Origin of the sequence: Streptomyces flavotricini, from assembly GCF_020639365.1 — a bacterium.
GTDB classification, from domain to species: Bacteria; Actinomycetota; Actinomycetes; order Streptomycetales; family Streptomycetaceae; genus Streptomyces; species Streptomyces flavotricini.
In genome coordinates, this window is sequence record NZ_JAINUL010000001.1 from 466006 (window position 1) to 653322 (window position 187317).

At 72.4% G+C, this 187317-nt stretch carries 169 protein-coding genes, 6 pseudogenes and 1 riboswitch (1 of these 176 only partly in view); of the genes and pseudogenes, 76 read left to right on the top strand and 99 right to left on the bottom strand.

What is annotated here, in order from left to right; all coding sequences use genetic code 11:
- Together K7B10_RS02420 and K7B10_RS02425 are read left to right on the top strand one after the other, a co-directional pair.
- A protein-coding gene (locus tag K7B10_RS02420; RefSeq protein ID WP_229334290.1) for an MFS transporter crosses the window boundary here: on the top strand, positions 1-782 show its 3' portion. Its footprint begins 682 nt before the window's first position; only the last 782 of its 1464 coding nucleotides appear in the window; the start codon falls outside the window, past its left edge; its stop codon occupies positions 780-782.
- A 52-nt stretch (positions 783-834) separates the two neighbouring features.
- Positions 835-1452 carry a TOPRIM nucleotidyl transferase/hydrolase domain-containing protein gene (locus K7B10_RS02425; RefSeq protein ID WP_229334291.1) on the top strand — a complete coding sequence of 206 codons (618 nt, stop codon included), beginning with the start codon at positions 835-837 and terminating at the stop codon, positions 1450-1452.
- A gap of 176 nt (positions 1453-1628) precedes the next feature.
- On the opposite strand, the gene K7B10_RS02430 is transcribed toward K7B10_RS02425, so the two are convergent.
- Both K7B10_RS02430 and K7B10_RS02435 read right to left on the bottom strand, forming a co-directional pair.
- Positions 1629-1901: a hypothetical protein gene (locus tag K7B10_RS02430; protein WP_229334292.1), complete on the bottom strand. Its 273-nt coding sequence runs from the start codon at positions 1899-1901 to the stop codon at positions 1629-1631.
- A 50-nt stretch (positions 1902-1951) separates the two neighbouring features.
- A complete protein-coding gene (locus K7B10_RS02435; RefSeq protein WP_229334293.1) occupies positions 1952-3259 on the bottom strand; it encodes an MFS transporter in 1308 nt (435 codons plus the stop codon).
- 99 nt (positions 3260-3358) lie between these two features.
- Between K7B10_RS02435 and K7B10_RS02440 the strand changes: the two genes are divergently transcribed.
- A complete protein-coding gene (locus tag K7B10_RS02440; protein ID WP_229334294.1) occupies positions 3359-4444 on the top strand; it encodes a helix-turn-helix domain-containing protein in 1086 nt (361 codons plus the stop codon).
- Between the two features lie 33 nt (positions 4445-4477).
- Here the strand turns inward: K7B10_RS02440 and K7B10_RS02445 are convergent, their stop codons facing one another.
- From K7B10_RS02445 to K7B10_RS02455, 3 genes are read right to left on the bottom strand one after another with little or no spacing between them, the layout of a single operon-like run.
- Positions 4478-4855 carry a fic family toxin-antitoxin system, toxin component gene (locus K7B10_RS02445; protein WP_229334295.1) on the bottom strand — a complete coding sequence of 126 codons (378 nt, stop codon included), beginning with the start codon at positions 4853-4855 and terminating at the stop codon, positions 4478-4480.
- Positions 4855-5094, bottom strand: a complete 240-nt coding sequence (locus K7B10_RS02450) for a hypothetical protein (protein ID WP_229334296.1) — start codon at positions 5092-5094, stop codon at positions 4855-4857. The genes K7B10_RS02445 and K7B10_RS02450 overlap by 1 nt, the downstream gene beginning before the upstream one ends.
- 48 nt (positions 5095-5142) lie before the next feature.
- Positions 5143-7122, bottom strand: a complete 1980-nt coding sequence (locus tag K7B10_RS02455) for an FHA domain-containing protein (protein WP_229334297.1) — start codon at positions 7120-7122, stop codon at positions 5143-5145.
- Positions 7123-7393: 271 nt separating this feature from the next.
- Here K7B10_RS02455 and K7B10_RS02460 point away from each other — a divergent pair, with 271 nt between their 5' ends.
- Positions 7394-8791: a serine/threonine-protein kinase gene (locus K7B10_RS02460; RefSeq protein ID WP_229344713.1), complete on the top strand. Its 1398-nt coding sequence runs from the start codon at positions 7394-7396 to the stop codon at positions 8789-8791.
- A 36-nt stretch (positions 8792-8827) separates the two neighbouring features.
- Here K7B10_RS02460 and tgmB read toward each other — a convergent pair whose 3' ends face one another.
- Genes tgmB through K7B10_RS02480 form a run of 4 tightly spaced genes read right to left on the bottom strand, consistent with a single transcriptional unit; the run spans position 8828 to position 13608 of the window.
- Positions 8828-9796, bottom strand: a complete 969-nt coding sequence (gene tgmB, locus K7B10_RS02465; RefSeq protein WP_229334298.1) for an ATP-grasp ribosomal peptide maturase — start codon at positions 9794-9796, stop codon at positions 8828-8830.
- A complete protein-coding gene (tgmA, locus tag K7B10_RS02470; RefSeq protein ID WP_229334299.1) occupies positions 9796-10047 on the bottom strand; it encodes a putative ATP-grasp-modified RiPP in 252 nt (83 codons plus the stop codon). Before tgmA ends, tgmB begins: the two co-directional genes overlap by 1 nt.
- 29 nt (positions 10048-10076) lie before the next feature.
- Complete coding sequence (locus K7B10_RS02475; RefSeq protein ID WP_267501310.1) at positions 10077-11093, bottom strand: alpha/beta hydrolase; 1017 nt, start codon at positions 11091-11093, stop codon at positions 10077-10079.
- Positions 11094-11151: 58 nt separating this feature from the next.
- The gene (locus K7B10_RS02480; RefSeq protein WP_443734617.1) at positions 11152-13608 is read right to left on the bottom strand and encodes a penicillin acylase family protein; all 2457 of its coding nucleotides are present in this window, start codon (positions 13606-13608) and stop codon (positions 11152-11154) included.
- Between the two features lie 221 nt (positions 13609-13829).
- Between K7B10_RS02480 and K7B10_RS02485 the strand changes: the two genes are divergently transcribed.
- A complete protein-coding gene (locus K7B10_RS02485) occupies positions 13830-14498 on the top strand; it encodes a cutinase family protein (protein WP_229334302.1) in 669 nt (222 codons plus the stop codon).
- Positions 14499-14515: 17 nt separating this feature from the next.
- Here K7B10_RS02485 and K7B10_RS02490 read toward each other — a convergent pair whose 3' ends face one another.
- The 3 genes from K7B10_RS02490 to K7B10_RS02500 all read right to left on the bottom strand — a co-directional run bounded on the left by K7B10_RS02490 (position 14516) and on the right by K7B10_RS02500 (position 23304).
- Entirely contained in the window at positions 14516-15571 is a 1056-nt protein-coding gene (locus tag K7B10_RS02490; RefSeq protein WP_229334303.1) for an AfsR/SARP family transcriptional regulator, read from the bottom strand.
- A gap of 198 nt (positions 15572-15769) precedes the next feature.
- A complete protein-coding gene (locus K7B10_RS02495) occupies positions 15770-16042 on the bottom strand; it encodes a hypothetical protein (RefSeq protein WP_229334304.1) in 273 nt (90 codons plus the stop codon).
- Entirely contained in the window at positions 16033-23304 is a 7272-nt protein-coding gene (locus tag K7B10_RS02500; protein WP_229334305.1) for a polymorphic toxin-type HINT domain-containing protein, read from the bottom strand. Before K7B10_RS02500 ends, K7B10_RS02495 begins: the two co-directional genes overlap by 10 nt.
- Before the next feature lie 295 nt (positions 23305-23599).
- Between K7B10_RS02500 and K7B10_RS41160 the strand changes: the two genes are divergently transcribed.
- On the top strand, positions 23600-28540 hold the full coding sequence (locus tag K7B10_RS41160) for an FG-GAP-like repeat-containing protein (RefSeq protein ID WP_229334306.1): 4941 nt from the start codon (positions 23600-23602) through the stop codon (positions 28538-28540).
- A 63-nt stretch (positions 28541-28603) separates the two neighbouring features.
- Here K7B10_RS41160 and K7B10_RS02510 read toward each other — a convergent pair whose 3' ends face one another.
- The 3 genes from K7B10_RS02510 to K7B10_RS02520 all read right to left on the bottom strand — a co-directional run bounded on the left by K7B10_RS02510 (position 28604) and on the right by K7B10_RS02520 (position 31621).
- Positions 28604-29047 carry a methyltransferase domain-containing protein gene (locus K7B10_RS02510; RefSeq protein ID WP_372481353.1) on the bottom strand — a complete coding sequence of 148 codons (444 nt, stop codon included), beginning with the start codon at positions 29045-29047 and terminating at the stop codon, positions 28604-28606.
- A 28-nt stretch (positions 29048-29075) separates the two neighbouring features.
- Positions 29076-30611: an adenosine deaminase family protein gene (locus K7B10_RS02515; RefSeq protein ID WP_229334307.1), complete on the bottom strand. Its 1536-nt coding sequence runs from the start codon at positions 30609-30611 to the stop codon at positions 29076-29078.
- Between the two features lie 197 nt (positions 30612-30808).
- The gene (locus tag K7B10_RS02520) at positions 30809-31621 is read right to left on the bottom strand and encodes a class I SAM-dependent methyltransferase (protein WP_229334308.1); all 813 of its coding nucleotides are present in this window, start codon (positions 31619-31621) and stop codon (positions 30809-30811) included.
- 124 nt (positions 31622-31745) lie between these two features.
- On the opposite strand from K7B10_RS02520, the gene K7B10_RS02525 reads away from it, so the two are divergent.
- The 3 genes from K7B10_RS02525 (at position 31746) to K7B10_RS02535 (ending at position 34664) form a co-directional block, all read left to right on the top strand.
- Entirely contained in the window at positions 31746-32636 is an 891-nt protein-coding gene (locus tag K7B10_RS02525) for an SDR family NAD(P)-dependent oxidoreductase (RefSeq protein ID WP_229334309.1), read from the top strand.
- A 233-nt stretch (positions 32637-32869) separates the two neighbouring features.
- A complete protein-coding gene (locus tag K7B10_RS02530) occupies positions 32870-33421 on the top strand; it encodes a superoxide dismutase family protein (protein WP_229334310.1) in 552 nt (183 codons plus the stop codon).
- Positions 33422-33623: 202 nt separating this feature from the next.
- A complete protein-coding gene (locus tag K7B10_RS02535; RefSeq protein ID WP_229334311.1) occupies positions 33624-34664 on the top strand; it encodes a DUF7847 domain-containing protein in 1041 nt (346 codons plus the stop codon).
- 32 nt (positions 34665-34696) lie between these two features.
- Here the strand turns inward: K7B10_RS02535 and K7B10_RS02540 are convergent, their stop codons facing one another.
- The 4 genes from K7B10_RS02540 to K7B10_RS02555 are packed head-to-tail and all read right to left on the bottom strand — an operon-like array spanning position 34697 to position 38466.
- Positions 34697-35248, bottom strand: coding sequence for a GTP-binding protein (locus K7B10_RS02540; RefSeq protein WP_229334312.1), 552 nt, complete (start codon positions 35246-35248; stop codon positions 34697-34699).
- A 34-nt stretch (positions 35249-35282) separates the two neighbouring features.
- Positions 35283-35810: a DUF742 domain-containing protein gene (locus K7B10_RS02545; RefSeq protein ID WP_308284470.1), complete on the bottom strand. Its 528-nt coding sequence runs from the start codon at positions 35808-35810 to the stop codon at positions 35283-35285.
- Positions 35768-36202 carry a roadblock/LC7 domain-containing protein gene (locus K7B10_RS02550; RefSeq protein ID WP_030856876.1) on the bottom strand — a complete coding sequence of 145 codons (435 nt, stop codon included), beginning with the start codon at positions 36200-36202 and terminating at the stop codon, positions 35768-35770. The genes K7B10_RS02545 and K7B10_RS02550 overlap by 43 nt, the downstream gene beginning before the upstream one ends.
- The gene (locus K7B10_RS02555; RefSeq protein WP_229334313.1) at positions 36199-38466 is read right to left on the bottom strand and encodes a sensor histidine kinase; all 2268 of its coding nucleotides are present in this window, start codon (positions 38464-38466) and stop codon (positions 36199-36201) included. Before K7B10_RS02555 ends, K7B10_RS02550 begins: the two co-directional genes overlap by 4 nt.
- A gap of 234 nt (positions 38467-38700) precedes the next feature.
- Between K7B10_RS02555 and K7B10_RS02560 the strand changes: the two genes are divergently transcribed.
- A complete protein-coding gene (locus tag K7B10_RS02560; RefSeq protein WP_229334314.1) occupies positions 38701-39558 on the top strand; it encodes a GNAT family N-acetyltransferase in 858 nt (285 codons plus the stop codon).
- Positions 39559-39706: 148 nt separating this feature from the next.
- Here the strand turns inward: K7B10_RS02560 and K7B10_RS02565 are convergent, their stop codons facing one another.
- Positions 39707-40387: a TetR/AcrR family transcriptional regulator gene (locus tag K7B10_RS02565; protein ID WP_229334315.1), complete on the bottom strand. Its 681-nt coding sequence runs from the start codon at positions 40385-40387 to the stop codon at positions 39707-39709.
- 122 nt (positions 40388-40509) lie between these two features.
- Between K7B10_RS02565 and K7B10_RS02570 the strand changes: the two genes are divergently transcribed.
- Both K7B10_RS02570 and K7B10_RS02575 read left to right on the top strand, forming a co-directional pair.
- Entirely contained in the window at positions 40510-41646 is a 1137-nt protein-coding gene (locus K7B10_RS02570; protein ID WP_229334316.1) for an FAD-dependent oxidoreductase, read from the top strand.
- A gap of 170 nt (positions 41647-41816) precedes the next feature.
- Positions 41817-46595 (top strand): hypothetical protein, encoded by a 4779-nt coding sequence (locus K7B10_RS02575; RefSeq protein WP_229334317.1) that lies wholly within the window; start codon positions 41817-41819, stop codon positions 46593-46595.
- Here K7B10_RS02575 and K7B10_RS02580 read toward each other — a convergent pair.
- The gene (locus K7B10_RS02580; RefSeq protein WP_229345768.1) at positions 46588-46788 is read right to left on the bottom strand and encodes a hypothetical protein; all 201 of its coding nucleotides are present in this window, start codon (positions 46786-46788) and stop codon (positions 46588-46590) included. The genes K7B10_RS02575 and K7B10_RS02580 overlap by 8 nt on opposite strands.
- Positions 46789-47001: 213 nt before the next feature.
- Between K7B10_RS02580 and rpmG the strand changes: the two genes are divergently transcribed.
- The 5 genes from rpmG to K7B10_RS02605 all read left to right on the top strand — a co-directional run bounded on the left by rpmG (position 47002) and on the right by K7B10_RS02605 (position 49607).
- A complete protein-coding gene (gene rpmG / locus K7B10_RS02585; RefSeq protein WP_229334318.1) occupies positions 47002-47166 on the top strand; it encodes a 50S ribosomal protein L33 in 165 nt (54 codons plus the stop codon).
- An 87-nt stretch (positions 47167-47253) separates the two neighbouring features.
- Positions 47254-47496: a type B 50S ribosomal protein L31 gene (locus K7B10_RS02590; RefSeq protein WP_229334319.1), complete on the top strand. Its 243-nt coding sequence runs from the start codon at positions 47254-47256 to the stop codon at positions 47494-47496.
- Positions 47497-47584: 88 nt separating this feature from the next.
- A complete protein-coding gene (locus K7B10_RS02595) occupies positions 47585-48190 on the top strand; it encodes a GOLPH3/VPS74 family protein (RefSeq protein ID WP_229334320.1) in 606 nt (201 codons plus the stop codon).
- Positions 48191-48458: 268 nt separating this feature from the next.
- Positions 48459-48815 carry a hypothetical protein gene (locus tag K7B10_RS02600; protein WP_229334321.1) on the top strand — a complete coding sequence of 119 codons (357 nt, stop codon included), beginning with the start codon at positions 48459-48461 and terminating at the stop codon, positions 48813-48815.
- A gap of 9 nt (positions 48816-48824) precedes the next feature.
- The gene (locus tag K7B10_RS02605; protein ID WP_229334322.1) at positions 48825-49607 is read left to right on the top strand and encodes a crotonase/enoyl-CoA hydratase family protein; all 783 of its coding nucleotides are present in this window, start codon (positions 48825-48827) and stop codon (positions 49605-49607) included.
- Positions 49608-49743: 136 nt separating this feature from the next.
- On the opposite strand, the pseudogene K7B10_RS02610 reads toward K7B10_RS02605, so the two are convergent.
- The 3 genes and pseudogenes from K7B10_RS02610 to K7B10_RS41165 all read right to left on the bottom strand — a co-directional run.
- Positions 49744-50052: pseudogene (locus K7B10_RS02610) on the bottom strand (zinc-binding dehydrogenase); the annotation flags it as partial.
- Positions 50049-50501, bottom strand: a complete 453-nt coding sequence (locus K7B10_RS02615; RefSeq protein ID WP_229334323.1) for an alcohol dehydrogenase catalytic domain-containing protein — start codon at positions 50499-50501, stop codon at positions 50049-50051. The gene K7B10_RS02615 and the pseudogene K7B10_RS02610, both read right to left, overlap by 4 nt.
- Positions 50498-50779, bottom strand: coding sequence for a helix-turn-helix transcriptional regulator (locus K7B10_RS41165; protein ID WP_372481354.1), 282 nt, complete (start codon positions 50777-50779; stop codon positions 50498-50500). Before K7B10_RS41165 ends, K7B10_RS02615 begins: the two co-directional genes overlap by 4 nt.
- 256 nt (positions 50780-51035) lie before the next feature.
- Between K7B10_RS41165 and K7B10_RS02625 the strand changes: the two genes are divergently transcribed.
- Complete coding sequence (locus K7B10_RS02625; RefSeq protein ID WP_372481355.1) at positions 51036-51476, top strand: DUF7144 family membrane protein; 441 nt, start codon at positions 51036-51038, stop codon at positions 51474-51476.
- A gap of 36 nt (positions 51477-51512) precedes the next feature.
- On the opposite strand, the gene K7B10_RS02630 is transcribed toward K7B10_RS02625, so the two are convergent.
- From K7B10_RS02630 to K7B10_RS02655, 6 genes are all read right to left on the bottom strand, one after another.
- The gene (locus K7B10_RS02630) at positions 51513-52049 is read right to left on the bottom strand and encodes a CAP domain-containing protein (RefSeq protein WP_229334324.1); all 537 of its coding nucleotides are present in this window, start codon (positions 52047-52049) and stop codon (positions 51513-51515) included.
- Positions 52050-52149: 100 nt separating this feature from the next.
- Positions 52150-53574 (bottom strand): extracellular solute-binding protein, encoded by a 1425-nt coding sequence (locus tag K7B10_RS02635; protein WP_229334325.1) that lies wholly within the window; start codon positions 53572-53574, stop codon positions 52150-52152.
- Positions 53571-56228: a caspase family protein gene (locus K7B10_RS02640; protein WP_229334326.1), complete on the bottom strand. Its 2658-nt coding sequence runs from the start codon at positions 56226-56228 to the stop codon at positions 53571-53573. The genes K7B10_RS02635 and K7B10_RS02640 overlap by 4 nt, the downstream gene beginning before the upstream one ends.
- Before the next feature lie 3 nt (positions 56229-56231).
- Positions 56232-56576, bottom strand: coding sequence for a hypothetical protein (locus tag K7B10_RS02645; protein WP_229334327.1), 345 nt, complete (start codon positions 56574-56576; stop codon positions 56232-56234).
- A gap of 64 nt (positions 56577-56640) precedes the next feature.
- On the bottom strand, positions 56641-58044 hold the full coding sequence (locus K7B10_RS02650) for an amidohydrolase family protein (protein ID WP_229344717.1): 1404 nt from the start codon (positions 58042-58044) through the stop codon (positions 56641-56643).
- 148 nt (positions 58045-58192) lie between these two features.
- On the bottom strand, positions 58193-59014 hold the full coding sequence (locus K7B10_RS02655; protein WP_229334328.1) for a helix-turn-helix domain-containing protein: 822 nt from the start codon (positions 59012-59014) through the stop codon (positions 58193-58195).
- Positions 59015-59250: 236 nt separating this feature from the next.
- Here K7B10_RS02655 and K7B10_RS02660 point away from each other — a divergent pair, with 236 nt between their 5' ends.
- The gene (locus K7B10_RS02660) at positions 59251-60189 is read left to right on the top strand and encodes a GDSL-type esterase/lipase family protein (protein ID WP_229334329.1); all 939 of its coding nucleotides are present in this window, start codon (positions 59251-59253) and stop codon (positions 60187-60189) included.
- Positions 60190-60235: 46 nt separating this feature from the next.
- Positions 60236-61417, top strand: coding sequence for an MAB_1171c family putative transporter (locus tag K7B10_RS02665; RefSeq protein WP_229334330.1), 1182 nt, complete (start codon positions 60236-60238; stop codon positions 61415-61417).
- A gap of 6 nt (positions 61418-61423) precedes the next feature.
- Here the strand turns inward: K7B10_RS02665 and K7B10_RS02670 are convergent, their stop codons facing one another.
- Positions 61424-62518, bottom strand: coding sequence for a winged helix DNA-binding domain-containing protein (locus K7B10_RS02670; RefSeq protein ID WP_229334331.1), 1095 nt, complete (start codon positions 62516-62518; stop codon positions 61424-61426).
- Between the two features lie 88 nt (positions 62519-62606).
- Between K7B10_RS02670 and K7B10_RS02675 the strand changes: the two genes are divergently transcribed.
- Positions 62607-63650, top strand: a complete 1044-nt coding sequence (locus tag K7B10_RS02675) for a helix-turn-helix transcriptional regulator (RefSeq protein WP_229334332.1) — start codon at positions 62607-62609, stop codon at positions 63648-63650.
- Here the strand turns inward: K7B10_RS02675 and K7B10_RS02680 are convergent.
- A complete protein-coding gene (locus K7B10_RS02680; RefSeq protein ID WP_229334333.1) occupies positions 63608-64030 on the bottom strand; it encodes a Fur family transcriptional regulator in 423 nt (140 codons plus the stop codon). The genes K7B10_RS02675 and K7B10_RS02680 overlap by 43 nt on opposite strands.
- Positions 64031-64247: 217 nt before the next feature.
- On the opposite strand from K7B10_RS02680, the gene katG reads away from it, so the two are divergent.
- Positions 64248-66479 (top strand): catalase/peroxidase HPI, encoded by a 2232-nt coding sequence (gene katG / locus K7B10_RS02685; protein WP_229334334.1) that lies wholly within the window; start codon positions 64248-64250, stop codon positions 66477-66479.
- A 91-nt stretch (positions 66480-66570) separates the two neighbouring features.
- Here the strand turns inward: katG and K7B10_RS02690 are convergent, their stop codons facing one another.
- Complete coding sequence (locus K7B10_RS02690) at positions 66571-67035, bottom strand: DUF6194 family protein (RefSeq protein WP_229334335.1); 465 nt, start codon at positions 67033-67035, stop codon at positions 66571-66573.
- Between the two features lie 97 nt (positions 67036-67132).
- Between K7B10_RS02690 and K7B10_RS02695 the strand changes: the two genes are divergently transcribed.
- From K7B10_RS02695 to K7B10_RS02720, 6 genes are all read left to right on the top strand, one after another.
- A complete protein-coding gene (locus tag K7B10_RS02695; protein WP_229334336.1) occupies positions 67133-67855 on the top strand; it encodes a MerR family transcriptional regulator in 723 nt (240 codons plus the stop codon).
- Positions 67856-67961: 106 nt separating this feature from the next.
- On the top strand, positions 67962-68903 hold the full coding sequence (locus K7B10_RS02700; RefSeq protein ID WP_229334337.1) for a DUF5996 family protein: 942 nt from the start codon (positions 67962-67964) through the stop codon (positions 68901-68903).
- 162 nt (positions 68904-69065) lie between these two features.
- Positions 69066-69767 carry a hypothetical protein gene (locus K7B10_RS02705; RefSeq protein WP_229334338.1) on the top strand — a complete coding sequence of 234 codons (702 nt, stop codon included), beginning with the start codon at positions 69066-69068 and terminating at the stop codon, positions 69765-69767.
- Between the two features lie 274 nt (positions 69768-70041).
- A complete protein-coding gene (locus tag K7B10_RS02710) occupies positions 70042-71688 on the top strand; it encodes a PKD domain-containing protein (RefSeq protein WP_229334339.1) in 1647 nt (548 codons plus the stop codon).
- A gap of 169 nt (positions 71689-71857) precedes the next feature.
- Positions 71858-73366 carry an APC family permease gene (locus K7B10_RS02715; protein WP_229334340.1) on the top strand — a complete coding sequence of 503 codons (1509 nt, stop codon included), beginning with the start codon at positions 71858-71860 and terminating at the stop codon, positions 73364-73366.
- A gap of 97 nt (positions 73367-73463) precedes the next feature.
- Complete coding sequence (locus K7B10_RS02720; RefSeq protein ID WP_229344718.1) at positions 73464-73892, top strand: universal stress protein; 429 nt, start codon at positions 73464-73466, stop codon at positions 73890-73892.
- Between the two features lie 54 nt (positions 73893-73946).
- Here K7B10_RS02720 and K7B10_RS02725 read toward each other — a convergent pair whose 3' ends face one another.
- The 4 genes from K7B10_RS02725 to K7B10_RS02740 form a co-directional block, all read right to left on the bottom strand.
- Complete coding sequence (locus tag K7B10_RS02725; RefSeq protein WP_229334341.1) at positions 73947-74240, bottom strand: YciI family protein; 294 nt, start codon at positions 74238-74240, stop codon at positions 73947-73949.
- Between the two features lie 60 nt (positions 74241-74300).
- Positions 74301-74609, bottom strand: a complete 309-nt coding sequence (locus tag K7B10_RS02730; protein WP_229334342.1) for a PqqD family protein — start codon at positions 74607-74609, stop codon at positions 74301-74303.
- A 101-nt stretch (positions 74610-74710) separates the two neighbouring features.
- Positions 74711-74926, bottom strand: a complete 216-nt coding sequence (locus tag K7B10_RS02735; RefSeq protein ID WP_308284475.1) for a VOC family protein — start codon at positions 74924-74926, stop codon at positions 74711-74713.
- 153 nt (positions 74927-75079) lie between these two features.
- The gene (locus tag K7B10_RS02740) at positions 75080-75568 is read right to left on the bottom strand and encodes a Rieske (2Fe-2S) protein (protein ID WP_229334343.1); all 489 of its coding nucleotides are present in this window, start codon (positions 75566-75568) and stop codon (positions 75080-75082) included.
- 150 nt (positions 75569-75718) lie between these two features.
- Between K7B10_RS02740 and K7B10_RS02745 the strand changes: the two genes are divergently transcribed.
- Positions 75719-76261, top strand: a complete 543-nt coding sequence (locus K7B10_RS02745; RefSeq protein WP_229334344.1) for a DoxX family protein — start codon at positions 75719-75721, stop codon at positions 76259-76261.
- A 7-nt stretch (positions 76262-76268) separates the two neighbouring features.
- Here K7B10_RS02745 and K7B10_RS02750 read toward each other — a convergent pair whose 3' ends face one another.
- The 3 genes from K7B10_RS02750 to K7B10_RS02760 form a co-directional block, all read right to left on the bottom strand.
- Positions 76269-76754: a hypothetical protein gene (locus tag K7B10_RS02750; protein ID WP_229334345.1), complete on the bottom strand. Its 486-nt coding sequence runs from the start codon at positions 76752-76754 to the stop codon at positions 76269-76271.
- A 294-nt stretch (positions 76755-77048) separates the two neighbouring features.
- Positions 77049-77315, bottom strand: coding sequence for a hypothetical protein (locus K7B10_RS02755; protein WP_229334346.1), 267 nt, complete (start codon positions 77313-77315; stop codon positions 77049-77051).
- Positions 77316-77772: 457 nt separating this feature from the next.
- Positions 77773-78345: a DM13 domain-containing protein gene (locus K7B10_RS02760; protein ID WP_229334347.1), complete on the bottom strand. Its 573-nt coding sequence runs from the start codon at positions 78343-78345 to the stop codon at positions 77773-77775.
- A gap of 224 nt (positions 78346-78569) precedes the next feature.
- Here K7B10_RS02760 and K7B10_RS02765 point away from each other — a divergent pair, with 224 nt between their 5' ends.
- Together K7B10_RS02765 and K7B10_RS02770 are read left to right on the top strand one after the other, a co-directional pair.
- Positions 78570-78869, top strand: a complete 300-nt coding sequence (locus K7B10_RS02765) for a hypothetical protein (RefSeq protein ID WP_229334348.1) — start codon at positions 78570-78572, stop codon at positions 78867-78869.
- Between the two features lie 187 nt (positions 78870-79056).
- Positions 79057-80556 carry a glycoside hydrolase family 18 protein gene (locus K7B10_RS02770; RefSeq protein WP_229334349.1) on the top strand — a complete coding sequence of 500 codons (1500 nt, stop codon included), beginning with the start codon at positions 79057-79059 and terminating at the stop codon, positions 80554-80556.
- 3 nt (positions 80557-80559) lie between these two features.
- Here the strand turns inward: K7B10_RS02770 and K7B10_RS02775 are convergent, their stop codons facing one another.
- A complete protein-coding gene (locus K7B10_RS02775) occupies positions 80560-81306 on the bottom strand; it encodes a VOC family protein (protein ID WP_229344719.1) in 747 nt (248 codons plus the stop codon).
- Between the two features lie 275 nt (positions 81307-81581).
- Between K7B10_RS02775 and K7B10_RS02780 the strand changes: the two genes are divergently transcribed.
- Entirely contained in the window at positions 81582-82793 is a 1212-nt protein-coding gene (locus tag K7B10_RS02780) for an FUSC family protein (RefSeq protein ID WP_229334350.1), read from the top strand.
- Positions 82794-82826: 33 nt separating this feature from the next.
- Here K7B10_RS02780 and K7B10_RS02785 read toward each other — a convergent pair whose 3' ends face one another.
- The 3 genes from K7B10_RS02785 to K7B10_RS02795 form a co-directional block, all read right to left on the bottom strand.
- The gene (locus K7B10_RS02785) at positions 82827-83186 is read right to left on the bottom strand and encodes an SH3 domain-containing protein (RefSeq protein WP_229334351.1); all 360 of its coding nucleotides are present in this window, start codon (positions 83184-83186) and stop codon (positions 82827-82829) included.
- 184 nt (positions 83187-83370) lie between these two features.
- Positions 83371-83751 (bottom strand): GvpU-like protein, encoded by a 381-nt coding sequence (locus K7B10_RS02790; protein ID WP_229334352.1) that lies wholly within the window; start codon positions 83749-83751, stop codon positions 83371-83373.
- Between the two features lie 70 nt (positions 83752-83821).
- The gene (locus K7B10_RS02795; protein WP_229334353.1) at positions 83822-85045 is read right to left on the bottom strand and encodes a hypothetical protein; all 1224 of its coding nucleotides are present in this window, start codon (positions 85043-85045) and stop codon (positions 83822-83824) included.
- A 335-nt stretch (positions 85046-85380) separates the two neighbouring features.
- Here K7B10_RS02795 and K7B10_RS02800 point away from each other — a divergent pair, with 335 nt between their 5' ends.
- The 3 genes from K7B10_RS02800 to K7B10_RS02810 all read left to right on the top strand — a co-directional run bounded on the left by K7B10_RS02800 (position 85381) and on the right by K7B10_RS02810 (position 88051).
- Positions 85381-86178, top strand: a complete 798-nt coding sequence (locus K7B10_RS02800) for a hypothetical protein (protein WP_229334354.1) — start codon at positions 85381-85383, stop codon at positions 86176-86178.
- Positions 86179-86434: 256 nt separating this feature from the next.
- The gene (locus K7B10_RS02805; RefSeq protein ID WP_229334355.1) at positions 86435-87085 is read left to right on the top strand and encodes a dihydrofolate reductase family protein; all 651 of its coding nucleotides are present in this window, start codon (positions 86435-86437) and stop codon (positions 87083-87085) included.
- Positions 87086-87208: 123 nt separating this feature from the next.
- A complete protein-coding gene (locus tag K7B10_RS02810; RefSeq protein WP_229334356.1) occupies positions 87209-88051 on the top strand; it encodes a GNAT family N-acetyltransferase in 843 nt (280 codons plus the stop codon).
- 26 nt (positions 88052-88077) lie between these two features.
- Here K7B10_RS02810 and K7B10_RS02815 read toward each other — a convergent pair whose 3' ends face one another.
- Genes K7B10_RS02815 through K7B10_RS02825 form a run of 3 tightly spaced genes read right to left on the bottom strand, consistent with a single transcriptional unit; the run spans position 88078 to position 90067 of the window.
- Positions 88078-88782, bottom strand: a complete 705-nt coding sequence (locus K7B10_RS02815) for a phosphatase PAP2 family protein (RefSeq protein ID WP_229334357.1) — start codon at positions 88780-88782, stop codon at positions 88078-88080.
- The gene (locus K7B10_RS02820) at positions 88779-89387 is read right to left on the bottom strand and encodes a phosphatase PAP2 family protein (RefSeq protein WP_229334358.1); all 609 of its coding nucleotides are present in this window, start codon (positions 89385-89387) and stop codon (positions 88779-88781) included. The genes K7B10_RS02815 and K7B10_RS02820 overlap by 4 nt, the downstream gene beginning before the upstream one ends.
- A complete protein-coding gene (locus tag K7B10_RS02825) occupies positions 89384-90067 on the bottom strand; it encodes a DedA family protein (protein WP_229334359.1) in 684 nt (227 codons plus the stop codon). Before K7B10_RS02825 ends, K7B10_RS02820 begins: the two co-directional genes overlap by 4 nt.
- Positions 90068-90201: 134 nt before the next feature.
- On the opposite strand from K7B10_RS02825, the gene K7B10_RS02830 reads away from it, so the two are divergent.
- On the top strand, positions 90202-90579 hold the full coding sequence (locus tag K7B10_RS02830; RefSeq protein WP_229334360.1) for a BlaI/MecI/CopY family transcriptional regulator: 378 nt from the start codon (positions 90202-90204) through the stop codon (positions 90577-90579).
- Complete coding sequence (locus K7B10_RS02835; protein ID WP_229334361.1) at positions 90576-91520, top strand: M56 family metallopeptidase; 945 nt, start codon at positions 90576-90578, stop codon at positions 91518-91520. The genes K7B10_RS02830 and K7B10_RS02835 overlap by 4 nt, the downstream gene beginning before the upstream one ends.
- Positions 91521-91602: 82 nt before the next feature.
- Here the strand turns inward: K7B10_RS02835 and K7B10_RS02840 are convergent, their stop codons facing one another.
- From K7B10_RS02840 to K7B10_RS02870, 7 genes are all read right to left on the bottom strand, one after another.
- A complete protein-coding gene (locus K7B10_RS02840) occupies positions 91603-91911 on the bottom strand; it encodes a pyridoxamine 5'-phosphate oxidase family protein (RefSeq protein ID WP_229334362.1) in 309 nt (102 codons plus the stop codon).
- A gap of 184 nt (positions 91912-92095) precedes the next feature.
- Positions 92096-92287 (bottom strand): hypothetical protein, encoded by a 192-nt coding sequence (locus K7B10_RS02845; protein ID WP_229334363.1) that lies wholly within the window; start codon positions 92285-92287, stop codon positions 92096-92098.
- A gap of 137 nt (positions 92288-92424) precedes the next feature.
- On the bottom strand, positions 92425-92691 hold the full coding sequence (locus K7B10_RS02850; protein WP_229334364.1) for a metal-sensitive transcriptional regulator: 267 nt from the start codon (positions 92689-92691) through the stop codon (positions 92425-92427).
- 67 nt (positions 92692-92758) lie between these two features.
- Complete coding sequence (locus K7B10_RS02855; RefSeq protein WP_229334365.1) at positions 92759-93331, bottom strand: rhodanese-like domain-containing protein; 573 nt, start codon at positions 93329-93331, stop codon at positions 92759-92761.
- Between the two features lie 117 nt (positions 93332-93448).
- A complete protein-coding gene (locus K7B10_RS02860) occupies positions 93449-94195 on the bottom strand; it encodes a sulfite exporter TauE/SafE family protein (protein ID WP_229334366.1) in 747 nt (248 codons plus the stop codon).
- The gene (locus K7B10_RS02865) at positions 94192-94551 is read right to left on the bottom strand and encodes a rhodanese-like domain-containing protein (RefSeq protein ID WP_229334367.1); all 360 of its coding nucleotides are present in this window, start codon (positions 94549-94551) and stop codon (positions 94192-94194) included. Before K7B10_RS02865 ends, K7B10_RS02860 begins: the two co-directional genes overlap by 4 nt.
- A gap of 43 nt (positions 94552-94594) precedes the next feature.
- The gene (locus K7B10_RS02870; protein WP_229334368.1) at positions 94595-95962 is read right to left on the bottom strand and encodes an MBL fold metallo-hydrolase; all 1368 of its coding nucleotides are present in this window, start codon (positions 95960-95962) and stop codon (positions 94595-94597) included.
- A 153-nt stretch (positions 95963-96115) separates the two neighbouring features.
- Here K7B10_RS02870 and K7B10_RS02875 point away from each other — a divergent pair, with 153 nt between their 5' ends.
- Together K7B10_RS02875 and K7B10_RS02880 are read left to right on the top strand one after the other, a co-directional pair.
- Entirely contained in the window at positions 96116-96511 is a 396-nt protein-coding gene (locus K7B10_RS02875; RefSeq protein WP_229334369.1) for a DUF302 domain-containing protein, read from the top strand.
- Positions 96512-96749: 238 nt separating this feature from the next.
- A complete protein-coding gene (locus K7B10_RS02880) occupies positions 96750-97241 on the top strand; it encodes an OsmC family protein (protein ID WP_229334370.1) in 492 nt (163 codons plus the stop codon).
- Between the two features lie 91 nt (positions 97242-97332).
- Here K7B10_RS02880 and K7B10_RS02885 read toward each other — a convergent pair whose 3' ends face one another.
- Positions 97333-97764 (bottom strand): hypothetical protein, encoded by a 432-nt coding sequence (locus K7B10_RS02885; RefSeq protein WP_229334371.1) that lies wholly within the window; start codon positions 97762-97764, stop codon positions 97333-97335.
- 119 nt (positions 97765-97883) lie between these two features.
- Here K7B10_RS02885 and K7B10_RS02890 point away from each other — a divergent pair, with 119 nt between their 5' ends.
- The 3 genes and pseudogenes from K7B10_RS02890 to K7B10_RS02900 all read left to right on the top strand — a co-directional run.
- Complete coding sequence (locus K7B10_RS02890) at positions 97884-98348, top strand: Crp/Fnr family transcriptional regulator (RefSeq protein ID WP_229334372.1); 465 nt, start codon at positions 97884-97886, stop codon at positions 98346-98348.
- A 28-nt stretch (positions 98349-98376) separates the two neighbouring features.
- Positions 98377-99015: a CBS domain-containing protein gene (locus tag K7B10_RS02895; protein ID WP_229334373.1), complete on the top strand. Its 639-nt coding sequence runs from the start codon at positions 98377-98379 to the stop codon at positions 99013-99015.
- A 56-nt stretch (positions 99016-99071) separates the two neighbouring features.
- Positions 99072-99155 (top strand): annotated as a pseudogene (locus K7B10_RS02900) (LuxR C-terminal-related transcriptional regulator); the annotation flags it as partial.
- 212 nt (positions 99156-99367) lie between these two features.
- Here K7B10_RS02900 and K7B10_RS02905 read toward each other — a convergent pair.
- From K7B10_RS02905 to ppk2, 3 genes are all read right to left on the bottom strand, one after another.
- A complete protein-coding gene (locus tag K7B10_RS02905) occupies positions 99368-99619 on the bottom strand; it encodes a universal stress protein (RefSeq protein WP_372481529.1) in 252 nt (83 codons plus the stop codon).
- A gap of 60 nt (positions 99620-99679) precedes the next feature.
- Positions 99680-100573, bottom strand: coding sequence for a universal stress protein (locus K7B10_RS02910; protein ID WP_229334375.1), 894 nt, complete (start codon positions 100571-100573; stop codon positions 99680-99682).
- Between the two features lie 632 nt (positions 100574-101205).
- Positions 101206-102000 (bottom strand): polyphosphate kinase 2, encoded by a 795-nt coding sequence (gene ppk2, locus K7B10_RS02915; RefSeq protein ID WP_229334376.1) that lies wholly within the window; start codon positions 101998-102000, stop codon positions 101206-101208.
- 306 nt (positions 102001-102306) lie between these two features.
- Between ppk2 and K7B10_RS02920 the strand changes: the two genes are divergently transcribed.
- Both K7B10_RS02920 and K7B10_RS02925 read left to right on the top strand, forming a co-directional pair.
- Positions 102307-104667 (top strand): phosphoketolase family protein, encoded by a 2361-nt coding sequence (locus K7B10_RS02920; protein WP_229334377.1) that lies wholly within the window; start codon positions 102307-102309, stop codon positions 104665-104667.
- Positions 104668-105111: 444 nt separating this feature from the next.
- Complete coding sequence (locus tag K7B10_RS02925) at positions 105112-106044, top strand: endonuclease/exonuclease/phosphatase family protein (protein WP_229334378.1); 933 nt, start codon at positions 105112-105114, stop codon at positions 106042-106044.
- Positions 106045-106133: 89 nt separating this feature from the next.
- Here the strand turns inward: K7B10_RS02925 and K7B10_RS41790 are convergent.
- Positions 106134-106379, bottom strand: a pseudogene (locus K7B10_RS41790) (DUF7639 domain-containing protein); the annotation flags it as partial.
- Between the two features lie 11 nt (positions 106380-106390).
- Positions 106391-106870, bottom strand: coding sequence for a MarR family winged helix-turn-helix transcriptional regulator (locus K7B10_RS02935; protein WP_229344721.1), 480 nt, complete (start codon positions 106868-106870; stop codon positions 106391-106393).
- A gap of 172 nt (positions 106871-107042) precedes the next feature.
- Here K7B10_RS02935 and K7B10_RS02940 point away from each other — a divergent pair, with 172 nt between their 5' ends.
- On the top strand, positions 107043-108173 hold the full coding sequence (locus K7B10_RS02940; protein WP_229334379.1) for an NADH:flavin oxidoreductase: 1131 nt from the start codon (positions 107043-107045) through the stop codon (positions 108171-108173).
- Positions 108174-108373: 200 nt separating this feature from the next.
- Here the strand turns inward: K7B10_RS02940 and rph are convergent, their stop codons facing one another.
- Positions 108374-110974 carry a rifamycin-inactivating phosphotransferase gene (gene rph, locus K7B10_RS02945; protein ID WP_229334380.1) on the bottom strand — a complete coding sequence of 867 codons (2601 nt, stop codon included), beginning with the start codon at positions 110972-110974 and terminating at the stop codon, positions 108374-108376.
- Positions 110975-111328: 354 nt separating this feature from the next.
- Between rph and K7B10_RS02950 the strand changes: the two genes are divergently transcribed.
- From K7B10_RS02950 to K7B10_RS02965, 4 genes are all read left to right on the top strand, one after another.
- On the top strand, positions 111329-112558 hold the full coding sequence (locus tag K7B10_RS02950; protein WP_229334381.1) for a cytochrome P450: 1230 nt from the start codon (positions 111329-111331) through the stop codon (positions 112556-112558).
- Between the two features lie 126 nt (positions 112559-112684).
- Entirely contained in the window at positions 112685-113887 is a 1203-nt protein-coding gene (locus K7B10_RS02955; RefSeq protein WP_229334382.1) for a cytochrome P450 family protein, read from the top strand.
- 101 nt (positions 113888-113988) lie between these two features.
- On the top strand, positions 113989-114660 hold the full coding sequence (locus K7B10_RS02960) for a TetR/AcrR family transcriptional regulator (protein WP_229334383.1): 672 nt from the start codon (positions 113989-113991) through the stop codon (positions 114658-114660).
- A 634-nt stretch (positions 114661-115294) separates the two neighbouring features.
- Positions 115295-116872, top strand: coding sequence for a purple acid phosphatase family protein (locus K7B10_RS02965; protein ID WP_229334384.1), 1578 nt, complete (start codon positions 115295-115297; stop codon positions 116870-116872).
- 85 nt (positions 116873-116957) lie between these two features.
- On the opposite strand, the gene K7B10_RS02970 is transcribed toward K7B10_RS02965, so the two are convergent.
- The 4 genes and pseudogenes from K7B10_RS02970 to K7B10_RS02985 all read right to left on the bottom strand — a co-directional run.
- Positions 116958-117752 carry a rhomboid-like protein gene (locus K7B10_RS02970; RefSeq protein WP_229334385.1) on the bottom strand — a complete coding sequence of 265 codons (795 nt, stop codon included), beginning with the start codon at positions 117750-117752 and terminating at the stop codon, positions 116958-116960.
- A gap of 94 nt (positions 117753-117846) precedes the next feature.
- Positions 117847-119946, bottom strand: coding sequence for an ATP-binding SpoIIE family protein phosphatase (locus K7B10_RS02975; RefSeq protein WP_229334386.1), 2100 nt, complete (start codon positions 119944-119946; stop codon positions 117847-117849).
- Positions 119947-120089: 143 nt separating this feature from the next.
- Positions 120090-121190 (bottom strand): chitinase, encoded by a 1101-nt coding sequence (locus K7B10_RS02980; RefSeq protein ID WP_372481530.1) that lies wholly within the window; start codon positions 121188-121190, stop codon positions 120090-120092.
- Between the two features lie 42 nt (positions 121191-121232).
- A pseudogene (locus K7B10_RS02985) lies at positions 121233-121772 on the bottom strand (carbohydrate binding domain-containing protein); the annotation flags it as partial.
- Positions 121773-122085: 313 nt separating this feature from the next.
- On the opposite strand from K7B10_RS02985, the gene K7B10_RS02990 reads away from it, so the two are divergent.
- Together K7B10_RS02990 and K7B10_RS02995 are read left to right on the top strand one after the other, a co-directional pair.
- The gene (locus K7B10_RS02990) at positions 122086-123621 is read left to right on the top strand and encodes an MFS transporter (RefSeq protein WP_372481356.1); all 1536 of its coding nucleotides are present in this window, start codon (positions 122086-122088) and stop codon (positions 123619-123621) included.
- The gene (locus K7B10_RS02995; protein ID WP_229334387.1) at positions 123618-124253 is read left to right on the top strand and encodes a TetR/AcrR family transcriptional regulator; all 636 of its coding nucleotides are present in this window, start codon (positions 123618-123620) and stop codon (positions 124251-124253) included. Before K7B10_RS02990 ends, K7B10_RS02995 begins: the two co-directional genes overlap by 4 nt.
- A gap of 58 nt (positions 124254-124311) precedes the next feature.
- Here the strand turns inward: K7B10_RS02995 and K7B10_RS03000 are convergent, their stop codons facing one another.
- A complete protein-coding gene (locus tag K7B10_RS03000) occupies positions 124312-125634 on the bottom strand; it encodes a hypothetical protein (protein WP_229334388.1) in 1323 nt (440 codons plus the stop codon).
- Between the two features lie 99 nt (positions 125635-125733).
- Between K7B10_RS03000 and K7B10_RS03005 the strand changes: the two genes are divergently transcribed.
- Positions 125734-126828, top strand: coding sequence for a helix-turn-helix transcriptional regulator (locus K7B10_RS03005; protein ID WP_229334389.1), 1095 nt, complete (start codon positions 125734-125736; stop codon positions 126826-126828).
- On the opposite strand, the gene K7B10_RS03010 is transcribed toward K7B10_RS03005, so the two are convergent.
- Positions 126819-127790, bottom strand: coding sequence for an SDR family oxidoreductase (locus tag K7B10_RS03010; protein WP_229334390.1), 972 nt, complete (start codon positions 127788-127790; stop codon positions 126819-126821). The genes K7B10_RS03005 and K7B10_RS03010 overlap by 10 nt on opposite strands.
- Before the next feature lie 135 nt (positions 127791-127925).
- On the opposite strand from K7B10_RS03010, the gene K7B10_RS03015 reads away from it, so the two are divergent.
- On the top strand, positions 127926-130688 hold the full coding sequence (locus tag K7B10_RS03015) for an ATP-binding protein (protein ID WP_229334391.1): 2763 nt from the start codon (positions 127926-127928) through the stop codon (positions 130686-130688).
- Here the strand turns inward: K7B10_RS03015 and K7B10_RS03020 are convergent.
- The 6 genes from K7B10_RS03020 to K7B10_RS03045 form a co-directional block, all read right to left on the bottom strand.
- Positions 130683-132209: a dihydrofolate reductase family protein gene (locus tag K7B10_RS03020; protein WP_229334392.1), complete on the bottom strand. Its 1527-nt coding sequence runs from the start codon at positions 132207-132209 to the stop codon at positions 130683-130685. The two genes, K7B10_RS03015 and K7B10_RS03020, sit on opposite strands and share 6 nt — an antisense overlap.
- A gap of 220 nt (positions 132210-132429) precedes the next feature.
- On the bottom strand, positions 132430-134133 hold the full coding sequence (locus K7B10_RS03025; RefSeq protein ID WP_229334393.1) for a WD40 repeat domain-containing protein: 1704 nt from the start codon (positions 134131-134133) through the stop codon (positions 132430-132432).
- Positions 134130-134801 carry a GTP cyclohydrolase II gene (locus K7B10_RS03030; protein WP_229334394.1) on the bottom strand — a complete coding sequence of 224 codons (672 nt, stop codon included), beginning with the start codon at positions 134799-134801 and terminating at the stop codon, positions 134130-134132. The genes K7B10_RS03025 and K7B10_RS03030 overlap by 4 nt, the downstream gene beginning before the upstream one ends.
- An 11-nt stretch (positions 134802-134812) precedes the next feature.
- Positions 134813-136096 carry an MFS transporter gene (locus K7B10_RS03035; RefSeq protein WP_229334395.1) on the bottom strand — a complete coding sequence of 428 codons (1284 nt, stop codon included), beginning with the start codon at positions 136094-136096 and terminating at the stop codon, positions 134813-134815.
- A complete protein-coding gene (locus K7B10_RS03040) occupies positions 136093-137991 on the bottom strand; it encodes an outer membrane protein assembly factor BamB family protein (RefSeq protein ID WP_229334396.1) in 1899 nt (632 codons plus the stop codon). Before K7B10_RS03040 ends, K7B10_RS03035 begins: the two co-directional genes overlap by 4 nt.
- 665 nt (positions 137992-138656) lie before the next feature.
- A complete protein-coding gene (locus tag K7B10_RS03045; RefSeq protein WP_229334397.1) occupies positions 138657-139232 on the bottom strand; it encodes an NADPH-dependent FMN reductase in 576 nt (191 codons plus the stop codon).
- Between the two features lie 438 nt (positions 139233-139670).
- Between K7B10_RS03045 and K7B10_RS03050 the strand changes: the two genes are divergently transcribed.
- The gene (locus K7B10_RS03050; protein WP_229334398.1) at positions 139671-140339 is read left to right on the top strand and encodes a GNAT family N-acetyltransferase; all 669 of its coding nucleotides are present in this window, start codon (positions 139671-139673) and stop codon (positions 140337-140339) included.
- 84 nt (positions 140340-140423) lie between these two features.
- Here the strand turns inward: K7B10_RS03050 and K7B10_RS03055 are convergent, their stop codons facing one another.
- Genes K7B10_RS03055 through K7B10_RS03075 form a run of 5 tightly spaced genes read right to left on the bottom strand, consistent with a single transcriptional unit; the run spans position 140424 to position 145631 of the window.
- Positions 140424-141224 carry an ABC transporter ATP-binding protein gene (locus K7B10_RS03055; RefSeq protein WP_229334399.1) on the bottom strand — a complete coding sequence of 267 codons (801 nt, stop codon included), beginning with the start codon at positions 141222-141224 and terminating at the stop codon, positions 140424-140426.
- The gene (locus K7B10_RS03060) at positions 141221-142087 is read right to left on the bottom strand and encodes an ABC transporter ATP-binding protein (protein WP_229334400.1); all 867 of its coding nucleotides are present in this window, start codon (positions 142085-142087) and stop codon (positions 141221-141223) included. The genes K7B10_RS03055 and K7B10_RS03060 overlap by 4 nt, the downstream gene beginning before the upstream one ends.
- Complete coding sequence (locus K7B10_RS03065) at positions 142084-143511, bottom strand: branched-chain amino acid ABC transporter permease (protein ID WP_229334401.1); 1428 nt, start codon at positions 143509-143511, stop codon at positions 142084-142086. Before K7B10_RS03065 ends, K7B10_RS03060 begins: the two co-directional genes overlap by 4 nt.
- A complete protein-coding gene (locus K7B10_RS03070) occupies positions 143508-144428 on the bottom strand; it encodes a branched-chain amino acid ABC transporter permease (protein ID WP_229334402.1) in 921 nt (306 codons plus the stop codon). The genes K7B10_RS03065 and K7B10_RS03070 overlap by 4 nt, the downstream gene beginning before the upstream one ends.
- 6 nt (positions 144429-144434) lie before the next feature.
- The gene (locus K7B10_RS03075) at positions 144435-145631 is read right to left on the bottom strand and encodes a branched-chain amino acid ABC transporter substrate-binding protein (protein ID WP_229334403.1); all 1197 of its coding nucleotides are present in this window, start codon (positions 145629-145631) and stop codon (positions 144435-144437) included.
- Positions 145632-145856: 225 nt separating this feature from the next.
- A riboswitch (guanidine-III (ykkC-III) riboswitch) is annotated at positions 145857-145920 on the top strand.
- An 80-nt stretch (positions 145921-146000) separates the two neighbouring features.
- On the opposite strand from K7B10_RS03075, the gene K7B10_RS03080 reads away from it, so the two are divergent.
- Positions 146001-146447 carry an Ohr family peroxiredoxin gene (locus K7B10_RS03080; protein ID WP_229334404.1) on the top strand — a complete coding sequence of 149 codons (447 nt, stop codon included), beginning with the start codon at positions 146001-146003 and terminating at the stop codon, positions 146445-146447.
- Positions 146440-146892 (top strand): hypothetical protein, encoded by a 453-nt coding sequence (locus K7B10_RS03085; RefSeq protein WP_229334405.1) that lies wholly within the window; start codon positions 146440-146442, stop codon positions 146890-146892. The genes K7B10_RS03080 and K7B10_RS03085 overlap by 8 nt, the downstream gene beginning before the upstream one ends.
- Positions 146893-147434: 542 nt before the next feature.
- On the opposite strand, the gene K7B10_RS03090 is transcribed toward K7B10_RS03085, so the two are convergent.
- The 3 genes from K7B10_RS03090 to K7B10_RS03100 all read right to left on the bottom strand — a co-directional run bounded on the left by K7B10_RS03090 (position 147435) and on the right by K7B10_RS03100 (position 149130).
- Positions 147435-147686 carry a hypothetical protein gene (locus tag K7B10_RS03090; RefSeq protein ID WP_229334406.1) on the bottom strand — a complete coding sequence of 84 codons (252 nt, stop codon included), beginning with the start codon at positions 147684-147686 and terminating at the stop codon, positions 147435-147437.
- A 203-nt stretch (positions 147687-147889) separates the two neighbouring features.
- Positions 147890-148390: a DUF3291 domain-containing protein gene (locus tag K7B10_RS03095; RefSeq protein ID WP_229334407.1), complete on the bottom strand. Its 501-nt coding sequence runs from the start codon at positions 148388-148390 to the stop codon at positions 147890-147892.
- A 32-nt stretch (positions 148391-148422) separates the two neighbouring features.
- The gene (locus K7B10_RS03100) at positions 148423-149130 is read right to left on the bottom strand and encodes a helix-turn-helix transcriptional regulator (RefSeq protein ID WP_229334408.1); all 708 of its coding nucleotides are present in this window, start codon (positions 149128-149130) and stop codon (positions 148423-148425) included.
- 204 nt (positions 149131-149334) lie between these two features.
- On the opposite strand from K7B10_RS03100, the gene K7B10_RS03105 reads away from it, so the two are divergent.
- Entirely contained in the window at positions 149335-150936 is a 1602-nt protein-coding gene (locus tag K7B10_RS03105; protein WP_229334409.1) for an alpha/beta fold hydrolase, read from the top strand.
- A 101-nt stretch (positions 150937-151037) separates the two neighbouring features.
- Here K7B10_RS03105 and K7B10_RS03110 read toward each other — a convergent pair whose 3' ends face one another.
- A complete protein-coding gene (locus K7B10_RS03110; RefSeq protein WP_229334410.1) occupies positions 151038-152054 on the bottom strand; it encodes a hypothetical protein in 1017 nt (338 codons plus the stop codon).
- Between the two features lie 885 nt (positions 152055-152939).
- On the opposite strand from K7B10_RS03110, the gene K7B10_RS03115 reads away from it, so the two are divergent.
- Complete coding sequence (locus tag K7B10_RS03115) at positions 152940-153740, top strand: CAP domain-containing protein (RefSeq protein WP_308284482.1); 801 nt, start codon at positions 152940-152942, stop codon at positions 153738-153740.
- Positions 153741-153931: 191 nt separating this feature from the next.
- On the opposite strand, the gene K7B10_RS03120 is transcribed toward K7B10_RS03115, so the two are convergent.
- Positions 153932-154249, bottom strand: coding sequence for a hypothetical protein (locus K7B10_RS03120; RefSeq protein WP_229334412.1), 318 nt, complete (start codon positions 154247-154249; stop codon positions 153932-153934).
- Here K7B10_RS03120 and K7B10_RS03125 point away from each other — a divergent pair.
- The 8 genes from K7B10_RS03125 to K7B10_RS03160 all read left to right on the top strand — a co-directional run bounded on the left by K7B10_RS03125 (position 154242) and on the right by K7B10_RS03160 (position 161189).
- On the top strand, positions 154242-154463 hold the full coding sequence (locus tag K7B10_RS03125) for a hypothetical protein (protein WP_030861714.1): 222 nt from the start codon (positions 154242-154244) through the stop codon (positions 154461-154463). The two genes, K7B10_RS03120 and K7B10_RS03125, sit on opposite strands and share 8 nt — an antisense overlap.
- 331 nt (positions 154464-154794) lie before the next feature.
- On the top strand, positions 154795-155553 hold the full coding sequence (locus K7B10_RS03130; RefSeq protein ID WP_229334413.1) for a thioredoxin family protein: 759 nt from the start codon (positions 154795-154797) through the stop codon (positions 155551-155553).
- A complete protein-coding gene (locus K7B10_RS03135; RefSeq protein WP_229334414.1) occupies positions 155550-156164 on the top strand; it encodes a TlpA family protein disulfide reductase in 615 nt (204 codons plus the stop codon). Before K7B10_RS03130 ends, K7B10_RS03135 begins: the two co-directional genes overlap by 4 nt.
- Entirely contained in the window at positions 156161-156925 is a 765-nt protein-coding gene (locus tag K7B10_RS03140) for a cytochrome c biogenesis CcdA family protein (RefSeq protein ID WP_229334415.1), read from the top strand. The genes K7B10_RS03135 and K7B10_RS03140 overlap by 4 nt, the downstream gene beginning before the upstream one ends.
- Before the next feature lie 86 nt (positions 156926-157011).
- Positions 157012-157578, top strand: a complete 567-nt coding sequence (locus K7B10_RS03145; protein WP_229334416.1) for a hypothetical protein — start codon at positions 157012-157014, stop codon at positions 157576-157578.
- Positions 157579-157661: 83 nt separating this feature from the next.
- Positions 157662-158402 carry a response regulator transcription factor gene (locus tag K7B10_RS03150; protein WP_229334417.1) on the top strand — a complete coding sequence of 247 codons (741 nt, stop codon included), beginning with the start codon at positions 157662-157664 and terminating at the stop codon, positions 158400-158402.
- Complete coding sequence (locus K7B10_RS03155; RefSeq protein WP_229334418.1) at positions 158399-159805, top strand: ATP-binding protein; 1407 nt, start codon at positions 158399-158401, stop codon at positions 159803-159805. The genes K7B10_RS03150 and K7B10_RS03155 overlap by 4 nt, the downstream gene beginning before the upstream one ends.
- Positions 159806-159974: 169 nt before the next feature.
- On the top strand, positions 159975-161189 hold the full coding sequence (locus K7B10_RS03160; protein ID WP_229334419.1) for a hypothetical protein: 1215 nt from the start codon (positions 159975-159977) through the stop codon (positions 161187-161189).
- Between the two features lie 8 nt (positions 161190-161197).
- On the opposite strand, the gene K7B10_RS03165 is transcribed toward K7B10_RS03160, so the two are convergent.
- Both K7B10_RS03165 and K7B10_RS03170 read right to left on the bottom strand, forming a co-directional pair.
- Positions 161198-162157 carry a DMT family transporter gene (locus K7B10_RS03165; protein WP_229334420.1) on the bottom strand — a complete coding sequence of 320 codons (960 nt, stop codon included), beginning with the start codon at positions 162155-162157 and terminating at the stop codon, positions 161198-161200.
- 88 nt (positions 162158-162245) lie between these two features.
- Positions 162246-162980: an ArsR/SmtB family transcription factor gene (locus K7B10_RS03170; RefSeq protein ID WP_229334421.1), complete on the bottom strand. Its 735-nt coding sequence runs from the start codon at positions 162978-162980 to the stop codon at positions 162246-162248.
- A 287-nt stretch (positions 162981-163267) separates the two neighbouring features.
- Here K7B10_RS03170 and K7B10_RS03175 point away from each other — a divergent pair, with 287 nt between their 5' ends.
- Positions 163268-163873 carry a hypothetical protein gene (locus K7B10_RS03175; protein WP_229334422.1) on the top strand — a complete coding sequence of 202 codons (606 nt, stop codon included), beginning with the start codon at positions 163268-163270 and terminating at the stop codon, positions 163871-163873.
- 55 nt (positions 163874-163928) lie between these two features.
- Here the strand turns inward: K7B10_RS03175 and K7B10_RS03180 are convergent, their stop codons facing one another.
- Both K7B10_RS03180 and K7B10_RS03185 read right to left on the bottom strand, forming a co-directional pair.
- Entirely contained in the window at positions 163929-166223 is a 2295-nt protein-coding gene (locus K7B10_RS03180; protein WP_229334423.1) for a CehA/McbA family metallohydrolase, read from the bottom strand.
- A 267-nt stretch (positions 166224-166490) separates the two neighbouring features.
- Entirely contained in the window at positions 166491-167282 is a 792-nt protein-coding gene (locus K7B10_RS03185) for an SDR family NAD(P)-dependent oxidoreductase (protein ID WP_229334424.1), read from the bottom strand.
- A 141-nt stretch (positions 167283-167423) separates the two neighbouring features.
- On the opposite strand from K7B10_RS03185, the gene K7B10_RS03190 reads away from it, so the two are divergent.
- The gene (locus tag K7B10_RS03190) at positions 167424-167996 is read left to right on the top strand and encodes a TetR/AcrR family transcriptional regulator (protein ID WP_229334425.1); all 573 of its coding nucleotides are present in this window, start codon (positions 167424-167426) and stop codon (positions 167994-167996) included.
- Positions 167997-168068: 72 nt separating this feature from the next.
- On the opposite strand, the gene K7B10_RS03195 is transcribed toward K7B10_RS03190, so the two are convergent.
- From K7B10_RS03195 to K7B10_RS03225, 7 genes and pseudogenes are all read right to left on the bottom strand, one after another.
- Positions 168069-168680 (bottom strand): RICIN domain-containing protein, encoded by a 612-nt coding sequence (locus K7B10_RS03195; protein WP_229334426.1) that lies wholly within the window; start codon positions 168678-168680, stop codon positions 168069-168071.
- 164 nt (positions 168681-168844) lie between these two features.
- Positions 168845-169882, bottom strand: a complete 1038-nt coding sequence (locus K7B10_RS03200) for a terpene synthase family protein (protein WP_229334427.1) — start codon at positions 169880-169882, stop codon at positions 168845-168847.
- 251 nt (positions 169883-170133) lie between these two features.
- Positions 170134-171120 carry a TolB family protein gene (locus tag K7B10_RS03205; RefSeq protein WP_229334428.1) on the bottom strand — a complete coding sequence of 329 codons (987 nt, stop codon included), beginning with the start codon at positions 171118-171120 and terminating at the stop codon, positions 170134-170136.
- The gene (locus K7B10_RS03210; protein WP_229334429.1) at positions 171117-172391 is read right to left on the bottom strand and encodes an MFS transporter; all 1275 of its coding nucleotides are present in this window, start codon (positions 172389-172391) and stop codon (positions 171117-171119) included. Before K7B10_RS03210 ends, K7B10_RS03205 begins: the two co-directional genes overlap by 4 nt.
- Complete coding sequence (locus tag K7B10_RS03215; RefSeq protein ID WP_229334430.1) at positions 172391-173740, bottom strand: discoidin domain-containing protein; 1350 nt, start codon at positions 173738-173740, stop codon at positions 172391-172393. Before K7B10_RS03215 ends, K7B10_RS03210 begins: the two co-directional genes overlap by 1 nt.
- 301 nt (positions 173741-174041) lie before the next feature.
- Complete coding sequence (locus tag K7B10_RS03220) at positions 174042-174704, bottom strand: response regulator transcription factor (RefSeq protein WP_229334431.1); 663 nt, start codon at positions 174702-174704, stop codon at positions 174042-174044.
- Positions 174701-175531: pseudogene (locus tag K7B10_RS03225) on the bottom strand (sensor histidine kinase); the annotation flags it as partial. The pseudogene K7B10_RS03225 and the gene K7B10_RS03220, both read right to left, overlap by 4 nt.
- A 503-nt stretch (positions 175532-176034) precedes the next feature.
- Here K7B10_RS03225 and K7B10_RS03230 point away from each other — a divergent pair.
- Complete coding sequence (locus K7B10_RS03230; RefSeq protein WP_229334432.1) at positions 176035-177261, top strand: hypothetical protein; 1227 nt, start codon at positions 176035-176037, stop codon at positions 177259-177261.
- A 7-nt stretch (positions 177262-177268) separates the two neighbouring features.
- Here K7B10_RS03230 and K7B10_RS03235 read toward each other — a convergent pair whose 3' ends face one another.
- Positions 177269-177667, bottom strand: a complete 399-nt coding sequence (locus K7B10_RS03235; RefSeq protein WP_229334433.1) for a VOC family protein — start codon at positions 177665-177667, stop codon at positions 177269-177271.
- An 89-nt stretch (positions 177668-177756) separates the two neighbouring features.
- On the opposite strand from K7B10_RS03235, the gene K7B10_RS03240 reads away from it, so the two are divergent.
- Positions 177757-178764: a helix-turn-helix transcriptional regulator gene (locus tag K7B10_RS03240; RefSeq protein WP_229334434.1), complete on the top strand. Its 1008-nt coding sequence runs from the start codon at positions 177757-177759 to the stop codon at positions 178762-178764.
- 115 nt (positions 178765-178879) lie between these two features.
- Here the strand turns inward: K7B10_RS03240 and K7B10_RS03245 are convergent, their stop codons facing one another.
- Both K7B10_RS03245 and K7B10_RS03250 read right to left on the bottom strand, forming a co-directional pair.
- Positions 178880-179611, bottom strand: coding sequence for a hypothetical protein (locus K7B10_RS03245; RefSeq protein ID WP_229334435.1), 732 nt, complete (start codon positions 179609-179611; stop codon positions 178880-178882).
- A 337-nt stretch (positions 179612-179948) separates the two neighbouring features.
- Positions 179949-180623 (bottom strand): GNAT family N-acetyltransferase, encoded by a 675-nt coding sequence (locus tag K7B10_RS03250; RefSeq protein ID WP_229334436.1) that lies wholly within the window; start codon positions 180621-180623, stop codon positions 179949-179951.
- Positions 180624-180889: 266 nt separating this feature from the next.
- Here K7B10_RS03250 and K7B10_RS03255 point away from each other — a divergent pair, with 266 nt between their 5' ends.
- The 5 genes and pseudogenes from K7B10_RS03255 to K7B10_RS03275 all read left to right on the top strand — a co-directional run bounded on the left by K7B10_RS03255 (position 180890) and on the right by K7B10_RS03275 (position 185115).
- A complete protein-coding gene (locus tag K7B10_RS03255; protein ID WP_229345770.1) occupies positions 180890-181537 on the top strand; it encodes a hypothetical protein in 648 nt (215 codons plus the stop codon).
- A 49-nt stretch (positions 181538-181586) separates the two neighbouring features.
- A pseudogene (locus K7B10_RS03260) lies at positions 181587-181802 on the top strand (hydroxymethylglutaryl-CoA lyase-like TIM-barrel protein); the annotation flags it as partial.
- Between the two features lie 430 nt (positions 181803-182232).
- Positions 182233-183027 carry a hypothetical protein gene (locus tag K7B10_RS03265; RefSeq protein ID WP_229334437.1) on the top strand — a complete coding sequence of 265 codons (795 nt, stop codon included), beginning with the start codon at positions 182233-182235 and terminating at the stop codon, positions 183025-183027.
- 79 nt (positions 183028-183106) lie between these two features.
- Positions 183107-184444: a hypothetical protein gene (locus K7B10_RS03270; protein WP_229334438.1), complete on the top strand. Its 1338-nt coding sequence runs from the start codon at positions 183107-183109 to the stop codon at positions 184442-184444.
- Positions 184441-185115 carry a hypothetical protein gene (locus K7B10_RS03275; protein WP_229334439.1) on the top strand — a complete coding sequence of 225 codons (675 nt, stop codon included), beginning with the start codon at positions 184441-184443 and terminating at the stop codon, positions 185113-185115. Before K7B10_RS03270 ends, K7B10_RS03275 begins: the two co-directional genes overlap by 4 nt.
- 38 nt (positions 185116-185153) lie before the next feature.
- Here the strand turns inward: K7B10_RS03275 and K7B10_RS03280 are convergent, their stop codons facing one another.
- Together K7B10_RS03280 and K7B10_RS03285 are read right to left on the bottom strand one after the other, a co-directional pair.
- Entirely contained in the window at positions 185154-185564 is a 411-nt protein-coding gene (locus K7B10_RS03280; protein WP_308284486.1) for a hypothetical protein, read from the bottom strand.
- Between the two features lie 272 nt (positions 185565-185836).
- Positions 185837-186577 (bottom strand): SDR family oxidoreductase, encoded by a 741-nt coding sequence (locus tag K7B10_RS03285; protein WP_229334440.1) that lies wholly within the window; start codon positions 186575-186577, stop codon positions 185837-185839.
- 114 nt (positions 186578-186691) lie between these two features.
- On the opposite strand from K7B10_RS03285, the gene K7B10_RS03290 reads away from it, so the two are divergent.
- Positions 186692-187180 carry an RrF2 family transcriptional regulator gene (locus K7B10_RS03290; RefSeq protein WP_229334441.1) on the top strand — a complete coding sequence of 163 codons (489 nt, stop codon included), beginning with the start codon at positions 186692-186694 and terminating at the stop codon, positions 187178-187180.
- Positions 187181-187317 lie beyond the last annotated feature (137 nt).

Consider the following 187317-nt stretch of genomic DNA (forward strand, 5'->3'; position numbering starts at 1 on the left):
TCCTCCTGCGCTCCCGCCGGCCGCTCGTCGATCTGCGGCTGCTGGCAATCCGGCCGTACGCCGTGGCGGTGGCGCTCACGTTCATGGTGCAGGCGCCGCAGCTGATCGTGGTGGTGCACGGCACGCTGTTCCTTCGGCAGGCGATGCACCTGTCCCTGCCGGCCACCGGGCTCTGCCTGCTCCCCCTGGTCACGGCCCTGGCGGCGGGCACGTTGTCGTCCGGGTACCTGTTGGAGCGCTCCGGGTCCATCCGGGTGCCCGTACTGCTCGGCCTCGCGGCCTCCACGCTCGGCACGGCGGCCTGGACCGCAGCCCTGTCCCCGCGCGAGTACGTCTTGCAGGTCCCGGGGATGGTCTTGGCGGGGCTCGGGATGGGCATCCCGATCCCCGCGCTCAGCGCCGAACTCATGCGCGCGGTTCCGCCGGCCAAGAGAGCGGACGCGTCCGTTCTCCGGCAGACGCTGCGACAGTTGGGCGGCGCGGTCGGGCTGGCGGCGGCCGGGGCCGCCGTACTGGCCGCCAACGACGACGCGGCCGACGCCTCGGGCATCGTCACCGCCGCGGCCGCCCCTGCGGGGTTCGTGGTCGCGACCGTCGCCCTGGCCGGCGCACTGCTCCTCGCCGCCGTCATGCTGCCGCGCGGGACGGGTACGGACGGAGGCCAGGCCGAGTCCGGCGGATCAGGCTCGGGTACGCGTGAGATGGGCGGCGTTCGCCGAAGATCGCCGTCCTCCGCCCGTGGCCTCCTGCGCCTGCGCCTGCGCCGAAGGGGTCGCCCGTGACCGGGAGCGAAATTCCGAGCCGCGCCGGGCCCTGGAAGGGCAGACTCCCTCCATGGAGGACATGTGGGCGTTCCGGGACGCGGTCGGATGCTGGGCGGCCGGCGGGCCCGGCGGACCGGCGGGCGGACTGGCAGTACGACTGGGTTTGCGGACGGCGGTGTTGCTGGAAGGGCTGAGTGACCTGGCGGCCGTCGAGGCGCTCGCCGTACGGCGCGGCCGGGACCTCGCCGCCGAGGGAGTGTGCGTCGTCTCGATGGGCGGCGCGATGAACGTCGGCCGCTACGCCGGCCTCCTCGGGCCGCCCGGGCTCGGCCTGCACCTGACCGGGCTGTGCGACGAGAGGGAACAGCCCTACTACGAGCGCGGCTTGAAGCGGGCCGGGGCGCGCGGGTCGGGGTTCTTCGTGTGCGCGGCGGATCTGGAGGACGAGCTCATCCGCGCGCTCGGCACGGCGACGGTCGAGGAGATCATCCGGGTCGAGGGCGACCTGCGTGCCTGGCAGACCTTCCTGCGGCAGCCCGCCCAAGACGGTCGGCCGCGGCAACAGCAGTTGCGGCGCTTCCTCGGCACGAAGAAGGGCCGCAAGATCCGCTACGGCGGCCTCCTGGTGGAGGCGCTCGCCCCCGGCCAGGTCCCGGCCCCGCTCGAGGACCTCCTCACGAGCCTGTGAGGTTCAACGGGCCGGCGTGACCGGGGACCACACGCCGAGGTTCGACGACGAAGCAGCCGGGTCGACGCCCGGGCGCTTCGGGCACCGCGCCTTCGAGCTCATCACAGGCGACGATTCCGAGGTCGGTCATGGCGGGCAGCTCATCGCTGCGTTGACCGGGGCAGGTCGTCGCGGGCCTACTGCGGGGCCACTCGACAGGCCGTCGCCGCGGTCGTGTCGGTCACGCCGCCTGCCGTCAGGCCCTTCACGCACTGGTCCTGGTCCCCGGTCAGTCCGACGTAGCAGGCCATGCGTACGGAGTCCGGGGCCTCGCCCCCGTGGAGCTCCTGCTCGACCTGGTTGATGCAGGACGAGAGGTCCGCGTGGGCGGCAGGGGCCGTGAGGGCCGCGCCGCCCAGTGCGAGGGTCAGGCCGGTGAGGACGCTTGCGATACGGGTGGACGCGCGCATGAGACGCACCTGCTCTCCGGGGTCGTGCGTTCCGGTTCCCCTCATCGACGCTAGAACAGCCCCCCGCGACCCGCACCCGCTGGGGCCGCCCCGGGGCTGTCCCGACAGCGCCGGGTCCGCAGGTCAGAGCCTTGTACGAGAGCACGGGCCCGCCTTCCCCCGGCCACGTCCCGATCCGTGGCCACGGCGGAGACGGACAGGAGGGTGGCCGTGGCGAGGGTGCCCCAGAGGGCGGCCGGGCCGTGGGGGGCCAGGGCGGTGATGGCCGCCGGGGAGACGGCGAGGCCGAAGCCCGTGGAGAGCTCGAAGCGCGCGAGGGTGCGTCCCAGGACGCGGGCCGCGGCGAGTGTCGTGACGAGGGCGGTGGCGCTGCCCGCGTAGAGGATCTCCCCGATCGTGCAGACGACGGACACCGCGGCGACGGCCGGAGCGCCCCGGCCGGGATCCAGGGCGGTGGCCGCGAGGAAGCCGACGTAGGAGGCGGCGAGCACCACGCCGGCGAGGGCCAGGACGGTCCGCCGGGAGAAGCGGGACATCAGGACCGTGACGGGAACCTGCAGGGTGACCACCAGCACCGTGTTGGCCACGAAGATGGCCGCCGACCACACCGGGGATGCGTGCAACTGCGTCACCAGGACCAGGGGGAGCGCGATTTCGGGGACGTTGAGGCAGAAGACGTAGATCACGTTGGCGGCCAGCAGCCCGCGCATCCGGGGAACCGACCCGTCCGCCCCGGACTCCGCCGGGGTGGCGGCCGCGTCCGCGCGGAGGCGGACCGACCAGGCCAGCGCCGCCGCCGTGAGGTACGCGAGCCCGGTGACGGCTGCCAGCGCCTGCAGGGCCGTGGCGCCGCCCGCCAGGCATGCGGTGGCGAGGAGCGCGCCCACGCCCAGGCCGGCGTTGCGCAGGGCGCGGCCCGCCGCGAGAGCGGTGTCGCGTTCCCGGCCGTGGGAGACGGTGGCCACGAGGGCCGCGTGGGCGGCCGGCCAGGCCTGGTTGCCGATGCCGAGGAAGAGCGCCGCCGTCGCGAACGGCCAGGCGTGTCCCGCCGGGGTGGCCAGCAGCACCGCCACGCCCAGGACCCGTACCAGCATCGACGCCGCCACGACGGAGCTGCGTGCGCCGCGGTCCAGCCCGCGGCCCACCGCGGGCATGCACACCAGACCACCGACCACGCCGGCCGTCATGGCGATGCCGGTGGCCGGCGCGGACAGTCCGAGCACCGTCACCCCGTAAAGGAGGAGGAAGGGTCGCAGCAGGCCGGTGCCGAGCGCGTCCACGGCCAGGGCGACGGCGTAGCGTGGGCCTCCGGAAGCGCGGACGAGGGCGCGGGGCCGGATCTTGGTCAGGGTTGCCATGGCGTCCACCGTGCGGTGGGCGTCCGGAGGGGCCACGTCGGTTGACGGACACCGTCAACCGACGTCGTCGCCGGCCGTCCGGTCGGCGATCCTGAGGGGATGACCTTGAGGATCGACATCGGCGGGCTGCCGTCCGAGCGCGTGCGGTTCGCCGCCTCGCCGCTGGCAGAGCTGACAGCGATGCTGCACGTACTGGCCGAACCCGGGCACCATCCGCAGTTCGCCGACTGGGCCGCGGACGTCTGGGCCGGGCTGCGGGCGGAGTTGGCGGAGCGGTTGCGGGAGGCGGAGTTCCTCTGGCGTTCCTCACAGGCCGACTTCCTGCTGCCCGCGCGTCCGCGTCCCACCCTCGCCGAGGAGTTGGACGAGGTGGACCGGATCGACGACGAGACGTACGTGACCGCCGCGCTCGTCACCACCTGCGGCGGCAGCCGGGCCCGCCTCGCCGCGCGGTCGCCGCTCACCGATGCCGCGGCGCGCGAGCGGGCCCTGGAACTGGCCCAGGCCCGCGGCGCCCGGCAAGAGGCCTTCGCGGAACGGCTGCTGGCGGACCCGGGCTCCGTACGGGCGCGGGTGCGGCGCACCCTCGAACAGTGCGCGCGGGCCTTCTTCGACGACGCCTGGACGGACGTGGCCGTACGGCTCGCCACCGACCTGCGCCTGAAGAACGACCTGTTGAAGCAGCAGGGCCCCGCGGCCGCGCTCGCCTCGGTCTCCGGCGCCGTCGCCCTGGCACCGGACGGCGACTGCATCGTCGTGGACAAGCTGCAGGACAAGGCGACCGCCGCCCACGGCGCCGGGGTGACCTTCATCCCCAGTGTCTTCGGCAGCCCGCACCTGGTGGTGGTCCACGCGCCCGGGTGGCATCCGGTCGTGCAGTACCCCGTGGCCGGGCCGGGTCCGTCGGAGCCGGTATCCCTGGAGACGGTCACCCTGCGGCTGGAGGCGCTGGCGCATCCGGTACGGCTGCGTCTGTTGCGTACGCTGGCCCGCGGCCCGCACACCAACGGTGAACTGGCCCACGCCTGGGAGCTTTCACCCCCGGAGGTCTCCCGTCACCTCGCCGTCCTGCGCAGCGCGGGCCTGCTCACGGCGCGGCGCCACGGCCGGTACGTCCGATACGCCCTCGACCTGCCCGCTCTGACGGCGCTGGGCGCCGATCTGCTGGCGGCCGTACTGCGCTGAACGGCAGCGGCGGCCGTGATCAGGTGGCCGTGATCAGGTGGCCGTGGGCCAGGTCCGCAGCAGTGCGGAGATCCTCCCTGCGGAGCAGGCGGGGCTGAGGAGGAGGTCCCGGAGCGCGATGGCGTCGTCACGGGTGGGCTTGACGCGGATCCCGGCGGCTTCGAGGTACATGACGCCGGTGGCCGCCGCGACGGCCAGGTTGGAGCGCTCCAGCCAGCGGCAGCGGGCGAGGGTGTGGACGAGGGCTGCCGCTTTTGCGTACGGACCGTCGTACAGCGGCTGCTCGAACAGCTCGGCCCGGTGGCGGGCGACCGCCGAGACGGGCACTCCGTAGTCGTCCGGGGCCGGGTCGCCCACCCCGGCCGCTTCGGCGACCTGCAGGATCCAGGCGACGTCGATGTGCAGTTCCATCAGGCGGCACGCGCCCCCGGTGAACCCTGCTGGGCGTCCTCGGCCTCGTCGAAGACGCTCTGGTGCTCGGCGAGGAAGCGGGCGGCGGCGTCCACCGACCGGGCCCGCAGCCCGCTGGCGTCGTCCTGCACCAGGCGTGCGAGGTAGTCACCGATGCTCAGGCCCAGGTCGGCGGCGCGCTTCTTCGCCAGTTCCGCGATGTCCGCGTCCACGCGGGCACCCAGCTGTGTTTTCGCCATGGCCCGATGGTAACAGTCGTTACCATCGGAGCGCGAGCGATGCGGACCCTACGCCCGCGGGAGGGCCCGGGGGTCGGCCGGGCGGGGCACGAAGACCGGGGACTCCGACTGGTAGAACAGGTCGATGTCGGCCTCCTCGCCTCCGACGATCAGGGTGTCCCAGGCGCCGCTCTCCCGCAGGGTGCGCAGGGTGGCGGGGGCGATCGGGGCGAGGTGGGAACGGAGTTCCGCGTCCGTGGGCAGGCCGGGAAGCCGGGACGCCAGCCGGTCGCGGATCCCGGACATGCGGTCCAGCAGCGCGTCCAGGTCGCTCCCGTCCACGCCACCGGAAGCGGCAGCCGATGCCGGCCCGGAGGCGGCACCGGATGCCGGCCCGGCCCCCGCACGGGACGCCGCACCGGACGCGGCGCCGCCGCCGGCCTCCGTACTGCGCGCGATGATGTCCCTGATGGCGCGGGTGACGCCCTGTTCGTCGGTGGTCACCATGGCGTTCCAGGCCCGGCTCTTGTGGCGGTACTGGAGCATGGACATCGCCGCCTCGTGCCGGATGAAGTCGGCGTCCCGCAGCGGCTTGCCCCGCCAGGCGCGGCTGAGCGAGCGGGCCAGTGAAGTGGCGGAGGCGAGACCGCTGTTGAGGCCGCGGCCCGGCCAGAAGTGGATGGCGTTGGCCGCGTCGCCCAGCAGGAACCCGTACGTACCGGGGCTGGTCGCGGTCGGGCGGTGCAGCTGCGCGGTGAACCGCGGGCGCTGCACCATGTCCAGCCGGAACGAGGTGATCGCCGACAGGTCGTCTTCGGCCACGCCGAAGAGGCTGAGGCCCTGCCGGATCTCCTTCCACAGCGGGGAGCTGCGCAGCAGCGCGGGCAGGAACAGGGTGCCATGGGTGGGGCAGCGGAACTCGTTGTCCTCCTCCTGCCGGCTCATCAGGCAGGGGCGGGTGGCGATGCACTCCTCGAACACCTGGCGCACCGGGTCGATGCCGATGACGTTCCTGGCCTCTTCGCGGGTGAGCCGCATGTTCAGGAAGCCCTCGCCGCGCAGCGAGTTGAGGAGGAACCGGTTCTGCGAGACCGTGAGCAGTACGCTCATGGGGTCGGGCAGCTTCGACTTGACGCGCAGGCCCAGGACGATGTCCTGGAGGTGCTCGCCGTCGAGGGAGTAGATCGAGGCGTCGGCCGCGCCGAAGCGGTCGGCATAGTGCTCGCGGGTGCGGGAGCGGCCGCCCTCGCAAACCACCAGGACGTGTTCCTGGGCGAGCCGGTTCTGCTGCTCCTCCACGTCGAAACGCCTGGGGACGAGGCGGATCGCCGACCGGCGGTTCGCCAGGTCCAGCAGCCGGTCCTCGATGTGGGCGATCCGGATGTTGCGGGGCGGGCGGCCGTCTACGGAGTCCGGGCCGACGGGCCACATCTCGGAGTACGCGCCGTCGTCGTCGAAGAGTGCGGTGAGCACCTCCTCGGACAGGGCGAGGTACTGCCGGCTCTGGACGGTCACCACCTGCTGGCGGCGGAAGTTGCCCTGGGTCTCGTCCTTCCAGACGACCGCGGGGCCCTTCCTGGTCCACCGCCCGTCGTAGAGGGTGATGGCGGTGCGGCCGGGCAGCATCTCGTCGAGCGCCAGGGCGAAGGCGAGGCCGACCGGGCCGCCACCGGTGACGGTGACCCGCAGCGTGCCGGGGTCCGCGGCGCTCGGCCGGGGGACGTCCAGGAGGGAGAGGTCCATGACCGTCTCCATCGAGTCCTGCGCCTCGTAGAGGAAGGTTTCGTCACCGATGCGGATGCAGTCGTTCGCGCGCAGGACCTGCCGGGTGACGCGCTGGTCGTTGACGAAGGTGCCGTTGCGGCTGTCCCGGTCGTAGAGGACGAACCCGCCGTCCTCCGCGAGGACCTCGGCGTGCAGCCGGGAGGCGCTGGGGCTGACGATCACGACGCCGTTGTCGCTCTTGCGCCCGAAGCTGAGGGGCTCGCTGCCCAGGACGACGCTCTGCCCGGTGAAGGGACCCGTTCGCCCGACGATGACCGATGGCACTGCACACTCCTCGAAAGCGATGCTGCTGACTGTTCCTACGACAGCAACACGCCATCGAGAAGGTGTTCGGTTCGGGCATCTCCGAAAATTTCCCCGCGCCCGGCTGAACCGGGGGCCCGGCCGGTACGTGATGCTCACGTCGGCCGCCTTGAGAGGAAGAACCGCCCCCATGCACAACGAGGAAACCGAGACCGAGACCGTGACGGAGACCGTGCTCGCGGCCACCGCCGCGGGCCCGGCCATCACCGCGGGCACTGCGGAGGCGGCGGTGATGGCCGGGCCCGGCGGCGAACGTCTGATCGCGGGCCGCTACCGGCTGCTGTCCCGGCTCGGCGAGGGAGGCATGGGCACCGTGTGGCGCGCCCGCGACGAGACCCTGCAGCGGGAGGTCGCCGTCAAGGAGGTGCGGCCCCCGGCCGGCCTGGGGCCGGACGACATCGCGAGGATGTACGGCCGGCTCGAGCGCGAGGCGTGGGCTGCGGCCCGGATACCCGACCGTCATGTGGTGACGGTCCACGACGTGGTCATGGACGACGACCGGCCCTGGATCGTGATGGAACTGGTCCGCGGACCGTCGCTGGCCGATCTGCTGCGGGCCGAAGGTCCGCTCACCCCGCGGTACGCCGCGCACATCGGCGCGGAGGTACTGGGCGCACTGCGCGCCGCGCACGCCGTCGGGGTGGAGCACCGGGACGTGAAGCCGGCGAACGTGCTGCTCGCCGAGGACGGGCGGGTGGTGCTCGGGGACTTCGGCATCGCGATGGTCGAGGGCAGCACCGCCCTGACCATGGCCGGCGAGGTGGTCGGCTCCCCCGAGTACCTGCCGCCGGAGCGGGCGCTGGGCCGCCCCTCGGGTCCCGAGTCGGACCTGTGGTCACTCGGTGTGATGCTCTACGCGGCCGTCGAGGGGCTCTCCCCCTTCCGGCAGGACACCGTGCTGAGCACGCTGCGCGCCGTGGTGGACGAGGAACCTCCGGTGCCGGTCCGGGCTGGTCCGCTCGCCCCGGTCATCGCCGGGCTCCTCCGCAAGGAGCCGGCCCAGCGGACCCCCGCCGCCGAAGTCGCCGAAGCCCTGCGGGACATCGCCCGCGGACCGGACGTCACCACGACGGCCGCCCCGGTCCAGTCGGCTCCGACGGAACACGTGGCGGCGGCCACCACGGCCGGGGCGCCTGCGATAACGGAACTCTCGGCCGCGCCGTACGTCCCCTCCGCCCCGCTCCGCAGGCGCCGTACGGCGGCCTTCGTCACGGCCGGCGCGGCCGCGTGCGTGCTGACCGCCGCCGGGCTGGCCTACGCCCTCACCGGCGACCACGGGGACACCGCCCCGGGCCCGGGCGTACGGATGTCGGTGGTGGGCGCGAACACGACCTACACCGGCCGCTGCCCGAGCCCCGAGAGCAAGGCCCCGTCGTTCACCGCGACCTTCACCGCATCCGAGCCGACCCTGATCTCCTACCGCTGGGTGTCAGGCGACGGCTCGGTGGTGGACCCGCACTGGCGCACCATGAAGATCGGCGACGAGGCCACCCCCGCGGGACGTGACACGGTGCACCTCACGACCTACGCGAAGGCCGGCACCCTCACCACCGGATTGGCGGTGGAACTCCAGCGCCCCACCCACGCCACCTCCAACCCGGTCCCCTTCTCCATCACCTGCACCGGTTGACCCCTTCTGTGCCGTAGCGGGGTTCAGGGGACGGGCTCACAGCTCGGGACCCTTCTGGAGTTGGTCGGCGATGGCGTGGGCGATCGATTCGGTGATCGGGCCGGGTTGCCAGGCCCACTGCCCGTTGGGATTGCACTCGAGGAAGTACCAGTCACCGGCGGGCGTGACGGCGAAGTCGAACGCGCCGAAGGTGAGTCGGAAAGCCGTGAGGTAGGCGCAGACCGCTCGGGCGACCGGATCGGGAACGGCGATCGGCGTGCACTCCATCAGGGACTGCCGCTGCCTCCAGTCGAGATCGGGACTGTCGATCCGGGCGGCGGACAACCGGTTGCCGACGGCCGTGAGGCGTACGTCGAAGGCCTTCTCCACCGTGGCCTGGAAGAGGTGCGGGCAGGCGGCCACGGCGGCGGTGATCTCGTGCGGGCGCACCTCCCGTACCCACACCTGCTGTGCTCGGCCGTCCACCGCGTAGGGGGTGTTCCACAACGGCTTGTAGACCACTGCGCCGGCATGGAGGGCGGCGAACTCCCGTGCTTGACGCGGGTCGTTGGTGATCAGCGTGTCGGGGACCGAGAGGCCGCTGTGCCGGGCGGTGGCCAGCTGGGCCGGTTTGTACTCCGCCGCCCGGTTGTTCCACGGGTGGTTGACGTAGTGGGCTCCGGAGAGCGATGCCAGGATGCCGCCGACCCCCCACAGCGCCTGCGACGCCGCGAACCGGCGTTCTTGTCCGTCCAGTTCCGGCGGGCCGTCGAAGGGTGAGGGACGGCGCGTCCAGACGGAGCGCACTAGGGTGAGGTCGAGCTCGCGGCTCGCCGTGCGCAGGGTGCCGCGCTGACCGCCCGTGCCGTACGCGGCGGTCAGCGCGGCACCTGCATGCAGGTCGGTGCCGGGGTCGAGACGGACCACCGGGACCCGGCGCTCCGCGAGGATGCGCAGTACCAGGTCGGTGGTCACGTCGTCGGGGTTGGTCAGCACCAGTACCGACCCGCTCGGACCTGTCGTCATCACTGGTCGTAGTCGGAGTCCGAGGTGTCGTCGGAGTCGTAGCTGTCGGCGCTGCTGGTACTCGTGGAGCCCGAGGTGCTGCTGCTGGTTTGGGAGTTGTGGAGTCCGGCCGTGTGACCGTGTGCGTCGACGACGACGGCGATCTGGGTCTCGGGGTCGATCACCGGTACGTACGGGGGTACCGGAGCGGTCTCGGCGTACGGCGCCATGCGGGTGGTGCCCCAGGGCGCTTCGGGGTTTCGCGTTTCCATCGTTCGACTCCTTTGTCTGCGCGTGGTCGTCAGGCGGCGAAGGACCTCTCCAGCCTGGGGATCAGGTCACGGAGGTCCTGTTCCCAGCAGCCGGCGTTGTGCCCGCCGTTGCACTGGGTGCCCCAGGCGGAGCCGTCGCCGTAGTCGACGTAGTAGTAGGGCATCCGCAGGGCGTCCATGCTGTCCTTGACGTGCTTGGACGCGCTCTCGACCCAGAACTCCAAGTCGGTGACGTCTCCGCGTCCGTTGCCCACGTAGATGGAGACTCCCACTCCCGCGAGCTTGTCCATGTGTGCCGCCGGGTCGACCTCGTTGAACCTCCAGTCGGCGTTGAACACCGGGTAGGGCGAGCCGAACACGGCGTCGCTGTCCACACTGGGCTCGTAGGCGACGAGGGAGGCGACGACGGCCATCCGCAGGTCCATGGAGCGGACCGAGAGATCGATGTCCCCCGACAGGGACGCGGTCTGGCTGAACAGGTCGGGACGGACCTGGGCGTAGTGCAGGGCACCGAACCCGCCCATGGAGACGCCGGCGACGGCCCTGGCCTTCTTGGTGGCGATGGTGCGCAGGTTCGCGTCGATGAACGGGATCACCTGCTTGAGGTGGAAGTTCTCCCAGTTCTGGACACCGGCCGCGGTCCTCTGGTTCAGCCAGTTGGCGTACCAGCCCCGGGCGCCGCCGTCCGGGATGACGGTGATCATCTGGTCGGAGGTGGTCAGCGCGGGGTAGTTCTGCTGGATCGGGTCGTCAGGGGACCCGTGCAGGAAGTACAGCACCGGATAGCGCCTGGCCGGGTCGTCGTAGTAGCCGCTCGGCAGGATGATCTTGATGTGGTGCTTGCCCGCGACCTCCGGTGTGGTCACGGTGATGTAGAAGTTGCGGGGACCGCCCGTCGCCGTGTCGACCTGGGTCAGGCCGAAGCCGTCCGCCAGCGGCGGCGGCCCGGTGGGCTCTGCCGCCTGCGCCGAACCCGCCGGCACGGCCATCGCGACCACGGCGGCCATCACTGCCACCGCCAAGCGCCACCGGCTCGTTTTCCTCATCACGGAGTTCCTCCTCGGGAGCCTTGTCATTGGACATGCTGATGGAAGAGCGGCCTCATCAGGAAAGGATCTTGATCTCCAGTGCCGGCGAAGCCGCGATCTGCTCCTCGGTGAACCGTTCCGCCACCCACTGGCCGGCCGAGAACAGCCTGGTCTGGTCGGCGTGGTGCGGCGAGTTCGGGTTGGCCGACTGGGAGTAGGCGAGCACCGAGGAGGCCTGCGGCGGGCCGTCGGCGGTGAACTTCACCTGCTGGATGAAACTGGATCCGAAGGTGATGTCGAGCGTGCCGTCGACCAGGCCGGGAGTGACCACGTTCAGTACGCCCAGTTCGCTGATCGAACCGTGGACCGGGATCTGCTCGCCGCCCCGGGTGATCTTCTGGACGTCCGACAGGGGCGCGTTCAGCGCAACGCCCGCCCTGCGCAGCGCGAGAACCGCCCGGCCGAACGCGTCCCGGACGGCGGAGCTTCCGGAGTCCAGCGAATTGGGCGTGTGCACCGGGTCCTTGGGGTCGAAGGGCACCCGCCACGGCAGTTTCTCGATCGCCTGCCCGCCCAGCAGGAAGGCCCAGTAGTTCTCGAACAGCCACGACCCCCGGCTGTCCGCCGTGAAGTCGTGGTCCCTCCACGCGGCCAGGACCGGGCAGGCCTCGCTCACGTTGACCAGATTGCCGTCCACCAGGATGAGCCCGAAGGGGACGCCCCGGCACATCGCGACCGTGGCGTCGAGGGCCAGATCGGCCGCCCTGCTGTTGTCCGCGAACAGCAACTGCCGCATGTTCTCGGGTGTGAAGCCCCGGGGCCCGGGCAGGCCGTCGGTGCCGTTGATCCGGTTCTGCGCGGTCAGGATCAGCTCCTGGGTACGCAGTGATCGGGGAGCCGCCGTATCGCCCATCACCCTCGGGAAGGACAGCGGCTGCTCGGGGTTGGCCAGCCAGGCGCTGTCGTTGGCGTTGCCGACGAAGTCCTTGCGGATCAGGCGCGGCTGCTTGTGCGGGTCCAGCAGTCCGGGCGCGACCGCGTTCGGGTCGTCCGGCCAGTCACACGCGCTGCGCTTGCCGTCGAAGACGGAGACCGGCGGCACGTTCGGCAGCCGCAGCTCCTGATTGAACAGCAGCCGCCCGGTCAGGGTGAGGCACGACTGTGCGTGCTCGTCGGTGATGTTCGCGGTGGCCTGGATGTCCGCGTACAGCGCGTTGCCCTTGCGGTCGGAGGCGACGGTGTTGAAGAAGGGCACGCCCTGCGTGGTCTCCAACGTATTGACCACCTCGTCGACGTCCTTGGCCTGGTCCAGGTGGAACCAGGTGTTGAGCGCCCGCAGGTTGTCCATGTTCACGTCGCGCACGGCGTGCGCGCTGACCACCCATGGCAGCTGGATGCCCAGGACCGAGGTGACGATCGGGCCGTACCGGGTGGCCCAGAGCGTCCGGGTGACCTTGCCGACGGAGCCGTCCGCGTTCAGTACGTCGACGGAGACCTGCTGCGAGGTCATCCGCTGCCAGGCGCCGTCGACCAGGTAGTTGGTCGGGTTCAGCGGATCGACCTGTACGTCGAACAGCCCGAACGGGGCCACCGTGGCGACGGTGTGGCTCCAGGCGACGTCGTCGTTGTGCCCGATGTTCACCGCGGGGAATCCGAGCAGGCTCGCACCGGAGACGTTGATCTTCCCCGGGATCGTCAACTGGCTCTGCCACATCCGGTTCTTGCCCTGCCACGGGAAGTGCGGGTTGGCCAGCAGCATTCCGGTGCCCCCGGACACGCCCTGCGAACCCACCGCCAAGGCGTTGCTGCCCATGCTCTGTTGACGGCTGACGGCCAGGGCGTCTCGGATCTTCGCCGCCGTCTCCTCGGGAGAGGACGCCGGCGGCGACGCGGCCGAAGCCCCCGGCGGCGCGGCGGTCACCTGACCGTCCAGCAGCGGATCGGCGCTGCCCATGATGATCTCGGCGTGCGCGTGCCGGTAGACGTCCAGTTCCGTGATCGGCCGCACCCAGGCCGCACCGCGGCAGGCCGGGTCGGAGATGTTGTTCACGCCCGTCTCGGCCAGGTACCTGTTGTATCCCCGGACATAGCCGCGAATGGCTTCCCTGACCTCCGGCTCCGGCCCGTTGGGGGCGGGCTGGTCGAGCAATCGCTCCACCACGCGGTCGTCGTTGATCCGCTGGAAGTACAGGTCGCTGTTGAGATTGGTGGTGGTGTTCTGCTTCTCGCCGGGGCTGGCCTTGCCGCCGGGGCCCAGATAGCGGGACTTCTGGGCATTGACCATCAGGTAGGTCTCGGCCAGGGTGCAGACGTTGTCCGCGGCCGCCGCGTATCCGTAGCCCGTTCCCAGTCCCTCCCAGTCCGAGGCGATGATGTGCGGGACGCCGTACTCGGTGTAGCGGATCGTCGGCTTGTCCGGCCCCCGTACGGCGACGGCCGACCCGGCGGACGATGCCCCGGCCGGCGATCCGGAAGCCGCCAGCGTGCTCATCACCGCCACCGCGGCCACGGCCGCCACCGGCAGCCTCGCCATGAATCCCCTCCGCGCCATCGAGCCGTCCTTCCCCTGTGGTCGAGGCCTTCCTCCGAACGCACCCACGCTAGGAAGGGGCGATGAAATCCCGATGGAGCGGCCACGCCGTCGCGGGTTTCATCGGGATGTCATCGGCCGCTGCGACTGTCGTCCGGTGACCTCGGCCGACTGCGTTCCGCAACGGAAGGCGGACGCGTGGGCCGACTATTGGGGAGGATCGAATGCGAGCCAGAAGGATCACGGCCGTGGCAGCCGGGTTTTTGCTGACGGTCGGACTTTCAGCGGTACAGGGGGCCACCGCACAGGGGGCCGCGGCAAGAGCGGCGGCTTCGTGCGAGGGCACGTACACGATCGTCGTCGGGGGTACCGGCAGCTCGTGGAACAACGACGGCTTCTACGGCAACATCCAGCAGCACGTCGGGTACCCCACCCAGATCCCCAACGGCGCGAGCGCCCGGGCGGGCGTCAATGAGCTGAACCGCCTGGTCCGCGACCAGCGTGCCGCCTGCCCCTGGCAGCACGTCAAGATGGGCGGGTACTCCTTGGGCGCCGCGGTGGTGCACACGTGGGTCACCGAGAACTGGCAGACCTTCGGCAACGTCAACGCCGTTCTCATCGCGGACCCCAAGCGCCAGGGCCCTCCCGGTGCCAACGGCGGGTCCGTGCCGTTCGGCGGGATCATCGGCGCCCCGCTCGCGGGCGCCGACAGGTTCTTCGGCAACGTGCCCGTCAAGACCATCTGCCACTGGGACTACGTCTGCGACGAGTCCGCGGGCATCTGGACCTACCCGAACAACCACGTCAAGAACTACCCCGAAGACTTCAACATGGACCACCACAACGACAGCGCCAGCGAGCAGTGGTACAACGGCGCCTGGTACGCCTGGTAACCACGCGGCGGGCTCCTTCACCGCCCGTCGGCGGCCGGGAAACCGGCCGCCGACGGGCGGTCCCCGCGCAGGATCGTCCCGTACGTCCGCCGCAGCACCGGGCTCGGCGCGACCCCCAGGTCCGCGGCCAGACGGCGGCGGGTGCGGTCGAAAACGGTCAGGGCGTCCGTCCGCCGGCCTCCGAGGTACAGCGCGCGCATCAGCAGCGCGGCGACCGGTTCGTTCAGCGGGTGCGCCGCGGACAGGTCGAACAGCTCGGCGATCGCTTCGCACTGCCGCCCGAGGCGCAGCTGCCACCGGGCCTTCCGCTGCGTGATGGCGATCCTGCGCTCGTTCAGCCGCAGCCGCTCCACCTCGGCCAGCGGTCCGGGCAGGCCGGCCAGGGGCTCCCCGCGGAACAGGTCCAGCGCCTGGGCACACAGGCGGACCACCTCGCTCGCCTCATCCGCCCGCTCGGCCCGCCCGACATCGGTGAGCAGTTCCTCCATGCGCGCCACGTCCACTTCGACGGCGCCGGGGGCGAGCCGGTAGCCGCACCGGTCGTGCTCGATCACCCGCTGCGGACCGTCCCCGGTGCGCAGGGCCTTGCGCAGCCGGTAGACGTACACCGGCACCACGTTCGTCAGGGGCGGCTCCATCCCCCACACTCCGTCGAGCAGTTCCTGCCTGCTGACCGTCCGCCCCGCGCCCAGCGCGAGCGCCGCCAGTACGGCTTGCTGTCGCAGGTGCCCCAGGTCGAGGGGGCGCCCGTCCTGCCCTGCCCGCAGTGGTCCGAGCAGGGAGATCCGTACCGTCGGTCCGGCCGCCGGGCCCGCGGCGGTGCGCGGCAGCGGGCTCGCGCCCCGTGTGCGGGGGCCGCTGCCGGGGACGACGAGGCCGCAGTCGAAGGCGTGGACGATGGCGGCGGCCCGGTCGCGCAGCCCGAGTTTCGCCAGGACGCGCGCGAGGTGTCCGGCGACCGCGTCTTCGGGGATGGCGAGGTCGGCCGCGATCTCGTCGTCCCGCAGGCCGCAGCCGACGGCATGGAGCACCCTGCGCTCCTGGTGCCTGAGCGTGGCGGCGGTCGTCGGCATCACTGCTCCCTGGGCTGGTCGGACCGGAGTGCGCGGTCGACAAAGTAGCGGCGGGAGCGTCCGCGAAGGCATCCGGAAGGTTCCGGAGTGACAGGGCGGCAGCCACGGCAGGCGGACCGCCGGTGTGGGAGCGGACGCGGGAGAGCCCCGCCGGACGCGTGTCCGGCGGGGCTCTCCCCAGGGTTCAGTCCGTACGGGCTACCAGGGCGGCAGCGGCAGGCCCGCCGCGCGCCTCGGCTCCAGGAAGTCCTCCCGGAAGATCTCCAGGGAGGCCCTGAGCAGCGGGATGCCGACCTCCGCACCGAGGTGGGTCAGCGCGGCCGACTCCTCGTCCATGCGGAACTCCAGCAGCAGCCCACCCCGTCCGGCATCGGTCATCTCCACCACTTCCATGGCGTCGAAATCATCGCTGCCGAGCACGGTGAGGGCGGCGTACTCCCGCCCCTGCACGGTGAAAACCCTCATAGCCATCCCTCGAATTGCAGTCCGCCGCCGCGCAGACTCCATCTCGCGCCGCGGCCGGTGGATTTCTCGACGATGTCGAGAACGTGCCCACCGTAGAAGGCCGAGGCCGTGTCGATGCTCCTGGTGGCCGTGGGGCTGCCCAGGATCTCGTCCAGCAGTACCTCGCCCCCGTCGTTCAGCGCCCGCTTGTCCGTGAGGCGGTTGGCCCCGTTGAGGAACGGCAGGTACTTCTTGACGTGGTCGGCGGTGCGCTTGACCGGGTCGGTGTGCTTCTGCAGGGCCCGGCCGGCCTCGGTCATGTGGAAGTCCCGCTGGAACGGCTTGCCGTTCTTCGGCGGGATCTCCTTGAGCGCCGCGGCCCGCAGGTCGTCGTCGGAGGCGTTCTTGAGAGCACCGCAGTTGTGGACCAGGACGGCGGCCGCGCCCGCGCGCACGTAGTACGTGTGCGTGTCGGTGACCGTCAGGTTGTGGACGCGCTGTGCCTGCGTCCACGCCGCCACCGAGGTGACCTGCACCCAGGTCCCCGAGGACGTCTGGAGCCACTGGCCGGCCTTCAGCTCGCCGGCGTCGACCCAGCGCCGCTGCTCCGGCACCCAGAAGGGGTGGCCGTCGGTCGCGGTGATGACGTCGGTGGCCGGGCCCGCGTCCCCGTCGGTGTCGACGGTGATGCGGACCAGGTGCTTCTCGCCTTCACCGGTGATCTGCGCGGAAACGGGCTCGACGGTGGTCAGACCGGTCCCGGGGTCCGTCGTGAGGACCTCGTCACCGATCCGCACGTCTTCGATCGGCTTGGCGGAGCCGTCGGCCATCACGACCTCGGTACCGGGGGTGAAGCTGTTGCGGACCTTGCAGCCGCCGCCTCCCCCGTCGCCGCCGTCGTTCTTCGCGGCCTTCTTCGGCTCGGCCGACTTCGAGGACTTGCCGTGCCGGTCGGCCTTCTTCGCGCGGGCCGAGGCCTCCTTGGCCTGCCGGGCGGCGGTGGCCTTGGCCTCATCGGCCTTGCGGGCCGCCGCCGCGGCGCGTTCCGCCTGTGCGGCTCTTCGGGCCGCCGCCGCTTCCTCCTCCAGTTTTCTGGCCCGTTCGGCCGCTTCCTCGATCTGGCGTTTCCATTCGGCCAGGTCCTCGGCGTACTTGGCCATCGCCTGCTGGTAGCGCTCGACGCGCGCCAGGATGTCCCGGGCGAGCTTCAGCTTGCCCATCCAGCTGTTGAAGGCGTCCCAGGCCCGGTCCAGGGCCTTCAGGATGCGCTTTGCCTTGCCCGCGAAGGGCAGGGCCGCCTCGAAAGCGAGGCCGGCGCAGGCGCCCCAGTCACCGCCGAGGCAGGCCTTGATGTCGTTGTAGCCGGAGGCGTCCTTGAGGATGCCGATGGCCACGTCCAGTGCGACGTCGAGGGCGCTGCGGCCGTTCGCCCAGTTCGCCCAGGCCACTTCGGCGTCCGTGAAGTCCTTGATCGGCATCACCGGGGGCGCGATGGCCTGGCCGGAGGGGTCCGAGAAGGTCACGGGCGAGTTGTTGGCGTAGGCGTACGGGTTCTGCTGAGCGGCCTCGTTGTAGTCGACGATCGGGTCGACGGAGAGGAACCGCCCGGTGGCCGGGTCGTACTCCCGCGCCCCCAGGTGGACCAGCCCGGTGGACTCGTCCGTCTCGCCGCCGACGAAGGCCTTCTTGCCCGGCCACACCGCCGGGGCGGTGCCCCGCGCGTCACCGAAGGGGGTGAACTTGCGGCGCGTGACGGCCTGGGTTGCCCCGTCCACGGCCGTCGTGGCCGTGCCGTTGTTGTCGGCGAGCAGGTAGGAGGTGGTGACCGTACCGCCCTTGGCGGTCTTCACCATGGTCGGGCCGGCGGTGTGCGCGTAGTAGCGGGTGGCCTCCACCGCGCCGTTCGGGGCCAGCCGGACCTCGGTACCGGGCAGGTACAGCGTCGTACCGGCCGGGTCCCGCTTGATCAGGCGGTTGCCGTTGGCGTCGTAGAGGAACTCGGTCGTCTTCGCGCCCTCGGTCACCTTGGCGAGGTGGCCCTCGACGTCCCACTCCATCCGCTGGCTGTTGCCCTGGACGGTGCGGGTCGCGGTGTTCCCGGCGTCGTCATAGGTGAACGAGTCGCTACGGGTGCCGCCGGGACCGGTGGTGTCGACCCGCTGGAGGCGGTTGGCGGCGGGCTTGCCCGGGGTGCCGTACGCGTAGGAGCGGATGACGTCCTTGGTCAGGTCGCCGCTGGTGGAGTGCTGGACCTCCTTGGTGCGGTTGCCCGCCGTGTCGAAGGAGTACGAGGTCCAGTACGGGGCCGGGCCGCCGACCTTCGGCGCGGAGCCGGGGCCGGTCGCGTTCGGCTTTGCCGCGCAGTCGTCGGTCGCCGTCCACGCCTCGCTCATGCGGCGCATGTAGTCGTAGGCGAAGCACTGCGTGTCCGTCGTGCCCGTGGCGGCCGCGCCCTCCTGGTCCTTGACCTTGAGGATGTTGCCGACGGCGTCGTAGTCGTAGGAGGTGTCGTTGATCCGGCCGGGGGCCTTCTCCCGGTCGTTGACGGTGCGCGTCAGGCGCCGGGTCTGCTCGTCGTAGAAATTGGTGGTGAACAGCTGGGAGCCGGCGGCTCCGGTCTCCGTGCGCAGCACGTCGCCCATCGGCGAGTAGTCGACCTTGCCCACGAACGTCTTGCCCGCCACCCCCATGACGGTGGGCAGTTCGAAGTGGTTGTAGGTCATGGTCACGCGTTCGGCGGGCAGTCCGCCGACCGCCGGTTGCTGCGACCACGCGGTCAGGCCCGTGTTGGGCCGGTAGCCGGTGGAGAAGGAGTAGGTGCCGGCGAGCGCCCCCTCCGACTTCGGGATGGTCACCGTGGATCCGGTGGGCCGGTACCCCTGGTCGTAACCGGTGATGGCATGGGTGTAGGCGTTGCCGCCCACGTACCGGGTGGAGGAGACCGGGAGGCCGACGGCGCCCGGCAGGGTGTCGTAGGCGATCTCGCTGAGCTTGGCTCCCGACAGCGAGCCCTCGTGGGTCGCTGTGACACGGCCCAGACCGTCGTAGGCGAACGCCACGGTCTTGCCCCGCTGGTCGGTCACCGATTCCAGGCGGTCGCCCTTGCCGAAGACCTTGGACGTGGTGCCCTTCTCCGGGTCGGTGACCTTCGTCTGGCGGCCGCGGATGTCGTACTGGAAGCTCCAGGTGTCCCCGGCCGCGTTGACGACGCTCTCGAGCTGTCCGCGCTGGTCGTAGCCGTAGCGGGTGCTGTCGTACGCGCCGGTCGGCGAGTCCGAGCGGAAGTGGCGCAGCTCGGTCTTGCGACCCTGGCCGTCGAGGTACGCCTGGGTGGGCGTCTCGCCGGTCGGCGGGTCGACGGTGATGCTGTCGCCGCCGTACGAGGTGGTCGTGCGCGAGGTCTCCTCGCCGAACTTGCGGGAGATCTGCGCGGTGGGCCGGCCGCTGCCGTCGTACTCGGTGACGGTGGAGGACGGGACCTCGTTGTCCTTCGGGCCCCACTGCTCGCCGGAGGCGGTGCCGCCGGTGTAGTAGGCGCCGTTGGACTTCCAGATCTGGCCGAGGCTGTTGTAGAAGGTGTCGGCGATCAGCCGGCCGCCGCCGAGGGCCTCCAGCTGGGTCTGGCGGATGCGCAGGCTGCTGTCGAAGATCTCGTAGCTGCTGCGGTAGCTGCCGTCGTCGACGAGGGACTTGGTCGTGATGACGACGGGCGCGTCCGGGCGGACGTCGTAGGTGAACTCGGCGTCCGGGGACTTGGCGACGGGGTCGCGGTCCGGGGACCACGCCTTGGCGAGGCGGCCGAGTGCGTCGTACTGCATGACGCTGCGGCGGCCGTTGGTGTCCTGCTTGGCCAGGATCGAGCCGCGGCCGAGGTCGGTCTCGGTGGTGTCGGTGTGGCCGAGCGGGTTGGTGGTGACGACCTTGGTGACGATCTGGCCGGCGGCCGGGGTGTAGTCGATCTTGGTGACCTTGCCGAACACGTCGGTCGTCGTCTTCGGGCGCCCGTAGGCGTCGAAGGTGAGCGAGCCGTCCAGCGTGTACTGGGGCTTGCCGTTCGCGTATCCGGACAGGGATTCCGAGCGGACCACGTTGCCGACGGCGTCGTAGGACAGGCGGGCGTCGGAGATGACGTCGTCGGGACGCTTCACGTCCTTGGCGTCACAGGCCTTGCCGACCGTCTCGATCCGCTTCTCGCGGCCGATGATCCACAGGCTGTCGTCGGACTCGTACTCGTAGCGGGTGCAGCTGTCGTCCTTCGGGTCGGCGAGGTCGCCGAGATCCGAGACGGTCAGCGGTTTGCCCTGCTCGTCGAGTTCGGTCTGCTGCGCGTTGCGCCGCCAGCCCCGGCCCTCGGAGAGGAGCGTGCGGGAGGCGACGTCGGTGGTGCCCCGGACGAAGGCCTGGAGCGGCTCGATGCCCTCGCGCAGGCGGGTGGCCGTCGGGCCGTGCAGCCACGGGGTGTACGTGGTCGCCGCCTCCAGGGCGCCGCCTTCGCCGTTGTACGCCAGGACCTCGCGGGTCTGGCCGGCGAAGAGGCGGTGGTCGGCGATCTCCTTGCCCTCGGAGTCCTTGACCTTCACGGAGCGCTTGCCGCCCGAGGGGGCCGCCCGGTCGCCGTCCAGGCCGCGGAAGTACAGCGTCTCGGTCAGGGACCGCTTGTCGGGCGCCGCGCCGATCAGCGTCCGTACGCGCTCGTAGCCGCGCCACTGCGACCACGTGCGCGTGTTGGGGCGCATCGTCTCGGTCTCGTCGTCGTACGCCCACGCCGGCGTGCCGAGGTACTGGTACTCGGTGACGCGCGTCGGGGAGTTGCCGTTGCGGTCCTCCTCCTGGACCTGGTCGACGAGGTGCTTGTGGAACCAGTCGGTGACGTAGAGCTTCTTCTCGCGCTTGGGGTCGTTCGGGTCCGGTATCTCGCTGATCACCGGGTAGCAGCGCAGCGTGTTCGACTCGTGGGAGGACGGGATCACGCGCGGGCTGGCGGCCCGGCACTCCGGCTCGCGGTAGTGCACGTTGACCGTGGAGCCGGTCTCGGTGTCGATGGCCTCGATGCGGTAGCGCAGGTACGGCGGCTTGCCGTCGTCCAGGCCGTCGACCCGGTTGGGCAGCTGCTTTCCGCGGAAGGTGACCGGCGGCAGGCTGATCTCCTTGCCGTTGCGGCCCGTGTGCTGGACGGCGGAGAGCCACAGCGGGTAGTCGGTGCCGTCACCGGTCTGCGGGAAGTCCTGGGTGAGTTTCCAGGTGTCGACGGGCTGGTGGGCGGAGCCGTTCCAGACCTCGGTGGTGATCTCGGTCAGCCGCTTGCGGGTGAAGAAGGTCGGCGTGAAGCGCGCCTTGCACTCCACCTTCTCCGCGCACAGCTGGTCGCCGGGGGTGTCGGGCCACATCTTGGCGATGTTCCAGTCCACCTCGGGCTTGAGCCTGTCCTCGGCGCAGTCGAAGTCCTTCGTCTTCAGGCAGCGCTCGGCGACGGTGAACTGCACCTGGGCCGGGGCGTTGGCGAAGAGGCTGTCGCTGCGCAGGCCGTAGGAGATGTGGTCGAGCCAGCCGCCGCGGTCGTAGGCACGGTTGGTGGAACCGCCCGCGATCTTGTAGTTGGACCCGTAGTGGTTGACCTCCTTCTTGTACCAGTAGGTCATCGCGTTGCCGCGCGGGTCCACCACGTAGTCGAGGTTCCAGCGGTAGACCTCGTCGCAGACCGAGTTCGCGAAGTCTCCGGCCTTGAAGCAGTCCTCGCCGGGGTGGTTGCCGTAGACCGGCACGAGCAGGGCGGAGTTGGTGACGGGCTTGCCCGTGGTCCAGCCCGGCACCTTGTTCAGGCCGAAGTGGAACTGGACTCCCTGCGGGGTGGTGACCCGCCAGTGCTCGCCCTTCTTGTCCCCGTTGTCGGCGCCCGAGAGCAGCTCCACGCGGGAGCCGTCGTCGTCGGAGGGGCGCCAGACGCCGGTCTTGTCGTCCCGGACGAGCTGCGTGGAGCCACCGTTGAGGGACATCGTGACCGTGGAGACGGCGTGACAGAGATCGCCCGTGTCGTCCTTGGGGTTGTTGAACCCGGAACCCTCCTTCTTGTCCTGGCTGCAGGGGATGAAGGAGCGCTCGATGAAGTTCGACCCCAGGTCCCAGCCGTCGCCGACCCAGGAGGTCTGCTGCGAGGAGGCCGAGGTGCGGCCGTCGATCTGGGCGCTGGAGTACCCGAGGGCCAGGGACGGGCTCGGGCCGCCGAGGGAGGCCGGCACTTCCAGCGGGTAGGACCAGGAGAAGTCGCCGGCCGAGCCGCCCGCCTGCCAGGAGCCGGAGGGGTTCAGCGAGGTGGCCTTGAAGGTGCCGTTCGCGCCGTCGGCGCCGGGCGCGGCGGCCAGCACCATGGGGGCGGCCGCGGCGGCCGAGGCCAGCACCATGGGGGTGCCGGCGCGGGCTCCGTCGGTGCCCTTGGTGGCGAACGAGCCGGTCGTGGTGGTGGCGCCGGGCTGTGCGGCGGTGGCGACGGTGGCCGTGAGGGTGCCCGTGCTCGCGTCGTTGTCCGCGGTGACGGGGGTGGCCGTACGGCATTCAGGGCGTTCGGGGGTCGTCAGTACGCAGGCCGGCAGCGCGGTGAAGCGGAGCCGGGAACCCCAGCTGCCGCCGTAGGCGTTCTTGAAGGCGTTGTAGTCGAGCTCGACCGAGACCGGTGCGGCGCCGGAGCGGGTGTCGGTCCGCTTCACGGCCATCAGGAGCCCGCCGGGGACGCCCGCCTTGTCGGCGGCGTTCCGGTCGAGCAGGTCGACCTTCACCTTGACCGGGGTCTCGGGGGTGGCGGCTGCGTCGGCCCCCGAGGGGGAAGCGGCGTGCGCCTGCGGGGAGTTGCGGATCTGCGGCGACGCCGGGGCGGAGCCGATCCGTACGGGCAACTTCCCGGCCTTGACCGGTCCGCCCGGCGGCGGGGCGGAGGGACCGCCCGCCGCGGGGGCCGAGAGCAGCCGGGAGCGGCCGCCGGCGGGCGCGGAGCCCTGGGCGGGGGTCGTGGCGGGAACCTGCACCTCGGCCGAACCGGCCGCGGGCCAGACGACCTTGGGCGGCGCGGTCCACTGGTGGAGCTGGGACTCGGCGCGTGTGGGGGCGGGCTTTCCGGTGACCGGCTTGCCGCCGACCTTGGTCAGCTTCTGCAGGGCCGACGGGGAGGACGAGGAGGCTGCGGAGGCCGGTGGCGACGCCAGCCCGGTGACGCACAGGGCAACGGACAGGGCTGGTATCGACCAGCCGAGTGCGCGTCTGCGCTTTCCGTACCTAGCGTACCAATTTCGATTTCGCAAATTGGGTTCCGTCATGGCTCACGCGTGCACGAATGTACACACTATTCGGACGTAGGCCCAAGACCGTAACAGTGAGGGCTGCACCACATTTCCGACCGCCTCCGGAGCAGTAATTACGCACCGCAAAGCAGGCATCAAGTCCAGGCAAAGCCGGACAGAAGGAGAATGGAACAGGAATTTCCACTTCCATTTTTTCCGGAGGCGCCGCCGGCCATGAGAAGCTCGCCGGGACTGATCAAGCCATCCGTGCGCGGGAACCCTCCCCACGCGCCCGGATCGACTACGAGGAACCTCCGTGAGACCACCCCTGGCGCGGCAACGCGCCACCGGCCAGCTGCAATTGCGGGCGTCGGCACTGGTCGCGACACTGGCCCTGACCGCTGGCCTGACCGGCACCGCGCCCCTCGCCGCCGCGGCGGACTCCGGCCCCGCCGCCGGAGCGTCGGCGCCCGCCGCCGAGGCCGAGAAGGCCGCCGCCGAGGCCAAGCGCACCGGAAAGCCGGTTGAAATCGTGGGCCTGCGCACCGAGACCGACGAGGTGTGGGCCAATCCGAACGGCACTCGGACCGCAGAGCACGCCCTGGTTCCCATACGGGTACGCCAGGGCGGAAAACTCATTCCCGTCGATACGACCCTGCACAAAGGCACCGACGGCCGCCTCGCGCCCAAGGCCGCCTCAATCGGCCTCACCTTTTCCGGCGGCGGCGACTCTCCTCTCGCGGTGATGTCGGAGAACGGCCGCGACGTGGCCCTGAGCTGGCCGGCGCCGCTGCCCGAGCCCCGGCTCGACGGCAGCAGCGCGCTCTACCCCGAGGTGCTGCCCGGGGTGGACCTGCGGGTGAGCGCGACCGTCGACAGCTTCTCCCACGCGCTCGTCGTCAAGTCCCGTGAGGCCGCCGCCAATCCGGCCCTGGCCTCCCTCGCGTTCGGCCTGAAGGCCGAGGGGCTGACCGTACGGGCCGAGGCCGACGGGCAGTTGCTCGCCGTGGACCCGGCCGGGCAGACCGTCTTCGGCTCGGCGAAGCCGCAGATGTGGGACGCGGGCGGGCAGAAGGCGCAGGCCGCCGCCGCGCAGACCGCCCCGGCGCCCGCCGCCAAGTCCCCGGCGCGTTCCGCGGCCTACGGTGTCGCGGCCGCGCCCGCCGCCGGGTCGGCCCCGGCCGAGGCGCCCCCGGCGCCGGTCGAGGGCGTCACCACCGGTGCCAGGCAGGCCGACCTCGGGGTCCGGCTGAACGGCTCCACCCTCACCCTGACGCCGGACCAGGGCCTGCTCAAGGCGCCGGAGACCACGTACCCGGTCGTGATCGACCCGACCTGGGACGCCTGGAAGACGGCGTGGACCATCGCCTACAAGCACAACGCGTTCCCCTCCTCGCCGAACACGAACTACTGGAACGGCGGCACCCTCAGCAAGGACGCCCGCGTCGGCTGTGCCAAGGACGCCGCCAACGGCGACGCCGTGATCTGTGCCAAGACCTTCTTCCAGGTCGGCATGAAGGACTACTGGGACAAGCAGATCATCGAGTCGACCCTGCGCGTCAAGCAGAAGTCGGCCGGCTCGTGGAGCTGCAAGTCCGGTGACATCCAGGTCTGGGACACCGGCACCATCTCCAAGTCGACCACCTGGAACAACCAGCCGGACTGGCAGCGCCTCGTCGACTCCAGCGGCCAGTCCTACGGCGGGCGCAACTGCCCCGGCGACGGCGACCTGATCGAGCTGAACGTGAAGTCGGCGGTCGAAGAGGCCGCGAAGAAGCACTGGGGCAACTGGACCTTCGGCCTGAAGGCCGCGAAGGACACCGTCGACGTCTCCTGGCGCAGGCTGGACCCGAACAGCGCCCGCATCTCCACGACGTTCAACACCACCCCGGACAAGATCACGGACCGCTCCACCGACCCCTCCACGGCCTGCGCGGGCGGTGTCGTCGGGACCACCGACGAGATCGTCCTGCGCGCCCGGGTGAAGGACAAGGACAAGGGGGACGTGTCGCTGGGCGCCGAGTTCCACTGGTGGAAGGACGGCTCCTCCAGCCAGACCAAGTCGGTCATCAAGGCCAGCAACGGCAATGTCGCGCAGCTGCACATTCCGGCGAAGGACCTGAACGGCACCTACCGGTGGGACGTCCGGACCCTGGACAACGTGGGCCCGGCCGGCCCCTGGGCCGGTCAGTGCCTCTTCACCATCGACCGGACCCGCCCGGACCGGACTCCCGTGGTGACCTCGAAGCAGTTCCCGGAGAACGAGGACGACCCCGCCAAGACCGGCTTCGCCCGCTCCGAGGGGACCTTCACCCTGAGCGCCAACGGGGTCAAGGACGTCACCGGCTTCGAGTGGTGGACCGACTCCAACCCGAAGGTGAACAAGATCCCGCCGACCACCGTCGGCGGCTCGGTGGACGTCAAGTACACCCCGACCACGGCCGGGCCGCAGCGTCTTTTCGTGCGCAGCCTCGACGCCTCGGGCAACCGCTCGAACCTCAAGGAGTACCTGTTCTACGCCAAGCGCCTGGCCACCCGTGACAAGCACGGCGACCTCAACGGCGACGGCACGGTGGACATCTGGAGCGTCGACCCGGGCTCCGGCCTGCTGTGGATGCACCCGGGCAAGGGCGACGGAACCTTCGACCTCTCCCGCCAGCTCGACGGCCAGGGCTCCTTCGCCGACGCCGCCTCGCTGACGCACCGCGGCAGCTGGAACGAGGACTACTACGAGGACCTCGTCGCCCTCCAGCCCAGCCCCGACAACTCCCGCAAGAACCTGTACGTCTACCCCAACAAGGGCGACGGGGACTTGGAGAGCGCGGACGCCAACCGCATCGAACTCCAGGTGGGCAACCCCGACCTGGACGACCACTGGGCCAACGCCGACCAGGCCGTCGCGATCGGGAGCGTCGACGACGACAACGGCGACGGCAGGGTCGACGACTCCGACCAGCCCGACCTGCTGGTCAAGACCGGGGACCAGCTGTGGCTGTACCGCGGCTCGGCCGTCGGCTTCCTCGACGCCTTCGGTGAGCCCGTCCTGCTCGGCAACGCCGACTGGAAGAACATGACGCTGATGGCTCCGGGCGACCTCAACGGCGACCGGCTGCCCGAGGTCTGGGCCCGCGACACGGCCACCGGAAAGATCCACCAGTACACCAGTCGGGTCACGACCGAGCCGGGCGCGGTCACCGTGGCCGACCTGTCGGTCTTCGCCGACCCCGCGGTCCGTACGACCTCCATCGGCAGCGGCTTCACCGGCGCGGCGTACGCGCACCTGTCCAGCAACGGCGACTTCGAGGCCAACGGCTTCGCCGACCTGTGGTCGCGCGACGGCAACGGCCGCATCACGGAGTTCCCCGGGCAGGCCCCTGCCGGGGGCACCGCCTTCGGTGCCGGCAGGCAGCTCGTACTCGGCGGCACCTCGTGGTCGGAGTGCCAGGCGTTCACCTCCACCGCCACCGGCACGCACACGCTGTGCGGTCCGATCCTCGCCAAGTACCTGGCCAAGGGCGGCACTTCGATCGGCTATCCGACCACCGACGTGCTCGTCCCGTCCGACGGCGTGGGCCGCTACGTCAACCTCCGCGGCCCGGGCCAGACCAGTGACAACGGCTCCGTCTACTGGCACCCGAGCAGCGGCGCGTGGATCGTGTGGGGCGGCATCCGGGCCAAGTGGCTCGCGCTGGGCGCCGAGAAGGGCATCCTGGGCTACCCGACCTCCGACGAGACCCCCACCTTCGACGGCACCGGAAGGTTCTCCACCTTCTACTCCGCCGCCGGCGGCAAGGGCGGGATCTTCTGGTCCACCGAGACCGGCGCGTGGTCCGTCCACGGCTCGATCTACGCCACGTACGTCTCCCTCGGCGGTCCGGCCAGCCGGATCGGCTACCCGGTCACCGACGAGACCAACGTGGGGGACGGCTCCGTCGCCCGCTTCAATCACTTCCGGCCCCGCTCCGACGCCGAAGCCACCGCATCCATCTACTGGAGCAAGGGCAACGGCGCCTCGGCGATCCGCGGTTCGATACGCAGGCGGTGGATCGCGATGGGCGCCGAGAAGAGCACCCTCGGCTACCCGACCTCGTACGAGTACGAGGTGGCGGGCGGTGTCCGCGAGGACTTCGAGAAGGGCTACATCCGCGCCAACACCGTGACCGGCGCGACTCTGGAGCACCAGCCGGCGGACCGGACCGCGCACCTGCGCACCGACCTGTCGGGCGACTTCAACGGCGACGGCCGCAGCGATCTCGCCACCGTCTACGACTACGGCGACAACACCTGCGCCCTGTGGGTCTTCGACGCGCTGCCCGACGGCGGGTACGCGCGGCCCACGGTGCGCTGGACCAGCGCCAAGGGCGGATTCTCGTACCAGCGCGCCAAGTGGACGGCGGGCGACGTCAACGGAGACGGCCGCGCCGACATCGTCGCGCTGTACGGCTACGCCGACGGGTCCAACTCCCTGTGGAGCTTCCTGTCCAACACCACGGGTACGTTCACCCCGGTCAAGGGGGTGACGACCGCGGTCGGCACCGGCGCCGGCTCCTTCGACTGGGCCAAGGCGAAGCCCCTCGCCGGTGACTTCAACGGGGACGGCAAGGCGGACGTCGCCATGGTCTACGACTACGGCAACGGCGAAGCAGGGGCCCACACCTGGACCTCGAAGGGTGACGGGTTCTTCAACGCGGCGTCCGCGAGCTGGCGGACGCCCGCGGGCAACTGGTGGATCGACCACGCCACGTTCCGTGTCGGCGACATGAACGGCGACAAGCGGGACGACATCGTCGCCCTCTACGGGTACACGGCCGGCGGCGTCGCGGTCTTCACCTTCCTCGCCCAGCCGAACGGCGGCGTCGCCGCCCCGGTGAAGTCGTGGAACCAGCCCGCCGGCGGTGCCTGGGAGTACGCGAAGATCAAGTTCACGGCCGGCGACTACAACGGCGACGGCCGCGCCGACGCCGCCCTGATGTACGACCACGGGGACGGCCACGCCTCGCTGTCGACGCTGCTCGCCAAGCCCGACGGGACGGTCGCGGACGCGGTCCGCAGCTGGGACACCCCGGAGGGGAACTGGTACGGCACGAACGCCGGCATGCCGCTCTCGGGCGACTCCGACGGCGACGGCCGTGACGACATCTCCTCGCTGTACAACTACGCGAGCGGAGCCTCGGGCACCTTCACCTTCAAGAGCCGCCCCGACGGCGGCTTCGAGAACGGCTTCCTGAGCTGGCAGACCCTGCCCGGCACCTGGTAACCCCGCCCGCCCCCCACTGACCCGGGGCCCCGTGCCGCCACCCGTGGCGGCACGGGGCCCTTTTCATCGGAGCGCGGCCGTGCCGGCGGTTGCCCTGCGGCCCGCCGGAAAGCCCACCGGTGCGGATCCTCGACCCGGTCCCGCCTCGGGCCGCGACACGGAAGGCCCCCGGAGTGCGGGGACCCGCATCTGCTGTTCCCCGCCGCAGAGCTGGTCCCCGCGGTGCCCGCGCCGCTCCCCCAGCCGCGGGAGCAGTTCGAGGACGCGGGCCCTCGTCCACGGGCCCGCTCCGGCCAGGACGGCGGCGGGATCGCGTACGTGCCGCAGGACCCGCTCGATCCGGCAGCCCGCGAAGGACGCGTCGGCGAAGGGCAGGTCGTGTGCGTCGGCGTGGACGAGCCTGACCGGGAGCCCGTGGGCCCCGAGCCGCACCCGGCTCGCCTCCAGCATCACGCTGCTGGAGTCCAGGACGCGGTGGCCCGGCTTCACGGCCAGGCCCGCACGCACACGGGCCGGGCTCGGTTGAGGGCCCGGGTCAGTGCGAGCCGGGGCGGGTGGTACGGGGGTGGGCCGCTTCGAAGCGGTGGAAGGCCGCTTCCTGCCGCCACTCGACCTGCGCCTTCGGGCTGCCGGCGAGGAAGCCGGCGCACCGCGCGCCCGGGTGCTCGGCGCCTTGGCGCTCGCCGGCGCACGGCCCGGCCGGCCGGTAGCCGCCCCGCAGGTCACGGTTCCAGATGCTGCGGCCGGGCAGGAACGAGTGCTCCAGGGAGGCTCGGGCCAGGTCCCTCAGTTCGGGGTAGCCGAGCCCGTACATCTGCGCGGCCCGCCGGTACTCGTCGGTGATCTCGATCCGGGACACGCCCGGGTCGTCGGTGGCGAGGACGACCGGCACGCCGTGGCGTCGGTAGGTGGCGAAGGGGTGTGCGTCGCCGGAGACGCGCAGGATCTGCTCGTTGCTGTGGAAGGGGACCTCGACCGCGATCCGCCGGTCGGCCATGTAGCGCATGAGCGATTCCCAGCGGTCCTCGTGCAGGACGGACACGCCGTGCCCGATCCGCTCGGCGCGGCCGGTCTGGGCGGCCTCCCTGATGTGGAAGGTGAGGTCCTCCGGCTTGACCAGGCCGGTTACCAGCTCGCCCGCGTGCAGGGTGATGTGCGCCTTGGGGTACTGGGTCTTCAGGTAGTTCAGCATCCGCATGTGCAGGCGGTAGTCGCGCAGGGCGACCTCGCCGTCCTCCGGCTGCACCAGGTTGACGGCGACGAAGCGCGGGTCCTGCGAGGCCAGCCGCATCCCGAGCGCCATCTGGGTGAACACCCGCTCGGGCGTGCCGAGACGGGCGACCTGGGAGATCCAGCGGTACGGGAGGGAGCAGGCGGCGTCGGGTCGCGGGGTGTCGCAGTGCGCGGCGGCACGGAACTCGGTGTCGGTCGTGTCGGCATCGGTGCGGGCCTGCCGGACGACCGCGTCGAGGCCTCCGTCGGCGAGGAGCTCGTCGTGCATGCGGTCGAGGTCGGCGTCGTAGCCCACCCGGTCGGCGAGGGCGCGGGCCTGGCCGGAGGCCGGGGTGATCATGGTCTCCAGGTAGAACTGGTTCTGCCGGGCGGCCGTGTTGGCGACTTCCGCGAGAATGCGGCCGGGGTGGCGCCAGGGCACTTCGCCGAACTTGTCGAAGGTCGCGAAGAAGTGGTCGTGGCCGTTGCCGTCGGCCGGGAAGTCCTGCATCGACCAGGCCTGGATGACCTGACGGCGGAACGCGGCGTCGGTGACGGCGTCGGCGGCGGGGCGGGTTCCCGCCCCGCACGGCGGGGGCACGGCGGTGGTGGTGTCGGTGGTGATGCACAGGCCGTCTTCGGCGGCGAGTTGGATCAGGAACTCGGTGGTGACCGCTCCGGAGAGGTGGTTGTGCAGGTCACCGCCCTTGGGCAGGTCGGCGAAGAAGTCCTTCGGGCGGGGGGCGGCGGCGGGTGCGGCGGGTGCCGGGGCCGGGGCCGGGGCCGGGGCGGCGTACGCGGAGGCGGGTGCGAGCAGGACGAGTGCGGAGAGCGCACCGATCAAGTGGGATGGGATCACGGGCACATGGTGGTCAAGCGGTCCGCCGCGCCACGCGATGCCGGGCCGGGCGCCGCCCGGCGTCACCCGGGAGGCCCCGCGGAGGATCGTTCCTCCTGACGGGACCTTCCAGCCGATCAGGCCGCCGCCTCGTCCTGAGCGCCGTCACCCCTCGGCGCGGGCCGCGAAGCTCGGCCGACGGTTCGTTCCCCTGTGCCTCACACCGTCCCGGCGCGGTGCGCGGTGACGATCCAGGCGCGGGAGTCGAACCGGACGCCCTCGTCGGTCAGGTGCTCGGCGAGCGCACCGCGCAGGTTCTCGACGGCGCGGGCGGCGGCAGCCGGATCCAGTCGCCCGAGGGTTTCACTCGTGCACGTGAAGCCGCGGACCCAGTCGAGGGCTGCGGCCGCGTCAGGACCGTAGTAGACCGGCTCGTGGACGTCGGTGAACGCGACGTCCACGAACCCCGCGCCCCGCAGGATCTCCCGCACGGCAGCCGGATCGGCGAGCGAGAACGGGTCCGGTCCCCCGGAGGCGCCGGCCGCCTTCCCTGCGGCCGCTTCGAGGCACCTGCGGATGGTGACGTCCCACGCGTTGAGCTCGGGCGCCCGCCAGACCATCATCACCAGGCGCCCCGCCGGGCGCAGCGCCCGCCCGACGTTGGCGAACGCGGCGGCGGGGTCGTCGAAGAACATCGTGCCGAACCTGCTGATCGCCAGGTCGAAGCGCTCCGGCGGGAACCGGTGCACCTGGGCGTCGGCCTGCTCGAAGGCGACGTTGCGCAGCCCTTCGGCCCGGGCCAGCCCGCGGGCACGCTCGAGCGCGGGCGCCGAGACGTCGATGCCGAGCACGCTGCCCGCCCGGGCCGTACGCGCGGCCTCGCGGGTGGTCTGCCCGGCACCGCAGCCGATGTCGAGTACGTGGTCGCGGAACCGGACTCCCGCCGCCCGGCGCAGCACCTCGTTGTGCCTGCGCAGCTCGGCGTCGTAGCCGCCGGTGCCGGGCGTCAGATCGCCCGTGGCGTGTCGCATCGCAGTCCCCTCATGCACCCATCTTTACCGCAACCTCAAACGGATACATCATCCGCATACATGTTACGGTCGTCCTCGATTAAACGGATGATCCATCCGATTGCCTGCCCGGAGGAGACGCGTGATGAAGAGAACCGCCGTGGTCACGGCCTCGACCGCCGGCATCGGCCTGGAGACCGCACTGGGTCTGGCCGCCGCCGGTCACGCGGTCACCGTGGTCGGACGCGACCCCGACCGGGGCGCCCGCGCGGTCGAGCGCATCAACGCGACCGGCCCGGCCCACCCGGCCCGGTTCCTGGCCGCCGACCTCGCCTCCCTCGACGAGGTACGCGCGCTCGCCGACCGCCTCGCCGCCGAACACGCCGCCTCGGGCGAACGGCTGGACGTACTGGTCAACAACGTCGGCGCGATGTTCGCCGACCGGCACAGCCTGGGCGGTGTCGAGGCGTCGTTCCTCGTCAACCACCTCTCCCCCTACCTGCTGACCGAGCTCCTGCTCCCCACCCTGACGGCCGCCGCTCCGAGCCGGATCGTCAACGTCACCTCGGGTGCGGTCGGGGTCGCCAAGCGGGTGTTCGACGATGTCGAGCCGCCCGGCGGCTACTACGGCTTCCACTGGTACGGTCGCGCCAAACTCGCCAACCTCGCCTACACCCTCGACCTGGCCGCGCGGCTCGACGGCACCGGCGTATCGGTCTTCGCCGCCGACCCCGGCGGCGCCGCCACCGACATGACCGACGGCACCTTGACCGACCCGAAGATCGTCACCCCCGCCCTGAGGCTCATGTGGCCCTTGGTGCGCCGCAAGTTCGAGCGATCGACCTCCGGCCCCGCCTCCGTCGCGGCCAGGCCCTCGATCGCCGCCGCCACCGACCGCGCCCTGACGGGCCGTACCGGCCTCGTCATCGGCGCCCGGGCAACCCCGGTCGCCCCCTTCCGGGCGGCGACCGACCCCCGCATCGCCGGGGCCGTACGCCGGCTCAGCGAACGGCACGCACCGCTCGTGACCCCCTGACCCGCATCCGGTGCCGCCCCCGGGGTGGCTCGCGCCGCCTCGCCGAGACGCGGCCCGCGGAATCACGCGGCTGATCAGGGCAAAAGGGGCCGACACCCCCGATGTGCCCTGCGCGAGGCCGCCGGGTGCGGGAACATGGCCCGGAAAGCGCCGGCGGACACGTCCCGACGATGCCGTACACCGGGCCCTGTTCCGCCGGCGATCCGGGACGCCCGTGGCGAGAGGAGCCGAAGATGTCCTTCCTCGTGTCAGCGCTCGCCGCGTCCCTGGCCGTCCTCCTGCCCCTGGGCGCGGTCACCGGCCAGGACGTGACGATCGAGGACTCGTTCCGGGCGGCCGGCGGCCCGCACGCGCACCAGGCGGTCACCTTCGACACCAGAGCCGTACCCGTCGGCGGCAAGGTCACCGTCACCGAGCGGGTCGGCGACGACACCCACGTGGAACTGCGCCTCCAAGGCGTGGAGGCGAACCGGACGTTCGGTGCCCACGTGCACCAGAAGCCCTGCGGCAGCATGCCCAACGACTCCGGGCCGCACTACCAGGACGCCGTGGACCCCAAACAGCCCTCGACGAACCCCGCATACGCCAATCCCCGCAACGAGGCGTGGCTCGACATCACCACCGACCGGCACGGCGACGGCGCTTCGGCGTCCACCCTCGACTGGCGGTTCCGCACGGACCGGGCCCGCTCCGTGGTGATCCACGAGCACGCCACCCATACGGGAACCGGCAGCGCCGGTACGGCCGGGGCGCGGCTCGCCTGCGTCAACGTGCCGTTCAAGTAGGGACGTCCGCCTTCCTCTCGCCTCCCCGAACGGGCGTCGGCTGCATGCCATGTCCCTGACCAGCTGGGATATGTTGTCCGTCCCACTGGGGGACGACATACGGAGCATGTGCATGACGCAGAACAGCTGGCCGGGAGCGTACGGGGGCGGTTGGGGTGGCGCCCCGCAGTGGGGAGGCCCCCCACCGGCGCCTCAGCCGGGAGTGATACCCCTGCGACCACTGGCCCTCGGGGACATCGTCAGCGGATCGTTCGCGACCATCCGCGGCCACTGGAAGACGCTCGCCGGTGTGGTGCTGGCCGTACAGGCGATCGTCCTGCCCGTCATGGCCCTCGTGGTGGGCACGGCCGTGGTCGCGGTCCACGACCACTTCGACCCCGTCTTCGATCCGCCGTTCGGCGAGGATCCGGCGTCCGAGCACGTCGTCCCACTGGTCGTCGCGGCCGTCGCCGTGTTCGTACTGCTCTTCGTCATCGGCGTGCTCGGCGTGTCGGTCATCGCCGCGCTCTGTCCGGCGGTCCTCAAGGAAGCCGTGATGGGCCGCTCCACCACCTTCCGCGCGCTGTGGCGGTCCTCGGTCCGGCGGGCTCCCGCGGTGGCCGGCGCGCTGTTCCTCAGCGTCCTGATCGCAGGCGCCCCGGTGTTCCTCGTCCTGGCGGTGTGGGTGCCCCTGGTGGCCTCCGCCGGATCCGGGGACGGCGCGGTCGCGCTGCTCGGCCTCCTGCCGCTGCTCCTGTTGGCCGCGGTGCCGCTGACCGTCTGGCTCAACATCCGGTTCGGCCTGGCCCCGGCCGTCGTGGTCCTGGAGGGCGCGGGTCCCGTCACCGCACTGCGCCGCTCGTCGGCGCTGGTACGGGGCGACTGGTGGCGGATCTTCGGCTTCACCCTCGTCGCCGTCATGCTGGCGGGGGCGATCGCGTACGCGATCCAGCTGCCGTTCAACTTCATCGGCATGTTCGCGATCATGCCCGCCCTCCAGGGGATCCCCGAAGGTGGCGGCGCCCCCTCGGCGGGGGTCATCACGGCGCTGGTGTTCGCCTTCCTCCTGGTGCTCATCGGCGGCGCCGCGAGCCAGGTCTTCCAGATCGGATACAGCCAGCTGGCGAGCGCCCTGCTGTACGTCGACCAGCGGATCCGCCGCGAGGGCCTGGCCGAGGCCATCCTCGCCGACCTCGCCGCCGCACCGGCCGCCGGCGCCGCACCCACCGCTCCGCCCCGGCCCGACGGCGGCGCGGATTCCTGAGGAGCGGCCGGCGCGGCCGCCCGCCGCTCGCCCTACGCCGCGTCCGCCGAGCTGATCAGCAGGTCGAGGAGGGCGAGGAGCACGTCGCGGGCGTCCGTGCGGGCGCGGGCGTCGAGCAGCAGGACGGGCGTCTGGGGGTCGCGCAGGTGCAGCGCGGCGCCGATCTCCTCGGCGGTGTAGGGCTGTTCGCCGTGGAAGCAGTTCGCGCCCACGACGAACGGCAGCCCGCGGCTCTCGAAGAAGTCGACGGCCGGGAAACTGCGGTCCAGGCGCCGCGTGTCGACCAGGACGAGCGCGCCGAGGGCTCCGCTCAGCAGGTCGTCCCACATGAACCAGAAGCGTTCCTGGCCCGGGGTGCCGAAGAGGTAGAGGACGACCCCCGCGTCGGCGAGGGTGAGCCGGCCGAAGTCCATCGCCACCGTGGTGACCGCTTTGGACTCGATCCCGTCGAGGTCGTCGACGCCCACTCCGGCCGCGGTCAGCCGCTCCTCCGTGCGCAGCGGCTCGATCTCGGAGATCGTCTCGACCAGGGTCGTCTTGCCGACGCCGAAGCCTCCCGCGACGAGGATCTTGACAGGCGACACCTGTCCGGCAGCGGCGACAGACGGGTCGAATCCATCATATCCGGGCAAGGTTGTCCCTGATTCTCATGAGCATGTGGACGTTGGTGGTCTCCGCCCCCTGCAAGGGCGGCTGATGGTGGATCAGCCCGCGGTCCGCGAGCTCGCCGAGCAGCAGCGTCATCGGCGTGAGCCGGATCCGCATGCGCGCGGCGATCTCGGCGACCGCCAGCCCGCCCGGCGGGGCGCACATGGCCAGGACGGCCTGCCACTCGGTGGGCAGGCCGCCCCCGCCTTCGGCGCCGACGGCCGCCGTGATCGTCGTGTCCATGGTGAGGACCGTGTGCGGCGCGGCGGTCCGGCCGTCCGTCAGCGCGTACAGCCGGGTACGGCGGCGGCTGCCGCGCCGCGGCTCCCCGGGCGTCTCCCGTGCGGACGGCCCGGTTTCCGACGCCTCGACTTCCGAGACCTCGGATTCCGGCTCCGGGGATTGCGACGCCGGGGATTCGGGTCTTTCGGGCTCCGACATCTCGGGCTCGGGCATTACGACTTCGGCGCCGCGGGACGCTCGGGAGTGCCCAGCCATTCACCGAGCGCCTGGGCCGTACGCACGGCCTCGCCGCCCAGCTCACCGAGGCGGGCCTTGCGGGAGGTCACCACGAGGAGCGTGCTGCCCTCCCCGCACCCCACGACGCACAGGTAGCGGTCGTCCATCTCGACCAGCTGGCGGATCACCCGGCCGCCGTCGATCTCCCGGGATATCGCCTTCATCGTGGCGGCGATCCCGGAGGCGGCGGCCGCCATGCGTTCCGACTGGTCCCGGTCCAGGAGATAGGCGGTGAGCGGGATCCCGTCGTTGGAGAGGAGCACGGCGCCCTGGATGCCGGCGATCCGGTTCAGATGGTTCTCCAGAACGCTGAAGATCGCGTCGTTCGACGTCGAAGTGCCGGACGTCGCGGAGTTGGGGGTCGTCGTCATCGCTGATCCTGTTCCTGTCTGAGCTCGGCTTCCACCTTCTGCGTCCCCTCTTCATAGTCCGCCCAGGCGTCGGCGACCTCTTCGGGGGTGTCCGTGCCGGGGCCCGGCTCCGGCTCGGGCGCTCGCGGCGCGCGCAGCTGCCTGGTCATGTGGGTCTGCGGGACGCGCTCCGGGAGGGCGGGGCGGCTGCCGCCTCCCCCGGTCACGGGCCGGAGCGCGGGCGTATGCTGCGCCGGCACCGGGGTCGGGTCCGGCTCCGGCCGCTCGGCGGCGGCCGGCTCCGGGGCCGGTTCGGGCGCGGCCCGCCGTGCGGCCACGCGCACGGGAGCGGGGACCGGCGCCGATACGGGCGCGGCGGATCCGGCCGGGGCGGCCGGCCGCGCCAGCAGGTCGTTCGGCAGCACGACGACCGCCGAGGTCCCCCCGTACACCGAGCGCCTCAGCGTGACCTTGGCCCTCAGCCGGTCGGCCAGGTGGCCGACCACGAAGAGGCCCAGCCGGTGCGCGTTCTCGGCGAGTTCGGAGTAGGGCGGGGCCGAGTGGAGGCGCCGGTTCATCTCCTCGTAGCCGGCCGCGCCCACGCGCGGCCCGCGGTCCTCGATCTCCACCGACAGCCCGTCCGCGACAAGTTCGGCCCGGATGACCACCTTCGACCTCGGCGGCGAGAACCGGGTGGCGTTGTCCAGCAGCTCCGCCAGCAGGTGGCTGATCTGGCTGATCACGCTCGGTTCGACGCTCGCCTCGTCCAGCGCGTGCCGTTCGATCCGCCGGAAGTCCTCGACTTCCGCCGCCGCCTCGCGCAGCAGGTCGGCGACCCGCATCGGCTCGGTGTGCGGGTCGGGGACCTCGCCGCCGGACAGGATGAGCAGGTTCTCGACCTGCCGTCGCATGCCGACGGTCAGCTGGTCGGACCGCATCAACTCGGCGAGCAGTGCCTCGTCGTGGCCGAACGTGTCCTGGATCTCCTCGGTGAGGGTCAGCTGGCGGCTGACCAGGTTTCCGGTGCGCGAGGCGATGCCGGAGGCGAACATGCCGAAGCCGTGCCGTTCGGCCGCGAGCTGACGGTGGCCGTCGACGGACACGGCGACGACCCGGGCGAACGCGTCATTGATCCGTCCGACCTCGTCCTGGTTCCCGCTCACCGACGGCAGCGTGGCGTCGTCGACGGGCTGGCCGCGGTGCAGCCGGGCCACGACGTCCGGCAGCGTCTGCTCGGCGATGGCCACGGTCCGCTCGTGCAACCGCCGCAGGCGGCGGAGCACCGAGCGGGTGGTGACCACGACGACGGCCACGACGAGCAGCAGTGCGCCGGCGCTTCCGCCGACCAGCCAGTAGACCTGGGTCTCCAGTTCGCCGGCGTTCGCGTCGGCGTGCGCCAGCAGATCCCGCGAGCGCTGGGTGCCGAGCTCGACCAGCTGAGCCGCGAACTCCTGGTACGCCGCCGGCCAGGCCCCGACATCGGCCGGCAGTTTCATCCCCGCATCGGTGACCTTGTGCTGCGCGATGATGGCGTTCTCGACGCGGAGCTTGGTCTTCCAGGCCTCCGAGGAGGTGATCTTCTCGTACGTCTCCTTCTCCCCGGCCGGCAGGTACGGCACGATCCAGGTGTCGTACAGGTGCCGGTGCGCACCGGCGTCGTCGAGGAACTCCCCGAAGGCGGCGGGGGTCAGCTCTCTGGAAGGCCCTGCCAGCGTGAGGATCGTGTCCTGGCGGGCCAGCATCTCGGAGGCGGAGATCATCGCCACGACCGGGCGGCTCTCCTCGACGAGCTCGGCGTCGTCGGTGCGGCTGAACGCCCCCTGGTAGAGGCCGGTGATCCCGTCGATGACGCCGTTGTAGTACGCGATCGTCTGCGCGGCGACGCCGGTTCGGGCGTCCGTGCGCGAGCGGAAGGCGGTCAGCTGGTCGAGGCGGGTCTTGACGTCGCTCACGTGTTCCGCGGCCTGTGCGGACTCCGGCCGACCGCCGGTGTCGGCCGAGAGCCGCCGGAACTCGGCCACGGCCCTGTCGGTGGCGGCCCTGCGGTCGCGCAGGTCGGCGTCGGGGACCGGGGTGCCCGCCCACCGCGCGGCGGTCATCTTGCGTTCGGCCTGCAGCTCGGCCATGAGCCGGAAAAGCGGCTCGCCGATCCGCTTGCTGGCCGCCAAGTCGTCGCGCAGGTGGTCGGCCTGCACCAGCAGCCGTTCGGCGGTCACCGCCACCTGGGTGCCCATGGCCACGGTGGGGACGACCGCGAGCCAGATGAGCATCGTGCGGAGGCGCACGGTGCGCCGTCTTCGGGCCTTCGACGGCCCTGGGGTGCCTTCGGGTATGGGAGTCATCGGTCCTCGGGATGCGGCGGGGCAGGATCGCGCGAGCGACAGGCGCCGATCATATCCAGCCACAAAGAACACATACAGCCGCACCCGGCGGTTGATGTACCGGCGGTCGCCCGCCCTCACGGAGCCTCCCTCGAAAAGGAAGCGGGCCCTGTTCGCGGTCACGCCTAGGGTGGGCGGATGGACGAGATGGGGATGGTGACCTGTCAGGCCGAGTGGCGGGGCGGGTTCGAGGAGCGGGTGCTGGCCGGGTACCGGGCCGCGGGGTGTTCGGAGCCGCTGGCACGGGCCCTGCTGGAGCGGGCGGTGAAGGGGATCGAGGACTGGACGGTGGCCACGGACGGCACCGGCTGGATCGCGGTCGGGGTGGCGCAGGAGAACGGCGCCCTCGTGGGCCGGATCCACGACCTGACGGCGCCGCGGGGGCGGGAGTGGGCCGAGCGGTGGTGCGCCGGGCAGGGTGCGGAGCGGGTGGAGGTCCGGCTCACCGGCGGAGCGGGGGCGGAAGCGTTCGCGGACTATCCCGTACGGGGACAGAACCGGATGCGGGTCGCGGCCGAGCGGCCGGTGCTGCCCGCGGGCCTGACGGTCCGCCCCCTCACCGAGGAGGAGTACCCGGGCTGGTACGCCGCCGAGGAAGCGGCGTACATCGCGGACATCGTCCGGGCCGGTGCGCTCACTCCGGAGCAGGCCGAGGAGAAGTCCGACCAGGACTTCGCGCGCCACCTCCCGCAGGGGTACCTGACCCCGGGTCACGGCTTCTACGCGATGGAGGCCGACGGCCGGGTGGTCGGCACCGGCTGGGTGAACCACGGCTTCCTGCCGGGCGTGACCTTCGGCTTCTCGCTGGAAGTGCACGAGGAACACCGGGGCAAGGGGTACGGCCGGGCCGCGATGACCGTCGGCGAGTGGGCCACGCGGCACGGCGGCGACGAGGTGATGATGTTCAACGTGTTCGGCGGGAACGAGGTCGCGATGGGCCTCTACGACAGCACCGGCTTCGCCGTGCTGGACGAGTACCGCTCGATCGACCTCTGACACCGGCCCGCGGGGCCCGGGCCTCCGCGGCCGCCTCGTGGGCCGGTACACCCGGCCGCGGGGCGGAAGCGGAGGCCCACCGCGAGAACTCCGGCCGTAACCCGTCCCGCGAGAACGGCGCCCGCTCGACGCGTCCGGCAGCGCCGGGTCAGTCCGATGCCGACGCGGCGATTCCGGCGAGGATGAGGTCGATTCCGGCGAGGAACTCGACTCGGTCGTCATGATCGCGGAGCTGTTCCGCGGCGTCACGGGTGAACGCGTACTCGTCGGGATCGAGATTCGCCCATGCGGCCGAGACGGTGTCGAGGAACTCCGTCCGGTTCCTCTCCGATTCCTGGCCATGGGCGTTGGCCGCGTTCTGTCCGGCCACCCCGAGGATGTAGTTCAGGAGCGCGGACGCGGCGGTGAACTGGGCGGCCCGGGGCACTCCGAGCGCTCGGACCTGGCGCCCGAGGTGTTCGAAGACCCTCAGCATCGGCGACTGCCCCGGTGAGCGGGAGAGCTGGTTGCCGATCCACGGGTGCGCGTCGATCGCGTCGAACAGCCGGAGCCCGAGGGCGCGGATCGCCTCCTGCGGCGTCGCCGACGCGCAAGCGCCGCCGAGCACGATGCCGGCGACGACGCCCTCGGTGGCGGCACCGAGGAGCTCGTCCTTGCCCGAGACGTGCCAGTAGATGGCACCCGGCCCGGTGGCGAGGCGCTCGGCCAGCACGCGGAACGTGAGTCCGCCCTCGCCCGCCGTGTCGAGGATCCCGATCGCCGCCTCGACGATCCGCTCACGGGAGAGCGGTTCCTCCCGTCGCTCCGCACGACGCGTCCTGGTTGCCATGCGTCCATCCTGGCACAGGCCTGGAACCCCGTTCCAGCTTGACATCTCTGGAACGGGGTTCCAGTGTGGGGTGTGGAACGGCATTCCAGTACGTCCAGAGATGCGACAGGCAGGGAATCACCATGGCCACTGACGTCACGATCATCGGAGCCGGGCTCGGAGGGCTGACCCTCGCCCGCGTCCTCCACCTCCACGGAATTCCCGCGACGATCTACGAGGCGGAGCCCTCGCCGACCGCGCGCACGCAGGGCGGCATGCTCGACATCCACGACCACAACGGGCAGCTCGCCCTCAAGGCCGCCGGCCTGTTCGACGAATTCCTGGGGCTCGTCCACGAGGGCGGTGAAGCCTCACGCGTGCTCGACCGGGACGGAACGGTGCTCCACGACGAGCCGGACGAGGGCACCGGCGGGCGTCCGGAGGTCCACCGCGGCGACCTGCGGCGCATCCTTCTCGACTCGCTGCCGGCCGACACGATCGAGTGGGGGCGCAAGGCCGCCTCGGTCCGCCCGCTCGGCGGCGGCCGGCACGAGGTGACGTTCGCGGACGGGGCGACCGTGACCACGGACCTGCTGGTGGGCGCGGACGGGGCCTGGTCGCGGATCCGTCCGCTGCTGTCCGACGCGAAGCCCGAGTACGTCGGGATCTCCTTCGTCGAGACCTGTCTGTACGACTCCGACACCCGGCACCCGGCCAGTGCACGGGCGGTCGGCGGCGGGTCGCTCTTCGCACTCGCGCCCGGGAAGGGGATCCTCGCCCACCGGGAGTCCGGCGGCGTCCTGCACACCTACGTGGCGCTCAACAAGCCGGAGGAGTGGATCGCCGGCATCGACTTCGATCACGCGGACGCGGCCATCGCCCGCATCGCCGCGGAGTTCGAGGGCTGGGCCCCGGAGCTCACCGCGCTCATCACGGACGGCGAGACCCCTCCGGTTCCGCGGACCGTCAACGCCCTGCCGATCGGGCACCGGTGGGACCGCGTGCCCGGCGTCACGCTGCTCGGTGACGCCGCCCACCTGATGTCACCGTTCGCCGGCGAGGGCGCCAACCTCGCCATGTACGACGGCGCCGAGCTCGGCAACGCCATCGCCGCGCACCCGGACGACCTCGAGGCCGCACTCACCGCGTACGAGGAAGCCCTCTTCCCCCGGAGCGCCGACGCAGCCGCCGAGGCCGCCCGCAACCACGAGCTGTGCTTCGACGAGAACGCCCCGCACAGCTTGGTCTCCCTGTTCACCGACCACGAGCCGGCCGGCTGAACGGGAACCCGCGGGCCGGGCCCGTTCGTCGTACACGCTGCCGGACGGACGGGTGGGCGGACGGGCGGGCGCGACGGGCGCGACGGGCGCGACGGGCGCGACGGGGCAACGAGCCCGTCCGGTCTCCCCGTCGGGCGGCGTTGTCGGAGCCGCGTGCGACGATGCGAAGCATGATCGTCTCGTTGGAAGCCCTGCTGCCCACCGCCGGTGCCCACACCTCGACCACCTACGCCGACTGGGTCGCCGCCCACGACCCGGGCGCGGCCGGGAGCGCCCGCGATCTGATCGAGGACATGCGCGGCGAACTCGGGCGGTCCTGGACCAAGCCCGGCCGGTTCGTGGACACGATGGCGGCGCGGGCGCGGCGGCTGCCGGCGGCGCATCTGCCGTGGTTCTGGGACACCGTGGGGCATCGGCTGATCGGCTACGGGAGCCGCCCGGGCGGCCGCGCCTACGCTGCGGCGCGGGCGGCCGAGACCCGGCACCGGCTCCCGGTCGACGCCGGATACCGCAGGGCCAACGCACTGCTGTTCGCGGCGGGCGGCGCCATGCCGGCCAAGGAGTTCGGGGCGCACCAGCGGTTCCTCGCCGAGACGTTGGAACCGTCCGCCGCGCACACGGCCCTGGAGGCGTTCCTGACCGCCTGGGCGGGTTCGCCGGCGGACCTGCCGGCCGATCTGGTGCGCCGGGTGCGGGCCTCCGCGAAGGCCGCCGGGTACGGGGACGAGGAGGCCGCCCGGCTGGTGGGCTCGATCCTGTCGGTCACGCGGAAGAAGTCCGTGCCGGACGCGCTTCTCGACGCCGCGGGCACGGTCCTGACGGCGCATCCGCCGGCGGACGCCCTCCTCGCCGGGCTGGTGGAGGTGTTCCCGGACGGAGTCACCGACGGCGGAGCCTGGTTGCGGATGCTCATCGGCTGTGGCGCCGCGGAGGCCATGGCGGCCGGGCGGGTGGTGCCCGAGGGCGGGCTGCACCACTGGGTGGGGAACTACGTACGGATGTACCAGTACGCGGCGCAGTCCGGGGGCGGGGTGGCCCGGCAGCCGCTGCCGGTGGAATTCCTCGATCTGGTGGGCCGGTTGGGGCCGCGCCTGCGGTCTGAGGGGACCCCGGTGACGGTGCACACCACCCGCCACCACTACCAGGGCTTCGACGCGGACGTGCTGGACGCGTGTCTGGCGGCCGGGGTGGCGGTCGTCGACCCGGGGCCGGAGACGCGGATGCGGTTCTGGGGCGAGCGGTCGCGGCGGGACCTGTCCGCGCTGGCCGCCGACCCGGTGTTCGGCCCGCGGTTGGAGGGGACGGTCCACGCGGATCTGCTGCCGCGGTGGGGGCCGGCGCGCGGGCGCCGCTCCGGTTCGGCGGTGACCCTGCTCCCGGGCAACGAGGGCATCGCGCAGGAGGTCGCCGTACGGGTCGGCAAGCTCGTCGACACCCTGGCCGGCGGCGGGATGGCCGGGGCCGAGGAGGCCGTGGCCGAGCTGGAGACCGTACTGGACCGCCCGACGGTGTCGGCGCTCGGCGGGATCGCGGACGCCCTCGCCGAGGCGGGGACGGCCGGTGCGCTGCGGCGCTCGCTGGCGGCCGGGCTGCCCGAGGAACTGGCCTGGCCGGCCCTGGAGTCGGTGTACGCCGAGTTCGCGGCGGGCGTCGGCGCCGGAGAGGCGGACGGGGCGCCGCCGGGGCCGGCGGGGGTGGCCGGAGTGACCGCCACCTGGCCGGTGCTGACGGTGTTCGGGCGGGACCGGGCGGTCGCGGTCGGACCGGACGGGGTGCGGGGATCCTGCGGGTTCGCGGTGCCCGACGAAGCGACCATGTACGCGGTGCACTACGTGGGCGGCTCCTTCCTGGTCAGCTGGACGGTCGAGCGCAGCCCGTACCACTGCGACACCGCCGTGTGGGCGGACCGTCCCGCGGAGGTGTTCGCACCCGACGAGGTGGGCGGGCTCGTGCCGTTCGGCGGCAGCCTGGACGGGGCGTACGGCTTCCAGTTCGAGACCGCCGACGGGGGCGGGCGCCACGGTGGCCGACGGGTCCTGCGTCCGGGCGGCAGGGAGGGCATCGACCGGGACGAGCTGCAGCTCGGCGACGGCTCGCGGATCTGGACCAACGCCGTGTTCGGGCGCCGGCCGTGGGAGGTGGTGGACCCGGTCACCGGGGAGCCGCGGGGACCGGTCGCGCTGCCGGACTTCCCGGGCCGCGCGGCGAGCGCCGATCCGGCCGCGGAGCCGTCCGAGGTCGGCATGTCGCCGGCCACGGAGGCCCTGCAACTGGCGCCGCTGCCCGCCGGTCTGACCACCTCCCCGCTGGGCAGCCGGGACGGGCTGGTCGGTACGCGCGTGCTGTTCCGTACCCGGCACCGCGACCACGCGCCGGACCACTACCTGCTGGAGAGCGTGGACGGGCGTACGGCCCGGTTCGACATCGACCGGCCGGGCCAGGAGCCCTGGGGCCTGTGGGCGCCGCCGGAAGGTGCGGTGGAGGACGTGGTCCTCGCCGAGGCGCAGACGCGGACGGGCGTGCGCGCGTACGCCGCCGACGGCTCGCTGCTGTGGGAGCTGGACGGGCACCAGTCGCCGCGCAATCCGCGGGTGGCCCCGGTGCGCCGGGTCACCGCGTCCGGGGGCGTGGCCCTGCCACCCGCCTTCTGGTACCTGCTGCGGACCCGGGACGCGGCCGGATCCCGGACGCTGAGAGGGGTGGGCCGGGAAACCGCGGAGGCCCTCCTGAAGGCCGCCCGCGCGGACGCGCGGGAACTGCGTGCCGCCGTGGCCAGGGAGCTGCCGGGCATCGGCGATCCGGTGCTGGTCGAGGCCGTGGTGGCGGTGGCCGGGCGGGCCGCCCGGGTGGAGGAGCGCAGGCTCGCCCTGCACCGGCGGGTGACCCTGCTCGCGCAGGCTCCGCCGGCCGTGCCGCGCCGGTCCGCCCCGGACACCGAGCTGATGCCCGCGCTGTTCGGGCTCGTCTCGGAGGGGGGCGACGACCCGCGGCACCGGAGCCCCGGTGCGGGCCTGCCCGCGACGCTGGGCGCGCTGGCCACGGACGGGGCCTGTCTGGCGGGGACCATCGCCGAGGAGGTGCGCCGGCTCTCGCCGCCGGCGCCCCCGCGGGACTGGTCGCAGCTGATGGGTGCGATCGACGCCGCCGCCTGGCGCGCGGCGGTGGAGCCGACCGCGGACGGGGAGCGGGCCGCTCTGGTGGCGCTGCTGGACACCTGGGCCGACCAGCCGTTCGCCCGCGCGGGCGGCCGGTGGTGGGTGGGCCGCGCGTCCGCCGGGGTCGTGGACGGGCTGCGCGAGGGCGGGATCGCGGCGGCGTCCTGGCCGGTGCGGGCCGGCGGCTCGCAGACCTGGTTCGTGGCGGCCGCCGCCCCTTCGGTTGGGGCGGACGCGGACGCTGACCCGGTACCGGCGGCGGTTCCGCAGGCCCGGCTCGTGCGGGTGGCGCGCGATGACGCCGCACGGCTGCGGGCCCTGATCGCGGCGATCGAGGCGCACGGGCCGGTCCGGGTGCCGGAGTCGGCGGCCGCGCGCTTCGCCGAGCTGACCGGCGTGCGCAGGGCGGTGGCCCGGCTCGTGGTGGCCGGTCTGGTCGGCCGCCCCGACCGTGACGAGGACCGTGCCCTGGCGCGCAAGGCCCCGTACAAGGCGACGCCGATGACGGCCGAGTCGTACGAGCGGCTGCGGGCCCGGCTCGGCGGGGCGGGCCGGCGCGCCGTCCTGGCGGCGGGCCTGCCCGAGGACCCGGCCGAACTGTGGCGGGCGGGCGGGATCGAGGCCGCCGCGGAGCGCATGGCCGCGGTGTGGTGCGAGCGTCTCGGGACGCTCCCCGCCCTGGACGACGAGGCGGCCGACGCCCTGGAGGCCGAGCTGGGGCTCCCGGAGGTGTGGGCCCGGCGGCTCGCGGGCGGATACGGGGCCGCCGCGGACGCGACCGTGGAAGCGGCCGGCTGGGAACTGGCGGCGACTCCGTACGGGGCGGGCGTGGAGGTCCGGGCCGTGCCGCCGGCCGGGGCGGAGCTGCCGTACCGCACCCCGGTGGGGCTCTCGCTCTGGCAGATGGCGGGCGCGCTGGTGTGGGCCTGGACGGACCGGCCCGTGGGTGATCCGGCGGTCGCCGGCGCCATGGACCTGTACGAGAGGCTGCGCGCGGAGCTCGCCCGTCCGGATCTGCTGATGGCGCTGGCCGGTGGGCGGGTCCAGGACACCTCGGAGCGGATCGCGGAGCGGTTCGGGCCCGCGCGGCTGCCGGTGGCGGTGGACCGCCGCAAGGAGGCGAAGCCGGTCGGGGTGACCGCGTACGACTCCGGGCCGCTGGTGGTGTGCGCGCCCGGCGGCGCCGCGTTCCTGCGGCCCGCGGCGGTGGCCGACCCGCAGGTGTGGCGGCGGGTGAGGGAGGTCACCGACCTGGCCGAGGAGCTGGACCGGGTGGCGCCGCTGTCGGCCGGCGGCGGTCTGGAGCGGATGATGCACCGGGCCCGCTCCGCAGCGGTGCCGGCCGGTTCCTACGAGGCGGACCCGCGGCAGTCGTGCCCGGAGCTGGTGGTACGGGTGTCCGAGCGGCTCGGGGTCGGCGCGGACGCGGCTGCCCTGTACCTCCAGCTGGCGACGCTCGCCGCGCCCACCGACCGGAACGTGCGGCGCTGGAACGGCTGGTCGCCCAAGCAGCACGCCGCGGCCCGTACGGAACTGCTGGGCACGGGCCGGGTGGTGGAGGCCAGGCGGGCGCGGGCGGGCCGGACCCTGTTCCTGCCCGGGGAGTGGAGTGAGCTGAAGTCCCCGCACCTGCCCCTGGAGACGGTGAAGCTGGCTCCGCACGCGGTGCGCCCGCTGTGGCGCAACGAGATCCGCAGCCCGTTCGGGCGGGTCCTGCCGACGGCACCGCTGCACGAGATGTTCGCCGCGGCCTGGGAACGGGAGTGCGGCGAGGCGGGCCCCGAGGTCAACTGAGCCCGGGCGGCGGGCCGGTGGCGATCCGGTCCGCCGTGGGGCCCAGGGGGTTGCCGTACTTGGCCGTGTTCCGCTCCTCCAGGATGCGCGCCTCCTCCGGGGTCATGCCCGCGCGGGTGATCGCCTTGGCCTGGTTGCGCATGTCGACGAGTTCCCTGGCGACCTCCTCGTCGATGGCCCCGGCGTCGCGCATGTCCGCGGCGGCCGAGGAGGACGCGACGGCGGCCGAGGAGGGCCAGGGCGGCCGCGCACCACCGCACGCGCACCCACACCGATGATCCCTCGGACGGGGAACGGAGCGGGTTGCGTCGCGGGGCGGGAATGCACCGGGCCGGTCTCCTGTTGGAGGAGTCAGCTGGCATGCGCGGGTCAAACACCGCGCGGATGTCACCGAGAGGAGCACCCCGTGGCACGCAACACCACACGCCCCGTCGTCCGGCTGAAGTCGACGGCCGGCACCGGCACCACCTACACGACGCGCAAGAACACCCGGAACGACCCCGACCGGCTCGTCCTGCGGAAGTACGACGCTCTGGCCGGGAAGCACGTCGTCTTTCGAGAGGAACGCTGAGGCGTTCCGGGAACCGACCGCCACGTATGCGGGCGCCACCGCTCGCACGCGGCACGCGCCGCCCACGTGCATGAGGAAGGACACCGCATGAAGCCCCGCATCCACCCCGAATCCCGCTCCGTCGTCTTCCGCGACCGCGCGGCCGGCACCGCGTTCCTGACCCGGTCGACCGCGCACGCGCCGGGCAGCATCGAGTGGGAAGACGGCAAGACCTACCCCCTGGTCGACGTCGAGATCTCGTCGGCGAGCCACCCGTTCTACACGGGGACCGCGCGGATCGTGGACGCCGAGGGCCGGGTGGAGCGTTTCCACCGGCGCTACGAGCGCTGAGCGCCCTCCCGCGGTTGACCGCGGGCACGCGCGATACTGGCGCCCGGTGGGACCACACCACTGCCGATGACCCCGAGGGGAGCCGTTCATGACCACGGCGAAAGACCTGTTCATCATCGCCATGGATCCGAAGCCGGACCACCCCGTGGGGCAGGGCGACTTGTCGCTCGCCCTCGCGGGGGCCGAGCTGATCGATCTCATCGGCGCGCAGGTCGTCACCCTGGACGGTGACAGCATCGTTCCGGGCGGACCGTCGGCCTCGGACGACCGCCTCCTGGGCGAGGCGTCGGCCGCGCTCACCCGGCAGGTGCCGTACGAGCACGTCGATGACTGGCTCTGGCGCAGGGGCCGTGACCTCGCCGCGGCGTACCAGGCCGCCCTGGAGGCTGACGGCGAGCTGACGCGGGGACGCGGCGGAAGGTCGCTCTTCGGGGCGGAGCGCGTGGAGCTGGCCGATTCGGCCGCGCTGCGCCGGGCACGGAACCGCTGGGAGGCGGACGAGCCCGTGCTTGCCGCCCTCGCGGCGGTGGTGGGCGTGCAGAGCGGCCCGTCCGAGGAGGAACTCGACCTCGACGACGAGGCGGTGACGACCGTGCTGGCCATCGTCCACGACGCGGTGATGGAGCTGGAAGCCGTACGTCAACGGCGGTCCATCGAGAAGGCGGCGTTCGCCAACGTCTGGCGAGCACCCTAAGGGCTGTCCCGTAATCCCCGGCGGGCGCGCGGCGCCAGCTACGGCACCTCGCCGCGTGGTCGGGATCGCCCGAATACGCCCCGTACGAGGACGACCCTCCGCCTTGCGATGCACCGCATCTGACGCCGCGCGCTGACCACCCGCGGATCACGGGACAGCCCTTAGCCGGACGCAAAGACGTTCGAATGCCGCGCGGGCGCGAGAGCCGAAATGGAGTAGATCTCCGGACCGGCTCCCGGACCGGGGCGCAAGCTTTTAGGCTGGTCACATGCGCCACACGCTCACCAGCCTCGCCCACGCCTACGAGCTGGAGCACGTCAAGCGTGCCCCGGCCGGCGGTCGCGACTTCATGGCCCGGGCCGCCGCCTACCAGGAGCGGCTGGCCCAGCGCCCCGACCTGCGCCACTGGTCCCTCATCGACGACATCGACCCCGGGGACGACGGTCCCACCCGTGTTCTCGACGCCGACCTCGACGTGTGGACACGGCTCACCGAGGGCCCCAACCGCGGCGCGTGGCGGATGGCGCGGTTCGCCCGCCCCGAGCAGGAGGAGCAGCCCGGCGGCGCGCTGACCTGGCGGGATCTCGCGTACCACTACGGGCCGCTCACCGAGGACAGCCAGTGAGGGGGCGGCATGGCGGATGAGCCGGCGCCGGTGCGGGTCGAACGGGACGGCCCGGTGCTCACGGTGATCCTGAGCCGGCCGGAGGTCCGCAACGCCGTTGACGGTCCGACGGCTGCGCAGCTCGCCGATGCCTTCCGCCGGTTCGAGGCGGACGAGGAGGCGGCCGTCGCCGTGCTCTGGGGCGAGGGCGGTACTTTCTGCGCCGGCGCCGACCTCAAGGCCATCGGCACCGAGCGCGGCAATCAGGTGCTCGCTTCGGGGGACGGGCCCATGGGGCCGACCCGGATGCGGCTGAGCAAGCCGGTGATCGCGGCCGTCTCCGGGCACGCGGTGGCGGGGGGCCTGGAGCTGGCGCTCTGGTGCGATCTGCGGGTCGTGGAGGAGGACGCGGTCTTCGGCGTGTTCTGCCGCCGCTGGGGCGTGCCGCTGATCGACGGCGGTACGGTGCGGCTGCCCCGGCTGATCGGCGAGAGCCGGGCCATGGACCTGATCCTCACGGGTCGCCCGGTCGCCGCCGCCGAGGCGCACTCGATCGGGCTCGCGAACCGGGTGGTGGCGCCGGGGCTGTCACGTCGGGCCGCGGAGGAGCTGGCGCGCGAGATCGCCGCCTTCCCCCAACTGTGCATGCGCCACGACCGGCTGTCCGTCCTGGAACAGCACGGGCTGGAGGAGGCGGAGGCATTGGCCGGGGAGTACCGCCATGGCCTGTTCCCGCTGGGCGCTGGCGAGACTGCGGCGGGGGCCGGCCGCTTCGCCTCGGGCGCGGGGCGGCACGGCGCGTTCGGGGAGTGATCCGACGGCAGCCGGCCGCCACCCGCGTGAGCGCGCCGGACTCGATGCCCCCCAGCGCGCGCAGGTCCTCGGATCGCGGGCTGGCGGCGAGTCCCCGCAGGCGGTGACGGGTGAACGGCGACAGCAGGAGCGCGCGCAGCTGCCGGTCGTGGCCGCCGATCCAGCGGCCGTCGGTCTCGCCGCCGACGGTGATCAGTGTCCCGCGCGGGGTCAGCGCCCGGCGCAGCCCCCGCAGGGGGCGGTTGCCGCCGATGTCGAGGACGAGGTCGTACGGGCGGGCCGCGTCGGTGGGGTCCTCGCGCGTGTAGTCCACGATCTCGTCGGCGCCGAGGGAGCGCGCCAGCTCCGCTTGGGGAGTACTGCAGACTCCGGTGACGTGTCCGGCCCCGAGCGCCTTGGCCAGTTGGACGGCGTACGTCCCCACCCCGCCGCCGGCGCCGATCACCAGGACCCGCTGACCGGGCTCCAGCCGCCCGCGCGCAGGGCCTGGAGGGCCGTGCTCGCCGAGATCGGGACGACGGCCGCCTCTTCGGGGGTGAGCCGGGCCGGACGCGGAGCCAACCCTTTCTCCTTGGCGCACGCGAACTCCGCGAAGGAGCCGGTGCAGGTGCCGTACACCTCGTCACCGGGCCGCCAGCGGGTGACGCCCGGTCCGACGGACTCGACGCGGCCCGCCACGTCCATGCCCCGGACCCGCTGCCCGGGTGCGCGCAGGCCGAAGCCCGCGGCGCGCAGGGCGCAGGGAGTGCCCGTCATGAGGTGCCAGACCCCTTGGTCGAGGCCCGCCGCGTGCAGCCGCAGGAGCACCTCGCCGGGCCCGGGAACGGGCCGGTCGATCTCTTCGAGGCGCAGGACCTCCGGCGGTCCGTACACGTCCTGGACCATGGCTCTCATCGGCTGTCCCCTCCGTCGTCGTCCGTGCCGCCCGGTGTGCACGTGCCGTTCGCGCCGCCGCCGTCGGCCGAGTACTGGAAGACGCCGTCGAGAGGCACCCCGAACACCTGGGCGATCTGGAAGGCCGTCTCCAGCGAGGGCGAGTAGCGGCCCTGCTCGATGGCGATGAACGTCTGGCGGCTCACGCCGATGCGGCGGGCGAGCTCGGCCTGGGTCATCTCGTCGTGTGCGAAGCGCTGGGCGCGAATGGTGTCGGTGACCCTCGTCGGCTTCACCACGGGTGGAAGCCGAACCGGTACGAGATGACCTTGACCACGGAGCTGAGCACCGAGGACAGGAGGAAGGCCAGGTAGATCGCGTTGGCGATCCAGACGGAGCGCCCTCGGCCATCGCGAGCAGCAGGCCGGAGACGGCGCCGATGACGATTCGTGACGTCGGAGTGCCGACGGGGTGCCCCCGTGCCACGCTGAGATGGAGATCGCGACGGTCCGGCGCTCGGCTGACCGGACGGCCGCGCCAAGCAAGGAGGCCGACATGGCCAGTACCCGAACCGGAGCGGTCGGCGCCGACCCCAGCCCGTGGCACGGGCCCACCTCCGGAAGCACCGTCCTCGCGGCAGCACTGATGATCTTCGGCGGGGCCATGGCCCTCTTCGAGGGAATCGCGGCCGTCGCCAAGGACGACCTGTTCCTCTCCACCCGGCACTACGTGTTCGAGTTCAGCCTGCAGGGCTGGGGCTGGGTCCACCTCATCCTGGGGATCATCATCATCCTGGCGGGCTGCGCCGTCCTCACCGGGGCCCTGTGGGCACGCTTCCTCGGCGTGTTCGTCGCGGGTCTGGGCGCGATCGCCAACTTCCTGTGGATCCCGTACTACCCGATCTGGGCCACCGTGCTGGTCGCCGTCAACCTCTTCATCGTCTGGGCGCTGTGCCACGGCATGCACCGGGAGGCCGGCCACGCCCACGCGGCGTGACACGGAGTGGCGTGACGCGCACTGGCGTGACGCGCCTCAGCTCCCGTACCGGCACACCACGACCCAGCCCGCACCCTGGATGGGAACGCCGCTCTTCGCACCGCAGCCCATCTTGTGCCACCTGGCGTCGATGATGTTGTAGTAGTGGCCCCAAGCCCCGTACCCGGTCGGGTTGCTCCGGTAGTCGTGGTTCGGGTCGGCGTCGTAGGCACTCTTCTCACCGGCCCAGTCGCCCGTGGCCTGGTCCGGCGGATAGCCGGACATGTTCTCGGCGGCGCTGCCCAGCGGAGCGTGCTTCAGTTGGCCGCCCGCCGTGGACGCCGGGTCGTCGGCCCAGGCCTGGGCCTCTGCGGCGAGCCCGCCGTCCCAGGTCAAGGGTGGCTCACCGGCCTGCTGGCGCACGCTGTTCGTCTCCGCGAGGATGGCCTGCTGCTGGTCGGGGCTGATCTCGGCGGGTCGCGCCACCGAGCCGGCGGGGGTCGCGGTGGCCCCGGTCGAGAGCAGCAGAGCGCCGGTCGTCAGCGCGACCGCGGCGAAGACCCGTGCGCGGCGTACCCGAGTGACGTTCCTCATGGCGACTCCCTGGTCGCACGGAAACGGCAGCACGTGGCGGACCACGGCCGCCTTCGGTAAGGCAAGCCTATGTCCGGGATCCGTGGGAGGCGAGTGGAGGTCAGCGTGAGGGCAGGGCCCGTCTCAGCTCCGCGTCCAGGTCGCCGGCGAGCTCTGCGTCGGAGGGTGGTGCGTCGCCCTGCAGCCGGGCCAGTTGAGCGGTGAACGTCTGGCTGAAGGCGCCGTAGAGCGGGGTGCGCGGGCGCTGGACGGCGTTCTCCAGGGCGGGCAGCAGGGTGCCGCGCGCGTAGGCGGGGCGTCCGGAGGAGTCCCGGGGCATCCGGTCGGTGCGCTCGCCCGCCGGGCCGGCCGTGGCCTGGCCGGCCGGCTTCGCGGCGTTGCAGGTCAGGCCGTTGTCCTCGTACGCGGAGAGCCTGGTGGCCGCGAACCCCGCGTCGAGCAGGCAGCGTTCGCTCTCCTTCCCGGTGAGGAACTCGACGAGCTGCCGGGCCGCGGCGCTGCGCTGCGAGCCCCTGGCCACGGCCAGGTTCTGGCCGCCCAGCACCGCCTTGCCTGGCAGCGGGGCCACGCCGAGCTGCTGGTCGGAAAGGGACTGGTGGAGCGTGCGGTACGCGTACGGCCAGTGCCGGAGGAAGCCCGTGCGGCCGTTCGCGAAGTCGGTGAGCGTGTCCGCCTCGTCGGAGTGGACGGCGTCCGGCAGGGTGTACGCGGCCTGGGTGCGGTTGCGCAGCTCGTCGAGCCCCGCCTGCAGGTCGGCCACGGAGCCGGCGTAGCGGCCGTCCTCGTCGGTGAGCGCGAATCCGTCGGCGGCGGACGCGAAGGCCTCGATGCCGTTGACGGTGAGGCCTTCGTACGAGGCGTCGAGCTGCGAGGTCCAGCCCTTGGCGTAGGGCCCGGGCAGCTTCTTGCCGGCCGTGTCGAGCGCGCCGATGAGCTGCCGCAGGACGGGCCAGCCGGTGTCCTTGCCCAGGTCGGTCTTGGTGACGCCCGCGCTCGCCAGGTAGTCGCGGCGGTAGAACAGCAGCCCGACGTCGCTGTTGAACGGGACGGAGTACAGCTCGTCCTTCCAGCGGGCCGTGCCGGCGACCGACGTGATGACGTCGGAGTCGACCAGCCGGTCGGGAAGCTGCTGGACGAGGCCCGCCGCCGCGAACTCCGGTACCCAGGTGACGTCGAGGTTGACGACGTCGTACTCGGCGCTGCCCGACTGCAGCGCACCGAGCAGCTGGCTGCGCTGCTGGTCCGCCGAGCCCGGCAGCTCGACCAGGCGGGCCCGGGAGGTGGAGCCCTTGGCCTCCTGCTGCCGGTTCCACTCCGCGATGAGCTGCTGGCGGATGCCGCCCTTGCCGGTCACGTCCCGGCCGCTGGCCAGCACGATCTCGCCCGCGATCTCGGCGGCGCCGGCGGCGGTCTGCCGGCCGTCGCCTGGGCCGTCGGACGCGCCCGCGTCGCAGCCCGCGGCGAGGAGCAGGGCGAGGAGCCCGGCCGACGCACGCAGTCCTACGCGTCCGGGGCCGTGCCTCATCCCTCGTCCCCCGTTCCGGTCCTGGCCACTTCGTCGCGCAGCCGGGCTACGAGGTCGCCCTTGGTGTCCAGACAGCGGCCGCCGCTCGCCTCCGAGACGGCAGCGTCCGGTCTGCCCTTGTCGCACCCGCCGCTGTCCAGGGAGGCCATGACCACCGGTGTCCTCCTCCCCCGCGCGGCCGCGAGGAGGTCGTTCAGCCGACCGCCCTCGGCCAGCCGGTTGTTGTCCTCGTCGTCCGTGAGGTAGACGATCAGCTGCGGACGGTGGTCGTCGGTGCCGCGCTGCGCCATGTACTCCAGGGCTGCGACCAGCGTCTGGTAGGGGTCGGCTTCCATATCCTTGACCTGCGCCGAAGCGGGGATCGCGCGCTGGGCCTCCTCGCGCTTGTGCTTGCCGAAGGGCAGCACCTCGCCGTACGGGCGGGGGCTGCCCGGCTCTCCGGCCACGCCCCAGACGCCGTATTCGTCCTGGCCGCCGAGCCCGGCCAGGGACTGGGCGATGATGCCGGGCGCGCCGCCGGGGCCCTCCCACAGGCCGCCCATGGAGCCGGACGAGTCGAGCAGGAAGAGCACCCGGCCCGGCCCTTCGGCCTCCCGGTAGCGCTTGAGCGCCTCGGTCATCGAGGTCGGCAGGGCGGGGCCGGGGAGCAGGCCGGGGTCGGTCAGGGCCCCGAAGTCGCCGCCGCCGAGGGGGCGGTGGCCGCCCGAGCCGCCGCGGAAGCCGTCCTGCCCGAACACGGCGAGTCCGCCGGAGGGGACGGACGCGGACACCGTCTTGCCTTCCTTGCCCGTCAGCCACGTACGGAAGCCCTCGACGGCGTGGTCCCGCGCGTCCTCGTCCCGGTCGGCGCCCCGCCAGCGCACCCGTACGAACGTCGGGCTCAGGCCCGGTACGTCGACGGGGTACTCGGCCATCCGCCCGGTCCGCGTGGCGCTGTCGCAGCCCACCCCGGTCTTGAGCAGGAACTCCGGGACCAGGGCGGTGGTGCGGTCGTCGAGCGCGTCGTCGTCGGGCAGGGTGCACAGCAGCTCCGCGCCGGTGCGCGAGGGCGGTCCCGTCTGGGCCACGGCGCGCTCGGCGGAGGCCGGGTCCTGGCCTCCCGTACCGCCGCCGTACAGGCCGATGGTCGCGAGGAGCCCGGCGTCGGTGTTCTCCGGGTCCGTGCGCCGCACTTCGGCCCGCGCCTCGCGCTTCCTGATCGCCTCCGTCAAGGCCGCGAGGCTGCCCACCCGGTCGGCGGCCGGCTCCGCCGCCAGCTCCTGCGGTACGGCGAGCACCACGGGCGAGTACGCGAACGGCTCGGGATCGGCCTCCAGGGTGACGTAGGTCCGCTCGGGGGACGTGAGGCGGGCCCGGTCCACGCTCGCGAACGAGGCCGGGATCCAGATGTCCGGCTGGGGGCCGATGTCGCGCTGCGGGTTGTTGTCGTCGCCCGTGGGCCGCTGCCACGGGTCGGACTGCCGGCTGAACGCGGCGACGGTGGCGGCGGCTCCGGCGCTGTAGACGGTGATGCCGCTGCGCCTGCAGCCGTCTGCCGTCCTGTTCGCCTTCGAGGTGAGGTACGCCTCCGCCGCCTTGCGCAGGGTGGGTTCGAGATCGGGGTCGGTGAGCAGCCGGAGTTCGAGCGGCGGTGTGCAGGGCGCCCCGTCCCCGCCGTCGAAGACGGCCAGGCCGGTGGCGACGAGCCCGGCGATCACCACGGGCACGCCGATGGCGGCCGCGAGCCGGCGGCGGCCGGTGAGGGGCACGAGCCCGCGGCGACCACCGGGTCTTCGGGCGAGCGCCCGTAAGCGGCCGCGCGCTCGCGCCGACCGCGGCGGAGGCCGCCTGCCGCCGGCCCCGTACGGCTCGGAGAAGAGGACCGGCGGGGGCTGCGCCGTCCGCCCGCCCGTCGGGCGGACGGGAGGGGCGGCGAGCAGTACGTCGGCTCCGGAGGTGGCCGAGCGGCTCTGCGGCTCCCACGGCTCGGGGGGCTCGCGCAGCGTCGTGTGGTGCGCGGACATGTGGGCCCTGAGCCGGTCGGCGAGTTCGCCGAAGCCGGCCTCGCCGTCCCGCAGGAGACGTACGAGCTGTGCGGTGAACGGTGTGGGACCGTCACCGTCTCCCGCGTCGATGCGGTTGTTGGCCTGGACGCTCATCAGCAGTGAGGTGCGCTGCCGCTGGGCGGTGCCGAGCGCGTCCCATGCCGCCGAGGCGTTGCCCGCGTAGCAGCAGTCGAGGATGACGACCACCCGCTCCGCCCTCGCGCGGGACAGAACGGTGAGGACGCTCTTCCAGGGCACGGCGCCGCGGAACACGGACTCGGTGCCGGGGACGATCGTCGCCCGCCGCATCAGCATCCACAGCTCGTCACCCGTGCTGGGCACGGCTCCGTGGCCGGAGAAGTACAGCAGGAGCAGCCCCTCGGCCGCGTCGACCGCGGCGTCCAGGTGCTGGTCGAACTCGTCCACGGTGCGCGGCCGGGTGACGGTGATCGTGTCTTCGGCGAAGACCCCGCCGGCGCGCAGGGCCCGTTCGAGTCCGGTGAGGTTGTGTGCGACCGCCGGGAGGTCCCCCGCCACGCCGAAGGGGTGCTCGGGCCGCGTGAAGTCGTAGTCGGGGACTCCGACGAGCAGCGCCCGGTTCGCCTTCCCGCGCGGGTCGAAGCGCGCCACGGGCTATCTCCCGTCGCCGCCCGGCTCGACGTCGACCTCCGGTGGTTCGCCCCGCTCCACGGAACGGCGGTTCTCGCGCCACGCGCGGACCCCGCTCTTGACCTGCTCGAACACTTCGTCGAACAGTTTGGGGGCGCCCGCGCCGATCAGCACCAGCATGATGTCCATGCCGGTGCCCATCGGGCTGTGGGCTCCGTCCTCCGTCCCCGCGCTTTCCTGGATCTCCAGCCTGCCGCTGTTCCGGAGCGCCTCGAGCTTCTGCTCCCGCTCGAGCCACGCCTTCAGCGCCCCGACATCGCTCTCGCTCGCACCGTGTGTGAGGCGCACGCGGATCTCGGTATTCGCCATAGCTTCCCCCTCAGCCACAACTCGACATGATGGCATGCGGGTTGGATTCGGCGGCAGCCCTTGGTCACAAACGGTGCCCCGGTGCGGGGGAGTTCAGCACGTGGTCGCGCGAGGCACGGACCTCACGGCGCAGCGCCGGCAGGTCGACGTCCAGGACCCGCCCGTTCCACTTTCGGGGTTCGCCGTTGATCAGGACGGCGCTGATGTTGCGTGCGTCGCAGCCGAGGACGACGGTGCCGATCGGGTCGTTGAGCGGCATGTTGTTGAGGTCCTCGGCCTGGACGACGAGCAGGTCGGCCTTCTTTCCCGGGGTGAGCGAGCCGGTGACGCCGGCGAGTCCGTTGGTGCGGGCGCCCTGGAGGGTGGCGAAGTCCAGGACGTCGTGCGTGGTGATGCGGGAGGGCTGCCGGTCGGTCCCGTAGGCGGCGTTGACGGCTCGCATCCGCTGGATGGCGTGCAGGGTGCGCATCTGTGTGAACATGTCGCCGGCCAGCGCGACCTCGACGTCGATGCTGAGGCCCGGGCGGATGCCGGCGGACAGGGCTTCGTCGACGGCGGGGATCGCGGTCTCCAGGCCGATCTGGGCGTCGGAGGTGGGGGCGAGCGCCACGGTGGTGCCGCTCTCCCCCATCACCTTCCAGGCCTCGGAGGTCAGCCCGGTGGCGTGGATGAGGGTGACGTCGGGGCCGAGGATGCCCTCCTCGGCCCAGTGCAGCACCGCCTCGGAGGATGCCGTGCCGAAGACGGCGTCGACGCTCACCCCGATGCCCAGGTCCCGGGCGACGCGGGCGAGTTCGGGGCCGTACGCGAGCGCCGGGCCGGCGATCTCGTCTGTGGCCAGGGCCGCCAGCCTCAGGGTCAGGAGCTGGTCGTCGCCGGCGAAGTACGCCTCCTTGAGGCGGGTCAGGTCTCCCGGCCACTGCCGGTCCCAGGTGCCGAAGTGCGGTCCCATGGAGGCGTGTACGCCGCGGATCGCGGTGTCCAGGAGGGCCTGGACCGCGGCGTCGGAGTGCTCGCGGGTACGGGAGTTGTGGGAGAAGTCGAGCATCGTGGTGATGCCGCTGTCGATCGCGGAGAGGGCGGCCAGCCGGGTGCCGACGTACATGTCCTGCGGCCGGTAGGCGGTGGCGTGGCCGGCCAGGGTGGCCATGACGTAGCCGCCCAGGTCGTCGACGTCGGGCATGATCCGCCGCAGCGGGGCCTGCCAGGCGTGCCGGTGGGTGTCGACGAAGCCGGGGGTGAGGAGCGCGCCGGCGCAGTCGATGACGACGGCGTCGTCCACTCCGAGGTCGTGGCCGACGGCGGTGATGGTGTCTCCCTCGACGAGGAGTTCGCCGCGGTCGACGACGCCGAGCCCCGGGTCCATGGTGACGAGGGTCGCGCCGGTGAACAGGATGCGCCGGCGGTCGGCGGGCAGGCGGCGGATCCGCGCGAGGGCGGCCTGGCCGGTGCTGTCGTGGAGGGTCACGGGGTGGACGGTCACGGGAGGTCTTCTTTCCGTACGCCGGAGAGGCGGGTGGTCGCTGTTGCGCAGCCACCAGCCTCTTCGCGGCAGGCGGACCGAACCAGGCCGCCGTCAACCGGGGTGTGGCGCACCCACCCGCGGCCCGCGGGCCTCAGTCGCGGGAACGGAGTTCCGCGAGGGCGGCCGCGGTGGCGCTGCCCGGCTCGGCCTGGTAGACGACCAGCTGCTGGTGCGGGGCGTCGTTCACGGTGAAGGCCGAGAACTGGATCTCCAGGGCGCCGGCCTGCGGGTGCACGAGGACCTTTTCCTGCCGGGTCTTGCCCTTGACCTCGTGCCGTGACCACAGCTGGGCGAAGTCCTCGCTCTTCGCCCGGAGCGTCTCGACGACCTCGGTGATCCGCGGGGAGTCGGGGTCGTGTCCGTAGGCGGCGCGCAGCTCGGACGCGCAGGAGTGCGCGGCCCGCTCCCAGTCCCGGTGGAACTCGCGCCCGGCCGGGTCGAGGAAGACCATGCGGGCCAGGTTGTCGAAGCGCCGGAATCCGCCGTGCAGTGCCGCGGCGAGGGCGTTGTGGGCGAGGACGTCGAGAGCCGGCCCCAGGACGAAGGCGGGGTTGTCCGGCCAGCTGTCGAGGAGCCGCCGGAGCTGCGGGCCGACCTCGTCAGGGCCGCCTGCCGGAATGCCTCGGGGACGTGCGTGGGAGGCCCGGCGCAGCCTGCGCAGGTGCTCGCGCTCCTCGCCGGCGAGCCGCAGGGCGGCGGCGATCGCGTCGATGACCTGCGGCGACGGGCTGGTCTCACGGCCTTGTTCCAGACGCATGTAGTAGTCGGAGCTCACGCCCGCGAGCAGCGCGACCTCCTCCCGCCGCAGCCCCGGCACCCGCCGTCGACCGTGTGCGGGCAGCCCCGCGTCACGCGGCCCCAGCCCCTCGCGCCGCGCCCTCAGAAACTCTCCCAGCGGAGTCCTGTCACTCATGCCCCCAAACGTAGTGGAGCCCGAAGACGACCGGCCGAGTGCCGGTCCCCGTCCAGAAGGTTTCGGCGGACGTCGCCGCCATCACGCGTACACCGGCGCCGAATTGGCCCGATCGCGGTGTCGAGAACCGGACAGCACGGCCACCTCCCGAAAACGCCGGGGTCCCGTTCAGAGGGCCGCGGGTGGCCGTTAGGGTGAGTTGATCAATCGTTTCAAGAAAGGCCAACCGGCTCCCCGTGTCCGAATCACGCCCTCATACCCTGTTCTCCTTCGGCACGTTGAGGGACGAGCGGGTACAGACCGCTCTCTTCGGGCGGACCGTGCCCACGTCCGCGGCGTCGCTGGCCGGCTACACCACCCGGCCCCTCCCGATCACCGACCCGGCCGTGATCGCCGCCAGCGGCCTCGACGTACACCTGATCCTGGAGCGCGAGCCGGGCTCCGCGGTCGAGGGCGCCGTCCTCCACCTCACCGACCAGGACCTCGCCGCGGCCGATGCGTACGAAGTCGACGACTACGCCCGCCGACGGGTGGTCCTCACCTCCGGGGAGAGCGCCTGGGCCTACCTGGACGCGGACCCGCTGCGCTCGGCCCAGCGGATCGTCATCGTGGGCGACAGCATCGCGTACGGACGCTGCGACCCGCGAGGCGGTTGGACGGGCCACCTCGCGGCCGCCCACATCGCGCGGAACGAGGCCGCACACCGCGTCTTCAACCTGGCCGTACCGGGCAGCTTCCTCACCGACGTCAGCGCACAGACGCCCGCACTGCTGGCCCCCCGCCTCCCCGACACCCTGATCGTCGCCGCGGGCATCAACGACTGCGCCGTGCGGCTCGCCTCCCCGGACGCCCCGTACGACGGGCCCGCGCACCTCGCGGACCACCTCGGCTCGCTGGCCGCCACGGCCCTGGACCACAACGCGCGACTCGTCGTCGTGGGACCGACGTGGATCGACGAAGCGCGCACCGGCGACTACGAGGGCCTGCGTTTCACGCTGGCGCGCGTACGGGCGCTGCGCGACGCCATGCGCACCTGGTGCGACGCGCACCAGGTCGACTTCATCGACATGTGGGAGCCCCTGCTCGGGAGGACCGAACTGCTCGTCGACGGCGTGCACCCCGGCGTCGAAGGACACGACGCGCTGTACCGGCACCTCGACACCCGCGGCCGCTGAGCCCGACCATGCACGAAGAACAACAGCACCAACAGCGGGGCACGGCGTGAACGACTCGAACGGACTGGGCTTCTACCTGCCCGGAGCCCTGCTGCTCGCGGCAGCAGGGCTCAAGCTCCCCGCCCTCTGGCGCAACCCCCGCGACGAACTCCTGCGGTCCGTCCTGGTCCTCCTCGTACTGGCCACCGCCGTGTTCGGCTGCACCGCGATTCCCACCCTCACGGCGGTCAACAGGTTCACGGGAGTCCCGAACGCCGCGGCGCCGCTCGTGTTCTCGCTGCTCACGGCCTTTTCGGGGGCCAACATCGTGCTCATCTTCCGCTGGAGCAGCGGCCCCGAGGACGCGGAGCGGACCCGCCGGTGGTCCCGCTGGTGCAACATCGCGACCCTCACGGTGATCGCCGCGATCAACGTGCTCTTCGCACTCGGCGAGGCCCCCGTCGAGCGCCTGCGCGATCTGGACACGTACTACGCGCGCACGCCGTACATCCGGGAGATGATCCTCCTCTACCTCGCGGCGCACACCACGGCGGCGGTCACCATGACGCTCCTGTGCCGGCGATGGGCGCGCGAGGTCCACGGCGCGCTGCGCACCGGGCTGGGGCTGATCGCCTTCGGGTACGTACTGAACCTGCTCTACGACATCGCGAAGTTCAGTGCCATCGGGGCCCGCTGGGCGGACGCCGACTGGGACGTCCTCAGCACGGAGGTCGCCCCGGCCCTCGCCTCCGTGTCCGCGCTGCTGATCGCGACCGGATTCGTGCTGCCGCTCGTCTCCCAGCACGTCACGAGCCAGTGGGACATGTGGCGCCGGTACTCCCAGCTGCGCCCGTTGTCCCGGGAGCTGCAAGGGGCGACGCGGCACAGCATCGCGCTGGGCGGCGGTCCGTGGACGCCGATCGAGATCCGGTTGACGCAGCGCGAGTCGGACATCCACGACGGGATCCTCACGGTCAGCCCGTACCTGCGGGCAGGGGTGCGGGAGAGGGCGCTGCGGCAGGAACTGGAAGCGGGGCGTCCGGCCGACGAGGCGGCGGCCGTGGCCGACGCGGTCGCCCTGGCGACGGCCGTCGTCCTGTGGGGCCGCGCGCGGAACACGCCGCAAGACCCCGGGGCGGAGGCCGCGGACCCGGTCCTGGTCTCGCCGAACAGCCCGTCGGGGCTGGTACGGATGTCCCGGGCCCTGGCCAAGTCGGCCGCCGTCCGCTCCTTCCGCCAGACCGCCTGACGGACGTCAGGTACGGGCGACGCGCACGCGGCCGCCCTCGTCGCCGGAGAGGAACGAGGCCAGCGCCCGCCCCTCTTCGGCGACGGACGCGCGGTCCGCGGCGCAGAGGCCGCGCAGCGGGGTGACCGTCACGGTGTCTTCCCGGACGTTCCAGATCGCGGCGACCCGGCCGTCGACCAGCACGACCCGCTCGCCTGCCACCGACAGGCCGCGATGGGCGTCGTCGATGATCCGGGTGCGGTCGTCGTAGCCGAGGATCGCGTTGTCGAAGGCCGGCAGGAACCGCACGGGGGCGGGTGTTGCGGGGTCGGGGCGCGGCGCGTCCGGGAGGTCGAGCAGTTCCCGGCCCCGCTCGTCCCGGAAGGAGACCAGCTCCTCGCGTACGGCCGCCACCGCGGCCGGCAGTCCGGCGAGCCCGCACCAGGCGCGCAGGTCGGCCGAGGAGGCGGGGCCGTACGCCGCCAGGTAGCGCCGTACGAGTGCCCGGCCGACCGGGTCGGTGCCGTCGGGGGACGGCGGGTCGATCTCGCGGCCCAGCCACGCGGAGAGCAGGACGTTGCGCACGCCCGCCTTCGTCCGCCAGAGCCCGCGCGGCGGCGCCTGCGCCACCGGGACGAGTGCGGCGATCAGCATCTCTCCCAGGGCCCGCTGCCCCGGGGCCGGCCAGCGCTCGGCGAGCGCCCGCGCGAGCTCGGTCATCGAGCGGGGCTCGCCGTCCGCCATGACGGCCCGGCCCGCTGCGGCGAGCTCGTCGAGGTCCACTCCGTCGAGCTCGCGGCGGTAGGTGCCGAGGACCCGCTGGCGCAGCATGGCCCCGTGGCGGGCACGCCAGGCCAGGGCGTCGTCGGCCGTGACGAGGTGGACGGTGCGGCGCATGAGGTGGGTCCGCACCGCGCGCCGCCGGACCAGCAGGTCCGACAGGTCCGCCGGGTCGAAGTCGCGCAGCCGCGACCAGAGCCCGACGAACGGCTGCTGCGGTTCCTGCGCCTGCAGACCGCCGAGGTGCGCGACGGCGTCGAGCACCGGTGCGTCGGCGCGATCGAGCAGCAGCTGCCGCGCGAGCGTGGCGCGGCCCAGCGCCCGGGTGTCGAGAACCGTCATCGGCGTTCCTTCTCGTCGTTCGGCACGGGAAGACGGTCGCAGGAGATGCGGTCAGGACGTGTCCGCTTCCCGGGGCAGCATGGAGGACATGCCCAAGACCTCAGCGCGACTGCTCTCCCTGCTCTCCCTGCTCCAGACGCGCCGGGACTGGCCCGGGCAGCGGCTGGCCGAGCGGCTGGAGGTCAGTCCCCGTACCGTGCGCCGCGACGTGGACCGCCTGCGCGAGCTCGGCTACCCGATCGTGTCCGCGAAGGGTCCCGACGGGGGCTACCGGCTCGATGCCGGCACGGAGCTCCCGCCGCTGCTGTTCGACGACGAGCAGGCGGTGGCCCTCGCCGTCGCCCTCCAGGTCGCGGCCACCACCGGCGTCGGCATCGAGGAGGCCGCGGCCCGGGCGCTGGCCACCGTCCGGCAGGTGATGCCCGCACGGCTGCGTCACCGCATCGACATGCTCCGCTTCACGGCGGTCGAGCGGCCCGCCGTACGGCCCCTGCCGCCGGTCGACGGGAACGTGCTCATGGCGGTCAGCGCCGCCGCCCGCGCGTGCGAGGTACTGCGTTTCGACTACACCCCCGCGCCACGAGCGGGGGCTCCTGACGGCGCGCCGGCCGCGGGGCTCCCTCCGCGCCGGGTGGAGCCCCACCATCTCGTCACCTGGTGCGGCAGGTGGTACCTCGTCGCGTGGGACCTCGACCGCGAGGACTGGCGTTCGTTCCGCGCCGACCGGATGGCGCCGCGCACGCCCACGGGGCCCCGCTTCACTCCCCGTGAAGTCCCGGGGGGCGAAGTGGCCGCCTTCGTGACCCGCAGGTTCGAGGGCTACGACGACTCCGGCGGCCGGCCCTGCCGCGGCGAGGTGATCCTCGACCTGCCCGCGGCCACGGTCTCCCGGTACACCCACGACGGGCTGGTCGAGGAACTCGGCCCGAACCGCTGCCGGCTCGTCCTCGGCTCCTGGTCGTGGACCGGTCTGGCCTCGGCCATCGGGCGGTTCGACGCCGGCATCGAGGTCGTCGGGCCGCCCGAGCTCAAGGAGGCCTTCGCCCACCTGGCCCGCCGTTACGCCGGCGCCGCGGGACCGGACCGACGTCAGGCGGCCCGGCCGGCGCACGACGGGCACAGCCCCCGGTAGGTGACCTCGACCTTCGACACGGTGAAGCCGAACCGCTCCTCCTCCGGGAGGCCCGCCATCGGGTCGCCCGCCGGGGGCACGTCGCGGATGGTGCCGCAGCGGGAGCACACCAGGTGGTGGTGGGGGTGGCGGGCATTGGGGTCGTAGCGCTTGGCGCGGCCGTCCGTGGACAGCTCGACGACCTCACCGAGAGCGACCAGCTCCCCCAGGGCGTTGTAGACGGTCGCCCGCGAGATCTCGGGCAGCCGCTCCACCGCACGCGCGTGCACCTCGTCGGCCGTGAGGTGCACGTGCTCCCCGTCGAGCACCTCCGCGACGACGCGCCTCTGGGAGGTCATGCGCCAGCCGCGCTCTCGCAGTCGCCCCAGCAGGTCACTCATATCGGTTCACCCCATCAGGTAAGGCGGGACGCCCGGAGTTCAGGAAAGTGTCCGGATCCCTATCAGATATGCAACTGGTGCTCTTCTTGACTTGGATTGCGTCCATCGTAGGATCGGTTCGGTCGGCAGCCAACCCTCACCGAGCCACGCCCGTACAACGCTTCCGTCGCTTCCCCTTTCCTTAGCAGCGCGATCCGCCCGGTTTGGAAGGATTCCCATGTCTGAGAACCACGATGCAAACGCCGTAGACGCGAAGACGGAGGCCGGAGGCGGGTGTCCCGTCGCGCACGGGCGCGCCGCGCACCCGACCCAGGGCGGCGGCAACCGCCAGTGGTGGCCCGAGCGGCTCAACCTCAAGATCCTCGCCAAGAACCCCGCCGTGGCCGACCCCATGGGTGAGGAGTTCGACTACGCCGGGGCGTTCAAGACCCTCGACCTCCCCGCGGTGAAGCGGGACATAGCCGAGGTGCTGACGACCTCGCAGGACTGGTGGCCCGCCGACTTCGGCCACTACGGCCCGTTCATGATCCGTATGGCCTGGCACAGCGCCGGCACGTACCGGATCAGCGACGGCCGCGGCGGCGCCGGCGCCGGTCAGCAGCGCTTCGCCCCCCTCAACAGCTGGCCGGACAACGGGAACCTCGACAAGGCCCGCCGGCTGCTGTGGCCCGTCAAGAAGAAGTACGGCCGGAGCATCTCGTGGGCCGACCTCATGATCCTCGCCGGCAACGTGGCACTGGAGTCGATGGGCTTCGAGACCTTCGGCTTCGCCGGCGGCCGTGCGGACGTCTGGGAGCCCGACGAGGACGTGTACTGGGGCCCCGAGACCACCTGGCTCGGCGACGAGCGCTACACGGGCGACCGTGAGCTGGAGAGCCCCCTCGGCGCGGTCCAGATGGGACTCATCTACGTCAACCCGGAGGGGCCGAACGGCAACCCCGACCCGCTCGCCGCGGCCCGCGACATCCGCGAGACCTTCCGCCGGATGGCGATGAACGACGAGGAGACGGTCGCCCTGATCGCGGGCGGCCACACCTTCGGCAAGACGCACGGCGCGGGCCCGGCGGACCACGTCGGCGCCGACCCCGAGGGTGCCCCGATCGAGCTGCAGGGTCTCGGCTGGAGCAACACCTTCGGCACCGGCAAGGGCGCCGACGCGATCACCAGCGGTCTCGAGGGCATCTGGACGGACACCCCGACCGCCTGGGACAACAGCTTCTTCGAGATCCTGTTCGGGTACGAGTGGGAGCTGTTCGAGAGCCCCGCCGGTGCCCACCAGTGGCGGCCGAAGGAGGGTGCCGGAGCCGGCACCGTCCCCGACGCCCACGACGCCTCGAAGACGCACGCGCCGACGATGCTGACGACCGACCTCTCGCTGCGCGTGGACCCGGCCTACGAGCAGATCTCGCGGCGCTTCCTGGAGAACCCCGCCGATTTCGCGGACGCGTTCGCCCGCGCGTGGTTCAAGCTGACCCACCGCGACATGGGCCCGATCGTGCGCTACCTCGGCCCGGAGGTCCCCTCCGAGACGCTCCTGTGGCAGGACCCGCTCCCCGCCGTGACGCACGCACTCGTCGACGCCGACGACGTCGCCGCGCTGAAGCGCCGGGTCCTCGCCTCGGACCTGTCGGTCTCCGAGCTCGTGTCCGTCGCGTGGGCCTCGGCCTCGTCCTTCCGCGGCAGCGACAAGCGCGGCGGCGCCAACGGCGCGCGCATCCGCCTGCAGCCGCAGGCCGGCTGGGAGGTCAACGACCCCGACCAGCTCGCGACGGTGCTCCGTACGCTGGAGGGCATCCGGCAGTCCTTCAACTCGGAGCGGAGCGACGACAAGCAGGTCTCGATCGCCGACCTGATCGTCCTGGCCGGCGGCGCGGCCGTCGAACAGGCCGCCAAGAACGCCGGTTTCGAGGTCGAGGTCCCCTTCACCCCGGGCCGCGCGGACGCCACTCAGGAGCAGACGGACGTGGAGTCCTTCGCCGCCCTCGAGCCGGTCGCCGACGGCTTCCGCAACTACCTCGGGAAGGGCAACCGGCTGCCGGCCGAGTACCTGCTGGTCGACCGGGCGAACCTGCTGACGCTGAGCGCCCCCGAGATGACGGTCCTCGTCGGCGGACTGCGCGTCCTGGGCGCGAACCACCAGCAGTCCTCGTTCGGCGTGTTCACCACGAACCCCGAGTCGCTGACGAACGACTTCTTCGCCAACCTGCTCGACCTGGGTACGACCTGGAAGGCGACGGCCGAGGACGCGAACACGTTCGAGGGCCGCGACGCCACCACGGGCGAGGTGAAGTGGACCGGTACCCGGGCCGACCTCGTCTTCGGGTCGAACTCCGAGCTGCGGGCGCTGGCGGAGGTCTACGCGAGCGATGACGCGAAGGAGAAGTTCGTGAAGGACTTCGTCTCCGCGTGGGCCAAGGTCATGGACCTGGACCGGTTCGACCTCGTCTGATCGATCCGCTCGCGACGTCCGGGTCGGCCGGCAGCCTCCGATCGGCTGACCGGACCGGCCCGGACGTCTTCGCGCCCCGCCAGCGGCCCCGTCAGCGGCCCAGGCGCCGCTCGTGTCGCTCACGCGCCAGGTGGTGGGCGCGGCGCAGCAGTTGCCGCAGGACCTCATCCGTCCCGGGACCGGGATTCACCACGGCGAGCCAGCCCAGGGAGCCGTAGACGGGGTGCGCCATGACCGTGTCGGCGGCGCCCGCGTCCTCCTCGCCGACCGGGTCCCGCGGCGTCCGGCCCGTCCGGCGGACGAACTCCTCCTTCCCGGCGGCGACGTTGACGCGGAACGCGTCCGGCCGGTCGAGGCGCGAGGACGTGTCGCCCGGACGGTCCTTCGTCACGATCGTCGCGAAGGGCTGGCCCGTGGCCGGAACCGTGCCGTCCGGCGCGTGGTAGAAGAACGTGTCCCCCCAGCTGATCTCGGGCGATCCGTCGCCGGGAGCCGGCCTGACGGCCAGGACCCCCTCGAGGCCGCCCACGAACCCGATGATGTCGTCGATGGTCATGTCCGGAAGCGTTTCATTAAAGTGGTGGTGGAGGCTTCCCGCCGCAATTGCGCCAGACACAGGGGGGGGTACGGTGCCAACCCTCAAATCGCCGTCGATGCGCACCGTCGATGTCGCACGGCACTCCGGGTACTCGGTCCAGCAGATCCGCAACCTCGAACGTGACGGCGTACTGCCGCCCGCCGACCGCACGGCCTCGGGCTACCGGGTGTACGCGGAGGTCCACCTGAACTCCGCGCTGGCCTACCGGGCCCTGGCTGCCGGTACGGGCCCGGTGGAGGCCAAGGACATCGTCCGCGCCGCTCACGAGGGCCCCGTCGCCCGGCTCCTGGCGCGTCTCGACGCGGTACACGCCCGGCTCGACCGGGAGCGTACGGAGCTGGGGCTCGCCAAAGGGGCCGCAGCGGCGATCTCGGCCGAGCCGATCGCGGACGTACGCCCGGCGGACGCCATGGGCGTCGGCGAGCTCGCCGCGGCCCTCGGGGTACGCGCCTCGACCTTGCGGCACTGGGACGCGGAGGGACTCGTGGTCCCCGACCGCATCGGCGGACGGGGAACCCGGCGCTACTCACCGGCTCAGGTCCGCGATGCCCGGATCGTCCACCAGCTCCGCAGTGCCGGTCACCGGATCGAGGCGCTCCGCAGGCTGATGCCCGACCTGCGGAGCGGACGTCGGGGCGCGGACACCCTCGAGGCGGCGCTGGCGGCCCGGGAGGCGGGCATCGCGGCGCGCTCCCGGGCCCTGCTCGACGCCTCTGCCGCCGTCCTGGCCCTCCTCGCCCCGGCCTCCCCGCCCGCTCCGGCCGGAGCAGACGGCTGACGGTTGGGCCCGCGCCCGCAGGTCGCGCCGGGGGCCGTGGCCTGCTGGGGTGAAGATGTGGGTGTCCGAGCCGTGAGGCGTGGCGCAACGAGCTGGGGGATGCCCGGTGGACCTGTTCCCGGCGATTCCGCTGTCGCAGTGGCGGGACTCCAAGGAGACGCTGCACCGGTTCACGCAGATCGTCGGAAAGATCCGGCTGGCGAGCAGCGTACGGCGCAACCACTGGTGGAACGTTCCGTTCCATGTCACCGGGCGGGGCCTCACGACCCGCCCGATGGGCGGGATCGACGGCAATCCGGTCTTCACGATCGACTTCGATTTCATCGGCCACTGGCTGACCGTGTCCTGCCTGGACGGCTCCGGCACCTCGTTCCCGCTCGCCGGGCAGTCGGTGGCGTCGTTCTACCGTGAGACTCTTTCCGCCCTGGGCCGCGTCGGCGTGACGGTGGCCCTCGCGCACCCCCGTCCGTACACCCTGCCCGATGCCCACCGGCCCTTCGCCGAGGACACGGAGCACGCCTCCTACGACCCGTTCTGGGTGAACCGGCACTGGCAGGTGCTCAGCCAGGTCGGCCTGGTGCTGGAGGAGTTCGCTTCCGGGTTTTCCGGGAAGGTCAGCCCGGTCCACCTGTTCTGGCACTCGTACGACATCGCCGTCACCCGGTTCTCCGGCCGCTCCGCCGAACCGGGGCCCGGCATGGACCCGGTGAGCCGGGAAGCCTATTCGCGCGAGGTCATCAGCTGCGGCTTCTGGTTCGGCGACGACGACCATCCCCGGCCGGCCTTCTACGCGTACGCCGCGCCGGAGCCGGCGGGCCTGGCCGGGCAACCGCTGCGGCCGGCGGCCGCGCGCTGGATCGAGCGGGGCACCGGCCGCCTGGCCACGCTCGACTACGACGACGTCCGCGCAGGCGTGGACCCCCGGGAGACCGTGCTCGGCTTCTACGGGTCCCTGTACGGATCCGCGGCCGCCCTGGCCGGCTGGGACGCCGAACGCCTGGCCTCCCCGGGCGGCATCACGGATCCGCTGGCCCGCCGGGACGTCTGAGGGACGGGTCCGCGGGGTCCGCACAGGGCAGGACGGCTCGGCGTGCCGTTCCCGGAGGGCGGGGCTAGCCTGAAAACGGACCCCTGCCGCGCCGCGTGCCCACTGCCGCGCCCCTCGCGCCCTGGTCCTCCCATCAATGCTTTCCCGGCAAGGAGGGAACGCATGAATCGGCATGCTCGTTACGCACTCCTCACTCCGCTCCTGGCCTGCTCCGTCGCCCTGCCACCGACCATGGCCGCCCAGGCCGCGCCGGTGGCCCACGTGCCTGCCACCCTCGGCGCGGCCCCCCAGGCGGCGACCTGCAAGCTGGAGGTGGCCGAAGGCACGGATCCGGTCGAGTTCGACCTTTCGCTCGCCGGGTTCAAACCGGGATCGCAGGTGCGGGTCACCGGGCCGGAGAACTTCACCCGCACCGTCAATCAGCAGGGATCGGTCACCGAGCAGGACGTCAAGAAGGGCACCTACACCGTCAAGACCGGCGGGAAGAACCACAGTCAGACGGTCAACTGCACGAAGCCGGCCAGGGTCCCGGCCAGCGCGAAGGCCCGCATCACCGACGTGGACATCACAGGTGCGTCGACCGCCACTCCGAAGGTCGACTGCAGTCAGCCCCAGAACGTCAAGTTCGAGGGCAAGCTGACCGGAACGGGATCCGGCGACGTCACGTACATCTGGAGCGGACAGGGCAAGCGCTCTGCCCCTTCCGTGAAGTTCACCGCCCCCAGCACCGCAGCCGCCCCGTTCACCGCGAAGTCGACGGCACGCGCGGCGGCCACGAATCCGGCCCCCAGGGTGACAGCCACCCTCACCGACTCCACGGGCAACGTGCAGGACCAGCTCACCTTCACCCTCACCTGCCAGTGAGCACCCGGCCCGCGGATCGGCCCGTGCCCCTCGCGGTGCGCGGGCCGCTCCGGGCGCCTGCGACGACGTTATCTCCTTGATTTTCCGGGTGATCGCGGCGAGCATCTCAACGCGCTCTTCCGGCGGCGGGCGACGGGCGACGAGCCGAGGGGGGACCCCGATCGTCGACGTCCTGCGGCTGTGTACTCTGAGCACGCTTTCGAACCTGTTCAAGCGTTTACCGACAATGGGGGGGCCGGTGCGCAATCGCCGACTCGTAATGTCCGCTGCCGTCGTGGCAGCCAGTGTGGGTCTCATACCGGCAGTGGCCCAGGCCGCTCCGGCCACGCCGGGAGCCGCGGGCCCGCACGGGGTCTCCGCTCCGGACGTGGACCTGAACAAGGTCGCGGCGTCGAACTTCACCACCGTCAAGAGCCCCGCCGAGCGCACGGTGCACACCCCGTCCGCCGCCAAGGGCGACGGCAAGGCCGGCGCCACCGCGCAGGCCGAGGGCAGCGCCGCCGCGGAGCCGACGGTCGGCCTGGCCGCCAAGGGCACCAGCGCCCGCGGCATCAGCCTGGACCTCGCGGTCGTCAGCGACCCGGGCACCGCGCTCTCGGTCAACGTCGCCTGGGGCGACGGAACCAGCGTCACCTTCGGTGCCAACGGGCCGACCAACTCGACCGAGACGCACTCCTACGCGGAGATCGGCTCGTACACGATCAAGGTCACCCTGTCCGACGGTTCGGGCGTGCGGGGCACCAACGAACTGGCCGTCGTGACGCCGGGTTCCGACTTCACCCCGTACGCGCCCACCCGCCTCCTGGACACGCGGGACGGCACGGGGGCGCCGAAGGGCAAGGTCGCCCCGTACGCCACCGCCCGGGTCAAGATCTCCGGCAACGGCTCCATCCCCGCGGGTGTCACGGCCGTGGTCCTCAACGTCACCGCCACCAACACCACCAGCGGCGGCCACGTCACGGCCTTCCCCGAGGGCAGCGAGCGTCCGACCACCTCGAACGTCAACTTCTCGGCCGGCCAGACCGTTCCGAACCTCGTGATCGTGCCGGTCAACAAGAACGGCTACGTCGACCTGTACAACGGCGGCTGGGAGCCGGTCGACCTCATCGCCGACATCACCGGCTACTTCACCCGTACCTCCTCCAGCGGCTACACCGCGCTGAACCCGTCGCGCTTCGTCGACACCCGCGAGGGCCTGGGCGCCCCCAAGAGCCAGGTCGCCGGCCAGGGCACCATCGGCGTCCAGATGACGGGCAAGGGCGGCATCCCGTACGGCGCCACGGCCGTCGCGCTGAACGTGACCGTCACCAACCCGCGCGAGGACGGTCACCTGACCGTCTACCCGAGCGGCGGTGCGGCCCCCACCACGTCCAACCTGAACTTCCGCGGTGGCCAGACCGTCGCCAACTCGGTCATCGTGCCGGTCGGCTCCGACGGCTCGATCAAGATCCGCAACGGCGCCTGGAAGGGCACCGACGTCATCGTCGACGTGGTCGGCTACTACAGCACGGACGGCCAGGGCGCCTACCTGCCGTTCCTCCCGGAGCGCATCCTCGACACCCGTGACCCCGCGGACTGGCCGTACGGCCAGCTGGAGGGCCAGGGCTACATCTACATGCCGCTGTCCAGCTCGCGTCCGCAGAACACGGCGTACGTGCTGAACACGACGGTCACCAACACCCGGGGCGACGGCTACCTCACGGTGTCCCCGGACCCGAACTCGCTGAGCGCCTACGACAACGACTGGGCGACCTGGCCGACGCCGCCCAACTCGTCCAACCTGAACTGGAAGCGGGGCGAGACCGTCCCGAACCTGGTCCAGGCGGGCACGGGCTACAACGGCATCGTCGACTTCTGGAACCGCGGCTGGGACAACATCGACCTGGTCGTCGACATCTTCGGCGTCTACCAGACGAACTGACCCGCCATCCGCCCGCGGCCGTTCCCCGGCCGCACGGCAAGGCCGGTCCGGCCCGGATCCCCTCGTGGGGGTCCGGGCCGCTCGTCGCACGAGGCCCCCGCCACCGGCCCTGCCCCCCGGACAGACCACGCGCCTCGCGCTGTACCGCCGGGTGCATGACGATGCGTACATGGCCCAGGACAGTGTCGGCGGCGGGGCGGGTGCCGAGATCCCGGACGCGGAGCTCAAGCACAACGCGATCGGGTTCCTCGACGCGCTCGTCATCGGCCTGAACTCCACCTCGCCCGCCTACTCGCTGGCCGCCGTCATCGGGCCGATCGTGGCGCTGGCCGGGATCTACGCGCCGGGCGTGATGCTGGCGTCGTTCGTCCCGATGCTGCTGATCGCCGCCGCTTTCTACTACCTCAACAAGGTCGACCAGGACTGCGGTACGACGTTCTCGTGGGTGACACGGGCCATGGGCCCCTGGGCCGGCTGGCTCGGCGGGTGGGCGATCACCATGACCGGGGTCCTGGTCATCGGCTCGCTGGCCGACGTCGCCGTCAACTTCGGCCTCCTCGCCGCCGGCCTCGACGACTGGGCCGCCAACCCGGCCATCCGGCAGACCCTCGCCGTCCTGGTGATCCTCGCCATGACGGCCATCTGCGTCATCGGCACCGAACTGTCGGCCCACCTCCAGGACGTGCTCATCCTCGCCCAGGTGCTCTTCCTGCTGGTCTTCTCGGTGGTGGCCTTCTACCGCATCTATTCCGGCACCAGCACCCTCGACTCCATCGAGCCGTCACTCAGCTGGCTCAACCCCTTCGGAGCCGGCGGCGCCGCCCTCACGGGCGGGCTGCTGCTCGGCGTGTTCATCTACTGGGGCTGGGAGTCCGCGGTGAACCTCACCGAGGAGGTCCAGGATTCCGCCACCGCGCCCGGCAAGGCAGGCATCTGGTCCACCGTGGTCCTGCTGGTGACCTACCTCTCCGTGGGCTTCGCGATCGTCGGCTACGCGGGGACCGCCTTCCTCGCCGAGCGCGCGGGCGAGGAGGAGGCCATCTTCGCCGTCCTCGCGCACGAGGTGATGGGCGGCTGGGACTGGATGGTGCTCCTGGCCGTCTGCACGTCCGCGCTCGCCTCCACCCAGACCACGATCATCCCGGCCTCCCGCACCGCCCTGTCCATGGCCCGCCGGCACGCGCTGCCGCATCGGCTCGCGCACATCCAGCCGCGGTTCCGGACCCCGGACGTGAGCACGTGGTGGGTCGCCGGCATCGCCATCGCCTGGTACCTGGTCGTGAACCAGATCAGCGAGAACGCCCTCCTGGACTCGCTCACGGCGCTCTCCCTGCTCATCGCCTTCTACTACGCGCTGACCGGTGTGGCCTGCGCCGTGTACTACCGCCGCCACCTGCTGGAGAACCCGCACAACTTCCTGCTCATCGGCCTCGGGCCGCTGATCGGGGCGGGGCTGCTGGTGTGGCTGCTGGTGGAGTCGGTCAACGACATGTCGAATCCGGAGAATTCGGCCAGCGGGGTCTCCTGGTTCGGTCTCGGGCCGCCGCTGGTGATCGGGATCGGGATCGCCGCGGTCGGCGTGCTGATCATGTGCTTCTGGCGGGTGCAGGACGGCAGGTTCTGGCGGGAGCGGCGGGGCGTGGTCGACCCGGAGCTCGTCCGCCGCAGGAAGCCGTAGCCGCCCGCCGGCCCGCGGGGCCCGCGGGGCCCGGTGGCCCGTGTGGCCCGGCGGTCCGCGCGACCCGTTTGGTCCGGTATCTCCGAAGGAGTCCATGATGTCTGTGGTGCTGGGGTACGACGAGTCGCCCGGCGCGGAGCGGGCCCTGCGCGTGGCGCTCGAGGTCGCCACCGCCTTCGGCGAGCCGCTCGTCCTCGTCTACGGCGCCGCCGCACCCGGCGCCGCCGGGGAGGAGTACCGGGCCCACCGGGAGGCCGTCCGCCAGGCGGGACGCAGCGCCCTGGCCCGCGCGGTCGAGGCAGCCGACGAGGCCGGCGTCCCGTCGACGGTCGAGGTGGTCGACGAGAAACCGGCCCAGGCCCTGCTCGATGCCGCACAACGCCATCAGGCACGGGTCATCATCGTCGGCAGCTGGGGCGACAGCCCGATCCGCGGCGCCCTGCTGGGCTCCACCCCGCACAAGCTCCTGCACCTGTCTCCGGTGCCGGTGCTGTGCGTACCGACGGCGGGCGAATCCGTGCCGTGACGGTGCGGATCGGGCCAGCCGCCCGGCCGCGTGTCAGACGGAACGGGCCCCGGCTCAGTCGTAGGACGTGAGGGCCTCCAGGCCGGGCACGACAAGGTGCGGGGTGAACTCGAGCACGGTGTGCTCGGCTACGCCGCCCAGGACGTACGGGTCGGTGGCGAGAACGCGGTCGAGGTCCTCGGCGGGCATCCCGGGGGCCAGGTACACCCCGCCGACCAGTGGCTTGCGCCGCCCGGCCACCAGGAGCGAACCGCTGGAGAGCTGCCGCTCCAGCCAGTCGCCGTGGTCCGGCCTCCAGGGTTCGACGTCTTCGAGCGGTGCCGTGTACGTGACGGTGACGATGAACATCCCCGGACCGTACTGGATCCGTGCCGGCCGTCGCCGCGGCCTGAGCCCGGCCTGACCGGCTCACGCCGCGGCTTTGAGCAGTCCCGCGTCCATCAGGCGTTCGGCCCAGGCGTTCATCGCCGTACGGACCTTGTCCTCGTCGGTCTGCCAGGCGTCGGCAAGGGAGGAGGCGGCCAGGTCCAGGAACCCGTCGTTGACCCGCAGGGCCACCCACATCGCCGAACCGACCGGGCTGCAGCGGAACTCGCCGCGCTCTGCCGTCCGTACCTTCATCCGGCCGTCCGCCAGAGCCGTCCCCGTCACGCCGTCCGCCGCCACGATCCGCATGTCGTCCTCCTCGTTCAAGTCCGCCTCAAGTGCTTCAAGCATCGCGGCGCGACGAGGACGCGACCATGGGGCTAGCCACCCCTTCCGGACTACCGCCACCCACCGCCGGATGGTCGGGCCGCCCGGCCCCGGCTCGGGGGCGGCTACGTCCCGTTCGGCTGGAGGACGGAAACGATGTTCCCGGCCGGGTCCTTGAACCAGGCGATCGCCGGGCCGGGCGCCTCCCGGGCGATTCCCTTCGCGTCCTGGTCGAACGCCTCGTACCGCTCGAACACGACACCGCGCGCGGCCAGTTCGCCGACGGCCCGGTCGATGTCGTCCACCGAGTCGCCGCTGGATCCCCTGCTGTCTCCCAGCATGGTGGCTGCCCTCCGTTCGCCGCTGCCCGTGTGGCATGGGCCCCTGGCTCCAGTGTCCCCCGAACACCCGCCGTCGCCCGACGGCCGGGCCGCCTCCACGGTGACGCCCGGTGCGCCGCCGGGCCCGGTGAGCCCGGCAGCGCGTCCGGCCGATCAGGCGAGGGAGATCTTGTCACCCTCCACGGCGATCTTCGCCGCGGCCAGCGGACGCGTGGCGGGCCCGCCGGCGACCGTGCCGTCCGAGATCTTGAAGAGGCTCTGGTGGCACGGGCAGACGATGTTGCCGTCCTTCACCGACGCCACCGAGCAGCCCTGATGGGTGCACGTCGCCGAGAAGGCCTTGAACTGCCCCGCCATCGGCTGGGTGACCACCACCTTCTGGTCCTTGAACACCTTGCCGCCGCCGACCGGGATGTCCGACGTCTGCGCGAGCGCCTGCCCGCCGCCGGTGCCGCCTCCGGCCGCGGCGCCCGCCGAGGGTTCGCCCTGTGCGTTGCCGGGTGCGTTGCCGCCTGCGTCACCGGCTCCGTAGCCGTCGGACGCCTCGGTTCCCCCGTCGCTGCCGCAGCCGCTCAGGACGGTGCCTGCCAGCGTCGCGGCGCCCGCCGCGAGAACCGTGCGCCGACGCGTGGTGTCGCCCATGGCCGTATCTCCTTCTCGTACCGGAAGCGGACCGGAGCATCCCTTGCCGCTCCAGCCTCAGCAGGAACACGGGGGGAGGCGGGTCGTGGTTCACCGCGTCCGCAACCGAATACGACCGAACCGCGAGGGGAGTTCCCGCGTGTGCAGGGTGTGACTACGACATCCCCCGACCTGCGCACGCGAGCGGCCGAGTACGCACTCCTGCCGCTGCGCCTCTTCCTCGGCATCACCTTCGTCTACGCCGGGCTGGACAAGCTGACGGACGCGGCGTTCCTGTCCGCCACCGGTGACGGCTCGATCGGCCAGCAGATGGAGGCCGTACGGGACTCCGCCGCCCTCCCGGTGCTGGTCGAGCTCTCCTCGCAGAGCCCGGTGGCACTCGGCATCGCCATGGCCCTGGGGGAACTGGCCGTCGGGCTGGGCGCCCTGACAGGGTTGCTGACGCGGATCGCGGCACTCGGCGGCGCCCTGATCTCGCTGAGCCTGTGGCTGACCGTGAGCTGGCAGACCACTCCGTACTACTACGGCAACGACCTCGTGTACCTGGTGGCCTGGCTCCCGCTGATCCTCGCGGGCGCCCCCGCGCTCTCCCTCGACGCGCTGCTGCACCGCCGCCGCGGCGCGCGGCGCCCGTCCGGATCGAGGCGGGCGAGGTCCGGCCGCCCGAACCGGGCCGCGGCAAGCCCGTCCTGACCCGCTCTCAGGCGTCGGAGCCGTCGCCCGCCGCCGGGCCGGAGCGCCGTTCCCGGGGCGGGCGGGGAGCGGCGTCGAGCAGGGCCCACACCCGGCGCCCGTCGGGCGCGATGTCGCTGCCACAGCTCACGACGGTGCGCAGGGCGGCGAGTTCGCCGAGTACGGCGTCCTCGCCGGGGGCGGCGCCGGCGACGTGGCTGAGCACGACCGCGAGGATGCGGTGGTCCTGGTCGGCGAGGTGGACGCTGATCCGCTTTCCGCCGTCGGCGACCGCCGCCTGGACGAGACGTCGTACGGCGGTGTCCAGATCCGGCTCGTCGAGGTGTGCGTACCCCCAGGCCCGGACGGTGGCCGTCGCCTGGGCACCGGCCTTCTTCGCGGCCCACTGGTCCGCGCGGAACGTCAGCCCCGCGGTCTGCCGGTTGCGGATCTCCATCCGCGGGCGGGCCCGATCCACGGTCGGCCCGCCCTCTCCAGCCGGTGTCGTAGTCATGCGAACACGCTACGCGCACGGGACGGCTCTCGGAAAGCCCGCAGGTCCGCAGGGGGCCGGACCACCGACCAGCGGCTGGAGGGCCGCGGCCTCCCGCTCGTGCCGACCTTCTTCTGCCCCCGGCCGCCGGCGCCGAGCGGCAACGCGGACCCCGGTCGGCCGCCGGTCCTGCGCTCCGCCGGCCTGCTCACGACGGAGCGGAACGGCTCCGGCGTCCGCCATGCGCTGGCGCCGATGGGGCGGGCGCTGCCGCACGGGCACACCCATGCGGGCGAAGACGGCCCGCCCGGTTCCTCAGCCCAGCGCCACGGTCATGAGCGCGGCGGTGACGGTGATCGCCGCGCAGGTCACCAGTAAGGGCCGGCCCGTCGTCAGCACCCAGCCGATGCCCCCGCAGCAGGCGCCGTCCGCCGCCGCGTCCTCCCGTGAGGACGGGGTTTCACCGCCCCCCGCCGCACGCAGGAGGGTGCACTGGGCGCACTCCTCCGTGCCGTGGAGGGAGGGGTCCGAGTCGATCCAGTACGCGCCGTTGAGCTCTGCGAAAGAAACATCCGGGGACACGACTGGACGCGTAGAAGCTGCTTCCATGACCGCCAAACGGGCGGCCGGGGCCGGAGGCAACGGTGATCACCGCATCCGAGACCGGATCGTCACTTCTGCGCGAGCACGGGCGCCGGACCGCCGACCGGCGCGGGGAGCCGGTCACGGCCCGGCCAGAGCGCGCCACAGGTCGGGAACTTCGAACCCAAGCGCCCACAGGCCGGGGGCACGGACTCCGAAACGGGTGAGCACGGCCAGGTGGGCGGCCGTGCCGCGGGCGTCCTGGTACCAGACTCGGCCTCCAGGGCGTCCACGTGCGCGGCGCGGCGGTCCGGACAGCCCGGCAGCGCCGCCATCGCGGGGGCGTCGAGGCTTTCGGTGACGGTCCCGACCCTGACGCCCGTCGTACGCGGGTGGCTGACGGCACGTCGGGCAGACGGGTGGTCGCCCGGCGGGGCCGCCCGGATCGGCCGGCCCGTCAGGCGGCCTGGAGTGCCGCCGCGCCGAAGGACACGTTGAAGCGGTCGCACCAGACGGTGACGCTGGAGTAGTCGGCGAGGTTCACACCGGCCGGGATCTCGTAGTTCTGGTCGCCCTTGTTGCCCTTGAGCTTGCCCAGGCTCACGTACTTGCCGTCGTCGAAGACGAACCAGCCGTCCGCGCCCTCCTTCACCGGCGCGTCCGTGAGCCACACGCGCAGGTCGGGGCCGCTGCTGGTGTCGAGGTCCTCCAGGCGGAGCGTGCGCGAGCCGTCGGGCAGCTCGATGAGCTTCACCGTGCCGGTGGTGCTGTGCTCGTGACTGATCAGGGAGCCCTGGGAGATGGTCCGCGGAACCGGCGCCGGGGCGGCTCCCGGCCGCGCGGAGCCCGGCGCCGGGATGGTGGAGGCGGTGGGCAGCGCCTCGTTGACGGCGGAGTCCTGCCAGAGCTTCCACGGCTGGGCCCAGTACAGACCGGCTCCCAGCACCAGCGCCGCCGTGATCAGCACCCCGGCCAGCACCCGGCCGCGCCGACGCCTCCCCGACACCGCGCCCGTCGTCGTCCCCGTCATGGCAGCCCCTCTTCCTCGTTCCGTCCCCCACATTCAAATGCGGGCGGCCGTCCGGAGGCCAGGACCTCCGGATGACGAAAGTCTTACGTCGACGACCGGGGTGACAGACGGTTTCCTTGATCGCGGGGGCATCAGGCGTCCGTGCGCGGTGAATTGGAAGCGTAGGGCGCAAGGCGAGGTGGGCGGCCACGTCGGCCGGTTTCGCGGAGAAGTCCGGCGACGACGTGCCGGCGGATCTGAAGTCCTGCGTGGTCTCCTGGACCGCGGACAGCGCGAAGGCCGCCGACTCCAGGAAGTCCTACGACACCACGGTGGCCGCCCTGGCCAAGGGGGGCCGGAAGGAGACCCGGACCGTCGACCAGCCCGCGACGGTCGTCACGTCTCTGGACAAGAGCGGCTGGAGGGTGAGGGCGAGCCACCAGGGCAAGGCGGGCGCCCTGCTGATCGTCTCGTTCATAGCGACGGAGACCGGTCCGGTGTGCGCGAAGGCCTTCCAGGAGGACCGCGCGAAGAAGAAGCAGTAGCTCCCCCGCGGCGGGGTGGGCGTACCCGGGGACGCCCCGCCCCGCCGTGGTCATTAACCCTCTCCGATCCGTTCCTTAAGGCGGCCTCAAGAACGCGGGGGCGGAGCCCGAACCGCACATTCGTCCGTTTTGTGGTCGCTAGCGTGCTGCTCGAACCCCCATCCCCCGAGCACGGAGGCAGGTCCTCATGGCTGGCCATTCCCATCGCCGTACGACGAGTGCCAAGACCAGGGCGGCGGCCGCCCTGGCCGTCGCGGCGGCCGTCGCGGGCACCGCCGTGGCCCTGACCGGTACCGCGCAGGCCGCATCGGTCGGCGCGACCTTCACCAAGGCGAGCAGCTGGACCACCGGCTACACCGGTCAGTACGTCGTCACCAACAACAGCGGCGGAACGCTCAAGGACTGGACCCTCGAGTTCGACCTGCCCGCCGGCACCTCCCTGGCCTCCCTGTGGAACGGCGAACACACCGTGAGCGGGCAGCACGTGACGGTCAAGCCGCCCCGCTGGGACACGACCGGTCTTGCGGCCGGCGCCTCCGTCACCGTCGGGTTCGTGACCAACGCGAGCGGGAACGCGGGCAGTCCCACGGGATGCCTCATCAACAAGGAGAAGTGCTCGCCGGCCACCGGTCCGACGCCCAGCCCGAGCGGCCGGCCCACCACCGCGCCGACGGTCGCTCCCACCGCGACGGCCACCACCGCGCCGACGGCGACGGCGACGGCGACGGCGACATCGAAGCCGACGCCGACGCCGACGCCGACCGTGACCGTGCCCCCGGGCGGCGGCAGCACCACGCCGGCCGGGTTCGCCCCGTACGTGGACACCTCGCTCTACCCGGCCTTCGACCTGCTGGACACGGCCGCCCGGACGGGGGTGAAGGAGTTCAACCTGGCCTTCGTCACCTCCGGCGGCGGCTGCTCCCCCCTGTGGGGCGGGATCACGGCCCTCGGCGACGACCGGGTCGCCTCGCAGATCTCCGCCCTGCGCGGCAAGGGCGGGGACGTCCGCGTGTCGTTCGGCGGCGCGGCCGGGTCCGAGCTGGGCCTGGCGTGCGGCTCCCCCGCCGACCTCGCCGCCGCGTACGGCAAGGTGGTGGACACGTACCGGCTGACCAAGGTCGACTTCGACATCGAGGGCGCTGCCCTGCCCGACACCGCGGCGAACACCCGGCGCGCGCAGGCCATCGCGCAGCTGCAGAAGTCGCATCCCGGGCTCGACGTCTCCTTCACCCTGCCCGTGATGCCGGAGGGGCTGACACAGCCGGGCGTCGACCTGATCGCCAACGCCAAGCGCAACGGGGTGGCGGTGTCCGCCGTCAACATCATGGCGATGGACTACGGCCCCGCCTACAGCGGGGACATGGGCGGCTACGCCATCCAGGCGGCCACCGCCACGCAGGCACAGCTCAAGGGCGTACTGGGCCTGAGCGACGCCGCAGCGTGGAAGACCGTGGCCGTGACCCCGATGATCGGCGTCAACGACGTCTCCACCGAGGTCTTCACGGTGGACGACGCCAAGCAGCTCGTGGACTTCGCCCGCGCCAAGGGCCTCGGCTGGCTGGCGATGTGGTCCGGCGCCCGTGACAAGCAGTGCCCGGGCGGCGCGAAGAACTCCGCCGACGCGACCTGCTCGTCCATAGTCCAGGAACCGCTGGCCTTCACGAAGGCCTTCGCCGCGCGCGGCTAGGCCCTAGCGGCCGGCCCTGGGCGCCTTCTCCGGCGACACGATCGTGAAGAGCCCGCCGTCCGGGTCGGCCAGGGTGATGCGGCGGCTGGTGGGCGTGGTGTGGACGGGTGAGACGGTGCGGCCGCCCAGCCGGGTCGCGGTCTCCACCGCGGCTTCGAGGTCCGGCACGTCGAAGTGGACGTGCCAGCGCGGCCGGACCTGTGGGTCCGGGGCCTCTTCGACGGCTCCGCCGCTGATCACGGCGACGGTGTCGCGGCCGCGGCGGACCACGACGTGGTCGTGTTCGTACGAGACGTCGCAGCATCCGGAGCGCTCGCACGCCCAGTCGAGGACCTCGCCGTAGAACACGGCCGCCGCGAACGCGTCCCGGGTGCGCAGTTCGAGCCAGGCGGCCGCGCCGCCGGGATGCGCCGTCCAGTCGGGGATCACCTCGCCCTGCCAGAACCCGAAGACCGCGCCGTCGGGGTCGGCCGCGAGCGCGGCCCGGCCGGTCCCGAAGGCCAGCGGGCCGACCCCCATCGTGGCACCCCGCTCGCGCACCCGGGCGGCGGTGACGTCCGCGTCATCGACGGCGAAGTACGGGGTCCACGCCACCGGGACCCCCAGGCGCCGGGCCAGCCCGCCGATGCCGGCGACCGGCGCCCCGTCGCGCATCGCGACGCAGAACCCCTCGCCGAGGCGGGTGGGGCGGAACCCCCATCCGAGCACGGCCCCGTAGAACTGCTGCGCGGCCTCGAGGTCGCCGGTCATCAGGCTGACCCAGCACGGCGCCCCGAACACCTCATGGCTTGACGTCGACACCGGCTCCGACCTCCCTCGACCTCCCCCCGAACCACCCTAGCCCCGGGCCGCGCGACCGGCTCCGAGGCCGGGCCGCTCGGGTGGGAAGACGGCTGGGCCGTACGGGGTAGGAGGCGCGGCCGGGGAGCAATGGCGGGCAGCCGGGGTGGGCCGCCTCGCGTACGGTGGTGCCGTCTTGATCCGTGTGACGCGTGGTGCAGCCGAGTCCGGGAAGGCTGGCACGTATGCCGGAAGTCATCGTCACCGTAAGAACCCTCGTCGGCCGCCGCCGGGAGCCCGTCGTCGTCCAGGCCGTCCGCTCGACGGCGGCGGCCGTGGTGTCCTACGTGGTCGCGCTCTGGCTCAGCAGCGAGCCGGCGCCGCTGACCGCGCCGCTGACGGCGTTGCTCGTCGTCCAGGTCACCCTCTACACCACCCTCACCACCGGCATCCGCCGGGTGAACTCGGTCGTCGCGGGTGTCCTCGTCGCCATCGGGTTCAGCACCCTCGTGGGCCTCACCTGGTGGAGCCTGGGGCTGGTCATCCTCACCTCGCTCGTCGTGGGCCATCTCGTACGGGTCGACGAGTTCGTCCCCGAGGTCGCGATCAGCGCGATGCTGGTGCTCGGCGTCACGCAGGTGGCGGCCACCGCCTGGGACCGGGTGCTGGAGACCCTGATCGGCGCGGTCGTGGGGCTCCTGTTCAACGTCTTCCTCGCGCCGCCCGTATGGGTGGCACCGGCGAGCGAGGCGATCACCTCGCTCGCCGGCCGCATGCGCGACCTGCTGGTCCACCTCGGCGACGAGCTGGCGGAACACACCCCGGTGGAGAAGGCGGCCGCCCGGCTGCACGAGGCGCGACGGCTGGACAACGACATCGCGGGCGTGGACGCGGCGCTGCGCCAGGCCGAGGACAGCCTGCGGCTCAACCCCCGGGTGAAGGAAGGGCTGCTCTTCCGCCTCGTGCTCCGTACGGGACTGGACACCCTGGAGATCTGCGCGGTGGTCCTGCGCGTCTGCTGCCGTACGCTGACCGACCTCGCCAAGACGCGTACGGACGGCCCGCTCTTCCAGGACCACCTCGCCGAGGCGCTGCGGGAGCTGTTCGCGCACATGGCGAGCGCCGTCGAGAACTTCGCCGTACTGATCACCGCGCAGATCAGCGCGAGCGCCGAGGAGGCTGAGGTCCGGCTGACGCAGGAGCTCGCGGCGGCTCGGGTCAGCCGCGAGCGCGCCGCGCGACTCCTGCGCGAGGAGGCGCGGGCGCGCTCCGGTGTGTGGCAGTTGTACGGGGCCCTGCTCGCGGATGCCGACCGGGTACTGGACGAACTCGGTGTGGAGAAGCGCTCCGAACGGCTCGTGGAGGAGCTCGACCGGCACTCGCGCACCCGGCGGGCGCTGCGTCCGCGGCTGCGGTTCAGCCGGCTGTGGAGCGACCGCCCGCCCGCGGACGGCTAGGGAGTGTGCCGGTCCGCACCGCGGCGCCGCCCGTCAGCACCACCGGACCGGCGTGTAGTTGTGCACGAAGCGGGCCGAGACCCAGCCGGGCTCGCCGTGCAGCCGGTACCAGATGTTGTTGCCCTCCACCGTGGAGCCCTTGGCCTGGCAGGACAGTTGCACCTTCTCGAACGGGTCCAGCGAGCCGAGGACCGCCGCCGAGGTCGTCGCCCTGGCCCGTACGTGGAGGGCCACGCGGCTGACCACGACGCCCTGGACGTGCGTGTACCCGGAGGCCTCGACGGACGGGGCGGCCGACGTGGCCTCGCCGGGCACCGGCCGTGCCGCGGCCGGTTGCGCGGCCGCGGCCGCCGGCGCCCCTTGGAGCAGCAGCCCCACCCCCAGGGCAGCCATCGCCATCACCGTCTGAGTCCGCCTGTTCCGCTGGCCCATGTGATTCTCCCGTCCCGTGGCGCATGCCTCGGCCCGCCGGTCCCGGCCGGCCCGCGATCGACATTGCCCCGGCGGACGCCGCCCAGTCCGGCGACGTGCCGCCCGCTCGCCCGAATGGCGCAGCGGTTCGGTGGGCCTGCGTGTGTCAGTCGGCCTCCGAATAGCTGAAGTCGCCCATGGTCCAGGCACTGACGTCCTTGATCGCGATCCGGTACATCCCGCCGGTCTCGGGAATGCCCACGGTGCCCTGGAGGATCCGGGCGACGTGGAAATGCAGGTAGGAGGGCGGCGGTGGCGCTTTGCGCGCAGCAGCGCCGCCTTCGGAGTCCATGAACAGGCCGGCGAAATCCCCGAGCCGGTCCGAGTCCGCCAGGACCTCGGCCACCCGCCGGCGCCACGCGCTCTCGGGAGCGAGGCGGCCGGTGATGACGGCGCCGTGCACCAGGACGGTCAAGGACATCTGATTGCTCTGCTGGGACTCCACAGCGGCAGCGATGGCGACGAGCAGGTCGTCAGGCTTCGACATGGGCAGGAATGCTACAAGCATCCGGCCCGGAACCCGGGCGTGTTCACCCTTGTGCCGGGGCGGGGCGGCTTCAGGTGGCGAATCCGATGTGTACGTGGTCGTGGTGCGTCGCGTCGGAGAAGAACTGGTTCGGCCGGGTTCCGCCCGAAAGCCGCACGGGGCCGCCGACGTTGTACGAGCCCGCTGCAGCGGCGGCGCGCATGAACGCGGTGATGAGGCTCCGCGGTGTCGTGGGGTCGACGACGGGACGGCCGTCGACGGCCCAGACGTCGAAGGCCCGGCCGACCGGGTGATCGCTCGGTCGGCCGGTGCCGAACACGTTGACCGGGTGTCCCGACCGCACCACGCTGACCGACATCCGGTAGGTGCCCGCGAGCAGGAGCATCGCCCGGAGCACGCTCTCGTGCACCGCGCCGCTGCGGACGTCCGCGGCCGCGGCGGGCGGCAGCTCGATCCGGGGCCGGGCCAGCACGGCCCGGGCCGAGGCGCCGAGCGTGGTCCCGTACCGGCCGCCGGCTCCGCCCCGGCCGCCGCCGCCGTATCCGGCGCCGCCGCGCCCGCCGGCGCCCGTCGGGTTGAAGACGCCCTGTCCGGCGGAGCCGCCGGGGCCGTTCGGGAAGGCGCCCGGAGAGCCGTTCGCGCCCTCGTTGTCCGCGCCCGGTCCTCCGGTGCCCGCCGCGCCGCCGGCGGTGGCGGTGCCCGGGCCGCCGCCCGTACCTCCCTGTGCGTCCGGTGCCAGGCCGTTGCCGTCGGCTCCCGCGCTGCCGCTGTCCCCGCCGGCGCCTCCCCGGTAGGACGGGGAGCCGATGCCCGGGCCGCCCGCGCCGCCGCCCGAACCCGCCGTCAGCAGGGGGGCGTTGGAGTCGGTGGTCACCGCGACGAGGGCGCCGCCCGAACCGGGTGCGCCGAACTGCGGGTTCGCCGCGGCGTTCGCGCCGCGCCGGCCGACGGTGACGTTGAACGTCTGCCCGGGGGACGTGGGGAGCGTCGCCACCAGGTGCGCGCCCTTGCCGCCGGGTGTGCCGTCGTAGGCGTTGCCACCTCCGGCGCCGTCGAGGGTCACCGTGGCGCCGGCGGCTCCCTCGGGCACCGTGAGGCTTCCGGAGCCGCCCGCCGTGCAGGTGATCGTGGTGATGCCGTCCGCGACGACCGGGGCGGCGCACACCCCTTCGGCCTCCGCCGGAAGCGCCAGGGCCGTCAGGCCGCCCGCGGCGAGCGCGGACGACGCGGCCAGGACCAGCAGCCGGTCACGCCACCGGGATCCCGGTCTGTGGAGTACCGCTTTCGATGCCATCGACGTCTCCCCCTCTCAGTTCCGCCCGGCGGCGGCCGGAGGCGAAGTCTCCTGGGAAGCCGCTGCCGGGCGCTCCGGCACGACGAACCGGAGCGCCGTGCCCCATGACCCCGCCGCCGTTCGCCGGGTGTCGCCGGGCCGCTCATGGAGCGGGGGCCCGGCGACACCGGCGGAAGCATCGCAGCGGGCGACGCACGACGAGGGGGAAACACGGAATCGCACCCGCACCGGCGCCGGGAGGGATAGGGGGACCCCGCCGCGTGGGCGGAGGCGTGCTCACGTGGGGGGATGGGGGCCGCGTGGGTTCGGTGTCGCGGGGCGGGGATCATGGAGGCATGCCCGATGAGTCGAACCTGCTGACCGGCCCGTGGCCGCTCGTGTCGTCCGATGCGACCGACTGGCTGCTGGAACTGTGCGGCGACGGTGTCACCGGGTTCATGCCGCCCGCCATGCCCGACTCGGTCTGGGTGCTCAACGCCATGTACGAGCACGAGCGGGGTGCGGCCGGGGTGTCGTACCACGAGTACCGCCGGGCACGTCTGGCGGACGGCAGCGTCCGGCCCCGCGTCTTCGCGGGCATCGACCTCGAAGTGGGCGTCGCCACGGGAGGCGGCCTCGGCCGCGCCGAGCATCCCGGCCGCGGCTGGCGGCGGCTGCGCTGGGCGGAACTCGCCCGGCGCACCGGCGATCCCGTCGTGCCCGACGGGCTGCTGCCCTCCCACCGCTGTTTCCCCTCGGCCAGGAGGGAGGGCAGCTGGCCGCTCGGCGTCCTCCCGCCCACCGAGGGGAGCCTGGACCGCGCTACCTGGAACAGGCTGATCGCCGTCCTCACCGAACACGCCCCCGCCGGCCCGGACACCTCCTGCCTGGCCTACTACAACCCGCTGATGCTCGCGACCACCGACTTCGACAACCTCCACGTGCAGGCCGGCCGCCTCGGCGACGCGGGGATCCTCTACGACAATCCCGCAGCCGAATTCAGCCCCTCCAACCTCTGGGCGCGCGATCGTTCATGGGTCCTGTGCACCGACTACGACCTGTGGGCCACCAAGGTCGCCGGCCCCCCGGCCCTCGTCGAAGCACTGCTGAACGACCCCGGGATCGAAGCCGTACGACTGCCCGACACGCCGTGACGACGGCCCGCTCCGCGCGGCCTCGACCCCAGGTCCGCCCGCCAGGGCGGCGGTCACGGGTCCGGGGCACGCCGTCGGACGGATCAGCACGGCGGGGTGCCCTCGTCTCTGAGAGGCTCTCCGTCAGTGCAGTCGTCCCCTCACTGCACCGGCCTGCCGGCCAGGCGGTTTGGCCTTTGACCGGTCACGGACGCACCGATGAGTTCTTCAGGCCCGGAGAGTCTCACCGGCATCGTCCACAGCACAGGAGGAACACGTGGCTCAGCTACTGAGGGTCCAGAGCTTCAACGTCTCGAGCGACGGGATCGGCGCGGGTGCCGCCGAGGACCAGAGCCTGGAGAGTCCGTTCGGTCTCCCCGGTGCCGAGAGGCTGTTCGGATGGGCCGGTGCCACGGCGAGCTGGCCCATGCGCACCGATCCCGGAGGGAGCCGGGGTCTCGACGACCACTTCACGCGGGACTGGGCGCGGAACATCGGCGCCGAGATCATGGGCCGCAACAAGTTCGGGCCCCAGCGCGGGCCCTGGCACGACGACGAGTGGCGCGGCTGGTGGGGGGACGAGCCCCCGTTCCACACACCGGTGTTCGTGATGCCCCACCACCAGCGTCCCTCGTTCACCCTCTCCGACACCACGTTCCACTTCGTCGACGGCGACCCGGCCTCGGTCCTCGAACAGGCGCTGGAGGCGGCGCGGGGCAAGGACGTCCGCCTCGGCGGCGGGGTGACCACCATCCGGCAGTTCCTTGACGCCGATCTCGTCGACACGATGCATGTCGCGGTCTCGCCGGTGACGTTCGGGTCCGGAGTACGGCTCTGGGAGTCACCCGATGAGCTGCTCGACCGGTTCCACCTGGAAGTCGTGCCCAGTCCGAGCGGCGTGACGCACCACTTGTTCTGGCGGAAGTGACCGGGCCTCAGGGCCGGCCCCGGTCTGCCGTTCCGGCCTCCGGGGCCGCCGTGCGGTGAGCCGTCGAGCGGCCGGAGGCAATGCGGTGGCAGTGGTCGGAGAGCTGATGCTTGGATGCTCGGCATGACGTCTGTGGATCTTGATGATGGTCGTGAGCTGCTGGACCGGCTTGAGCGGTACTACGACGCGGTTCCCCGCTCCGGTGCCCGGGCCGAAGGCTTCGGGCCGCTGACCCTGTTCGTACGGGAGGGGCAGGGCTGGCCCTTCTACGCACGCCCGACCGCGGGATGGTCCGGAGCGGTGGGCGCCGCCGATGTGACCCGGGTGCGTGCCAGGCAGCGGGAGCTGGGCGTCCCTGAGAGCTTCGAGTGGATCGCCGAGACCGCGCCCTCGTTGAGGGCCGCGGTCGAGCAGGCGGGGCTCACGGTGCACGAGCACCCCCTGATGGTGCTCGACCGGGACGCATCGGCCCCGGCCCTGCCCGGGTCGGCCGACGGCGTGGTGGTCCGGACCGTCGGGCCGGACGATCCCGTGCTGCCGAGCGCGCTGGCCGTCCCCCACCTGGCCTTCGCCGAGCCCGGCACCGGTGTCGGCGCGGCCGGCACGGCGGAACTGGGCGAGGCGGTACGGAGCCGTGCCGGTGACGGTTCCGTGGAACGCGTGGCGGCACGCATCCTGGCCGGCTTGACGTGCGTTGCCGCCGCGGTGCAGGACGGCAGGGCGCTGTGCGCCGGTCAGCACCAGCCGGTCGGCGCGGTCAGCGAGATCGTCGGGGTGGGGACCTTGCCGGCCGCGCGCCGTCGTGGGCTCGGCCATGCGGTCACCGCGGTGCTGGTGGCCGACGCACGATCGCGGGGCATCGAGACCGTCTTCTTGTCCGCGGGCGATGACGACGTCGCCCGGGTCTATGCCCGCCTCGGTTTCCGCACCGTGGCCACCGCGCTGATCGCCGAGCCCGCCGACTAGGGGGTGTCCGCAAGGTGCCTTGGCGATCAGGCTCCAGGGGGTGTCTTGCGACTCGCGGACGGGCCGGTGGCCGCGACGCGACCCCGTCCGAGCCAGGCCTCCGCGGCCCAAGCCGCGGTGAGCCAGGCGAGGGCGTAGAGCCAGCCGCCGAGGACATCGGTGGGCCAGTGCACGCCGAGGTAGACGCGGGTCAGGCCGACCGTGACGGCCGAGCAGGCGAACAGGGCCCACCAGAGCCGGGCAGCGGTCGGCGAGGCCGCGCGCCACACCGCCCAGGCCAGCAGACCGGCGACGAGCGCCGAGGTCGCGGTGTGGCCGGAGGGGAAGGAGAACCCGGACGCGTGCGTCACCCGCTCGGCAACGGGCGGACGCGGCCGGGCCACGCCGTACAGGACTGCGTAGCGCAGGCCCTGGGCCAGCAGCAGGAATCCGAGCGCACCCGCGGCGCTCAGCAGCCGGCCCCTGGTGTCCCGGCCCCATCCGGCGATGAGTCCGGCGGTCGCCGCGCACAGGTACGGGACGGGACCGGTCCCGGTCGCGGTGATGCCGCGCGCGAGGGTGACCGCGACGGCGGGGCGGTGCCGTACCGACCAGCGGTGCAGACTCCCGTCGAGTGGGTACGGGGTGCCGTGGCGGGCCGTGACGAGTGCGGCCAGTACGGCGAACAGGGCCGCGCACAGCGCTGCGACCAGGCTCCGGCGGCTGGCTCGCGATGCGTCGGGGGCACTCACCGGGCGGCGACCAAGGGGCGCAGCGGCGTACTGCCCAGCCGCAGTACGAGGGGGGTCGCCCGGCGGGCGGCGCGGGTCAGCAGCCAGCCGATGACCGCCCCGACGGCCAGGCCGAGTACGACGTCATGGGGATAGTGGGCACCCACCCAGACCCGGGAGAAGGCCATCAGCAGCGCGGCCGGCACCGCGATCGCCGCGAGCCGGCGGTCGGCTGCCCAGAGGGCCGCGGCGGCCGCGGCGGCGATGGCGGCGTGGTTGCTGGGGAACGACCAGTCGCCGAGCGGCGGGCAGGCTTCCAGTGTGACCGTGTGCAGGGTCCGGCAGGGGCGCTGCTCCCGGAAGACCGATTTGATGCCGGTGTCGGCGAGGAAGGCGACGACCACGACCAGGGGTGCCGCCAGTGCCATGGTGATCCCGCCCGGGTCGGCGGCCGCCCGGGCGTGCCACCAGGCGGCCAGCATGAGCACGGCGAAGAGGGCGAGGCCGTACGTCGACCATCCGGTGGCCAGGCCGTCGAGCCAGCCGGGGGCCTGCTGGGCCAGGCCGGTGAGCCGGGTGTACAGGTTTCCGTCGACGGCGGGGCCGTCCAGGGCGAGCAGGCTCAATGCGAGCCTCCGTTCGAAGTACGGCTGCCCCGTCGGCGGACGACCTCCACGGCGAGCGGGGCGAGGGAGACGAGTACGACGAGGGCGACGAGCGGCAGGAGGTAGCGGTCGACATCGGGCACGGACGAACCGAGCGCGTACCCGGCCAGCACCAGTCCCACCGCCCACACGAGCCCGCCGATCACCTGCCAGAGCGTGAAGACGCGGGCCCGGACGTTCAGCGCCCCGGCCATCGGGTTCAGTACGGTGCGCACGATCGGCACGAAGCGGGCCAGGACGATCGCCTTGGCGTGCCCGTACCGGTCGAGGAGTTCCTCGGCCTTCGCGGCGCCCTCGTGGAGTTTGCGGCTGCGGCTGCGGGCCAGCAGGGTGCGTCCGCCGCGGCGCCCGAGGAGGTAGCCGGTCTGGGCCCCGAGCAGGGCGCCGGCCACGGCCGCGCACAGCACCTGCGGGAGCGAGAGGTGGACCGGCCCGTGGTTGCCCGGCACGCAGAGCAGACCGGCGGTGAAGAGGAGCGAGTCGCCGGGCAGGAAGAAGCCGACGAGGAGACCGGTCTCGGCGAACAGCACGACCGCGACGCCGAGGGCGCCGAAGGCCGACAGGAGGGAACCGGCGTCCAGCAGATTGACGGCCTGCGGACTGAGCGCCTGTGACGCTGCGGCAAGGTCGGGCCAGGTCATGACGGACGGCTCCCCTAGGGTGAGAGTTGCAGGTGCAGGTGCAGGGTCCGGGACGACGCCCTGCCGGCTGGCGACTACAGTTCCGTAGACGGTCTACAGCACTGTAGACGATCGATGTGTGGAGGAGCGCACCCATGGGCGACAGGAACGCGGAGCGACGCCCTGCCGGCGAGCTCGAGGCCGGCGTGCTGGCGGCCCTCTGGGCCGCGGACGGCCCGCTGTCCCCGGGCCAGGTCCAGGAGCAACTGGGCGGGTCCCTCGCCCGCACGACCGTGACGACGATCCTGTCCCGCCTGTTCGAGAAGGGCACCGTGACCCGGCAGCGGTCCGGCCGCGGGTTCGTCTACGTACCGGCCGAGGACGCCTCCGGCCTCACCGCCCGGCGCATGCACGCCGAACTCGCGAAGGACGAGGACCGCGGGGCCGTACTGAGCCGCTTCGTCTCCCAGCTGAGCAGCGAGGACGAGCGCCTGCTGCGCGCCCTGCTCGACGGGGAAGGGGACGCGCCGTGATCCACACCGCCTGGCTCCTCCCCCTCTTCGTGCCGTTCCTCGTCGCACCGGCGGGCGGGCGGCTGGCCTCGAACCTGCCGCCCCGGCAGGCCATGTGGCTGCTGACGGCGACCGCGGCCGGTCTCGCCGCCGCGAGCACGTGCGCGCTGGCCCTGCTGATCGTCCCCGGCGCCACCCACCTCCACGCCGTGGCCGCGCTGGGCCACCTGCTCACCCCGCTGAGCAGCGGATCACCCGACACCGTCATCGCGATCGCCGTCGCCGCCGGGGCCCTGCTGGCCTGGTGCGCGGCCCGGCTGGTGTGCGGCGCACGCCGACGCTGGACCCAGCTGCGCCACGCCGGGAAGCTCGCCGCGGAGGCGGACGGCGAGCTCGTCGTCCTGCCGGACGAGCACCCCGACGCCTACGCGCTCCCCGGAAGCCCCGGCCGCGTCGTCGTCACGACCGGCATGCTGCGCGCGCTGTCGGCGCCCGAGCGCGAGGTCCTGATCGCCCACGAGCGCGCCCACCTCCGGGAGCGCCACCACCTCTTCACCGCCGTGGTCGACCTGGCCGGCCTGTGCCACCCCGCGCTGCGGACCCTGCGCGAGCCGCTCGCCTACGCGCTGGAACGCAGCGCCGACGAGGCCGCGGCCAACGCCGTGGGCAGCAGGCGGCTTACCGCCCGGGCCATCGGCCGGGCCGCTCTCGCGACCCGCGCCTCGTCCGCGGCCGGCCGTACGCGTCCCGGCGTGACCCTCTCCGCGACCGCCGGACCCGTTCCCCGCCGCGTCGCCGCCCTCCTCGGCCACGGCACCGAGACCAGAACGACCCGGCCCCTCGCCCGGCGCGCCGCGGTCCTGGCACTGGTGGCCTGCCTGGCCTTCTCCGCCGGTGCGTCCCTCCAGGCGGCCGACGATCTGCACGACGGCATCGAAGTCGCCCAGGGCGAAGCCCGGTGACGCGCAGCACCGGAAGGGAAGAGGGCTCTGCCGAGACGCGGCCTCGGATCCGATCCGGCCGGAGGCGCGCGAACGGGCGCCGCTACGGGCCGCCCTCGTGCAAGCGGAAGCCGGTGACCGGTTCGGATCTGATCCGGATCGCTCCCGATGCGCCGCCCGCCCCCCAGGGCTCCGGGAGGCGCACGTACCGCTCGATCTCGTCCGGGTCGGTGACGGCGGTGGCGTAGCCGGTGGCGACCACGCTCCAGCCCGGGCGTTCACCCGGATCGACGCCATCGGCCTCGTAGGCGACGACCGCGCCCGCACCCTGCCAGGCCGCGATCCGCACGGACGGCATGGCGAGGGAGGCGAACGCCCCCGGTCTCCATGCTTCTCTGGACTTGGGGCTCATCCCGCGGCGCGAGTCGGCTGAGCCCGGGCCGGTCCGTAACGCCTGCGCCGCTCATATGCCGCCCTGTCGGGTCTGGCCGGAGAACCTCCCAGCGGCTCCGCCGGCGTGAGGACATCGCGGTGGGGTGACTTGTTCCTACGGGACGGTGCCGGAGAGGCGTGACAGAGCCCGGCGCTTGTGAGCTCTACATGCGGGTGGCGGCGAAACCGATGAGGATGACCGCAGTGATCACGATGCCGGTCAGCCCGGCCCAGCCGCCCAGAAGTGCGCACGCCGCCACGACGGCGAAGGCGCCCAGCATCAGTGCGGCGAACGCCCGGGCCGACAACCCACGGTCATCACTGTCTTCTGCATGCGCCTTCGTTTTCTTGGTCACCGTGCGCACGGTATCGAGTCTGGCTGGCCGGTCTCGCGTCGGGGGCTCACGAGTGGGGCGCGACACCGCGCCATGGCCGGTGCGGGCACGCGGACGGCCCGGTTCGCGGTGGCTGCCGGGCCGTTCGGGGTGGTGCGTCAGGCGAGGGTGAGGAAGAGCTTTTCGAGTTCTTCCTCGGTCATCGGGGCCTGGTTCGCATCGGCGTTGGTCATGCACTGGCGCATGCCGCTGGCGACGATTTTGAAGCCCGCGCGGTCCAGGGCCTTGGAAACGGCGGCGAGCTGCGTGACGACGTCTTTGCAGTCGCGGCCGGCTTCGATCATGGCGATGACTCCGGCGAGTTGTCCCTGGGCGCGGCGCAGACGGTTGAGGACTGCGTTGACTGAGTCGTCGTCGACTTTCACCGGTTGCCTCCTGGCCTTGTCTGCTCTCCACCCCATGGTACCCCAGGGGGTATCTGGGGCGATGGGGTCAGTGGTCGCGGAGGGCGGCGAGGGTGGCTTCCAGGTCGCCCCGGCGGGGGCGGTTGTGGGGAAGTCTGGCGAGGAGGGCGGCCATGCCGCAGGTGTTGGTGACGGCGGAGAGGGCCAGGCCGCCGGCGATGCCGGCGGAGACGAGGCGGAAGGCGGGGCGCAGGCGGCCGAGGGCGAGGCCGGTCAGGACGATGGCGCCGGCGGCGAGGCGGACCTGGCGTTCCATGCTCCAGGCGGTGCGCCGGGTGCCGTCGGGGTGGTGGAAGGCGTGGCCGTCTGCGGCCCAGGCTCCTGTGCCGCCGGCGAGTGTGGCGGTGGTGATGCCGTGGGCGGCGAGCGTGTGGCAGGCGTTCTCGGAGCGGGCGCCGGAGGCGCAGACGACGAGGATGTCGCCGCGCTGGGCTGCGTGGCGGATGTCGGGCAGGGCCCGGTCCAGGTGGTCGAGGGGAATGTTGTGGGCGCCGGGGAGGTGGCCGGTGGCGTACTCGCCGGGGGTGCGGACGTCCAGGACGATCAGCTCGTGCAGGCGAGTGCGAGCCTGCTCGGTGTCGAGGGTGCGGGGTGTGGTCATGATGAGGCGTTCCATCCTTATTGTCGATTACACCCTGTCATAGGCGATATTTTACCCGGGGGGGTATAGAGGAGGGCGTGGCGACGGGGCTCCGTCACGGGTTGCGGAGGGGGAGGGTCAGTGGAGGGCGTCGATGAGCATGAGGGCGGCGACGGCCAGGAGCACGATCGCGAAGATCCGTTGGAGGGTGGGGCCGGAGATTCTGGAGGCGAGGCGTTTGCCGTCCCAGGCGCCGAGGATCGCGGCGCCGGTGAAAGGGGCGATGACCGCCCAATCCAGGGGCGTGCTGGTGCCGGCGCGGGCGGCGAGCGCGGCGAGGGAGTTGAGGGTGATGACCAGCAGGCTGGTGCCGACCGCGGCGCGCATGCGCAGTCCGAGGACGCCTACGAGTGCGGGGACGGCGAGGAAGCCGCCGCCGACGCCGAGAAACCCGGTGACCGCCCCGAGTCCGGCGCCCGCGCCTGCGGCCCGCGCCGGTCTGACGGGCCTGGGCTGCCGTTCGGGATGGGGCGGCTTGAGCATCCTGAGGGCGGCGAGGGCCGCGATCGCGGCGAACGCTGCGGTCAGCCCCGCTTCGGGCAGGCGGGTGGCGAGGGTGGCCGCGGCGATCGCCGGTACGATCCCGGCGGCCGCGAACAGGACGCCGGTCTTCCATCGGACGTTGCCGGAGGTGGCGTGGGCGTAGAGGGCGGTCGCGGAGGTGGCGGCGACGATGATCAGTGAGGCGGTGGTGGCGGCGGCCGGTGTGAAGCCGAGGAGGTAGATCAGGGCGGGGACGGCCAGGACACTGCCGCCGCCTCCGAGCGCCCCGAGGGCCAGGCCGATGACGGCCCCGGCGGCGAGGGCGAGTATGAGCGTGCTCACGCTATCCGGCCGCTGCTTCCGCGTTCGTCGACGACCGGCAGCCCGGCTGCCGCCCAAGCGTTCATGCCGCCCTTGACGTCGACGGCCTCGGCTCCGCGCCCGGCCAGGAGTTTGGCGGCCTGTTGGGAGCGGTGCCCGGAGCGGCAGATCACCACCAGCGGCCGGCCTTCGGCGACGGAGGGCAGGGTGGCGCCGGTGACCAGCCTGGAGAGCGGAACGTGGACGGCGCCGGGGGCGTGGCCGGCGTTCCACTCGACCTGCTCGCGTACATCGAGGAGAACGGCGTCGCCGTCGATGGTGTTCTGGCGGGCCTGGGCGGGGGTGACGCGGTCAGCGCCGCGACGGAAGAGGAACATCCGTCTTCCTTCCGATTGTCGGTGGGGAGGGGGTGGCTGCGGTTCAGCTGCCGGTGCCGGCGGTGAGGGGCAGGCCGGCGTCGGCCGCCGCGTCGAAGGAGTCGTCGACTGCGACGACGTCGCGGCCCGCGGCGTCGAGCAGGGACGCGGCGATACCCGCGCGCATCCCGCCCGCGCAGTGCACCCAGACCGTCCCTGCCGGTACGTCGGCCAAGCAGCGGTGGAGATGGTGGATCGGGATGTGTACGGAGCCTTCGATCCAGCCCGTGGCGCGTTCGGAGTTCCGGCGCACGTCGAGGATCACGTCCGGGCCGGGGTCCAGGGCGGCGAGGTCGGCGAAAGTGGCGCGGGGGAAGGAGCGCGGGGTGTGGCCGCCGGGTATCCAGTCGCGGGGGGTGCCGGTGGCGGCCGCGGCCGGGCGGTCGATGCCGACGCGGACCAGCTCGCGCTGAGCCGCGGCGAGCTGGGCGGGTGACTCCGCGAGCAGCGTGACGGGCTTGCCCCGGGGAATCATCCAGGCGAGGTAGGTGGCGATCTTCCCCTCCGCCTCGAAGTTGAACGAGCCGGCGACGTGGCCTTCGGCGAACGCGATCCGGTTGCGCAGGTCCACCACCCACTCCCCGGCGGCCAGGCGGTCGGCGATGTCGGCGGCCTCGGCCCACGGGGGCACGGTCAGGTCCACCGGGCTGGGGCCTTCGGCGTTGGCCGGGCCCATGTGGGCGTAGTAGGCGGGCACGTCCTCCAGGCCGCCCAGCAGGGCGGCGACGAAGGACCCGACGTCCTTGACCAGGGCGTCGTTGCCGACCTTCTCCTTGCCGATGGTGGTGGTGTCGCCCTCCGACTGGGAGGAGGAACAGAAGCTGCCGAAGCCGTGGGTGGGCAGCACCGGGGTCTCGTCGGGGAGCTCGGCGGCCAGCCGGTGGGCGGATGCGTGCTGGGCGCGGGCCAGCTGTTCGGTCAGCCGTGGTTCGACCAGGTCGGGGCGGCCCACCGAGCCGATCAGGAGCGACCCGCCAGTGAACACCGCGGCCACGGTTCCCTGCTCTTGCAGGACGTAGGAGGTGTGGTGCGGGGTGTGTCCGGGTGTGGCCATCGCCCGCAGGGTGATGTCCCCGTCCACGGTGACCACATCGCCGTCGGCGACTGGGATGCGGGCGAAGGCCACGCGGGCGGCGGCGGGCACGAGGTAGGCGGCGCCGGTGATGCGGGCCAGGTCCAGGCCGCCGGTGAGGTAGTCGTTGTGGACGTGCGTTTCCACCACGTGCGAGAGGCGCACACCTCGCGCGGCAGCCGCCGCCAGGACTCGGTCGATGTCGCGGGGCGGGTCCACCACCACCGCGGTGTGCGCGCCGCCTGCCAGGTAGCTGCGGTTTCCGAGGCCCTCGGTCTCGATGGTGTCGATGAAGAACACGCGGTTGCTCCTTTCGGCTGACATTTACCCCCGGGGGTATATTTTCGAGCCTAGCACGGGTACCCCGGGGGGTATTTTGGGCGATGCAGCGAACCCGCTCACACCGGGCGGCCACCCGCCGCCCGGTCTCGCACCCCGGACAGGGATGACGCCATGCGCTACGACCGGACCGTCCACCTCGATGCAGACTTCCCCACGACCGTGGCCGCGGTCCGCGAGGCCCTTGCCGCACAGGGCTTCGGCATCCTCACCGAGATCGACGTCACCGCCACCCTGAAGGCCAAGCTCGGCCACGACATGGAGGACTACCTGATCCTCGGCGCCTGCAACCCGCCGCTCGCCCGCCAGGCCCTGGACGCCGACCGCACCGTCGGCCTCCTCCTGCCCTGCAACGTCGTGGTCCGCACCGACGGCGACCGCACCGCCGTCCAGGCCCTGGACCCCGGCGTCATGGTCACCCTCACCGGCCTGCCCGCCCTCCAACCCGTCGCCGAGGAGGCCACCCGCCGCCTCGACGCCGCCCTCAGCGCCCTCGAAACCACCGGATGACCGCCTCACACAGGCCGCCGGGGCGGGAAGAGGGCAACCCCGCAGCAGCCGAGCGCCGGACGACGAGTCGATCCGGCCGGTCCCAAACGGTGCCTGCAAGGCCGACCGGAGCGCTCCGAGCCGGCCGAGTCGGCCCTCAGGGGCCAAGAGGTCCCCGCCGGGACCCGAAAGGCTCATGCCCGAGGACCGCCAGCAAGATCAGAATGGCAATAGCCCACCCGAAACCGGAGACCCCGCCATGACGGACACCGCACCGGCACAGTCGTCAAAGGACCTGCAACGACTCGACGTCACCCATGTCGAGGGCGACGTGTACGCCATCGACGTGCGCGGACACCAGCTCCGCGTGGACCAGCCACTCGGAGCGGGCGGGACGGACACCGCACCCACGCCGACCGAACTGTTCGCCGCTTCCCTCGCCACGTGCGTCGCCTTCTACGCGGGGCGCTACCTGCTGCGCCACGGCCTGCCCCGGACGGGCCTGAGCGTGCGGACGGAGTTCGCGATGGCCGCCGACCCACCCGCCCGCGTGGCCTCGGTGCACGTCGTGGTCACCCCGCCTCCCGAGCTGCCCGAGGAGCGGCGCGCCGGACTCCTCGCCGTCGCCTCGCACTGCACCGTCCACAACACGCTCCGGCAACCTCCGGAAACCACCGTCGAGCTGGAACCCTCCACTCCCGGTCGGCGTACAGACGAGTCGGCCCCGAGCCGAGCGTCCGACAGGCCCTGAGCAGCGCCGGCGCCGCGGCGGAGGCGGCCTTCGCCGACTTCTTGTGTTCCGGTCGGTCCCTCTTCGCGGTCGTGGCGGGTGACCAGCGGGATCAGTCCGTCCCGGTCCGGGTGAGCCGTTTACGGTCGGCGGTCCCGGCCACCTTGATCGGGCAGGGCGCCACCCGAGGGCCCCAACGGCCTGGTTCCTCCCCCGCCCAGCGGGCGGTGTCCAGGTAGAAGGCACGCACGGCGATGAAGATCATCACTCGGTCGGCGCGTTCGACGACCGTCTCCTCGACGGCGCCGCGTTCCGCCAGGTAGTCGACGATCAGGGCTCGGATCGGGCCGGAGGCGAGCGGGTGGCGGTCGACGAGCTGGGCACAGGTGAGCTGCCCGGTGACCCTCTCCAGGAACCGCGAGGTGGTTGGGGCGTCGGCCGGCAGGTGGCCCAGCTCGCGCAGCCACGCGTAAGAGAGCGTGCCGCCGCCGCTGACGCCGCGGGCAGTGCGGCGCAGCGTGACCGGGCCGTCTGCTACCGGCATCGGCGCGTGCGCCGATGCCGGGCAGGGGCCGATCGGCCCCTGCCCGGGGACCACAGGGCCCATGCCCGGGACCGGCGGGAGGGCCGAGACTGAAGACGGACCCGAACAGGAGGCCGTCCATGCGCACCCCGTCACCCACCCGCGTCTCCGAGGCACTGCCCGCCGACTGCCGTTCCCGGCTGATGGAACTGGCCCACGAGGTCAATTTCGACGAGGGAACGCGTCTTTTCCGCGAGGGCGGTCACGCCGACCGGTTCTGGATCGTCCGGTCGGGCACCGTGACCCTGGACGTCCACGTGCCCGGGCGGCGCGCCGCGGTCATCGAGAGCCTCGGCGCCGGCCAGCTGGTCGGCTGCTCGTGGCTCTTCAAGCCGTACGCCTGGCGCCTGGGCGCCGAGGCGATGACGCCCGTCCGCGCGTACGAGTTCGACGCGGAGCGAGTGCGGGCGCTGATGGACGCCGACGCCGTATTCGGCTCCGCCCTGGGCCACTGGGTCGGCCAGGTCCTCGCCAACCGGCTGCAGGCGGCCCGAGTTCGCCTTCTCGATCTGTACGCGCCTTACGGCAGCGGCAGCTTCCTCTGACCATCCGTACGGCGAAGGAGCCCCGGCCATGCCCGCATCCCGCTACACCGTCAGTGACGTCATGACGCACACGGCCGTCGCCATCGGCCGGGAGGCGTCCTACAAGGAGATCGTCGAGCTGATGGACCAGTGGAAGGTCAGCGCGGTCCCCGTTCTGGAAGGTGAGGGGCGCGTCGTCGGCCTGGTCTCCGAGGCGGACCTGCTGCCGAAGGAGGAGTTCCGGCGTACGGACCCCGTGCTGCCCGAGCAGCTGGAGGAGGCTTCGAAGGCAGGCGCGGTGCTGGCCGAGGAGCTCATGTCGAGCCCGGCGATCACCGTGCACCCCGATGCTCCGGTCGCCGAAGCCGCCCGGATCATGGCCCGCAAGCACGTCAAGCGCCTGCCCGTGGTGAACGCGCTCGGCATGCTGGAGGGTGTGGTCAGCCGCAGTGACCTCCTGAAGGTGTTCCTGCGGCCCGACGAGGAGCTCGAAGAGGAGATCCGCCAGACCGTGCTCACCGAGCTCACACCCGGCGTGGACATGGAATTCGCCGTACAGGACGGGGTCGTCACTCTGCGCGGCCCACTGCGGGACCGGGCCGTGGTCCCGCTGATCGCGCGGGCGATCCGCGCGGTCGAGGGTGTCGTGGACGTCCGGATGGAGCTGGAAAGCACCATCGCCGCCTAGCCTGCCTTCTCGTCGGTCGCAGGGTGCGTTGCGCGCCTTACCGAGACAGTTCTGCGAAGGACGCCCGCCCGGCGGCGCTGTCCGAACGTGAACGGGCCGTCCTGGCGCTCATCGGCGAGGGGCTCACCAACCGGCAGATCACCACGACGGTGCCGGCGCCGACCGTGTCAGCCGCGGGCTTCGCGGAGGATTCCGTCACTCCCACGGTCGTGCTGAAGACGACCACCAGCCCGATGACGGCGGCGTCCGGGTGGTCACCGATCGCGATGGTCAGGAGTGCGGGGCACCGAGCAGCCGAGCAGCCGAGCAGCCGACGGACGGCATTTCGAGCGCGCGACCGGTCATGGCTGGCTCATCCGGTGGGGACGGTGATCACCGGGTAGTGCGCGCGGTGCAGGAGGCCGTGGGCGACGGATCCGATCCGCATGCCGGTGTATCCGCCGCGTCCGCGGCGGCCCACGACGACGGCCAGGGCGTGCTCGGCCACGCGTGCCAGTTCCCCGACCGGGTGGCCGGTGAGGACCTCGTGGGTGACGTGCACGTCCGGATACTTCTCGGACAGGCCTGCCGTGGCCTCGGAAAGCAGGGTGCGCTGGGCCCGCAGAGCCGCCCCCGGAGGTCGGCTTCGTCGAAGGCGAAGTCCACCGCGGCGGTGGCGGACGCGCTAGTCGCTGCCCGTCCGGGGGATGAGGAGGACGGGGCAGTGGGCGTGGTGCAGCAGGCTGTGCGTGGCCCTGCCCAGGTTGGGGGCGAGTCCGAGGGGCCCTGGGACCCGGCGGCCGCCCATGACGAGCAGGTCTGCGTGCCGGGACGCCTCGACCAGCACACCGGCCACGGAGACGCTCTTCTCCGCATCGGCACGCAGCTCCAGGTCGGGGAACTCGTCGTAGACCACGTCCGTGACGGCCCGCAGGGTCTCTGCGTGCCCGCCGGCGATCTCGTCGATCCCGTCGAGCATGCTGACCACCTCGCCGACGGACTGGAGCACGTTCCACACGTGCAGCAGCCGGAGGGAGGCCTTGTGCAGCTCGGCTTCCCGGGCCGCGTACCGGGCGATCAGGAGGTCGTGTGGGTCGCGGATCGCCGCGAGGACCGTGCCGGTCTCCTCGGTCCCTTCGACGCCTCGGACGACGATGACGGGGGTCGTGGCGATGGCCGCGGTTTCCAGCCCGACCGAGCCGAGCATGAGCGAGTCGAACCCGCCCAGGCCGCGGTTGCCCACCACGACCGTGCCGTGGAGCCTTCCGGCCCGGTGCAGGCTGTCGACGGCGCCCGCGCGGCTGAACTCGGTGGTCACGTTCAACCCGGGGTACTCCGCCGACACGGCCTTCGCCGTGTCGTCCAGGAGCTCGAGGCCGCCCAGACGGACCCGTTCGATGGTCTCCGCCGACATGTGCAAGGCCCGGCCGTCGGTGCCGGCGCCGTACACGACGTGCAGCGGACGGTCCCGGCGTACGGCCTCCCTGGCCGCCCACAGGGCAGCGACGCGTGCCGGCTGCGAGCCGTCCACGCCGACGGTGACCGAGCTGGTGTCCGGGGTGCGGAATGCGCTTTCCACGATTCCTCCCAAACGAGAGGCCGATGAGGGGCACCACTCACGCTGGCACCGTCGGCGCTGTGGGAAGAGGGCCGCCCGGGGCCGCCGGCGGGGCCAAAGGTCCCCATCCTCACGGCTTGGCACTCAGGGCCCTCGCGGGCCCCCGACGACACGGACACCACGCACGCGGCCGGGGCCCGGCAGGCAATGCCCTGGTGACGAGCAGCGCAACGCACGAAGGGAACCGCGGGCGGAACGAACCACGTGGCCGTCACCGCCCACGGCTGAAGGAGCGGAAACCGGTGAACGGCCGTGCGAGGAACGCAGAAAGGACGGAAAGAGTCCGCCCGCTTCTCGCGGATCCCGATTGTGCGGTGCACGGCGCTCGGCCGCTTCTCCGCATCCTCTCAAGGACCCTTTCCGCACTTCCATGAAATCACCCCCGGGCGGAACCCACCAGGGCCGGCCGGACCGCTTCGGTGTCCCGGACGGCCCTACCCGCGGACAGGTCGCCCTTCGCGCGGCGACCTGCTCAAGGTCTTCCTGCGGCCGGACGAGGGCATCGGCGCCGAGATGCGCCCCGGCACGCCCCGCCGCCCGTTGACCGAAGTGCTGGAAATCCGGGAGTGGACCCCGCCGGCGTCCGTCGCGGTTCAGTCCTTCCCGAGGGTGGCCGCATGGTCGGGTACGGCGGTCTGCAGGTCCTTGGACGGACGCTGGTAGCCCGTGGACGGCGGCCTCGGCGGCAAGGTCAGCGACGGTGCGGCCACGTCCTCGTAGGGAATCGAAGAGAGCAAGTGGGCCATCATGTTCAGCCGCGCGCTGCGCTTGTCGTCGCTCTCGACCACGTACCAGGGGGCGTCGGCCGTGTCCGTGTGGACGAGCATCTCGTCCTTGGCCCGCGAGTACGCCTCCCAGCGAGTGAGGGACTCCAGATCCATCGGGGAGAGTTTCCACCGGCGCAGCGGGTCCTCCGAGCGGCGCCGGAACCGCTCCTCCTGCACCGCGTCGCTGACGGAGAACCAGTACTTGCGGAGCAAGATCCCGTCCTCGACCAGCATCCGCTCGAACATCGGGCACTGCCGCAGGAAGAGCTGGTGCTCGGCGGGTGTGCAGAAGCCCATGACGTGCTCCACTCCGGCGCGGTTGTACCAGCTGCGGTCGAAGAGGACGATCTCTCCGGCGGCGGGCAGGTGCTCGACGTACCGCTGGAAGTACCACTGGGTACGCTCCCGCCCGGTCGGTGTGGGCAGGGCTGCGATGCGCGCGACACGGGGGTTCAGGTGCTCGGCGACGCGCTTGATCGTGCCTCCCTTGCCCGCGGCGTCACGGCCCTCGAAGACGACGACCAGGCGGGCGCCTTCCGCACGCGTCCACTCCTGGACCTTGACCAGCTCCGTCTGCAGCCGCAGCAGCTCTCGCTCGTAGACCGCCCTCTTGAGACTCATCGCCGCCACCGTCCCTTTCGCCGTCCAGTGCTGCGATCAAGTCGGGCACGGCACGCGCCCGCGCGCAAGGGTGCCCCGCGTGTCACACGGGTGTGTCGAGACGCCGGCACCGACCTCACCGTCAGCTTCACCGCGTGCGCCTCCATCACCCACTCGCGGACTCCCGGCCGGGCGCCGTGGCACACAGGGCCCAACGGTCCCTCCCCCAGGGCCGGTCATCCCCTCGCGGCGCCGACTCGGGGAGGGCAGTGTGGAGGGATCGGCTCAGTCGACGAAAATCCCGGACCGTCGCACTCAGGAGCGGGCATGACCTCGTACCCCATCACGGAGCTCGACGCGCACTGGCGCGCCGCCAACTATCTGGCGGTCGGCCAGATCTACCTCATGGACAACCCCCTCCTCACCGAGCCGCTGCGGCCGGAGCACATCAAGCCGCGGCTGCTCGGCCACTGGGGCACCTCCCCCGGGCTGAACCTCGTCCACACCCACCTCAACCGCGTGATCAAGGACCGCTCGCTGGACGCCCTGTGCGTCTGGGGTCCGGGCCACGGCGGTCCCGCCGTCCTCGCCAACTCCTGGCTGGAGGGCACGTACACCGAGACCTACCCGGACATCACGCGGGACGCGACCGGCATGCGCGCGCTCTTCCGGCAGTTCTCCTTCCCCGGCGGCGTACCGAGTCACGTGGCCCCCGAGACGCCCGGCTCGGTCCATGAAGGCGGCGAGCTCGGATACTCCCTCGCCCACGCCTACGGAGCCGCCTTCGACCACCCCGACCTGCTGGTCGCCTGCGTCATCGGTGACGGCGAGGCCGAAACGGGGCCGCTGGCCGCGTCCTGGCACTCCAACAAGTTCCTCGACCCGGTCCACGACGGCGCGGTCCTGCCGATCCTGCACCTGAACGGCTACAAGATCGCCAACCCGACGGTGCTGTCGCGCATCCCCGAGGCCGAGCTCGACTCGCTGCTGCGCGGATACGGCCACGACCCGCTCTACGTGAGCGGCAGCGACCCCGCCCTGGTCCACCGGGCCATGGCCCGCGCGATGGACGAGGCCCTGGACCGCATCGCGGCCATCCAGCGCGAGGCACGGACGGCGGGCACCGGTCCGGGCCGGGAGTACGCGCACTGGCCGGTGATCGTGCTGCGCACCCCCAAGGGCTGGACCGGACCCGCGACCGTCGACGGTGATCCGGTCGAGGGCACCTGGCGCGCCCACCAGGTGCCGCTCGCAGGAGTGCGCGAGGACCCCGGGCACCTGAAGCAGCTGGAGACCTGGCTGCGCTCGTACCGGCCGGAGGAGCTCTTCGACACCGACGGGCGGCCCTCCGAGGAGGTTCTCGCATGGGTCCCGCGGGGTGAGCGCCGCCTGGGCGCCGTCCCGTACGCGAACGGCGGCCGGCTGCTGCGGCCGCTTCCGCTGCCGGCCCTCGGTGCGTACGCCGTCCCCGTCGACAAGCCGGGCAGCAGCCTCCACGAACCGACGCGGGTCCTCGGACGCCTCCTCAGCCAGATCATGCGCGACACCGCCGAGCGGCGGGACTTCAGGGTCGTCGGTCCGGACGAGACCGCCTCGAACCGGCTGGACGACCTGTACGAAGTCACCGGCAAAGCCTGGCAGGCGCTGACCGAGGCCACGGACACGAACCTGTCGCGGGACGGCCGCGTCATGGAGATCCTGTCCGAACACGTCTGCCAGGGCTGGCTGGAGGGGTACCTCCTCACCGGCCGCCACGGATTCTTCTCCACCTACGAGGCCTTCGCCCACATCGTCGACTCCATGGTCGGCCAGCACATCAAGTGGCTGAAGACCTCGCGCGAGCTGTCCTGGCGGGCACCGATCGCCTCCCTCAACTACCTTCTCACCTCGCACGTCTGGCGCCAGGACAACAACGGCTTCTCCCACCAGGACCCGGGCTTCGTCGACCACGTGCTCAACAAGTGCCCCGAGGTCGTACGGGTCTACCTGCCGCCGGACGCCAACACCCTCCTCGCCGTGGCCGATCACGCCCTGCGCAGCCGCGACCAGGTCAATGTCATCGTCGCCGGGAAGCAGCCCTCCTTCGACTGGCTGTCCGTCGACGAGGCCCGGGCCCACGTCGCGCGGGGCGCCGGCATCTGGGAGTGGGCGGGGACCGACCACGGCTCCCGCGATCCCGACGTCGTCCTCGCCTGCGCCGGGGACGTGCCCACCACGGAGGTCCTCGCCGCCACGGCCCTCCTGCGCGAGCACCTCCCCGAACTGGCCGTCCGGGTCGTCAACGTGGTCGACATCGCCCGGCTGATGCCCCACGAGGAACACCCGCACGGCATGACGGACACGGAGTACGACGCCCTGTTCACCACCGACAAGCCGGTGATCTTCGCTTACCACGGCTATCCATGGCTGATCCACCGCCTCGCCTACCGCCGCACCGGCCACTCCCAGCTGCACGTACGCGGGTACAAGGAGTCCGGCACGACGACCACCCCCTTCGACATGGTCGTGCGCAACGACCTCGACCGGTACCGGCTCGTCATGGACGTCATCGACCGCGTCCCGGGCCTGGCCGGCCCCGCCGAGGGACTGCGCCAGGCCATGGCCGACCAGCGCATCCGCCACCACGGCTGGATCCGCGAGCACGGCACCGACCTGCCGGAGGTCGCGGACTGGTCCTGGCCGTACTGAGCCCACCGGCGACGTGGCGGCGGTGGCAGCGGCGGTCTCAGCCGTCCCCGGCTACCTGGCTCACGGCGGGTGCTCCCCGGTCCCGTGGTGCGGGTCTGATGCCACTGTCACGCGGCCGACGGCTGGTCCGCCTGGGCCGGACGGACCCTACGGGGACCGTCCGGTCCTCCCCGCAGGACGACCAGGCAGTGCCCTCGCCCCCACTCCGGCCCGGTGCTCGACGAGATGCCGTGCGGCCAGGGGCCCGGCAGCGGTCGACTCCCGCGTTCCTGACGTCGCCGTCGAGTACGGACTCGGTCCCGATCCTGCCGCTCCGGCCGTACGCTCTTCCCCGGGCTTCGCCTGCCGCCGGACCTGCCGCTGACCGCGGGGAACGCGTTGCGCGGAGTTTCGATCTTTGTCGGTGGGATCGGCCCGACGGGCCGGGTTGTGGGGAGAGCAGTCATGCGCAAGTTCTTGGGGGCCGCGGCGGGGGCCGCGGCGGGGGCCGCGCTGGTGGTGCTCGGGGTGGGGCCCGGGGCGAGCGTGGCCGCGACCCCGCCGGCCGGGACCAACCTGCAGGTGCTGAGCTGGAACATGTGCGACGTCGTGCGGTGGGGCGGATGCGCGGAGCGGCAGACCGACGCCAAGGTCGCACTGCTGAAGCAGCAGGTCCAACAGCGGTACGTGCAGGCCATGCTGCTGCAGGAGGTCTGCCAGAGCACCTTGCGGAAGCTGACCGCCGAGCTCGGCCCGGCGTGGAGCGTCAGCTTCCAGCCGTACCACTGGTCGCAGAGGGGTGTCATCACCACGGTCAGCCCGTGCGAGACCAAGCCGGGCACCAGCGAGCCGCTGGACCCGAACGACGACGTCGGCACCGCCATCGTGGTCAAGGCGGGCCTGTCGGCCCCGCTCAAGTACCCGGTGGTGCAGCCGAGTACGGCGCTGGTCCCGCCCTTCCACTGTGCGACCGCCGACTACTTCGAGGTCCGGCTGTGCGCCGTGCACAGCCCGCGCGAGCTGAGCGAGGAGGACCCCGACTATCCCGGCCTCGACTACCGCGACGACTACCAGCTCGCGGTCTCCGACATCGTCGAGGACTCCCCCAAGGTGGTGTTCGGCGGCGACTTCAACACCCTGCCGCCCGACGCCGGCGCGAAGTACGCCAAGGTGTGGAAGCCCGCGGACCTGTACTCCGCGTTCAAGGAGTGCGACCAGAAGAACTTCCCGGGCCGCACCGGCACCGCCACTCATTCCAGCAACACCAAGCTCGACTACCTCTTCAGCAACCTGAAGCCGCGGTCCTGCTTCGTCGAGCCGACGGCCCCGGAGGGCCAGAAGAACCTCTCCGACCACCGGTTCCTCGTCTACAGCGTGGAAGTCGCGCCCTCCGCGTGAGATCGGGTGCGGGATCGCGGCCGGGCCAGCAACGGCCCGGCCGCGATCCCGCACCTCCGGGAACAGGCTCCGGCCTCTCCTTGTCCGGCCTTGCGGTCCATGTCGCCGAGCGCGTAGTGGCGCATCGTCTCGGGGATGGCCAGGTCGGCCGCCAGGGCAGCGGCCCGGTCGTCCTCCGTCCGGTCGCCCATGAAGGCGTCCACCGCGGCGAGGCAGCGGCCGGTCGGGTCGGGGCGGCCGTTCAGCTCGTCGATGGCGCCGCGGACCTCGGCGGGCAGGAGCTCCGGTGTCGGCCAGGCGTGCGGTTCACCGAAGGTCCACGAGGCCAGGTGATTTCCGATGGGTCCTACGTGGCGCGCGGTGCGGATTCCCGCGGGACCGGCGGGTGGCACGCGGCGCGGCCGTCGTCCTCCTCCGTGCGCGGCCAGTACCGCCCTTCGAGGGCCTCGGCGCTGCGGTTGAGCCGGACCAGGACGTCCTCCAGCTCTCGCACCTCCTCAGGGGACCAGTTGGCGACGACCCTGGCCAGGCAGGACTGATTGACCTCGCGGTCTGCGGCGAGCCGGCGCCCGCCTTCGGCGGTGATGCGCAGCTTGCGGGCCATGCCGCCGTCCGGGTCCGCGACGCGCTCGGCCAGGCCGCAGCGCAGCAGTGCGGCGGTCTGCCGGTTCACGGTCGAGGTGTCGAGCCCGAAGGCCTCCGCCAACTGTCCGATGGACATGGGGCCTTGCGTGTCGATCCGGCTGAGCAGCAGGTACGCCGACCGCTCCAGGCGCTCGGGGTCGCGCTCACGCCGGGCAAGCACCTGGTGCCGCGAGAGCAGCATCAGCTCCCGCTCCAGTTTCTCCAACACTGCGCCTCCCGCTCCTTCCGGCGCTCCATTATTGCGGACGCCCCGCGCGGGGGCCGGTCGCGGCAATATGCATGATACATAGCATGTGTATTATGCACTTCTCGTTGTCACCGCGACGAGCCACGCCTCAACCCGGAGGACCCGCATGACCCTCACCACGTCCACCGCCTCCCGCGCGGCCGAGATCCTGTCACGGCCCGTCACGCTGAACGGCCTGACCGTCCCCAACCGCATCGCGATGGCTCCGATGACGCGGATGTTCTCCCCCGGCGGCGTGCCCGGCGAGGACGTGCGGGCGTACTACGCCAGCCGGGCCGCCGCGGGCGTGGGCCTGATCGTCACCGAGGGCACCTACGTCGGCCACGAGTCCGCCGGGCAGAGCGACCGGGTGCCGCGGTTCCACGGCGAGGACCAGCTGGCGGGGTGGGCGAAGGTCGCCGCGGCCGTGCACGAGGCGGGCGGCACGATCGTGCCCCAGCTGTGGCACATAGGCATGGTGCGCAAGCAGGGCGAGGCACCGTACGCCGACGCGCCCGCCGTCGGCCCCTCCGGCATCCGCGTCGACGGCACCGAGGGGACCGGCAGGGCGATGACCCGGGCCGATCTCGACGAGGTCATCGGCGCGTTCGCCGACGCCGCCGCGCAGGCCGAGCGGATCGGTTTCGACGGCGTCGAACTGCACGGCGCCCACGGCTACCTGCTCGACCAGTTCCTGTGGGAGCGGACCAACCGCCGCACCGACGACTACGGCGGCGACGCGGTGGCCCGCACCAAGTTCGCCGCGGAGATCGTGGCCGCGGTGCGCGAGCGCGTCGCGGCCGACTTCCCGGTGATCTTCCGCTACTCGCAGTGGAAGCAGGAGGCCTACGACGCCCGGCTCGCACAGACCCCGGAAGAGCTGGAGGCGATCCTGAGCCCGCTGGCGGCGGCGGGCGTCGACGCGTTCCACGCCTCCACCCGGCGCTACTGGCTCCCGGAGTTCGAGGGCTCGGACCTGAACCTGGCGGGCTGGACCAAGAAGCTCACCGGCCGGCCGGCCATCACCGTCGGCTCGGTCGGCCTCGACGGCGACTTCATCCGCGCCTTCGCCGGCGAGGGTGCGGCGCTCGGCGACATCGACAACCTCCTGGACCGCATGGAACGCGACGAGTTCGACATGGTCGCCGTCGGCCGCGCGCTGCTCCAGGACCCGCAGTGGGCGGCGAAGGTCCTGGGCAACCGCTTCGACGAGCTGGAGCCGTACGACCCGGCGGCGCTCAAGTCGCTCAGCCGGTAGCCGGTAGCCGCCGGCCGGCCCGACGCACATGGCGGCGGACCGGCCGTGCCGACGGCGGCGTCGCGTCAGGCCGGGGTCGACGGTGATGACGCGGTTCGGGTCCGTCGTGTCGTGGACCGCGTACCGGGCGGAGATCGTCGCGCTCGTGATCGAGGTCGCGCAGAAGAAGGAGCCCTCCAGCTTCACCGGGATCCCGTCGGTCAGGGCAGGAGTTCGATGTACCCGTCGGTTCCGTGGACGCGGATCCGCTGCCCGTCCCGGATCAGCCGGGTGGCCCGCTCCACGCCCACGACGGCCGGCAGACCGTACTCCCGGGCGATCACCGCGCCGTGGGTCATCAGGCCGCCCACCTCCGTCACCAGGCCGGCGATCCCGACGAACAGGGGAGACCAGCTGGGGTCCGTGAAGGGCGTGACCAGGATGTCGCCCTCTTCGAGATCGGCGTCCGCCATGTCGAGGATGACGCGGGCCCGTCCTTCGACGGTCCCGGCGGAGACCGGTACGCCGATCAGGGCCCCGGCCGGCGCGTCGTCGCGCCGGTACGCCCCGGTGAGGGCTTCGCCGTCCGAGGTGAGCACCCGGGGCGGTGTGAGCGCGTGGTGCGCCCGGAACGCGTCCTTGCGCCGCTGGACGAGCTGGGGGTCGTCCAGCCGGTGCGCGCGCACGACGTCGTCGAATTCCTGGAAGGTGAGGTAGAAGACGTCCTCCTTCTCCGGGATCACGCCCGCCCGCACGAGGCGCTCGGCCTCCTCCATCAGGGCCCGCTTGTAGATGAAGTAGCGGCTGATGATGCCGTACTTCGGGTACTCCCGGTACCCGATGAAGGTCCTGACCCGGTCGATCATCCGCTTGGCCTCGTCCGCCTTCCGCTGCCCGTCCGGCAGGTCGCGAAGGCGTGACAGTACCTCGCGTTCCTTCTGCTGCGCCTTCTGCCGCCCCTGCTCGAAGCGCCGCCCGGCGGCGCCCGGCTCGAAGTTCCTCACGTTGTCGAGGATCACGGGCACGATCGTGCTCGGCCGCTCGCGCCACCGCGGCCGCGTGATGTCGATCTCGCCGACGCAGCGCATGCCGTACCGGTCGAGGTAGGCCTCGACGGCATCGCGCGCTGCGGCGCCGCCCGGGACCTTCGCCAGCCCGTCCGGGAAGTCCTCGTCGCCTGCGCCCTGCAGGAACGCCACCACCTCCGGCCACGGCCGGATCACGTCCGCGACGTCGAGCAGCGCCAGCCCCATCTCGGACGTGATGTTGTCGGGGGCGGACAGCGTCAGCGTGTCAGCCGCGTTCTTCTCGCCCAGCCACTCCTGAAGCTTGTCGTTCAGCCACCACGTGGCCTCCATCCCCGCCATGATCGCCTGGATGCTCAGCGGATCACTGAGCACTCGCCGGTGCTCCTCGAAGGCCTCCCGCAGGAAGTCGAACAGTGCCGGTCCGCTCTTCGTACGGATCTCGCGCTCCAGGGCGGCGATGGACCTCCTGCTGCGCTCGATCAGCCCGGTGACGATCGCCGGATCGGTCTCGACCGGGGCGGACGCACCGCCGGCCGGCGGCCCGCCGGGAGCCGCGTCAGCGAGCAGCGGGACGAAGTCGTCGCGCTCGAGGACGGTCTCCAGAGCGTCCTTGATCAGCGGGTCGCCCTTCCCCATGGCGTCCAGGAGCCCGGCCCGGCTCGCGGGCGAGGCCAGGCGCCGGGTGACGTCGACGAACAGCCGTCCGCCGGCCTCGTGCATCGCCACCATGGCCGTCAGCTGCCACATGGAGTACCCCAGGGGCTTCATGGGGTCGGTCATCATCTGCCCGTGGCCGACGGAGACGTAGACGTGGTTCTCCCGGTCGCCGCTCTCCGGGACGGGGAACAGCGTCGTGACCGGCCGGCTCTGCACGATCTGGAACTCGTCGTCGACCAGGCACCATTCGATGTCCTGCGGGCGGCCGAAGTGCGCTTCGATCCGCCGCCCGAGCCCCACGAGCCGCACGGCCTGCGCGTCCGTCAGCGAGGGCTGCTCCTGCCGCCGCGCGTCGATCGCCACCTCCCGCGTACCGCCGTCCGGCAGGGCCGTCACCTCGCGCTGCTTGGCGGCGATCACCTTGGTGACGACCTCGCCGTCCCGCACCTTGAAGACGTCCGGGTTCACCAGGCCGGAGACCAGGGCCTCGCCCAGGCCGAAGCCGGCGTCCACGGTGGCGACCTTCCGGTTGCCCGTGACGGGGTCGGCCGTGAACAGGATGCCGGACGCCTGCGGGAACGCCATCCTCTGCACGACCACGGCCATGTGGACCGTACGGTGGTCGATGCCGTTCCTGCGGCGGTACGTCACGGCCCGCTCGGTGAAGAGCGAGGCCCAGCACCGGCTCACGTGCCGCAGGACCTCCGCCGGACCCACGACGTTCAGGTACGTGTCCTGCTGGCCGGCGAAGGAGGCCGTCGGCAGGTCCTCCGCCGTCGCGCTGGACCGGACGGCGTAGGCGGCCTGCTCGCCGAGCCTGCCGAGCGCGCCGGTGATCGCCGACGCGAGGTCACCCGGTACGGGAGTGCCTTCGATGGTCCGCCGGATCCGTGCGCTGAGCGTGCGGACCGCCTCCCGGTCGTCCGGGTCCACACGGGACAGCTCATCGAGCAGATCGCCGATCGACGGTGCGTCCGCCATGATCCGCCGGAAGCCGTCCGTCGTCACGCAGAAGCCCGCCGGGACCCGGACGCCTTCGATCCGCGACAGCCCGCCCAGATGCGCGCCCTTGCCGCCGACGGCCGCGAGCCGCGTCTCGTCGACGTCCTGAAGACCCAGCACGTACCGCTCCATCACTGCGACACCTCCCAGGCAGCCCTGCTCCGTTGCACTGCGTCGAGCGACCGGATCACCGGCGCCTCCCACTCCGTCGAACCTCTGCCCCCGCACGGCCCCCGCGTTTCCGCAGGCAGGCCGGCGTCTCGGGCCACCGACCGACGATTGTGCGCCGTGACGGGGGTCTTGCGGCAAGCCCCCCGACGCGCTATAAGTTGAGAGTGGCAAGGAGAGGGCTCTCCTTGCCTTTATCGTTTGCCGCCCTCCCACGCGCTCTACCGGGCCGGTCCCCTTCCGGGCAGGATGACCCGGCGCACCGGAGGTCACCCGCGGCCGTGACCCCCGCCCGGTCCCGACCGTGATCCGGAGGTCCCAGTGGCACGGCAGGACGACCAGGCGCTCCGTGACGAGCTGTACCGCGACCCCTATCCGCTCTACGACCGCGCCCGCCGGACCGAGGGGCTGCTGTACGTACCCGAGTTCGACGCGTGGCTGGTGGCTCGCGACCGGGACGTACGGGAAGTGCTGCTGCGCGCGGCGGACTTCTCCTCGGCCAACTCACTGCTGCCGGACATCCCGCTCTCGGAGGCGGCGCTCGGCGTCCTGCCCCGGGGGTTCGGACCCCGCCCCACCGTCGTGTCCAGCGACGCCGAGGCCCACCGGCGGCTCCGGGCCCCGTTGAACCGGGGGTTGTCCGCCGCACGGGTGGCGGCCCTGCTGCCGTACGCCCGTGCGCGTGCGGGGGAGTTGGTGGACGGCTTCGCGGCGGACGGGTCCGCCGAGCTGGTGGAGGCGTACGCCCGGCGGTTGCCCGGGATGGTGGTCGGACGGCTGATCGGGCTGGACCCCGCCGACGTGCCCGCCGCGGTGCACGGCGGCTACCGGGCCGAGGAACTGCTGTTCCGCCCGCTGCCGCCCGAGGGGCAGGCGGCCGCGGCCGAGGACGTGGTCGCCCTCCAGCACCTGCTCGACGAGTACGTCCGCGACCGGCGCGCCCGCCCCCGCGACGACATGTGCTCGGCCATGGTGGCCGCCCTCGCCCCCGGCGACGCCGAGCTCACTCTCGAACAGCGCCACGAACTGGTGACGAACCTGCAGAACCTGCTGATCGCCGGGTTCCTCACCACGAGCGCCCTCATCGGCACGACACTGATGCACCTGCTCGGCGACGACCGGCGGCAGTGGCGGATGCTCCGCGCCGATCCGTCCCTGGTCCCGGCGGCGGTGGAGGAGGCCGCCCGCCACGACACCGCCATCCAGGCATTCCGGCGGACCACCACCCGGCCGGTGACCCTCGCCGGGACGGAACTGCCCGCGGGGGCCACCGTGATGGTGGCGTACGGCTCGGCCAACCGCGACGAGGAACGGTACGAGCGGGCGGGGGAGTTCGACATCACCCGGACCGGGAGCCGGCAGCACCTCGCCTTCGGGTACGGCCCCCACGGCTGCCCCGGCTCCCGACTGGCCCGCGAACAGCTCCGCCTGACACTCGATCTGTTCCTCCGCCGCATGCCGGAACTGCGACTGGACCCCAGCCGCCCGGGGCCGCGGATGCGGCCCACGCTCATCCACCGCTCACCGCGGGTCCTGTACGCCACCTGGTGAAACCCGCCGCGGGGCCCGACCACGTCCCGAATGCCGACCGACGCGGATCCCCGTTCCATGGGGTAACGTTCCCGACGAGAAAACGGGGACTGGTCCCCGTTTCATTCGAGGAGGAAGGGAACCGCCATGCCCGCCCCGACGCTCGACGAACTCGCCCCCGCGGAAGCCGACTTCGCCGCCGACCCCTACCCCGTCTACGCCGCCCTGCGCGAGAAGGGACTCGTCCACCGCGTCCACGTGCCCGGGAGCGGGGACGTGTGGCTCGTCCTCGGGCGCGACGAGGTGCGCGCCGCCCTGACGGACCCCCGGCTGTGCAACGACATACGGCACTCCGCGACGTGGGACAGCGACGGCGGCAACGCCATCGGGCTGAACATGCTGCAGACCGACGCCCCCCGGCACACGCGTCTGCGCGCCCTGGTCGCACGCGAGTTCACCGCCGGACGCATCGAGGCGATGCGGCCCCGCGTCCAGCGGATCGCCGACGGGCTCCTCGACGCCCTGCCGCCGGCCGGGGCCGCCGATCTGGTCGCCGGCTACGCCCTCCCGCTGCCGCTCACCGTCATCTGCGAACTGCTCGGCGTCCCCCTCGCGGACCAGCACCACTTCCACGCCTGGTCGACCGAGCTCGTGGCGCCGTCCTCACCCGCCGCGGCGGGCGCCGCCGCCGGCGAGATGAGCGCGTACTTCGCCGCCCTCATCGCCGCCAAGGCCGATGAGCCCGGCACCGACCTGATGAGCGCCCTGGTCCAGGCCTCCATCGAGCAGGACGGGCTCTCCCCCGAGGAACTCCTCGGCATGGCCTTCCTCCTGCTCGTCGCGGGACACGAGACCACCGTCAACCTCATCTCCAGCGCGGTCCTGGCCCTGCTGCGCCACCCGGACCAGCTCGCCGCGCTGCGCGCCGACCCGCGCCTGATCGACGGCGCCGTCGAGGAGGCGCTCCGCTACGACGGCCCCGTCACCGCCGCGGCCTTCCGGCACGCCGCCGAGCCCGTGGAGATCGCCGGGGTGCGCATCCCCGCGGGCGACAGCGTGATGCTCTCCCTGGCCGCCGCCTCCCGCGACCCCGGGCACTTCCCCGACCCCGACCGCTTCGACGTCCGGCGCCCCGCGCAGGGACACCTCGCGTTCGGCCACGGCATCCACCACTGCCTCGGCGCCCCGCTCGCCCGCCTCGAAGGACGGACCGCCCTGCGGGCGCTGCTGCGGCGGCTGCCGGACTTCGCCCTGGACGTCGCGCCCGAATCCCTCGTACGGCGCCCGGGCGCCATGCTCAGGGGCGTGGCCGCGCTTCCCGTGAGGTGGTCGAGGCGCCTGGACGCGTGACACCGCCCGCGGTGGCGCTAGCATCCGTACCGGACACGGATCTCCGGTACGGATGCGCGTACCTCCCGTACGCACGTCACCGGCAACGCCAGGAGCGGACATTGACCCCGGCCACGGAACGGCCCGCGCCGGTACGGCGTGACGCACGGCGCAACCGCGAGCTGCTCCTGGCCGCCGCGCGCAAGGCCTTCGCGGCCCAGGGGCTGGACGCCCCGCTCGACGAGATCGCCCGCCGCGCGGGCGTCGGGAACGCCACCCTCTACCGGCACTTCCCCACCCGGGCCGCCCTGATCGACGCCGTGTTCCAGGACTCCCTCCAGGGGACCGTCGACGCCGGCGAGGCGGCCCGCGGCGCGGCGGACGCCTGGACGGGACTGGCCGAGTACCTGGAGGCGGTCTTCACGGTGCTGGCCACCGACCGCGGCGCCAACGACCTGATGACCACGGCCATCGAGGGCGTCACCTCGCTGGACGCCGTCCACGCCCACAACCACGGGACGATCGCGCTGCTGATGGACCGCGCGCAGCGCGACGGCACGATGCGCGCCGACGTCACCGTCGAGGACCTGCTGCTGAGCCTGGCCACGCTCGGCCGCGCCGTCCCCTCCCTGGCGGCCGCCGGGCCCCCGCACGCATGGCGCCGCCAGCTGTCCCTGTTCCTCGACGCCCTGCGGGCGGGGACCCGTCCCGCCACCCCGCTGCCCGCCCCGGCCCTGACCGCCCAGGACCTGGAGGCAGTCCTCCACGACCTCGGACCGCACCGCGGGAGCTGACCCGGACCAGGCCGACGGCGGGGCGCGCGGCGGGGCCGGGCGCGACGGACCGGAGGCCGCTACCGCCAGACGACGGCGCGCCACTTCTTGCCACGTGCGGCACGGACGCCCCGCCACGCCCCCGGCCCCGTCGGTCGCCTGACCGACCACCGTGCCGCGATCGTTGATCGCGGTGGCCACACCCCCCTCCGCCCCGGGGGGGGCGGCTCAGTACGGTCGCCCGGCCGTCGGCGCCCCACCGCACGAGATGGCCGCTGCGGCTCTCGTCCGGCGAGAGCCCCACGACGTCCCCGGCGTCTCAAGAAGATCTCCCCTGTCTTCTCGGACTGTCACGGCGCCGGTCCCCGACCGGCGGCGGGCCGGTCCGGACCGCGCCACGGAACCGAAAGCACCCGTACGCCCTGTGGATCCCCCGGCGGCGAGAACGACGATGGTCGAGCCTCCGCCGACTTCGACCGGAGGAGATTCCGCCGAACGCCCGCGCGCGTCTCCCGGCAGGACCGCCGCCCGCCCCGCTCCTCGGTCCGGGATGGCGCGAAGATGGGTGATTCCGGGGATCCTCATGGAGGTTACGCCCCCGTCCGTTCACCTCTCGGCGAACTGCGCGTCGTCTCGGACGATGAGGTTTGCAGCCATGGACCTTCCCGATTTCGGTATCCCCCAGAAGCTCGCCTCCCGGATGAGCACGGCCGAGCAGCACGACTACCTGCGTGCGAGGTTCACCCGGCGCGGCGCCCTGCGCGCGGGTGCGGTGACCGCGGCCGTCGCCGGCGTCGGCCTGGGCGTCGGCGCGGCCTCGCCCGCGTACGCGGCTCCGGCCGTGCTGACCTCCACCGAGCGGCGCGGTGTCGACGGTGCGCTGGCCGCGCCGTTCGCACGGCACTTGCAGTACGGCGCCGACCCGAAGACGCAGATGCGGGTGTCCTGGCAGGTGCCGTTCGCGGTGAAGAAGCCGTACCTGCGCGTGGGCACCAGCCCCTGGGCGCTGAGCGTGAAGATCGACGCGGAGGTCCGGCACCTGAGCACCCCGGTCCTGAACGGCGGCAAGATCGCCGCGGCCGAGCAGTTCTACCTGCACGTGGGCCTGGACCGGCTGAAGCCCGGCCAGACCTACTACTACGGTGTCGGACACGACGGCTTCGACCCCGCCGACCACCGCAACCTGGGCACGCTCGGCACCTTCACCACCGCCCCCTCGCGCGCCGAGAACTTCACCTTCACCGCCTTCGGCGACCAGGGCGTGAGCTACCACGCGCTCGGCAACGACGCGGTGCTGCTGGCCCAGAACCCGGCCTTCCACCTGCACGCGGGCGACATCTGCTACGCCGACTCCTCCGGTGCGGGCACCGCCGGCGACACCTACGACGCGCGGGCCTGGGACCAGTTCCTGGCCCAGACGGAGACGGTGGCCAAGACCGTCCCGTGGATGGTGACGACCGGCAACCACGACATGGAGGCCTGGTACTCGCCCCAGGGCTACGGCGGCCAGAACGCCCGCTGGTCCCTGCCCGACAACGGCCCGGACCCGGTCAACCAGCCCGGCGTGTACTCGTTCGTGCACGGCAACGTCGGGGTCGTGGCGCTCGACGCGAACGACGTCTCGTACGAGATCCCCGCCAACTTCGGGATCAGCGGCGGAAAGCAGACCGCGTGGCTGGACCGGCGGCTGGGCGAACTGCGCCACCACCGCGACGTGGACTTCGTCGTGGTGTTCTTCCACCACTGCGCGTTCTCCACCACCAGCGCGCACGCCTCGGACGGCGGGGTGCGCGACGTGTGGGTGCCGCTGTTCGAGAAGCACCAGGTGGACCTGGTCATCAACGGCCACAACCACGTGTACGAGCGGACCGACGCGATCAAGGGCAACAAGGTCGGCCGGAAGGTCCCCATCGGCGAGCGCACCGATCCCACGCGGGACGGGATCGTGTACGTCACGGCCGGCGCGGCGGGGCGTTCGCTGTACAGCTTCCCGGTGCCGGACTCGTACGAGGGTCATGTCGCGGACCGCGACGGAGTCGAGTCCTACCGGTGGGTCAAGGGCGGTTCGAAGGCCACCGAGACGGTGGAGTGGTCGCGGGTGCGGTACACCAACTACTCCTTCCTCGCGGTCGAGGTCGAGACGGGCCGGTCACCGAAGCTGAAGGTCAGCGCGCTGGCCGAGACGGGCCAGCGGATCGACCACTTCGAGATCCAGCGGGGACGCGGCCGCTGAGGTCCTGCGCGGCGGGACGCCTTCCTCCCCCGGAGCAGGGCGTCCCGGACACGCTCCGGGTCCTCGCCCGCCACGTCGCCGGAGCTCAGACCGACGGGGGTGTCTTCGCTCCGGCCACCGGTGACTGCGGTTGCGGAGCGGTGGCTCGGATCGGCCCGGAGCCGCCCGCGGCTGAGGGCGCCCCGGTGGCGCGGACCCGTTGCCGCCTGAAAGCCGGAACACCCGCCAGCCCGAAGCCGAGGGCCGCCGCCGTGAGGTGGCCGATCGTGGTGAAGTCCGGCAGCGGCCCCCCGGTCCAGTCGGCACCACCGAGGGGCCATGCGAGAACGAAGACGGCCCAAGGGAGCCGGCCCCGGCGCGGCAGGGCGAGCGTGCCGAACGCCAGCACGGTCTGGGCTCCGTAACTGACCCCGTAGTCCAAGGACTGCCGCACGACCGTCGGGTACCAGTCGTGCTGCAGCGCGATGGTGATGACGACGGCGGTGAGCAGGGTGGCCGCGACATGTCCGCCGAGGAACACGGCCACGGCACGCCGCTTGCCCCACCGGTGCTCCGCCCAGGCCAGGAAGCAGCAGACGCCGAGGCCGAAGGTGATCACGGTACCCACGAAGTCGGTCGAGGTGACGTCCGTGAGGGTTCCGTCGAAGAACAGCGCGCTGCCGAGCAGCGCGGTAACCGGATGGTCCCGCAGGTTGTCCAGGTTGGTGCTGACGTGCCCCAACACCATGGCCGCCCGATCGGCGGACAGCACGTGGCCGACCCATACGTGGCCGGCCAGGAGCAGGCAGACATAGGCGAGGGTCAGCGGCGCTCGCCGCGGGTAACCCCGTACGGCGCGGAGCGGTCCGTCCGAACGGCCCCACAGTGACTGAGAGTTCATACCGCGGCATTCTCCAGGTCGGACCGGACGCGGGCGTCGTCGGGTGCCGGCAGCCGCCCCGACCGGGCCGGGTCACCGGCAGACGTCCGGTCGTCTAGACGACCGGCCCGCCTATGGGCTGCTCCGTCCAGATGGTCTTTCCGGTACTGGTGAAGCGGCAGCCCCAGCGGTCGGCGAGCTGGGCCACGAGGAACAGTCCCCGCCCGCCTTCGTCCGTTTCCCGTGCACGGCGCAGGCGCGGGTGAGTGCTGCTGGGGTCGGACACCTCGCAGACGAGGACCCGCCGGTCGCGGATCAGCCGGAGCCCGACCGGGCCGCCCGCGTAGCGGATCGCGTTCGTGACGAGTTCGCTGGCGACGAGTTCGGTCACGAAGCCGAGTTCGTCCAACTGCCAGTCGGACAGCCGGCCCACGACCAGCTCGCGGGCACGGGCGACGAGGGACAGATCCGGTTCGAGTTCCCACTCGGCGACCTGATCGCAGGAGAGTGCGTGGATACGGGCGAGCAGCAGGGCGCCGTCGTCGACGGGCTCTTGGGGCCGCACGCCGTCGAAGACGCTCTGGCTGATCTCGTCGAGTGGCCGGCTCGGGTCGGCTCCGGCGAGCGAACTCCTCAGCCTCTCCATCCCCTCCTCGATGTCGCCCCCGCGGCTCTCCACGAGTCCGTCCGTGAAGAGCGCGAGCAGGCTGCCGGACTCGACGCCGAACTCCGTCACCTCGAACGGCACTCCGCCCACCCCCAGCGGAGGTCCCGGTGTCACGCCGAGGAAGACCGGCTCGCCGTCCGCCGGCAGCAGGACCGGTGGCGGATGTCCCGCGGCGGCAGCGGCACACCGCCCCGTCACCGGGTCGTAGACGACGTACAGGCAGGTCGCTCCGAGCACCGCCGGCTCCGAGCGCCCCCCGGGCCGCTCCGCGCGGGACTCGCCCGTCATCTGCTCGTCGGAGAAGCCGAGCACCAGGTCGTCGAGGTGCGTGAGCAGCTCACCCGGATCCAGGTCGAGGTCGGCCAGGGTCTGCACCGCGGTCCGCAGCCGCGCCATGGCCGCCGTGGCCTCGAGTCCGTGTCCGACGACGTCCCCGACGACGAACGCCACCCGCAACGACGGCAGGGGGATCACGTCGAACCAGTCCCCGCCGACTCCCACACCGCCGCCCGCCGGCTGATACACCCCCGCCGTGTCCGCGGCGGCCACGTTCAGGGCGGAGCGCGGCAGCAGGCTTCGCTGCAGGGCCAAGGCCGACCGGTGTTCCTTGGTGTAACGGCGCGCGTTGTCCACGCCGAGTGCCGCCCTGGAGACGACGTCCTGCAGCAGCGCGGCGTCCTCCTCGCCGAATGCGGTGGGCAACTGGCTGCGCCAGACCGTGACGCAGCCGAGGATCAGGCCTCGTGCGTAGAGCGGCATCGCAATGGAGGAGTGGGCTCCGCCCGGCACGAACAGCGGCAGGGCGTCCGGATCCACGCCCAGCTCCGCGTGCAGGACGCCCACGTCCGGCACCAGCACGGGCAGCCCCTTCATGAGGGGGCGCATCAGCGTACTGTCCGTCACGGGAGGGAGCGCCTCTCCCACCGCCAGGAGTTCCTCGGCGGAGATCTCCGGGCTCTGGGCGGCAGCCGTCCGGCGCAGGCGCACGTCACCGCTGGTGTCGAGGTGCTGGGGCTCGTCGCCCACCAGCACCTTCTCGGCGATGTCCACGGTCGCCAGGTCGGCGAAATCGGGGACGAGCAGATTCGCCAGGGTCTGGGCCATCTCGATCACGTCCAGGGAGGTGACGATGCCCGCGGCGGCGGCCTGGGAGAGCCCCGCCCGGCGTTTGCGCGCATCGCGCTCTGCCGCCTCCACCGCCGTTTCGGCCGGGGTGATCAGGACGAGCCACCGTGCTCCACCGCCGGAGCCGTCCGGAGCGTGAGCCGTGAGCGGGACGACCGTGCAGGCCAGGGGGACCTTGCGCGCCTCATGGCCTCCGTCCGCAATGGTGATCTGGTGGCCGGTCGGCCCCGTATCCGTTCCGGCTCGCGGCAGGATCCGCAGCAGGGGCGCGCAGGTCCGGCCCGGCAGGCATTCCAGCAGCGTCGCGGCCCGCTGCGAACGGGCGAGGACCAGGCCCGCGGCGTCAAGGACGACCGCTGCCGTGTCGCTGACGGAGGCCGAAGCCGAGGACGGCCCCGGGCCCCGCTGCTCCGGTTCACGCATGTCGCCTCCACGCACCGTGACCTTCAGTATCGGCCGCGGGGCGAGACCCGGCGACCCGCGGCCGCGGCCTGACGGGGCCGACCCGGGCGACCGGGCCGCCCGCACCCGGGCGGTGCGCCCGGGTGCGAGTGGTCAGCGGGAGATCATCGGTTCTGCAGGGACTTGACGTTGTCGCCGAAGGTCCAGCCCTTCGAGCCGTCCCAGTTGATCGACCAGGTCATGAGCCCCTTCAACGACCCGCCGTAGGCGTTCCACGACTGGCCGACCAGGCTCGGCGCCATGTGGCCGCCGCCGGCGCCGGGCTGGGCGGGCAGACCGGGCACCTGCTTGTCGTAGGGCACCTTGACGGTGGTGCCCTGGATGGTCAGGCCGTTGTTCAGGCACGTGGTCTGCGCGGTGAAGCCCTGGACCGTACCGGCCTGGTAGGAGTCGCCGGAGCAGCCGTACATGCTGCCGTTGTAGTACTGCATGTTCAGCCACCACAGGCGGCCGTTGTCGGCGTACTTCTTGATGATCGGCAGGTAGGCCCCCCAGATCGACCCGTAGGTGACGCTCCCACCGGTGACGTACGCGGTTTCGGGGGCCATCGTGAGCCCGAAACCGGCCGGCATCTGCGCGAGGACGCCGTCGATGATGCGGATCAGGTTGGACTGGGAGGCGGACAGCGTGTTGATGTTGCCGCTTCCGGACAGCCCGGTCTCGATGTCGATGTCGATGCCGTCGAAGTTGTACTTCTTGAGGATCGGGACGACGGTCGCCACGAACTTGTCGGCGACGGCGCCGGAGCTCAGGTCGATGCCGGCGGCGGCTCCGCCGATCGACATCAGGAGCGTCGCCCCGGCCGCCTTGGCCTGGCACATCTCGGCGGGGGTCGAGACCTTGACCCCGGCGTCCATGCCGTCCTGCCACAGGACGGTGCCGTCCGAGAGGATCACCGGGAAGGCGGCGTTGATGACGTTGTACCCGTGCGCGGCGATCCGGCTGTCCGTGATGGGGATCCAGCCCATGCCGGGGTGGACTCCGTTGGAGGCGCCGTCCCAGTTCTCCCAGTAGCCCTGGAGGACTTTGCCCGCGGGCCTGGGCTTCGTGGGGCAGGTGTCACCCGGCGGGGTGGTGGGCGGGGCAGTGGTCGGCGGGGCAGTGGTCGGCGGCGGGGTGGTGGGCGGGGCAGTGGTCGGCGGGGCGGTCGTCGGCGGCGTGGCGGTCGGTGTGGGGCCTGGGCCGCCTGGGCCGCTGAGCGACACGTCGTCCGCGTAGTACGCGGGCTGCCCGTACCAGCCGTGCAGGTAGACGGTGACCGAGGTGGTGCCCGGCCCGGTGGTGAAGCCCACGTCGAGCCGGCCGTACGACGGGCTGCTCGGCGTCCACGTGGACGGGGCGCCGGTGATGCCGCTGCCGGTGACGCCCAGGTAGACGTAGCTGCCCTGGACGTACGCGCTCAATGCGTACTGCGAGTTGGGCTGCACGCTGACGGTCTGGGTGCACTGGGCGGTGTCCTGACCGGTCGGCGTCGCCTTGAGCGCGGAGGCGCCGGAGCGGACCGGACTGGCGACGGCCGCGGCGACGCCGCCGGGGCACGTCCAGTCGGCCAGCCCGTTCTCGAAGCCGGCGTTGGCGACCAGGTTGGCGGTGACGGCCCCGGCCGTGACGGAGCCGGCCACCGCGAGGCCGGTGGCGATGACGGCAGCCGCGCTGACCCCGGCGAGAACGCGCCTCAGGACGGCCCGTTCGTGCTGGGTCCGGCCGGACCGGCCGGACCGGCCCGGATCGGAACGCGGGGGGAAATCGCCCGACGCGCGCGGGGTACGCGACCTTCGACGGAACATGGTGTGCTCCCTTCCCGACCGGGTGTCATGGACATGACCATGCGTGGGGAGTGACGCCCGGCCTGGGTGTGGTGGGGGGACATGTGGGGCTGCGCCGGACCGGATCGTAGGAGCGCCGACAAGCCCCGTCAATAGGTCTGGACCAATGACCCCAGGTCGGCGACACGAACCACCGGCCGGGCCGGCGACTCCACGGCGGACAAGGGGGTGCACAATCGTTTACCCTGAGGGTGAACGATTGTGCACCCCTGCGTGTCCCGCTGTCCCGCCCCCCTTCGCACCCCTTCGCACCCCTTCGCACCCCTGGAGCAGCATGCCCCCCGCGCTACCCGCTCCCGGTCCGCCGACCCCCGACGACGCCGCCGCCTCCGCCGCACCCGCCACCCCCCGCAGCCGTCACCCCGGGCTCGTCATGCCCGTCCTCGCCTTCTGCGGCATGGTCGTCGCGGTCATGCAGACCCTCGTGGTCCCGCTGCTGCCGCACGTCCCCGACCTGACGGGGGCGAGCCCCGGCGCCGCGGGCTGGCTGGTCACCATCACGCTGCTGACCGGCGCGGTCTTCACCCCCGTGCTCGGCCGCGTCGGCGACATGTACGGAAAACGGCGTGTCCTGCTGGCCTCACTGGGCGTGCTCAGCGTCGGCTCCGTGCTGTGCGCGGTCAGCTCCGACATCGGCGTCCTGATCACCGGCCGGGCCCTCCAGGGAGCGGCGCTCGCCGTGATCCCCCTGGGCATCAGCATCATCCGCGACGAGCTGCCCGCCGACCGGGTGCTCTCCGCGATAGCGCTCATGAGCTCGACGCTCGGCATCGGTGCGGCGGTCGGCCTGCCCGTGGCCGCGGTCGTCATGGAGAACTTCGACTGGCACACCATGTTCTGGGCGTCGGCGGCGCTCGGAGTCCTCGATCTGCTGTTGGTGCTGTGGATCGTCCCCGAGTCGCCCGTGCGCGCCCGCGGCCGCTTCGACCTCCCCGGCACGCTGGGACTGGCCGCCACCCTCGTCGGGCTGCTCCTCGCGATCACCCAGGGCTCGGACTGGGGCTGGACCTCCCCGCGCACGCTCGGCCTGTTCGGCGCCTCCGTGGCCGCGGGCCTGTTGTGGGGCTGGTTCGAATTGCGCACCGTGTCACCCATGGTCGACCTGCGGGTCTCCGCGCGGCCCGCCGTCCTGCTCACCAACGTGGCGGCCCTGCTGATCGGCTTCGCGTTCTACGCGAACTCCCTGGTCACCGGGCAGATGGTGCAGGAGCCCACCAGTACCGGGTACGGCCTCGGCGCGTCCATCGTGGTCAGCGGCCTGTGCCTGCTGCCCGGAGGCCTGGCCATGGTGGCCCTCTCCCCCGTCTCGGCACGGATCTCGGCCGCCCACGGGCCGCGCACCGCACTCGCGCTGGCCGCCGTCGTCATGGCCGTCGGCTATGCGGTCCGCTTCTTCACCAGCCACAGCCTCTGGCTGATCGTGGCCGGTGCCACGGTGGTGGCCTCCGGGACAGCCATCGCGTACTCGGCGCTGCCCGCCCTCGTCATGCGGGCCGTACCGGTGAGCGAGACGGCCGCGGCCAACGGCCTCAACACCCTCATGCGCTCCGTCGGCCAGGCCTGCTGCAGCGCCGTGGTGGCCGCCGTCCTGGCCCACGTGACCTTCGTCGTCGGCGGGCACACCGCGCCGACCCTGCACGCCTACCTGCTCATCTTCCTGATCGCCGGGGGAACCGCGCTCGCCGCCCTCGTCGCCACGCTGTTCCTGCCGTCGGACCGCACCGGAGGCGCCACCGGTCCGCAGCGCGGCCGCGTCAGCGGTACGGTCACGGTGTCAGCGTCCGTGACCGCCGCCCGGGAGAGCGCATGAGCAGCACCGAGGAACCCCTCACCACCGCGACCGTCGCGGCCGACGACGGGTCCGGTGGGGAAGGCGGCGGTGAGGCGGGCACGGAGGCGAGCGCCGAGACCGGGCGCGAGGCCATCGTCCGCGCCGCCCGCCGCGCGTTCACGCTGCGTCCGTACGCCGAGGTCACGATGCGCGGCATCGCGGCCGACGCCGGGGTGAGCCCCTCGCTGATCGTCAAACGCTTCGGCAGCAAGGAAGCCCTGTTCAACACGGTCGCCGACTTCCGGGCTGCCGCCGACGAGCTGTTCGCCGCCGCGCCGGCGGTCCTCGGCCGGCACCTGGTCCTGACCATGGTCGGGCTACGGGACCGCTTCCGCGGGGACCCACTGCTGCGGGTCGTGTTCTCCCTGGGCATCGAGGACGAGCGCACCCTGCTGCGCGAACGCTTCCGCGAACAGGTCACCGACCGGCTGGCCGCCCGCCTGACCGGGCCGGACGCACAGCTGCGGGCCGAGCTGATCGCCGGCCAGCTGCTGGGCCTCGGCGCCACCCTGAGCCTGCACCGCCCCGACGGCGCCGGCTCCCACGCAGGCCCCGAACGCCTGGCGGACCTCTACGCCCCCGGCCTCCAGCGGCTCATCGACGGCCCCTGAGACGGCTCCGCTCTCGTCGAACCGTGCCGGATCCGCTCGTAGCGGTCCGGGGGCGGGCTCAGAGCCGGTGCACCCTCGCCGAGGACTCCGCCCAGTGCCACTCGACCGGGGCGTACCGCTTCTTCAGCGCGGTGCGCTGGGGCCCGTACGCCCGTAGGGCGTCCTCCAGTGCCGCGGGCAGATCACCCAGGTCCTGCGGTACGGGCAGGCGCAGCAGCAGGTTCTGCTTGCGGTGCCGCAGCAGCAGCTCGCCGGCACTCGTGCAGCCCATGAGGGCGAAGTGGATGAGCGCCTTGAACGGTTTGTCCTCGGTGGCGAGCCTGGCCCGCATCTGTCCGTCGGAGGTCCACGCGTAGAGGCCGTAGCGGTTCAGGTGGAAGGCGCGGCCCCGGTACGGGTCGCCGGCGAGGCCGAAGCAGAAGCCGGTGAAGGGGCTGTCCTCGTAGAGGTGCAGACCCTCCAGACGGCCCGTCAGCCGGCCCTGGTCGTCCAGCAGGGCGAAGGTGAACTCCCCGCCCCTGTTACCGGACCGGTGGATGCGGCTGAAGACCGGCACGACGAAGAGTTCGTCGCCGAGCGGCACGGGCCGGCCCAGCCAGCAGTCGTGGTAGTCGTGGGGCCGCCCCCGGTAGGAGGAGACGAGTTCCGTGAGTGACGGCGACGGCCGGTTCGGGCCGCCGACCGGCGAGCCCCGGAAGCGGAGGTGGGGGCGCAGGTGGGCGTCGGTCTGGCGGTCGGCCCGGTTGTCGAGCGAGGCGATGGCCTCCAACGGCGGCTTCTCCCCGGGAGCGAAGGCGCTTCCCGGCTCCGAGACGGCGACGATGTTGGGCCGTGACCCCGCCCAGTTGCTCAGCCCGTATTCGGAGGTCACGGCCAGCAGCCTGCCCGACGGGGTGACCGAGAGGGAGGCCGCGTACGGGTCACCCGGCCCGGCTTCCTCGACGGACCAGCCGAACGGCATCCGACAGGACCGCGTGACCCGGCTCAGGTCGGCGGCGAGCAGGAAGGTGCTGCCCGGCCTCCTGCTCAGGGCGACCTGCCCGTCGGGCAGCACCGCGAGCGTCATCTCCCCCAACTCGGGTATCTCCGAAGGGGAGCCGTCCGGGTGCGGCTGCGCGAACAGGGCCACGTCGACGGGAGACCCGTCCGGCGCGTGCCGGGTGATCATCCCGTACGTGAAGGCCTGCTCCGCCGGATCCTCCACCGGCGCATCCGATGCCCGGTACCGGCGCGTCCCGCTCAATACGTACGAGTCACCGGACTCGGCCGTCGCGACGTCGAACACCTCGAAGCCCCAGCCGTCGGAGGGCTTGGAGGCCAAGTCGACGCGGTGGGCCTCCACCAGTGAGGCGGGCAGGGTCATGGGGAACGTGTGAACCATGATCAGAATTGTGCGACGCCCCACCGACATCGTGCTCCGTGCCCGGTGGGGACGGGCGGGGAGAGTCCGTTCGTCCGCGGCGTCGGCGATCCTGGGGTGATGCGCGCCGCCCGCCTGATCCGTATGGCCCTCCTCATCCAGTCGAACCCCGGTCTGACCGCCGCGGCCCTCGCCCGCGAGCTGGAGATCTCCGAGCGGACCGTGATCCGCGACGCCCGGGCACTGCAGGAGGCCGGCATCCCGGTCCGGTCGGAGCGCGGCCGGGTGGGCGGCTACTTCCTGGCTCCGGGCTACCGGACCCGGCTCACCACCCTGCATCCCGGCGAGGCGGAGACCCTGTTCCTGTCGGGGCTGCCGTCGGCCCTGCGGGATCTGGGGTTCTCGGACGCGGCGGACACCGCCCGGCTGAAGCTGACCGCGACCCTGCTCCCGTCGGTGCGCGAGGCCGCGGAGTCGTCGGTCCGCCGTTTCCACCTCGACGCCCCGGCCTGGTTCCGGGAGTCGTCCACGCCGGAGCTCCTGCCGGAGCTGGCCCGCGCGGTGTGGGGCGACCGGACCGTCGAACTGTCCTACGCGCGGCCCGGCCGGGACGGCCCCGGGCCTTCCACGGTGTCGCGCGTGGTGGAGCCGTACGGGCTCGTCCTGAAGGCCGGCACCTGGTACGTCGTGGCCCGCGTCCCCGGCGCACGGGAGGAGCGTGACGGTGGTTGGCGCACCTACCGGGTCGACCGCGTCACGGCCCTCGCCCCCGCTCCCGGCGCGCAGGAGCCGTTCGCACGCGATGCGGCCTTCGATCTGGCCGCGCACTGGCAGGCCCGCTCGGCCGCCTTCGCCCGCGCGCTGCTGCGCACCACCGTCACGGTCCGGCTGACCGGACCGGGGCTGCGCCGGCTGCCCGCCGTCGTGGACGGGGCCGCCGTCGAGGAGGCGCTGGCCTCCGCGAGGCCCCCGGACGCCGACGGTCTGACCACCTTGGAACTGCCCACGGAGTCCGAGGAGGTCGCGTTCGACGAGCTGGCACGGCTGGGCGCGGACGTGGAGGTGCTGGCCCCGCCCTCCCTGCGCGCCCGCTTCCGCGAGCGCGCCGCAGCCCTGGCCGCCCTCTACCGGGCCGACCCGCAGCCTGCGGACGCCGAAGGCCCCGAGGGCGCCGCAGATACCGAGGACGCCGAGGACGCCGAGGCTCACCGGTAGTCCTCGGGTGAGCCTTCCTTCCCGCCGTGGACGACGTCCTCGAAGTACGCCCAGGCGTTCGGCCTGCTGCCGTCCGTGTCCGTCACCCCGTAGACCCCGGCGAGTTCACCGCTGGAGGTGGACCTGCCGTTCCACCGCCGGGCGCGGTCCGGGTCGGCGGCCAGCGCCGCGACCGTCCGGGCCAGGTACTGCGGGGACTCGGCAATGGCGAAGGCGGGCTCCCGGGCGATCGCGTCGCGCCAGTTCTCCTCGGCGACGCCGAAGTGGGTGAGCATCTGTTCCGAGCGCAGGAATCCCGGCGTGACCGCGACCGCCGCGCCCCCGTACTCCGCCAGCTCCCGGCCCAGCCCGAACGCGAGGCGGATCGGGGCGTTCTTGGCCAGGTCGTAGTACATGTTCTCGCGGTAGCGGCGGTTGGAGTGCGCGGTGCCGTCGGTCACCTCCACGTGCAGCGGCGCGTCCGACCGGATCAGGAGCGGCAGCAGCAGCGCCGCAGTGATCACATGGGAACGGGCGCCGAGCTCGAGGATCCGCAGGCCGTCGGCCAGCGGGGTCTCCCAGCTCTTCTTCCCGAACACGGAGGCGGCCAGGAGGTGCTCGCCGCCCCACAGGTCGTTGACGAGAATGTCGAGCCGGCCCTGTTCCCCGTCGATCCGCTGGACGAGGGTGCGTACCTGGTCCTCGTCGAGGTGGTCCGTGGGGACCGCGATCCCCGCGCCACCGGCCGCGGTGACCAGCTCCGCGGTCCCCTCGATGGTCTCGCTGGTCCGGCCGACCTCACTGACCCGGTTCCGGGTGGTGCGACCGGTGACGTAGACGGTCGCCCCGGACCGGCCGAGCTCGACCGCGAGGGCGCGTCCCGCGCCGCGGGTGGCTCCGGCCACGAGCGCGATCCGGCCGGTGAGCGGAGGCTCCGCAGCGTCCTGGCCGAGGTTCTTGGTGGTCATGTCCTGTGTGTGCATGCCATCCATCGTTCACGCCAAACCTGACAGGACACGTCACCTTTCGGCGCGGCCTCGGAGGCGGTCCGGACGGCGGCCTCGGCTGCGTCCCGGAGGCGGTCCGGCAGGGCCGAGCATGCCGGTGCAGGTGGGGCGATGATCGCCGAGGTAGTCTCCGGGAGCTGTCGCGCGGACCCGACGGGCCCGGGCGCGGCGGTCGTACACGGGAGGCGGGAGCAGGTCGTGCGGGGGCGGTACGCGGAGCGGGAGCGGATCGAGCGGTTGCTCGCGGACGCCCGCGAGGGGGCGAGTGGTGTCCTGCTGGTGCACGGAGAGGCGGGGATCGGGAAGACCGCCCTGCTCGATCATGCCGCCGCGCGGGCGCACGATGCGCGGGTGTTGCGTGTCGAAGGCATCGAGTCGGAGATGGAGATGGCCTTCGGTGGGCTGCACCAGCTCTTCCTCCCGGTGATGGATCTCATCGACACGCTGCCCGAGCTCCAGGCGGCGGCGTTGCGGGCCGTCTTCGGCCTGAGCGGTGACGGCGTGCGCGATCGCTTCAGTGTCGGGCTCGCGGTCCTCACCCTCCTGTCGGAGGCCTCGGCCCACGGGCCGCTGCTGTGCCTGGTCGACGATGCGCAGTGGCTCGACCAGCCGTCGGTGGACATGCTGGCCTTCGCCGCGCGCCGGCTGCGGGCGGAGGGCGTGGTGATGCTCTTCGCGGTCCGCGACGGAGCTCCCGGTGCCGCCGTGAAGGGGCTGCCCCGGCTGCTGGTCGAGGGCCTGGACCGGGCTGACGCGGCCGAGTTGGTGCCGGACCTGCCACCGTACGTCGCGGACCGCGTCATCGAGGAGGCCCGCGGCAACCCGCTGGCCCTCATCGAGCTGTCGGCCGCGCTCACTCCGGCCCAACGCGCCGGGCGGCTGGGCCCGTCCGCGCTGCCCGACGCGGCCGCCGGGCTGCCGGTCCGGCTCCAGGAGGGCTTCCTGGAACAGCTGCGGCGCCTTCCCGAGGCCGCCCAGGTGGTGCTGCTGGTGGCCGCCGCGGACGACACGGGGGACCTGACCGTCGTACTGCGTGCGGCGGGCCGGCTCGGTTCGGCGGTCGAGGACCTGGAGCCGGCCGAGCGCGCCGGGTTCGTCCTGCTCTCCGGGGAGGCGCTGCGCTTTCGGCACCCGCTGGTGCGGTACGCCGCGTACCAGGGCGCCCCGCTGGCCCGGCGGATCGCCGCGCACCGGGCGCTGGCCGAGGCGCTGGGTGAAGCCGGCCAGGCGCACCGGCGGGCCTGGCACCTGGCCGCCGCGTCGACGGGGCCGGACGAGAGGGTCGCCGAGGAGCTGGAACGCGTCGCCGAGTGGGCCGACAGCCGGCAGGCGATGGCGTCCGCCTCCGCCGCGTACGAGCGTGCAGCCCGGCTCACCGCCGATCCGCGGTCGCGGGCGCGGCGGCTGGTGGCGGCTGCCCAGCGGGCCGCGGATGCCGGGCAGGACGAGCGGTGCGGCGCGCTGGCCGACCAGGTGCCGCTGCCGCTGGAGGATCCGGGGGTCGCTGCGAGCTTCGCGCGGGCCCGGGCCGTGGTCGAGCTGGGCTACCGCAGCCCGCGGGCGGCGGCCCGGATCCTGCTCGACAGCGCGGACCTGACGGGCGCCGAGCGACCGGACATGACGGCCTCGCTGCTGACCGATGCGGTCCACGCGGCGTTCTCCGCCGGGGACGCCGCGCTGATCGGGGAGATCTCGCTGCGCTCCCCCGCGCTGCCCGTGCTGGCCGTACCGGCAGGGCTGTTCGGCGGTGACGTGCCCGGCGGTCTGGAGGCGCTGCGCGCACTCGCGGACGCTCCGGCCGAGGGTGTGATGGACCGCCTGATGACCGGTGTCTACCTGCAGTTGACGGGCGATCACCCGGCGGCCCGGGAGGCCGCTGCCGCAGTCGTCGCGCACTGCCGCGACCAGGGCGTCAGCGGCTGGCTGCCCACCGCGCTGCACCTGCTGGTCCAGACGGAGCTGTCCCTGGGCCGCCATGACGAGGCGTCGGCAGAGGCCGTCGAGGCACTGCGGCTGGCCGAGTACTACGACCTGGCCCACCGGGCCGCCCACCTGCGGGCCGCTCTGGCGATGCCCGCCGCCGTCCGGGGCGAGGAGGAGCGGGTCCGTACGCTCACCGGCGAAGCACTGGAGTACACCCGGCCGCGCGGGGTGGGCCGGGGCACGGCGGACGCCCTGTGGGCCCGGGGCGTGCTCGAACTCGGCCTGGGCCGGGCGGAGGCGGCCCTGGAGCGGTTGGAGACGGCCGGCACGGAGGCGGCCCATCCGCTGCTCCGCCTGCCGATGCTGGCGGACGTGATCGAAGCCGCGGTACGGGCCGGCCGCCCGGAGCGGGCGTCGGACGCGGCCCGGGCGCTCGGCGAGTGGGCGAGCGCGCTGGGACGGCCCGCTCTCGCCGCGTCGGCCCGCCGCTGCCTGGCGCTGACCGGCCCGGACGATGAGGCCGAGGAGCACTTCGTCGCGGCGCTGGCCCTGCACGAGGGCGGCAGCGACTACGACCGGGCCCGTACGGCGCTGCTGTACGGGGAGTGGCTGCGCCGGCTGCGCCGCCAGATCGACGCCCGGGAGCAGTTGCGCGCCGCTCTCGACGCCTTCGAAGGGCTGGGTGCCCGGCCCTGGGCCGACCGGGCCCGGACGGAACTCGGCGCCGCGGGCGGGGAAACCGGGCTGACGGTTCGCGAGGACGGGCCGATCGGCCCGCTGAGTCCGCAGGAGCGCGAGGTGGTCCGGCTGGCGGCGGCCGGTGCCAGCAACCGGGAGATCGGCGCGCAGTTGTTCCTGAGCCCGCGCACGGTCGGGCACCACCTCTACCGCGCCTTCCCGAAACTGGGCGTCAGTTCGCGCACCGAGCTCGCCGGTCTGTTGGCCTCATGAGGCGGGGCTCGGCGCCGACCAGATCAGCCGGGTCTGGGCGGTCCGGTAGCCGGCCCGGGCGAACGCGGCGGCCATCGGCGCGTTGTCGGTGTCGGTGGTGGCGGTGATCAGCTCCGCCCCCGCCTCCGCCTGCACCCGGGTGATCTCGGCGAGCACGTCGTCGACGTATCCCCGTCCGCGCAGCTCGGGGACGACGCCCAGGTAGCCGACGTTGCGGCTGTACGGCGTCGCCGAGGGCAGGGCCAGCCCGGCGACCCGGCCGTCGGGGGTGCGGGCGATGCGCCACCACGAGCGCTCCCCCGGGCAGCCGAGGTAGAAGTCGACCTCCTCGCGGGCGGTGGCTTCCGGTCCCATCACCGCCAGGTTCCGGCGGGTCTCGCCGTCCAGGCTGCCCACCGCGATCCGCCGGAAGACGTCCAGGAACTCCTCGTCCGTGCCCTCGGTGAAGACGAGCCGTCCGCTGGAGGCGGGGAGCCCGGCCCCGGGTGTCCATTCCAGGCGCAGCCGCTCGACCACGTCGGTCAGTCCGGCCGCCAGCGCCGCGTCCCGCCGCCAGTCGGCGGCCGCGGCCGTCGCGGGGTCCTCTCGCCAGCCGTTCGGCAGGCTCAGGTTGTACAGCGGGGGCTTGGCCGCGCCCTGCTCGGCGAAGGCCCGCAGGCCCGCGCCGATCAGAGCGGCCCCGAGCGCCGCGCGGTCGGCGACCGAGGGGTCGACGTAGAGGCAGTCCAGCGCGACCGGGTGCTCGCTGGTCGCCTGGCCCCACCACAGGGCCCGGGCCACCACCCGGCCGTCCTGCTCGGCGATCCAGGTCCACTCCGGGCGGTACATGCCCTCCTTGAGTTCCTCCAGGTAGCGGTCGGCGGGGATCCAGCCGACGGGTTCGTCGACCGTCACGGCGGTGACGCGCTCGAGGTCGGCCTCGGTGGTGGGGCGCAGCAGTATCGGAATGCTCGTCTCCTTGGTGTAGGTGGTGATGGCGGCGCCGGTGTTGAAGACCCGGGAATCGGTCAGCTTGAAGCGGTCCGGGCGGAACGGCGCCTCGAAGAGCGGTATGCCGGAGCCGATGACGACCGGGTAGCGCGTGATGACCAACTCGTCGATCTCGTCCAGCAGCTGCCCGGCCAGGTTCGCCCCGCCGCAGAGCCAGATGCCTTCCCCGTCCTGCCGCTTGAGGTCGCGGACGAACGCGACCGGGTCCGTGGCGACGACTTCCACGGCGGGGTCGGGCGGGGCGAGGGTGCGGGAGAAGACGTACTGCTTCAGATGCGGGTAGGGGCTGGTGACCCCGGCCGCGAGACCGGGGTCGTAGGTGGCGCGGCCCATCAGGACCGTGTCGAAGCGCTTGTTGGCGACCCCGTCGAGGCCCGACGGGCCCCGTCCGTGGGCCGGGACCGTCTCGGGGTACTCCGCCAGCAGCGCGGCGGCGAGATCGCCCTCGAAGGGGAAGAAGTCGAACTGGCCGTCGGGGCCCGCGATGAATCCGTCGAGGGTGGTGCCGACGTCACAGGTGAGCTTGCGCACACGCCTGCTTTCGTCGTCCGGTGCTTGGTGCCGGTGCTTGTTGACGTCACTGACGCTAGGCCGACGGCACTGCGGCAGGCATCAGTCACCCCGACGTAACGTGGGCACCCACCGGGGCACCCGGCACGGTCGGTGTCGGCAGACCACGGACGCGCCGTGCCGCCGTGCCGCCGTGGAGCGGCACGGCGGCACGACGGCACTCGCCGAGCAGGTCGCGGCGTCAGACGCCGTTCACCTCCCGGGCCGCCGGGACCGGGTACACCGAGCCGTCGTACGAGCCCGCGAGGAAGGTGTCCGTCTCCGGCGCGTAGTGGAGGCTGGAGATGCCGGCGGTGGTCGGCTTGCCGACGTACGGCCAGGCTCCGGTGCGCGTGTCGTAGACGGCGACCGTGCCCCCGTACGAGCCGGTGGCCACCAGGGCGCCGTCGGCGGAGGCCGCGACGCACTTGACGGAGTGGTCGTGCGGGGTGGGCACGGCCGTCGCACCGTCGCCGTCCCACAGCCGCAGGACCAGGTCCCGGCTGACGCTGGCGAACCGGCCGCCGGGCAGCGGCGCGCAGCCGTTGGCGATCCGGGTGTGCGCCTCCTCCACGCGGGCGGTCTCCTGAAGGGTCCGCGTGCTGAACCAGCTGGCCGAGGCGTCCGCGCACACCGCGAAGATCGTGTCGCCGGACACGGCCAGGCCCTTCACGGCGTTGGCGAGCAGCGGGAGCGTCGCCACGTGCTCGACCACCCCGTCCGCCCGTACGGCGAAGACGAGGCCCTCACCGGTGTAGGCGCCGACGACGACGTGCGGTACGCCGTCGCGCTCGAAGGCGGCCGCGCAGTTCAGCGGGGAGCGGTGCTGGTGGAGCGTCTCGCCGGTGTCGGCGTCGAAGACCCGGCCCAGCTGGCCGCCGGTGAGCACCCGGCCGCCCACGGGGACCAGGAAGTTGCACAGGCTGTCCGGACGTCCCCCCTCGACACCGTCGACGCGGACGACGCCCGCGTCCCCGACGGTGTAGGTGCGCCCGTCCGGCAGGGTGGTGACGGCGTTCACGCACCGCGTGCCCTCCACCAGGTCCAGGTTCCAGGTCGCGGACGCGGTGTCGTACGTCGCGTACGTGGAGCCGAAGGTGGCGAAGGCGAGCGTGTGGTCGTCGAGGAACGCGCAGGACCGGGCCCAGATCTCCGCGGGGAACTCGGCGGTGTGCAGCGGGCGCAGCCCCTCGGCCGTGTCCCAGACCCGCAGGGAGCGGTCGTAGCTGAGGCTGACGAGGGCGCCGGTCGCGGAGTTGAGGACGAGGCGCTTGATGCCGGCGTCGTGGGCCGGGAAGTACTCGGTCTCGCCGTTCTCGATGCGGATGATGGCGCCGTCGTCGTTCCCGGCGAACACGACGCCGCCGCGCGTGATCGCGATGGTGTCCGTCTCGACACCGTCGAGGTCGATGTCGGCGGTCATCTCACCGGTGGCGAGCGACCAGCGCTTGATCGTCCCGTCGTCGCTGGAGGAGATCAGCTCGCCGGTGGCGGGCAGCCACTCGACGGAGATCACGTCGGCGGTGTGGCCCTCGAAGCGCCGGAGCACGGCGCCGGAGAAGTCGTACACGCGGACCGTGTGGTCGCGGGAGGCGGTGGCGACCAGCTCCTGCTCGGGGTGGAAGACGGACATCTCCACGTCGTCCTTCTGGTCCCCCAGGACCGCGCGCAGCCGCAGGTCGGGGACCGACCACAGGCGTGCGCTGTAGTCGCTGGAGGAGGTGACGAGCAGCGAGCCGTCCGGACTGAAGGCCACCTGGTTGACCAGATGGTCGTGCACGCCGCGGGCCAGGGGCGTGTGCCCGGCGGCGTCCCAGAGGATGACCTGGTTGTCGTAGCCGGCGGTGGCCACGTAGCGGTCACCGAAGGTGGCGACCCCGCTGATCGGTCCCTGGTGCTTGATCACGCGATCATCTCCTTGAGGCTGATGGTGTGCAGCGTCTTGTCGGCCTTGGCCGTGAGGTACGAGATGTTGTGGGGGTTGGCGAACACCCCGGTCCGCACGGTGCTCCGCACGGCGATGCCGTGCCGGGTCAACTGGCCTGACTTGTCGGGGTTGTTCGTGAGCAGATCGACCTCGGTGATCCCGAGCGTCCGCAGCATCTGCGCCGCGGCCGTGTAATCCCGCAGGTCGTCGCCGAGGCCCAGGGCGCGGTTGGCCTCGTACGTGTCCAGGCCGTCGTCCTGGAGCCGGTACGCGTCGAGCTTGTTGTACAGGCCGATGCCGCGTCCCTCCTGCCGCAGGTAGAGCAGCACGCCCCCGACACCGTCGATCATCCGCAGGGCCTCGTGCAGCTGCGGACCGCAGTCGCACCGGGCGGATCCGAAGACGTCGCCGGTCAGGCACTCCGAGTGGAGGCGGACCAGGGGGACGCCGTCGGCCGGGCGGACACCGAGTTCGAGGGCCAGGTGCTCCTTGCCGTCGGCCAGGCCGTCGAAGGTCATGACCCGCGCGTCGAGCTGGGGGCCGGGCCCGAAGCTCAGCGGGACGCGCACCTCGGAGCGCACCGCGGCACGGGTCCGGAGGGTCCCGAGGTGGGACGTCCTGTGAGATGTTTCGGCAACTTCGTGCATGGTGATTCCTCCTAGACGTTCGATTCGGAGGTGACCGGCGCGGACGGCCGGACCCAGTCTTTGCGGCCGCGCCTCAGGTACCAGAGGGCGGAGCACGCGCCCAGGCCGAGCACGAGGAACGTCCCCCGTGCTCCGACGGCCTCGGTCAGTGCCGGGGTGACGGCGGGCGAGAGCAGCGCGGCGCCGCCGGTGATGAGCCACATCAGCCCCGAGGCGCGCCCCAGCACCGGCCCGGGCAGGTACTTGACCCGCATCATCACGACGGTGCTCAGGACGGCGCCTTCGCCGAGCGCGCCGAGCGCGACCGCCGCGAGGAACACCGGCCACCACGGCAGGGCCAGCAGCAGCAGCGACAGGCCGCAGGCCGTCATGCCCAGCGTCAGGGAGATCCACGGGCGGATCCGCTTGCGCTGGGCGACGAGCAGGTTGCCGGCGAGCATGCACGCGTTCATCACGGTGATGACGGCGCTCACGGAGCGGTCGGAGAGGTGCCAGGTGTGGCCGAGCGAGTAGACGACCAGGGCTTCGAAGCCCGCACCGCAGGTGACGGCGAGCACCACCTGCACGATGAGCATGTCGCGGACACGGCGGTCCACGACGATCGCGTTCCACCCCTCGGAGAGCTTCCAGTTGCGGCCCGTGCCGGGCCCGCCCGGCTGGACGCGGGGCGGGTGCACCCCCATCGCCCAGACCGCGATCGGCGCGAAGAAGGTGGCCAGGTTGAGCCACAGCAGACCCTCGTAGCCCAGGAAGGGCAGACAGAGGGAGAAGACCACGGGGCCGATGAGGGTGGCGGCGAAGAAGAGGCTGTTCAGCGTCCCTCGCGCGCGCACCGGGCAGTCGGGGAACATCCCCGGCACTCCGGTCATCCAGCCCGTCCGGTACGCGGCTCCGCCGATCGCGACGAGCAGCGCGCAGACGAAGAGCGAGGCCGGGGTGGGCCTGCCCGCGTGCAGGACGAGGTTCATGACCAGGGCGGCGGCGGCCTGCAGCAGCAGACCGGGTACGACCAGGGCCCGCGGCCCCCAGCGGTCGGCCACCCAGCCCAGGGAGGGTGCGAGGAGCATGCCGACGGGGACCGCGGCGGCCAGCAGAGTCATGATGGCGAGCGAGCCGGTCAGCCGGTAGGCGAGCAACGGCAGGGCCGTCGCGTACATCGCCTCGCCGATGTTGTTGATCGCGTTTCCCGCAGCGAACACCCTGAACCGCGGGTTCTGGAAGGGCGAGGGTTCGACCACCGCGTCCGAACCGGGGGCGGGGCCGGCCTTGGGCGTGGTGGCCGCGGGAGCGCTCATCGTGTGCCGGCGTTCGGGTAGTCGCCGGTGGAGGTGGGCAGCCACAGGTCGCGCACGGCGGTCAGGACGCTGTCCTTGCGTTCGCGGTCGAGGCGGTAGAGCCGGAGGTATCCGCCGCGGCCGCCGATGACGACGTACGTGGCGCCGCCCTGGCCGCGCAGCAGGGCGATGCCCTTGGGGAAGTCGGGCAGGTCCTCGTGGAGCCCGAGCAGTTCACCGGTTTCGTGGTCGTACGCCGCGACCTGGAGGCCGTACGTGATCGCGACGAGGACGCCGTCGGCCACGACGGAGTTCTCGCAGGTGTTGTCGAGCAGTTCGGTGAAGCGCTGGCCGAGCTTGGGCTCGCCGACCTCGAACTCCTTGATGCCGCCGCCACCGGTGGCGTGTACCCGGTTGCCCTCGACCAGGAGGCGCTTGGGGTAGCCGCCGAGTTCGGTGGTCCACGTGGCCTCCCCCTCGGCGGAGTAGGCGGCCATCACCCCGTTGCGGGTGGCGATGAGCCGGCTGCCGTCCTCCAGGTAGGCGCTCGCCCAGGCGCTGGCGGGCAGGTCGTCGATCCGGGACAGCTCCTCCCCGGTCGCCGCGTCGAGTTCGATCGCGCCGGCGTTGCAGGCGACGAGCAGTCGGCTGCCGTCGGGGGACCGGCTGAGCGTGTGCGAGACGGCGGGCATCTGCCGCTCCCACACCACGTGGCCCGCGCCGGAGACGCGGCGTACGGTCCCCGGCCAGAAGACTCCCGCCCAGCCGTCGTCGAGGGTGACGAGGCGGCGGGTGAAGCCGAGGCCCGAGAACTCCTGTCCGGCCAGGACGAGCGCCGGGTGGCCCGGGAGCTGCTCGACCAGGCGCAGCAGGGCGGTGCCGTCGTCGGTCGCGGCCAACAGGGCGCCGTCGTCGCCCGGGACGGGCTGGAGGTCCCAGACGCACTGGCGACCGTAGCCGAGCCGGGCGCGTACGGTGCCGTCCGCCGTCAGAGCGGTGACCTCGCCGTCCTGGGTGAGGGTGTAGACGTCGCCGTACTCGTCGACCGTGATGTCGATGATCTGGTGGCTGAAGCCGCCCACCCGCTTGGCCACGCGCAGCTCGGGGTCGGTGTTGTCGAAGATCAGCAGCTCGCCGTCGAAGCCGCCGGTGTAGACGGAGGTGAAGTCGGGCGAGAAGACGAGGCCTTCGACGTCGTTGCGCGCGTAGTCGAAGCGTTCGCCGACGGTGCCGTCGAGACCCACCGTGATCACGCCGTTGGCGATGTTGTGGGTCTCGTCGATGCCCGCGTCGCCGAGGGCCCAGAGGCGGTTGTGCCGGGCGTCGTAGACGACCCGGTGGACGTTGGACGTGTCGACCTGGACGACCGTCGGGAAGGAGAGCTCCGGCAGCGAGCCGAGGTGGATGCGGCCGGAGCGGTCGGAGACGGCGTGCACTCCGGGGGCGTCGGTGCAGAACCATTCGAGCATGTCGTAGCCGTGCGGCCACTCGGTGATCCGCTCGACGGTGAAGGTCTCCAGGTCGATGACGACCACCTGGAAGTACCCGTTGTTCGTGTAGAGCTTGCCGTCCCAGACGCCGATGCCACGGAGCATGGTGGGGGCGGGCTGCTCACCCTCGAGGAGCAGCGAGGCGTCGGCGGTCGCGGCGGCGTCGAGGCGGTCGGAGAGCCGCAGGGTGTCGGCGTGCCAGCGGGAGATCGTGCCCGTCTTGTCGCGCGTGACGATCCAGTCGTCGACGAAGGTGACCGCATAGATCGGGTCACCGGCGGGGTCCTGCGACGGGGCGGAGGAATTGGACGAACTCAGGACGTTGAGATCGCGGTCGAGCCAGTGCAGACCCCCACGGGCGTCAGCGCCCAGGAGGCCCCGGCCGGGACTGTTCACGATACGGGTCAGGCGCTCCAGGTTCGCCATGGAAATACCCCCTGTTGGTTGAATCGGTTCAATGGGACAGCCCCCGGGGAAAGCGGTTCGCTTTCCCCGGGAGACAGGTGCCCGAGGGGGTGGACCCCCTCAGCTGAGATGCGGATTCCGCATCAGATGTCGTGACGGACGACACGGCGGACGATCTTCTTCATGCAATCACCTCCTCCTGCGGGTGGGATATCGGGACAGGAATCCCGGGAGGTCCGGCCCCGGAGGGCTCAGATCTCGTTACGGGTGACACGACGGACGATGCCCTTGGTCATGAAAGTCACCTCCCCCGCTGCGCGATGCCGGGAATGATCCGACTGTCCCGGAAGACACGTCTCAGATCTTGTTGCGGGACACGCGGCGGACGACCTTCTTCACAGCAACCACCACCTTCGCTATGACACCGGCGGAAGCAATCGGCCCGAACCGGAAGGGCTCAGATCCTGCTGTTGATGACACGACGGACGACGTTCTTCTTCATGGAATTCACCTCCTCCGCAATGCGAGGGGCGGAACCGGAGAATCAGATGTCGTGACGGACGACACGGCGGACGATCTTCTTCACGCAATCACCTCCTTCCGGTGGCGGGTCATTGCCGTGCCCGGCTCGAGACCGCTGCCTCGACGGGCAAGTCTGTGGGTGTGCACGAGGGGGCCCGGCGGCTCTAGGCGGCGACGGGGAGCCGGTGGCGGCCCCGTACCGCGGCGACGGTGGCCTCGACGAGGCCTTGGAGCTCCGCCACCACCGAGGGTTCGGTGATGGTCCCGTCACGGCCGACCAGGAATTCGGCATTGCCGATGGCCACCCGCGCATGGTCGATCAGTACGGCGCCGCACCTTTCGAGGACCCTGCGCGTGTCGGGCTGCGCATCGGCGCCGCCGTACCTCCCCGGGGAAGCGGTGAGGAGCGCGACGGGTTTTCCGGAGAGCGAACTCGCCTTCCACGGCCGGGAGAGCCAGTCGAGGGCATTCTTCAACGTCCCTGTCATGGCGCCGTTGTAGGACGGTGTACTGATGATCGCGGCATCGGATGCGATGAGCAGCTCGCGTGCGGCACTCACCGCTGCCGGGCCGGGACCCACGTCCAGATCCTCGTCGTAGTGGGGAAGGTCGGCGACCCTGATCTCCGTGATGTGGAATTCACCGTCGTACCGGTCGAGAATGCCCCGGATGGTGGCGAGAGCAGCGCTGTTCACCGAGTGCCGGCGCAGACTTCCCGACACGAGAACGATCCTGGCCATACCCCAACTCCCTACCGATCAGCGACCCTCCGTCTCCTTGGCGGTTGGCCTTCCTCGTAGGAATGAGATTGCCTTCTGGAGTTCATTGGCGAGAACTCTCCTTTCAGGCTGAATCAAGTCGGGGCCGAATCGGCCGCGGAATCCACCCTTCCCGCCGGGGCGGCGGCGGGTGGGGAATACGTCCGACCTGGCGCGCCGCAGAGGGCGAGCGGGCCTGAATCCGACCGGGGAACCCGGGGCGATGGCCGGCCGACGACGGGCGCCTTTGAGCCTCGGCGCCGTTCGGCGAGGTGCCCGATCCGGGCGATGGATGTGCGTACCCGACCGGCCGGACGAGGCCGTGCGGGGGCGCCGGGACCGGATGTCCTCCGCAGTCCGCCGCACCCTTGATGTAATAATCACTCAAAGAGTTCAGTCATTACCCACGAGGGGGAAGTCTTGCCTTTCGCGCACACCGCCGAGGCGGTACGGGCATGGGTCCACGGTTGGTCCGCTTCGCGCGGTGCAGCCGAACCCGCGCCCTCCGCCTGGGGTTTCACCATCGACGTGGGCCTGCACGGGCACGTCATGCGCCACGTCCTGCACTCTGCGGACGAGGCGACCGTCCGCGGGATCACCGGTAGCGCCACCGCTCCCGGCGTCTGGCTGAAGGCCTTCGTTCCGCCGGAAACGCTCGAACCCTGGCTCGCCCCCGGCTGGCACCTCGCCGGCGGAGCCGGCTACCTGATGTCCGCCTCCCTGCCCCTGGCCCCCGCCCGGGCCCCGGGCCGCATCCCCGAGGGGTACCGGATGAACACCTGGACACGTGACGGCGTCACCCGCGCTCTGGTCCGTACCGCCGACGGGGCTTTCGCCGCGCGCGCCCAGATCGCCGTCACCGGCCACACCGCCGTCGTCGACCAGGTGGAGACCGACCCGGCCCACCAGCGCCGCGGCCTGGGGCGCCTGGTGATGGACAGGCTCACCGAGGCCGCCGCGGAGCAGGGGGCGACGGCAGGCGTGCTGGGCGCGACACCGGAGGGCCGGGCCCTGTACGAGGCGACGGGATGGCGCGTACTGGCCCCGCTGACCAGTGCCCTGCGCGGCCCGGACCCGGCCGGCACCTGAGGGAGCGGCAGGCGCGCCGCGGCCGCGGTGAGCGGCCGCGGTGGCGGCGACGACCCCCTGGGGAGCAGCGGGTGCGTGGTGGTGTCAGGGGGTGGTCTCGCCGAGGTAGGCGGTGCGGATGCGCGGGTCGTCGAGGAGCTCGCGGGCCGGGGCGTGCATGGTGATCCGGCCTGTCTCCAGGACGTAGCCGCGGTCGGCGATCTTGAGGGCCTGGGCGGCGTTCTGCTCGACCAGGAGCACCGTGGTGCCCTGGGCGTTGATCTCCTTGATGATCTCGAAGATCTGCGCCACGATCAGCGGTGCCAGGCCCATCGACGGCTCGTCGAGGAGCAGCAGTTCGGGGCGGCCCATCAGGGCGCGTCCCATGGCGAGCATCTGCTGCTCCCCGCCGGAGAGGGTGCCGGCCTGCTGGGTGCGCCGCTCGGCCAGGCGGGGGAAGAGGGTGAACACCCGCTCCAGGTCCTCCTGCCGTAGCCGTTTGAAGCGGTAGGCGCCCATGTGGAGGTTCTCCAGGACGGTCATGTCGGCGAAGACCCTGCGGCCTTCCGGCGAGTGGCCGATGCCGAGGCCCACGACCGCGTGGGAGGAGACGCCGTCGATGCGTTCCCCGCAGAACCGCACCTCTCCCGCGGTGGGTCGGTGCAGGCCGGAGACGGTGCGCAGGGTGGTGGTCTTGCCGGCGCCGTTGGCGCCGAGCAGTGCGACCACCTCTCCCTCGCGGACGACCATGTCGATGCCCCGCAGCGCGCTGATCGCACCGTAGGACACGTGGAGATCGGCGAGTTCCAGGATCGCCGGTGCCGGGGCCGTGGCAGGGGCTGTGGCCGGAGCCGGAGCCGGGTCCGTGGTGGCGGTCCTGTGCACGAGGTGCGTCGCTGCGGTCATCGGGTCCGTCCTTGCCGGGAGTCCGTGTCGGAGGTGCCGAGGTAGGCCTCCACGACCGCCGGGTCGCGCTGCACCTCGGACGGCGGGCCGGAGGCGATGACCTTGCCGAAGTTGAGCACGGTCACCCGGTCGGCCACCGAGGTCACCAGGGGCATGTCGTGTTCGATCAGCAGCACGCTGATGCCGAGTTCATGGTTGATGCGGCGGATCAGCGCGGCCAGTTCCCGCTTCTCGGTCGGGTTGGTGCCCGCGGCCGGTTCGTCCAGGAGGAGCAGCCGGGGGCCCGTGGCCAGCGCCCTGGCGATCTCCAGCCGGCGCTGGTCGCCGTAGGAGAGGGAGTCGGCCCTCTCCTCGGCCCGGTCGTCGAGGCCCACGAGTGCGAGCAGGCGCCGGGCCGTTCCCTCGGCGGCGCGTTCCTCCGCCTTCGCCCGGGGCAGGCCGAGCATGATGCCGAGCGGCCCGGATCGGGTTCCGCTCTCCGCGGCGACCTTGACGTTCTCCAGGGCGGTCAGGGCGGAGAAGAGGCGGATGTTCTGGAAGGTGCGGGCCACACCGAGCCGGTTGACGTGGTGGGGCTTGCGGCCGAGCAGGCTGTGTTCCGTACCGGCGTCGGTGCGCAGGAGCACCTGCCCTTCCTGTGGTGCGTAGGCGCCGGTGAGCGAGTTGAACAAGGAGGTCTTGCCCGCGCCGTTGGGGCCGATCACGGCGTGGATCTCGCCCCGGCGTACGGTCAGGTCCACTTCGCAGAGGGAGACCAGGCCGCCGAAGCGCAGGGTCACCCCCGATACCTGGAGGACCGGATCGGAGGTGGCGGGTGCCGGCGGCCGCGCCGCCGCCGTGCGTTCTGCGAGTGTGGTCGTCATGATGCCTCCCGCGTGCGGACGGTGCGCCTGCGGCGCCTGGCGGGCAGGAGTCCCTGCGGGCGGTAGATCATCATGACCACCAGCAGGGCGCCCAGGTACATGAACCGGTCCTTCTGGTCCACCACGTCCTTGAGGCCGTGCGGCAGATAGGCCAGGAGTGCGGCCCCCAGCAGGACGCCGGGGATGGACCCCATTCCGCCGAAGATCACGTAGGCGAGGACCAGCACCGAGTACAGCAGCGGAAAGTTCTCGGGGTTGATGAACCCGACCTTGCTGGCGTAGACGGCGCCGGCGACTCCGGAGGTGGAGGCGCCGATGGCGAAGGCCATGAGCTTGTACTTCACCGTGTCCACGCCGTGCGCGGCCGCGGCGACCTCGTCCTCGCGGATGGCCTCCCAGGTGCGTCCGATCTTGGAGCGCACCAGCTTGCGGAAGAGCAGCACCAGGACCGTGATCAAGCCGATGAGCAGCCACAGGTAGTCCAGCGGGTCCAGGCCCCAGCGGTACTGCAGGGGGCCGAGGTCGACGGAGAAGTGCGGGATGCCGAAGACGCCCAGGGAGCCGCCCGTCACCGATTCGGCGTTCTTGGCGATCAGGTAGATGATCTCGTGGAAGCCGAGGGTGACGATGGCGAGGTAGTCGCCCCGCAGGCGCAGGGTCGGGGCGCCGAGCAGGATCCCCGCGAGCAGACAGGTGACCATCGCGACGGGGATCGACAGGAACGGGTTCAGCTCGAACGGCGGCTTGACGGGCAGTTGTCCGCTCCAGAAAGCGGTGCTGTAGCTGCCGATCGCGAAGAACGCCACGAATCCGAGGTCGAGCAGACCGGCCCAGCCGATGACGACGTTGAGTCCGAGGGCGAGCAGGACGTAGATGCCGACCCAGTCGACCAGGACCTGGTTCGTGGACCGGTCGAACAGCAGGGGCAGGAGCACGGCCGCGGCGAGCCCGGCCACCACGAGCGCCACGCGCAGCCGGGGGCTGCTGTCGAGGGCCGGGCGGATCCTGGCCAGCGGAGCGGCGGCGGCCCTGGCGCCGGAGGCCACGGCACGGCGCGGGACGGCGCCGAACTCGGCGATCGCCCAGAGGGCGACGGCCGCGGCGATCCAGGCCCACAGAGCGGTCCCGGTGAAGGTCGTGCGCAGGGAGAACAGCAGGTCGGCTCCGGATCCCTGTTCGCCGGTCATCACGGCGAGCAGGACGCCGACGGCGGTGAGGGCGCACAGCCTGCGCCAGCGCGGACGCTCGTACCAGCGGTGCCCGCGCAGGGCCGCCAGGGCCTCGGCCGAGGGCCGGGCGGGGCGGAAGGACACCGTGGACGCCGTGGACGCCGTGGACGCCGTGGACGCCGTGGACGCCGTGGACACCGGGAGGTGCGCGACCTGCACCGCGGTCACCGCGCTCGTGTCGTTGAGCGTGCTCATGCCGTCCTCCCGAGCTTCGCGCCGAGGATGCCGGTCGGACGGAACATCAACACGAGGACCAGGACGGCGAAGGCCGCGACGTAGCGCCATTCCTCGCCGAACAGCGGGACGTTGTAGGTCTCGACCAGGCCGAGAAGCATTCCGCCCAGCATGGCACCGCGAAGGTTGCCGATGCCGCCGAGGACGGCCGCGGCGAAGGCCGTGATGCCGGGGATGAAGCCCATGGTGAAGGAGACCTGGCTGTTGAGCCCGAAGAGGAAGCCGGCGATTCCGCCGAGGACCCCGCCGATCACGAACGTACGGGAGACGATCCTGTCGATGTCGACGCCCATCAGGCCGGCGGCTTCGGGGTCCTGTGCGACGGCCCGGATGGCGGAGCCCAGCTTGGTACGGCGCACCAGCAGGTCGAGACCGACGATCATCGCCAGCGCGGCGACGATCAGAAGCAGCTTGACGACGTCGACCGGTGCTCCGAGAACGTGGAAGAGCACGCCGTTGTCGAAGAGCGCGGGCATGGCCTTGGGGTCGCGCCCGAAGAGCTTGCCCGCGAGGTTGTAGAGGAAGAACGAGGCCCCGATGGCACTGATCAGGAAGATCAGCGCGGGCGCGTTGCGCTTGCGCAGCGGCCGGTAGGCGACCTTCTCCAGGCCGAAGGCGGTGCCCGCCCCGACCAGGCCGGAGACGACCAGGCCGAGGAGGACGAGCAGGACCGACACCAGCCCGGAGGGGTGGCCGGGGGCGACCTCGGTGAGCACGATCAGCGCTCCGAAGCCGCCCAGCATGAACACCTCGCTGTGCGCGAAGTTGATCAGCTTGAGCACGCCGTAGACCAGGGTGTAGCCGATGGCGATCACGGAGTACAGGGCGCCGAGCGCGAGGCCCGGGACCAGGTAGTCACGGAATTCCAGGAGTGTCATCGGTCGTCAGCCCGCGCTCACCAGCGTGTCGACGTTGCCCTTGAGCGTGATCCGGCCGCCCTTGACCTCGCTGAGGTAGATGCCGTTGCCGGCGAACTCGCCGTTCTCCTTGAACGAGAACTGCCGCGTGAGGCCCTTGTAGTCGGCCTTCTTCACCTTCTCCAGGACGGCTTCGCGCCGTACGTCGCCGCCGTCGCCGCCGCCGAGCGCCTTGATCTGCTCGATGATGAGGTTGGTGGCGTCGTAGGACTCGGCCGAGTACAGGCCGGGCGGGGCCTTGTACTCCGTCTTGTAGTCCTCGGCGAACTGCTTGGTGCCCGGGTCGACGTTGGCGTCCAGGCACTGGCAGGTCAGCAGCCAGCCCTCGGCCGCGTCGCCGGCCAGCTCGGTGAACTTCTTGTCGTACGTCCCGTCGCTGGCGATCTTCGGCTTGTCGAAGCCGACGTCCTTGAGCTTCTTGGCGAACGGCGCCGCGTCCGAGTAGAGCCCGTTGTAGATGAGCGCGTCGGCGCCGGAGTGCTTCACGGCCGTCGCGGCGGCGGTGTAGTCGGGGGTCTTCGCCGGGACGCCGGCCTTGACGACCTCGACACCGGCTTCCTTGAGCTGCTTCTCGGCGACCTTGGAAAGGCCGACGCCGTACTCGCTCTTGTCGTCGACGACGTAGACCTTCTTGGTCTTGAGCTGCCGGGTGAAGTAGGTGACCATGGCGCCGCCTTGGGCGTTGTCGTTCGGGACGGAACGCACGAAGGAGCGGAATCCGAGTTCGGGCAGGCCCGGGTTGCTGGCGTGGGAGACGGAGACCAGGCCGGCTTCCGAGTACAGCCGGCCCGAGGCCTTGGCCGCGCCGGAGAAGGCGGGGCCGACCAGACCGACGACGCTCTCGTCGTCGATGAGCTTCTGCGCCGCGGCCGGGGACTGGTCCGGGGAGCCGGCGTCGTCGGACGCGGCGTACTCGACGTGGAAGGCCAGGTCGCCCCGGGCGTTGGCCTGCTTGACGGCCAGCTTGACGCCGTTCTCCATGTTCACGCCGATGGCGGAGCTCTCGCCCGTGAGCGGCCCCTGGAAGCCGATCTTGTAGATCGGCTTTCCGTCGCTGCCGACGCGGGCGGCACCGTCGTCCTTGTTGCAGCCGGTCAGCGCGGTCGCGCCCGTGACGACGAGCGCGGCGCACATCGACACCATCGACAACTTCCTGCGGTTCACTTCTGCTCCCTGTGACTGTCCGTGGATCGACAGGGGTGGTTTGCTCGACCCCCCGAACCGCACGTTGATGGCGTGCGACTCGGGCACCGTAGTCAGCGGTGATCCGGCCGTCCCGGTGCGCTTACAGAGCCGGTCAAGTCCGGGAGGACCTGTCAGGTCCACGGGGGTGAGGAGGGTCACCGCAGGTGGGCGTCCCGGCGGACCCGCTCCCGTTGCTAGATTGTCCGGTGGCCCGGTCCCCGGGCCCCGGACGAGATGCGCCGTACCCGGTCATGCACGACGACGCGCCAGGCACTGCCCCACCGGCAGGTGTCCCAGCGCTGTCCGGCCCCGGGCGGCGATCCCTCGTCGTACAGATGGGCTGACCCCATGACCGTGCCGCTGACCCGCACCCTCTACCGGACGACCGCCCGCGCCGCCGGGGGCCGTACCGGATCGGTGCTCTCCGACGACGGGCGCCTCGACGTCCGTCTGGCCCCGCCGCGCAAGAAGACGCCCGGCACCACCAACCCCGAGCAGTTGTTCGCGGCAGGGTTCGCCGCCTGTTTCACCTCCGCGCTCGCCGAGGTCGCGGCCGAGTTCGGGGCGGACGCCTCGGCCGCGCGCGTGGCGTGCGAGGTACGGCTCGGTACCACGGACACGCCCGCGGGCTACGGTCTCGCGGTCGACCTCACGGTCTCGCTGGCGGGGTGGCGGGCGGCCGACCTGCTGCCCCTGCTCCACCGGGCGGACGCGGTCTGCCCGTACTCCCAGGCAGTGCGCGGGAACATCGAGCTCGCGCTGCGGGCCGTCGACGACACCGCCGCCGATGCCTGATCCGGCCGACGCTCCCGGGAGCCTCTCGCCGGGGGACGGGCAGGGCGTCCCGGTGCCCGAGCGGGGCGCGTGGCTGCGGCGCGGCATCAGCCGCAACGGCGGCCCCCTGGTGGAAGACCGCGAAGTGGTGTGGCTGCAGGCCGGTCCGTACTTCGCCGACAGCCGGGGCTTCGCCGGTGTCACGTCCTTCGACGGCTCCCGGATCCACTTCCACCACCTGGAGGGCGAGCCCGGCGAGGACACGGGCACCTTCCGGTGGCAGGGTGCGAACCTCGTCGAGCGCGGCACCAACACGGACGGCAGTACCTTCCTGGAGATCTGGACCCCGCTGCCCGCCGGCGACGGCGACACCGGCTCTTGGGCCGGTGCCGGCTACCACGTGGTGCGCGTCGGCCGGCATCTCGTCCATGTCGATTCCCGTGCGGGTACGTACTGGCGGACGTGAGCGGTCACGCCGAGCGGGCGCGGCGAGCCCCCTGCCGGGGATCCTCGCCGTCGCCTACTGCGGGTCGTACCGGCGCTCCTCGACCACCAGCGGCAGTGCCTCGGTGTCCGGTACGCGCAGTTCGGTCGGGACCTCGGCGTCCGGGTCGGCATCGACCGCCAGCACCAGCCCCGCACCCGCGGTTCCTCGCCCGGGCCACGGTCGAACTGGCGCTGTCCGGCTCCGGATCCGGTGGATCCGATGAATGCGGTGGATGCGGTGGATGCGGTGGATGCGGTGGATGCGGGCTCTCGGGTGTGATCCGTACCGGCGGGCGCCCGGTCGGACTCGAGCGCGCCACGGCCGGCCTACCTGCGCCCGGTGGAACCCGACTTCGTGCCCGGACTCGCCCCCGCGGAGCACGGCCGCGCCGGTCGGGTGCACGACACGCGCTTGAGCTTCACCGAGGTCGCGCACGCCGTGGGCGGCCGCCGGATCGCGAACCCGCTGTCCGCCATGGCCTCCCCCATGTCCAAGCCCCACCAGGCCCAGCTCGTCGCCCGTCACGGGTTCCACACCCCGGCGACGCTGCTCTCCGACGACCCGGACGAGGTCCTCGGCTTCGTGGACCTGCGCCGCGGGGCGGTGTACAAGTCCGGTGGTGCCCGGTCCAGTTCCAGGAGCGCCTCGACGGCCCGGACGTACGGGTCCACGTGGTCGGCGATCGGACGTTCGCCGTCCGTGTCGACTCCACCGCGGTCGACTGCCCCTACGCCCGTGACCAGGTGGGGGCCGACGCACGGCTGCACGCCCACCGGCTCGACGACGACGTCGCCGAACGCTGCGTCGCCCTGGCCTCCGGCCTGGGGCTGCCCTTCGCGGGCGTGGACCTCAAGCTCCTCCCGGACGGCCGGATCGCCTGCTTCGAGGTCAACCCGGCGCCCGGGTTCTCCTGGTACGAGTCCGAGACGGGCCTGCCCGTCGCGGCGGCGGTCCGCCGACCGGCTGCTCGCCCCGGTCAGCTGAGGAGCGCGGAGCCGGCGCCCTCCGCCTCGGCAGCGGTGAAGGAGGAGACGAAGGTGAACGCCCGCGGGGACGGCCCGTGCGCCCGGAGGTCCGCCAGCCGCTCCAGCGCCTCGTCCACGGTCGGAAGGTGGCCGGCGGGTACCCACCACAGGACCAGGTGCGCTTCGACATGCCGGTCGAACCATTCACGGCGTCGCCGCATCACCTCCAAGTGCCCGCTGCGGTAGGCGAAGTCCCACAGCGCTTCCCGGGTCTCCCAGACGGACATGTTGACGATGACGTCCTCTCCGGCCGGCCGCAGCTCCGTGGCATCGGCCGCCCCCTCCTCCACCAGCCGCCACACGAACCCCGGCGTGCCGTCGGCGGCGGCGTTGACGGGATCGAGCAGCTCGACGAAAGACGTCATGCGCGGGTCGTCGAGCGGGTACCGGAGCGTGGCGACGTTCAGCTGGGCGAGATGGGCGGCACGCGGGCCGTACTGGGATGCGGTCATGTCCTCATCCCAGCACGGCCCTTATTTCTATGTCAATCACTATTGTTTTTAGAAACCTCGACCACCACGCAGCACTCCCCCGGGCGGGCGTCCATGCGGGCCCGGACGGGGCCGTCGGCTCCGAACAGCCCCTCCAGCAGCGCGAGGTTCATGCCGCAGACGAGCGGCGGGAAGTCTTCCGCGAGGGCATGGAAGGGGCAGTTGCGCATGCGGACGACGGATACGACGGCCCCGGCCTCACCCTCGGGGCCTTCGGCGTCATGGGCGCTGCCGGCATCCGCCCGATACGGCTCGTAACCACGGGCGGCCAGCACCTCCATGGCCTCGTCGAGGCCGACGCAGGGTGCGGTCGACCCGCGCAGGGCCTCGCCCCGACGGCTCGCGGCGGCACGGAGCCCGGCATCCAGTCCGGCCTCCTCGGCGGCCTCGGCGAGCAGCCCGGCGGCGGTGAGGTAGTCGCGGGCGGGCAGCGACACCGACCGCTCGGTCCGCGCCCGGGTGTACACCTTGGCGGGACGGCCCGCTCCCGGGCCCGAACGGCCCGTCAGGCGACGGCTGCCGCTCTCCAGCAACCCGGCTTCGGCCAGCTTGTCCAGGTGGTGCGCGGCGAGCGTGCGCGCCACCCCGGCCGCCTCGGCGGCCTCGTTGCGGCCGACTTCCCGGCCCTGCGCCGCCACGTATTCGTACAGGCGACGCCGCACCGGATCCTGCAACACCGCGATCGCATCGATGTCCTTCATCCGGCCATTCTATGAACAACGCAGGTTGGAGTTAGAGCGGCGGGATGCGCCCGCGCAGCCGCGCGGTCGGCTGCGGGCCACACGACCGGGCACGGCTCGCGCGCGCTGCCGAATCGCGGTTTCGTGGTAACAGGAAGCGTGTGTACCGGTGCGGCGGCATCGGCCGCCGGACAGTGCCCTCGACGCAACGGAGGAGGGCGGATCGTGTCCGTACCAGGTGCCACATCCGGCCACCGCCGGCGCGCGGCGGCCGTCGCCGCGACGCTGGCCGGCTCCGCGCTGCTCACCGCGCCCGGACTCTCCGCCGCCGCGCAGAGCGCCCCGTCACCGCCACCGGCTCCGGCGTCACCTTCGGTGACCGCTCCGCGGTTGGACTGGAGCCCCTGCAAGCCCGGCAGCCCGTACGACTGCGCCACGGCCAAGGTGCCGCTCGACCACTCCGCCCCCGCGGGCCGCACCATCGACCTCGCGGTCGTCCGCCGGCAGGCCACCGATCCGGGCAAGCGCATCGGCACCCTGTTCGTGAACCCGGGAGGCCCCGGGGGCCCGGGGACCGTGCAGGTGCCGCAGAACTACGACGCCTTCCCCAGGGAATTGCGCGAACGGTTCGACATCGTCAGCTGGGACCCCCGCGGGATCGGCAACAGCACCGCCGTGAACTGCTTCGACAGCTCCAAGGAGGCCGATGCGTGGGCCGCCGCCAAACCCGGCGGCTTCCCGGTGGGCGAGAAGGAGCGGAAGGCCTGGATCGACGCGTACGAGGACCTCGGCCGGCGCTGCGAGCAGCGCGACCCGGACCTGCTGCGCCACGTGTCGACCGCCGACACGGCCCGTGACCTCGAGCTGCTCCGCCGGTCGGTGGGCGACCCGCGGCTCAACTACCTCGGCGTCTCCTACGGCACGATCCTGGGCGCGACCTACGCCAATCTCTTCCCCGGCAAGGTCCGCGCCATGGTCCTCGACAGCAACATCGACCCGCGTGCCTGGACGAACGGAGCCGCACCGGGCGAGCCGCGCACCACGACCCTGCTGCGCATGGGCTCCGACCGCACCGCGGCGGCCACGCTGGACCGGTTCCTCGACCTGTGCGGGTCCGCCCCCACATCCCGCTGCGCCTTCTCCGCGGGCAGCCCGGAGGCCACGCGCGACAAGTTCGACCAGTTGATGCGGCGGCTGCGGGAGCGTCCGGTGGGCCCGTGGACGTACGCCAAGACCGTTGCAGACACGGTGAACGGGCTCTACATCGTCAACCCCGGCTGGACGGATCTCGCGCAGCGGCTCCAGGAGTTGTCGCAGGGCCGCGCTCCGAAGCCGCCGGTGTACCCGCCGCCGCCCCCGGTCGCGCAGCCGAACCCGTACCTGGGCGACGAGCAGGCGGCCTCCGTGTGGTGCTCCGACAGCCCCAACCCGAGCGACCCCGCCGTCTACCACGGCCTGGCGGAGGACAGCGCCCGGCGAAACGGCGATGCCGGACGCTTCTGGGCCTGGGCCGCAGAACCGTGCGCGACCTGGCCCGCCCGGTCCGCCGACAGGTACGACGGCCCGTGGAACACACCCACCGCCCACCCCGTCCTCGTGATCGGGACCCGGTACGACCCGTCCACACCGTATGCGGGTGCCCGGGCCATGAGCAGGGAGCTGGCGGACGCCCGCCTGCTCACCAACGACGGGTACGGGCACACGGCCCTGTTCAACAACGCCAGCAGCTGCATCAGCGCGTACGAGAGCCGCTACTTCGTCGACGGGACGCTCCCGCCCCCGGGCACGACCTGCCGCCCCGACACCGACGAGACCCCCTTCGGCTGAGACGCGCTCGGCGTCAAAGGACCCTGTACGTCAGCTCGTACAGCGACAGGGACAGCGAGCCGATCGCCTGCGTTCGCTCCCCGAGGCCCACCTCCAGCGGGTCAGGACGCGGTTCGGTGGAGCCAGGGTGCGCTCGTCGCCCAGAACATCACGTCCGCGCCCAGGCGCCGACCGCCGAAGTCGACGAACTCCTCCTTGGTGTAGGGCTTGCCGGTCGAGGGGTTGGTGTACTCGAAGTCCGGTTCCTGCACCGCCATCGCCACCATGGGGAGCTTTCCGCGGTACCGCTCGAAGAAGGGGTAGGAGTTCTCCATCTGCGCCGGGCGGTTCGGCAGGACGTCGGGGCCCCCGAGACCCACTCCGTGGGCCTGGGCGAACTCGAAGGTCTTCTCCATGTAGCCGTGGTCGTTGTTCCACTCCCCGGGCCAGAAGTTCACGTACTGGATGAACTGCGTGCGCTTGAAGACCTTGGCGCCGAAGGCCATGTTGTCGAGTTCGGCCCGGAAGTACGACTCGTCGGTGTAGCCGCTGCGGTCCTTGGCCGGATCGACCTGAGTGGCGGTCTCCGGAAGGTTCACCCCCGCCAGCCGTCCGTCGAAGCGGTCGGCCAGCGCTTTGAGCAGGCTCTGGAAGCGCTGGCGCACCTCGGGTACCCACTGGGCCGCGACGGCTCCGGGTTCGCCGGGGCCGAGCCCGCTCTCGTTGGTGGTCGGCGCGGCGCCGCCGGCATACGCAGGGTCCGTGAGCAGGTAGTTCGGGAGCCGTGTGGGAGCGCTGAAGAATCGGTCCTGCACCTGGACGAACAGCTTCTTGTGACGCGACTGGAGGACGGTGAGCGCCTCCTCGACCGCGGAGAAGTCGTACTGGTCCTTCTGCGGTTCCAGGGCCTTCCACGGCACGACCACCTGGGCGCCGGCGATGTCGGGCCGGTCGATCAAGGGCTTGACCTCCGCGTCGAAGTCCCCGATGGAGGAGTAGAGGTACTGGGCCGGCGCCGGGTGCGGGCCCGCGCCCACGGAGGCGGCGGGAGCCGCCGCGGCGGCCGGCGCGAGCGCGACGGGTACGAGAGCCGCGGTGAGGAGAACGCCGAGCACGGCGGACAGTTGTCGGGTCGTCATGGGCGTGACGGTAGGAAACCCTGTTAAGAAGATCCTAAGAGCCCATCTCATCTGGACCAGTGGTCCGCGACCGTGACGAACGTGGACTGCTGGTCCAATGACATCAAGGGGAACTGTCAGAAGGAACCGCCGACCGGATTTGCGGAGCCGGACCCGAACGGGAAGCAGGGCTACAGCGCGGCTTCCGCGGCTGCCACGGCCAAGTACTGCCGAGTGGGACCGGCACGCGGTGCGGGTCATCCGCCTGGTCGGACCCGGACGACGTACAGAGCCGCCGGAGATCACGCCTTCGGCGTCTGGGTTACCGGAATGGGGGCCTCACGCCGGCCGGCTCGGCCTGTGGCACACGGTCGCCCGGACGAATGCCGGCCGGATGACCCGCGCACCTTCGCGGAACGTGTCGTGCGACCGTGAGCGGTCGACCGGAGCACGATCAGGGAAGCCGGCAGGTACTGCTCCGGGTGGCCGTGCCCGGCGTCCCCGCATGCACCGCGGCGCTCAGCACCGGGTCGGTACGGGCCCTCATGGGTGGCGGGCTCGTGTCCACCGACTCCCCGGCGGCATGGCCCCTCGTCTCCTCGCACTGGGCTGCATGGCCTACGACCCGGGGACGCGGGCGCCGGGTCGTCGGGAGTCGCGATCGGCGCGTGGTGGCCCGTAAGCCCTTTGCCGCAAGTGGGGTTATTGCCCCAATCGCCCCTGTGTCGATCCTGCGGGCTTCCTTAAGGGAAGCTGAAGAACCCCTCCGGATCGCTCTTTTCGCTGGTCATCAACCTAGGCTCGGACGCACTCCCCTCCTCCCCTGCCTCGTGAGGTGTTACCGGCATGAGCCCCAGCCGTACTCCCGGACGTCCGTCCCGCGTCGAAGAACGACGGAGGAAGACGGTGCGCACGCGCATCGTGCTGTCCGTCACCGCGGCCGCCGCGGCGGTGGCGGTCGGCGTCGCGGTGGCCGACTCCGACGGTGCAGCGCGCGGGGGCGGGCACACCGACGGCGCCGCCGGACCGTTGTCCGGGAAGGCGGGCGCCGACGCCGCGACGGCGACCCCCACCCCTCCCGCCCCCACCGGCGACCCGTCTGCCTCGGCGAGCCCGAGCCCGTCCGGGACGCCCGGGGCCGACGCCTCGGCTTCGGCCGCTCCCGCGCAGCCCTCGGCGACCGAGAGCAGCGTCGCGGCCAAGGCGGCGCCGGCCCCGGCCGACAAGCCCGCGCGCAAGCCCGCGACCACCGGCGGCGGCTCCGGAGGGTCGGGCGGCTCCTCCGGCGGCTCCGGCGGCTCCGGCGGCTCCGGCACGGTCGACGCGGGCAGCGAGTCCGCGGTCCTCGCCCTGGTCAACAAGGAGCGGGCCACCGCCGGATGCGGCCCCCTCACCACGAACAGCAAGCTGAGCGCGGCCGCACGGGCGTACAGCGACACCATGGCCCGCAGCGGCGTCATGTCGCACACCGGACCCGACGGGTCCACCATGACCAGCCGGGTGGAAGCCGCCGGGTACGCGTGGTCCCGCCTGGGCGAGAACATAGCGCGCGGTCAGGGCGACGCAGCCGCGGTGATGGACGCGTGGATGAACAGCTCCGGCCACCGGGCCAACATCCTCAACTGCGCGTTCAAGGAGATCGGCATAGGCGTGCACAAGGGCGACGGCGGCCCGTGGTGGACGCAGGACTTCGGCGCCTCCAAGTAGCGGCCCATCCGGCTCCCCCCACGTCCCACGTCCTCCGCACCCCTCCCCGGGCGCGGAGGACGTCGGCGTTGGCCGGTCCGCCGCCCGTACGGGCCCCGCGGACCCCGGCCCCCCGGCCCCCCGGAAGAGGGGAGGGGGTGACGGGCCCGTCGGCGCGTCCGCCACTATGGGGCCGTGCCCCGACTCCCTCGTTACCTGCTCATGTGGCTGTCGTGCACGGCCGCCAGCGTGACCGCCGTGCTCGCCACGGTCCAGTTCGTCGTCGGCTCCACCCGGCACACGCCCCCGGTCGCACGCTCCGCCCCGACGGTCATCGAGACGCCGCCCGCATGGCAGGCGGGCACGCCGGCGCCGAGCACCCCGTCACCGAGCGCGTCCGCGAGCCCCTCGCCCTCGGTGACGCAGAAGCCGTCCCCCTCGGCCGCGCCCGCCACCCCCGCCAAGGCTCCCCGGACCAGCCCCTCGAAGAGCTCCGTGGACTGCGCCGAGGGCGGAGCGGGCTTGTACACCGTCCCCTCGCAGGGCGGCAAGGTCACCGTGCGATACGGCAGCCGCGGCGTGTGCCTGATCTCCGCCGTCCCGGACCGCGGCTTCAAGACCACCACCTCGCAGTCCGCGGACGACACCCTCACGGTCACGTTCACCAGCGCCGACCACCGGTCGGTCGTGACGGCGACGATCGAACCGTCGGCGAAGGCCACCGTCCGCGAGTCGTCGCTCTGAGACCTGATCCCGCCGTACGTCTCCCGCGGGCCGACGCTGACGACAGCGCCCGGCTCCGCCCCCTTCGGCGGGATTGACCGCCTTCTCCCCGCCCCCGGGGCGACCTCCGGTGAAGCGGAAGGTGAGCTGTTCCTTAGGGCATCCTCAAGATCGGGCCGAGCCGGTTCCGGCGGGCCGCAGCGGTCCTATGCTCACGTCAGCCGAGCGGCTTTCGGCGCCGGGGCGTGACCCCGGCGATCCGTCGGGCCGCCGGTTTCACCGAGCCGGGGGGCGCCCTGCCCCTCCCGCATTCCGATCCGTGTCCTGGGGTGTCTTCGCCATGAGTTCTCGCATGCTCCGACCCGTCCGCGCCGACCGGCGTACGCAGCCGCCCCGCCCCGCCGCATCCCGGGGAATGCGACTTCCGCTGGTCGCCGCGGCCGTGGTCGCGGCGGGGCTGACCGCCGCCTGCGGGCCGTCCACCCAGCCCGTCGGATCCGCCGCGCCGTCCTCGGCCCCGCCGTCCACCGAGGCCTCGGCCATCGAGTCCGCCACCGCGTCGCCCGAGGCGTCCCCGACCGCATCGGCCTCCGCGTCGGCCTCCGCATCCGCGTCCGCCACCCCCCGGCCCGGCTCCTCGCCCACCCGTGCCGGGTCCGCCGCCACCGGGACGGCGGCCAAGCCGTCCCGTACGTCCTCCGCGGCCAAGCCGGCCGCCGTACCCGGGCCCGGGTACGACAGTTCGGCCGACGCGCAGAAGCTCATCGACGCCGCCCTGCGCACGGCCAAGTCCGAGGGGCGGACGGTACTGCTCGACTTCGGCGCGAACTGGTGCGGCAACTGCAAGGCCGCCGACAAGGTGTTCGCCCAGCCCCAGACCGCCGCGATCCTGGGGAACTCGTACCAGCTCGTCAAGATCGACATCGGTGGCAACAGCTCCGCCAACTCCGCGCTCCTGCGCAAGTACAGCCCGTCCGGCGGCACCTACACGATGCCCGTGCTGGTCGTCGTCTCCCCGTCGGGCACCGTGCGGACCGACACGCACGTCACCGGCAACCCGCCCCTGACCGCGGAGGGCATCAACTCCTTCCTGCGCCAGTGGGCGTCATGAGACGACCGGCCCGCAGGTACGTCCTCGCCCCGGCCGGGGCCGGGCTCGCGGTGGCGGCCGGCCTCGTCCTCGCCGGCCTCGCCACGGACGACGGCGGATACGGGGCACCGGACGGACGGGCCGGGACGGCTGTGGCGGCCGCGGCCCGGGCCACGGTGACGGACCCCGGATCGCGACCGGACGCGCCCGCGCTGGACGGCGACGACCTGGACGGCCATGCCGTCAGCCTCGCCGGGCTCCGGGGCCACGTCGTCGTCCTCAACATCTGGGGTTCCTGGTGCGGACCGTGCCGGACGGAAGCCGACGGCCTGGAGCGGCTCAGCCGCCAGACCCGGTCAGAGGGAGTCCGGTTCCTCGGGATCAACACGCGCGACCGGGACCCGGCCGCCGCCCGTTCCTTCGTACGCGCACACTCGCTGAGCTTCCCCAGCCTGCCCGACCCCACCGGTGAACTGCTGCTCCGCTTCCCGCCCGCGCTGCTCAACCCGCAGGCGGTCCCCGCGACCCTCGTGATCGACCGCCGCGGACGCGTCGCCGCCAGCATCGGGGGCGCTGTCACCGAGGAGCAGCTGCGGCCCGTCCTCGCGCACGTCGCGCAGGAGGAGTCGTGACGCTCGCCGCCCCGGACCCCGCCTCCCTCGTCAACGGAACACTCCTGATCGCAGCCCCCGTGGCACTCGTCGCGGGGCTCGTCTCCTTCCTCTCGCCGTGCGTTCTGCCGCTCGTCCCGGGCTACCTCAGCTACGTGACCAGCCTGTCGGTCTCCGACCTCGCGGACGCGCGGGGCGGGCGCCGCAGCCGCATGGCGGCGGGAGCCCTGCTGTTCGTGCTGGGCTTCACGGCGGTGCTGGTCTCCGGAGGCGCCCTGTTCGGCCACTTCGGCCGCGCCCTGCTGGCCCACCAGGAGGTGATCACGCAGGCGGTCGGCGGGTTCACGGTGCTGATGGGGCTGTCGTTCACGGGGTTCCTTCCGGGCTTCGCGCAGCGGGAGTTCCGCAGCCACCGGCGGCCCGCGCTGGGGCTCGCCGGAGCCCCCGTGCTGGGAGCGGTGTTCGCGGTCGGCTGGACCCCCTGCATCGGCCCGACGCTGGCCGCCGTCCAGGCGCTGGCCTGGACCGAGGCGAGCGCGGCCCGCGGAGCTCTGCTGATGGCCGCCTACTGCCTGGGGCTGGGCCTGCCGTTCGTCCTGGCCGCGCTGGCCTTCCGCCGTGCCCTGGGCGCCTTCGGCCTGGTCAAACGCCACTATCCGTGGGTGCTGCGGACCGGCGGAGGGCTGCTCGTCCTCGTCGGCGTACTGCTGGCCACCGGGGTGTGGAACGACCTCGTGTACACGCTCCAGTTGTGGAGCGCGGACTCCACCACCGCCCTCTAGAACCGGTTCCGCGCGATCCGGCCGGTCCGGCGCGATCCGGCCGCAGGGACTCAGAAACACAGACATACGCAGATCCGGAGACGCACATGAAGGTTTCACAGCACATACGGCGTTCCCGGACAGCCCGGGTCTCGGTCGCCCTTCTCTGCTCCGCCGCCCTCGCCGCGTGCGGCGGTCAGCAGGACGAGGGCGCCCACCGCCCCGCACCCACGACGAGTTTCACCGAGCAGGGGGTCACGGTCACCCTCTCCGTGTCCGACTGGCACGCCTCGACGGGCACGCTCTCCGCGGTCTTCACGCCCGAGCGCAAGGGTTTCCACCTCTACAGCACCGATCTGCCGGCCGACGGCGTCGAGGGCGTGGGCAGACCGACGGCCATGGCCGTCACCGGGGCGGTCAAGGCGGCCGGCAGGCTGGCGGCCTCCGCGGAGGTACGGTCGATCAGCGTGCCTGGTGTCGAAGCCCCGGTGCCCGTCTACCCGGACGGCCCGGTCACCGCCACCCTGCCCGTCCGCGCCGACGCGGACGGGGACGCGACGGTGCTGATCGGGTACGCCAGCTGCAGCACCCAGGACGGCTGTACCATTCCGGTCTCCGACCGCCCGGTGCACCTGCACGTCACCGGCGACCGCGCGACGTTCAACCCCCACTAGGGGGTGTCTTGTCGATCGGCCCGGCATGATCGACAAGACACCCCCTGGCCCCGACCCGGCCGGCCGACCCTAAGGTGTCCCCCATGCCCAGCGTCCTGGTCGTGGAAGACGACCCCAGCATCCGCCAGTCACTGATCGAGGTCCTGACGGAACACGGGTATGCCGTGCGCAGCTCGGCCGACGGGTTCGGAGCCCTGCGGGAGGTCACGCAGACACCCCTCGACGCGGTGGTCCTCGACCTGGGCCTGCCCGATCTGGACGGAGGAGACGCACTGCGCATGATCCGGGGCATCTCCTCCGTGCCCGTCCTGGTGGCCACCGCCCGCGACGACGAGCGGGAAATCATCAGCCTCCTCAACGCGGGCGCCGACGACTACCTGGTCAAACCGTTCTCCGGCGGGCAGCTCGTCGCCCGCCTCTCGGCCGTCCTGCGGCGCACCACGCACGTCCCCGCCACCGGACCCGCTCCGGGAACGCGGGGAGCACCGGCCCCACACGCCGCTGCGGCGGTCGACGCGCTGCACCCCACCACCGTGGGCGAACTCGCCGTGGACCCGGGCGCGCGCACCGCGTACCTGGCCGGCGTCGAGCTGCGCCTCACCCGGCGGGAGTTCGACCTGCTCGCGTTCCTCGCCCGCCACCCCGGCCAGGTGGTCTCCAAGCGGCGCCTGCTGACCGAGGTCTGGCGCGAGCCGTACGTCGACGACCAGACCGTGGACGTCCACCTGTCGTCCCTGCGCCGCAAGCTCGGCGAACGGGCGGCGGCCCCGCGCTACCTGCTGACCGTCCGCGGAGTCGGCATCAAACTGGTGGCACCGCGTTGAGGCGTTCCCTGGCCGGAGTGGCGCTCGCCGTGACCTCCATGGTCGCCCTGTCCTTCCTCATACCCCTGGCCGCACTGGTGATGTCGCTGGTCAAGGCACAGGCCGTCACCGCCGCCGAACAGCGCGCCGCCGCCCTGGCCCCCATCCTCACCCTGACCACGGATCCCTCCGCGCTGCGGGAGTCCGCCGCGAGTCTGGACCCGGCCCAGCAACTGGTGATCCACCTGCCGGCGGACGCCCCGGCCCTCGGCAGCTCGAAGGCTCCCGCCGCGCTGCTCGAACGGGCCCAGCAGGGGCGGGAGTCGATCTCCCAGGCGATCCCGGACGGCTGGATCTGCCTGCAGCCGGTGGTGCTCCCCGGCGACCGGGTCGCCGTGATCGAGAACTTCGTGCCCGAGGAGGAACTGACCCACGGGGTCAAGGAATCGTGGGCGGTCATGTCCTTCCTCGCGGTGGCGCTGATCGGCGGTTCCGTCCTCGTCGCCGACCGTCTCGGCTCGAAGGTCGTCAGGTCTTCGAGGAAGCTCGCCCAGGCCTCGCGGGCACTCGGCCAGGGCGACCTGGACACCCGCGTGGACCCCGTGGGCCCCAAGGAACTGCGGGACGCGGGTGTCGCCTTCAACGCGATGGCGCACCGGATGACCGAGCTGCTCGCCGTCGAGCGCGAACTCGTCGCCGATCTGTCCCACCGGCTCCGTACGCCGCTCACCGCACTGCACCTCGCGTCGGAGCGCATGGCGGGCACACCCGAGTCGGCCCGGGTCGAGGCGGCCGTCGGTGAACTGGAGGCGGAACTGCGGGCCATCATCGCCGCGGCGCGCACCCCGCTCGCCGTGGGCCCCATGGGCCAGGGCATGCTCGGTACGGAAACGCCCGCGAGCCACGACGCCGCCGGAGCGGGGGCGTCCGGCCCCCGCTGCGAGGCCGCCGACGTGGTGCGCCGACGTACCGCCTTCTGGTCGGTCCTGGCGGAGCAGCAGGACCGGTCCTGCTGCGTCGAGCTGACCCAGGAGCCCACGGCCGTCGGCCTCTCCGACGACGACGTGGCCGCCGTGGTGGACGCGCTCATCGGCAACGTCTTCCGCCACACCGCGCCCGGGACCCCTTTCGGCGTCCGGGTGGTGCGGACGGCTCAGGCCGTCGAGCTGGTCGTGGAGGACGGCGGGCCGGGCATCCCCGAACCGGACCTGGCGCTCTCCCGCGGGAGCAGCACCGGTTCCACCGGGCTGGGCCTCGACATCGCGGGCCGGGCCGCGAGCGCGACGGGCGGGTCGGTGCACATCGGCCGCGGCCCCCTGGGAGGAGCCCACATCACGGTGTCGTTCGCCCTGGCCCCGCAGGCTCCGTCCGAACGCAGACGCCGCATCTCGCGCCGCCGGCCGGCCTGGCCGCGCAGACGGTAGGCCGCGCGCGCCCGCGGCGGCCGTTCCTGCTTGTGGCCGACCGCCCTCTGTTCGGCCGCTCGTAACTGACGTACAAGTGAAGGCCGCACCACACGGTCGGCCCGTGCGTCAGGGGGCGTGACGGTCCGTCGAGCCGTGCTCGTTTCGAGCGATCCCCTGGGGGGGCGTCATGAGCAGACGATCACGTGCCTGGATCCTGGTGGGCGCGGGCCTGATCGCCACGGTCTCCGGTCCGGCGTACGGGGCCGACGCGCCGTCGGCCGGGCCGGCCGCGGGGACCGTGCAGTACACCGTGCAGGACCTCGGCACGCTGGGCGGTACCCGCAGCAAGGCGACCGCCATCGCGGGCGACACCGTCGTCGGGAGCTCGTCGACGACCGGCGACGCAGCCGAACACGCCTTCGCGTACGACATGCGCAGGCGTTCGATGACCGATCTCGGCACCCTGGGGTACTCCAGCCGGGCGCCCGACGTCGAGGGGGACCACGTCGTCGGGCAGTCGGACCTCTCGGCCGACGGCCCGACCCACGGGTTCGCCTACAGCCTCCGGACCCGCCGGCTCGTCGACATCGGCACGCTCGGCGGCAGCAGCACCCGCATCACCGGCCTGAACGGTGACACCGTGGTGGGGACCTCGTCGCTCTCCGGCGACGTGGTCACGCACGCGTTCGCGTACAGTCTGCGCACCCGGATCATGACCGATCTCGGCAGCCTCGCCGGCCCGTCGGGCGTCAGCACCGCGGCGGCCGTCAGCGGTGCGATCGTCGTGGGCAGTTCCTCCCTGCCGGACGCGCCGGCCGCCACCACGCACGGCTTCGCGTACGACCTGGGGACCCGCACGATGACCGATCTCGGCACGCTCGGCGGGAACTCCAGCACGGCCAACGACATCAGCGGTTCCACCGTGGTCGGTGGGTCCCGGACCGCAGGGAACGGCCTCGCCGGATACGCCTACGACCTCCGCACGGGCGTCCGCACGGACCTGGGGCCCCGCTTCCTGACCGGGCAGCTGATCAGCGGGAGCGCCGTGGTCGGCGGCGACGGCCTGCTGGCCAGCTCGTTCGACCTCACGACGCACAAGAGCGCCGTGATCGGCTCCGGGCGTGGTGTGACCGAGGTCAGGCAGATCTCCGGGAGCGTCATGGTCGGTGACAATTTCGCGCCCAACTCCTTCGCGTTCGTCGCCCGCTCCGACCACGGCGACTTCACCTACCTGCCTTCCCTCGGCGGCCTCAACTCCGGCGCGGCGCAGGTCAACGGCCTCGGCGTCGTCGCAGGCAGCGCAGCGCTTCCGGCCGCCGACCCGGCCAACTCCAACGGTCCTTTCCACGCCGCCGTCTGGCTGCCGCACACGGTGGCGCGGGGGGCCAAGCCGCGGTCCTGAAGCCGTGCCTACCGCCCGCGCGCACCGGCCGCTCCGGGTGCGGGCGCGTCCGCCCGCTCTGCGGAAACCTCCTGGGCGCGCGGGCGGTAGCGGGAGACGGCCACCCCGGCCAGGCACAGCAGGCCGCCCAGCAGGGTCAGCCAGGCCGGGACCTCGCCGAGGAGGATCCAGCTCAGCAGGACGACGATGGCCGGCACGGCGTAGGTCGTCGCGCCGAGCTTCCCGGCCGGCATCCGCGCGAGGGCGTAGGTCCAGGTGGTGAAGGCGAGGGCGGTCGGGACCACGCCCAGGTAGACCATGTTCAGGGTCGCGGAGAGCGGAGCCCGCGGGACCTCGGCCACCAGCTGCCCGGCGAACGGCAGGCACGCCACGGTGCCGGCGAGGCAGCTGTACGTGGTGATCTGCAGCGGCGTCCCGAAGGAGAGCGCGGGCTTCTGCGCGACGACGCCCGTCGCGTACGCCACCGCCGCGAGCAGGCACAGCGCCACCCCGAGCACCGAGGTGGAGCCGTCGCCGCCGGAGGACATCGACAGGCCGACGACCACGGCGCCGACGAAGGAGACCGCCATGCCCGACAGCAGCCGCGGCGGCAGTGCCTCGCCGAGCAGGCGCGCGGCGAGGAGCGCCATCAGGATCGGCCCGGTGTTCACCAGCAGGGACGCCGTACCCGCGTCGACGAGGCGCTCGCCCCAGTTCAGCGCGACCGTATAGCCGCCGAACCACACGAATCCGGACAGCAGGATGCCGCGGTGCGCTCCGCGCGGGGGCAGGCCCCCGCGGCGCAGCAGGAGGAGCGCCACGAGGACCAGCGAGGCGGCGAGGAGCCTGCCGAGCGCCAGCGCCCCCGGCGAGTAGGCGGCTCCGGCGCTGCGGATGGAGACGAAGGCGGACGCCCAGGCGAACACCGTGCAGCACACGGCGCCGACGATGAGCAATCCGGGCGGAAGGGCACGCGGGAAGGTCTTCATGCCCACGACTCTACCCTTAACTCTTCGGCAGTCACCGAACTATTTTTTCTACAACTTCCTGGGGGACGCCCGAGTGCCGCGACGCCCGCTAACTCCACGACTGCGGAGCGAGGCCCAGCAGTTCACCGAAGGCCTCCTCCCCCGCCCCCGTCACCAGCAGGCCCCGGCCGCCGCCCTCGGGGCGCACCACCCACTCCTCACCCAGGGCCCGCGCGCACAGCCTGGCCCCGACCAGGCCGCCCAGATGGCGCCTGCGCTCGGTCCAGTCCAGGCAGGAACTCGCCAGCGGCCTGCGCCCCGCGCCCGTCACGTCGACGCCCGCCCGGCGGCACCATTCGAGTCCGCTCTCGGTCAGCGCGAAAACGGCCTCCGTGCGCAGCAGCCCCCGGCGTTCCATCGCGTCCGTCACGGCCATGCCGAGCCGCCCCGCGAAGTGGTCGTAGCAGGTACGGGCCCGGGCGAGGGGATCGGGCGCGGCGACCACCGGAACGGCGTGCGCCGCGTCCCGGCCCGGGACGGCGTAGGACGCCAGCTCGTCCACCAAGCGGGCCGTGGCCGCCGAGGCGATGCGCACGTAGCTGTGCCGACCCTGGCGCTCCGTCACACAGATCCCCGCGTCGAGCAGCCGGGTCAGGTGCCCGCTGACGGTGGAGGGGGCCACCCCGGTGATCCGGGCCAGCTCGCCCGCCGTCCAGGCGCGCCCCTCCAACAGGGTCATGCAGATGGCCGCCCGGGTCTCGTCGGCCAGGGCGGCGGCGAGAGAAGCGAGCCGAGCGGCGGGGGCCGGCGCATCCGCAGCCCCGGGAGCAGGTACGTGTTCCATGACTCCAGGGTGCCTCATCGTTTCGGCATATGGCGAATGATCCGATGCGCCGGTGACACCGCCGGGATCTGACGGACGGGGGCATCGGCGCGCGGGAGTGGTGTCGCCGGTCATCACCGGGGGGAGGTGACCGTCGCGGCGCCGTCGGCACGGGAAGGCGCCCGGCGGGGCGGGATCCGCGTACGGTCGGTCGACGGGCCGTGGCCCCTCCTCGCGGCGGTCGTGCCCCACCCGGTCGTCGGCCGACCGGTCCCGTCCGATTGATGTCGCCGGAACAGGAGCATCCCATGCGCCTCTACGCCCAGACCCGAGCACGTCGCCTCCGGCAGGTACTGGCCGACCTGATCGCCGTGGTGCTGATCGCGGCGGCGGTGAGGATCGCTCTGGCCGTCCACGACGGGATCATGGTCCTCGCCGAGCCGGGGCGGAAGCTGGAGGACGCGAGCGGCGGCCTGGCGTCCGGCCTCGACGACGCGGGGAACGCGGCGTCGAACGTGCCGCTGGTCGGGGGGCTCCTGAAGAAGCCGCTGCAGTCCGCCGCCGAGGCCGGCAACGGACTCTCGGACGCGGGGCAGTCGATGCAGGACTGGGTGGGCCGGGTGGCCGACCTGACGACGTTCGCCCTGATCGTCGTCTCCGTGGCGCTCGTACTGGCGTTCTGGCTTCCCCCGCGCGTGCGCTGGATCAGGCGCAGCGCCCGGATCCGCGGGCTGCTCGACGCTCCCGGCGGCGCCGATCTCCTGGCCCTGCGGGCGCTGACCGGTCCGTTGAAGGACCTGGCCTCGGTCCCGGTACCGGCGGGAGGCCTCGCCGATGCGTGGCGGCGGGGTGACGAACAGGCCATTCGCGACCTGTCCCGGGTGGCGCTCAGGCGGGCCGGCCTGAGCGCCTGAAGCCCGGGCCGACCGCGGCGAGCGCCCCGCTGCCAGACGGCCTTTGACGACACGGCTAGCCGGCGCTGATGGCCGTCAGGTGCGTGGTGCCGTCACGCAGGGCGGTGATGCGGACCTGCCCGGCGGGGAAGGGGTCCGTCCCGTTGGGGCCGGGTATCCGGCCGAAGGGCGTCCAGGAGCCGTCCGGCATCCTGACGTTGTGCCAGACCCGGCCGTCGAGCCCGACCGCCACGACCTGGGCCGAGCCGTCGGGCGTCCCCGCGATGCCGATGGCGCTCGCCCCCATGGTGGGGGTGGAGACGCCCGGCGGGGGCCGGAATCCGGTCCAGGACCCGTCGGGCCGCCGCAGTTGGTGGTACACGATCCCGTCGATCCCGATCGCGAGGACCTGCGAGGATCCGTCGGGCATCCCGGTGATGGCCAGGGCCGGGCCGGAGAACGTCGCGGCCCCGTTGTAGCCCGCCATGCGTCCCCAGGGGGTCCACGCACCGCCACGCCCGCGCACGCAGTGGTACATGGCGCCGTCCATGCCGTAGCCGAGCAGCTGCGCGGACCCGTCGGGCATGGCGGTGATCGCCAGCTTCGTCGCACCCCAGCGGCTCGTCGCCGGAGAGCCGGGCATGGCCCGGAACCCGGGCAGCCCGCCGTCGGCACGCCGCTGCTGGTGGTACGCGGTGCCGTCCATGGCCGTCGCCACGATCTGGCAGGTGCCGTCGGGGAACGCGGCGATGTCCGCCTCCCGGACGGTGAAGTCGGTCGAGCCGTCCGGTCCCGCGACCCGCTGCCAGGGCTGCACCATGGCCGGTCCCCGTACGGTGGTCAGCCACAGGCCGTTGTCGGGCGCGATGCCCAGCACCACCACCGACCCGTCCGCCATGCCCGCCGCGGCGCTCTGCAGACCGGCGAACGAGGCGGCACCGCCCGCGCCGGGCAGCGGACGCAAGCTGCTCCACGATCCGTCGGGACGGCGCTCCGTCTGGAAGAGCACGCGTCGCTCGACGTCGTACGGGGGCAGTTGCGCGGAGTAGAACCACACCGGGTTGGTGATGGCCACCAGTTGGTCCAGCGTGGTGGAAGCGGGCTTGAGGCGGCGGACCTCCGCCCGGACGAACATCGACGCCTTGCCCCAGCCGCGCCACCTCAGCCGCCCCCGGCCACTCCCGTCGATGCCGGTGGCGGCCATGATCCCCCACTCGGTGTAGAGGGTGGCGATGCTGTCCGGGGCTCCCGTCACGTCCAGGGTCACGTCGACGGCGTCGAAGAACGACAGGGGAAGCTCCTCACCGGGCCCGGCGACCGCTGCGCCGGTCCGGGCGCTGAAGTCCAGGGTCACGGCGGCCGATTCCACGGCGTACGACCGCCCCCTGCGCAGCGCGTCCAGTACGGCGGGGGTGGACAGTCCGGCCGCGCGCACCACGTTGTGGGGCCGGCCGACCGCGTCCGCGGGGCTGTGGGCGTCGCTGTTGCCCACGGCGGCGATCCTCTTGCCGAGGCAGAGCATGACGTGCCAGGCGGCGATGTTGGCCGCGTCGTCCAGGGTCCACGGTCCGTTCCACACCTCCAGCGCGTCGACGCGGTCGAGGCCGAATTCCCAGAAGGACCCGGCCGCCGGAGTGAGCGGGTGGGCGGCGATCGAGAGTCCGCCCAGGCTGTGCACGCGCCGGGCGTGGCCGTCGAACGCCCCCTGGTCCGAGGGACCGTAGCGCCAGTCCACCCATTCGCCCTGGGGCAGGCCCACGGCGAGCCAGTGGCCGTGGCGCGTGGTGACCTCCTCGGCGTTGATGACGAGGAGGTCGGTCGGGACGTTGCCGTGCCAGGTCACCCCGGTGGAGCTGGTGTTGTGGTCGGAGGTCGCGATGAAGTGCAGGCCTTCCTGCCGCGCGGCGGCGACGATCTCGTCCACCGTGCGCTGTCCGTCGGAGTGGACGCTGTGCAGGTGCAGGTCGCCCCGGTACCAGCCGGCCCCGCGGCCCGCCACCGAGGCCGGCAGGAGGTCGTACGGGGTGCCGGGGAGCTGGTCACCGTGGTGCAGGGTGACCTCGACCTGCGAGGCCATTCCGCCGGTGCTGCCCACCATCGGCCCCAGGATGACGGACCAGCCCCCGGGCTCCACGGGTCCCGGCACGTAGCCGGGGGTGGCGTCCGACATGGAGAGGGTGAAACCGGCCCGTGCGCCGCCCGACCAGCCGCGGAACCCGGAGGGGCCGAAGACGCCGAGGTCGAGGATGCCGGCGGCGGCGTCGTGGGTGGTGGAGACGGAGATCCGCTGCACTCCGGCGGGGACGTCGAAGGCCACGTAGGCCCACTGGTCGTTGCCGTACGGGGAGCGGCCCGTGTAGGTGGTCGTCACCGTGTCGGTCCCCCCGCCCCGCGTCGAGGCGAGGGCGGCCGGTGCGGGGACCAGCGCGGCGACTCCGCCCGCGGCCAGCAGGGCCCCTAATCGAAGCAGCGACCGGCGCTCGACGCCGGGGACGGGGGTGGGACCGGGGACGGCGCTGGGGAGGTGTTGACTCGGCACAGTCGTGCACTCCGTTCACATGAGGCGGCATGGGAGGCGTGCGGAACGAGGACGTGCGGGTGCCGGTGCGGCTGCGGCTGCGGCTGTGGAAGGGGCTGCCTACCGGTGTGAGCGCTGGGCCTCGACGATCTGTCGCACGGAGCCGTCGAGGCCCGCCCGGGCCTGGACCCGCTCGGCGAAGCCGGGGAACTGCCCGGCGATGGCGCTGAGCAGCCTCAGCTCCAGCGGCGCCACGTTCACCTCGCACCGGTCCTGGCGGACGGCCCGTACGACGCCGGCGGCGACCTGTGCGGGCGTCACGGTCCTGATGCCGCTCGGCGGGGTGGCGCCCGTGGCGGCGAACATCCCCGCGTCACGGACGAAGCCGGGCTGGACCAGGGACACCCCCACGCCCGTGCCCCGGAGTTCTTGGCGCAGCGAGAGGGCGAATCCGCGCAGTCCGAACTTGGTCGCGTTGTACAGCGAGGTCGACTTGGTCGCCGCCTTGCCGGAGATGGAGCCGACCAGCACGATGTGCCCGCGGCCGCGGTCCACCATGTGTGCCGCGAGCAGCCGGGACAGCAGGAGCGGCGCCCGCAGGTTGACGTCGAGGGCGCGGTCGAGCTGTTCCCCGGTGTAGTCCAGGAGGTCGCCGCTGGCGGGCAGGGCCGCGTTCGCGACGAGGACGTCCGCGTCGGCGCAGGTCTCGGCGAGCCGGACGACGTCGGACCGGACGGCCAGATCGGCGACCACGGTGTGGGCACCGCATGCCTGCGCGGTGGATTCGAGGGCCTCCGGTCGGCGCCCGGTGACCGTGAGACGGGCGCCCCGGGCCGTCAGAGCCGCCACCAGGGCGGATCCGATGCCCCCGGTGGCCCCGGTGAGGAGAACGTTCGATCCGGACATGTCCACGCTGACTCCCGTACGGTGCCCCTGAGTTGTTCGTTCGAACGAACGATAAGGATCCCTCCGCTCCGTGTCCACACCCCGGACCCGCCCGACTCCCCTGCCCCGCCGGGTCGTTCACGGCGGCCGATGGGGCAGAATGCCGACATGCCCCATGCCTCCGACACCCGCCAGAGCATCATCGACGCCGTGCTGCGGATCATCGGACAGGACGGCGTCGCCGCCGTCACCAACCGGCGGATCGCCAAGGAGGCCGGAGTCTCGCTCGGTTCCGTCACCTACCACTTCGCCACCCAGCACGAGCTGCTGCGCGAGAGCCTCCTGCATTTCGTGGCCGAGGAGACCCGGCACTTCACGGGGCTGGCCGACGCGTGCACCGACGAGCGGTTCGACATCGGTCAGGCGGCCGAGGTGGTGGCGCAGGTCGCGGGCGGCACCGCCTTCGACAGCCGCCACATCGCACCCTTCGAGCTGTACGTCCAGGCCGGCCGCGACGAGCGGCTGCGCGCCGCCGCGGCCGAATGCTTCGCCGCCTACGACCTGCTGGCCGCCCGGATCCTGACCCGCCTCGGCGTTCCGGATCCCGAACGGCTGGCGGGGGCGGCCGTCGCCCTGGTCTTCGGGCAGCAACTGCGCCGCCTGGCCACCGGCGCCCCGGCCGAGGACCTCGTCGACGCCCTGCTCGTCCTCACGCGGCTCACCCCGACGCAGACCGCGTAGGACACCCGTCCCCGTGGCGAGTCGACCGGGCCGACCGGGCTGACCGGGCTGACCGGGCCGCACGCCACAGGGTCAGTCGGCCCATACGTCCCACCACTGCTGTGACTGGAAGTTCTTCTGCCACAGCTGGATGCGGGCGCCGTTCCCCAGGACGTTCGCGTCCCGGTCCATGACGATGTTTCCGCCGCCGTAGAAGCGGGCGTTGTAGATCGCCCGGTCGCCCGACGGGTGGGACCAGCTCTGCTGCGGTGTGCTGTTGCAGTCCCAGATCTGCACCTTGGTGCCGTTGCTGCCGGCCCCGTCGAGGTCCGCGTCCAGGCACTTGCCGGGGAACCGGTAGCTCTCGAGCGCACCGTTGTTCCAGAGGTACCAGCGCTGCTGGGTGGTGCCGTTGCACTGCCAGACCTGGACGACCGTGCCGTTGCCGCCGCCGTTGGCGTCGACGTCCAGGCACTGGGTGGTGGGCCGTTTGGCGAAGTCGTTGGTGATCCGGACGGGCTGGTTCAGCAATCGCCGCGGCGCCGCGGCGCTCACTCCCTGCGGCTGCGCGCTCCAGTACACGGGGCGGGGCGCCGACTGGGCCCGGGCGGCGCTTCCTTCGGCGGCGCCGGCACCGGAAGCGGCGGCCAGTACGGTGGCGGAGGCGACGGCGGTGACCGCGGTCCATCGTGTGATGCGGGGCATGACCTCTCCTGCCTCTTCGGGGCGTGCGTGGGCCGTGCGGCGGCACGGCGAAGAGGCACCGGTGGCGTGCTTGCCGGTGCGCGGCCGTACCGGAACACAGCTGAACACGGCCCGGCGCGGTCGCGTCAGAGCGCCGATCCGGCCACGACTCGGGTGCCGGCGGATCAGGACGTGTCGTGAGCCGGGGTGTTGCGGGGAACGCGCAGGATCTGGTCGAAGTGGCCGGGCCCCGAGGCCGGGACGACCTCGGGAGCGGCGCGGTAGCGCAGCGTGCCGGTCTGCCAGGCGTGGTAGCCGGCCATCCACGCGGTCATGATCCCGACGTAGGTGTCCACGGCAGCCCGTTCGCGGCGGCGCAGGCCGAGCTGCTCGCACAGCGCGGGCACCTGTCCGGCGAGCTCCCGGAACCTCCGCACGAGCCGGTTCACGCGGTGACCGGCGGCCGCGACGGCCTCGTCGCGGTCGAGGTGCCGGGTGTGTTCGAGGACGAGGACCAGGTTGTCGACATCGCCGCGGGCCTCCTCCTTCTCCAGGGAGTACACGTCGTTGCACATCAGGGTGACGTCGACGGCCGCCTGGCGCATGATGCGCAGCTGGGGTGCGTGGAAGGCGACCGCGGGGACGGTGATGCCGGCGGCCCGTTCACCGAGGGACAGGGGCAGGTCGGTGGCCGCGATGCCGCGGCGGACCTGGAGGTAGGTCGTCATGTCGGCGGGGGCTCCGCGCAGGCGCCCTATCGCTTCGTGTGCGTGGGCGGCGAAGTAGTACTCCCATTCGTGTGCGGTCCGGGCGGTCCAGCCGGGGTGGGCACCGCGCCTGCCGCGGGCCCGGATGTCGGCGAACGCCGCCGTGCACGGGTCGCCCCCGGCGGGCGGGGCGGCGCCGTGCGCGATGTCGATCAACTGCCGGCAGACGCGGGCGGTCCGGGCCGGGTCCAGGCCGAGGGGGCCGTCGAACTGGTCGTCGAAGACGAAGAAGAAGCCCATCGCGTCCGCGCACAGGTCCAGGGCGGGGCCGCCGGCATGGGGGAATCCGAGGGCGGCCAGGCGCGGCATGTCCCAGGAGGCGTACCAGGCGGCGGAACGGTCGTCCGAGACCAGGCCGAGCCGACGGACCCACTCCAGGTTGCGCCGCCGGACCTCGTCCAGCCCCGGGCCGATCGCCGCCGCGGCGGGGAGTTCGAAGTCGATGTCCTGTGGCACGGGTCCCCCCGGTGTCGTGGGAAGCAGCATGGTCCGGCTCGTGGCGCGCCTCGCGAGGGAAAGGATTCTGCGGACAGGTGCTCGAAGACCTGCGGCTCCCGCACACCCTGCCCGGGCGGCCCGGATCCGGACAGGGAGCGCGGGGGGCGGCCCGACGCATTCGCGCACGCTCGGCCGCAACCGCACGCTTCCCGCACACGCCGCGGGCGCGGCCCCACCGCCCCCGTCCGAGCCACGGCTCCGGGGCCCTTTCAGTTCGCGGCGGCCGGCGAGGAGCCGCCGGGGACCAGGAGGCGGGGTTCGCCCGTGCCGTCCGCCGGGACCGACCAGATGTCGCTGTCACGTCCGTCGCGTCCGGGGAGGGCGTAGCCGATGGTCCCGTCGTCCAGCCAGGCCGCCTGGTCGTCGACGCTCCGCGTCTCCGCGAGCGGGTGTTCCCGCATGTCCGCCAGGTCCAGGACGTACAGCCGCCAAGGGGCGGCGGGGTCGTCGGAGACCTTCTTCTTGAAGGCGATGCGGGTGTCGTCCGGTGAGAGGGACGGGCATTCGACGTTCTCGCGCAGGGCCTTCGCCGACCAGTCGTGCAGGTTGCCCTCGACGAGGTGGGTGCGGCCCTTGGTCGACACCGTCGCGTAGAAGCGGTTGTCGTCCCGCGCGAAGGTGACTCCCCAGTAGTTGACGTCGGGCGCGTGGTAGCGGGTCCCGTCGATGGTGAGCGGGATCTCCTCCATCGATTTGATCAGATAGCCGGTGCGCAGGTCGAGGAGGGAGGTACGGGTGGAGAAGGCGCTCGTGGCGTAGGAGTCGCCGGTCGCGAAGGCCGTCCAGGACACTACGTTCCCCGAGGCCGAGACGCGGGCCCTGTTGGGGATGCCGGGTACGGTCACGCGCTGGACCTCGCGCAGCCGCCGGTCCAGTACGAGGGCCTGGGTGCGGGCCGGGATGCCCGGCAGCTTGCGCAGGCACAGGGCGCGCTCCCCCGCGGCGTAGAAGCGTTCGCAGGCGGGGCCTCCGGTGGCGGGCGGGCCGCCGGTGCCACCGCGGCGGGCGATCCGTCCGGTGGCGGAGTCCCGGTAGTAGAGCCCGGGTTCGGCCAGGCTGAACGATCCGTCCGCGGCGGTGGTCGGCAGATCGCGGTGCCGGGCGTGCAGTACGTAGCCCAGGGAGCCGCCCCCGAGCAGCAGGACGGCGAGCACGACGAGGGCGAGCCGGCGGAGCTGTGGCGGGCGGGGGTTCACGGTGCCTCCGGGGTGTCGCGGGCGGGGGCCGGGGCGGGGAGAGGTGTGGGGGTGGGGGTGGGGGTGGGCAGAATGCGCCAGGCGGCCGTGAGGGCCGCGGCCAGGGCGAGGGCCGCCGTCCACAGGGCGGGCCCCTGCCCCCAGAACGTCCAGGCGGCCCCGAAGCCCGCGGCGCCCAGCAGCCGGGCCAGTGCCTGGCCGGTCTGGAGCACCGCGAGCCCGCCGGCGCGGCGGTGCGCGGGCAGTACGGGCCCGGCCAGGGCCATCAGGACCCCGTCGGTCGAGGCGTAGAAGACGGCGAGGAGTGCCAGCACCGCGGCCACGGTCGGCCAGGCCACGGGGAGCAACAGGACGGCGTACGCGCCGAGCAGCGCGGCGTGTCCGGCCAGGAACGGCAGCCCGCGCCCGACGCGGTCGGCGATCCGGCCGGCCGGGACGGCGAGGAGCAGGTATCCGGCGGCGGCGCCGAGCGGCAGCAGCGGGAACAGGGCGGGCGGCAGGTCGAGGCCGCGCTGCAGGAGCAGGTAGAGGAAGGAGTCGCCGATGGTGGCGGCCCCGAGCAGGGAAGCCGCGTAGAGGATGCGGCGGAAGGCGGGGTCACGAAGTGCCGTGTGCTGGAGGGGTGTTCGCCGGACCGGGGGCGCGGGGGCGCCGGCGGGGACGTACAGCACGAGCAGGAGCACGCCGAGCAGGCCCGTGCAGAAGCTGACGGCGAACACCGCGTCGTAGGCGTCGGCGGTCGCCCACAGCACGGCGAAGGCGGCGAGCGGGCCCAGCAGGGCGCCGGTGGTGTCCATGGCCCGGTGCACACCGAACGCCCGGCCCAGCGTCTCCGGCGGTCCGCTGAGCGAGATCAGCGCGTCGCGCGGGGCGGTGCGCACCCCCTTGCCGAGCCGGTCGGCGGCGAGCGAGCCGGCGATCCCCGCGGTGGTGCCGCCGGCGAGGAGCAGCCCGAGCCGGGAGAGGGCGGAGAGCAGGTAGCCCGCGGAGGCGACCCTCTTGTGGTGGCCGCCGCGGTCGGCGAGGCGGCCGCCGAGGAGCCGCACGAGGGCGGTGGCTCCATTGAACATGCCGTCGAGGAAGCCGAACTGGAGCGGTGAGAGGCCGAGGCCCAGGACGAGGTAGAGCGGCAGGACAGCCGTGACCATCTCGGAGGAGACGTCGGTGACGAGGCTGACCGCGCCCAGCGCGATGACGGTGGCGGGGACGCGCCGCCGGGCCCCGAGGGGGCGGGGCGGCGCGTCCGGGCGGCCGGTGCTGGCCAGGTACATCAGTGGCAGCTGTACTTCGGGCTGGTGTCCTTGACCCCGTCGGCGGCGACGTAGGTCCAGCTGTAGCCCGAGTCCGTGAAGTCGAGCTTCAGGACCCCGTACTGGCCGCTGATGCGCTTCTGGCTGTTGGGCTGCACCTGCTCGATCGGGTAGGGCTCGGCGCCGCCCATGCCGCCGACGATCTCCACGATCCCGTCGGCGGCCGCCTTGCCGTCGGGGTTCTGCGGGGCGAACCGCTCGTAGTGGTGGTCGTGTCCGTTCAGGACCAGGTCGGCCTTGGCGGCGTAGAGGATCTTCCAGACGGGCTTGGAGACGGGGTCGTTGCCGTGTCCGCCGGAGGAGTACAGCGGGTGGTGCCAGTAGGCGGCGACGCACTGCTTGCCGTTGGCGGCGAGGTCGGCCTTGAGCCAGTCGATCTGGGCGGCCTGGTCGAAGGCGTTGGAGTCGAGGGCGATGAAGTGCCAGTTGCCCTCGTCGAAGCTGTAGTAGCTCTTGCCCTGCGGGTAGGCGATGTTCCCGAAGTACGCCTTGTATCCGGCGAGGGAGCCGGCCGGGTCGTACGTCTCGTGGTTGCCGGGTACGGGGTGGGTCTTGGCCTTGAAGGTGCCCCAGCTCTTGTCGTAGTAGGCGCGGAAGTCGGCGATCCGGGCGTCGTCGTACTGGTTGTCGCCCATCGTCAGGTAGAACTTCGGGTCGATCTGCCGGGCCAGGGCGGCGGTCTTCGGGTGGGCGCAGCCGCTGTCGGAGGCCGTGCACTGGGCGGCGATGTCGCCGGCCGCGACGACCGTGAAGGCGCCGCCGCCGGGGGGCGGGCCGTCGTCCACGGTGCCGTACACCTCGGCCTCGAAGAGGGAGTAGCCGTACGCCGTGCCGCGCGCGGTGCCGTACACGCGCAGGTACCTGCCCTTGCCGGAGAGGCCGGTGAGGTCGTCGGTGCCGCCGTTGCCGGCCTTCTCCTCGGCGATCCTGGTCCAGGTCGCGCCGTCGGTGGAGACCTCGACGCGGTAGGCCTTGGCGTAGGCGGACTCCCAGGTCAGCTTGACCCGGGAGACGGTGGCGCCGGCCCCGAGGTCGACGCGGATCCATTGCGGGTCCTTGCCCTCGACGCTGGCCCAGCGGGTCGAGGCGGCGCCGTCGAAGGCGTTGGCGGCGCCGAGGGAGGAGCTCTCCGTGGAGGAGGCGGTGGCGGGCTTGCCGCGCGAGATGAGCGGGTCGGCGGCGGCCCCGGCCCGGCCGGGCCAGGCGAGGAGGAGCCCGGCGACGAGCGCGAGCACGGCGGTCACGACGAGGAGGGCGGGCCGAAGCCGTCGGCCCGATGCGGGTGGTGGGGTGGAGGCGTACAGGTGCATGCCTGACTCCTTGGCCTGGGAACGGCGAGAGCTGGACACCGGTGCGGAGAGCGCCGCCCCCCGGGCCGTGGGGACGAGCAGGGGACAGCGTCACGGCGGCCGGGTCAGAGCTCTCGCTGAGCGCGTCATGCCCGTGGCATCGGGCACCGCGCCAAGCCGCCGTCGGGGAGCGTAGCGGATAGGAAAGTTTCCTACCAGTGCTTCAACACGCCGGTCTGCAGGGACGGTTGGCCGGGCGGTGTCCCACCGCGATGCGGGGCGGGCACGCGGGCCAGGCAGGTCCTGCACAGGCCAGGCCCGCTCACGCCAGGCCCGCTCCGATGGCGAGGCGCACGGCGTCGGCCCGGTTGCGGATGTCCGCCTTGGCGAACAGGTTGTTGTTGTGGGTCTTGACGGTGGCCTCGCTGATGAAGAGCCGTTCGGCGATGGCCCTGTTCGGAAGGCCCTGGCCGATGAGGGTGAGGACTTCCCGCTCGCGCAGCGTGAGGTCCTGCGGCAGGGACGCCGGCTCGGGCCGGTGCGGGTGGACGGCGGCCAGGAGGCGGTCCTGGACCTCGCGGTCGAGCACCGACTGTCCGGCGGCCGCGGCCCGGATCGCCCGCGCGACGTCCTCGCGGCCCGCGTTCTTCGTGAGGTGGCCGCGGGCTCCCGCGCCCAGGGCGCCCAGGATCGAATCGTCGTCGGCGAAGGTGGTCAGGACGGCCACCGCCACACCGGGGTGTTCCGCGCTCAGGCGCCGGGTGGCCTCGGTTCCGTCCGTGCCGGGCATCCGCAGGTCCATGAGCACGACGTCCACCGGCCCCGCGACGACGGCCGCCAGGACCTCGTACCCGTCCGTCGCGGTGGCGACGACGTCGATGTCCCGGAACAACGAGAGGACGGTGGCGAGCGGTTCCCGCACCGCGGCCTGGTCGTCGGCGACGATCACCTTGACCGGCCGGGTGGCGTCCGTGGGTCCGCTCATCGCGGGATCACCGCTTCCACCTGCCAGCCCCCCGAGTCCGGCCCCGTGGTGACGGGCCCGGTGGTGACGGTGCCACCGAGCAGGGCAATGCGTTCGCGCATTCCGATCAGTCCCATTCCGCTTCCGGTGGCCACGGTCACCGGCAATGTCGCGGGCTTGTTGCGGACGCTCAGCACGGTCGCCTCTTCGGCGAAGGTCAGCCTGACGCCGACCTCGCCGCCGGGGGCGTGCCGGGTGGCATTGGTCAGCGCCTCCTGGGCGATCCGCAGCAGGCACTGCGTCGACCGCGCCGGCAGCTCGCGGACGTCTCCGACCACGGTGAGGGCATCGTGGTGGCCCGACGATTCGAGCATCGCGGTCAGGCTCTCGCGCAGCGGCAGACCGTCTTCGCGCAGCGCGTGCACGGTCCACTGCGCCTGCCGGAGGCTCTCCCTGACCAGGCTGTGCGCTTGGCCGTTGGCCTCCCGGATCCCGGCCAGGTCTCCGGTGTCGATCAGCGCGTCGACCAGTTCCCCTTGCATGTCGATCCCGGCGAGCGAGTGGGCGAGTACGTCGTGGACGTCCCGGGCGATCCGGGTGCGCTCCGCCAGCACCGCCGTGCGGGCTTCGGCCCTCGCGGCCTTCTCGGCGGACTCGGCCGCCGCGATCGCCGCCCGCGTGGCCTGGGCCCGGCTTCGCCCGGCCATGCCGCCCAGCACGGCGGCGCCGGTCGCGAGGCCGGCGACGGTCGTCGCGTACCGGCCCGGCTCGGCTTGGACGTACAGCACGCCACCGCACAGGAGGCTGCAGGACACGGCGAGGACCAGGGCCGGTCTGGTGTCCAGGCGGGACCGCACCGGCCTTGATCAGGACCTGCCCGTCCGCGCGCCGCATCCGGGTGAAGACGCCGCCGGCGACGCCGAGCGCCGCGCCGACGGCCATGAGGGTGCCGATCAGGACGAGGTCGTTGCCGCCCGTGGGAACGGTGTCGAGGTAGTTGAAGCCCACGAACGTCACGATCCCGAGCGGCAGCAGGTAGGACTTCGGGGTCAGCGGGCCTTCGCGCAGCTGCCGGAAGACGATCAGGACGAGGGCGATGTCGGTGATCCATGTGGTCGTGTTCATGCGCTCATGCCTGCTGAGAGAAGGCGCCCGGCGCCTGGACCCTCGGGTGGAGACAGGGGTGGAGATCCGCGCGCGAGAAGGTGGGCGGGCTCGGCCCGTGGTTCGATGGCGGCGTGGAGATCATCTCTGAGCCCCTCCTGACCCGGGGGCCCGGCCGGCCGGGCGGGCTGTTCGGCCGTCTCCGCGACGCGGGGCGCGGATGCGGGGCGCGAGCGCGGAGCGGGGGATGAGCGGTCTCCCCCTGTCCGCGAGGATCCGGCCGTCGCGCCGCGCACGGCTGCACGGTCTGCTGCCTCCGGTCGTCGCGTGGCTGGTGGCCGACCTCGTCACCTGGACGGTCGCGAAGGCTTCCGTCGCGGGCGACGGATCCGAGGTGGCGTTCTGGTCCACTGCCGGTCGGCGCCGCTGGGACTCCGAGCACTATCTGTCCATCGCCAAGACCGGCTACGAGATGTTCCGGTGCCGGGATCGCTACGCGGACTTTCCCGATGTCATGTGCGGAAATGTCGCCTGGTTCCCCGGATACCCGATGTCGGTCCGCGCGGTTTCCGCCGCCGGGCTTTCCTACGAGATCTCGGCGGTCGTCGTCACCGAGGCATGCCTGTTCGGCAGTTTCGCGGTGTTGTGGTACTTACTCGGCGCCCGGCTCACCTGGGCCACCGGTCTCACCCTCGCCATCGGCACGGTCTTTCCCGGCGGTGTCTACTTCCACGCGATCTTCCCGATCGCCGCCGGAACCCTGGCGTTGCTCGTCTGCGTCGCCGGCGTGAAACGTGGTTCCTGGGTCATCGCCGCCGCCGGTGGTTTCATGGCGGCCGCCAGCCATCTCGTCGGCGCCGTCGCGGTCGGAATGCTGCTGCTGAGCGCGTTCTTCGCATGGCAGCGGGACGGATGGCCGGTGCGCGTCGTGAAGGCAGCGGCCTCCGCGGCCGTCGCCGGGTGCGGCGTCCTCTGGGCCAAATGGCTGATGTGGCAGGCGACGGGTCGGTGGGACGCGTACGAGATCATCCAGAAGTCCAGTTACCGGCAAAGCGGCGTACGGCAACCGTTCGACGAGATGAGGAACGCCTACGATTTCCCCTTCAGCGATTGGTACCGGCCCCAGGGGCCCCTGCCATGGCTCGTGGAACACAGCCTCGACGCGCACAAGACCCAGCTCTGGCTGAATGCGGTCTTCCTGCTGCTGGTGGTGGCGACGGCGGTCGTTCGGCTCTTCCGGAGACACCGGCTCGGCGCCGAGGAGTGGGCCGCGTTGATCCTGACGGTGGCGATCTTCCTCCTGCCGTTCTTCGCCGGCGCGGAAATGTCGTGGTACCGCAACCATGCGCAGATGTTCGTCGGGCTCGTACTCGTCAGGTACGCGTCCCGATGGCTCCAAGTTCCGCTGTTGGCACTCTGCTCGGTCCAGTACTGCCTTCTGGGTTCGATGTTCTTCGCCGGAGTGCTGGTGTGACCACCCGTCACCGGGCGAACTTGGCGAGGGCGGCCGGGGTGACGGGGGTGAAGAAGTTGACGAGGTTGCCGTCGGGGTCCCGCAGGAGCAGCGAGCGGTTGCCCCAGGGCATCGTGGTGGGCTCCTGGACGAAGTCCTCCGTGGAGCCGGCCAGGTTCAGGTGCACGCGGTCCACGTCGTCGACGAGGAACTCGATGATGACGCTGTGGTTGTCGGCGGGGCGGGCGGCGCCGGGGGCGAAGAGCGGCACGGTGCGGGTTCCCGCGATGGCGAGGGTGGCCGAGGCGGTGCCGAGTTCGGCGAAGTCTTCCGTGGACCAGTTCGCCCCCACTCCGGTGGCGCGCTCGTAGAAGTCGACGAGGCGGGCGACGTCGCCCGTGATGATGCGGATCGAGACGAAGTCCATGGGTCTCTCCAGACGTGTCGTGGTGATGACCTCACGCTAGAGCGGATACCGGACAGGATCCGCCCGGTATGTGCGCCAGACTTGCGGGCATGTCCAGACCCATCGCTCGGGTGCTCATGCTGCTGGAGCTCCTGCAATCGGGCGGCCTCCGGACCGTCGCCGAACTCGCCGCCCGGCTCGAAGTCGACGAGCGCACGGTGCGGAGGTACGCCGATCACCTCCTCGACCTCGACGTACCCGTCGAGTCGGTGCGCGGCCGCCACGGCGGCTACCGGCTCGCCTCCGGCTACCGCATGCCTCCGCTCATGCTGAGCGACGACGAAGCGCTCGCCGTGCTGCTCGGCCTGATCGCCGGCCGGCGGGCCGGGCTGATGACCGCCACGGGCTCCGCGAGCGAGACGGCGGCCGCCAAGATCCGCCGGGTCCTGCCGGAACGGCTCGGCCACCGGCTCGACGCCGTACTCGCCTCCCTCGCCTTCACCTCCCCGCCCAGTGCGCCGTCGGCTCCGGACACCGCGGTCCTGCTCGCGATCGCCGACGCGGTGCGCCACCACCGGCCCGTTTCGATCCGGTACACCGCCGCCGACGGACGGCGCAGCGAACGCACACTGCACCCGTACGGGCTCGTCGCCCACGCGGGCAGGTGGTACGTGACGGGCGGCGATCCCGCGATCGGCGAGGACCGTACGTTCCGGCTGGACCGCATGGCGGAAGCCAGGACCCTGCCCGGCACGTTCGACCCGCCCGACGGGTTCGACCCGGCGCGGCGCGTCCTGGCGGCGATGGCCTCGGCTCCGTACCGGCACGAGGTGACCGTACGGGTCCGCGGGACGGCCGAGCACGTCCGGACCCGGCTTCCCGCCGGCGTCGCGATCGTGGAGGAGTTGGCGTCCGGCGGCAGCCCGGATGCGGAGACCGAGCACTGGTCCCGCGTCGAAATGCGTGTGGACCGGCTCGATTGGCTGCCTGCCGCACTCGCCTCACTCGACCGCCCGTTCACCATCGAGCGACCCGAAGAACTCCGCGGGCTCGTCACCCGATTCGCCGAAAGGCTCGCGGAATCGGCCCGGCAGGAAGGACCGCCCGAGGCGCCGTGAGTTCCGATCCTCCGGATATGCGAATGTCCCCGCCTTCACGGACAGGCGGGGGACATTCGCGAACGATCATTCTGGCAGCGCGGTCCGCTGAATCAAGAAATCAGTGGTTCTTGGTCTACTCGTCCTTCAGGTAACCGCCGACGAAACCGCGGTAGTCACCCCAGACGCGCTCCCGCTCGTCCCAGGAGCTGCCCCAGCACGACGCCGTCCAGACGGTCTCGCTCTGGGCGTTGTCGGCCGGCGGCGAGGAGATCCACTCCTTCACCGGGCTGTGGGAGAAGCTGCATCCCGGCACGTACAGGTAGTGGCTGGCGCTGCCCGGGTACACCTTCGTGGTGTCCTTGCCCTTGACCTGGTAGTTGGTCCGCACCGTGACGCGCGAGACCTTCACACCGAGGAACTTGTCGGTGTACGAGTACGAGGCCCACATGTCCCGGTAGCCGGACGCCCTCAGCGCCGCGGTGCTGTGGGGGGACGCGTCGTCCCCACCGCCGGTGGACTCGCGCTCCACCACGACGTCGCCGCCCGCCAGCTCCGACCGCGTGATGCCCGCGGCGGCCGGGGACTCCCCCGCGTCGAGCAGCTTGGCCATCAGGGCCCGGTCTTCGAGCAGGTCCAGGAAGCGGGTCTTCTGGGCGCTCGAGAGGGCCGAGAACCCCTGCGCGGTCTCCTTGGCCTGCTCATCCCCCTGGGCCACCTTCGTCGCGAGGTAGGCCTGGTACTTGGCGACCCGCGCGGCCTGCGACACCAGGCCGTCGTCGGCCTGAGCGGACGCCGGCACCATGGCCAGAGCGATTCCGGCAAGAGCGGTGGCGGCGGTGAGGCCTCTTCTGATCGCGGCGCGCATGCTGATTTTCTCTCCCCTTTTGATTTCCACTCGGCCAATTCGGGTAGGAAAGGGCGAGGCGCGCAACTACACGCCCCAAGACCCTTGTCTCCCGGTGTTGCGCGCCCGCCTTTCCGATCCCCGCGGTCGCGCCTCACAGAGAGTGCCGGAGAGCGCAGTCACGCGTCAATCAATCTTCGATCTTTTGAGGTTCATCTGAGTTAAAACGATCCCCACAACCGAACGCGATACGGAATCAAAGAATCCGCCAATACGGAATTTACTAATCCACGAGACTGGGGCGACTCAATGCCCCGGAATACCCTCTTTTCCCCGACGGCCCCGCGGCGGCGTGCGGCTACGCGGTGGCCGCCGTGCCGGACGCCGTGGCCCCGCTCCCGGCGTCGCGCCACATGGGCCAGAGGGCCGGCCCGCCGTCGGGCAGCCGGATCTCACCCGTCACGCGGAAGCCCAGACCCTCGTAGAACGGGATGTTCGAGGGCATGCTGGATTCCAGGTAGGCGGGTTGCCCGAGCCGGTCGCAGTGGGCCAGCTGCTCCCGTACCAGCGCCGAGCCGACTCCCGTTCCCTGGAACGCCGGATCGGTCCCCAGGGTCGGCAGGTACCAGTGCGGTGTCTCCGGGTGGGCCTCGTGGAGGGCGTTCTGCACGCCCGCCGCCCGCGACAGCCCCCCGACGCCGAACACGTACGCGTACCGCGGCATCGCCGCCAGCTCCCGTAGCGCGGAGGGCTGCCAGTGCCCGGGCCCCGACCACAGGGCGGCCGCCAGCAGTTGTCCCCCGTCGGTCGCGGCCACCCGTACGGCGCCTGCGCGCGGGCGCTGCTGACGCTGGGCCAGCTCGAAGAAGCGGGCCGTCCTGCGGGCCCGGCCGGCGGCGCCGGGGAACATCCAGGCCATGACCGCGTCGTCGGCGAATGCGCGGGCCAGGAGCACCGCGATCGCGCCCGCCTCGCCCGGCCGCGGACGCCGGATGCCGTACGGGGCGGTGGGCCGTGCTGTACGTGCGTTCATGGGGCCACCGTAGGCAGCCGGTCCGCGCGTCCCCCCCCGGCCTGCCGCTGGACACGCCCGGCAGATCGCCCGGCCGTCCGGCACACGGCGGCCGGGCACCGGGCACCGGCCCCCTGTCTCGGCGGCGGTGTGCGCGAACTCCGCGGCGGAAAGACGGGGCTGTCCGGGCGTCCGGGTGACAGCACTATGGTCTCGAGGCAGGTGCGACCCCGAGACGATCGTCGACGCCGAAGCCACAGGAGGCACGAGGGATGGCCGGACGGCCGATGAAACCGATCCCCGATGACGCGCCCCCGGAGCTCGCCCGGCTGGCCGAGCTGCTCCGGGATGTGTGCCTGGCGGCAGGTGGGCGACCACTGGCGGCGATCGCGGAGCGAGCCGGTGTGCCGAAGTCCACGCTGCGTCACGCCCTGGGCGGCGAACGCCTGCCGAACATGGAGACGGTTCTCGGCCTCGTCGCGGCATGCCAGGACCCGGCCGTGGAGGCGATCGTCCGGCAGGACGAGCGCATGCGCGCCGCCGTGCTGTGGCGCGAGGCCTACCGGGCGGTGAACGCAGGCCGGTCGGGGCTCCCGGACGCCGACGAGGCGCCGCGCGAGCTCGCGGTGGCGAACCGGTTGATCCAGGGCTACCACGGCCACCCGCCCGCCGACCGGGCTTCGGCTCGGCAGGGCTCGTACGCCGCCCGTACCCGGATCGACTCCGCCGCGGACGTGGACGGGGTGGTCCGGCTGCGCGAGGAGCGCCTGGCCGCGGAGGCCGCCTTCGACGCGGCGGTGGAGCGGCTCGGGGAAGCCACCGCCGCGGTCGCCGCCGCACGCGCCGCACTGCGCGCGGCCACTGCCGCCGAGCGCGACGCGACGGCCGCGGGAGCGAGGCCCTCGGAGGCCGCCCGGGGGCGGGACGAGGGCTGACGACGGAGCCCTGGGCGACCACGCCCTGATCGCGCACTACGCGCAGGCCGTGGCCGGTGCCGGGGCGGGGCTGATCGTCCCGGCGGACACGGTGGGCGCGCAGCTGCCGCTCGGCTGCGGGGAGATGCTCGGCCGGGTGCGCGCGGAAGCCGGGAGTGAGGTCGTTCCGGCCTCCCACCTGCACAATGGCCTCGGGCTCGGGCTGGCCAACACCGTGCAGGCGCCGGCCGCGGGAGTTCGGGTGGTGTCCTCCTCGTGGCTGGGCATCGCCGGGCGGGCAGGCATGGTCGCCACCGAACAACTGCTGTTCCTGCTCGCCCGGCACACGGCCGATGTGGCGGGAGCGGACGCCGCACCGTGGTGGACTCCGCCCGACCGGGTCGTCGCTGCGGTGGCCACCCGCCTCGGGCACTCCCCGGGCCGCGGCCAGACCCGGGCGGCCGACGCAGCGCGCGGCGCGGTGGACATGGACCGTGCCCGGCAAGCCCTGGGCAGGGACGACGAGCCGCTCCCGAGGTACACCGGCCGATCGTTCCGTGCCCGCACGCCCCCCTGCACAACCACCGCGCCCGCCACCGCACTTGTCGGACGCTCCGGCCCGCAGGAGAGTGATGGCTGCGCGCGGGGGGCGACACCACTCGGCTCCTGTGCGTCACGGACGGCGCACCGGATCCGAGGAACAGGAGCGCAGGGGCATGCCCATCCAGCAGACGATCGACCACCCCACCAACTGGATCATCGAGGTGGACATCAAGGACGTGAGCGCGCTCGCTCTGCACGGCGCACCCGCCGGCGAGCGGCTCGTGGTCTTCGTGTCGGAAACCCACCACAACACGCGGTACGACAGCGGCCGGCGCGACGAGATCATCCGGCAGCTGTCCTCGCACCCGAAGGTCACCCTCGTCATCGAAAGGGACATCAGTCCTGTTCCGCCGGCGCCCAACATGGTGGTGGAGAGCACCCCGGGCCTCTCTCCCGGCGACTCCGAGCGGGACGACACGGTGATCGCACAGCTCGTCGACCACCTGAACCGGCTGCCTCCCGGCCAGAAGGGCCGGTCGATCGTGTTCCTCTTCGGAAACGATCACTTCGACAAGCTCCGCACCCGCCTCGACGTGGCACTGGCCGAGCCGGTGACGCTTCGTCATTTCCGTTCCATCCGTGACCAGATGGACGAACTGAGCCTGGCGGCCCCGGCGCCCGGCCCTGCCGACCAGGCGATCGGCTGGGTCCGTACGGGTCAGTTCACGGCGAGCGAGGGACAGGAGGCCCTGAACAGCGACCTCTTGCGCCGCGGGCTCGTTCCGGTCCCCTATCAGGTCCACGTCCACTCGCCGGGCGTCTTCGCATGGGGCAAGCAGGGCTTCTACTTCCACACCTCGAACCAGTCGATCATCGACCGCGGCGCCGAGCTCGCCGAAGAAGGCACCATTCCCGTCATGATCCGCGACCCGCAGGAGGTCAGGGGCCGAGAAGGCCGCGTCGGCTGAGGCGTGACAGGGGCGCGCCGGGCGACGGAGGCGGGGCGGCGGGACCTGGAGGAGAATGGGGAGTGGCTCACGGAGGGTCATGTTTCCCTATGCCTTCCGGGCCCGCCGCTCGTTGACCGCCGTGCTCGCGTGCGCGGTGTTCGCCTGGGGTGCGCCCGTTGCTGCTCCTGCTGCCACCCCGCCGGTCCGGGCCGCGGCGGCGCGGTCCATCACGCTCGATCCGTCCCAGGGCCCGCCGGGGAGCAGGGTGGGGGTGCACGGCTACGGGTTCGACAACTGCACGACGGCCGGGATCGCGCCCGAGCCGAATCCTGCCGAGGCCGCCGAGATACACGTCACCTGGGAGGGCGACGACGACCCGAGCGTCGTGACGGCCGGGGCCGACGGCGAGTTCGAGACGGACGTCACGGTTCCGTCCGATGCGACTCCGGACAGTCACAAGGTCACCGCGCGCTGCACGGTCAACTCGAAGCTCAGGGCGACCGCCGACTTCCAAGTGACGGCGGACACCGGGCCGACGGCCCTGGCGTTGGACCCGGCCGACGGGCCCGCGGGGACGTCGGTCGCCGTGACCGGCTCGGGATTCGACGGCTGTACCGGGGGCGGCGGCGAGGCCGGTTCGGTCACGCTGACGTGGGACGGCGGCCCGCTGCCGGATGCCACGCCGGCGGAGGTGCCGGTGGACCGCGGCGCTTTCGCGGCCGAGTTCGCCGTACCGTCCGACGCCGATGCCACGGATCACACGGTCGCCGCGACCTGCGTCGGGTACGAGCAGGTTTCTGCCGAGCAGCGGTTCACGGTGACCGGTGCGCCCGTGTCGCAACCGGAGGTGAAGGTCGATCCCGCTTCGCTGCCGTTCGGTGGCGGATCGGCGACCGTATCCGGTTCGGGATTCAACTGCCCGGAGGTGGCCCTGTCCTGGGAGGGCGAACAGTGGGACACGGTGGCTCCCGACGGGGACGGCGCCTTCGACACCGAGTTCCAAGTGGCGCCCGATGCCGCCGAGGCCTCGTACACCGTACGGGCCGAGTGCACGGATGACCCCGGTGCGGGCGCCGAGGCGACGTTCTCGGTGACCGGTGAAGATCCCGTCACGCCCACCCCGACTCCGCCGACCCCGACTCCGCCGACCCCGACCCCGACCCCCGATCCCACCCCGGACACGGTCCCCGTCGGCCTGGTCGTCGGTTCGGGTCTGCTCGGAGCGGCCCTGCTGGCCCTCGCGGGCTACGCGTTCCTGGGCCACCGCCACCACGGACCCCGCTGGGTCCACGACCACGTCAGCTCCCGGCTGCGGCCGGCGCCCGCGGCGACGGACGTGGCCGAACCCTCGGAGACCGGTCCGCCCACCCGCTCCGTACGGCTGGAACCTCACCCCGACCCGGGTGAACAGACGCTCAGGGAGGAGGACCCATGACCACCACCCCCGTCGTCGAGCCCCTCACCGTCCGGGACCTGCTGCTCGGTCCCGAGACACGGGCCCCCGAAGCGCTCGCCGAGTCCCTGCGGGCGCACGGTGCGGTGACGGGCCTGCTGCCGGGCGGGCACGGCCTGACGTCCGCGGCCGACCGGGCCGTGGGGCGCGAGCTGGCCACCGTCGTCAACGGCTTCCTCGACCTCGATCTCGTCTCCCTGGCGGCCTCGGGCTGGTCCAAGTACAAGGCCCTCCAGGAGGCCGCACGGCGCACCAGCCGGTCCCCCGGCAGCGAGGAGGTCGTCGCCCTGGCCACCCACACCATCAGCTCCACGCACCACCCGTCGGTGGACCTCCTGGTGGACGGCGCCCCGGCCGCCACCGTCCCCGTGAACCTGACCGTCCTCTTCCGGATCAGCGGACTGGTCGGGGTCGTCCGCGACGGCCGGCTCGTCGCCGCCCGCAGCGGGCAGTGCGCGGTGGAAGCCAAGCTCGCGGTACGGGACGTCGTGGTCGCCTCGCGCGAAGGGGGGCTGGACATCCCGGCCGCGCTGCGCCTGCGCGAGCCGATCGACCTGCTGCCGCACCGTCCGCCGGTCCCGCCGGCGGCACCGCCCCGGCCACCGGTTCCGCCGGTTCCGCCGGTTCCGCCGGTCCAGTGGGGTCGCGGGTAGACCAGGAACGGGGCAGCCCGCACGGGGGAGGTTGCCCGTCAGGCCTCCCCGGTACGGGCCGCCCCGCTCAGCAGCCCGCGCCAACGGCCCCGCTCCGTCCACAGACACGCGGTGGCGAGCACGGTCACCGCCAGGGCCGCCCACGCGGGCCACGCCGCCCAGGACGCCGCCACGGCCACGGCGAGCTGGAGGAGGACCAGGGCCACGGTGACCGCCCCCGGCACCGCCACGATCACATGCGCCTTGTCACCGGGGGTGGAGAACACCGTCGGCAGCCCGATCAACAGCGCCACGGCCGCCACCGCGGCCCCCACCGACCAGGGCGCCAGCGCCCACGGCGCGGCCACCCACGCGCACAGCTCCGTCGCGAACCGCAACACCGAGGCGGTGTCCGCCCGTTCCCCGCCCTTCATGCGACCCGCCGCCTTCGTCCCACTGTCGTGCGTCATGCCGGACACCCCTCCCGTCGTACGCCGCGCCGGGCACACGATACGAGCTCAGACGACCGAATTCACCCCTGTTCCATACGGTGAGCAGGACCTGTTCGGGGCCCTCGCGCCGGGGAAACGCGTGGCGCTGACGCGGCGACGACCCGCCCGCTTGTGCGGGTGACGCCGGACGGCCCGGACCGCCTGGTCCGGGCCGTCCGGCCACCGGTGCGTGCCCGGCCCGGCCGTTGCGCCGGCGGGCGGCGGTGACAGCCTGGCGGTCGGGGCCGCGTTCAGCGCGTCGTGCCGAGCCATTCCCCGTAGGAGGTGGAGGCCGGGCGGGCGTCGGGGCCGCCGGTCAGGACGTCGCCCTCCACCGCCGCGAACATGCCCGCCTGCTCGTCGGTGACGACCCTACGGGGGTCCTGCCGGGCCGACAGTGTGAGACGGCCGAGCTCGTCGAGGGCGAAGACCTCGGGGCCCGCGACGTCGACCGTGCCGTTCAGCGGTGCGCCGGTGGTGACCTCGGCGAGGGCGGCGACGACATCGGCCGCGGCCATCGGCCGGACGGGGGTGGAGGGCAGCCGGACGGTGTGGTCGTCGGCGGTCCAGGCCAGCACGGCGTCCATGAACTCGAAGAACTGGGTGGCGCGGACGATCGAGTACGGGGTGGGCCCCTGCTTGAGGACGTCCTCCTGGAGCGTCTTCGCGCGGTAGTAGTCCAGCTGCGGCACGCGGTCGACGCCGACGATCGACAGGATCACCTGGTGGCCGACGCCCGCCCGCTCGCCCGCCGCCAGCAGGTTGCCCGTCGTGGTGCGGAAGAAGTCCGGGGACGCCTCGTCGAAGGTGGGCGAGTTCGTCACGTTGACGACGGTGTCCGCGCCGGCGAGCGCCTGATCCAGCCCCGCGCCGGTGAGCAGGTCGACGCCGCTCGACAGCGATGCGGCGACCACCTCGTGTCCGGCCGCGCGGAGCGTGGAGACGAGCTGGGAACCGATGAGTCCGGTGCCGCCGATGACCGTGATCTTCATGACCGTGCCCTTCCTTGCCTGGGACCGAGTGCGGCCCTCTGCCGCCTCAAACTCGGACAATCTTTATCCGAGATGTTACTCGGATAAGCTGTGTCCGAGTCAAATGGAGGGCGCATGAAACTGTCCGGGGGCGTGGAGTGGGCGCTGCACTGCTGCGTGGTGCTGACCGCGGCGAGCCAGCCGGTGCCCGCCGCCCGGCTGGCCCTCCTGCACGACGTCTCGCCGAGCTACCTGGCCAAGCAGATGCAGGCCCTGTCCCGGGCGGGCCTCGTGACCTCCGTCCAGGGGAAGACGGGCGGATACGCACTGACCAGGCCCGCTTCCGAGATCACCGTCCTGGACGTGGTGCAGGCCGTCGACGGAGCGGACCCGGCGTTCGTCTGCACCGAGATCCGGCGGCGCGGCCCGTTCGGAGCCCCGCCCGAGGCGTGCACGAAGCCGTGCGGGATCGCCGGCGTGATGGCCGCCGCCGAGGCCGCGTGGCGGGCTTCGCTCCAGGCGGTCACCATCGCCGACCTGGTCGGCTCGGTGGAACGGGACGACGGCCCCGAGGCACTGCCGACCATCGGCGCATGGCTGAACCCCTCTTCCGGCCGGGCCTAGGCTGTAGTTCGTGATGGTCCGTGGGACAGAGTGGGGGCATGACTAGTGCTGTGACCGGGAAGGTTTGCCGGGTTGTTCCTGGTGCTGGTTGGACATGAGTTCTCCAAGCAGCGTGGGGAGGCGTGATGGCGAAACCG

Excerpts from the sequence above, each read along its gene's own strand:
- K7B10_RS02425 (WP_229334291.1), top strand. The coding sequence starts at position 835 with ATGGAGGACATGTGGGCGTTCCGGGACGCGGTCGGATGCTGGGCGGCC.
- K7B10_RS02430 (WP_229334292.1), bottom strand. The coding sequence starts at position 1,901 with ATGCGCGCGTCCACCCGTATCGCAAGCGTCCTCACCGGCCTGACCCTC.
- K7B10_RS02435 (WP_229334293.1), bottom strand. The coding sequence starts at position 3,259 with ATGGCAACCCTGACCAAGATCCGGCCCCGCGCCCTCGTCCGCGCTTCC.
- K7B10_RS02440 (WP_229334294.1), top strand. The coding sequence starts at position 3,359 with ATGACCTTGAGGATCGACATCGGCGGGCTGCCGTCCGAGCGCGTGCGG.
- K7B10_RS02445 (WP_229334295.1), bottom strand. The coding sequence starts at position 4,855 with ATGGAACTGCACATCGACGTCGCCTGGATCCTGCAGGTCGCCGAAGCG.
- K7B10_RS02450 (WP_229334296.1), bottom strand. The coding sequence starts at position 5,094 with ATGGCGAAAACACAGCTGGGTGCCCGCGTGGACGCGGACATCGCGGAA.
- K7B10_RS02460 (WP_229344713.1), top strand. The coding sequence starts at position 7,394 with ATGGCCGGGCCCGGCGGCGAACGTCTGATCGCGGGCCGCTACCGGCTG.
- tgmB (WP_229334298.1), bottom strand. The coding sequence starts at position 9,796 with ATGACGACAGGTCCGAGCGGGTCGGTACTGGTGCTGACCAACCCCGAC.
- tgmA (WP_229334299.1), bottom strand. The coding sequence starts at position 10,047 with ATGGAAACGCGAAACCCCGAAGCGCCCTGGGGCACCACCCGCATGGCG.
- K7B10_RS02475 (WP_267501310.1), bottom strand. The coding sequence starts at position 11,093 with ATGAGGAAAACGAGCCGGTGGCGCTTGGCGGTGGCAGTGATGGCCGCC.
- K7B10_RS02480 (WP_443734617.1), bottom strand. The coding sequence starts at position 13,608 with ATGGCGAGGCTGCCGGTGGCGGCCGTGGCCGCGGTGGCGGTGATGAGC.
- K7B10_RS02485 (WP_229334302.1), top strand. The coding sequence starts at position 13,830 with ATGCGAGCCAGAAGGATCACGGCCGTGGCAGCCGGGTTTTTGCTGACG.
- K7B10_RS02490 (WP_229334303.1), bottom strand. The coding sequence starts at position 15,571 with ATGCCGACGACCGCCGCCACGCTCAGGCACCAGGAGCGCAGGGTGCTC.
- K7B10_RS02495 (WP_229334304.1), bottom strand. The coding sequence starts at position 16,042 with ATGGCTATGAGGGTTTTCACCGTGCAGGGGCGGGAGTACGCCGCCCTC.
- K7B10_RS02520 (WP_229334308.1), bottom strand. The coding sequence starts at position 31,621 with ATGCGACACGCCACGGGCGATCTGACGCCCGGCACCGGCGGCTACGAC.
- K7B10_RS02525 (WP_229334309.1), top strand. The coding sequence starts at position 31,746 with ATGAAGAGAACCGCCGTGGTCACGGCCTCGACCGCCGGCATCGGCCTG.
- K7B10_RS02530 (WP_229334310.1), top strand. The coding sequence starts at position 32,870 with ATGTCCTTCCTCGTGTCAGCGCTCGCCGCGTCCCTGGCCGTCCTCCTG.
- K7B10_RS02545 (WP_308284470.1), bottom strand. The coding sequence starts at position 35,810 with ATGGCTGGGCACTCCCGAGCGTCCCGCGGCGCCGAAGTCGTAATGCCC.
- K7B10_RS02550 (WP_030856876.1), bottom strand. The coding sequence starts at position 36,202 with ATGACGACGACCCCCAACTCCGCGACGTCCGGCACTTCGACGTCGAAC.
- K7B10_RS02560 (WP_229334314.1), top strand. The coding sequence starts at position 38,701 with ATGGACGAGATGGGGATGGTGACCTGTCAGGCCGAGTGGCGGGGCGGG.
- K7B10_RS02565 (WP_229334315.1), bottom strand. The coding sequence starts at position 40,387 with ATGGCAACCAGGACGCGTCGTGCGGAGCGACGGGAGGAACCGCTCTCC.
- K7B10_RS02570 (WP_229334316.1), top strand. The coding sequence starts at position 40,510 with ATGGCCACTGACGTCACGATCATCGGAGCCGGGCTCGGAGGGCTGACC.
- K7B10_RS02575 (WP_229334317.1), top strand. The coding sequence starts at position 41,817 with ATGATCGTCTCGTTGGAAGCCCTGCTGCCCACCGCCGGTGCCCACACC.
- K7B10_RS02580 (WP_229345768.1), bottom strand. The coding sequence starts at position 46,788 with ATGCGCGACGCCGGGGCCATCGACGAGGAGGTCGCCAGGGAACTCGTC.
- K7B10_RS02590 (WP_229334319.1), top strand. The coding sequence starts at position 47,254 with ATGAAGCCCCGCATCCACCCCGAATCCCGCTCCGTCGTCTTCCGCGAC.
- K7B10_RS02595 (WP_229334320.1), top strand. The coding sequence starts at position 47,585 with ATGACCACGGCGAAAGACCTGTTCATCATCGCCATGGATCCGAAGCCG.
- K7B10_RS02600 (WP_229334321.1), top strand. The coding sequence starts at position 48,459 with ATGCGCCACACGCTCACCAGCCTCGCCCACGCCTACGAGCTGGAGCAC.
- K7B10_RS02605 (WP_229334322.1), top strand. The coding sequence starts at position 48,825 with ATGGCGGATGAGCCGGCGCCGGTGCGGGTCGAACGGGACGGCCCGGTG.
- K7B10_RS02615 (WP_229334323.1), bottom strand. The coding sequence starts at position 50,501 with ATGAGAGCCATGGTCCAGGACGTGTACGGACCGCCGGAGGTCCTGCGC.
- K7B10_RS02625 (WP_372481355.1), top strand. The coding sequence starts at position 51,036 with ATGGCCAGTACCCGAACCGGAGCGGTCGGCGCCGACCCCAGCCCGTGG.
- K7B10_RS02630 (WP_229334324.1), bottom strand. The coding sequence starts at position 52,049 with ATGAGGAACGTCACTCGGGTACGCCGCGCACGGGTCTTCGCCGCGGTC.
- K7B10_RS02635 (WP_229334325.1), bottom strand. The coding sequence starts at position 53,574 with ATGAGGCACGGCCCCGGACGCGTAGGACTGCGTGCGTCGGCCGGGCTC.
- K7B10_RS02645 (WP_229334327.1), bottom strand. The coding sequence starts at position 56,576 with ATGGCGAATACCGAGATCCGCGTGCGCCTCACACACGGTGCGAGCGAG.
- K7B10_RS02655 (WP_229334328.1), bottom strand. The coding sequence starts at position 59,014 with ATGAGTGACAGGACTCCGCTGGGAGAGTTTCTGAGGGCGCGGCGCGAG.
- K7B10_RS02670 (WP_229334331.1), bottom strand. The coding sequence starts at position 62,518 with ATGACGGTTCTCGACACCCGGGCGCTGGGCCGCGCCACGCTCGCGCGG.
- K7B10_RS02675 (WP_229334332.1), top strand. The coding sequence starts at position 62,607 with ATGCCCAAGACCTCAGCGCGACTGCTCTCCCTGCTCTCCCTGCTCCAG.
- K7B10_RS02680 (WP_229334333.1), bottom strand. The coding sequence starts at position 64,030 with ATGAGTGACCTGCTGGGGCGACTGCGAGAGCGCGGCTGGCGCATGACC.
- katG (WP_229334334.1), top strand. The coding sequence starts at position 64,248 with ATGTCTGAGAACCACGATGCAAACGCCGTAGACGCGAAGACGGAGGCC.
- K7B10_RS02690 (WP_229334335.1), bottom strand. The coding sequence starts at position 67,035 with ATGACCATCGACGACATCATCGGGTTCGTGGGCGGCCTCGAGGGGGTC.
- K7B10_RS02695 (WP_229334336.1), top strand. The coding sequence starts at position 67,133 with ATGCGCACCGTCGATGTCGCACGGCACTCCGGGTACTCGGTCCAGCAG.
- K7B10_RS02705 (WP_229334338.1), top strand. The coding sequence starts at position 69,066 with ATGAATCGGCATGCTCGTTACGCACTCCTCACTCCGCTCCTGGCCTGC.
- K7B10_RS02715 (WP_229334340.1), top strand. The coding sequence starts at position 71,858 with ATGGCCCAGGACAGTGTCGGCGGCGGGGCGGGTGCCGAGATCCCGGAC.
- K7B10_RS02720 (WP_229344718.1), top strand. The coding sequence starts at position 73,464 with ATGTCTGTGGTGCTGGGGTACGACGAGTCGCCCGGCGCGGAGCGGGCC.
- K7B10_RS02725 (WP_229334341.1), bottom strand. The coding sequence starts at position 74,240 with ATGTTCATCGTCACCGTCACGTACACGGCACCGCTCGAAGACGTCGAA.
- K7B10_RS02730 (WP_229334342.1), bottom strand. The coding sequence starts at position 74,609 with ATGCTTGAAGCACTTGAGGCGGACTTGAACGAGGAGGACGACATGCGG.
- K7B10_RS02735 (WP_308284475.1), bottom strand. The coding sequence starts at position 74,926 with ATGCTGGGAGACAGCAGGGGATCCAGCGGCGACTCGGTGGACGACATC.
- K7B10_RS02740 (WP_229334343.1), bottom strand. The coding sequence starts at position 75,568 with ATGGGCGACACCACGCGTCGGCGCACGGTTCTCGCGGCGGGCGCCGCG.
- K7B10_RS02750 (WP_229334345.1), bottom strand. The coding sequence starts at position 76,754 with ATGACTACGACACCGGCTGGAGAGGGCGGGCCGACCGTGGATCGGGCC.
- K7B10_RS02760 (WP_229334347.1), bottom strand. The coding sequence starts at position 78,345 with ATGACGGGGACGACGACGGGCGCGGTGTCGGGGAGGCGTCGGCGCGGC.
- K7B10_RS02770 (WP_229334349.1), top strand. The coding sequence starts at position 79,057 with ATGGCTGGCCATTCCCATCGCCGTACGACGAGTGCCAAGACCAGGGCG.
- K7B10_RS02775 (WP_229344719.1), bottom strand. The coding sequence starts at position 81,306 with ATGACCGGCGACCTCGAGGCCGCGCAGCAGTTCTACGGGGCCGTGCTC.
- K7B10_RS02780 (WP_229334350.1), top strand. The coding sequence starts at position 81,582 with ATGCCGGAAGTCATCGTCACCGTAAGAACCCTCGTCGGCCGCCGCCGG.
- K7B10_RS02785 (WP_229334351.1), bottom strand. The coding sequence starts at position 83,186 with ATGGCTGCCCTGGGGGTGGGGCTGCTGCTCCAAGGGGCGCCGGCGGCC.
- K7B10_RS02790 (WP_229334352.1), bottom strand. The coding sequence starts at position 83,751 with ATGTCGAAGCCTGACGACCTGCTCGTCGCCATCGCTGCCGCTGTGGAG.
- K7B10_RS02795 (WP_229334353.1), bottom strand. The coding sequence starts at position 85,045 with ATGGCATCGAAAGCGGTACTCCACAGACCGGGATCCCGGTGGCGTGAC.
- K7B10_RS02800 (WP_229334354.1), top strand. The coding sequence starts at position 85,381 with ATGCCCGATGAGTCGAACCTGCTGACCGGCCCGTGGCCGCTCGTGTCG.
- K7B10_RS02810 (WP_229334356.1), top strand. The coding sequence starts at position 87,209 with ATGACGTCTGTGGATCTTGATGATGGTCGTGAGCTGCTGGACCGGCTT.
- K7B10_RS02825 (WP_229334359.1), bottom strand. The coding sequence starts at position 90,067 with ATGACCTGGCCCGACCTTGCCGCAGCGTCACAGGCGCTCAGTCCGCAG.
- K7B10_RS02830 (WP_229334360.1), top strand. The coding sequence starts at position 90,202 with ATGGGCGACAGGAACGCGGAGCGACGCCCTGCCGGCGAGCTCGAGGCC.
- K7B10_RS02840 (WP_229334362.1), bottom strand. The coding sequence starts at position 91,911 with ATGAGCCCCAAGTCCAGAGAAGCATGGAGACCGGGGGCGTTCGCCTCC.
- K7B10_RS02855 (WP_229334365.1), bottom strand. The coding sequence starts at position 93,331 with ATGACCACACCCCGCACCCTCGACACCGAGCAGGCTCGCACTCGCCTG.
- K7B10_RS02865 (WP_229334367.1), bottom strand. The coding sequence starts at position 94,551 with ATGTTCCTCTTCCGTCGCGGCGCTGACCGCGTCACCCCCGCCCAGGCC.
- K7B10_RS02875 (WP_229334369.1), top strand. The coding sequence starts at position 96,116 with ATGCGCTACGACCGGACCGTCCACCTCGATGCAGACTTCCCCACGACC.
- K7B10_RS02880 (WP_229334370.1), top strand. The coding sequence starts at position 96,750 with ATGACGGACACCGCACCGGCACAGTCGTCAAAGGACCTGCAACGACTC.
- K7B10_RS02885 (WP_229334371.1), bottom strand. The coding sequence starts at position 97,764 with ATGCCGGTAGCAGACGGCCCGGTCACGCTGCGCCGCACTGCCCGCGGC.
- K7B10_RS02890 (WP_229334372.1), top strand. The coding sequence starts at position 97,884 with ATGCGCACCCCGTCACCCACCCGCGTCTCCGAGGCACTGCCCGCCGAC.
- K7B10_RS02895 (WP_229334373.1), top strand. The coding sequence starts at position 98,377 with ATGCCCGCATCCCGCTACACCGTCAGTGACGTCATGACGCACACGGCC.
- ppk2 (WP_229334376.1), bottom strand. The coding sequence starts at position 102,000 with ATGAGTCTCAAGAGGGCGGTCTACGAGCGAGAGCTGCTGCGGCTGCAG.
- K7B10_RS02920 (WP_229334377.1), top strand. The coding sequence starts at position 102,307 with ATGACCTCGTACCCCATCACGGAGCTCGACGCGCACTGGCGCGCCGCC.
- K7B10_RS02925 (WP_229334378.1), top strand. The coding sequence starts at position 105,112 with ATGCGCAAGTTCTTGGGGGCCGCGGCGGGGGCCGCGGCGGGGGCCGCG.
- K7B10_RS02935 (WP_229344721.1), bottom strand. The coding sequence starts at position 106,870 with ATGCTGCTCTCGCGGCACCAGGTGCTTGCCCGGCGTGAGCGCGACCCC.
- K7B10_RS02940 (WP_229334379.1), top strand. The coding sequence starts at position 107,043 with ATGACCCTCACCACGTCCACCGCCTCCCGCGCGGCCGAGATCCTGTCA.
- K7B10_RS02955 (WP_229334382.1), top strand. The coding sequence starts at position 112,685 with ATGCCCGCCCCGACGCTCGACGAACTCGCCCCCGCGGAAGCCGACTTC.
- K7B10_RS02965 (WP_229334384.1), top strand. The coding sequence starts at position 115,295 with ATGGACCTTCCCGATTTCGGTATCCCCCAGAAGCTCGCCTCCCGGATG.
- K7B10_RS02970 (WP_229334385.1), bottom strand. The coding sequence starts at position 117,752 with ATGAACTCTCAGTCACTGTGGGGCCGTTCGGACGGACCGCTCCGCGCC.
- K7B10_RS02975 (WP_229334386.1), bottom strand. The coding sequence starts at position 119,946 with ATGCGTGAACCGGAGCAGCGGGGCCCGGGGCCGTCCTCGGCTTCGGCC.
- K7B10_RS02990 (WP_372481356.1), top strand. The coding sequence starts at position 122,086 with ATGCCCCCCGCGCTACCCGCTCCCGGTCCGCCGACCCCCGACGACGCC.
- K7B10_RS02995 (WP_229334387.1), top strand. The coding sequence starts at position 123,618 with ATGAGCAGCACCGAGGAACCCCTCACCACCGCGACCGTCGCGGCCGAC.
- K7B10_RS03000 (WP_229334388.1), bottom strand. The coding sequence starts at position 125,634 with ATGGTTCACACGTTCCCCATGACCCTGCCCGCCTCACTGGTGGAGGCC.
- K7B10_RS03005 (WP_229334389.1), top strand. The coding sequence starts at position 125,734 with ATGCGCGCCGCCCGCCTGATCCGTATGGCCCTCCTCATCCAGTCGAAC.
- K7B10_RS03010 (WP_229334390.1), bottom strand. The coding sequence starts at position 127,790 with ATGCACACACAGGACATGACCACCAAGAACCTCGGCCAGGACGCTGCG.
- K7B10_RS03015 (WP_229334391.1), top strand. The coding sequence starts at position 127,926 with ATGATCGCCGAGGTAGTCTCCGGGAGCTGTCGCGCGGACCCGACGGGC.
- K7B10_RS03030 (WP_229334394.1), bottom strand. The coding sequence starts at position 134,801 with ATGCACGAAGTTGCCGAAACATCTCACAGGACGTCCCACCTCGGGACC.
- K7B10_RS03035 (WP_229334395.1), bottom strand. The coding sequence starts at position 136,096 with ATGAGCGCTCCCGCGGCCACCACGCCCAAGGCCGGCCCCGCCCCCGGT.
- K7B10_RS03040 (WP_229334396.1), bottom strand. The coding sequence starts at position 137,991 with ATGGCGAACCTGGAGCGCCTGACCCGTATCGTGAACAGTCCCGGCCGG.
- K7B10_RS03045 (WP_229334397.1), bottom strand. The coding sequence starts at position 139,232 with ATGGCCAGGATCGTTCTCGTGTCGGGAAGTCTGCGCCGGCACTCGGTG.
- K7B10_RS03055 (WP_229334399.1), bottom strand. The coding sequence starts at position 141,224 with ATGACCGCAGCGACGCACCTCGTGCACAGGACCGCCACCACGGACCCG.
- K7B10_RS03060 (WP_229334400.1), bottom strand. The coding sequence starts at position 142,087 with ATGACGACCACACTCGCAGAACGCACGGCGGCGGCGCGGCCGCCGGCA.
- K7B10_RS03065 (WP_229334401.1), bottom strand. The coding sequence starts at position 143,511 with ATGAGCACGCTCAACGACACGAGCGCGGTGACCGCGGTGCAGGTCGCG.
- K7B10_RS03070 (WP_229334402.1), bottom strand. The coding sequence starts at position 144,428 with ATGACACTCCTGGAATTCCGTGACTACCTGGTCCCGGGCCTCGCGCTC.
- K7B10_RS03080 (WP_229334404.1), top strand. The coding sequence starts at position 146,001 with ATGACCGTGCCGCTGACCCGCACCCTCTACCGGACGACCGCCCGCGCC.
- K7B10_RS03085 (WP_229334405.1), top strand. The coding sequence starts at position 146,440 with ATGCCTGATCCGGCCGACGCTCCCGGGAGCCTCTCGCCGGGGGACGGG.
- K7B10_RS03095 (WP_229334407.1), bottom strand. The coding sequence starts at position 148,390 with ATGACCGCATCCCAGTACGGCCCGCGTGCCGCCCATCTCGCCCAGCTG.
- K7B10_RS03100 (WP_229334408.1), bottom strand. The coding sequence starts at position 149,130 with ATGAAGGACATCGATGCGATCGCGGTGTTGCAGGATCCGGTGCGGCGT.
- K7B10_RS03110 (WP_229334410.1), bottom strand. The coding sequence starts at position 152,054 with ATGACGACCCGACAACTGTCCGCCGTGCTCGGCGTTCTCCTCACCGCG.
- K7B10_RS03130 (WP_229334413.1), top strand. The coding sequence starts at position 154,795 with ATGCTCCGACCCGTCCGCGCCGACCGGCGTACGCAGCCGCCCCGCCCC.
- K7B10_RS03135 (WP_229334414.1), top strand. The coding sequence starts at position 155,550 with ATGAGACGACCGGCCCGCAGGTACGTCCTCGCCCCGGCCGGGGCCGGG.
- K7B10_RS03145 (WP_229334416.1), top strand. The coding sequence starts at position 157,012 with ATGAAGGTTTCACAGCACATACGGCGTTCCCGGACAGCCCGGGTCTCG.
- K7B10_RS03150 (WP_229334417.1), top strand. The coding sequence starts at position 157,662 with ATGCCCAGCGTCCTGGTCGTGGAAGACGACCCCAGCATCCGCCAGTCA.
- K7B10_RS03160 (WP_229334419.1), top strand. The coding sequence starts at position 159,975 with ATGAGCAGACGATCACGTGCCTGGATCCTGGTGGGCGCGGGCCTGATC.
- K7B10_RS03165 (WP_229334420.1), bottom strand. The coding sequence starts at position 162,157 with ATGAAGACCTTCCCGCGTGCCCTTCCGCCCGGATTGCTCATCGTCGGC.
- K7B10_RS03170 (WP_229334421.1), bottom strand. The coding sequence starts at position 162,980 with ATGGAACACGTACCTGCTCCCGGGGCTGCGGATGCGCCGGCCCCCGCC.
- K7B10_RS03175 (WP_229334422.1), top strand. The coding sequence starts at position 163,268 with ATGCGCCTCTACGCCCAGACCCGAGCACGTCGCCTCCGGCAGGTACTG.
- K7B10_RS03190 (WP_229334425.1), top strand. The coding sequence starts at position 167,424 with ATGCCCCATGCCTCCGACACCCGCCAGAGCATCATCGACGCCGTGCTG.
- K7B10_RS03195 (WP_229334426.1), bottom strand. The coding sequence starts at position 168,680 with ATGCCCCGCATCACACGATGGACCGCGGTCACCGCCGTCGCCTCCGCC.
- K7B10_RS03210 (WP_229334429.1), bottom strand. The coding sequence starts at position 172,391 with ATGTACCTGGCCAGCACCGGCCGCCCGGACGCGCCGCCCCGCCCCCTC.
- K7B10_RS03215 (WP_229334430.1), bottom strand. The coding sequence starts at position 173,740 with ATGCACCTGTACGCCTCCACCCCACCACCCGCATCGGGCCGACGGCTT.
- K7B10_RS03220 (WP_229334431.1), bottom strand. The coding sequence starts at position 174,704 with ATGAGCGGACCCACGGACGCCACCCGGCCGGTCAAGGTGATCGTCGCC.
- K7B10_RS03230 (WP_229334432.1), top strand. The coding sequence starts at position 176,035 with ATGAGCGGTCTCCCCCTGTCCGCGAGGATCCGGCCGTCGCGCCGCGCA.
- K7B10_RS03235 (WP_229334433.1), bottom strand. The coding sequence starts at position 177,667 with ATGGACTTCGTCTCGATCCGCATCATCACGGGCGACGTCGCCCGCCTC.
- K7B10_RS03240 (WP_229334434.1), top strand. The coding sequence starts at position 177,757 with ATGTCCAGACCCATCGCTCGGGTGCTCATGCTGCTGGAGCTCCTGCAA.
- K7B10_RS03245 (WP_229334435.1), bottom strand. The coding sequence starts at position 179,611 with ATGCGCGCCGCGATCAGAAGAGGCCTCACCGCCGCCACCGCTCTTGCC.
- K7B10_RS03250 (WP_229334436.1), bottom strand. The coding sequence starts at position 180,623 with ATGAACGCACGTACAGCACGGCCCACCGCCCCGTACGGCATCCGGCGT.
- K7B10_RS03255 (WP_229345770.1), top strand. The coding sequence starts at position 180,890 with ATGAAACCGATCCCCGATGACGCGCCCCCGGAGCTCGCCCGGCTGGCC.
- K7B10_RS03265 (WP_229334437.1), top strand. The coding sequence starts at position 182,233 with ATGCCCATCCAGCAGACGATCGACCACCCCACCAACTGGATCATCGAG.
- K7B10_RS03270 (WP_229334438.1), top strand. The coding sequence starts at position 183,107 with ATGTTTCCCTATGCCTTCCGGGCCCGCCGCTCGTTGACCGCCGTGCTC.
- K7B10_RS03275 (WP_229334439.1), top strand. The coding sequence starts at position 184,441 with ATGACCACCACCCCCGTCGTCGAGCCCCTCACCGTCCGGGACCTGCTG.
- K7B10_RS03280 (WP_308284486.1), bottom strand. The coding sequence starts at position 185,564 with ATGACGCACGACAGTGGGACGAAGGCGGCGGGTCGCATGAAGGGCGGG.
- K7B10_RS03285 (WP_229334440.1), bottom strand. The coding sequence starts at position 186,577 with ATGAAGATCACGGTCATCGGCGGCACCGGACTCATCGGTTCCCAGCTC.
- K7B10_RS03290 (WP_229334441.1), top strand. The coding sequence starts at position 186,692 with ATGAAACTGTCCGGGGGCGTGGAGTGGGCGCTGCACTGCTGCGTGGTG.